Raw genomic sequence first — 179955 nt, forward strand, 5'->3', positions numbered from 1 at the left:
CCAATAGAGTTATGGAGTAAATATGTGATTTCTCAAAAAATAATATACATTCATAACAACCCTGTAAATCAAGGATTGGTTTTTAGACCAGAAGATTATCCATACAGCAGTGCTGTTGATTATAGTGGTGAGAAATTTTAATTATCGAGCTCCGACAACTTTAGGAATTCGCTTAGCCTTTCTTGCTCTTGGAGATTTTCATTTGAAAGAAATATTGTAATTTAGAAAGTTTAAAGGCGAGAGTTGTCTCCTTTAAATGAGGTTTCTATTTTTGTTTGTAAATTATAAAGCAGAACACCATGAATGATGATAAACCAAGAGTGACTGGAGTCGGTGGAATTTTCTTTAAATCCAGCAATCCAGAAGAAATGAAAGAATGGTATAAAACCAATTTAGGACTTGATACAGATCCTTGGGGAACGAATTTCGAATGGTTTCAAGGAGCAGATTCTTCGAAAAAAGGATTTACGCAATGGAGTCCGTCGAAAGAGGATACCAATTTTTTTGAGCCTTCGAAAAAGGATTTTATGATCAACTATAGAGTTGTTCATATCGAAAAATTAGTAGTTCAATTAAAAGCCAATGGTGTAAAAATTTTGGATGAGATTGAATCTTATGATTATGGAAAATTTGTTCATATCTTAGACCAAGAAGGAAATAAAATACAGCTTTGGGAGCCCAATGATGTAGAATACGAAAAAATAGTTCAAGGAAGAACTAATTAACTATTAAAGCACTTAATTATGAAAGTTTTGAAGAAAATACTTATTGTTCTAGCTGTAATTGTTGCTATTCCATTGATTGTAGCACTTTTTGTTAAGAAAGAATACACGGTTAAAGAATCTATTGTTATTGATAAATCTAAATCATCAGTTTTTGACTATATTAAAAACCTGAAGAACCAAGATAACTATAGTAAATGGGCAACGATGGATCCTAATATGGTGAAAACATATAGCGGAACGGATGCTACAGTTGGTTTTGTTTCCGCTTGGGAAAGTGATCATGAAAGTGTTGGTGCGGGTGAACAAGAAATAATAAATATTGTTGAAGGCGAAAGAATCGATTATGAACTTCGTTTTTTTAGACCCTTTGAATCTACCCAAGATACGTATATGAGCACAGAAACCGTTGAGGAAAACAAAACGAGAGTGACTTGGGGTTTTTCTGGAAAAATGAATTACCCAATGAATTTAACTTTGTTATTCATGGATTTTGAAGAGTTAATCGGAGACGATTTTCAAGTAGGATTGAACAAATTAAAAACAATAATAGAAAAAGAAGAAGATATGAAAGTGGAAGATATGAAAGACGATAACATGAAATTAGGAGCGTTTTCAATTAGTTTGGCAGTAAATGACATTCATAAATCAAAGGCGTTTTATGAAAAACTGGGATTCTCATATAAAGGAGGAAATATAGATCAGAATTGGGTTGTCTTGAAAAATGGTGACGCAGTAATTGGTCTGTTCCAAGGAATGTTTGAGGAGAACATTATAACCTTCAATCCTGGTTGGGACAGTGATGCACAAAATATCGAAGAATTTGATGATGTACGTGTGATTCAAGAACATTTAGAAAGTTTAGGAATAAACTTAACGTCAAAAGCAGATTTGAAATCAAGTGGTCCAGCGCATATCACTTTAACTGACCCAGATGGAAATAGTATTCTAATAGACCAACACAGATAAATCTTATAATTATGGCAACAATCAACACATATATAAACTTCGATGGTAATTGATAAAAAGCATTTACTTTTTATCAATCTATTTTTGGAGGCGACTTTATTAGTTTTAATCGTTTTAATGAAATGCCTGAAAGTGATGATTATAAAGTTCCTGATACCGACAAAGACAAAATAATGCATGTCAGTCTACCGATTGGTAATACAGTATTAATGGGTAGTGATGTAGGCGGCGATTGGTCGTCTAAAATGGTTCAAGGAAATAATTTTTCTATTTCAATTGCTCCTGAAACGAAGGAAGAAGCAGATAAAATTTTTAATTCTCTGTCTGAAGGAGCTAAAATAACTACACCGCTTCACAGTACATTTTGGGGGTCGTATTTTGGAATGTTGACCGACAAATTTGGTATAAACTGGATGGTTAATTTTACTGAATAATATTTATGGCGAAAAATAAAACACAAGAAACAAATGCGAATGTCAACGATTTTATAGAGTCGTTTGCCAATACAGAACAGAAAAAGCTAGACAGTTTTGAACTCATAAAAATTATGAAGGCTGCTACTGGATTTGAACCTAAAATGTGGGGACCTTCCATCATTGGATTTGGCTCATATCATTATAAATACAAAAGTGGTCATGAAGGCGATGCTCCACTTGTTGGGTTTTCTCCAAGAAAAGCAGAAATTTCGCTTTATGTTTTCACAGGAACGGAAGAACATGAGTATCTTTTAGAAAACCTGGGGAAGTTTAGAAAAGGAAAAGCATGTATTTATATTAAAAAACTGGCGGATATCAATGTTGATGAATTGAATAATGTGATGGCAGAAACCATTAAGTTTTTGGATTCAAGGTATGAAGTTGAGAAGTGATTTTTAACTCTCAAGCTGCCGCGAGATTTAGCGCAGCTTCTCGTGGCCTTGAAATTATTCCCCCGCTCGTGCGAGATTTCATCTCGTTCGCGGGGTATTGTTTCCAATAATGACCTCAAGCCGTCCCCAAACTGCCGCGAGATCCGACAGCTGTACGGATTAGCGCAGCTTCTCGTGGCCTTGGGTCTCCAAACATATGCCTTAGTCTAAAGACATTACAAAAAACATCCGCCTGGTCTTAGATTTACAAAATTTCCTTTAAAAATGAAGGTACTTCCGCATTAGGGATAGAAGCGGCATCCTTTTTATTACTTCTGGTTGAACTTTGTCAAATTCAGCAATCTTTCTCAGAGTAATAAAAAGATATAGCGAATAGCCCGACCCTTTTATTTATTGTAGTTTATGATGAGAAATAAAAGGGGAATGCCCAAAAAAAAAACACAAGCTGCAGTGGATTAGCGTAGCTGTCTCGTGGCCTTAGGTACCTTAAAATCAACTACTCATTAATCTCCTAATTTCCGTTAACAATTAATAATTAACGGCTAATAATTTATTCTTCCCTAACAACTTCTTATCTTTGCAAAAAACAAATTGAATGAAAGTTTATAACAACATATTAGAAACCATTGGAAATACACCATTGGTGAAGATTAATAAAATGACCAAAGACATCGAAGCTACTGTTTTAGCTAAGGTAGAGACTACAAACCCAGGAAACTCTGTGAAGGATAGAATGGCGGTAAAAATGGTCGAAGAAGCGGAAAAACAAGGTTTAATTAAACCAGGTGGAACAATCATTGAAGGAACTTCTGGTAATACTGGAATGGGATTGGCCTTGGTTGCAACGATTAAGGGTTATAAATTAATTTGTGTTTTAAGCGATAAGCAAAGTAAGGAAAAAATGGATATCCTTCGTGCTGTTGGAGCAGAAGTTGTTGTTTGTCCTACGAATGTTGAGCCGGAAGATCCACGTTCTTATTACTCTGTTTCTAAAAGATTGGCTGAAGAAACTCCAAATTCTTGGTATGTTAACCAATATGATAATTTGGCTAACCGTGAAGCACATTACGAAACTACAGGACCTGAAATTTGGGAACAAACTGATGGAAAAATCACACACTTCGTAGTAGGAGTGGGTACAGGAGGAACAATTTCTGGTGTTGGAAAATACTTGAAAGAAAAGAATCCAGATATTAAAATCTTAGGAATTGATACTTACGGTTCTGTTTTCAAAAAATACCACGAAACTGGAATTTTCGATGAAAACGAAATTTATCCATACATCACTGAAGGAATTGGAGAAGATATTCTTCCTAAAAACGTTGATTTTGATGTTATTGATCACTTCGAGAAAGTAACAGATAAAGATGCTGCAATTTACACTCGTAAAATTGCTTTGGATGAAGGTATATTTGTTGGAAACTCTGCTGGTTCAGCTATGAAAGGTATTCTTCAGATGAAGGATATGTTTAAAAAAGACGATGTTGTTGTGGTATTGTTCCATGACCACGGAAGTCGTTATGTTGGGAAAATGTTCAACAATGATTGGATGAGAGACAGAGGTTTCTTGGAAGAAGCTCACAAATCTGCTAGTGATTTACTAGAAAATCATAAAGATCAACCATTAGTAACGGTGGGTGTTGAAGAATTGGTATCTCATGCTGTTGCGAAAATGAGACAATTTAAAATTTCTCAAATTCCGGTAACTAAAGATGGAGAATTCGTTGGTTTAATTGACGAAACCGCTTTAATCAATCATATTGTTGATAACGAAAAAGTGAAAGATGAGCCAATTGGAAGCATCATGGGACCTAAACTTCCTATCGTGAAACCAAGTGCTTCGATCAAAGAATTATCGAAATTAATCAATAAAGATGTGCCAGCTGTTCTTGTAGATCTTGGAGATAACAAATATCATATTGTTACAAGACATGACGTAATTAGTGCTATGGCCTAATTTTTAATTGTGATTGATCAATTAGGAAATAATATAATTTTAGAAAAGGAACCAGTGAGAATTGTCTCGTTGGTTCCTTCTCAAACCGAACTACTTTTTGACCTCGGATTAGGCGATAGAGTATTGGGGATTACCAAATTTTGCATTCATCCCAATGAATGGTTTCGTTCCAAAGAAAGAATCGGTGGAACAAAAGATGTCAATATTGATAAGGTCGCTCAACTGAAACCTGATTTGATTATTGGCAATAAAGAAGAAAACACCAAAGAAGATATTGAAGCGCTGCGTAAAATTGCTCCTGTTTATATGAGCGATATTTATGATTTAAAAGACAGCCTTGAAATGATTTCTCAAGTTGCTGAAATTTGTAAGCTGAAAGAGAAAGGTGTGGAAATCATTAATCAAATCAAAACGAACTTCAAAACCATAATTCCATTTAAGAATCAACCTAAAGTTGCCTATTTTATTTGGAAAGATCCTTTTATGGGTGTGGGTTCCAATACATTTATTGATGCCGTTTTAAGTGATCATTTAGGAATGAATAACGTTTTGGGAAATCAAGAACGTTATCCTGAATTAGATTTAAACAACTTACCTGAATTAGATTTTGTGTTTTTAAGCACGGAACCTTATCCTTTTAAAGAAAAGCATTTCGCTGAAATTCAAAAGTATTTTCCAAACGCTAAGATTATGCTGGTGGATGGAGAATATTTCACTTGGTATGGTTCAAGATTGATTAATGCTCCGAAATATTTGAAAGGATTGATGGAGGGGATGATTGACAATTGATGAATCTAACTGTGGTTTAAATAAATAACATTGTCTAATAATTGTTTAAGCTATGCTTCTTTAGAGTTATTAAAAAGAAAAGGCTTATCTGAATACTATTGTCAGAATAGCAATTCTTGAATCTATTGAAGTAAGTGGTTGAAACCACTTTTGGACTACTTTCAATTTCAATTAGTCGGGATTCATCCCGCACCAATTGTATTTATACAAGAATTGAAGCTTTTAAATTTCGAATAATAGAATCTTGAAATTGGAAATCCGATTTACACACTTAAAAACGATTTTAAATTCATCAAAACTCAATTGATGTCGCCCCGATAACTTTCGGATTCATCCCACATTCAATAGAATTAGTGTATTCCACCTCCAGCCTTTTCAACGGCTTATAATTCAGGTTTTATGGGAGAATTAAAATTTAAATGCCTCAATATGAAATCCAAAACAACTAAATTTTAGGAAATCTGCCATTTTTTGGACGCGCCTTATATTTTTTTAAAGTTGGAGCCAACTAAAAGTCGCTAATAATGGAGGAAGCTCCAAAGCTTGCGTGGAGATCACCGACATTATCGACTTTTAGAAGTGGAGTCAATAAAAAATATCAAGAGCTAGAGTTTTTTGCTTTACTTTTTTTGTCAATGAAAAAAAGTAAAAAAGCCAATTTGATTTTGTAGAATGCCTTCTCCGTGCAATTCTGCCAGTAAAACTATAACAAGAGCATAACTAACTTCGCCATTTCAACAGATATATACTTACCTTCTTTCATTTTAATTTCTCCTTTAATTTTCATTAGCTCTCCTTCCTGTTCTGAGTGAATATTAAAATGTTCAATGTCTTCTAAAAACGTTTTCGGATATTTTACTTGCGGTAACATTTTGATAAATCCTGCGAAGAAGTTATTTCCTTGGATATTTAAAATCGCTTCAGGATTTCCTTTTAAAGCAAATTGCGGCGTTTTATTTAAACGTTCAAAAGTTAGATTATTTACGCCAATATATATCTCACTGGAAGAAAGTTGTTTGTAATTAAATTGAAGTTCTCCAATGTTAAAGTGTTGATTTTTAAAATCGATAGCAGTGCTATAACGGCTGTTAAGATGAAATAATAGAGAATCAATATTAACTTTTTCATTAAATTTTACGATCCAATCCAAAGCCGGAATTGGTAACGTCGAACTACCTACTTTTTGAATTGTTATTCCTTGAATGGCTAATTGCTGCGATAAAATAGTTGGGATTTTTAATCCAATTTCATTCATAAGTGGTTGAAGAAATTCGAATGAGTACAAATTTAATTTCCCTGTTTGAATTTCAAAATAACTAGAATCTAATGCTTTGAATTGATGCATTTCTATTGCTTTATTGAAATGACCTACTGTTCCTGACCCTTCAATTTTTAAGATATCGCCAATCGTATTTATTCCAACATCATACTTCGTTTCACCTTTGTGGTGACTAATTTGTATCATGTTTTTTGGGTCACTGGTATGATTCGATTTTCCTTCAGCATGAACTATTTTTTCGGCAAGTTTTTGATAATAAATTTTATTTGCTTGGTTGGCATCTTTGTCTAAAAGGAGTAGAACTCCATATTGGGGATTGCTTGCCTTTATTAAATTTTCAAAATCAAATTGATATCTCTTAAAATCTGCTTCATCACTTAGGTTAAATAATACTCCTTTTGCTGTAGTCGAGTTCCATTCGTCATAAAATGCAATAACTTCTGAACTTAAATCTATACCAAGTTTACTCGCTTCACCTTTTTCTTTAGGCATAAAGAGTTCCGCTGTTGAGTTATCAATTTCAGCATTAAATAATAAGTCTTTTAGGAACACTTTAATTATTTCTCGAGTATTCAATTGAATAACAAATTCTACTTCATTTGGTATTTTACTTGTGTTGGATTGTCCTTGTTTAGAATTCGAAAAATTTATAAACCCAATTATAATCCATAGTCCAACTAAAAATAGTAGAACGACAGCAAAACCGATTACACGCTTATATTTTTGCACTAGCTTAAAGCTTTTAGTTTTTAAAAATTATCTTTGCATCGAATAAATGTTGCAGTAAAATTAATTAAAACTGTCACTTATTTAGAGTGTACTTAATGTTAATAATGTTTCAATTAGGATTTATGGGAAAACTAGCATGGTGGGTATTGAAATTAATGGGTTGGGATATTAAAGACAGTCCAGAAGGAGTTGACAAAGCAGTTATTGTTATGGGGCCACATACCAGCAATTGGGATTTTATTATAGGAAAGTTAGCTTTTACGCATTACGGAGTAAAAGGTCGATACCTAATTAAAAGTGAGTTGTTTTTTCCTCCATTAGGATGGTTTTTAAAAGCAATAGGAGGAATTCCTATTCACCGTGGAAAGAACAATAAATTCACAGATCAAGCCGTAAAACATTTTAATAATAACGATTCGATGTATATGGTTTTTACCCCAGAGGGAACTAGAAGCTATAATCCGAACTGGAAAAAAGGATTTTATTATATCGCTTTAAGAGCAAAAGTTCCGATTTATATTGGTTACATGGATTACCCAACAAAAACCGGTGGATTTCTTGAATTGTTCACTCCAACTGGAAATGTTGAAAAGGATATCGCTTTCATCAAAAAACAGCTCAGTCAATTTAAAGGTAAATATCCTGAGAATGGTATTCGTCCAGTAGAAGATGAGTAGAGTTTTCCTCAAATTTCATTTATGAATTTTTCCTGTGCATGGTACGGCGGATTAGCAAACTTAAAGAAGCGTTGTGATGATCAAAAAGCGTAATCGTTTACAACCGTATGTTATTATTTCTGATTGTGAATTCAAAATCATCTCTCAGTGACATTCTAATGAGTATCCCAGCAACAATCCGAAAAGAGGGCTTTCTGGAATTCAATACCAAAAAAAAACGGAATCAAGTAAATGATTCCGTTTTTAACATATTTAAGAAAAGAGATTAGTCTTTTTTCTCTGTTTTTCCTTTACTACAACAAGCTTTTTTACCTTCTTTGCTTGCGCAAGATTTAGCTTCTGTTTTTCCTTCAGTTTTAGCTTCAGACTTCTTGTCTTTACAACAATCTTTCTTGCAATCTTTTTCACAATCTTTCTTCTCCGTTTTTACTGGTTCTCCAGCAGTCGCTGTAGAAGTATATCCGATTGCTCCGAAAAAAAATCCCATGGTTAAAATCATTAATCCTTTTTTCATTTTTATAGTTTTTGTTCTTACCAAAAATAGACTAATTATTTTAATTCCCCAATTTTCGTAATTCTCCCTTTTACAACATCTCCGATTTTTACATCAATCTTTGTGTCAAGAGGTAGCAATAAATCAATTCTAGATCCGAATTTAATGAAACCAAACTCCTCAGCAGCTTTAACTTTATCTCCTGGTTCAACATAATAACAAATTCTTCTTGCTACTGCACCTGCGATTTGTCTAAAAAGTACTTCTTTACCACTCTCATGTTCAATTACAAAAGTTGTTCTCTCGTTATCAGTTGAACTTTTCGGGTGCCAGGCAACTAGGAACAATCCTTTGTGATATTTAGCCCATTTCACGATACCAGAAATAGGATTAAAGTTAGCATGTACATTTAAGGGTGACATGAAAATTGAAATTTGAATTCTTCTATCATTGAAGTATTCTGCTTCTTCAACCTCTTCAATTACAACTACTTTTCCATCTGCTGGGCAAATAATTTCATTGGTTTTTTCTATGTAAGTGATTTTTGGAACTCTAAAGAATTGTATAATCAAATAGGCCATTACGATTACTCCTAATGTTAGTAATGCATAAAGCCACCATAGATCAACTAAGGTCCATAAGTAATAGTTTAATCCTTGAATGGCAATCAATATAGCTAAACCAATTGTAATAATGAGATATCCCTCTCTGTGTAATTTCATCTGATAATTTTTATTTTAATGGGTGTAAATTTAATGTATTAATCGATTAAAACACATTTCATTAACAAGGTTTTGTAAGGTAGAGTTATTTTGTGAACCTACGCGTAAGATGATAAGGGATAAATAATTTACTTATCCCAGTGTTCTCAATAGTAAGTAGAAAAAAGGTGTGGCATAAATCACCGCGTCAAATCGGTCTAAAATTCCTCCATGTCCGGGTAAAATTGTACCGGAATCTTTTACATTGACAATTCTTTTGAACTTTGATTCTACTAAATCTCCCAAAACGCTCGTTGGTGATATTACAATAGCTGAAATGATCCAAAATGTCATGTCTCCATCCATGAAATAGGCATATACCCCACCTGCAATTAAGGTAAATATGAATCCACCAATTGTTCCTTCCCAAGTTTTGTTAGGAGATATACGTTCGAACAGTTTATGTTTTCCAAATGTTCTTCCTGATAAATAAGCGAAGGTATCATTGGTCCAAACCAAAATGAAAAGTCCAATTATATAAGTCCATTGTGGTTCGTTAACAACTTCGAAATTGAAGATAGAGAACATTAAATAGAATGGAAACATAACATAAATCCATGGGAAAAATGTAACTGTTAAATCGAGCAAGGGATTCTTTTGCTGACTAAAAATAACAAATAAGAAGGGTAAAAATACAATTGGAATGAGCACCAATTCGATTGAAAAATTGATATGTCCTAATTGATTTAATGTAAGTAAGATGTAGAGTAGAAGAGCACCCAAGATACCACTTAGGGCTTTTGGTTTCACTATTTGGGATTGTTCGAAGAATCTATAGAACTCAAATACACCGATACACATAAAAAATCCAAGTACGGTGGCAGCGGCATAGGTTCCTACAATAAAAGAGCTGATGATAATCACCACAAACAAAGCTCCCCAAACGGCACGTGTAATAATGTTATTCATAGGTTTTTTCTATGATGTATTTAGCTCGAATAACATCATTTTGGTTTACGTAAAGTTCAATTTGACCAAAATTGTTATAAGAAGTGTCCATCTTATTAATTAAAATAACATGGACACCTTCCTCTTCGAGTTTAAGTTTCATAATATTAGCCATGTGCACTTGAGAAGTGCGATAGACTATTTTGTTTTTCTCAAATTCAGTTTCTTGGGGAAGGATTCTCTGAATCCACATTTTTATCCTCTTCCACATCATTATTTGAGTTCGTTTCTTTAGTCTCAGTATTAACAGAGCCATTTGTTGAAGAAGTCTTTACATCATCTTCGATTACTTGAGCATCATCTGCAGATACTTCAGCATGTTCTCCAGCGATTTTAACTTTTTCAACATCAGAAAGACTATCCCAAGGACGTTCTCCAAATATAGCAATTAAATCTTCCTTAAATATAACCTCTTTTTCAAGTAATTTATTGGCTAATAAATCTAATTTATCTCTATTGTCTGATAATATTTGTTTGGCTCTAGCATACTGATCTTCGATCAATTTACTCACCTCTTGATCAATAATTCGACTTGTTTCTTCAGAATATGGCTTCGTAAATTGATTTTGACCTTGAGAGTCATAGTAAGAAATATTCCCAACTACTTTATTCAATCCGTAAATTGAAACCATTGCATATGCCTGTTTTGTTACTTTTTCTAAGTCACTTAATGCTCCAGTAGAAATCTTTCCAAATGTAATTTCTTCAGCTGCACGTCCTCCTAGAGCCGCACACATTTCATCTAACAGTTGTTCTGTGGTTGTGATACTTCTTTCTTCTGGTAAGTACCAAGCAGCACCTAGTGATTGACCACGTGGTACGATAGTAACTTTAACTAATGGGTGAGCGTGTTCAGCTAACCATGATACAGCTGCGTGACCTGCCTCGTGGAATGCAATTGAACGTTTTTCACTTTTAGTGATAATTTTATTTTTCTTCTCTAAACCACCAACTATTCTATCAACAGCGTCTAAGAAATCTTGTTTCTCAACCGCTTTTTTGTCCTTACGCGCTGCAATCAATGCGGCTTCGTTACATAAGTTTGCAATATCTGCACCTGAGAATCCTGGTGTTTGTTTAGCCAAAAAGTCAACATCCATTTCTTTTTCGGTCTTAATTGGCTTCAAGTGAACTTTAAAAATGGCTCTTCTTTCATTGATGTCCGGCATGTCAACATAAATTTGACGGTCAAAACGACCTGCACGCATCAAGGCTTTATCCAATACATCAGCACGATTGGTTGCTGCAAGAATAATCACACCTGAGTTAGTTCCAAATCCATCCATTTCAGTTAAGAGTTGGTTCAGTGTGTTTTCACGTTCGTCATTAGAACCCATATTGTTGTTCTTACCACGCGCTCTACCGATTGCATCAATCTCATCAATAAAAATAATTGAAGGAGACTTTTCTTTAGCTTGTTTAAATAAATCTCTAACACGAGAAGCTCCAACACCAACGAACATTTCAACAAAGTCAGATCCTGACAATGAGAAGAAAGGTACATCAGCTTCACCGGCAACGGCTTTCGCTAATAATGTTTTACCTGTTCCTGGAGGTCCTACCAAAATGGCTCCTTTTGGAATTTTCGCTCCTAATTCGGTATATTTTGATGGGTTCTTTAGGAAGTTTACGATTTCTTCGACTTCTTCTTTGGCTCCTTCTAAACCAGCAACATCTTTAAATGTTACGTCTGTTCCTTTTCCTTTTTCAAAAACTTTAGCTTTCGATTTTCCAATGTTAAATATTTGACCTCCGGCACCACCAGCACCACCGCCAGACATTCTTTTCATGATGAACATCCAAATTGCAATGATAATTATGATAGGCAGTAAAAAGCTAAATATTTGTCCGACATAATTGTGTTCCTCATCAACGCGATAAGAAATTACATCAAATCCCTCTGCTTTTCTTTGATCATTTATAGTCTCAAACTCCTTAATAAAGGCCTCAGTTGAGGCAATATCGAATGAAAATTGTGGAGATGCAGAACCCAGGGTTTGTCCTGAGTTGTTCATTGCACGTTTCATTACTTCAAAATCTGAACCTGAAAAATCACCTTGCTGAACAGCGGTAATTCCTGAGTTATTGATTTTAAAATCAACTCTACCAACATTTCGCCAAAGTATTGTGTTTTCCACGTATCCTTCCTCCATCAGAGTTAAGAATGTTTGCTTCGATTGTAATTCTTTGGTAGTAGAAGAACCCATGAATAATTGGATACCAATAATTGCTATTCCAATTGCAGCATAAATCCAGTAAATCGAATAAGGGTTCTTTTTGGTCGGCTTATTCTTGTTTTGGTTTTCTTTATTTTCTTTCGCCATTTCTTGTATTTATAGATTTGCGATCTGACGTTTTTTTCCGTCGGCCCATAAATCTTCTAATTCATAATAATCTCTTACGTCTTTGTGAAATACGTGGGCAACAACATTTACGTAATCTAATAATACCCATTGGGCACTATTTTTACCTTCTTGATGCCAAGGTTTTTCTTTAAGTGTTTTTCTAGTAGATCGAACTACGGCGTTTGCTATACCGTCTACTTGCGTGGTTGATTCACCGCTTGCAATCACAAAAAAATCTGTTACTGCACTTTCAACTTCTCTTAAATCTATAACAACAATATCTTCTGCCTTGTTGTCTTGCATTCCCTCTACGATTACTTCACAAAGTTTTTCTGCGCTTATTTCTTTTACTATTTTTATCATTCTATAATACTTGCGTGCAAAGCTAATTAAATTTTAATTTTGCGCCCTTACTTTTAAACTGTTTCATGAACAAACTAAACGTATTTGTTGGTAAAAAAATTGTCTTCCTAGAACGCATCGATAGTACTAACAACTATACTGCCAAGGTGTTTAAATCAGGGGCAATTGATTCTGGTGCGGTAATTCTGACAGACATTCAAACAAATGGCAGAGGACAACGCGGAAAAGAGTGGCATTCTGACGCGTTTTCAAACTTAACAGCGAGCATTGCTGGGGATTTAAATTTATGGAAAATTAACAATATGATTTCCTTAAATCACATAACAGCATTGTCTCTTCAAGCATTTTTGCTAAAACATACAGATAATGTTAAAATTAAATGGCCAAATGATATCATGATCAATGATAAAAAAGCAGTTGGAATTTTAATTGAATCTCATTTAAATTCAACCCAAAGAAAATCGATAATTGGTTTCGGAGTGAATGTTAATCAGCAAAAGTTTGATGCTCCAAGGGCAACTTCTTTGCATTTGGAAACAGGGTTTAATTACAATCCTAAAGAATTAATTTTTGAAGTCATTGATGCGTTTAATCATTTCTTAAATCTTTATCACGAAAAAGGTGAAAATTGGATACATGAACAGTATAATAAACAACTTTGGAAATTAAATGAAAATCATACATTCACAATTAGCGGAACTATGAAAATGGGTGAAATCTCACATTCTACGATCACGGGCGAGCTCATTGTTCAATTTGAAGGTGAAAACCAATCTTTTATGAATGGACAAATATCTTATTGAATTGATAGTCAATTAAGAATTATAAACTACGTATTTCAACGAGCCACCAAGAGTTTTCAAATCAGGATCTCGTCAAACTAATTATCTATTATCTATTATCAATTGTCCATTATCAATTATTCGCAAGCTATCTCTTGCTGTAACTAAATCATATTTCAAAATTTCGTTATATGATTCTAAATAAAAATATTTCTCCTCCATTTTTAAGATCTTATTTTCTAATGTAGTTGTAATATTTAGGAGGTAAATGTTCCAGATTATCATTCCGAGGATTAAGGCTCCCATTGAAGCGATTATAAAATTTAAGTTTATTTTCATTGTTCTATGATTGGAAATATTCTATTTAATTTTTGAATAATGTAATTTTTAGAATTCGTATCAATGAATTTACTCTGTCATTGAATGTAAATTTCAATTTCTAATTAATTTATTCTTTCACTTTCATGAAAGAAGTTAAAATTACTAATATTGTTCCGGATTTTAGAAGTTCTGATTTAATAAAACTGGATAAGCAATGAAGGAAGTAATACAAGTTGTTGAGGAAAAGGTTAAAAAGAAATTTGAAAATGAAGGTACTGGTCATGATTGGTTTCATATTGATAGGGTAAGAAGAATTGCCTTAGCTATTCAAAAGAAAGATGGTGGTGACCGCGATGTCATAGAACTAGCTGCATTGCTCCATGATATTTCTGATCATAAATTTAATGGTGGAGATTTTAACGAAGGGGCAAGAGCCACAAATCAAATTATAGAAAGTTTAAATGTAAATTCCAAAATTAGAAATGAAGTTGCTTTAATTGTTAAAAATGTTTCTTATAAGGGTAGTGGAGAGGAAGATTTAATGCCTAGTCTTGAAGGTAGGATTGTTCAGGATGCAGATAGAATAGACGCTATTGGAGCAATTGGAATTGCGAGAACTTTCGCTTATGGAGGTTCTATAGGTCAGCCTATTTATGATCCAAGCGTTCCACCAAAATTAAATCAAACGACAGAAAGTTATATAAATGAAAGAACGCATACAATAAATCATTTTTATGAAAAGCTGCTTCTTTTAGAAGATAGAATGCATACAGACGCTGGAAAAAAAATAGCTGCAGAACGCAGTCAATTTATGAAAGACTTTTTAGATCAGTTTTACAGAGAATGGGGAGAGTAATAGTTTTTTTATTTTGCAAATCTCAATCAATCTTGAAATCAAATGAAGTTGGAAATATTTGATCAAAAAAAATACGCTCCATCGTTGGAGCGTATTTTTAAAGTTTATAATTGTTAAAGCTTATAAAACTTTAAAGGTAACCCTTCTATTTTTAGCAGCTTTCAATGTTTCATCATCACTTTCGGTAATGTACTCAGAATCTCTAGCATCCTTGGCGTCTTCAATTATAACACGCTCTCTATCGATTTCTCTTTCTCCTAAAAGTTTCTGAATATATTCAACTCTTCGCATAGAAACAACTTTGTCTGTTTCGCTAGCTGCTTCTTCAGAATCAGAGTGACCCGTAATTTGAATTTTTAAACTTGGATTTTCTTTCATTAATTCTGCAAGTTTATCCAAGGTTTTTTCTCCATCGACTTTAACATCATATCTCCCACCAGCATAATAAATGTTGAATTGAGATACTTTTCCGCTTAAAGACATGTCTTTAGTAATTTCTGGTGAACGCTGGTATATTGTTGAAGATACCTTTTGTGCTTCATCACCATAATCACAATCACATCTTTCGTTAGGACCTAATAACTGTACAGATATGTCATCGATGTAGTAATAAGCTGCAATAACTTGCTTTCCAGAAAAATCTCTAGGCTTTCTAGCTCTGTCGTTTTTCACTTCAGCGTCTTCAGCAAAATTACCAATTGTAATGTATTTTTCTCTTCCAGTTGCTACATATTCTCCACATACTAAATCCCAACCATACATTCCATCAAACATTGCTCTATCTGGATGTTCAACATGTGTTTCTGCTATAATAGCTGGAACTTTATCTTCAGTACCAACTCCTTTTTTTGAAAGATGAGCTCCTAATCTATTTGAAGAATATTTTGATAGCTCTCCCAATGAAGCGTAAAACTGAACTTTATATCTCATTCCTTTTTTCAAAGATGTTGATAATTGAGATGTCAAGTAGGTTCTGTTTTCTTTTTCTCTATAAGAATATGCAATTATTCCTGCGTAGTTTATTCCATCCTTTGGTTCCTCTTTTCCATAGATGTTTTCTGGTGTTAACACTTCAGGCATGCCCGCTTCAGCAGAAAATAAATCTGCTCTGTTTCCAGTTGCGGATTGCCAACCTTCTGCTCTAGAAATATCTCCAATTCTACGGATCTTTCTGCTCTGTGCATCTTCAAAACTAGGATTGACAACTAAATTGTCTGATTCCTGTGCTACTACTGAAAGTGTTAGCATTGCTAAAGGCAGTGTGTAAAACCAACCTCTAAATTTTCTAGTGTTTAATTTCATAATTTTTTACAGTTTTAATGAACGTTTTTACTTTTTCAGGATCAATATCAGGATAAACTCCATGACCCAAATTTACAATATGTCTTTTACTTTTGAAACTATCTAACATATTATTAGTGAGTTGCTCTATTTGGCTATGCGTTGAATACAATGCACAAGGATCTAAATTTCCTTGAAGCGTTTTATCTTCACCTACCATTGCTCGAATTTCAGAAACTTCCATATTCCAATCCATTCCTAATGTGTTGCAATTTGATTGAGCTAAACTAGGCATTGCTTGGTAGGCTCCTTTCGCAAATATTGTGACAGGAACTTCATTAATGGCATCTGCAATTTTATTAATGTATTTTAATCCAAATTCTTTGTATTGTGAATTACCTAAAATACCAGCCCATGAATCAAATACCTGAACTAAGTTGGCACCTGCTTTAATTTGCATTTTCAAATAGCGAATAGTAACTTCTGTTATTCTTCCAAGCAACTCATGTGCCAAAGCCGGGTTTTGATAAATCATTTTTCTAGACTCTGAGAAGGTTTTAGATCCCCCGCCATCTATCATGTAACAAAAAATGGTCCAGGGAGCTCCTGCAAAACCAATTAATGGAACGCGTCCATTTAATTCTTTGGTGGTGATTTCGATGGCTTCTTTTACGTAACCTAATCGATCTTCAACATTGAAGTCTGTTTCAGCATGTTTAATGAGGTCAGCTTCTGTTTTAATGGTTTTTTCAAATCGAGGACCAACTTTCTCAATTAATTGATATTCCAATCCCATTGCTTCAGGGATTACTAGAATGTCTGAAAAGATTATTGCGGCATCTACACCAAGATGGTCAACTGGTTGAATAGTTACCTCTGCCGCTAAAGCAGGTGTTTCAACTAATTCTTTAAATCCACTTAAAGAATTTCGAACGGCTCTATATTCAGGAAGAATTCTTCCTGCTTGACGCATTAGCCAGACTGGATATCTTTCGATATTTTCGCCACGTGCCGCTCTTAAGAGTAAGTCATTTTTAAAATCCATAGAAGCAAAGATAAGCATTCGTTATGGATATTGATTGAAGTAAGGCTATAAAAAGTTGATGTAAAACAAAAAAGGGAGCCTAATAATTAGACTCCCTTAATTATAATGTTTTTACGATTATAGTCCTGCTACGAAATGAGCTAAACCAGATTTAAGGTTTGCTGCTTTTTTCTTATGAATAACATTTTTCTTAGCTAACTTATCCAACAAGCTTGAGATATTTGGTAACATCTTTTCTGCTTCTGCTTTATCTGTTGTTGCACGTAAAACACGAATAGCATTACGCGTTGTTTTGTGCTGATACTTGTTGCGAAGTGTTTTCGCTTTGTCTGATCTTATTCTTTTAAGTGCTGACTTGTGATTCGCCATAATTTATCGTTGTTATAATTTTTATAAAGTAGCCCATAGGAGAATCGAACTCCTGTTTTCAGGATGAAAACCTGATGTCCTAACCACTAGACGAATGGGCCATAATTTCAATTGTGATTCTGTATTGTAAAAATTATTCTCGTTAGAATAATCTTAGTAGCCCATAGGAGAATCGAACTCCTGTTTTCAGGATGAAAACCTGATGTCCTAACCACTAGACGAATGGGCCGTTATTTGTTTTAAATTTCGGAGTGCAAATATATATGCATTTTATTTTAAAACAAAACTTTTTTAAATAAAAATTCAATTATTTTTATCCAATTCTGATTCGAACTTGAAACCCAGTCTTTTACCAGTTTTTAATTCTTGTGCGTTTGATGCCGATTTTATTTGTTGAACGCTCACATTACTTACTCTTTGGTAGGGAGGTGTGTGCAAATCAAATTCTGCAGCGTGTTTAACAGCTACTTCGAAAATGGTCTTCATGGTTTCAATGTCGAAAATATTTACTCTTAAATTCCTGAAATAATAAGAAAGTTCTCCTTTTCCTTCAATCATAAAATGCCCATCTTTATTAATGAAGATCCTTCCTATTAAATAACCAGCATCCTTCATTCTTTTTTGCAAAAATGATTCAGCTAAAAAGTTGTAAATATTAATGACGCCAAAGTAGCCTAATTGCTTGTCTTCTTCAATATATGAGTTTTTCCAAATAGAATTGTTGTCGGGAAAAGTAAAAACATTTGTATGCATGTTAAATACCAATACATCGCTTCCGACATATGCATGTGTTTCAAAATCTCCGTTGTAATCAAATTTGAGCCTAACGCGGTCATCCTGAATTTTTTCTCTGAATGATTCTATTTCCTGCTCAACTATACTTCTGAATTTTTTGTAACAAGCTAAAGTAGTATTATAAACCTCTTGTTTCAATAAAGATCTTTCCTTTAGCAATTCTACAATTTCTTTCTTTTCAATTTCCATATTTAGGTAAATACTTGTTAATATGATTTTGCGAACAAAACGCGCTTGTTAGAAGGCTTTCCTGTGATAATACATTTACCTTCTTCTTCAATAGCGTCTATTGGTATACACCTAATTGTTGCTTTTGTTTCGTCTTTAATTTTATTTTCTGTCTCAGCAGTTCCATCCCAGTGAGCCGAAATGAATCCACCTTTGTTTTTAAGAACGGTTTTAAATTCTTCGTATGTATCAACAGGCGTAGTTTTTTCAGTTCTGAAATCTTTTGCCTTGTTTAATAAGTTCTCTTGAATTTCGTCCAATAATTCTGTGATGTGTGTAGATATACCATCCCATTCAACGACTTCTTTAGTTTTTGTATCCCTTCTGGCAACTTCAGCCTTATTGTTTTCCAAATCTCTTGGACCAATTGCAACACGAACTGGAACTCCTTTCGCTTCATATTCTGCAAATTTCCAACCTGGACGTCTGTTGTCGTCATCATCAAATGTTACAGATATTCCTTTTTTGATCAATTCAGACTTTAAAACTTCTACTTTTTCAGAAATCGCAGCTAGTTGTTCTTGCGTTTTATAAATTGGTATAATTGCAACCTGAATTGGTGCTAATTTTGGTGGTAGAACTAAACCTTCATCATCTGAATGCGTCATAATTAACCCACCAATGAGGCGTGTTGAAACTCCCCAGGATGTAGCCCAAACATGAGAAAGTTTACCTTCTTTGTCTGCAAATTTTACATCAAAAGCTTTAGCAAAGTTTTGACCTAAGAAGTGAGATGTTCCGGCTTGTAAAGCTTTACCATCCTGCATTAAGGCTTCAATACAATAAGTTTCATCTGCTCCAGCAAATCTTTCAGAAGCGGTTTTAAAACCTTTAACAACAGGCATTCCCATATATTCTTCAGCGAAGTCAGCATATACATGTAGCATTTGCTCTGCTTCTTCAATAGCCTCTTCTCTTGTGCTATGTGCTGTGTGGCCTTCTTGCCATAAAAATTCTGAAGTTCTTAGGAATAAACGTGTTCTCATTTCCCAACGGACAACATTAGCCCATTGATTTATTTTTAAAGGTAAATCACGGTAAGATTGAACCCAGTTTTTAAATGAATTCCATATGATAGTCTCTGAAGTTGGTCTAACAATCAATTCTTCTTCTAATTTTGCATCAGGATCCACGATTAATTCACCACTTTCGCTGTTTTTTAAACGATAATGAGTAACAACGGCGCATTCTTTAGCGAAACCATCCACATGCTTTGCTTCCTTATTCAAGTACGATTTTGGAATAAACAAAGGGAAATATGCATTTGAATGTCCAGTTTCTTTGAATTTTGCGTCCAAAACAGTCTTCATATTCTCCCAAATTGCATAACCGTAAGGTTTAATTACCATGCAACCACGAACATCTGAATGCTCTGCTAATCCAGCTCTTTCGATAACCTCGTTGTACCATTTTGAATAATCTTCAGACCTTTTAGTATATTTTGCCATTTTGTGGAACAGTTTTTGTTAAATAATTCTTAAATATTAAACCTCTTTTGAAGCAGAGGCGTTAACTAATTACAAAAATAAGAACTCAATTTGGAAAACCTTCAAATAAGTTGTAAGTTTAATTAAATAGAACTTTATTATGAATTTAATTTTAAAATATTCCGCAATTCTTGGAGCTAGTGTAATACTAGCATCATGTTCCAACTATGGTTATATTTCTGAGAACGACGTTTATATGCAAGCGCCAACAGAAATTAATCTTGAAGAAAACGAAGATGATATCACTTCTTTCAATGCTTTTAAAGCAAGAAATAAAGGAGCTTTTGAACAAGAGTATAAAGATCCTCGTGTAAATCAGCGTGTTCGTGCAAATCAAATTATGATTATTAATGCATATCACCCTTACGGAACACCTTATGGAAGACATGGTAATGGTCCACTGGGTTTCCATGGAATGGGTTGGAATAATTCTTATTACGCTTCTTACAATGGCTTTAATTCAGGTTTAGGGCCCCGTATGAATTTTGGTGGAAATTATTTTTATTACGATCAGATGAATCCTTTTGGTTATGGTTACGGATACGGTTTTGGCAATCCTGGTCTTTACCACGCGTATGGCTATGGCTATGGTTATAATCCTTACGGTTATAACCCTTATTATGGACATGGATACTATGGTAATAGTTACTATGGAAGTGGATATTACGGAAATGGTTACTACGGAAATGGTTACTATGGGAATAATAATGTAAGTAACAATCCAGGTACTAATAATCCGCCAAGTTATTATGGACAAAGGAGTTCGTTGTCTTCTAATTCAAGTCGTTCTAGTTATAATCCATCAAAATCAATGATGACTGGTGGTTCAAGTTCTGGGTACAATGTAAACAATGAAACTTTGGGTGACTCTAGAAGAGGTGTCAAAAAAAGTAATGCTGGTGGAAGCGATTACAATACTTCGGGAATGGTGAATAAAGGTGGCGTGACAAGTAGTAGTGGAGCGGCAACAAATAGAACTGTTACCAGTACACCAACTCGTAACAGAATGATTAATAATCATTATACACCAACCTCTTCTGCGCGCAGAACTGGTGCGGTACAAAGTCATAGACAAGCAGGTTCAACTTCGGTTCAGTCGAATAGAACTGTAACTACAACTAGAAGTTCAGGAACGTTTAATAGCTCTCTAAATACGAGAACTACAAGTCCGAGTATCCAAACATCTTCGCCAAGACAAAGAGCGGTTTCAAGTCCTAGTGGAAGTTCATCAAGAGGTTCGTCTTCTTCATCATCTAGTTCAAGAAGGAGGTAGTCCATAATATATAATTGATCATTGATAAATATGAAAAAAACATTAAGCTTCCTATCAGTACTCCTACTCAATACTGCAATATTTGCCCAAAGCGAGAATGATATTCTGCGTTACAGCACAACAGATGTTTTTGGATCAGCAAGATTCGAGGCGATGGCAGGCTCTTTTGGTGCGCTTGGGGCTGATTTCAGTGCAATTCAAATTAATCCTGCTGGAATGGGAAGGTTTTCTTCTTCCAATACGTCAATTAGTTTTAACAATAGTTCGTTTAGTAACGATGCCGTTTATAATGATAGATTAACGAAATCTTCTCATAATAAATTTACCGTGAGTAGTGCCGGAATGGTTATTTCCACAGATATAAGTGAGTTGAATTATGGTAGGAAATACAGTCAGTTTACTTTTGGATATACACGGTTAAAAAACTTTAGTAATTCAAGGAGATATGAAGGTCAAAACTTCTATTCATTATTGGATGTATTTGCCAATTCAGGTAAAGGAATAGATCCGGAAAATATTTATGATGCTAAACCATTTACAACTGGATTAGCGTATGATGTTTTCGCTTTAGATTATGATCCATCTTCAGGGCAGTATATTTCTCGCTTGACTCCAGGAGATATGTATCATAATCGTCAAATAGAAACAGATGGTGGAATTGGTGAGTTTCATATTGGTTATTCAGAAAATTATATGAATAAATTCTATTATGGAGCGAGTATAGGGATAAGAAGAATCAAATATGATGAGCGCTTTAATCACAATGAAAGATTATTGGATACAATTGGGACGACATTAAGGAGTTTCGACTATTCTTATGAGCAAACAACGAGAGGAACAGGGTTTAATTTGAAATTGGGTGTACTCTTTCTTCCGTCTGAACAATTTAGACTTGGTTTAGCGTTTGAGTCTCCTACAATAATCTCTTTGAATGATCAATGGACTGCGAATATGACTGCTTTGCATGATGATGGTTTAAAATTTATTGATGATCAATTTATTCCAGATGGAGAATTTGATTACAGAATGAAAACACCTATGAAATTAAGAGGTTCATTTGCCTATATTTTAGGAATGAGAGGTGCGATTAATGTTGAACTAGAAATGTCTCGACTTCCTGGAGGGAGATTAAAACCCGATAATACCATCGAATCAACCAATGTTTATGAATTTAATGACGAAAACAGTGAAGCGAAAAACCAGTTCAGAACAATTGTGAATACACGAATTGGTATGGAGTATATGATTTTTACAGATTTATTCTTGAGAGGTGGAATAGCAATTCTACCACAACCTTATAATAAGGAATTAGGAAATGTTTCTACTCCTAATATGACTTATTCTGGAGGGATTGGTTGGGATAACAACACCTTCTCACTGGACTTAAGTTATAGATTACTTGAATTGCATAGCGATTACTATGCTTTTGACGCAACGAAAATTGAAAATAGAACTGAATTTAAGACTCAAGTTCACAATATTGTTTTAACGGCAAGACTTAAGTTTTAACCCCTTTTTTCACAAGAGTTATAAATGGTTCTCTCGTAATTTTAGATTTTAGCCATGAAACGATGTCTATGTAATCTAATATTACATTTTCATTTTCACTTTTAAGAAGAATATTGATCTGATCTAAAGTTTCTTCATAAATTGGAATTGTTTCTAATTGATCCACTGTTTTAGCAATCTTCTTAATTTGTTTAATGAAAACTTTTTCAATCTGATGATCTCTCTTTGTTTTATTTAAATAGCGGATCGCTGAATTTGAAGAATATTCTAAATAGTCATAATTGGTTAGCTCAAAATGCAATAGTAAATTCAAAATTCTTGAGAAGCTATAAATATCCTGTCTTAGTTGTTGCTCATTGTCGTTGAGTATGAGGTTCAAAAATTGAAGTGCTGTTTTGAAATCAGAAGTGGCAAATAAAGTATAAGCAGCACTAAAATAAAATTTAATTTTTTGTTCTTTACTGGATCTTTCAATTAACAATTTGTTCTGATAGTAACCCCGTTCAAAAACTTCCAAAGATTTATCAAATTCACCTTGAAAATTGTAAAGATTCATTTGATCAGTTAAAAGAATATTGTTTATTCTCAATGTTAAATGCAAAGAATTAAAACCTTTCTTCCCTTTTAAACTTTTGATTTGATCGATCATTTCTTGCGCCATTTCAAAATCATTATCATATACATAGCACTGCATCAAATGAAATAATGTAAGGACATATCGTTGACCTAAATCTATTTTTATTTTTGGGTTATTATCTAATATTAGTCGAACACGATTAAACTTCGTATAGCTTAATTCAAAATCTCTATTTGTTGAAGCACATAATCCTTGAATGTAATAACAAATTGAAGTTGCACGTTTTGATAGAGCAGTATTTTTTCCTTTAATTAAGTGGTGATTTTCAATTTCATTCACCATTCTTCTTTCTTCCTCGTTTTTAGTAAAGCCATCACTTCTGAATAATGCATTTATTTTAGAATACAGAATGTGATATTCAGCTAAATTTCTTAGCTTGTCGATAATCTCACTTTCTTCCTTAATGATATTATTTAAATCAACATCAAAGTCGCCAGATTCGTAAGATTCTTCAGTGAGGACTTTTTCCCAAGAAATTAATTCAATTAAAAAGTAGAATTCTTCATGTTCTATGGCTAATTTTTTTGCGCGTTTTAGAAATTTTGTAGCTTCTTTATGAAGTGCTTTGTTGTAAAGTAGTTCAATGTTTTTGATCTCCTGCTTCAAAATACTTGAAGCTGATTGTTCTCCATAGAACTGGCGTAGACTTTTTAAGATTAATTTATATAAATGATTTTTTTCGGAAGGTAAGTGCTTAATGAAACGTTCCTTCTTGAAGTGTTCCTTAAGTTTTTTCTCGTCATAATCCGATTGAGAGTCGATGTAGTCGAATAATTTGAAATAATTCTTTTCTCCTGCCTGTATAGAAGAAGAAAGTTTGAAAAATCGTTTCTCAGATTTGGTAAGCGATTTTATTAAATCAAATAATTCATTACTCGGCTTCATAGAGACTTGGTTTAATCTGTTGGCCTAAATTAATAATTTTCATACATAAACAGAAATGTAGTTCGCGAATGTGGAGTGAAAAAATAAAAGACCGTATATTTTGTACAGTCTTTCATCAAATTTCAGGGGATTTTATCTAATTAATAGTGAATCGGCTATTCTAATTTAGTCCATTACTTCATCTTTAGACATGGCTACATTGTTTGAACTTTGTCTCATATCTGTCAGGATTTTTAATTGAACACCATGCTCTTGTGCGATCTCCCAAAGCTTTTTGTTTTGATTAATTTCAAATTGAACTACCTCATTATCTATTTTTCTGCGCTTTCGCATAATATAAATCTTATCACCTTCTGATAATATATCTTTGGTAGGAGGAAAGTCATTCCATTTATGTAATTGATTTAAACTTAAACCAAGTTCTTTTGAAATTAGGTAAAATGTATCGTGCTTTCCTGCGATAACGTATTTAGTTCGGTTTTTGTTTGTGAAAACTGTGTGTTTACTTGCCGCGGCGAATTGATTCGTTTTTTGACTATTTTCAGGTTTAGAATTGTTCACCTTTTTAACCTTAGAACCAGAAGGGATTTCAATTTCTTTTTTCGGCTGATCAGATGTTGTTTTGTTTTCAACAATCCAATCGCTAGTAGCTAAAATGTCATATTGATCTAAATTATAGCGCTCTATTATGTCGATTAATCTTCTGGGATATTGCGGGTTTGTTGCATAACCCGCTTCCTTTAAACCTTTAGCCCAAGATTTATAATCTGTAATTTCTAATTCAAACAATGAAGCGTATCTTGAGCGTGTTGTTAAGAAAGTACTGTGGTCTTCAAATGATTGCGCAGCATCATCATATTTCCTGAAACACTCGTTTCTTTTATCATCGTGTTTCTTATAGGTGTCACCTTTCCAGTCATGACATTTTATACCAAAATGATTATTGGCTTTAACTGCAAGTTTGGAGTTTCCAAAACCGCTTTCTAATATTCCTTGTGAAAGTGTGATACTGGCAGGAATGCCATGGGTCAACATTTGATTCATAGCAACATCTTTCCATTTTTCTATGTATTGCTCTAATGAAAGTGGAGAGTTGTTTCCTAAAGCCGAAAGACTAAAGAAAGTTAGTGTTAACATTGCCAAAAATCGATTCATATTCTTCTTGTTTATATGTAGTATTACGCAAGTTATTAACATTGGTTACATATACTGTTGAAAACTCAATATTTTTTTGTTAATAACTACAGGTTTGAGAATTCCCCTTGAATTATTTAGACAATGTTTAACATGATTAAAGTTGTAATTCTTAAGTTTTTGTTGAAGTTGAAAGGGTTGTTATATCAAAAAAAACAAACGAATTGAATAGTATTTTATGAGCTAATTAACTACCTTTAGTTCTTTAAAAATGTTAGATGATGAAAGAGCAAAACGATACCGTAAAAATCACAAATACCATTCGCTTACCAGAAACAGAATTGCCAAGAGTGGTAGTAATTGGAGGTGGTTTTGCTGGTTTGTCTTTTGTTAAGAAATTAAAGAATACTGAAGTTCAAGTTGTGGTGATTGATAAAAATAATTTCCATCAATTTCAACCTTTACTTTATCAAGTTGCTACATCAGGAATTGTGCCAGACAGTATAGTTTTTCCATTTAGGAAACAATTCAAAAGTTATAAGAATGTGTTTTTTAGAATGGCCGAAGTGACCAATATAGATACAGAAACTAAGCAAGTTGTAACGGATATTGGGCATGTGGAATATGACTATTTGGTTTTAGCTACAGGAAGTGAGACTAATTTTTTCGGACTGGAAGATGTCCAAGCCAATAGCCTTGGGATGAAAACAATTCAAGAGGCTTTAGATATCAGAAGTTTGATTCTACAACGTTTCGAAAAAGCGGTGGTTACCTCTGATGATGCAACAAGAGATGCCTTAACCAATTTCGCAGTTATTGGTGGTGGGCCAGCTGGAGTAGAAACGGTTGGAGCGATAGCTGAATTTAAAAAATATATTCTCCCTAAAGATTATCCTGATCTTGATGTTTCGATGATGTCAATTTATCTTATTGAATCTAATGATCGCTTATTGAAAGGAATGTCAGATAAATCATCAGAAAAAGCCTTGAAATATTTAAATGAAATGGATGTTAATGTCCACCTAGGAACACGAGTTACTTCGTATGATGGGTTGAATATTGCCACGATAAATGACAAAGGTTTTGTGGCTAAAAGTGTTATCTGGACAGCTGGTGTAAAAGGTAATTTACCAGAAGGATTGGATGCAAAGTGTTTCGGAGGTGGAAATCGTTTATTGGTAAATGATTATTCTGAAGTGAAGGGGTGCACCAATGTTTATGCTATTGGTGATATTTCTTCAATGATTTCGGAGGAATACCCTTATGGACACCCTATGGTGGCTCAAACGGCTATACAACAGGGAGATTTACTTGCTCACAATCTTCTGAATCAAATGAATGGTAAAGCATTGAAGAAGTTTGAATACAATGACAAAGGTTCATTAGCAACAGTAGGGAAAAGAAAGGCAGTTGCAGATATTGGGAAGTTTAAGTTTGGTGGGTATTTTGCTTGGATATTATGGTCTGTTGTGCATTTAATGTCAATTAGTGGATTTAAAAACAAGTTGTTTGTTGGCATCAATTGGACATGGAGTTATTTCACCTATGATAAAGGAAACAGATTAATTGTAAGGAGATACAAAAAAGGGGAGAAGAGGGATTAGTTTGTAGAATTTTGATTTTAACGTTATTTCAAAACATTAACTGTAAGAAGAAATAATTAAGGAAAGGAGAAATAGTGATTTTTTAATTTCCTGTCAAAGCAATTGAAATTCCCATAATGATAAAAATCACACCACTTATTTTATTTAAGGACAAGTTTGATTTTTCAGGTCTTTTAAACTTTTCATAAAAATAATTGGAAAAGAAAGTGAGTGAGAAAAACCATATCATTCCAATTATCGTCATTGTTGAACCTAAAATAATAAAAGGGAGTGGACTTTTCAAATAATCAGGATTGATGAACTGAGGGAAGAAAGCCAAAAAGAGAATTGCAACTTTTGGATTTAGAATATTTGTGATTAGTCCAGAGAGAAAATCATTTTTAGAATCCTTTTTAGATTCAGACTTCGACTTTACCACTTTTTCAATTTTAAATTCTTGTCTCTTTTCTTTGAATTTTATAATTCCTAAATATATGATGTAGGCAGCTCCAAGATATTTAATTATACTAAAAGCAGTTGGAGAATTTGCGATGATCATTGATAGACCTATTGCACCTATAAATGTATGAACAAGAATACCCGAACTTATTCCAAGAGTGGCAAAAACTCCTGATTTCTTTCCATGCACAATAGATTTATTGAGAATTAGCAAGGTGTCCATACCTGGTGTCATGACCAAAAACATACCGGTAATTATAAAAGCGAGGTAATTATCTATTCCCATTTTAGTGTTCCTGTAATTAGTTTGCAAATATCATTATAAAAAAATAGCTCTGACATTTTTGACAGAGCTATTTTATATTTTTTAATCCTCTAATTAGGATCCTATTTTTTGATTAAGCATACAATTCTTCCTGCGTTTGTGCAATCTTTTCGTCCTTAAGATATTCATTGTAAGGAACTAGTTTGTCAATCATTCCGTTTGGTGTAATTTCAATGATTCTAGTTGCAACTGTTTGCACCAATTCCTGGTCATGTGAAGTAAACAATATTATTCCAGGAAAGTCATTCATCCCATTATTTAATGCTGTTATGGATTCCAAATCTAAGTGATTGGTAGGTTCATCTAACATCAATAGATTTGCTTTTTTCATCATTAATCTAGAAAGCATACATCTCACTTTTTCCCCTCCAGAAAGTACAGTTGCACTTTTTAAAGCTTCTTCACCAGAGAATAACATTCTACCCAAGAATCCACGAATATAAACTTCTTCGCTTTCTTCATCTGTTGTGGCATAAGTTCTTAACCAGTCCACTAAACTTTCTTTGCGTTGAAAGAATTCGTGATTGTCGTTAGGTAAATATGCTGTTGTGATAGTTGTTCCAAACTTAAAATCTCCAGTTTTTGGTTCTTTATTTCCGCTTAACACCTCAAAAAATGCAGTTAAAGCTTGAGAGTTTCTAGAAATAAATGCGATTTTATCATCTTTACCAACGTTAATATTGATGTCTTTGAATAAAACTTGACCATCTTGTTCATAAGAAAGGTTATTTACGTGCAGAACTTGGTCTCCAGCTTCTCTTTCTTGTTCGAAAACTATTCCAGGGTATTTTCTAGATGAAGGTTGAATTTCACTTAAATCTAATTTATCAATCAACTTTCTTCTACTTGTTGCTTGCTTAGATTTAGAAGCATTCGCAGAGAAACGAGAGATAAAATCTTGTAATTCTTTTTTCTTGTCTTCTGCTTTCTTGTTCTTGTCTGCACGCTGACGTAAGGCCAATTGTGAAGATTTATACCAGAAAGTATAGTTTCCTGTGAATAAGTTGATTTTTGAATAATCGATATCACAAATGTGTGTTACTACGGTATCTAAAAAGTGCCTATCGTGAGAAACAACTATTACTGTATTTTTAAAGTCTAAAAGGAAATCTTCCAACCATTCGATTGTTTTTAAATCTAAATCATTGGTAGGCTCATCAAGAACCAATAAATCTGGATTACCAAATAAAGCTTGTGCCAAAAGAACACGTACTTTTAATGCATTTGGCATATCTTTCATCAAAGTGGTATGCATTGATTCATCAATTCCAAGGTTTGAAAGCATTGTTGCAGCATCTGTTTCAGCATTCCAACCGTCCATATCACCAAATTCAGTTTCAAGCTCTGAGGCTCTCATTCCGTCTTCTTCGGAAAAATCAGGTTTAGCGTATAACGCATCCTTTTCCACCATTATTTCGAATAGTCTTTTGTGACCACGCATAACAGTTTGTAAAACCTCGTACTCATCAAATTCAAAGTGGTCTTGCTTTAAAACAGCCATTCTTTTACCTGGCTCCAGCACAACATGTCCAGTTGTAGGGTCTTGATCTCCAGTTAATATTTTAAGAAACGTAGATTTACCAGCACCATTGGCACCAATAACACCATAACAGTTTCCGTGTGAAAATTTTAGGTTTACTTCGTCAAATAAGACGCGTTTCCCAAATTGAAGTGTTAAATTATTAACTGAAATCATAGCTATTCAAAATTTTGTGCAAAGATAGGGTAAATAAGCTCATTTCTATACTTTGCATTCTAGAAATGAACTTCTTAATAATATAGTATTATGGACTTTTATTCGTCTTCTAAAGTTGCACGCAGCTTTTGACGTAATTGACGATTGTATGTTTCCATCAAATACTTGAAATAGTTTCGTGTACTCTTAGCTATACACTTAGTATATTGTTTCAAACGATGTTCAATGTGCTCTTGAAGTGCTTCTTGAATTTCTAAACCATCATAAAAGTCAGTTGCCTTACTAAAAATTGCTTGATAATGATTTTCTAATGAATCATCAACAGCCAACTTCCCTTTGTCTCCACGATCAATATAGTCTTCGTAAACCTCTTTCATTTTGAATTGATCCAAAATTGTAGTGTCTACTCTTTCTTTCACATGTTTTGGAAGCATATATGCCGCTTCAAACATAATGTCTTCTTGTTCTGACAAACGTGCTTCTAGGAATCGGTCGGGAAAAGCAAATGCATCGTTCCAATTGATATAATCTTGCCACAGTCCAAATCGACGAACGTTGTTTCCTAAGTCAATTAATCTAAAAATATCTTTTTTAGGTAATTTTCTTGAGCCACGACCAATCATTTGATGGTATAATGTTAACGAACGGGTTGCGCGATTTAAGATAATCGTTTCAACTGTAGGTTCATCAAATCCAGTTGTTAAGATACCAACAGAAGTTAGAATTGCATTTGGAGTTTCCTTAAACCATTTAAGAATGTCTTTTCTGTCTTTGTCTGAAAAAGTACTGTCTAGGTGACGAATTTTGTATCCTCTTTTATGAAAAGTTTCTTGAACTCTAACACTCGTTTCAATTCCTGAGTTGAAAATCAATGTCTTTGTATTAATGGCTACTTCCTCATAAGCAAAAAGCAATTTCTCTTGCATAAAGTAGTTTCCATAAACCTGTTCAGAACTGCTTACAGTAAAATCCCCGTTTGATCCAATTTTTAATCCGTGAAGATTGACATCATAGGTGAAAGTTTCGGCATTTGCCAAGTAACCACTTTCAATTAAAGAGGAAATACTTTCACCAACTTTCAATTTATCGTAATGGTCATTTAAAGGCAATGCTTTATTCGAACTTAGTGGAGTAGCGGTAACACCTAAAATATTTGCTTGCAAATAATATTGAAATATTTTACGAAAACTATTGTAATGTGCCTCATCGACAATCACCAAACCAACATCTTCAATAAAGTTTTCGTCATCTTGCAATCTGTTGTTCAACGTCTCGACCATTGCAATAAAGCAGTTGTAATCTCCTTGGTCATCAAGTGTTTTAACTTCACTATTGATGATCTTGTTGCTTACACCGATTGCCGATAGTTGCTTAGCGGTTTGAACCGATAATTCTATACGGTGAGTAAGAATTAGAACTTTCTTTTTCCAAGTCTCAATATATTTTTTCGTAATTTCTGAAAAAATTACTGTTTTACCACCTCCTGTTGGAAGTTGGAAAAGTAAATTGTAATCTGTTCCATTTTCTTTTAGTTCCGAAATTATCTGATCTACCGTTCTTTGTTGGAACGGATACAGGGTCTTAGGTTCAAAAAGTGCTTCGTCTATCATAACTTGATTATCTCAAAAATTGGGGTACAAAAGTACGCCCTTTTTCCTGAACAAAAAAATAATAGTGTAAAATTTAATTAATAAGCTTAGTTTTTGGTTTTGGTAGCTGAGCGAAGCCGAAGCCACCAAAACCAAAAAAAAGACAGCTCTTTCGAACTGCCTTATTGAATTTCTTAAAATAAGAATCCGGTAGGTTCTCAAACCTCTCCTTTTCCTAATTATAAATTTGTTTTTAAAATAACAACCTTATCCCTCTAATGCCGAAAGATATCTTTCAGCATCCAAAGCTGCCATACATCCTGTTCCTGCTGCTGTGACCGCTTGACGGTATACATGATCTGCTGCATCTCCTGAAACGAAGACTCCTGGTACATTTGTTAATGACGTTCCTGGTTTTTCATATTTGATATAACCAGTTTCATCTAGATTGATGAATTCTTTAAATATATCTGTATTTGGTTTGTGTCCAATTGCCACGAAGAATCCAGTACATGGAATATCCATTGTTTCATTCGTTTTATTGTTGATTACACGTGCACCTGTAACTCCCATATCGTCTCCTAAAACCTCAACAGTTTCAGTATTCACAAGAATTTCGATGTTTGGTGTGTTTCTTACACGGTCTTCCATGATTTTTGAAGCACGGAATTCATCACGGCGAACCAACATTGTAACTTTAGAACATAATTTAGAAAGGTAATGTGCTTCTTCACAAGCAGTATCACCAGCTCCAACGATAACAGTCTCTTGATTTTTGTAGAAAAAACCATCACAAACTGCACAAGCTGAAACTCCACCACCCATTTTAAGGTATTTTTGTTCCGATTCTAATCCTAAATACATTGCTGCAGCTCCGGTAGAAATGATTACAGTTTTCGCGTGAATTTCTGTTCCATCTTCGGACCAACATTTATGAATTGGTCCAGAGAAATCAACTTTTCCAATAAAACCTGAACGAACATCTGTTTTAAAACGTTCTGCTTGCTTTTGCAATTGCATCATCATTTCAGGACCAGTAACTCCATCAGGATATCCAGGGAAATTCTCTACTTCGTTTGTTGTTGTTAATTGTCCACCTGGTTGAAGTCCTTGGTACATCACCGGATTCATGTCTGCACGTGCTGCGTAAATTGCAGCTGTATATCCGGCAGGACCGGACCCAATGATAAGACAATCTATATTTTCTACTTTGCTCATGTTCTTCTTGATTTTTTAGAAAGCCAAATTTAATAAATTTTCTTTGTAAATGAAGTAACAAAAGTTGTGGAAGAATTGTAAGGCTGAATTCAATTGATAATTATGATTATTTGATTTGCAGGATGTATGGACGATTACTCCCTTCGGTCATGAGATCGCTTCGCTAATTTTACAAATCGTCTGTACCTTAGTAAATAAGAATGAATATTAATCGATGGTCTTTTTCGAATAATCTGTCATTTCACTCAACCTTTCAAATTCTTGATCTGACAAATAGCGCCATTCTCCAACTGGTGTGTCATCCAATCGAATGTTCATGATTCGTACGCGTTTTAAGGCAGTTACTTCGTAATCGAAATATTCACACATTCTACGAATTTGACGATTCAATCCTTGTGTCAGGATAATTTTAAACATTCTTTTATTGAGTTGTTCAACAAAACATTTGTTGGTAACGGTATCCAAAATTGGAACTCCATTTCCCATTTTATCAATAAAATCTTGTGTTATTGGTCTATCTACTGAAACGATATATTCTTTTTCGTGATTGTTGCTTGCACGAAGAATTTTGTTTACGATATCTCCATCGTTGGTCAATAAAATTAATCCTTCACTTGGTTTATCCAAACGTCCAATAGGGAAAATACGCTCTGGATAATTCATGAAATCGATGATGTTGTCTGGCTCAACACGCGTGTCAGTCGTACAAACAATTCCAACTGGCTTGTTTAAAGCAATATAAATATTGTTTCTATTTTTATTGTCGACATTTTTTCCATCAACAGCAACAATATCTCCCGGTTGAACTTTAGTTCCCATTTCTGGTACAACTCCATTTATAGTAACGCGATTTTGTTCAATCAGTTTATCAGCAGCTCTGCGTGAACAATGTCCAGCTTCACTTAAATATTTATTGATGCGTGTTTCTTTCATAAGGCAAAGATAATTGACAATTGATAATTAACAATTGATAATTGGAAATTAATAGGTTGAAATAGTAATTAGGTCTTACAAAAAGTATCCGTTTAACAGTAATGTCCAAATTGAGGAGTGTTTTTTTTGTGAAATATTTAGTGATGTAATATATAGTTTGAAATCACATTTTAATAGTTCACTTTTGGATATAAAAATCAAGGGTTAATTAATAAATATTTGGATTTTTGTAAGAACATTAATAAATTTAGTGTAAATTAAGAACTTCTACTTATGTTATGAAACATACTAACTCATTAATATCAAGAAGACCAACTGATTTTGAAATCAATGGAAGAAAGAGCTGTTGATGTTTTGAAGTAGAAAAAAGTCAATCAAGATTAAATACTACTATGATATCAGGCAGTAAGTACATTCTCACCGTAGTTAATCAAAATAAATCTTTTAAACGAATTAAGCGATGAGTAAACAAAAATTAAATAATATCTTGTTTTTTTATTTCATAGGTTTGATTCCTTTTATTGGTCTTGCTCAAAGGACAATTTCTTTAGAAACAAAAGTTTCTCAATCTGTACATTCAAAAATATATACGGAAACTGAGTTAGGTATTGGTGTCAATCTGGCTTTAAAAAAAGGAAGTATTTCCTTCTTAATGCATTATCAATATGGTGGGAATTGGGAGACAAAAGATTTAAATTATCAAAAAGTTAAAATGTACACTTTAGATTATCATTTAATTGGTGGAGAAATAAAATACAGAATATTTAATCTTTCTAATTTTTATAGTCCTACCCTTTGTGTTTCGCTTTCAAAAGAGATAGCTTCTAGTTATCGTGGTGGATACTTGATAAGTCACGATTGGGCAGGGGTCTCAAGAGAGTATGTTTTCAAGCCGTCGAATTCATCGCAAACAGGTGGCTTGACACATCCGAATAAAAATCTTGCATATTACTATATTTCCACACCCCTAATAAGTAGTATTATGTTTGGAAATGAATTCAGAATTATGGAAGGTTTTTATGCTAATTTGGGAATTGGTATGTCTATTCGCTCAATTCGTGTAGGCTATAAAGAGTGGAACAATACGCAGCCAGAACCAGATCCAATTCTTAATGCCAATTCTACATTACTTAATTCAGAAAAACTAAAGTTGTTGGATTTGAGAGTTGGGTTTTCATATGTTTTTCAATTTAAAAGCATACCTAAAGCCCAATAATTTTAGTAAATTCATAACATGAATCCTGAGAGTAAAAATATAATAATGCCATTTGAAAGGTCAACTACTCTCACTTGATAACTGCTCAAATCCTGTGAAGTTTATAAAAAAAGTCATCAAAACAATCACCAACTTCAAATTCCTTAAAAATTAACTATTAAAAAAGCTTCTTATTCTCCTTATGCCTTTCACTATCCCGTTTTGTTTTCTTCTCTAAATTCTTCGCTAAAGCTTCCGTCAAATCCACTCCTGTCTGGTTCGCAATGCAAGTCAAAACAAAAAGAACGTCCGCCAATTCATCTCCTAAATCTTTATTTTTATCAGACTCCTTCTCGCTTTGTTCACCATATCTTCTGGACATTATTCTTGCCACTTCGCCAACTTCTTCCATCAGTACAGCTGTGTTAGTGAGTTCATCAAAATAACGAACGCCATGTTCTTTGATCCAATTGTCAACTGTGGTTTGTAATTCAGAAATTTTCATTATTCTTTGTTTTTGGTGTCAATTATAATTGTGACAGGTCCATCATTCACAAGTGAAACTTTCATATCTGCTCCAAATTCTCCGCTTTCCACTTTACAACCACTTACTGCTGCTAGCACTTTTTTGAATTTTTCATAAAGGGGAATCGCGGTCTCTGGTTTTGCAGCATGAATAAAACTTGGTCGGTTTCCTTTCTTGGTTTTGGCGTGTAAAGTGAATTGAGAAACGACTAAAAATGCACCCTGTATATCTTGAATACTGAGATTCATAGAACCGATTTCATCCGAAAATATCCTCAAATTACTCAGTTTTCTGGTCAGCCATTCAATATCTTCATCGTTATCAGTTTCTTCAATACCTATTAAAACTACTAGTCCATTTTCAATTTGACCAGCTATTTTATTTTCTATCGTAACACTGGCTTCCGTTGTTCTTTGAATGACTACTTTCATTTATCTGTAATTTAAGCTTTGATCTTCCGTCATTAAATCAACATAAGTACTGTAACGAGAAGCTTCAATTTCTCCTTCTTCAACAGCATCTTTGATAACGCATTGTGGTTCGTTGATGTGCTGACAATTATGGTATTTACATTGATTCAACAAAGCGCGCATTTCTGGAAAATAATGACTCATCACTTTTTTGTCTAAATCAATGACTCCAAAAGCACGAACTCCAGGTGTGTCAATAATATAACCACCTGTTTGAAGTTTATGCATCTCTGCAAAAGTCGTAGTATGCTGACCTTGCATGTGATGAATAGAAATTTCAGCAGTTTTTATGTCTAAATTACTGTCCAAAGCATTAATTAAAGTACTTTTTCCTGTTCCACTGTGTCCGGCAATCATAACTTGCTGGTCTTTTATGTCGTTTCTCAGGAAATCAATATTCGATTTGTTCAAGGCCGAAATCTTGTGACACGGATAGCCAATTTCTTCATAAACAGCCATGATTTCATCTACGACTTGAATTTCATCTCCTTCGTAAATATCAATTTTATTGAAAAGAAGTGTGACGGGAATACGATAAGCTTCCGCAGCGACTAAAAATCGATCAATGAAAGCCAAATGTGTTTCAGGGGCAAAAAGTGTTACCAAAAGATAAGCTCTGTCAACATTCGCAGCTAAGATGTGCGACTGTTTAGAAAGGTTTATTGATTTACGAACGATGTAATTATGTCTAGGAAGAATCTCCGAAATAACACCGGTACCATCTTCATTTTCCATAATCATTACTTCATCTCCTGCTGCCACAGGATTTGTAGTTTTTAATCCTTTTAATCGAATTTTACCACGAATTCCAGCGTTGATCATCTCCCCGTTTTCTAATTCAATGATGTACCATTTTCCTGTCGACTTTATTACTTTTCCTTTTTTCAAATTGGCCTTTTTACTTTGTGGTCCAAAATTAAAGAAAAAAGGCAATTAACAGTTGTCAATTTACAATTGATAATGTTTAATATCCTTCAAAGTTCTTCATTCAAATTTGAACAATTTGAAAATTCATCATTCATCAAGCAATATTCATCATTGAATAAAGCATCTTAACATATTAAATTTATAATATTGAAACGAATACTTTACCTTTGGATTCTAGAAAAATTAAGAATATGAAGAGATTACTGGCCTTAGTTATCATCTTGTTTACTTCCCTAACCTACGCTCAGGATATGAAGTTTACAGGAGTTGTAAATGATACGATTAATGATCAACCTTTGGAGAATGCCGTAGTTATGGCTGTCCGATTGTCTGATGGATTGCTTTTAGGATTTACACGTACTGCTACGGATGGAACTTACGACCTTAGAGGTGTTCCTATTGATACAATGGAGCTAATTGTTTCACATCATAAATTTGATGAAAAGAGATACTACATAATTGGATCTGAGGAAAACAATGAAATTCACATTCCTAATGTAATTCTTCCTGAAGAAGCCACTCAGTTTGATGAGGTAGTGGTGTATGCCAACAAGGAGCCGATATATTTCAGGGGTGACACCTTAGTTTATGTTGCAGATTCTTTTGCAACTAAAGAAAATGCAATGGTTGAAGATTTATTGAAAAATTTACCGGGTTTACAAGTTGATGAAGATGGAAATGTTTCTTCTCAAGGTCGAGCAGTTACAAAAGTTTTGGTAGATGGTGATGAATTTTTTGGTGACGACCCGACAATTGCTACACGAAATTTAACAGCCAAAGGAGTAGATAAAATTGAAGTTTATGAAGCCGAAGATGAAAACTCTAGTAATTCTGAAGATAAAATACAAGTGCTGGATGTACGATTAAAAGATGATGCCAAACAAGGATATTTTGGGAAAATAGCAGGAAGCGCTGGAGCGAATTCTGAATATTTCAAGGATTTACCTAATGGAAGTGCCTTTTATGAGGGGGAACTTTTGGCTAACTACTTTAATAAAGACCTAAAAGTGTCTGTTTTTGCTTTAGGATCAAACACACCAAATACAGGATTTAGTTATAGAGATGCTTCAAGATTCGGATTAACAAATGAAATGTCTGGAGGTTGGCGATCTACAATGGGAGGAAGTAGTTTAAGTGGTTTGCCTGAAAATTATAAAGGTGGTTTTTACTTTTCCAACAAACTTTCGGAAAAATTGAAAATGGGGGTGAATTATACTTATAATGACAGTCGATTGACAACTGAACAAGTTAGGAATTCAGAGTACTTTTTTGCAGATACAACTTATTCAAAAAGAGACTCTTCATTTAACGACCAAATGCAACAGTCACATACAATAAATTTGAATTTTGAGTATGATCTGAATGAAAAAACCAAATTAAAGTTGAAATCTAATATTATTTCAAGGAATGAATCTTCATTAAGTACAAATGAAAGTGATTTCTTCACGACAGAAAATGAAAGGTTTAGTTCAACAAATGTGAGAAATGAATCTGAGGCAACTGGTTTAGAAGGTAATGTTGAATTAGAATTGAATAGAACATTTGAAAAACGATTCAGAGAGTTAGATGTTGAATATCAATTCGGTTATACAGAAATGGACCGTGATAATACACTGAATTCAGAATTGTATTTTGGACAATTTAATGTGCCTGATTCTGTTTATGATCAAAAAAGGAATATGGCCAATAATACCACCGGACACAGAATAGTAGTTGACTATATGGAGCCTATTACACGTAAGTTCAGGTTAAAATTTCAATATAGAGCTGATTATTTCTATGGTGAGCAAGCTACTTCAACTTTTAACCGTACAGCCAATGGTTACAATGATTATGCTGGTTTGTACAGTAATGATTTCAGTAATACACGATTAGAAAATAGAGGATCCATTGGAATTTTCTATACAGATAGAAAGCACACTATTGAAGTAGGTACAAGAGTGAGAAATGTAGTGATCGACAATCTGAATAACGAAACGGGCGAAAATATAAATCAAAATGTAAATAATGTATTGCCTTATATTGATTATAGGTTGAAATTTACAAATGCACATAGACTAAGTTTCAATTATTCTACAAGCTCTAGTCAACCAAGTTTAGATCAACTTCAACCTGTTCGAGATAATACAAATCCAAATAACTTGGTGATAGGTAATCCTAATTTGCAGCCTAATTACTCTCATAATTTGAACGTGAATTATAATAAATGGAACGCTTTAAAACAAAGTTATATGTATGGAGGGTTGTATTTTAATTATACCGATAACGCTTTTTCAAATTCAATCGTTTATACCCCATCTGGACAGTCGGTTTCTACGGCAATAAATGTAGATGGTAACATGTATAGTGGTTTTTATGCGGGAGGAGGAATTCCAATATTCAATAAGAAATTGAGTTTGAGACCTCAAGCAAATGGAGGTTACAATAGTTATAAATCAGAAATTAATTCACAAATGAATTCAACTGAAAACTATAACATTGATGGTGAATTTGGAATTGAAATGAGGTCAGATTCTATTGAAATAAGTTTAAGCGCTGGATTAAGTTACAATGACCCAAGAAGTTCTTTATCTCAAGGACTTAATGAGCCGTATACAGTTCAAAGGTATAAAGCATCAGTTTTTTATGAATTGCCTTTCCGATTCTTTGTGGAAACAGATGCAGTTTATGAAATCAATTCTCGAAGAGCAGATGGATTTAATGCCACTCCATTTATATGGAATGCAAAATTAAATAAGCGTTTGTTGAAAACTGGAAATCTTGTGATTAATGCATCAGTTTATGACATTTTTAACCAGAATATCGGGATATCAAGAAATGTCGGTACCAATATAATCACAGATACACGTAGTAGAATTATTGCACGATATTTCATGGTTGGAGCAACATTAAGATTCAATAACAATAAAACAAAAGCAGATGAAGGTAGAGGTAATTGGTTCTAAGATAATAGCAGTTGTTAGTTTTTTATTCTTGACAACATTAACTTTTGGACAAGTGATTCGTTCGGGTGAAATTGTTTTTGAAAAAAGAACCAATCTTGAGAAAAGATATGAAGGTGCAGAAACGTTTGGGAATTCTAAAGAATGGATGAAAGAGCCTAAAATAGATGAATATGTATTGTATTTTAATGATACTGTATCTGTTTTTCAACCTATTTTACCAGAAATTGGTGATGATGATAGGGAATGGGCAACTATGAAAAACACAACCTACCAAAATTTTAGCTCCAAGGTTTTAGAACGTGAATTTTCTTTCTACGGGTCTAAAGTTTATTTGAAAGATTCCGTTAGAAAAAGGGATTGGATTATAACAGAAAATGTAAGAGTTATTGCTGGTTACAAAACTAAACAAGCTTTGTGGATTGCGAATGATTCAACTAGAATTTATGCTTGGTATTCAGAACAAATTCTTCCTTCTGTTGGTCCTGAATCTTTCAATGGTTTACCAGGTGCTATTCTTGGTTTAGCCTTAGAAGACGGTGGAGTAGTGTATTTTGCAAAAGAAGTAAAACCTTTATCGAAAAGTAATATTGCTAAGGAAATGCCAAAAGGGAAGTCTAAAGACTATTTTACTATAGATGGTCTAAAGACTTATGTAATTGAATTATTCTCTAATCGTGGTGGTTCAGGTGGACGAATTATGGATGATATTTTTGTTTGGTAGAAGATCAGTAAAAAGTTTGGTGAATTGAGAGGGACAGCTTTGGAGCGTTCCCTCGAATTAAAGATAGCCCTTTTTAATGGAGCTTGTTAATTTACGGGCAAATTGCTTGATGAGCATTTAATTTTGAAATAGGGTTATCCGTTTAAATCGCAATAAGCACTTTCGTATATCCCTATTTGACTTTTATTGTAAAGAGCTTTGATAATAAATGGATAAGAAGAGATCCTTCCCTCAGAAAAATAAAAATTTTTCCAAGGTTCAGGATGACGGTTTCATAGAGTGTTTAATCAAAAATCAGGATTTGGAAGTGATGGCACATTGCGCCATCACTTCCAAATCCTGATTTTTGCCTCTAAGACTATTAAGCTTGTCATCCTGATGTGAAAATAAAAAAAAATCTCAGATTTTTATTTTCCGAAGGATCTGTTATGATTTATTACAGTTGACAAGACAAGGTCAAGATTTTGATTATCAATATAAAAGTATAAATTTTGCAGGAAAGAAATTTGGCTGTTACTATTTGCGACTTTAAGGGGTAGCCCTATTATAAAAATCTAATTGTTACCAAAACCACCTCTCAATGTGTCTAAAACATTATTGATATTCTCAAAATAATGCAAGCAATATTAAGTAAACATTAGCTATTTTAACTTTCCATTAAAGTCATTTTGAATGTTGTTTTTAAACGAATTTGTGCTGTACATTTGCCTCAAATTATAAAAATAAAAACAATGAAAATGAAAAAAACAATTATGATTGCTGCAATGTTTATAGGGAATATTGCAATTTCTTACAGTGGAATAGGAGAGCCTGTTAAAACCGTAACTGTAGATACTTCAAAAAGCGAAGTTCAATTTAATGTTGACGCTCCTCAAAGTAACATTTTGAACGTTAGTGTTCAAGGAGTAGAGGAAAGTTTTACGAGTATTGCTTTAATCGATCAACGCGGTAAATCAATTTACTATGCTTTTGTAAAGACAGATAATGAGAAATTTGAAATTAATTTATCTGAATTAGATCCTGGAAAATACTACGTGAAGTTAAATATGGACAGTGAAATCAGAATGAAGACAATTATTGTTCAAGGTCAAAATTAAGATTAGCCACTATAAAAACCCGATAAATCATAGAAATAGAAGAGGACAACAAAGATTATTTAATCAAAATTTTAATTCACAAATTACAACGCTTTTATAAGGCGTTTTTTTTTGCTTTCTATTTAACTACAATAAACAATTTTCTTTGTTGAACGTTTATTATCTTTGTGCAAAATAATTTAGAATTGAAAACAGTTTACATTACACGTAGAGAACATTTTAATGCTGCACACAAGTTGTGGAACGAAGAATGGAGCGATGAAAAGAATGAAGCCGTATTTGGAAAATGCAGCAATAAGAATTGGCACGGACACAATTTCAATATATTTGTGACAGTAAAAGGAATTCCTTCACCTGACACAGGATTTGTGATTAACTTAAAAGATTTAAGTAAAATCACGAAGAAGTATGTTGTTGAGGCTTTAGATCATAAAAATTTGAATCTGGATGTTTCATTTATGAAGGGAGTTTTGGCTTCAACCGAAAATTTAGTAATGAAAATTTGGGAAGAGATTGAAGAGCCAATCAAACAAGCTGGTGGTACTTTGTCTAAAATTAGACTGGAAGAAACTGAAAATAATTATGTGGAGTATTATGGTGGAAATCAACCATTCTAGCCATACAAATCAATTTTAATGGAAAATAAGTTCGATTACGATCAAGAGGTTACAGACAGATTAACAGAAGTTTATAAAGGAGTCTTGGCTGATTTAGGAGAAGATCCTAATAGAGAGGGTTTATTAAAAACTCCTGAACGTGTTGCTAAATCAGTTCAATTTCTAACACAAGGATATAAGCAAAATCCAGATGAAATATTGAAAAGTGCTTTATTTCACGAGGACTATTCAGAAATGGTGATCGTTAAAGATATTGAAGTATATTCTCAATGTGAACACCACATGTTGCCTTTCTTCGGAAAAGCACATATTGCATATATTCCAAATGGAAAAATTGTAGGATTAAGTAAATTACCAAGAATCGTTGACGCTTACTCTCGTCGTTTGCAAGTTCAAGAAAGATTGACGCTAGAAATTCGTGATTGTATTCAAAGAACATTAGAACCTAAAGGTGTTGCTGTAGTTCTAGAATGTAGTCATATGTGTATGCAAATGAGAGGAGTTGAAAAACAAAATTCTTCAACTACAACTTCCGCGTTTAAAGGTTTGTTCCTCACAAATGACAGTACAAGAAAAGAATTTATAAACTTGATCCAAGCACGCTTGCACTAAAATGAGCATAATCTTCAATTAAATGGAGTTTAAAACATCCTTTAATTGAATTTGAAACTAGATATCCTAATCTCTTCTTTCAACTTGTTTTGAGCATCAACAAGTTTTTCAATTGAAATAAACCTTCCTTTGCCCAGGGAGGCAGCTTCTCTCATGCTTTCTTCTGCATTACTGTTGGTTTTTATTCCAACAACACTCATTGTAATACAGTTTTTACTCAGGTTCTTTGTTATGTACTTTTTGTAGTCTCCAGAATTTTGGTTAAAAGCTCCATCTGTGATAATGATTAAATGATTTTGACCATCTTTTATCATACTTTTTCCGACCTGCTTATAACCCAGTTTTATACCTTTTCCTCCTGCAGTATTTCCTGAAATCTTTAATTTCTGTACAACCTCAGATATTTCCTTTTTTTTGTTTCCACTGGTTGATTCTAAAATCACTTGTGCATTGGAAGCATAGGTTACTAATCCAATTTTATCTTCTGGCCTTAGCATTTTTAACAATTGGTCTAGTGAATATTTCAATAATTCTTCACGTCCATAACTATTCATTGAATAGGAAACATCTAATACAAAAACAACATTTACGGGTTTGAAATATTTGGGATCAAAATTGTCTTTGGCTAATTCTTCAAATTGAGGATTGATTTCAGCTTTTGGTTCTTCTGATTTTGGTTCTTCTTCAATTACATCCGTTAAATCCACCTCTGGTTGAGATTCTTCGATAATTATAATGCGCTCTTCTTTTTCCTCTTCTACAATTGTTTCCTCCGGAATTTCTTCTGCAATTAATTCAGGTTCTTCAGTCTCAATAATTTCAGGAATCTCTTCTAACTCTTTCTTAGTCAAAGCTAAAGTGATAATATTGTTTTTAAAATTTACATATTCAGCAAGCTCTGCTGGATAATAATCTTTATGGGTTGCATAAAAGTAAGTAATTCCTAAAGGCAGTTTTATATTCAATTCTCCATTTCTTTTTGTAGACCATTTTCCTAAAGCATTTCCATTCTGAATAATGGCAACTTTAGATTGACCTAACATTTCACTTGTTTCTTTATCTATGGTTTGAACTTTCAACATAAAATCCATTGGATTTCCTTGAGCAGGAGATTGGTTAAAGGTTGGACAAGAAGTTAGGTTATCGATAGTAGGTAAAGAAACTATCTTTCCTTTTAGTTCAAATTCTGTAGCTAAATTACTAGCGCTTGTATAGATAGGAATTGTGAATTCAAATTTTCCTTTCGTTCTTTTTTTAACATGAAAGCGAATGATTGCAGAACTATCGGGTTGAATCAAGTCATTCTTTTGCAAATAATTTACTTCCATTGGAGTTTTTACACTAAGAATGAAAACTGCTTTTGATGATGTGTTTTTTAAATAAACATCTACAAATCTATCATCATTTCCGTTGATGTCTTCAAAGTCATGACTCGTTTTGTCGAAAACAATTTGAGTATAGCCAAGATTAAAAGCAAGGGTTAAAATGAAGGTAAATAAAATTCTCATAAACTAAATATAATAATAAGGGCAACAAAAAAAGAGGAAAGATATACTCTTTCCTCTTTAAAACGTAAAATGATTACGTAAAGTATTTATTAATTCTAAAGATTAAACTTTCTCGTTCAAAACTCCAGCTAAAGCTTCTGCCAAAAGTGAATCTGCATTGCCATAGTTTTCTTGGTAATCTAAATAACTTCTGCGCACTACTTCTTTTGCTTCTTCAGCTCCATAAATATGTGTGATTTCAACATTTTTAGAATCTCCACCCATGTCTTTGTATGTAAGGAAAAAATGTCTCACTCTATCTAAAACTCTTTGAGGAATTTGATCGATTGAAGTCATGTCACCATATACTTGGTCATCTTTAAGAACAGCAATAATTTTATCATCAGCTTCTCCACCATCAATCATCCTAAATCCACCAACAGGGATACATTCTGCAATAATATTACCACAGTTTACTTCTCTTTCTGATAATACACAAATATCCAAAGGATCATTATCTCCTACGATGTTTGTTCTTCCTGTTTTTTCATTTGCGAAATCAGCAACATGCTTGTCACATAAGGTTTGTGGAACAAATCCATACATACAAGGCATGTAGTTAGAAAATTTCTGTGGACGGTCAACCATTAAGTATCCGCTTTCTTTATCGACTTCATACTTAATAGCGTCTGAAGGAACGATCTCTATAAATGAGTTAATTAAATTTGGTTGATTTTCACCAATTGAGATACCATGCCATGGGTGAGCAACAAAACGTTGCTTAAGTGCTTTTGCTAATTTAGCTACTTCTTCTTTCATATATTGTAATTTCAAGTAATATTCTTTCCAATAAAGGATTGCAAAAGTACTCAAAAAAAATGAAAATTGAAAAACGTTTTAAATGACAGGTCGAACTGGATAAAATTTAAAGCTCAAAAACTATTATTACTTACCGAAAGAGAAATAATCTAGAGGGTCCAAAGGCCCTAAGTCACTCCAAAGTTCAAAATGAAGATGAGGTCCAGAACTGCGTTCTCCAGTATTTCCAACAACCCCAATTGCTTTTCCTCGAGTTACTTTTTCGCCAACACTAACGTAAACTTTCTGCGCGTGCTTATATACTGTGATAATTTCATTCTCATGGCTCAAAATAATCGTATGACCATCCTTATCGTCATAGGATGAATGCAAAACAACACCATTTAAACAAGCTTTTATTTGCTCATCTTTTTTAGTTACTATATCCACTCCAGGGTGATTGGGAATTCTAAATTTGCGACTGATTTCTCCAGCAACAGGATCATATAAAAATAAATTGTCGAAAGACTTATTATTAGGTTTCTTCTGTTTTTCTAAATTTTCTTTAATGTTATTATCTAATTCCAATTCAGCATTCGAAATTGTAGTATCAACACTAATCATGCTGCTATTTTCCGATTGATCATTTGAGTTAGAGGTGTAAATAGAATCTATAGATACCTCACCTAAAATTACTTTTTGTAAATTTATGATGTAGTTATCTTGAGCAATAAGCCTTTTTTCCAGGCCCTCAACTCTAATGGCAGTTGCTTCAATTTTTTGCTTATTCCTGTTCTTTATGTTTTCAGGAAGAATATACCCTATTGGTGTGTAAGAGAAAATTAAATAATTGATTAGAAATAATACGATAACGAGAATTAAGGCTATACTAATTAATTGAATTCGATTGATTTTAACCCTCCACCATTCTTCAAAAGACAAGGGATCCATAGCAACTATTCTTGTTGAACGTTTAAACCAATTTGTTTTCTTCTTCTTTTCAGGTTTTTTCATAATAATGGAGGTAAATTTACATTTAATATGAACTTTTTATACTTTTTTAAAGTTAAAAATCTTAAATTAACATGGACTCAACTTGAGCATACTTAATTTTGGCTTATTATTTGATTACAAAGTTGTAATAAATGACAACTATTTCGGATTTATAACGTTATAACTATAGATGAAAATTATCCTTTTAATATTAACAATTATGATGACTCCATTGGCATGGTCTCAACTTCAAACTGCTGGAGGTCAAACCGCAGACCAATTAGTGCAGAATGTACTTTTAGGATCAGGTGTTGATGTCTCAAATGTTAGTTATTCAGGAGCCACAAACGCCATTGGTACTTTCGATGCAACTAATGCAAGTATTGGAATTGACGAAGGAATTATTATGACTACTGGAACTATTTTTCAAGGAGCCAATGGACCTTATGGTCCTAATGATTCTCCAAATTCAGGAATGGATAATAATACTACAGGTTATGGTCAATTAAGTAATTTGGTAGGTACTGCAACATACAATGCAACAATTCTAGAATTTGATTTTATACCCTATTCTGATACTGTAAGATTTAAATATGTTTTTGCTTCCGAAGAATATCCTGAATTTGTAGGTTCTGAATTTAACGATGTCTTTGCTTTTTTTATATCCGGCCCTGGAATACCGGGGGGATCTCAAAATATGGCCATTATTCCTGGAACGAATCAACCCGTAGCTATTAACAACGTAAATCAAAATCTTAATAATAACTTTTTTGTAAACAATGGTAATGGAAGTCAATCTCCATTTAATAATGACCCTTTTTATGTGCAGTATGATGGTTTTACAGTTCCTTTAGAGGCCTACTCAAAAGTGCAGTGTGGTGAGACTTATCATTTAATTATTGCCATTGCCGATGTTGGAGATGCAATTTATGATTCTGGAATTTTCTTAGAAAAAAATAGTTTAAATAGTGTTCAACCTGTTCAAGTTAGTTATGAATTATCTAGTGACCCTTATGGTGATGGTCAAACAATGGCGCAATCATGCACCAGTGCGGAAATTACTATTGAAAGGTCAGGAAATAGCATTAATCAACCGTTAACAATTCCTATTAATCTTTCTGGCTCAGCTGTCGAAGGCCTAGATTATTCTACTGTTCCTAATAGTGTAACTTTCGCACCTGGTCAAACTACGGTGACATTTACTGTCGATGCCTTAAATAATACCGGTTTAACAGGAATTGTAAATTTAATTTTAGAATTTGAAATTGATGATCCTTGTGGAAATGCAGAGTATCAATCTATAGAACTTTTTATTCAGCCTGTTGAACCAGTTTCGGTTACTGTGAATACTCCTACCATTTTATGCCCAGGTGAAGAGGTTCAATTAACTGCTCAAGCCTTAGGTGGGGGTGGAGGCTATACTTATTTATGGGATACAGGTGATACAACACCATCGATTTCCGTTATTCCAACAGGAACTCAAACCTATTCTGTTCAAGTAACTGATGATTGTTTAAACGAAACCGCAACTGCTACAATTACTATTGATGTTCCTGTTTATGATCCACTACAATTATCAATTACAAATGATATTACTGAACAATGTCCTTATGTACCATATGACCTCGAAGTAGTGCCTTCTGGAGGAGCTGGTAATTATACTTTCGAATGGTTTGATCCAAATGGAAATACTATTGGAAATTCATCATTTGTAAATGTTTCAGCTCCATTTACATCTGTATATACCGTTGTTGTGACGGATCAATGCGGAACGAGTGAAACAGCATCAGTAACAATTACCATTTTAAGTCCACCGCTGGTATTAGATATCACTCCACAACAAGAGATTTGTCCTGGAGATTCAGTTTTATTGACTGTGGTGGCCACCGGTGGATTTGGAAATTTCTATTATAATTGGCCACATTCTAACGAAACCACAGCATCTGTTTGGGTTAATCCAACTGAATCCACTAGCTTCACTGTGATTGTAAAGGACGATTGTCAAACATTTCAAGTGCAGGCCGAAACTGAGGTAGTTGTTATTCAGCCTGATGTAGATTTTGATATAATTACTAATCCGAAATTTATAGGACTCCCAATTACTTTTCAAAACCTAACAATTAATGGTGATTCATATTTTTGGGATTTAGGGAATGGAGTAAATTCAACAATGATTCATCCAAACAATGTTTATTACACACCCGGAACTTATGAAATTACATTAATTGGAACTGATGCAAAAGGATGTGTCGATTCTATCACAAAACCTTTAGAGATTTTAGATGAGGTATATCTTTATATTCCTAATTCCTTCACACCAGGAGGAAATAGTCGCTTTAATAACACATTTGCAATAAGTGCCATTGGTATTGATGATATTGACCTTCAGATATATAATCGTTGGGGTGAACTTCTTTTCAGAGCATTTGATATTAATTTTGAATGGGACGGAACTTATGGAGGTAAATATGTTCAAGACGGTACATATGTATGGAAAATTGAGTACACAACCGTAAACAACGCCTCACCTCAAATCAAAACAGGTCATATTAATGTTTTGAGATAAATTCTCTTAATTAATATCCAGTCAATTTTCGGTTTAACAATTAGGGTGTATTATCTTTGTAAGAATAGAATTATTGAAATATGAAGTTTTCACGTCAGCATAGATTTTTATTAAGTGTTTTAAGTGGGGTATTAATGACTATTTCATTTCCTCACACTGGAAGTTTGTTTCCATTAGTGTTTTTTGCATGGGTTCCTTTGTTGTTAGTTGAACATAATATCTATAGAGAGAAATACCGATCTTCTAAAGTATTTCTTCATGCATATTTAACTTTTTTCATTTATAATTTAGGAACTACCTATTGGATCTTTTATGCTAAAGGAGGAGAAGTGGGTGCTGTTTCCGCTTATTTTTTGAATGGATTTATTATGGCTTTGGTCTTTATGCTTTTTCATTGGACCAAGAAATATGTTGGTCAAAAAGAAGGATATATTGGAATATTATTTTTTTGGGTTGGACTTGAATATATTCACTACCACTGGGAATTGAGTTGGCCATGGATTAACATTGGGAATACTTTTGCTACTGTACCAGAAATAGTTCAATGGTATGCTTATACAGGTGTTCTTGGAGGCTCTTTGTGGATTCTATTAATTAATTTATTGATATTTATAATATTTAATAATATCATTTTTGTAAAAGAATCCATTAAAATACAAACACCGTTAATCTATTTGTCATCAGCGATAATCCTTATTCCTTCACTATTGTCGTTTTGGAATTATACCACATTTGAAGAAAAAAATAATCCAATTGAAGTAGTTGTTACTCAACCCAATATTGATCCTTATAATGAGAAATTTAATCCAGACTTAAAAGCTCAATTAGCTCAATTAGATAAATTCGTTGAGCGAGCTAAAGATTTAGTTACACCAAATACAGCGGTTGTTTTAGCACCTGAAACAGCTATTTCACAAGGATTCAATGAGGATAAATACAAAGATAATCCAGCGATGAATTATCTTCAAGGTATTGTTGATGGATGGGGGCAGACCTCTTTGTTTACAGGTGCATCAACCTACAAAGTCTTTGAGTATAAAAATAGTTCAGCGGCTAAACAAATAAATGAATCCAATCTTTACTATGAATCTTATAATACATCCACTTTAATTTCTAGCAATAAACCACCGAAATTCGTTCATAAATCAGAACTAGTTTTGGGTGTAGAAAAGATTCCTTTTGCGAAATGGTTTCCTTCATTAGAAAAATTATCAATTCAAAATGGAGGTACTTCTGGTACACTTGGTGTAGAAGATGAACCACGTGTGTTGAATACCAATGGATTTACTTTTGCCCCAATTATTTGTTATGAATCTGTTTATGGCGGAATGATAGCAGAACAATGTAGAAAAGGAGCTGAGGTTATATTTGTAATTACCAATGACGGTTGGTGGGAAAATACCGCAGGACATAGACAACATGCAAGTATTGCAAGGTTAAGAGCAATTGAAACGGGGCGTTATGTCGTTAGGTCTGCAAATACAGGAATATCTTGTGTGATCAATCAAAGAGGAGATGTTGTCCGTGCGACAGATTACTGGGTTCAGGATGCTTTTAAAGAAACCATAAATTTAAATTCTGAACCTACGTTTTATGTAACCTATGGAGATGTAATTGGAAGATCATTTTCCTTCGTTTTCTTCTTAATTGTTACCTTAACATTGGTAAGATACCTTCGAAGGTTCGGGAAATCATTTTAAAATAGATATGTTGGTTATCACTAAAAAAGGCACGATTCTCATAGATGCGTGCCTTTTTAAAATGCTTGTTTAAATATTTTGTAATTATTTATCCTCAGGTAAAATTTCCATTTTTTCCGCAAAATGATAACAGTAGTCTCTTAAATCTTCTGTAATATTTTTTTCACCAGTTGCTTTTTCGAAAGTATCAGCCATTGTTACCAACGTTTGATGAAAGAATTGTTTCATTTCTTCAATTGATAACTCTTTTGTCCATAAATCAATCTTCATGGTGTTTTTTTCCTTAGGATCCCACATAGAAAGAAACATTGCACTGGCTTCTGCTTTCTCAATCGCTCCATCTTGTGCTGACCAAATCATTCGAACAGGAACATTGTTTTCATTGGTTCCAACATTTATTGATATTTCAGAGGTTTTAGTAATCTTATCTTCACTCATAATTTGTATTCCTTTAAATTTTTAATGTATTCGATTTATTGAATTTCGTATGTTTGTAAAATTGTATTGTATTTCGTTTTTAATAAAGTTTGTAAAGATAAGGCTTTGTTTTTAGACATGTATCCTTTCACTATTCTATATCCCAAAAATTGGCCTATTCTATCAGGGGCATTTTCAGATAATCCAACAGTTGTTGGAGCTTCATTCAAAAAATTAGTTCTGATTCTTAAGTCAGTTTGAAATAATAATTGTTGCTCCACTAAATAATTCCAAACTGATTTTTCATTGGTGTTAGCCCACTCATATTGGTTTTGGTTGTACCTTAAAATATATGATTCTTCTGCTTCAGGAAAAGCTGCGTTTAAAACGTATAAAATTTTCCCTGCTTGAATAATATGTTCAGCGAGTTTACTGTCAATTGATTTAAATAACTTCACTTGAATCCAGTTTAATAAAACATCTCGTTCAAGGTATTCTATATTCATTCTTTCTCTTTGCCATTGGTATAGTTGAGCATTTGGAATAGCTTTAATAACTTCACTTTCAGGAGAAATATAATTTTCTAAACCAACTGCTATATTATTATCTGAACAAGAAACTTGACTAAATAATTTATTGATATAGAAAATATGATCAGGCACTAATGAATCATTGAAATGATAATTTAAATATTTAAAAGAGTGAGATATTTTATCCTGATGTTTGGGTAACTCTGTAAACAATTTTTTTTTCTCATCTTCTAAATCAGAGATGTAATCTGAATTATAGAAATTGTAAATAGCCTGATAAGAAGTGTCTTCAATGTTTTGTCTAACGTTTTGACTTAATTCATAAATGAATAAACTTCCGAGTTGCTGTTTTAAACTTTCTACATTTACTTTAACATTTTCCAAAGATTGATTATGTAGTTTTTGATCAACATTAATAAACTCAATTTTAAAATCCTTTTCTGGTAATGTTACGTCTAATGGACTCCGTGAACAGCTACTCAAAATGGCAGTCGTCATAAGAATTGCATAGAATGTTAAACTATAGTTCATGAAATATGATTATTTTTGTGGGAGGTACCGATAATTAGTTTATCTTAATTGAATATTTTATGGGTACCAAATGAAACTGAAATTTTAATATTAAAATCAAAAGTATGAAAAAATTACTGACTTTGTCATTTATAACTGGAATGCTCTTTACTTCTAATGCTCAAGATGCTTCGGATAAAAAAGTATTAGCAGGACTAACGGTTGGGGGAGCGATTAATTTTAATGATCCGCAAACAAAAACCATTGACTCAAAAACGGGAGGTGATTTTGTAGTGGGAATGGCTTTAGACTGGAACTTTTCTAAAAATATAGCTTTATCAACAGGAATAGAATTTGATTTTAACCGTTTCAGAACAACTTACAATGAAACCGTTTATGTAGATTATAGAGACAAAGATATTCTACAATTCAAAGATTATTCGGATGAGAATACTGATAATTACTTTTTGTTAAATGAAAGACAACATAAAAGTATCTATTTAAGTGTTCCTATTATGTTGAAGTTTCAAACTAACTACATGGGCTATATGAAGTATTATGGTAAATTTGGTTTAAGAAATAGTTTCATGTTAACTACCAGGACAAATAATGATGGTCAAGCTTATGATATTGAAGATAAGATTGTTGACGAAACAGAATTGAATGATATGAAATCACCTGGAGTTATGTCTTTCTATAAAGGAGCAATTGGAATAGCTGGAGGAGCAGAATATAATATTTCTGGAAATACAGTATTGGTTGTTGAATTAGGATATTATTATGGTTTTTCTGAAGTTTTTCAACAGAAGGGTGCTGTTTTTGGTGATGATGAAAAATCTTTATCTATGTATCAACCAACAACCGAGACAGAAAGTAATAGAATTTATTATTCTCCTAGTTTAAAACAAAGTCAACTTTTGCTTAAAGTTGCAGTATTATTTTAATCCATGAGTTTATTTGATAGTGAAAAAATAGCCAGTCATATTATTGACTGGCTTAATAATTATATAAAAGATTTACCTATAGACGGGTTTATCGTTGGCGTTTCTGGTGGTGTTGATTCAGCTTTAGTTGCGTCATTATGTGCCAGAACCAATAAGAAGGTTATTTTATTAAATATGCCTATTCGCCAATCTGAGTCGGAATTCATACGTTCTAAAGAGCAGATTGAAGCCTTGGAAAGAAACTTTGATAACGTGCAAGGAATGACAATTGATTTAACAAATACATTTGAATCTTTTGAGCATATAATGCCTGAGAATGTGAAGGAAAACCAATTGGCAATGGCAAATTCTCGAGCACGTTTGAGGATGACAACTTTATATGGCGTTGGACAATCAAATAAATTACTGATAACCGGAACTGGAAATAAAATCGAAGATTTTGGTATTGGTTTCTTTACGAAATACGGTGATGGGGGAGTAGACCTTAATCCAATTGGAGATTTATTGAAATCAGAAGTATTTCTCCTTGCAAAACATTTGGGTGTAATACAAAAGATTATTGATGCGAAACCTACAGATGGATTATGGGGAGATGATCGCAATGATGAAGATCAAATCGGTGCAAACTATGACGAACTAGAGTTCATAATGAATTTTAAGGGAAGTAAGGATGATTTAACTGTTCGCCAGAAGGAAGTCTATGATATTTATCAAAGACTCAATACGATTAATCAACATAAAATGGTTCCAATTCCGGTGTGTAACTTGGAAGGTTTAAAGTAATATTTACCATTTTGGTTATCATGTTCATTTTTGATGTTAGTTCTGCTGTCTTACTTGGTTATTTGGCAGTGTGAAAGTTTAAATCCTTTTATTTTCAAAGGCTGTTTAAATGAAGTAAGATGTTCTCTTTTGTCATTCATTAGGCCTCAGGTGCGAGTCTCAATACAATATTATCTATTTGTTCTGTAATATCAATTTGACAACCCAATCTACTATTGTCTTCTACAAAAAAGGCTTGATCGAGCATGTCCAATTCTGCATCACTTTGTTCGGCTAAATCATGTTCAGATTCTAAATAGCATTGGCAAGAGGCACACATCGCCATTCCGCCACATGTCCCCTCAACAGGTAAGTCATAAGACTTACATAATTCCATAACATTCATGTTCATATCAGTAGGTGCCAACAATTCATGCTTTTCACCTTCTCTGTCCACTATGTAAACTGTAATATTCTCTTTCATGGTTTAAACTTTACGCAAAAATAGTGATTATGTATTTTAGAACGAACTTAAATTAAATGAATTATTCCCAATAAAAAAGCCCTAACTAATTAGCTAGGGCTCTATTCATTTTATATCGGATTAGTAACTCCAAACGTCGTGTTCAATGTTTCTAATCTTTTCCGTAATTTTTTGAGATTCCATAAGTGCATCTACACCAACTCTGAATTTTTCAACACTTCTATCATAGACATTTTCTTCCTTGTAAATGAAAGAACTAAATCTACGTTTCATGAAGTAATCATCAAAACTCATCCAGCTTGAACCATTAGACTCATTGTAAACAAAGTAATTGTTAAACACATATCTACAGTCAGTAGGGAAGTAGAGCCAGAACATTGTCCATGTTCCACCAATATTACCATTATCATCTTTCATATGTCTAACTGGTGCTATACCTAAAATTCTAACATCCATTACTGATCTTTGCTTATCAAAAATCCAATCTTCTTTCAATCTGTATTGAATGATGTCTGAAGATGTATACCAAATTGTATCTCGTGGAGGATAAACATAGTTACCAACTGCATCAATTGAATCTTGTCCATATACATTTAAATATGGGTCAATTGGCATGTCTCCAAGCTTCGCTAAATAGTACGACAACTCTTCTTTATATGCCGGGTCTGTAGCATAGTTCAGACCTTGAGCAGGGATAATTGGATATTTAAATTTGTCGCCATCTTTAACTGAAGGTCTAATTGGATTATAATCAGAATATACAGTTAAATCCCCCGATAGAATATGTTGACGAATAATTGTCCACAAACTCCATCTGTTATCATTACGGATCCATTCTACTTCTCCAGTTAATGGATCAGGATTACTGAATTCATCTAAAGGATAATATAATGGACGATTAATCTTTTCACGAAGGTCAATAGCTCTCCATACACGTCTGCTCCATAGTGCATCCGCTTCACGGATATATGGATAAGGAATCAGACGTTTAGTCGGAATGTTTGATTTAAGGTAGACCCCATCAATAACGCCTGTTTCAGTACGGCTATTTATAGGCCCACCATTGATTTGAGCGAAAGTGCTCAAACTAAAAACCAATAGTGTACAAAGCATTAAATTCTTCATGACTTTTCTTTTTTATCTATTACTTAACTGTGTAAACAGCGTTTTGTCTTTTGACTTTCCCGCTTGGCTCTCTGTAGTTTGTTACAATGGTAATCATATTACCAGATGTAGCATTAGCCATTATTCTTAGTGCAGCTCCTGTAAGATTAGAACCAGTACCTTTCTCAGGTCTTGGTGCTCCTGATACACTTACCTCCCAAGAAATAACTCCAAATACAGCTTCCAATGGAATTTCTGGTGGATATCCAGCGAATAATTGTCTAGAAGCCCTAATCTGTGCAGATGTAGCAGATGATCCATCTGTAATACGACCTAAGCTAATTGAAGGCTTAGGCAAATCTTGAACACGGAATTTAAAACTTCCTAAGTTACTGCTTGACCCATCTTCTGCAACCCCTGCAATGTTAATTGTTGCTTCTCTACCAGCTCCTGGTGATGCAATATATCCTTTTGCAGATTTACTTAACGTTACATTTCCACCATTAGAAAGTGAGTAGTTAGGGAATCCTGATGCTGCTCCTTCTACTTGGTTACTGTAACCTCTGTATAGTACATTCATTTGAGGTAGAGAAACTGTTCCTGATGGTTTACCAACTGTATAGTTGAATTCCCATGGTTTAAAGTTTATCTCACCTTTTTCCTTAACACCAATTGCACCAGAAACTACATAATTTCCTGGAGAACCAGAGTCCAATTTAATAGTACCAGTTGTTTGTTTCCAATTGTCTGGATTTAGTTCATTAATACCATATTTAAGTGGTGCTACTTCAGTTGAATCCCAAGCAGCAATCATAACGTGTAGATTCAATGAATCTCCTGCATTAATATATCCTGTTCTTGCGAATGGTAAAGCCTCAATTTTGTTAAAGTTAAACGTAGGTGCATCAACTTTAGAAAGCATAAACTCTGCAGCTGTACTTTCACTATTTAATACATCTAATTTAAGTGCAGTAAACATAGCTGCTGCTGCAACTATTGGTGCATGGTCAAACATTGCTGATGGCCATGGCACATCCTTACTTTTTCCTGCATCTTTAACAGAAATCATAGCAGGTAACGTCATCGAACGATAATAATTAGCAATTCTTGATGTATCTTCCGGGTTTGCTGTTTTTAAAGCATCAGCTAATCCAGAAATATCATCAGGTGCTGTAAATGTGTAAACTTTACTTCCGCTAATGTAATTCCCCATCAATTCTGCAATAGAATTTCTGTATTCATTCATTTTAGTTAATATCGCTAAACCTCTTTCTTTTGGTTTCATTGGATTACCACCTATGAACATTTCCGTAGGAACGTCATAATTGTCCATCGCTTGAATTTCCATTAAAGGTCTAAGCTCTGTAATATTACCATCTTGGTCAATTTTATCTTTGTTTACCCAGTCTACTCCTTCAACTTTAGTGATCATATCATTTGATTCAGAGAGAATATAATGAATAATCTTTTTAGTATGTGAATTCAAAGTATCTGCTTTACCTTGCCATAAGTCGATAACTTTTGTATCTGCTTTTGGATCAGTAAGGATTGCTGCTCTTTTACTTTCGAACGTACCATAAACATTTCCGGTAGCGTTGTCAATTATAACACCACTAGATTCTAGTTTGTCATTGATAGTAACAAAAGCGGCGATAATCTCTTTAGACACGTTAAGTGCCAAAAGAGCAGTCAATACGAGATACATCATCCCGATCATCTTCTGTCTTGGGGTTTCTTTTCCTCCTGCCATTTGTAATTAAATTTTAAGAATTAATTTATTAATTAATGTTTCGAATATTCTGTTGGTTCAGCTATTAACCTTTAACAGTCATTGCTTTCAACATATTACCGTAAACATTATTTAAGTCTGTTAAGTTCTTAGCTAACATTGACATATTTTCTTTGTAAATTTTTGTGTCTTTAGTAGATTCAGAAAGGTTTTGCATCATTTCTGTAACTTGACCTTGGAATTTCTCAGTTGCTTCTAAGTGAGAAGAAGAACCTTTTAATTGTAATTCATATACATTATTCAATGCTGATAAATTTTTAGAAACTTTCTGCATTTGCTCACCGAATGATTGTCCTTCTTCAGTTGAAGATGTCATTCCTGAAATAGCCACTGATGCTCTTTCGTAAGATTCTGATAATTTAGAAACTTTGTCAGAAGCAGACTGTAAACTACTTACATAAGAATCTGTTGCCGCTGCAGCAGATGTAACACCTTTCAATTGTGCTGCATTATCACCTAATGCTTTCATTCCTTCACCTAAACGCTCTAATAATGCGCTGTCAATTTTAGCATCTTGAAGCATGTTGTCAAGTTCTCCGGTTATACCAGAACCACCTTGATTTCCACCTCTTCCTCTACCCACTTGTAATTCTGATGGATCAAAATTCTCATCATTTCCTAAAGCTAATTCAGGATATACAAGCTCCCAATTTGGATCTTCATGTATTGGCTCAAATGCTGAGAATATAAAGATAATTGCTTCAGCTCCAAGTCCAATAACAAGCATTGGTCCGGCACCTGGCCAGTGCATAATTTTAAATAATGCACCAAGTATTACTACTGCAGCTCCAATACCATACAGCTTTGCCATAAAATTTTTCCATCCTTTACTTCCTGGTTTCATAGTTTTTAATTTTTAAGGTTTAACGATTTATTTATTTGTTTTATTTACTTGATTTAACTATTATCTCAATTGAAGATCTTGATCTAATTCTTCACCTCCTTCTTTTGAGAAATCTTTACCACCTCTTCCAAGGTGAGTTGCTACTGATCTAAACCCTATGTAAGATTTAGCAGTATCTTGGTATTCATATGATCTTGTACCGTTTTGTAAATAGTAACCTATATCTTTCCAAGATCCTCCACGAATAACTTTTCTTTTCATTGCAGGTGGATCCCAGTCTAATGCGTTATAACGGTATTCAGGATTCATATCATGTGCCATTTCGTACATTGATTCGTCATAGGCAGTCTCACACCATTCAGCTACGTTTCCAGCCATACAATATAAACCAAATCCATTTGGATTATAAGAGTATGCTTTTACAGTTTGTGTTCCACCATCTTCAGCATAACGACCTCTCATTGGTTTGAAGTTTCCTAAGAAACAACCAGCCGAGTTACGAATGTATGGACCTCCCCAAGGGTATGGTGATAAATCTAAATCCCCTCTTGATGCTCTTTCCCATTCAGCTTCACTTGGTAAACGGAAGTCGTGAACATATATCTCACCCATTGATTCTAACCAACCATTCAATAATTGAGTTCTCCATATGTTAAAGGCCCTAGCTTGTTGCCAAGTAACACCAACTACAGGATAGTTATCATAAGCAGGGTGCCAGAAGTACATTTTAGAAATGTCATCATTGAATGAGTAAGTAAAGTCTCTCACCCACACTAATGTATCTGGATAAACATTGATTGTTTCATCAATTACAAAACGTTGTCTATTGTTATGACCACGAATAGCATTGTTTTGTCCTAATTTGTTTGGATTCCCCAAATCAAGATCTTGACCTGTTTTATCACCTGTGAAAGAATCATCGGCAGTTCGTAAAGTTCTGTGATCTAAATTTTCTTTAATTCCTTGGTTATTGTATCCATCAGGAATGATGTTTACATTTCCTTTTCGAGCAGCTTCAACAATATCAATCCAGAAATACTTGAAATTAAGTTTTCTCACATCGATTTCTTTCCTTTGGTAGAAACGCTGTGCAGATGGATAATACATCTCAGAAAGCAATGGAACTAATTCTTCATCTTCATAAGAAAATTCTCTATCCCAATTCAAAGAGAATTTATCAACGTTCTGAAAACGATCACTTGATTCATATTCTACCCATTCCATGATTCCTTCATCATAATATTCCTCCTGGTAATTAAGGTAACGATCAGCTTCTTCGTCTTCTTCGATGTTTTCATAAATCATTCGACGAGCTATTGAATCCCTTACCCAATGAACAAATTGACGATATTCGTTATTTGTGATCTCAGTTTGATCCATATAGAAGGCAGAGATTGTCACTGTCTTCGAAATAGACTGATGCAAAAAAGGAACATCTTCATCATTTTGACCCATGATGTAAGAACCTTGAGGAATGTAAACCATTCCAAGCGGAACTTCTGGGTAGTAGACTTGTCTACCTTGAACCCCAGTTAAATGACCTGATCTTGTACTACAAGAAGCAAGCATTAAACTGATTAAACCTATAATTAATAATTTCTTCATTCTACTCGTTTTTACTTTCCGATTTACCAAATTTAATATTAGGGCAAATATACTTGTGACTGTTATAACGGAAAAGCTACCAAAATGGTTACAGATTATTTTTAAGTTATTACAAATACCTTGGATTTCTTGCCTTTGTAATTGGAATTGGAGGCAATGGATAACAATATTTAACCATTACTTCATGTGTTCCTGCAGAGATACTAGAGATCCTGTTTGTTGTGATGTCATATGAATAACCAAACGTAAATGAACTCCAGTTAAATCCTGCCATGATTCCAATTGCATCAGTTGTTCTATAAGTTAAACCTGCATACATTACATTGTTCCATAATGCACGAATATTGATGTCTGCACTAAGAAAATTTAAATCTGTTCTAATTAAACCATTTCCTTCAAGTCCTAGTTCACTAATACCAAATGCTTGATCCATTCTGTAACCTCCCATTGCATAATAATGACGTGCTGTATTGAAGTTCAATTGGTCAATTTCAGCTGCCGGAAGATGAGTACTAGATATACCGGCATACCATCCTGTCTCATGCATGTAATACAAACCAAAATTTGCATCTAATGTTGCTTGAGATGTAGAAGTTGGCAATGAAGGGTCAGTATCAATTCCATCAGGTGTTACCCAAGTTGGAGCCATTCCAAAGCTGTTTAGACCAATTGCTGCACCTATTCCTAAAGTACCATTTGCAAGAGCTAAGTGGTATGAATAGTTTAAAGTCACATTGTTTTGTCTAGAATATCCAATTGCATCGTGATAAAATGATATTCCGGCTGCACTAGGGAAGTATTGAGATAAATTTGCCTCTGCATTAGCTAAGACTGAATTTGGTGCTCCATTAAACTTGTCCCACTGATTTCGGTAAATCATTGTACCACAGGCTTGGTGTGACATCCCAACACCAGTTGCTCCGGGGTTAATACTCATCTTGTCGAATATAAAATGCGTCAAGGTCTTGTCCTGCTGGCCGTATGTGTAAAATACCGCAGAGGAAATTAAAATTGAAATAAGTAAAAGTCTTTTCATATATAGCTTTTTTTCAACGGTTTATGCTTAAGATACATCACTATGTTGTTGCATCAGTCGACTAAAGTAGTTAAAATTCTGTAAATAGTAAATAAATAAAATGGTAAATGATGTTTTTTTTGAAAATTCATGTGTTTTTCAGGAAGTTAAAAGCTAAACTAATTTTTGATATGTTTTCCACCATAAATCAGGTACCTCTCCTTTCATAGATTCTTGATATGTGTCATAGCTACATGGAATCATTTGATGACGCATAAACTTAGATTTTTTTGAACCTGGGTAAGGCACCTCAATCCACCATCTTCCTGATTTATTGCTTTTATAAAAAACAATTTCTTCATTTAATTCTTCAAGGAATACTCTAAATTTTGTGTAAGATTTTTTACTTCCGATTGGAAAATCCCCTTTTCTATGTGCGTAGCCTTCATTAAAGTACCATATTAATTGTGCTACTAGTTCATCTGTTACTTTATGGTCATTGCTGTAATAATTGAATATTCCAAAACTTGAAAGCTTATCACTTATTCCTGCATATCTTGTTAGTTGACAAGATTCGTTCGCAAATAGTCCGTTTGGAGCACTATAATTGTTGTTTTGAAGGTCACTTGCTCTAATGCTTGATAAATCGAAACTCAATATATCAGTATTACGCATATAAGGCTCTGCTAATTGAATAGACTGGTTGATTTCTCCTAATCTGCAAACGTCAAAATAAAGTTCATTGAATAGGTCTAATGTTTTATTTGAAATATAATGGTTTTGTGCGCCAATATTCGTAAAGTTAAACAGAAAACAAGGCTTATGTAGTAAAACATGACTTAACCAACCATCATGTGTAACTTCTTTTTCTATATCGCCAAGGTCTAATTTGTTGTCTATGGAAGTTAAGTTAACCATTTGTTCTAATTGCTCATAGGCAGAATAAATCGCATTGGTTATGTCCTGAGTACCACCGATTATAATAGGAATGATATCTTTTTTTATTAATTCTTGACAAACGGTTTGAATAGCATAGGCTGTGTCCTTTAATTCTTTTCCAGGTACAATAGTCCCTAAATCGTAAATCGTGTGTGTCCAGTGGACTCCATTGAATAGTTTATACAACTGACTTCTGAAATTATTCTTGAAATCAACATTGATTTTTTCTGAATGATTTCTGTATTCTGGAACATAGATAATTGCTGTTCCTTTTTTGTCAATGGTGGGAAAGTGACCTTCAGTATTAATAAGGATAGAATTGCCGAGCATTTCCTCAGCATATGTTTCATTTAGAGGAATGCTTTGAAAGTAAAGGGAAATGTCTTTCATAATTGAAGTCTCGTCGAGGGTAAGTTTATTTCTTAAAATAAAAGACTGCATCCAATTTAATGAATGCAGTCTTTTTAAATTGCTTTTTATTTTTTCTTAGCAGATGCTTTTTTTGCAGGAGTTTTCTTCGCTGCTGGTTTTTTCTTCGCCGCAGCTTTCTTTTTGGCAGGAGCCTTTTTTGCTGCTGGCTTTTTAGTAGCTGCTTTTTTTCCTCTTCCCGTTTTCTTAGGTTGATTCTCAGATATTTCGATACATTCTTCGTACGACAATTTCTTTACTGCGTCTTCATCATCTTTAATTTCTTTTGGAAGTTTAAAGTTGTTTTTACCAATTTTTAAATAAGGTCCCCATCTTCCAATTAACAATTGCATGGAATCATCTTCGGGGAAAGTTTTAAGTAATTTTTTAGCGTCTTCAATTCTTTTTTCCTTGATCAATTCAATTGCTCTGTCCAATTCGATATCCATAGGGTCGTCCTCCTTAATAGAAACAAATTTCCCATCATGTTGAACATAAGGTCCAAAACGGCCAATATTTGCTTTTACAACCTTGTCTTCAAATTCACCTAGCTGACGAGGAAGTTTAAACAAGTCCATTACTTCTTCGAAAGTAATTGTTTCAATTGATTGATTTGGACGTAAGCTAGCAAAACGAGCTTTTTTCTCTCCTTCTTCTTCAGTATCACCAATTTGGGCCATTGGACCATAACGTCCAATTCTTACAATCACTTTTTCTCCTGTTTTTGGGTGTTCACCTAAATGACGTTCTCCAGAAGCACGGTCTGAATGTTCTAAAGTATGTTCTACGGTTTTATGGAAAGGATCATAGAAACGTTTTATCATCTCAGTCCATTCTTTTAGTCCGTTTGCGATTTCATCAAACTCTTGCTCTACTTCTGCCGTAAAGTTATAATTTAAGATTTCACCAAAATGTTCAACTAAGAAATCTGTAACAACCATTCCGATATCAGAAGGAGAAAGTTTATTTCTATCTCGTCCTGTTATTTCTGTTGCTTCTTCTTTATTCGTTCCTGAATCATCGAGTGTATATATAAGGTACTTTCTCTCTGTTCCTTCGCGCTCCATTTTTTCTACATATCCTCTTTTTTGAATAGTTGAAATTGTTGGGGCGTAAGTAGATGGTCTACCAATCCCTAATTCTTCTAATTTTTTAACCAGCGAAGCTTCTACATAACGAGGTGCAGCTTTTGAGAACCTTTCTCTCGCTACTATAGATAGTGTTGAAAGTTCTGTTCCTTCTTTTAAATCTGGAAGTAATCCTTCTAATGCTTTATCATCTTCCTCGTCATCGTCCATTTGCGACTCTAAGTATACCTTAAGGAAGCCGTCAAATTTGATAACTTCACCCTTAGCAACGAACAGGTCTTGTACTTCTGGAGCTCCAATTTTAATTGTAGTTCTTTCAAGTTTTGCAGGACTCATCTGTGAGGCAATTGATCTTTTCCAAATCAAGTCATACAATCGGTCTTCATCATTGCCTTTGTTTACCGAAGATACTCCAAAATCCGAAGGACGTATAGCCTCGTGAGCTTCCTGTGCGCCTGCACTTTTACTTTTGTATTTCTTTGGGTTACTATATTCTTTACCGTAATCCTGAATAATGGTGCTTTTTGCGGCTTCCATTGCAGTTTCAGATAAGTTTACACTGTCTGTTCTCATATAAGTAATAAGACCAGCTTCATATAAACTTTGTGCAACTCTCATTGTACGAGAAACACTAAATCCTAACTTTAAACTAGCTTCTTGTTGAAGAGTAGAAGTTATAAAAGGAGCACTTGGGTTTTTCGTTCCAGGTTTTTTAGTTACATCAGTTACTTTAAAGGTTGCTTTGTCACAATCTTTAAGGAATGATTCCACTTCCTTATCTGTACCAATATTATGAGCTAACGTTGCGGCAACTTTGTCTTTACCTTCAGCAAAATCTCCAACTACTCTAAAATAGCTTTCTGGAGTAAAATTCATGATTTCTCTTTCACGTTCAACGATTAATCGAACGGCAACAGATTGAACTCTACCTGCAGATAAGCTTGGCTTCACTTTTTTCCATAAAACTGGTGAAAGTTCGAAACCAACAAGCCTGTCCAGTACACGTCTTGCTTGCTGAGCGTTAACTAACTCTTGATTGATTTCACGAGGTTCTGCAATTGCTTTTTGAACAGCAACCTTGGTAATTTCGTTGAAAGTAATTCGCTTAGTATTTTTATCTTTTAACTTCAAAGTTTCGTAAAGGTGCCAAGAAATAGCCTCACCCTCACGGTCCTCATCAGTTGCTAGCCAAACAACGTCTGCCGCTTTAACTTGTTTTTTTAAATCCGAAACGATAGTTTTTTTATCTGGGCTAACTTCATAATTTGGTTTGAAATTATTTTCGATGTCTATCGCAACTCCTTTTTTTGCCAAATCTCTAACGTGACCATAACTAGAAAGAACGATGAAATCTTTACCAAGATAGCCTTCAATTGTTTTTGCTTTTGCGGGTGACTCTACGATTACTAAATTCTTTGCCATATTGATTACGTTAAATGCTTATTCTGAAATTGAGTGCAAAATAACTCCAAATTAATACGAAATACAAACTTTATTGAGGATTTACTTGTTTTGTTTTTTAAAATGAATGCAAATATGCTTTGAGATTGGCTTTAGTTTTAGTGTTGATTTATGACTTTTTATCAAGTTGAGATATATTTATTAAAAATTAGCTACTGACATTTTGACACCATGAGAAGAAAATATATATTTGCCATTCATAAAATTGAAATTCACCTATGGGAATTGTTTTAGATAAAGATATGGATGAGGCTCGTCAAGGCGAAGCAATCACAATGAATGAAGTTGAAGGAGGTAGGAAATTATACCTGGAGAGTTACGGATGTGCTATGAATTTTTCGGATAGTGAAGTTGTTGCATCAATTTTAACAAATGATGGTTTCTCAACTACACAAGATTCTGAAGAAGCAGATTTGATTTTGATCAATACTTGCAGTATTCGGGAGAATGCAGAGCAAAGGATAAGAAATCGATTAAGACAATTTAATAAAGCTAAAAAGAATAGACCAGGTTTGATAATCGGGATTTTAGGCTGTATGGCAGAGCGTTTAAAGACTAATTTACTTGAAGAAGAAAAACTAGTTGACATTGTTGCTGGACCAGATTCATACAGAGACTTGCCAGGTTTAATTCAGGAAGTAGAGGGCGGACAAAAAGCTGTAAATGTTTTACTTTCTCGTGATGAAACCTATGCCGATATTAGTCCGGTGCGTTTAGATAAAAATGGGGTAACAGGATTTGTGAGTATTACACGAGGGTGTGATAATATGTGTTCTTTCTGTGTTGTTCCATTTACTAGGGGTAGAGAAAGAAGTAGAGATCCTCAAACAATTGTTCAAGAATGTGGAGCTTTATTCAATGCTGGATATAGAGAAGTAACTTTATTAGGGCAAAATGTTGATTCTTACCGTTGGAATATGACGAGTAAAGGAGAGATTAAGGATGAAACGAATCCAACAACTAATTTTGCAGAATTACTGGTAATGGTGGCCCAAGTTCATCCAGATCTTAGAATTCGTTTCTCTACCTCACATCCTAAGGATATGACGGATGATGTTTTGTATGCAATTGCAAATCACAAGAATATTTGTAATTACATTCATTTGCCTGTTCAATCAGGGAATAGCGATATTTTGAAAAAAATGAACAGGGGCTATACTCGTGAGTGGTATATGAATAGGATTGAAGCTATTAATCGCATCATTCCGAATTGTGGAATCACCACAGATATTATTACTGGGTTTTGTGATGAAACTTTAGAGCAGCATGAAGAAACGCTTTCAATAATGAGGGAGGTGAAATATGATACTGCTTATATGTATAAATATTCTGAACGTCCAAAAACTTTAGCAGAAAGAAAGTATGAGGACAATATTCCTGAGGATGAGAAACAAAGACGTTTGGAGGAAATTATTACGCTTCAACATGAGCATAGTTTAGCTATGAACAAAGCCCAGGTAGGTAAAATCGAAGAAGTTTTGGTTGAAACACCTTCAAAGAGGTCGGAGGAGCAAATGATGGGAAGAACAGACCGAAATTTAAAAGTGATTTTTGATCGCAAGGATTCTAAACCAGGAGATTATGTGATGGTTCGCATTACTGATTGTAATAAAGCTTCGTTAAAGGGAGAAATTGTTGAATCAGAATAATCGAAGAAAACTATGAATATTCAACAAATCAAACAGAGGTTTGGAATAATAGGTAATGCACCTGGTTTAAATCGAGCTTTGGAAGTAGCAGCGCAAGTTGCTCCTACCGATATTTCAGTTTTGGTAACAGGAGAAAGCGGAACAGGAAAGGAAATAATCCCTCAAGTTGTTCATCATTTGAGTACTCGAAAACATGGTAGTTATATTGCTGTAAATTGTGGTGCTATTCCTGAAGGTACTATTGATTCAGAGTTATTCGGTCACGAAAAAGGAGCTTTTACTGGAGCCAGTGGAAGTAGAAAAGGATATTTTGAGGAAGCCGATGGGGGAACAATCTTTTTGGATGAAGTAGCGGAATTACCTCAGCAGACTCAAGTTAGACTTTTACGAGTTCTTGAAACAGGTGAATTTATTCGCGTAGGTTCTTCAAAAGTAATCAAGACGAACGTTCGTGTTGTGGCAGCAACAAACGAAAATATGGCTGAGGCAATTCGAAAGAATAAATTTAGAGAAGATTTATTATATCGTTTAAGCACAGTTCCAATTAAACTTCCGCCTCTTAAGGAGCGTAAAGAAGACATTCATTTATTGTTTAGGAAATTCGCAGCGGATTTCGCAGAGAAATATAGAATGCCTACAATAAAATTGACTGATTCTGCGGTTATTGCATTAACAAATTATCCTTGGCCTGGAAATATTCGACAATTGAAAAATATTGTAGAACAAATTTCCGTTATAGAAAATGAACGTGAAATTTCTTTAGAAAAGATGAAGTTTTACCTTCCAGAGGATGTAGTTTCTGGTGTTCCTGCAATTGTTGGCGGTAAATCTCAAGAAAGTGACTCTTTTTCAGACAGAGAATTGATTTACAAATTCTTATTCGACATGAAGAGAGATATGAACGAATTGAAGAAATTGGTCATAGAGATGTTGAACGGAAATAAAGATGTAGATTTAACTGGGACTCAGCGTGATGTTTTAAATCGTGTTTATTCGGATATTTCAAATGAGGATAGTAAGAAATTATTGGAGACAGGAACTAGAGATGAAGTGCGAGAAGAAAGAGATTATTCTGCGCCCGATGAAGTGACAATTGTGGATAGTGATTACCAAGACCATACTGAAGTGGAGGAATCTTTGTCTTTGGAAGAGCGGGAAATGGAATTTGTCAAAAAGGCTTTAGAAAAGCATCATGGCAAAAGAAAAGATGCCGCAAAAGAATTAGGTATTTCTGAGCGAACTTTATATAGAAAGATTAAAGAATACGATTTAAATTAAGGGAAAAACCCATTATGAAAATAATTTATTTAGCAATTTTCGCCTTTTTATTTGCTTCTTGTTGGCCAACAAGTTTGTCTTTTCGTGATGGAAGTGTTCCACCTGAATGGAAACGTTTTATGGTGTCGAATTTAGATAATAAAGCAGCGAATGCACCGATTAGTTATTCTTCTCAACTATCTGAATTGATTAAGGATGGAATACAAAATAGAGTAGGATTAACGCTCGTTTCTGATGAATCTGATGATCCGCAAATATCAATTACAGGTTCTGTTGATTCATATAACGTTACGCCATTATCTTTGCAAGAAAATGCTTCTGAGGTAAAAAATAGGTTAACTATTCGTGCAAGTTTTCAAATTTTTATTTCCGCTCCCGAAGAAGATGTTATGGAATTGAGTAGCTCTCGATTTGCAGATTTTGATGCTTCACAAGATGTGGGAGCAATTCAGCAACAGTTATTAGGAGAAATTAATGATCAGATAGTGCAGGATGTTTTAAATAAATTACTTTCGAATTGGTAATGCTAAACTTCATCGAAATATCAGCTAGAATTGAGAATCCTTCAATGATTAAATTGGAAGATTTAGAAGCTTTGCGCCATTTATCGGAGCGTTATCCTTTTACTTCGGTATTTTCTCAATTGTATCTAAAAGGCTTGGCACTTCATAATACTATTCTTTTTGAATCTGAATTAAAGAACCATGCCTATAAAATTCCAGATCGTGCTCAATTGTTCTATTTAATTCATTCAGTTGAAGAAAAACAGATTGAATTTACTGGGATAGCTGAGGATATTTCGACTAGCGATGATTCAAATGAAGATGAATTGCCACAAGTTACTGAATCCAGTGATATTGAACCAGAGGGTCAAGTTTCTGGTGAATTGGAGTCAGAAGAGTGCTTCATAGAAACGGAAAAAATACCTGAAGAAGCAGGACCTGAACTCGAAGAGGCTAATTCTGCATCAATTATTAAAGAGGAGGATACGAGGCCTGATGAAGAAATTCTGGAGGGAATTATGAATCAGGGGCCTGAGGAAATCCCTGAAGCAACCGAAATTGAGAAAGTAGAAAGTATTTTTGAGGCGCTGGATGCAGAGGAAGCTAAATCACTTTCGACTAGTCAAGAAGAGGAGGTAAGTTCTTTTGATGAGCCTGAAGATGAAATATTAATGCAGGAGTTGGAAAGAATATATTTCCCCAAAGAAAATACTAAAGAAATTGATTTACCGTCTCATTCTAACGATGATTCGCTAAAAGGAGAAGGGTCAATTGATGAAGCGGAGGCAGAATCTGAATCTACTATTGGTTCTTCAGAGAATGATGGAGATGATATTTCTGAAGAAGAGGCTAAAAAAACAGCTGATGTTTCAGATAAGATTAAGAATGTTGGAGATTTAGAACGCGATATTCTAGCGCATGCTGTTAGTTCATCAATATTTATTGAGGTCGATGAATTAGAAGCTGATACTTATCATTTCGAAAGGTTAAAGAAGTTGGATCAAACAGTTCCAAATGAAGATTATGTAACGTCAGATTTAAAATTTGATTTACCTTTATTAGATGATGAAATTGAACTTGATAATGATTTAGGCGAGTCAGCCAGTGATGATACCATAAATAGAAGTGGAACAGAAGATACTTCTTCAAAACCTAATGAAGAGCGAAAAAGCTTTACTTCTTGGATGAATACATCTATAGACAAGGTTGAACCGATTAAGTCAACAAAAAAAACTTTTGATGTTAGTTCAAAAGAAGAGAAAACAGTTGAAAAAGAGGTTGAAAAAGAAAAAAATAAAGAAATTTCACTTCCTGAAAAAAGAAAATCTGAGTTCTTTTCACCAATCAAAAAAGCACGTGAAAGCCTTGATGAATCAAGGCTTCCGGTGAGTGAGACCTTAGCTAAAATATACAGTGCACAGGGCAATTATCCGAAGGCAATTGAAGCTTATGAAAAATTATTGTTGAAATTTCCAGAAAAAAAGAGTTTCTTTGCACTTCAAATTGAAACTTTGAACAGAAAATTAAATTAAAATATGGGAACTTTATTAACTATACTTATTATTATCGCAAGTGTTTTACTTGTGTTACTTGTTTTAATGCAAAATCCTAAAGGAGGAGGATTATCTACTGATTTTGGATCAGCACAACAATTAGGGGGAGTAAAACAAACAAATGATTTCGTTGAGAAAGCAACTTGGAGTTTAGCAGGAATTATTGGTATATTGAGTATAGTAATGACTTTGATGTATCATGAGCCAACTGGCGTTCCAACAAACGATGCGACGCAAGAAACTGAGCAGCCAACAAGCAATGCTCCAGCTTCAAGCACTGCACCAGATGGTAATGTTGAAGAGTAATTAAGAGATTTTAAATAGAATGATTTAATTGTCGGACTATTTATAAAATGAGTTTTTAAAATGTCAGTGTGTCATATACGCTGACATTTTTTTTGTGCTTTATTGTAGCAGTCTGACAAATGTAGTCTGATTGTCAATTGGCATAGAATTGGTCAATCACATGGAATAAAAATTAAACTAAAAAATAATAAATATGTCAGCATTAAAACCATTGGCGGATCGTGTATTGATCGAGCCTATTCCAGCAGAAGAAAAAACGGCTAGCGGAATTATCATTCCAGATGCAGCTAAAGAAAAACCTTTAAAAGGTACAGTAGTAGCCGCAGGAAATGGTAAAAAAGACGAACCAATGACGGTAAAAGAAGGAGATACTGTATTGTTTGGTCAATACTCGGGAACAGAAATCAAAATTGAAGGAAAGACTTATTTGATTATGAAAGAAGCCGATATTTATGGTGTATTTCAAGGGTAGACTTCTTATTTAAAACAATTTTATTAAAAAAATTAAATTCAAAATGGCAAAAGAGATATTATTCGACGAAAAGGCAAGAGAAAAACTAAAAAATGGTGTTGATGCCTTGGCTAATGCAGTAAAAGTTACATTAGGACCAAAAGGACGTAACGTGGTTATCGGGAAGAAATTTGGTTCTCCACACATCACAAAAGATGGTGTTTCTGTAGCAAAAGAAATCGAGTTGAAAGATCCTGTAGAAAATATGGGAGCTCAAATGGTAAAAGAAGTAGCTTCAAGAACTGCTGATATCGCAGGAGATGGAACAACTACAGCAACTGTTTTGGCACAAGCAATAATTACAGCAGGATTGAAAAATGTTACTGCTGGTGCAAATCCAATGGATTTGAAAAGAGGTATAGACAAAGCTGTAAAAGTTATCGTTCAAGAGTTGAAAAAACTTTCTAAAGAAGTTGGTTCGGACAATGATAAAATTAAGCAAATAGCTTCTATTTCTGCAAATAACGACGAAACAATTGGAACACTTATCGCTGAAGCAATGAAAGTTGTTGGAAACGATGGAGTAATTACTGTGGAAGAAGCAAAAGGAATCGAAACTGAGGTGAAAACTGTTGAAGGAATGCAATTCGACAGAGGTTACTTATCACCGTATTTCGTGACCAACACTGAAAAAATGATTGCGGATTTAGAGAATCCATACATTTTGATTTGTGACAAGAAAATTACAAGCATGAAAGAATTGCTTCCTGTTTTAGAGCCAGCGGCTCAGTCTGGAAGACCATTATTGATTATCGCTGAAGATATCGATGGTGAAGCCTTAACTACGCTTGTTGTAAATAGAATTAGAGGTTCTTTAAAAGTTGCAGCTGTAAAAGCTCCAGGATTTGGAGACCGTAGAAAATCAATGTTAGAAGACCTTGCAATTCTTACTGGTGGACAAGTAATTTCAGAAGAGAAAGGATTGTCACTTGAAACTGCTACATTAGACATGTTAGGGACAGCTGAAAAGGTTGAAATTGACAAAGACAATACAACTATCGTTAATGGTTCTGGTAACAAAGAGGCGATTGATGGACGAGTAGCTCAAATAAGAGCTCAGATGGAAACATCTACTTCTGATTATGACAAAGAGAAAATGCAAGAACGTTTGGCTAAATTAGCTGGTGGAGTTGCAGTTCTTTACGTTGGAGCTTCTTCGGAAGTTGAAATGAAAGAAAAGAAAGACCGTGTTGAGGATGCTCTTGCAGCAACTCGTGCAGCGGTTGAAGAAGGTGTTGTTCCTGGTGGTGGAGTCGCTTTGTTAAGAACTTTAGTTGGTTTAGTTGATCTAAAGGGAGAGAATGAAGACGAAACTACAGGTATTGAAATCGTAAGAAGAGCGGTTGAAGAGCCATTACGTCAAATTGTTAAAAACGCAGGAAATGAAGGAGCAGTAATCGTTCAAAAAGTTCTTGAAGGAAAAGATGATTTTGGTTATAATGCTAGAACTGAAAATTACGAAAATTTACTTGCTGCTGGAGTATTAGATCCAACGAAAGTTACACGTATTGCAATTGAAAACGCTGCATCTATCGCATCTATGTTGTTGACAACGGAGTGTGTGATTGTTGACGAACCAGAAGACGAAAGTAATGGTGGAGCAATGGGCGGCGGAATGCCAGGTGGAATGCCAGGTATGATGTAATCAAAGAAAGAATATGTTTTGAAGGGCGGTCTCAATTTGTTGGGGTCGCCTTTTTTTTATGGTTTTATGGGCGGTTTCAAACCGTCTGTGAATTGAGCTGTTAGTGGCAAAATGCATTAGTCCTCATCCATGGCTTTAATTGTTTAAAAGCGAAAAAAAAGAAAAATAAATTATTTTTAAGACAATCGATCCGTTAAGATTTTCATTTCGATGACAGGGGAGATACGTTCATAAATAATGTTGTTGACCGCTTCAACGATTGGCATTTCAACATTGAACTTTTTATTGATTTCCATTACAGATTTCACAGCGTAGTAACCTTCAGCAATCATGTCCATTTCCATTTGGGCAATTTTCACTGAATAACCTTTCCCAATCATAAAACCAAAAGTTCTGTTTCTTGAGAATTTGGAATAAGCAGTTACAAGTAAATCACCTAGGTATGCGCTACTTTTTACATCTCTATGAATTGGGCTTACTTCGTCAATAAAGTTTTCAATTTCTTGAATTGCGTTTGAGATGAGAACTGCTTGGAAATTATCTCCGTAGCCTAAGCCTGCACAAATTCCCGAAGCAATTGCATAAACATTCTTAAGAATTGCCGAAAGTTCTGTTCCAAATAAATCATCCGAAGTGGTTGTTTTGATGTATCTAGTTCTCAGTCTTTCAGCCATATTATCCGCGATATCTTCGTCTTGACATACAATGGTGAGATAAGATAGTCTTTCAAGTGCCACTTCTTCAGCGTGACAAGGACCACATATTATACCTATTTGATCATAAGCTGTACCGAATGTTTTATGAATAAAACGTGCCGGAATTGCATGATATTCTGGAATAATTCCTTTGACTGCAGAAAAAACTGTTTTCCCTTCAAACAAGTCAATTGGAAAATCATTAAAAATAGAAGAGAGAAAAGCAGATGGAGTAGCGATAATAATGATGTCAGAAGCAGCAATGACCTCTTGCAAGTCAGTGCTTACAATGATTTTATCGGTTTTTAATTCAACTGATTGTAGGTATTTAAGATTACGTCGGTATTTTAGAATGTTCTCGACAGCGTCTTCATTTCTCATCCACCAATTTACTTTCGATACATTCTCAGTAAGTATTTTTATCAATGCAGTTGCCCAGCTTCCGCCACCAATAACACCTATTATTTGTTCTGATTTATCCATAGTACTTCTTACAAAAATACATATTCTTCTTAATTGCTAATGTTTTTAAGGATTAATCTTCATAAATTAATTTAGATGAGGCTGGATTTTAAAATTATTTTCCATTTAACCCAATTTTTTTTTAGATTTATTTTTGTAAAAATTTCCTTTTAAAGTTTGGTGGTTGTACTATTTTAATACTTTTACATCGTTATTTTAAAACTGTCAAATTGAAGATTATGAGTAGTAATAAGCCAAGAGTTGTTAAAGATTATGCTAAGTTAGATAAGTTGGTAAAACAGCAAATCAAATTAAATTATCCGGAGGGTTTTGAGGATAATCTTATAAAGTTTAAAAATAAAGATGGGCACACTGTAAGTGCACTTCCATTTGAAACGGAAGATTATTACTATTTAATTAGGATGACGATAAGCCAAGCTCAAGAAATTATTGAGGATGATGACGATTACGATGATGAAGGTTTCTTGAAAGAGGAAGTTAAAGAGGAGTACGAGGAGGATGATATCGATGAAGAGTTTGAATAAGAACTTTATATCGAAATATTAAAATAATAATTGGTTGATGAATATTGCGAATAGCATAGATTGACCAAAAAATATAATTTAATTTTAAAAGACGACTTTATGTCGTCTTTTCTCGTTTTGTTTAGAAATTGAGAATTGATTTATCAAATTTTCAAATCTCTTTAACGGTTTTTTTATAATTCACATTTGTTCTGCTGAATAATAAATGAAGTATAAGGTATATTAATGCTAATCCTGCAACGTATGCCCCAAAAGTAAATGCAAAGTTTAAACTTTCAGGGGTGTTATTATAGATGGATAATGTGCTGGCTGCCCCAAATAAAATTCCAAATTCCAGCGCTATAAATAAGGTTCCCGATCCAACACCTCTTCTATGAGTCGGAGACAAATCAGCCATCCAAGCAAATAGTGTAGGTGAGCTAATTCCAGTAGCTATTCCGAAAATGAATGATGCTGAGGTATACCAAAATGCTGTTTCAGCAAAACCTGTCATTAACATGGCAATAATTAAGATCGAAACTCCCATTATTAATGCCTGACGTCTTCCTATAATATCAGAAAGTTTTCCTGCGAATAGCCGCACAGCGATAGTTGAAACGACATAGAAAACATAATACCAGCCCTTATTTTCGATTCCTAAATATACTGATTTGTCAGGAGTGAGTACTAAAATTAAACCTGTACATATTGTTGTAAGGAACATAACCATTGCTGCTGGTAGCACATTTTTTTCGAAAACATCTCCAATATTAATTTTAAAAATACTGAATTTAATTGGTTGGGGGGTGGGTAAAGTTTCTTTAACTGAATGGATTAAAAGTAAGGAGATGACTGCTGTTAAACTAGAAATTATAAATAAACCATTGAGCGAAAAGGTATTGGCAATTGGAGTTCCGAGGCCTTGACCTACAACTAAACCTAAGGCTATTCCTGTTCCAAAAACACCCATCCCTTGACCGCGTTTTTCAGGAGGTAGAATATCAGTTACTAGAGCAGTTGCACCGGTCGGAAGAAATCCTGTTGAGAATCCATGAAAAAACCTTAATGTTAGAAAAAATGTAATTGTACCACTTAAAGGATAAATTAGGGTAATAATGATACTCACGACTGTACCCACATACATCGTGCTTTTTCTTCCTACAATGTCTGCCATTTTTCCAGAAAAAGGTCTTGAAATCGCTGCTGTTAGCGTGAAAAGTCCTATAATCAAACCTTTGAAGGCTTCACCACCTAATAAAGTTATGAATTCATTGAGTTCGGGGATAATAAGGTTGAATGAAACCATAAAGAAAAACATTCCCAAAGACAAGGCCCAAAAATTCCTGCTGTAAGTCATAAAGTTCAAAAATGTAAAATTAGTTAAACCAATCTTACTTGAACATTTTGTACTTCAAAATTGTTACATTAACATGAAAAACTCAATGAATTATATTTTGCAAAATATCACAATACTATTTTTAGCTTTTTCGTTGTTGTCTTGTACGCATTTAAAGGACGAAGGTAATAACGAGGTTCAGCTATCAGAAATTTCCAACTCTTCTATAGAGAATTCTGACCTTGATTTGGAAGATACGATAAAGAAAATAACGAAGACAGATGCGGAATGGAAGCGTCAGTTATCAGATGAGCAGTACTATGTAAGCAGACAGGCTGGAACTGAACGTGCTTTTACCGGGAAGTATTGGGACAATAAACAAGAAGGAATTTACCACTGCATAGGTTGTAACTTACCATTGTTTAGTTCATCAACAAAGTTTAAATCAGGAACAGGTTGGCCAAGTTTTTATATTCCATTGAATGATAAAGTAGTGACAGAAGTTGCTGATAATTCGAATGGATGGAACAGGGTAGAAGTTGTTTGTACAAGATGTGACGGTCATTTGGGACATGTGTTTGAAGATGGACCTCAACCTACTGGCTTAAGATATTGTTTAAACTCTGCAGCACTCAATTTCGAGAAAAAGTAGTTAGTTTAATTTTCCGTTATATTCTAAGATAAAGCGAGGAACATTTACTTTAAAAGTACTTGTTTGCTCACCTTGATCGTTAATGGTAACAAAATTGTAATATCCTTCCATGAATCCAATTCCGGATGATAAATCGCAACCCGATGTGTAAATATGAGTTTCACCAGGTTCTAATGTTGGTTGTTCTCCAATCACTCCTTGACCTTCTACAATTCTAGTTGGGGCAAGTGAGTCCATAATTTTCCAATGTCTTGAAATTAATTGAACTCTATTGTGACTCAAATTTTCAATTTTTATGGAGTAATTAAAAAAGTATAGATTTTTATCTAATTGTGTTAAATCTGATCGGAATAGTGCATTTACCGTAATTTTGATTCCTTTTGTGATGGCAACATTCATGATTTTGATATATATTAAAAAGTCAGAATATTCTTAAATATTTTTTATAAATATAATTCTACATTAGAAAAGTACTAAAAATATTATAGTATATAACGGATATCAATGGAAATTATTATTTAGATTCATTCTAAATTGTTAGTAGATCATCGTAAAGCAACTTTTACTACCCCTAAATTCGAACAAATTCATATTTTTGTGCTCTAAATAAAATGTCTGTATAAACATGTCAAAGACGGTTAGACTTAAGAAAGGACTTGATATCAAGTTGCTCGGTGAAGCCGACCAAGTTACGGTGACGGCTAAAATGCCAACCATGGTCGCATTAAAGCCTTCTGATTTTCATGGATTAGTTCCGAAAGTCGTATTAAAAGAAGGGGAAAAGGTAAAACGCGGGGAAGTTGTGTTTTACGATAAATATAACAAGGATGTAAAGTTTGTGTCTCCTGTAACTGGGACTATCTCTGAAATATTGAGAGGGGAAAAAAGGCGTATTTTAGAAATACGAATTTTGGTTGCGGCAACAGACGAAGCAATTCAGTTAAATCCAGTAGATCCTTCCTCGATTTCTCGAGAAGAGGTGAAGTCAACAATGTTGGCAAACGGATTATGGCCTTTTGTGAAACAACGTCCATTGGATAAGATCGCTGATCCTTCAGTGACTCCGAAATCAATATTTATTTCTGCATTTGATTCATCTCCATTAGCTCCAGATTATGATTTTATTCTTCATGGTCAGGATCAATTTTTTCAGCATGGTTTAAATGCTTTAGCGAAATTGACTGATGGTAAAGTGAATATTACTTTAAATGGTAAAGGTTCACCAGATGAGTGTTTCAAGAATGCGAAGAACGTTGAAATCAACAAGATTGTTGGTAAACATCCAGCTGGAAATGTAGGTACACAGATTCATCACTTTGATCCAATTGATAAAGGGGAATTTGTATTTACTTTAAATCCTCAAGATGTTGTTACCATAGGTAAGTTTTTCGCTGAAGGTCAATTTGACGCTTCACGAATTGTTGCTTTGACAGGTTCAGAGGTTGAAGAAAGTGCAAGGAAATATTATAAAACAATTATTGGTGCTAGAGTAGATTCTATTATTGATAGTAGTTTAACAAATAATAATGTTCGTGTAGTGAGCGGTAACGCTTTGACTGGTGAGGCGATTGGGCAAGAAGGTTTTTTAGGATTTTATGACGCACATATTACTGTTCTTCCAGAAGGAGATGATTATAAGTTCTTCCTGACTGAAGGATGGTTAGCACCTGGTTTCGATAAATATTCTAGCCATAGATTGTATCCAACTTGGTTAATGCCAAATAAGAAACAACGTTTAGACACCAATTTGAATGGTGAAGTACGTGGTTTTGTTGTAACTGGAGAAATGGAAAAGGTATTGCCTTTTGATATTTTACCAATGCAATTAATCAAGGCAATTATGGTAAATGATATTGATGCAATGGAACAATTAGGGATTTATGAAATCGCTCCTGAGGACTTTGCATTATGTGAATATGTATGTACATCTAAAATAGCTATTCAGGAAAAGATCCGTGAGGGTTTAGATGTAATCGAAGAAGAATGCATGTAACATGTTAAATTATAAATTTTAGGAAATTGAAAGCATTAAAAAAAATCATTCAAAATCTTGACCCAAAGTTTGAGAAGGGTGGAAAGTGGGAGAAAATGTACCCGCTTTATGAAACACTCTCAACTTTTTTGTTTACGCCAAAGCACGTTACAAAGAGAGGGGCACATATCCGTGACGGAGTTGATTTAAAACGTACCATGTTTATGGTTGTTTTAGCTATGATTCCAGCATTATTGTTTGGTATTTATAATACCGGGCACTGGCACTATGAATTACAATCTTACCTTAATCCTGAACAATATGGAGCGTATAGCGACTATTTAACAGGTTTTGGAGATAAAGTACTGTATGGAGTATTGCAAGTTCTACCATTAGTAATCGTTTCATATGGGGTCGGTTTAGCCATAGAATTTATCTTTGGATTTGTTCGAGGGCACGGTCTTCATGAAGGATTCTTGGTTTCAGGAATGTTAATTCCATTAATTATGCCAGCTGACGTTCCATTGTGGATGGTTGGTGTTGCAACAGCATTTGCAGTTGTAATTGGTAAAGAAGTTTTTGGAGGAACAGGAATGAACATCGTAAATATCGCTCTTACAGCACGTGCATTTTTATTCTTTGCTTATCCTACAGCGATGTCAGGAGATAAAGTATGGAAATCAGGTACAACTGATGTAATTGCAGAAAATGGCGGGACACTTCCTGATGGAGCTTCTGGAGCGACAGCTTTAGGAGATATTGCATCCTTTGTTGGAGATTCTCCTGTGGTTGCTGGAGAAACATTATCTGCTAGTGCATCAAGTGCAGAATTACTACAAAAATTTGAAGGTGCTTATGATCCATTGCACGCTATTATTGGAATGATTCCTGGTTCGGTTGGTGAAACTTCTATGATTGCTATTGGATTGGGAGCTCTTTTACTATTGTATACAGGAGTTGCTTCATGGAGAATTATCCTTTCTTTCTTTGCAGGAGGATTTGTATTTGGTTTATTGATGAACTTAATGGGAGCAAATGCTTATATGGATATGCCAGCATACTATCATCTAATTATAGGAGGGTTTGCTTTTGGTGCGGTCTTTATGGCGACAGATCCGGTTACAGCTTCTCAAACTCAATACGGTAAATTATGGTATGGATTCTTAGGGGGTGGATTAGCAGTTTTAATCCGTGTTCTAAACCCTGCTTATCCTGAGGGAGTAATGCTAGCTATTTTGTTTATGAATATTATGGCTCCATTAATTGACCATTATGTGGTTCAAGCAAATATTTCTAGACGTAAAAAACGATTTAAAACAGCTTAGATATGAAAGTTAATAAAGATGCAAACGGTTATACATTTGCCTTCTCAATTATATTAGTAATAGTTGTAGGAGTCATTCTTTCTTCCCTTTCAATAGGGTTAGGTCCATTGAAGAAAGCAAATGTAGAAGTAAAGAAAAAAATGAATATTCTTTCTGCTTTAGGTGTTGAATCAACACGTAAGGATGGAAGTGATAAGTACGAACAATTCGTAAACGATAGCTATGTTATTTCTCACAATGGAGTTTTACAAGAAAACTTACCAGAAGAGAAACAAGCTTTTAGCTTAGATGTTCAAAAGCAATTTAGAGATAAAACAATTAAGTTAGAGGATAGACTTTATCCAATTTTTGAAGCCGAAAAGGAAGGTGAAATACTTTATGTTTTACCGGTGGTTGGAAAAGGACTTTGGGGACCAATTTGGGGATTCATTGCTTTGGCTGATGATTTTGAAACTATTGTAGGAACTTCATTTGACCACAAAGGAGAAACTCCTGGATTAGGAGCTGAAATTTCTCAAAGTTTCTTTGAGAACCGTTACAATGGTGAGAAAATAGCTAACAATGGTAGTTTCACCGAAATTAAAGTTGTTCAAAACGGTTCAGGTTTCGAAGATCAAAAGGTTGACGGTATCACGGGAGGGACAATAACCTCGAAAGGTGTTGAGAAAATGGTAAATGAGACCATGGAAGTTTATTATAAATATTTCAGTAAAAATAAATAGTGTTATGAGTAAGACTGAAGAAAAATTAAAAGCGCCAAGCGAGCCATTGTTCTCAAAAAAGAACAAACGTTTGATTACAGATCCTTTGGCGGATAACAATCCAATTACAATTCAGGTACTAGGTATTTGTTCTGCTCTAGCAATTACAGTTCAGGTTGAACAAGCATTCTGGATGTCTATTTCTGTAATCTTTGTAATGGTATTTGGAAACTTAATTGTTTCATTACTAAGAAACTTAATTCCATCACGTGTAAGAATTATCGTTCAATTGGTAATTGTTGCCTCTTTGGTAATTATTGTAAATGAGTCGCTTCAAGCTTTCGTTCCTGATGTTTCAGAAAAACTATCAGTATTCGTTGGTTTGATTATAACCAACTGTATTATTATGGGGCGTTTTGAGGCATTCGCAATGGCAAATAAACCTTTCCCTTCTATTTTGGATGCGATTGGAAATGCAATTGGATATGCTTGGATTCTTGTACTTGTTGCATTAGTTCGTGAAGTTTTAGGTTCAGGTAAAATTTGGGGAGCTTCCATTTTTGGAAACAACTTACCAGGTGAAGAAAGTGGATTGTATGCTTTAGGGTATGTGAACAATAACATGATGATTTTACCTCCAATGGCATTGATAGTTGTGGGAATAATTATTTGGGTTCAGCGTTCGATGAACAAAGAATTAGTTGAAGAAAATTAATAAGAAGTTTAGATTATAATTATGGAAAGTACATTAGATATATTCGTAAAGGCGATTTTTACCGAAAATATGATTTTCGCCTATTTCTTAGGGATGTGCTCTTATTTGGCTGTTTCTAAAACAGTGAAAACAGGAGTAGGACTTGGATTGGCAGTTGTTTTCGTTTTAGTGGTTACAGTACCAATGAACTATTTATTAGAAAATTACGTTTTAAAAGAAGGAGCTTTATCTTGGTTAAATCCTGAGTATGGAGTAAGTGGCTCTAAAACAATTGATTTAAGTTTCTTATCTTTTATCATGTTTATCGCCGTTGTAGCTTCAATTGTTCAATTAGTTGAAATGTTGGTAGAGAAATTTGCACCTGCTCTTTATGGAGCTTTGGGTATTTTCTTACCGCTTATCGCTGTAAATTGTTCAATTTTAGGTGGAGCATTATTTATGCAAGATCGTCAATACTCAACAATTCTTGATGCAACTTCTTTTGCTTTTGGTTCGGGTATAGGATGGTTTATAGCAATTGTTTCTTTAGCTGCAATACGTGAGAAAATTCGTTATTCAAACGTTCCTCCAGCTTTAAGAGGTTTAGGTATTACTTTTATCGTGACCGGATTAATGGGTATTGCTTTTATGAGTTTCATGGGAGTTGAATACGGAAAAAAGAAAGAAGCGGAAAATACAAACACGATCAGTGGAGGTGCAGTTGAAACCTCTCAAATTATTAACGTAAAACAAGAAAACTAATGGGTTTATCAATTTTAATAACAGTAGTATTCTTCTTAGCAGTAATTTTATTGTTGGTTTCGATGTTGCTTTTTGTTAAAGCAAAACTGTCTCCAGCTGGAAAAATAACAATTACTATAAACGGAGATAAAGAGTTAGAAGTTAATGGTGGTGATACATTATTAAGTACATTAGGAAACAATCAAATTTTCTTGCCATCTGCTTGTGGTGGTGGTGGAACATGTATTCAATGTATTTGTCAAGTTCATGAAGGTGGAGGAAGTATTTTACCTACAGAAGAGCCGCATTTTTCAAGAAAAGAGATTAAGGAGAATTATCGTTTAAGCTGCCAGGTTAAGGTAAAAGAAAACATGCAGATTGAAGTTCATGATGAAATTCTTGGGATTAAGGAATGGGAAGCAAAAGTAGTTTCTAACTACAACGTTGCAACATTCATTAAAGAGTTTATTGTTGAGATTCCGGAAGACATGAATTATAAAGCGGGAGGGTATATCCAAATCCGTATTCCTAATTGTGTTGTTGATTTCAAAACAATGGATATTACAGCTCACCCTGAAGATCATCCTGGACAGCCAGATAAGTTTAAAGCAGATTGGGACAAGTTTAAACTTTGGCCTCTTCAAATGAAGAATACAGAGGATACAGTTCGTGCTTATTCTATGGCTTCATATCCAGCTGAGGGTAGAAAGATCATGTTGAACGTACGTATTGCAACGCCACCATTTGACCGTAAAGCGGGAGGATGGATGAAGGTTAATCCTGGTATTGCTTCATCTTATATTTTCAACCTTAAGCAAGGTGATCCAGCGATTATTTCAGGGCCTTATGGTGAATTCTTTATCAATGAAGAATCTGATGCTGAAATGCTTTACATCGGTGGTGGAGCTGGAATGGCACCAATGCGTTCTCACTTATATGAGTTATTCAAAACGATGAGAACAGACCGTAAAGTTACATATTGGTATGGAGGTCGTTCTAAAGCGGAGTTATTCTATATTGAACACTTCCGTGAATTGGAAAGAGAATTCCCTAACTTTAAATTCTATATGGTCTTATCAGAACCTTTAGAAGAAGATAACTGGAAGGTGAAGAAAGATATTCATGATGAAGAGGGTGATGGTTTTGTAGGATTCGTTCACCAAGTAGTTATTGATCAATATCTAACGAAGCATGATGAACCAGAAGATATTGAATTTTATTTCTGTGGACCACCAATGATGAACCAAGCGGTTTTATCAATGTGTGATTCTTGGGGTGTCCCACCAGAGAATGTATCGTTTGATGATTTTGGAGGATAAAATTTCAATTTGTAATATAGCTTTTAAAAGCGTTTCGAGAGAAACGCTTTTTTTTTGACATATATTTATGTAAGCAAAAAAAGAGACACCATTCGGTATCTCCTTTCATAAATAATCTATGGTATTTTATTATTTTAACTCTTCGGCAGTCTTTAAAACTGCTTGTTTGAGCTCATCAATATATTCTACTAATCTTTCCATCAACTCAGGTTCACCAACAGCTACTATTTTGGCAGCTAGTATACCCGCATTTTTGGCTCCATCCAGCGCTACAGTAGCCACTGGAATACCTCCAGGCATTTGTAGAATAGATAACACAGAATCCCATCCATCAATAGAGTTTCGAGACTTTATAGGAACTCCAATTACTGGTAAAGGAGTTAATGAAGCCGTCATTCCAGGTAAATGAGCGGCACCTCCGGCACCCGCTATAATTGTTTTAATTCCTTTTGTATGAGCATTTCTACCATATTCAAACATCTTTTCAGGTGTTCTATGTGCAGATACTATATCCATTTCATAAGAAACACCTAAATAGTCAAGGATATCAGCAGCCTCTTGCATAATAGGTAAGTCCGATTTGCTTCCCATTATTATTCCAACTTTTGCCATATTTTGTTTTTCGGTAAAGATAAGTATTTTGAGAATGTTAACCCTATGTATTTTAAGTGGGTTCTAGTTGGGCTTTAAACTTTCATCAATTTTTTTCGCCATTTTATGGTCAAGTTCAGTAACGGTGTTGCCTTCTTCGCTTGTGGTCAATTTGATATTCACCTTTTTATAGCTGTGGAGTAATATTGTTGGGTGGTGGTCCATTTCTTCAGCTATATGTCCAACTAAGTTTACGAATTCTAAGGCTTCCTTGAAATCCTCAAACATAAAATCCCTTTCTAATTTATTATTTTCAATGCTCCAATTCATAATGTAAGTTTAAGTTATAACAATCCTCTTTTAGATTGGTATTAATGTAGGGAATGATAATTGATTTTCAAAGTAAATTTTAGCTGAGTTTATTATTTTATACTTTTTTGGTTTAATGAATATTTTTAAATTCAATAAAATTGATTCGTTTGATTTTTAATTTTATTTTTAAGGAATATCACTTTGATTTCATAAAATATCAAAAGAACATTTAACTTTACATACATGAAATGGATTGGCGAACGCATTAGTTTTTTAGACAAAAAGGAGAGTATAAGTTTTGTTATATATCCACCAAAATTAGGTCGTAAAAAGGGACTATTGATAACTTGGTTTTTATTATGGTTATTAATTGGTGGATATGTAGGTGCACAAATGCTAAAGGAAAATGGTGATCAAGAGTATTTGATGTTATTTATTTTTATGACATTTTGGTTGTATTTCGCTATAAGAGTATTTAGATCTATGATGTATTTATTTTTTGGTCGAGAATATATAAAACTTGATAAAACTACGCTTAGAATCAAACGTTCGATAGGAGCGTATGGTCAAACAAAGCAATATTTCATTGAGAATATTTCGAAATTTGAAATGATTACTTTAAAAGAAAATTCTTTTCAAAAAGTCTATGATGACTCGGTTTGGGTTAGAGGCTCAAACAGAATTCAATTTGAATTTTTCACTAAACGTATATCTTTTGGTCGAAAATTGGAGGACCAAGACGCTAAAATGATGTTTCAAATTTTGACGAAGCGTATTGAAAAATATTTAAAGTCTAAAAAGAAAGGGGAGTAGAGCTTATAATATTCTTATTGCCTACAAATTTTCTGCTTTAATAAAATCATGTAGGTTTCATTTTATTCGTTACTTAACCGTTATAAACGGCTATCTTGTTGCTATGACTGTTATCTAGAGGATTCAAGACTAGAACGCATCTAAATTTGGATCATCCTTCTGTAGTTTTTTGTTCATAATTAGACGTTACTTAACCGTTATAAACGGCTATGCTCTTTGATATCAAGGGTTTTGGCTTGTATCTTGTTTACTAATTTAATATTTTCTTTCAAAAATGTTTAAAACTAGTCGTTACTTAACCGTTACAAACGACTATTCTCTTTGATATTAAGGTTTATTGCTGTTTTCAAATGATTTTATCAACTATGAATAATTTCGATATCTCAATTTTTTCTCTTTGATTTATTTTGATTGAAGGAATATTTTTCATTATCTTAATATAGGATTGTGAAATCTAAATTAATTTATTCACCTAAAATCAACTAAATATGAGAATTTGTAAAGTATGTAATAAAAGAGTAGTCGGAAGAACCGATAAAATATTTTGTAGTATAAAATGTAAGAATAATTACCACGTCCAATTAAGGTCAATGACAGCTCATGCGGCCTTAGATATTGATAAGATTCTACATCGAAATCGTTCAATTATTCTAGAATTACTTGGAAATGATAGAGATCAATTACATATTGATAGGATCGAAATGGATAAGAAGAATTTTCATTTTAATTATTATACGCATCAATATATGAGTAGGGAGGGAGATACTTTTAAATGGTTATATGATTTAGGCTGGATTGAATTAAGCAATCGTGAAATGATTATTCTAAGAGAATAAGCTTGTGGCTTTGTTAAAAGTCAATACCAGTTCAGTTCAGACAAAACTGATAATTTTTACTTTCTTCTTGTTTGATAATAAAATGATAAATAGCTCAATCTATAGATATCAAACATTCGAATTGATGGATCGGGTCTAAATAGTCTTTCTTTAATTCGATTACCAAATTTTTGATAGATATAACTTAAAACTCCAATCAAACGATAAGTTTTTACTTTTTCGAACACTCTGAAAATTTTAATCTGTGCAACTACCTCTCTTTTTTGAAATTGAGGGTTGTATACATACTTTTCAACCGCTGTTAAGCTATTCTTTAGAAAACCCTCATTGCTTTCGTGATAATCATGAACGAGTTGATTATCTAAGTGAATCACACTGATATTATTTTTCTTTAGTTCCAATCCTAATAATGTGTCTTCATGACCATAACCACCTTTTTCAATATCAATTGAATCTTCGTTAAATGGATATTCAAGGAAAACTGATTCTTTCAACATAATGTTAAAGCTAATAAGAGAACTATAAGGGGTTTTGTTTCTTGTTACAGCAGGAATAAACTCACGTTGTGAACCATAATGCCATCGTAGTGCATTTTCTTTTGGTGGTTTGTCACTGTATTTCATTCCCCCAATGATAACATTTGCTTTATCTTTATTTTCAATATAATTCCTTATAAAACTAGGATTGTCAACGAATGCATCTGAATCAATAAATAACAGATTTTCAAATTTAGCTCTTTTGCCCAATTCATTTCTGATTTTTGCCCTACCAAAATGTATTGTAGACTCTATATAATAACAATGTTTTAATTCATTAATTATTCTATTCTCTGGTTTGAATTGAGTAGAGGTATCGTCTAAAACTAGAATTTCAAAATTTATTTTTGCTTCCATACATTGGTAATGGAGCTCTTTTACAAGAACAACACAGTCGAAATTATATACGGGAATAAGTATGGAAAGCATTATTTATCTTGTACTATCTATAATTATGACAAAAATTACTTGTTTCCTTTTTCATAATCGGCTAAGAATTTAGCTAATCCACTATCTGTTAAAGGATGGTGGGCTAATTGCATTATAGCTTTTAAAGGTCCAGTCATTACGTCTGCACCAATTTCAGCACAATCAATGATATGCATTGGATGGCGAACAGAAGCGGCTAAAATTTGAGTTTCGAAGTCATAATTACTGTAAATTCTTTTAATTTGAGCAATCAATCCGATTCCATCAGCAGAAATATCATCTAATCTTCCAACGAATGGAGAAACATAGGTTGCTCCAGCTTTTGCAGCTAAAAGTGCTTGACCTGCTGAAAATATTAAGGTGCAATTCGTTCTTATTTTATTATTAGAAAAATATTTAATCGCCTTGATACCCTCTGGTGTCATTGGAACTTTTACAACAATATTATGATGTAAATCTGCCAATCTCTCACCTTCTTGAATCATTCCCTTGAAGTCCGTAGCAATGACTTCAGCGCTCACAGGTCCATTTACGATTTGACAAATGTCTCGGTAGTGTTTAAGAATTGCTTCTTTTCCTGTGATATTTTCCTTTGCCATTAATGATGGATTTGTGGTTACTCCATCTAAAATTCCTAAATCGTTGGCTTCCTTAATTTCAGCTAAATTTGCTGTATCTATAAAAAATTTCATAATCTTTCTTTTTACTAAAATACTCAGATTTTATTAACACGATTAAAAACAAGGATTAGTTTTGAGTTAATAAATAATATTTTTTTACAAACTCATATTTATGTTGAATTTATTTTTACGAATTAAAAATCCAAGCCCATTCAATCTGTTTCTATTTTTCTAGCTTTTTAAAAAGTGAGAGTATACTCATTTACAGTTTTATTTCCACATGCATCTATTGCTCTAATGGTTACAGTTTTTGATCCTTTAAAATCAGTCGGTGGGTTAAAGTAGAACTTACCTTGTTTAGGTTCATATTCTAATAAGAACCATTCCTTATTTATGTAAATATCATAATCCTTCAATCCTGATTCTTTATCTGAAATGCGCCAAGACAATTGTTTATTTCCAACATTGGCGTGATTAGTGAAGTTCCTTTCACTTATTGAAGGAGGTATAGTATCGATTTCTACAGAAAAGACACCAAAAGTTTTAATTCGAGCAGTAATCCAACCATCCTTTACCGTTCCACCTTCGCTGTATTTGGAGCCATATCTTGAAACTCTCTGAATGTATTGTTTTTCGCTTTTTACGTTAGGAAAACTTGGAAGCATCAATTTGAAAGTTTCCTGAAGTGGAATCAAATCATCTCCAAATTCAATTGAATTTTTTGTAGCTTTCAATTTTAAAGGAGTGGGCTCATATAGTATCCCTGGTGGAAAAAGAATATAATGAGTCTTATCATAACTCAAGAAAGCACTATCTGGATAAAGTAATTTCTGATTTGGATAAAGTTTGTGTTCTTTGCGCTGAGTTCCTTCTTCGACTTCTAAGTTAAATGACAGTGTACTTTTATTGCCATTAGCATCTTTAGCCACATAGTCTATAGGATAGATCCTTCCTGGCTTGGCATTAATCATTCCATTATTATTCATTGTACGGTAAATCGGCAAAGGATTGTGAGTTGTTTTATATGCTTTTTGATAGTGGCGTCTTCGATTATGGTATTCTTCGTAATCTTTATGAGTGTTGATTTGACGATTTGAATAAAACGAAATTCGCTCCATATTTTGAGTAAATGCAGTGTCTTTATTAACCAATAAGAATGCTTCGTGAATACCACACACATTTGGTGCAGCATCAAGTTTGTCAATTACATCAAACGAAAACCCTATTCCTCCTTTTTGAGAAGTATACGAAGCATCTACATTTACTGTATTTCCTGAAATGCTATAATTTCCATTACTTCCAGAAACAGAATAACTCTTAGATTTATTTGGAACTCTATAACCTTCCTCCGTCAAAGCATAAACTTTTAATCCGCGAATTATAGGCTCTTGTGTATCTGCAATGTCAAACCCAAATAACAAAGGATTTAATGCATGTTCTGTAATTGTTTCTCGAATTTCAAAATGCAAATGCGGAGCTGTACTTCCTCCAGTATTTCCAGATTTAGCAATAATTTGCCCTTTGTTTACTTTTAAAGAGTCTTTCGCCGGATAATAATCAACTTCGAAGCCTTCTTGATCTTCTTGTTGCTGATAAGCTAAATTTGCTAATTCACCAACAAACGCTTCGCAATGTGCATACACCGAAGTCAATCCGTTGTAATGATCGATGTATACAACGTGACCATATCCCCAAGGTGAAACTTTGATTCTAGAAACATATCCATCTTCAACGCTTAGAATATTATATCCTGTTCTGCGGTTGGTTTTAATATCAATTCCTGTATGAAAATGATTGGTTCTTAATTCTCCGAAATTTGCAGCTAAAACCATTGGAATGTCCATTGGAGGATGTAAATCATATTTAGGGTAATCGATTTCTTGGGCATTCAAGTGCACAGTAAATGCGATAAAAAAAGTCAGAATAAAATGTCTAAATGTTGTCATAGTACAAAAATAACAATTAAGTAATTTCACAAAGGTTAACTGACTTTAAAGGGTTGGAAAGTATCGAACATTGTGATGTTGAATTCTATGTTTTAGAAATATTACATTGATAGGATAAACTTTTTATTTATTCAAAAAAATGAAACTAAAATCTCATCATTCAAAATAAATATCCAAATCGAAGCCAGACTAGCGCTCTCTTCTCTTTCCGAAAAAAAAATGCCTAATTAGAATCCCATTAACCAGTCTTTAAAACTTAAATGAAGAAAGAAATGAGGGGTATATGGAGAATGATAGGAAAAGGAGTGGAGGTGAATAATGAGAAACAAAAAGTGAATGAATTAAAAAGCGGAATGAATTCTTAGATTCCATTCCGCTTTTTTTGTGCCCAGAGAGGGACTCGAACCCTCACGTCCTAATGGACACATGGCCCTCAACCATGCCTGTCTACCAATTTCAGCACCTGGGCATTATTTGGTGGCACAAAGATATAAAATTGATTGTATTCTTTTGGTGTTAAACTAAAAAATAAAGCACAAAAAAACCGAGCTTATCAAAAGACAAGCTCGGTTCTACTAGTGAGTGATGAATAATTTATTTTTTTACAGAATCTACAACAGCTTTGAATGCATCTGGATGATTCATTGCTAAGTCTGCAAGAACTTTTCTGTTCAATTCAAGCGTACTTTTGTTGTATAGTCCCATAAATTGAGAATAGCTCATTCCATTTTGTCTAGCTGCTGCGTTAATACGCATAATCCAAAGTGAACGGAATTTTCTTTTCTTTTGTTTACGATCTCTATAAGCGTAAACTAATCCTTTTTCAACAGCATTTTTCGCTACTGTCCAAACGTTTTTTCTTCTACCGAAGTAACCTTTCGCAAGTTTCATTACTTTTTTTCTTCTTGCTCTAGCCGCTACGTGATTTACTGATCTTGGCATATTCTAATGTTTTTTGATAATAGAGTGCTTCTATATTTCAGAAGTCTTAGTTACTCACTACCGGGTTTAAATACTAACCTCTGTCACCATGACAGAAAAATTTTACTTCATGCAAAGCATTTGCTTAACGTTTGGCTGATCCGCTTTAGTTACGTATGCAGTTTTCGTTAAGTTACGCTTTTGTTTTTTACCTTTTTTAGTAAGGATGTGACTTTTGAAAGCGTGCTTTCTTTTAATCAATCCACTACCAGTAACTTTGAATCTCTTCTTTGCACTGGATTTTGTTTTCATTTTTGGCATAATCTCAATATTAAAATTTACTCACTAGTATTGTATAGATTAATCCTTCTTCGGGTTAATCATAATTGTCATTCTTTTACCTTCTAATTTCGGCATCAATTCAAGAGTACCATATTCAGAAAGTTCTTGAGCAAAACGCAACAATAAAATCTCACCACGGTCTTTAAATACAATAGCACGACCTCTAAAGAATACAAATGCCTTCACTTTTGATCCTTCTTGTAAGAATTTTCTTGCATGATCTAATTTGAAATTGAAATCGTGTTCCTCCGTATTTGGACCGAAACGAATTTCTTTAATTACAACTTTAGATTGTTTAGCTTTAAGTTCTTTTTCTTTCTTCTTTTGGTTATACAAGAATTTTTTGTAATCCATGATTTTACAAACCGGTGGATTAGCTTTTGGTGAAATCTCAACTAAATCAAGGTCTTGTTCGTCCGCTAATTTAATTGCGTCCTTAGTATCCATGATTTGAGGTTCTTGCCCATCGCCAACTAAACGAATCTGTGGAACGCGAATACGATCATTGATTCTATTAGGATCTTCTTGCCTCGGTTTAAATGTTCTTCTTGGTTTTCTCATTTATTCTTTTTATAAGTTAAGTCTTTATTGTTTAATGACTTAGCTCTTCTTCGACTAATTTATTAATAATTTTAATGAAGTCTTCAATTGGCATTGAACCCAAATCTTCTGCACCTCTTTGACGCACTGAAATAGTGTTCGTTTCCATTTCTTTTTCACCAACGATAAGCATAAATGGAGTTTTCCCCATCTCTGCTTCACGAATTTTCTTACCTACCTTTTCGTTTCTATCATCTATGAAGCCGCGAATATCGGAATTTTTTAAAACTTTAGAAACTTTTTCTGCGTATTCATTAAAATTTTCACTAATTGGCAATATTGCGTATTGCTCTGAAGATAACCATAATGGGAAATCACCAGCACAATGCTCTAGTAAAACCGCAACAAATCTTTCCATAGAACCAAATGGTGCTCTGTGAATCATCACGGGTCTATGCTTTTGATTATCAGCGCCAATATATTCTAATTCAAATCTTTCAGGTAAGTTGTAATCTACTTGAATTGTACCTAATTGCCATTCTCTTCCCAAAGCATCCTCAACCATAAAGTCAAGTTTTGGTCCGTAAAAGGCAGCTTCACCATATTCAATTACAGTGTTTAAATCTTTTTCATTAACAGCCTCAATGATTGCATTTTCTGCTTTTTCCCAATTTTCATCACTTCCAATATATTTAGAATGATCATTTTGATCACGTAATGAAATCTGAGCTGTAAATTTCTTGAAATCCAGTGTTTTGAAAATGTAAAGTACAATGTCTATTACATTTTGGAATTCTTTTTTTACCTGCTCTGGCATACAGAAAATATGCGCATCATCTTGCGTGAATCCACGTACTCTTGTTAATCCGTGAAGTTCACCACTTTGCTCATAACGGTAAACTGTTCCAAACTCTGCATAACGAATAGGAAGCTCGCGATACGAGTGTGGTTTTGCCTTGTAAATTTCACAATGATGAGGACAATTCATTGGTTTCAATAGAAATTCCTCATTTTCATCTGGCGTGTGAATTGGTTGGAATGAATCCGCTCCGTATTTCGCATAATGACCAGAAATTTCATACAATTTTTTACTTCCAATGTGTGGAGTAATAACTTGTTGGTAGCCACTGTTTTCTTGTACTTTCTTTAAGAAGTTCTCCAGGCGTTCACGTAATTCTGCACCTTTTGGCAACCAAAGTGGTAAACCTTGTCCAACTGCTTGTGAAAAAGTAAACAACTCCAATTCCTTACCTAACTTTCTGTGGTCACGTTGACGTGCTAATTCAAGTTTTTCCAAGTATTCATTCAACTCGGCATTTTTAAGGAATGTAATTCCGTAAATTCGAGTTAACTGTTTATTTTTCTCATCTCCACGCCAGTACGCACCGGCAATAGATGTTAATTTAATCGATTTTATAATTCCAGTGTGTGGAATGTGTGGACCTCTACATAAATCCGTGAATTCTCCTTGTGTATAGAATGTAATCGTCCCATCTTCAAGGTCTTCTAATAATTCTAGCTTATAGGGATCTTGCTTTTCTTTAAAATAAGCAACGGCATCTTCTTTAGACATTTCCTCTCGAACGAATTCACTCTTTTTCTTAGCTAGTTCCTTCATTTTTTGCTCAACTTTCTCTAGATCCTTCTCAGTGAAAGTGTAGTCCAAAAAGTCAACATCGTAATAAAAACCACTTTTTATGGATGGTCCAATTGCTAACTTTACACCAGGGTATAAAGCTTCTAAAGCCTCTGCCATCAAGTGTGCAGATGAATGCCACATTGTAGATTTACCATCTTTATCATTCCAGGTGAGTAACTTTAGCGTACTATCGGTTTCAATCGGACGCATCGCGTCGATTACTTCATTATTTACTTCAGCTGCAAGAACGTTTCTTGCAAGACCTTCGCTTATACCTTTGGCAATGTCTAAAGAAGTTGTTCCTTTCTCAACCTCTTTAACAGTTCCATCTGGAAGTGTAACTTTAATACTCATAGTTTGTCTCTACCTTTTTGAGGTGCAAAAATACGAGAATCATTTGATTTTTGTCTCTCGTAGGCTTTAAAATATCTTATGCTTTGTTAAAAACAATTACGAATGATTGTCGGTGTATTCGGCAGGCTTATATCACTGAAAGGTAATCTCGTTGAATTTCGGTGCTTTCGACAAGCTTAATCACCGAAGAATAACATTGTTGGCTGAGCCCGTCGAAGGCAACACTTATAGCTTGCCGAAGGCGGCTATCATCCGAAGGTAACAGTCTATTGGTCTATCGAATGCAATGGTCCAAAGCAATTCGTAATTATTCATTTACCATTTCCTCCATCACTTCCGAAAATATCCTAATCGATTCTAATCTATCTTTTTGGTGATACAAATAAGAAGTTGAAATAATTTCATCCACATCTGTTTCTTTGAGAAATTTTTTGGTCTTTTCTTTCACTTCTTGCTTGTTTCCAATAAAAGTGTAATTCAACATGTTTTGTAGCGCTGGATGCTGACTCAACTCTCTAATTCCATCGTTCATGTCAACGGGTGGTTGCATATAGTCTAATTCGCGGGTCAAAACTCCCAACATCATTCTGTACATACTCGTTGAGCGGCGTTCAGCTTCTTCGGAAGTTTCAGCAGCAATAACGTTAACAGCCGCAATTGTATAAGGTTTGTCCAAGTATTTTGAAGCTTTGAATTGATTGTGATAAATAGACAAAGCTTGGTGTAGTTGAGCAGGAGCGAAGTGGCTCGCAAATACATAAGGTAAACCTTGTTCTGCTGCTAACTTTGCACTGTCTGTGCTTGATCCTAAAATGAAAATTGGAACATTCACACCTTCTGCAGTGGTTGCCCTGATGCTCTTTTTTGAAGAAGTGTTTTCAAAATAGCTTTGAATTTCACGCACTTCATTTGGGAATTGATACACCGATTGCATTCTGTCACTGCGAATGGCTTGTGCAGTTTCTTGATCTGTTCCTGGAGCCCTTCCAAGACCTAAATCAATACGAGTTGGAAATAAATTACCGAGTGTTCCAAATTGTTCAGCAACCAGTAGAGGAGAATGATTCGGTAGCATTATTCCACCCGAACCTACATGGATTTTTTTTGTTTGAGAAGCAATATGCCCTATTAATACAGATGTAGCCGAGCTAGCAATACTCACCATATTGTGGTGTTCTGCCAACCAAAATCTGTGATAACCCAGCTCTTCTGCTTTCTGAGCAACTTCAACGCTGTTTTTAAAGACCTCTTCGTGAGAAAGATTTTCATTCACCATTGCGAGTTCTAGAATAGAATATTTTGTGTTTTTCATTGTTTGAAATTCTTGTGTTTACATAATACAAATTATATGCGAATTTGTTATTTCTATAAATGATTTTAACGAATAATTATTGATTTATTATCAAAAATAAATTCCTAGAACGAGACAGAAACTCACAGTACCTAGAATAACTGATTAATAAAAAAAAAACTACCACGAAATTGAAATTTTGCTGTAAATATGGATGTTAGTTATTAATTTAAGACCATTTAAAAAATGGAGTTTATGTTTAAAACAACTATTAATAGGTTGGTAGAAGAAATACGAAATGATGAAAAAACAGCAATTAAAATTTATGGGAATGTTGTTGAAAGTAAAGAGTTCGTTAGTTATTTAGACCTGCATACTCAAGTGATCTCTGATCAGAATAAATATGATGCTAATGTAATTATCAATTCAATTGATGATAAAATTAATCCTAAATATGTTGAACAATTAGGGATTTACTTTCGATTAATTCAACCTGAAAGGGTAGCTCTTCCAATGTCTCCGGGAACTTTTTTGTGGGTTAAAAAAACTTTAATAACAAGTTATGATAAAATTGTGTACACGGATTGTGATCAAGAATTTCTAACAACTATAATTGACAAACATTTTAATTTTAATGCTTTTGACAAAGTCATTAACGATGAAAAAACTAGGGGAAAAGAGGATGAAATTTGGAGTAAGTATAATTCTAAAAACTGGATAGTTTTTTTTGATGGTATAATGAGTTCATTATTTAATGGTTACAGAATTAAGAGAAAAGGAAAGTATGTTGTGATGCTCTATAAAACAGTAAATCAAAGTTTTAATATAGGAATAGAATATGATAAAAAGGATTGTTTGAAATCATTAGAAAAAGGTTTTTTGAAACTACCAGAAATCAGCATTAATTTATATTCTTTAGAAAAAATTGATAAAGTTAAAATATCAAACGCTACTTTTAATTATGCACCTGCTTTTATACCAATACACAATGTAATAAGTTCGAAAAAAACTGAAATAGATTTATTAAATGATAATGCTTTTCGTATGGATTTCTTCAGGGTTCTTGCTTCAAGTGGTAAAATAGTTTATTGTTTTGATGATGAGGATGCAAATTATCAAAAGAGATATTTATTTCATTACTATCATTACCACTCTCTGTTTGCAAAAGCTTGGATTAATTATATTAGTAAAATAGTAGAAGAAGAAACTAAATTATAACATAGTTGGTACTGAGCAATATTAAAAATCCCTTCATGATTTTTCATGAAGGGATTATTAATATCTAAAAGTTTGTCGAAACGCTTACCGTAAGGAGAAACTGTTTTTTAAGTACTTAAAGAAATCTCAATTTTTGAATTAGAAAATTCAAGAGCAAGGCACATTAATTTTATAAATACAAGGAGTTGACAAATGTCAATGACTGCTTTCAAAAATTAATTTAACGACGCTATTGGGTTTTATAATCTAAAATGGTAGATCGTCGTCTCCTTCGTCGACTAACGTCTCCGCTTTATCAGCACTTGCTGGAGCAATATCCATTGGAGTAGGAGCTCCACCACCTTGGCTTTTTTCTAATCTCCAAACATCTAATGAGTTGAAGTATTTTACTTCACCTTGTGGGTTTGTCCACTCACGACCTCTTAAGTTGAAAGTTACATTAACAGCGTCATTTACGTTGATGCTATCAAGTAAATCAACACGTTCTTGTGTCAATTGAAATAGGATATCTTGAGGGTAGTTTCCAGAACCATCTGTAACTACAAATTCTCTTTTCTTAAATTTCTCAGTTATTTGTTCTGTGTCTTTCTTTACTTTTACTATTCCTGAAATGCTTAACATAATGTTGTTATTTTATATTATTGGTTATTAAATGCTAATAATGTCATCCAAGCGGCTTCAATTTCATTTTTCTCCAAATATGTTTTGGCTAATTTATGAAGTTCAAGCTCTAATTTGACTGGTTCATCTTCTGAAGTTACAAAAAGTTCTGATAATTCAATTAACTTGTGTTCGTTAACATCAGTTTCATTTGGAAGCTCTTCTACGCTCCCTAATTTACCAAAATCGTTCCCTGTCAAAACTGAGCTTGTACGAATATCTTCTGGTATATTATCGTATCCAATTCCGATTGTTGTTACAGGTTTTTCAACCTCAAACATCGATTCTTTGTTGGCACGACAATACCAATTTCCTCCCATTCTTGAAACCAAATCAATTTTGTGTTGATCAATCATTTGATTTTCGTCTAAAACGGCTTCGTTCACGTGAATTTTCACAACCTCGCAAATCACAAGGTTTCCAGCTCCTCCATTTGATCCTAATTCTTTTACCTCAATAACTTTACATTCGAATTGTACTGGAGATTCTTTCACACGGAAAGGTTTTACTTTCTCAGAAGCAACAGGAGTTAATCCACTTTTTACGAATTCATCTACGTCAGTGTCATACGGTGAAGAACACAAACTCATTTGCTCAACTATTTCATAGTTTACAACGTTTATTACACATTCAGCAACTTTTTTTACATTTTCATAAGTGTCTTTAGTTGTGTTTGTTCTTCCACTTCTCGCTGGAGAAAATATTAAAATTGGAGGATTCGCACTAAACACATTAAAGAAACTAAAAGGTGCTAAATTTGGAATTCCATTTTCATCAATTGTCGATGCAAAAGCAATTGGACGTGGTCCGATAGCTCCTAATAAATATCGGTGTAAAACTGGAATTGGTAAATCTTTTGGCTCTAATGTTAACATATCAGTCTGTTATTTTTTGCAAGTCGACAAAGGTAATGCTTATCTTCTTCAATAAAAATGAAAGAGTGATTTTGTTGAAAAGTTCTTGAATATACTGAAAACTTATTCCGAATTTTCTTCCACAAATTCCAGAATATCTCCTGGTTGACAATCTAGTGCAGAACAGATGGCTTCTAAAGTAGAAAACCGAATTGCTTTTACTTTTCCCTGTTTTAAAATTGATAAATTAACGGTTGAAACTCCAACCTCTTCCGAAAGCTCTTTGAGCATCATCTTTCTCTTGGCTAACATTACGTCTAGATTTACAATGATTGGCATAATGTGAAGTTTTTAAACGGTTAATGAATCATCAATTTGTTTGAGCAAATTATTAAAATTAATTTTATTTTTTCCCCATGAAATTCTTTGAAATAATGTCGTTGAATAAATTGTTAAAATAGTATTTTCTTCTATACTCTCAAATGAAAGGTATATGTTTTCTCCCCATGAATATGGATTTATGCTTGTTGTAGCTAAAATTTCTAATCTTTCTTCATCTGTTTGAACCAGTTTAAAGTTAGAATCATTAATTACTTCTTTCAACTTTTCGAAAAGTAATTCTTTTGGTATGTCTATTTCCTTTTTAATGCAATTTTTAGCTGTTGTAATATTGTAAGGGCTTGTAAAATAGTTTTTAAAAGAAAGCGAATTTCTTAAAGCTCGATTAAGGAAAAAGAATCCAATTATGAATAGCACAATCCACATCATGCCATTGCTACTTAGATAGATTGTTGACAGTTGGATAATCGTCACAAATACAATAAAGACCAGTATGTTTTTTATAAATTTCATTTTAATTAGTTTTAATTTTTACCAAATTAAAGCATAATATTTATGATAAGCAAACATTAATTAACGATAAACATTAATTATTGACTCGGTTTTGAATTTGTATTGCTATTTCAGACCTATTGCAGCTTCGATAAAAAATGTCTAATCAAATGAAATTATTTTAACTTTTTGAAATCTATGTTTTTGATATATTTTCATTTGATATTATTTTAAACATTTCCCAATAACTTATTAGCATTATGCTATATTTGGCAGAAATAAGCTAGTAAAATGACTCCATCGCAAGCCTTTAGAAAACTCACAGAGTACTTTAGTTTAGATTCTGAGGTTGAATCACATGATTTTATTCATGCTGAAATTCTCAAAGGATTAAGATTTAAAGGTACAAACCTTTGGATTTTAGTTTTCGCCATTGTTGTGGCATCAGTAGGATTGAATGTGAATTCTACTGCCGTTATAATTGGAGCCATGCTAATCTCTCCATTAATGGGACCTATAAATGTTATGGGATATAGCATTGCAACTTATGATTTAGATTTATTTAGAAGAGCCATTAAAAACTTTTCTTTTGCAGTTGGTGCCAGTTTGATAGCATCGTTTTTGTATTTTTCTCTAAGTCCTCTATCTACTGCTCAGTCTGAATTATTAGCACGAACGAGTCCCACCATTTATGATGTGATGATTGCTTTTTTTGGAGGTGTGGCTGGAATTATAGCGATTACGAGTAAAAATAAAGGTAATGTTATTCCTGGTGTTGCAATTGCAACCGCCTTGATGCCGCCCTTGTGTACAGCAGGTTATGGATTAGCAACAGGTCAATTTCATTTCTTTTTTGGAGCTTTATACTTGTTTACTATCAACACTGTTTTTATTGCTATTGCTTCGGTAATTGTAACGCAATTATTGAAACTTCCTATTCGAACAATTGTAGATGACAAGCAAAAGAAGAGAATTCACAGGGTGATTACCATCGTAATAATAGCGGTTATTCTGCCAAGTATTTACTTTGGGTATGGATTGGTCCAAAATGAGAAATTTTCAGAAAAAGCAAATAATTATATAGCGAATGTGAGCCTTTTTGAAGGCAATTACCTTTTAAAGAGTGATATAAATCAGAATAAACGAGAAATTACACTTGTTTATGGAGGAACTGATTTAAATGAAACTCAAAAGAAAGCAATAATGAGTAAGGTGAATGATTTTGGAATAAAAAATGCTAATATTATCATTCAACAAGGATTGTCATTTTCAAATAATTCTAACGACAATAATGCGGAAACGATGCGTTTAAGAGAGGAACTCAATCACCTTACAAATGAGGTTAGATTGCGTGAAACTAAATTAGATAGTATCCAAAAAAATCAATATATGGGTAGGGTTTTATTGAATGAAATTAGAACTATTTATCCTCAACTGAAATCTTGTACTTTTGCAAGTTCTTATAAATTTAAAGACTCTTTGGATACTCCATATGAAACAGCAATAGTTCTTTTTACACTTGACTCTTTAGGAGTTAAAAAGGAGGAAAGAAGTAAGATTAATACATGGGTTCGAAAACGTGTTAATGCCGAAGAAGTAAAAGTGTTTTTTGATTAATAAATAATTAGAAATTCACTTCACATAAATAATTCTAAAAATGCCTGATTTACCTCAATCTCAAAAAACTGAAATAGAAAAACTAACAGTTGAAAGTTGTGAGGAGTCAACAAGAATTTATGATTACTTGGTTGGAAAACTAGCAACTATTTCTTCTCGAAAAGGAATAAAAAAAGCATTATCACGCAATCAGATTTATTTAAACAATAAGCCATCCAAGTCGGGTGATTATGTTGCTCAAGGAGATTCCATTATTGTATATGAAAATAGTGTAGTTGAACATAAAGAATTTGAAATTGATTTAAATATTGTTTATGAAGATGATGAATTAGCAATAGTTGAAAAACCAGCTGGAATACCAGTTTCAGGTAATACATTTAAAACACTGCAGAATGCTTTACCTCATCATTTGAAAAGAAGTCAGGCTTTAGATTATTTGCCTATTCCTTTGCCAGTTCATCGATTGGATGCACTCACCCACGGAATTGTGGTGATCGCAAAAACGCATAGTTCTCGCGTAGCACTAGGTCGATTGTTTGAGAAAAGAGTGGTTCATAAATTTTATAAAGCGATTGTTCAAGGCAAGTTGGAAGGGAGAGGAACGCTAAACACACCAATTGACCAGAAGATTGCTTTAACCCATTTTGAATCTGTGGGAGTGTTTCCCTCAATAAAAAATGAATGGATTTCACTAATTAAACTTTCTCCAGTAACTGGCAGGAAGCATCAATTGAGAATACATTTGTCTCGTTTAGGATTTCCAATCGTGGGAGATAAGCAGTATGGTGTGAAGGGCAATACACTCAAGCATAAAGGAATGTTTTTAGCAGCGTTTAGTATTTCATTCGTTCATCCAAAATCTAAGGAGCAACTTGATTTTGAAATAGAGTTGCCTAATAAATTCGATAGATTTCTAAAAAGAGAAGAAAACTGGGTTAAAAGACTAGCGCATAAGTAGAAATAGTCAACTACTTCACTCCGAAATAGTAAGAATACCCAAATCCAATTGTAAAGTAACTCGTTCTTTTGTTTAAATCATTTATGTCATAAGCACTAAATTGTTCTATTCCAACTTGGTCAGCAGAAAAAACAAAATCATTCACAGCAAATCCTAAAGCGAGTCTAAAAGATGTTCTTTCAGTAGCCATTAGTGAAATACCAAAAGTGGGTTCAATAAAAATACTTTCATTACTAAAAGGTTTTCCAGACAAAGAATCATTATAGTTGGTGTTGAAAAAATTTGCTGAATATCCAATTCTAACGCCATAATCTATTCCAATATCACCGTAAAATTTTTCTCGACCGATTTTTACAAATGCCCCAGCGATGTGCATTCCTCCACTTAGGTCAACATTGTTTTTGAACTCATTCACATTGAAAAATCCATATCGTAAGCCAGCACCTATAGAAAATGAATTGTTAAAGGTATGTTGGTAGGATGGAGTAAGAATTACCAAACCTTGCATTAAGTCACGAAAAGCTTGGTTGCTAGAGTTGTTTGGTAAGCCTACTTCAACTTTGAAAGATGAATTCGGTACAAAATCCACTTGGGAATAAGATGTGAAAACTGTGCTTAGTAGTACTAGTGATAAGATAAATTGCTTCATATTTAATGTTTTGTTTAAGCCATAACGAAATCATGTAATTAAGATTACATATTTAAGTGTTAATTTCTTATTTCAATACGTTTTTTTGTTTTTTGATTGTTGGATTTAGCTTGGTAAAAATAAAATCCATTTTCAAATTTCCTTGTATCCAATTGAATAATGTTTCCTCCTTTTTTATAAGTTTTATTTTCAATTATTTCGTTTATTGAATGGTCAACAGAAAAAATACTTATTTCAACTTCTAGCGGATTATTCATTTCCATAAAAATGGGTACAACTCCGCTCGCAGGTTCCTTCTCAATTGGATGTAAAGTCAAATAAAGTTTCTTTTCAATTTGACCACGTTTCATTCTTCTTACAACAATTCTATACCCTATTAAGAACAATAAAATAAATAAGGTTATCCATGCTATATTCGCTATGGATTGTTGGATATCGATTGCTAACAACATACTATAAAATTATTACACCTTCAATTTTTGCAGCTTCCTCATAAAGCTCAATCACACGATCTGCATTCATCATTACTTCCTTTACACTAATACTCGTGTAAGTACCTTTGCTTGATGGACGAATAGTAATATCCGAAACTTTATCAAACATATTAGTGATCAAAGCAATTTTATGATTGTCGCTTGGAGAAATAAATTTAAACAAGTATAACCTTGGCCATTCTTGTAAATCTAACTGTATTTTTAATTTGTCAAATTGTCCTTCCATATCTATAATTTCGCTAACAAAGTTAACCTTTTTACTTCTTTCTTTACGTTTTCAGGGAGAATATTATAGTTCTCCTTTAGATCTTTGATTAATGGAGAAGTAATCAAAATTTCAGTTGCTTTTAGTTCCTTTAAAAATTCCATTGGGTCAAGTTCTTTACTAATAAGTGCCTCAATTTCGTTCACTTTACTTTCGGGATGCGACCAGTACTGAGCATAAGATAGTTCTGTTTTTAACCAATTTTCAATAACCTGAACAAGTTCTGAATAGTATTGAGCTTTCAAAAGGGCTGATTTAAACAAATTTCTCTGTTTATGAAATTGATGAAATGCAACTATGAATTCATCGGAAAAAGCTGAATCCTCATTTGAAATTTTATGAGTTTTTCCCTTAGGTTTTTCTTGTTCTGTTAATACCAGGAATGCATTAAACTGCTGCTCAAGCTTCTTTATTCTTGATTTCCATACTTGATGAATAGGAGGTCGGGTCAGGAAAAACTGTTTTTGTTCGAAAAATCGCTGTTCCCATAAATCTTCTAAATCTTCATTAGAAGGGTTAGGGAAAAATATTTGAGCTTGTTCAATAGTCATGGAAACAAAATTAATGACTTCTATCAATTATGGTTTTAAATGTTGAATAAATACTTTTTGATCTTATATCAATATTTGGGAGTGTTATTTTATGGGCTTAACTTTCGTTATTATTTGATTTAACACTAAATTCGTCAAACAATTATCATTTTTTGCACTTTTAAACCTTAATAATGAGAAAATTCGAAATCCACTTTTTAATTGTTGCCTTGATTTTTACTACAGTAAATTTGAGTTTTAGTCAAACAAATGGGGAGATAGATAATATGCGCAGTGACACCATTGATGTGCTGGATTATCAAATTAAAATGGATTTAACACAAATGTCGGCTCAAGTGCTTTCCGCTTCTTGTAAAGTTAGCTTTGAAAGTAAAATGAATGCAATCGATGGAATTTCACTGGATTTGCTTCAATTGACAGTTGATTCTGTAAAATCGGGAGCGAATGATTTAACCTATTCATATAACGACACACTTTTACGTATTGATTTTCTAACTCCAATGAATGCTGGAGATCAGAATTCAGTAACTGTTTTTTATCGTGGAACACCCCAAACTGATCCTTCAGGCTTCGGAGGTTTTTATTTCTCAGGAAATTATGCCTATAATTTAGGAGTTGCTTTTCAATCAGAACCGCATAATTATGGTAGAACATGGCATCCGTGTTTTGATAATTTCGTTGAAAGAGCAACGTATGATATTGAATTGACCACTCCACAATCCATAACAGCTTATAGTAATGGTTATATTGAAAATGAAAGTGTTGGAGCAAACAATGAAAATATTCGCCGATGGATTTTAGAAGATGATATTCCAACTTACTTAGCCTGTGTTGGAGCAGCTCCTTACACCCATGTAGCGCAAACATATACGAGTAGTTTAACAAATTCACAAACGCCAGTAATGCTGATTGCAACACCACAAGACACCACTGATTTAAAGAATTCATTTGCGAATTTATTTGGAGCAATGGATGCTTATGAATCTAATTTTGGTCCTTATGTTTGGAATAAGATAGGATTCGCCCTTGTTCCTTTCAACGGAGGTGCGATGGAACATTCTACATGTGTGATGTATCCAAAATTTGCGGTCGATGGAAGTTTGAATTATGAAACTTTAATGGCTCACGAACTTTCTCATCATTGGTGGGGAAATTTGGTGACATGCAGAACAGCGGAGGATATGTGGATCAATGAAGGCTTGGCTTCTTTTAGCGAATCTTTATTCTTGGAACATGTATACGATTATGAAAGGTACATCAGTGAATTAAAGGATATTCATAGAAATGTGATTCAATCTGCGCATACAATTGATGGAGGATTTTTATCGATTTCGGGTGTTCCACATGATGCCACTTATGGAACTCATACCTATAGCAAAGGAGCTACATTAATGCATAATTTGCGCTCACACATGGGTGATGCGAATTTCTTTAACGGACTAAAATCAATTCAAACAAATTATGCTTTTAAAAGTATAAATGCCGAAGAATTTAGAGATGAATTGACAAACTCTACGGGTTACAACACAGATAAATTCTTTGAAAACTATGTTTTTAATCCTGGTTTTAATGGTTTTGAGATCGATTCGTTTATAATAGATACACAAGGAAGTCAATTAGAGGCAAAGGTTTTTATTCAACAAAAACTTTTTGAAACACCTGAATACTTTGAAGATGTCCCTGTTCAAATTACTTTTGTAGATTCTGATTGGAATACCTTTTCCGTAACAAGAAATATTTCTGGGGCTACTCAAAATGTTGATGTTTTGATACCATTTGATCCAGTAATGGTTTACTTAAATAAAGATAGCGGATTGTTGAATGCAGTGACCGGTGAAGATGTAACCGTTTCAAGCGCTTCAATCAAACAAATGAATTATGCTTATTTCTATATGAACGTTCAAGAAGAGAATGATTCATCACTTTTAAGAGTTGAACATTACAGAGTTTCACCAGATGGATTTGGTAATTCAAATGGCGGATTTGAATATGTAATTTCACCAGATCGGTATTGGAGGGTAGATGGAATTATTTCTAATAGCTTTCAAGCCAAAGGAAGATTACTTTATGATGCAAGAGACAATGTAGCCGGGAATTTAGATAATGGACTGATGAAAGATCATAATGGAGTTGTATTTCATGAAGATAGTTTGGTACTATTGTGGAGGCCTAATCAAAAAACAGCTTGGGAAGAATACAGTTTTTACGAAGCCTTTGACTTAGGTAGTTCAACGGATGGTTATGGAAGAATGGAATTAACAGACGTTCTGAAAGGAGAGTACACTTTTGGTTTTCGAAAAAGTTCATTAAAAACAACAGGTGAAAATCTTCCTGATAAAATTAAAATCTATCCAAATCCAACAAAAGACAAATTGCACATTAAATGGGACTTAGCTAAAAAATCAAGTCAATTCAAAATTTTCAACACCAATGGGAAAACTATGGACGAAGAGTTTATGGTTGAAAATAATATGGTAATCTCTACAAAGAAATATCCAAGTGGAATTTATTATGTTGCAATTTATGATCAAAACAATCTAATAGGAAAGCAAAAATTTATAAAAGAATAAATGAAGAGAATTTTAGGAATAGATTTCGGAATGAAACGAACTGGAATCGCAATTACGGATGAAAACAACATTATCGCTTCGGGACTCACCACAGTATTGACGAAAGAAGTAATGACTTTTTTGACTAAAACTGTCAAAGAAAAAAATGTGGGAACACTTGTTCTTGGAGAACCCAAACGTTTAAATATGGAAGATTCTCACAGTTCCCAAAATGTTCGATTGTTCAAAGAAGCTTTGGATAAACAGTTTCCAGATTTAAACATCGTTATGATGGACGAAAGATTTACATCTAAAATGGCAATGCAATCTCTTATTGCAGGAGGTGTCTCGAAAAAGAAAAGACAACAGAAAGAATTAATTGATGAGGTGAGTGCTACGATAATATTGCAGTCATATATGTCGTCAATTTAATCATTGTACCTAATTGTGAATATTCTGTTGAAGAAGAATTGCTAATTTCAATTGCTCACCGGTTTCCATTTAGAGTAGTGGTTAATAATTTTTTTTAGTAGTTTTATATGAAATTCAACACATTATGAAATACTTTCTCTTAGTTGCACTTTTTTGTTCTTTTATTGGCTTACACGCCCAGGAAGAACCTTTACCTCGCTGGCTGACAGATGATGAGAAAGAACAAATGACAACTTATCAATTTAGTGATTATGCTCCACAACGTGGTTCTACAACTCCTCCTAATGGAAATTTGAGAACAATGGCAGAGTGGGAAGAAATCGAGTATTTGACGATAACTTGGGTTCCAAATTACTCTAATACTTTGACAGGAATTGTAGCTGCGGCAGTTAACGAATGTAAAGTTTTAATCATCACACCTAACGAAGCTAATGTAGAATTAACTTTACAAAATGCAGGTGTGTCTACCACAAACGTAGAATATCTTGATAGAAACTATAATTCCATTTGGATGAGGGATTATGCGGCTAACACTGTTTACCAGGATTGGAATGACTCAAGAATTTTAGTCGATTGGATTTATAATAGACCAAGACCACTGGATAACGGGGCGCCTGAAGCGTATGCTAACTTTTTAAATATTCCGATTTATCAAATGACGAGTTCTCCAACTGATGTGATAGCAACTGGTGGGAATTATATGTCGGACGGATTTGGAACGAGTATTTCATCCAAATTAATTATTGATGAAAACGCAATTGGAAATAATTTTGGTGTGACCCCAAAAACAGATCAAGAGCTCAATTCTATTTTTAATTCCTTTATGGGAATTGATAATTACATAAAAGTTGAACGTTTACCATATGATGATATTGATCACATCGATATGCAAATAAAATTCTTGGATGAAGAAACTCTTTTAGTTACTGAATATCCAATGGGAACAGCTGATGGACCTCAAATTGAAGCTAATTTACAATACTTATTATCTAATTTCACTTCAGTTTATGGAACACCTTACCGTGTGATTAGAATTGTAGTTCCACCTTCAACAAGTGGATATTATCCAGACAATAATGGATATTACAGAACTTATGCAAATCAGGTTTTCGTGAATAACACCGTGATTGTTCCTTTTTATAGAGAAGAATATGATACCATTGCACAACGTGTTTTGGAGGAAGCAATGCCAGGATATAATATTGTTGGAGTTAACGTGGATGGCGAAAATGGAGAAACCTTAATTGCTTCTGGAGGAGCGATTCATTGTATCACTCACTCTGTGGGAGTTGAAGATCCATTAATGATTTCACATCAACGTTTAAGAGACACCTATGATAATACAAATCCTTATGAGGTAACGGCGTATATTTCGCATCGATCAGGAATTCAATCGGCAACTTTATATTATAAAATTGGTCAAAACGGAACTTATCAATCGATTTCAATGACGGATATTGGAGGTGAAGATTGGCAAGCGAATATTCCGGCACAAACTGGAGAGTTAGAAGTTTTCTATTATATTGAAGCTGAGTCTAATTCTGGTAAGTCCATTACTCGACCTATGCCTGCACCAACTGGATATTGGAAATTTACAGTTTTTGATGCTGGTGATGTTGGTTTGGATAACGAAGAAATTGAATCTCTTAAAGTTTATCCAAACCCTGCAACTTCTATAACGGTAATTCCTGTTAAAGCAAATGCAGGAGAGTCAGGAGTAATTGAGCTGGTTGATGCAACGGGTAGAAGGGTAGAGTTAATTTACGAAGGTAAATTTCCTCAAGGAGAAAAGAATCACTTTATTGATGCCGATAAATTTGCTCAAGGAACATATTCAGTTCGCATTGCTTCAAATAAAAGAGTAGAAGTTCAGTCATTGGTAATCATGTAAATAGGTGATTTGGTTAAAAAATATACAACTTTAAAACTTGTATTTTATTTGTTAACACTACTTTAGTGTTTGGATTTTTTAGTTGATTTTATGGCTTAGCGAACAAAAACGAAATACTAATGTTTAGTAGAATTAAAAGTAATAATATTGACATTACGCTATTATTCAGATGAATGGAGAGAAAATCGATTCCGTGAACCTTGATTAATACTAACTTAGTCGAAAAATCAGTTTAAACCTATTAAGTAATTGAAGGATATTAGTAAAATAGCGGTCTTACTCTTTGTACGTAGTGCGTACGAAGAATCCAAGCATAAACAGCTTATAAAAGGAGAGAGTAGTAAGAACGTTCAATTATTTCAGTACCTCAATAAACGGATTGTAAATACTGTAAAACAGACACAGTACGATTACTTTGTAATTGATTCTACTAATCAACACGGTGAAACCTTTGCTGAACGATTCAAAAATGCGTTCAAATCAATTTTTGAAAAAGGATATGATGCTGTAATCAGTTTAGGAAATGATACACCTCAAGTTACAAATCAAACGCTTTATGATGTTGTTCATCAATTTGAAAAACATGATGTTGTTGTTGGAAAAACAAATCAAGGCGGAGCTTATACCATTGGTTTAACAAAATATGCGTTTTCAAAATGTTCTTTCGAAGCAGTTGATTGGAGTACAAACCATGTAGTTGAGTCTATAGAAGAACGTGCTATTTTCCAAGGAAGTAGTTATATTCAACTAAAGACAGTGTACACTGAATTGAGTACTCATTCAGATCTAAAATTATTTATTCAACAATTGATTCAAAAGGAAATCTACCTTGTTGAAGATTTTTTCTTTTTAGCTTTAATACCAGCCGTAAATCACCACTATAATTATCGACAGTTAAAAATGAACGCCCTCCAAATTGGCGTTACAGAAATTAGAGGTTCACCTGCAGCCTAGAAGCAATTCTCCGATATTTTTCGGATATTAATTCAATAATTTTTAACTAAAACTAATTCGATATGAAATTTTTCATAACGACCATCTTGTTGATGGTTGGGTTAAATGTGTTGTCTCAAAAGACAATTCAAGGTAAGGTATTCAATGAAAATAATGAAGCCATTCCATACGCAAGCGTAAAAATCATAGGTGAAAACAAGGGGACTCAAACAAATGAAAATGGTGATTTCCAATTAATGGTCAGGGAAACTGATTCAGTTCAATTTTCTGCAATTGGATATGAGACGCAGAGTTTTGCTGTTCTAAACAAATTAGATTGGTCAATTTCAATGGTCTCTTCTGTGAATGAATTAGATGAGGTTGTAATTACAGCCCTTGGTCTAAAACGCAGTAAAAGAGATTTAGGATATGCCATTCAAACTTTGAAAGGAGATGAAATCACAGAAGTTAGACATCCCAACTTGGTTAATGCCTTAGCGGGTCGAGTTGCAGGTGTTCAAACAACAAACGGTTCTTCAGGAGTGGGTTCTTCTTCTCGTATTATTATTCGTGGTGAAACTTCACTTTCGGGAAACAATCAACCACTTTTTGTTGTTGATGGAGTTCCTGTAAGTAACGAGTTCATTGCCAATAACACCGAAAACCTTGAATCAGGTTTCCATGAAGTAGATTATGGAAATGGAATTGGGGATTTCAGTGCTGATGATATTGAATCAATCAATGTTTTGAAAGGTCCTAGTGCCGCAGCTTTATATGGAGCACGTGCTGCAGGAGGAGTAATAATTATTGAAACTAAAGAAGGTAAACGCAGTGAGGGAATTGGTGTAAGTATCAATTCGAGTGTGACTTTTGAACAAATTGCTTTTCTTCCAGAATTTCAAAATACATATGGTCAAGGTTCTGGTGGTGTATTCGCTTATGAAGACGGTCTTGGTAGTGGAGTCGGTGATGGTGGATTGGTAAGTTTTGGTCCTAAAATGGACGGTCAGCTCATTACACAATACGACGGAAGTTCATTCGATGATAATGGGAATCCATTGAGAGGTGGTGATGTAATTGCAAGAAATGGAAATCCAATTACTGCAACGCCATGGACGGAAAGTCCTGATAATGTTAGGAATTTCTTTCAAACTGGAGTTACGAGTCAGCAAAATGTAGCTTTGGCAGGTGCCAATGATAATGGAAGTTTTCGATTGTCATATACACGTATGGATAACGAGGGAACATTACCAAACTCAGATTTTAAGAGAAATAATATTGCTTTGACAAGTACTTATAATTTATCTCCAAGGTTGAGTATTCGAACGCATGCTACTTTTATTAACTCATCTTCAACTCACCGACCAGGTTTAGGTTATGGAAGTGAAAATGTAATGTATTCTTTTCTTTGGATGGGAAGACAAGTCGATTTAACCGCTGCTGAAGATTATTGGCAAGCTGGTCAAGAAGGATTCCGTCAATTCAATTATAATACACAGTGGTTGGACAATCCATTTTTCAATGTTTATGAAAATCGGAATGGGTTCGAGAAAAACCGTTTATTGGGAAATGCGAGTTTAAAATATGAAATTTCAAAGCATTTAAATATTCGTTTTCGTTCAGGTATTGATACTTACAATGATTTGAGAACTTCTCAAAGAGCTTTTAGTACACAACGTTTCAAGAATGGAGCTTATAGAGAAGACGATATTTCTTTTACTGAATTAAACACTGATTTAATGTTGTCTTATGATAATAGTTTTGGTGAAAAATGGGATTTTAACGCAGCAGTTGGAGCAAATAACTTCACGCAGGAAACAAGATATAAAAGTTTGTTGGCTGGGCAATTATCTGTACCAGGAGTCTATAACTTTGAAAATTCTAAAATTGCTCTGGAGGCTTCTCAATTTAATGCACAAAAACAAATTAATTCAGTTTATGGATTGACCGGAATTGGATTTGATAGATTCTTATTCTTGGACTTAACGGTAAGAAATGATTGGTCCACGACTTTGCCGGTTGACAACAATTCATTTGCTTATTATTCTGTAAATGGTGCATTTGTTTTTTCTGAGAAATTAAATTCGCCAGATTGGTTTTCTTACGGGAAATTAAGAGCAAGTACTTCAAGTGTGGGAGCTGATACGGGGCCTTTTCAATTACGAAATACATATTCATTCAACCAAAATTACGGGAGCTATCCACTGTTAACGAATGGCTCAACTTTATTGAATGAAAACTTGAAGCCAGAAAGAATCAATGCTTTAGAAGCAGGAGTGGAGTTATATTTTTTCAATGAACGTTTAGGTGTTGATGTCACGGTTTATCAAAACACGGCCAAAGATCAAATTATCACTTTGCCAACGTCATCTGCAAGCGGTTATTCTGGACAAGTAATTAACGGGGGAGAAATTCAAAGCAAAGGAATTGAAATCATGTTGACAGGAACTATTGTTAAAACAGAAAACTTTAAATGGACTTCATTTGCTAATTTCAGTAAAGGAGCGAGTTATGTAACTGAATTACCAGAAGGAATTGACCAATACACAACAGGATTTGCTCGTTTATACACAACTGCAGAAAACACGATTTTCTATATTGCCAATTCCGAAAACGGTGGAAGAATTGGTGACATGTACGGAACTGGATTTATGAAAACGGATGAAGGTCGAATTATTTATGGTGCAAATGGATTGCCTATTCGTGACAATGAATTGCGTTATTTAGGAAATTACAATCCAGACTTTATTGTTGGTTTTGGAAACAGGTTTGAGTACAAAGGATTTACTTTGAATGTATTACTAGATTGGCGTTATGGTGGGGAGATCATTTCTAGAACAAAAGCAGTTGGATCAACTTCTGGAGTTTTAGCTGAAACCATAGATGGACGAGAAGAAGGAATTATAGGTGATGGAGTTGTGAATGTAGGAACAGAAAGTAATCCAATTTATGAGGAGAATACAACTTCAGTTTCAGCAGCAGAATATTACAATCAATTCTTTAATCGTGCGAATGAAGAGAGTTCAGTTTACGATGCTTCTTATTTGAAAATTAGAGAAATTGGACTTTCTTATACTTTCCCAAATCAATGGGTTTCCAAATTCAATATTGAGGAATTTCAAATTGGTTTAGTTGCACGTAATTTATTCACATGGACAGAAAATCCACATTTTGATCCAGAATTGAGCGCAATGCAAGGAACTTCTCAAATTTATGGAGTAGAAGATTTATCCTATCCTTCTTCAAGAAGTTATGGAATTCAAGTAAAATTTAAATTTTAAAATCATGAAAAAGATACTTATATATACACTCATTTCCTTCCTATTTATAGGGTGTAAGAAATTTGATCAATCCAATATTAATCAGAATGCACCAGAAAATGTAAATCCACAATTTTTATTATCGAATGTACTTTCGGAAGGTTCAAATAATCAAGCTTATTGGGGTTGGCACGCAGGTAGTTTATTGGCACAACATACCTCTAATTTGGAATTCCTACCAGTAGACCGTTACAATTTAGGTTCTAATGAAGGATTATGGACAGCAACTTATCGTTTGATGAAAGATTTAACTGATATCAAAAATAGCGAGCAAGGAAATGATGCTTATTCTGCTGTTGCTGATATACTTATCGCTCATCAGGCCAGCTTGTTGACAGATTTATGGACGAATGTGCCTTATTTTGAAGCCTTAAAAGGTCAGAGCGAAGGAAACTTTACTCCGGCTTTTGACACGCAAGAATCTATTTACACAGGAGAAGGAGGAATTCTTGATTTACTTGAAAAATCAGTGAATACCCTTCAATCTACAACTGATAATATTGATGGAGATATCATGTATCAAGGAAACCTGACAAAATGGATAGCTTTTGCAAATGGATTGAGAATACGTTATTTATTGAGAATTAGCAATCAAGTAAATGTCTCAACGGAAATGCAAGCAATCGTTGATGAGGGTTTGTTATTCCAAAGTTTGTTTGATGAAGCGGTTGTTCCATATTTGTCAGCTTCTCCAAATCAATGGGTGATTTTCACAGAGCGTGAAGGGCGTTATGTCGATGTGCGGATGAGTAAAACAGCAGAGGATATTATTACTCCTTTCAATGACCCAAGGATAGCACATTATTATAAGCCAACGGCAAATTCAACACCTGGAAGTGAGGAGTATAATGGAATTCCAAACGGGTTGAGCAGACAAAGTCAATTAAGCTTTAATTTAAGCGACGTTTCTTTGTTGGGAAGTTATTTGCGTGATGAACCAGATGCTGTAAAAGCAGCTTTTATGACTTTTTCAGAATTACAGTTTTGTTTAGCAGAAGCTGCACACAAAGGATTAATTAGTGGAAGTTCAACCATCTATTATGAAAATGGAATTCGGGCTTCTTTTAACCATTTAGGAGTGGATATCCCAAGTGGATATTTATCACAAATGAATGTTTTACTTAGCTCTGGAGATGAATTAGAGAAAATCATGACCCAAAAATGGATTTCTTCTTTTATGAATGGTTATGAAGCTTGGTTTGATTACCGCAGAACTGGATTTCCAACGCTAACAATTCCTCAAGACAATTTAAATAATGATGTTTACCCTGTGAGATATGCCTATCCTTCAACCGAACAAGCAGTGAATGGTTCAAACTACTCCCAAGCTGTAGGTGCAATCGGAGGTGACACATACAACAGTAAAGGATGGTGGGAGCAATAGAAGATAATTTTAAATTTTGGCAATGGACGTTGGTTATCGCAACCAGCGTCTTGCTGATCTTATTGTCACCATGGGCAAAGAATGCTAAACAATTTTTCGCGGCTAGTTCAAAAGGAAAGTCACCCAATTTTGGAATGCTCACCGGAAGTTTAGTTATTTCTTGGGTCTTTGCAAAATCAATTGCAGTGGCTTCGGATTTAGGGTTTGAACACGGATTTACCGGAGGGTTGGCTTATGCTTCTTATTACGCTTCTTTTTTAGTAGCAGGAGTTATCATTTACCGCATGAGAACAAAAGGAGGAATCACAAGTATTCATTCTTTCCTCAATGAAAAATTTGGTCGACAAGCGCTACAGCTTTTTTCAGTTGTAATTGCCATTCGATTATTCAATGAAGTATGGTCAAATACTATGGTTATTGGCTATTTCTTTGGAGAATATGGGACTGTACCATTTTATTCTTCCGTCATTGTGTTCACAGTTTTGACCTTGGTGTATTCCTTAAAAGGAGGCTTGAGCAGTTCTATTTTTTCTGATTTAATTCAAATTGGATTATTTGGAATCTTAATGATTTCGATTTTGGTGATTTTTAATGGTCAAAGTGAATCAACTATAGGTGAAGTTATCACAGAAGGAGATTTTTCATTTGACAATGGAATCAATCTTATTTTGGTTGGACTTTTACACAGTTTTTCTTATCCTTTTCATGACCCGGTAATGACAGACCGTGGATTTATCAGTAAACCTAAAACTACTTTGTGGAGTTTTATTTTCGCTGGAATACTTGGCGGACTATTAATTTTTGCTTTTAGTTTAGTTGGAATTTTTGGCAGATTAAATGGAGCAGAGTCAAGTGATTTAACCACGTTTGGAACCTTGTTTGGTCCACTTATGCTGTTGATGATTAATTTTATTATGATAGTTTCGGCTTCTTCAACTTTGGATTCTTCGTTTTCTTCTGCTTCAAAATTAATTGCCGTAGATTTAAAAAGAGGGGCTACTTTGAAAGTAGGGCGTTGGTCGATGCTAATTTTCGCAATTGCCGGTTCAATCCCTTTGTTTTTCGATCCCAAAATTCTTTCAGCAACCACAATTAGTGGAGTTATGGTAATTGGATTAACACCTATATTTCTTTTTTGGAAAACTCCTGCACCTAAAATCAGTTATTTCTTAAGTGTTATTGTAGGAATAGTGTTCGGAATAATGACAGCTTTAGATTTATTTCCTGAGCAAATGTTTTTTACAAGTGGTCCATACAACGACTTACTTTGGATAACTTTATTTGCTTTAATAATGTGTTTTATTGTTTACTTTGTTCCGAAATGGCTAAAATTCAAATAAAATAAAATGGAGTCTTCTCACCTGCACCTCTTTTTTGGAGGATCTTACAGTAATATTCATGCATTAAAAGCATTGAAATACGAGGCTGGAAAACTTCAAATTCCTGCAAAGAATATCTACCATACTGGAGATGTGGTTGGATATTGTGCTTCTCCAAACGAAACAGTTAATGCTGTTCGAGAATGGGGAATCAATGTTATCGCGGGAAATGTAGAAGTTCAATTAAGTGATGGGGAAGAAGATTGTGGTTGTAATTTTGAAGAAGGATCCCGTTGTTCGAATTTTTCAAATTTGTGGTACCCATTTGCTAAAATTCAAGTGAGTCAAGCAAACATAGATTGGATGAAAACGCTTAATAACCATCAAATTATTGTAATTGATGGTTTAAGATTAGGGATTATTCATGGAGGAATTGAGAACATTTCTGAATTTATATTTAAAAGCACACCTTCTTCTATCAAGGAAAAGATTATAAAAAAATTAAACGTTGATGTAATTGTAGCTGGACATTGTGGAATTCCATTTATGCAACAACTTGGCAACGCACATTGGATTAACCCTGGAGTAATTGGAATGCCAGCCAATGATGGAACTACAAAAGTTTGGTATACAATTTACAATTCTGAAACAAAAACATTTTCTTCACATGCGTTGAAATATGATTTCAATAAAACGAGTGAGGAAATGGTTCAAAAACAACTTCCAATGGAATACGCAAAAACAATAGTTGATGGAATTTGGGATAATTGTGAGATTTTACCAAGTGAAGAAACTAAGATGCAAGGGGTGGAGCTGAAGGAGGAGAGCATATCCATTCAATTGGAAAAGTCTAGGGTTTAATTTGAATAGTTAAAACTATTTCTTTATATATTGAGAATTCTATCTATTGGGCAATCACTATTTTATGGATTTCATTTTTTAGTTCGTTTTTGTTTATTCTTAAATAATAGACCGCTGGGGCTAGAAAAGATAAATCCAACACGGTTTTATTTAGTCCTTTATTTTGGATTGATTCATTTTCAAAAACTAATTTTCCAATTTCGTCATAAAGGTGCAATTGCAAATTTTCACTCGTTGAAGAATAACTGTCAATTGTTATTTTAGAGCCTGTTGGATTGGGATAGATGCTAATACTTATTGGATCGATTCTAATATCTTCTTTGGCTATTGTAAAACATCCATTTTCATTGTAAAAAGTCGCTTTGTAGGTTCCACTTCCCAGAAATGGCATATTCATGGAATGTTCTCCTTCAATATTTTCTCCATTAAAGTACCAGTTTATTCCCGTAGCAAATATAGGAATGGTAACCTCACCATCATTTTGTTCGAACGTTATTGGAGTAATTTTGAATCTCAAATTATCTATTAGAAGCGCGCTGCTTTTGATATTCGTTGCTGGAGCAAAAAATGGTCTTATGGCAATATACTCATAAGTGTCCAATTCAGGCATGAAGCTGATATCAAAGGTTTGCCATTCAAAATTTGTAATTACATCGGACTCCCATAACACTTCTTCCCCTTTTCTTGAAGGACAGTAGCCATTATATCCGATTAATTGAAAGACACAAGGGTTGTTGAAGTAATGATCAATCCATCCAAATCCTCCATAGAAACTATTCGTTAAGGTTAAATCAATTTGCAAGTTGTAGCATGTGTCTTTTCTAAAGGGATTAATTGGTTTTGTCCAAACAGTCTCTGCAGTTCCTGGGGAACTAACTTCCCTTGTAACTAATGATAGGTAAGTGTTACCTTGCGATGCAGGAAGGTGATTGTTAAACATTCCAGGCTGTGTGTCACCAGTGGAGTTTCCATCAAGACAATTTGTCCAATTTGGGGGTGGAACGCTAAACTGAGGTGTTCCTTCAAAACCGTCGTTTAAAGTTACTGATTGAGAAAATGCAAAGTTGCCATATAAAATGGAAATTAATAGCGTTAAAAATGAGATAGTTTTTGTTAGTAGCATATGTTTTGATGTATTCAATTCATAAATACAACTCATCTATTCGTTGAGTTGAATATGAAATTTACTATTTTAATTTGTAATTAAAAAATTGTGATATAATTAAATTGAGAAACCCTTACCCCAATTATGAACTGATAAGATTATGGTATAATCAGCAATTCAATTAAAATAATTAATTTTTTTAAAATTATTATAATTCACAATCTTCTAGTTTTTATGTAGTTGAAAGTATTAATAATATTTTTTTAAAATAAATTAAATTTATTCCTTGCTAAGAAGTAAAATACACGTATATTTGTCCCCGCAAAAGGAATACGATTCTTTGCTGAAAATTGACAAGATTACAACAACATAAACGATGCTAACTTATCTAATTTAAATTAGAGAGTTACCTCGAATAAGCGAGAGTAGCTCAGCTGGTAGAGCACAACCTTGCCAAGGTTGGGGTCGCGGGTTCGAATCCCGTCTCCCGCTCGAAATACTTTTCGAGAGGAAGGGGATATGAAATACTCCCTGAGTCGTTCGATTTACTCTTAGTAAGCCGTTTTGTTGCAAAATAAAATAACTGTCCTGCCCGGATGGTGGAATTGGTAGACACGCCGGACTTAAAATCCTGTGCTCTTTGGGGCGTGCGGGTTCAAGTCCCGCTCCGGGTACAAAAAATCCCTGTAGTTTTTAACTGCAGGGATTTTTTCGTTTAAGGACTTTTATATTAAATTCCATAAAAAAAAGGAAGCCGTAACTTCCTTTTAAATATTATCCTTGAGAGAATTGTTTTGTTGATTTTGAATTTAATTATTTAAGAATTAACTTTCCTTTTTCCAATTCTCCATTTTCTTTCATTATTTCATAAAAGTAAATACCTAATTCTAGTGATTTAAATTCTACTTTTTGTCCTGAATTTATTTCTTGACTGAAAACTTGCGCTCCAGAAGTGGAGTATAAGGTAAATTGAGCTGGAGTTTTGCCATCAAATTCAATGGTTGCAAAATCACTCGCTGGATTAGGGTAAACTTTGAAATTTACACCTTTTTGTTCAGCCGTCAATCCAACATTGTCTAAATCTCCAACATTACAAGTGAAAGTCAGAATGTCTGCAGAACCACCATCTCCAATTTGCGAAATGTAATTTGAACCAGCAGCACAAATAACAGTTTTGTCAGAATTTCTCAATAGGAATGTATGATGTCCGAAAATCCCACCTTGTCCAGCACCACCTTCACTCACATAAACCATATCGACATCATCCGTGATTAATGTAAATGATGACTTGTTTACACCTGATCCATCACCCAATGTTCCAAATTGATTAAATCCTGTTCCGAATAATTCACTTGAAGAATTAATTGCAAAATTTGAAGCTGCGCCACTTCGAATTGTTTCCCAATCACTGCTTGTTCCAACTTGTGTTGGTTCATCGGCTTGTGGAATTGTTCCCAATCCTAATTGTGAATTACCATTAAAACCCCATGACCATAAAGTTCCATCGGCTTTTATCCCAGATGAATATTCATAACCACAAGAAATGTCATTCCATAATGAAGTTCCTATTTGAGTTGGTTCTTTAATTTCAGTTGATGAAATTATTCCAAGTTGGCCATTTGCATTAAATCCCCATCCCCATAATGTTCCGTCAGTTTTTAAGGCTAAGGTATGACCAGCTCCAGAATCAATAAATTCCCAGTTTGTAGCGGTTCCAATTTGAGTTGGTATAGCCAAATCAATATTCGAGTTGTCTCCTATTTGACCATAAAGATTCCAGCCCCAAGCCCATAGAGTTCCATCGGTTTTTATGGCGTGATTGTGAGCATATCCAGCATTTATAGACGCCCAATCATTATCCGTTCCAACCTGTGTAGGCGTGCTCAGTTGAGTGGTATTTCCATTTCCAAGTTGAAATAGAGAGTTTTCACCCCAAGCCCAAAGTGTGCCATCATTTTTGATTGCTAAACTGTGGAATGCACCACAAGAAATTGAACTCCAATTTGTATCTGTTCCAACTTGTGTAGGAATTGCTCTGGTAATAGCATCACCCAAGCCTAATTGTTCATTCATGTTTGAACCCCATGTCCATAAAGTACCATCAGATTGAATTCCCGCAGAAAACTCAGTTCCTGCACTGAGTTCAACCCATGTGTTTTGAGCAAATACATTCAATCCTAGAAAAGTAAAGGCAAGTAATATAAGTTTTTTCATAATTCTTTGAGTTATTATTAATGAGTTAAATATATACAATTCCGTATATGATTACATTATCCTAATTATTTAATATAAAGTCAACAGCCAATTCTACATGCAGGCTTGTTGTATCAATGAGTTTGAAATCTGTTTCTTCTTGTTTTATCAAAATGGGTAATTCTGTACAGCCCATAATTATAGCATCGGCGCCCTTCGATGTTAAAATTTTCATTTGATCTAAAAAGTATGCCTTGGCTTCTTCAGAGAATATTCCTTGGGTTAATTCTTCAGCAATATAGTGGTGTATGATTCCTATGTTCTCTTCGTTTGGGAGTGTAATTTCTAAAGGATAATTTTCTTTGATATAGTTTTCTAAAAATCCAATTTTGATTGTTGGTCTAGTTCCAAATAAACCTAAATTGTAAAAATTATTCTTTATAGCATAATCTCCAATGGCTTTTCCAATATGTAAAATAGGAACTTCAATTTTTGGTTGAACATACTCGTAAACCATGTGTGGAGTATTCGCACAAATTAAAATACCTTCTGCACCTATTGAGATCAAATCTTTCGATATTCTTAAGTATTCGGTCTTAATTCTCTCTTGATCTTCGGAACGCATCAACTCAACATTCAAACTATATAAAAGTAACTCAGGGTTTTTGTCATGTCCAATTATGGCTCCAACTTTTTCGTTAATCATTCTATAATAATTAATCGTAGAATGATAAGATGTCCCTCCAATTAAACCCAGTTTTTTCATTTTCTTTCTATTTCTTTATCTTTAACGTTCAGCGATTTTTTAAGTTGCTACCGAGAGTGATTTGCATTAATCATTCACGCTTGATGAATAACCATAACTTCTCAATTATAATACTCCAAATTCCTCTTACTTCCTTGTCCCATAACCTCTTGCTTTATCTTCGGGGTTAAATTATGAAAGAATGGATAAAGCTGCTCGAAACCTTAATTTTGAAGCAGGTATATTTTTCTCGGATGGTAGTGAACTATGAACTGCGATTTAATTGTAGTTAATTTGTAAATTTGAAATATGACTGAAAAGGAACAACAGAAATTTTTAAAAGCAACTCCAATTCTTGAAGTGAATCATAAGAGTACATTTGAATTAATTTCAACAATTGATACTTCATTGACTACAAAGCAACAGGCCATTGCTTTGTATAATAAAGTTAGAGATGGATTTGTTTATAATCCTTATCATCTTGATTTACGTTCAGAAAAGTTGAAGTCAAGTGTAGTTTTGCAGAAAAGTAAAGCTTGGTGTGTTGAAAAATCAATTGTTTTAGCGACAGGGTTAAGAGCGTTAGGTATTCCTTCGAAATTAGGTTATGGAATTGTGGTTAATCACATTGGAGTAGAAAAATTGACAGCTGCTTTACGACGAGAAGAAATTGTTTTTCATGGATATGTTTCCGCTTTTTTGGAAGGGAAATGGGTTAAATGTACACCTGCTTTCGATCCTTTAATTTGTAAACTTTCTGGAGTAGAAGCTTTGGCTTGGGATGGAGAAAATGATTCATTATTCCAGGCGTATCAAGGCAATCAAAAATTCATGGAGTATAAACATTTCTATGGGGAATTTGATGATGTTCCTGTAGAGTTAATGAACGCTGAAATGCAAAAATATTATCCCCATTTATTCGAAGAAGAACATAATTCACGTTCATTTTCATTTTTCCACATAAATAGTTAATCATGTGTTACAACGTTCAACAAAAAGCTACAATTAAAGAATTAACTGAAAAGTTTAATGCACAATTTGAGATGCCAGCTTTGTACAATCCTAAAGATGTAATTAGCGGATTTGATTTCCCATTGTTGCCCGTTTTGAAAAGTGATTCTCCCGAGACATTTAATTTCTTGAAATGGGGATTAATTCCTCATTGGGCAAAAGACGAAGACATTCGTAAGCATACTTTGAACGCCAAGCTTGAAACAATAGGTGAAGTGGCTTCTTTTAAAGATGTAAATAATCAAAGATGTGTGTTACCTGTTTCTGGTTTTTACGAGTGGAAATGGCTTGATAGCAAGGGTAAACGAAAAGAAAAATACCTAATTGGTGTAGAAAATCAACCGGTTTTTGGGTTGGCAGGATTGCATAGTACATGGACAAACCCCAAATCTGGAGAAGTAGTTAATTCGTTTTCATTGTTAACAACCGAAGCGAATGAAATTATGGCTGAAATTCACAATATCAAAAAAAGAATGCCATTGATTATGGACCCAAATCAAGCTAGAGCATGGCTAGCAAAGGGAGACATTAATTTAAACCATAGTTTAAATACACATTGCATTGAAAGTGATGGACAATTAGGTTTGTTTTAGCTTTTTTGTGAAAAGGTGTTAAAGATTAGGTAGTATTCATTTTTCTTAAGTTGAGTATTTGGATTAGAAAATATTAATTTCTAAATTAAGGGAGGTGTAAAAAGACATTTGCTATTAATTAAGTCAGAAACTATGTTACAACGATCAAATGCTATTCGAAATGGAGTTATTTTATTTATTATTCTTGGAGTTTACTTTGCTATTTTAGATGCTCTAGGCTTGGCGGATAATATTTTTTTAAGGTTAGGAAATTATATTTTTATTTTTCTTATCATCAATAATTCTTTAAAATCAGCAGTTAAAAATGGCGAAAGTTATCTGAATAAACTCGCAATTGGAGTTGTTACCGTTTTCACAGCTATGACTTTGGGAACGATTTCTCTTTATATCTATTTTCAAATTTTCGAACCAGATTTGGATAGATATATTAGTTCTGTGGTTAAAGCAAATAGTTATGGAGGATTATGTGTTGCCTTGTACATTCAGAGCTTGGCCTCTTCATTTATTTTGGTATTTATTATGTGCCAATTGTATAAAAATAAGAAGCCCAACGAGGTTCAATAGTAGGATGTTAAAAAAGCATAGTTAGCTTCAAACCTTAGAGGAGTTCTAAGTGGAAACTAAATTTTAGTCTTCAGCCTCTGGTTGTTCTTCTTCTTCATCTTCAAGACCACTCATCAAATCATGAGTTTTTGTATTGTACATCCCTTTAAGATCGTCAATTTTGGTTTTTTTCCACATAGGTACTCCTACAAAATATGCTGCTCGTCCAATAACATGCGCGCTTATTGGAGCTGTAAGTAGCAGGAAGACAATGATGGCAATTACACGTGTTGTAATGGAAGTTTCCATATAATAAAGAGCCAAACCTATTAAAATTAGTCCAACACCAAGAGTCGCAGCTTTAGTTGTTACTGACATTCTAAGGTATAAATCGGGCATTCGTAATAATCCAATCGCCGCTAGAAGAATAAATAGTGTTCCAAGCGAGATGATGACCATAATTATAATATCATTCATTTCTTTTTCTTTTTTCAAGGTAAAACGAAAATGCAACGGTACTTAAAAAAGCGATTAATGCAAATATCATAGCGATATCCAAAAATGAAGGACGATGCGTAATAATACTGTAAACTGCAATTATCGAAATACCAATTGTGATCAATAAATCTAAGGCAACAACTCTATCTGGTAGAGTAGGACCAATTAAAAACCGAATGAAAACCATTAAAGAGGAGGTACTCAAAATCGGTAAAATTATATATGTTAAAAAATCATCTATATTCATCGTAATATATTCAAAATTCGTTTTTCGAAACCATTTTTAATTCCGTCGATAAATTCTTCTTTGTCATGAACATACATTGCATGAATGTATAAAACTTTTCTGTCATCTGATATGTCTAAACTTAGTGTCCCAGGAGTTAAAGTGATAACATTGGCCAATAATGTAATTTCTAAATCTGACTCCGCAGTTAATGGATATTTGATGATTCCAGGTTCCATGTAAAATTTTGGAGTCACCACATCGGCTGCAACTTGTATATTGGCTTTTACTAATTCATATAAAAAGTAGAATGTAAAACTAAATAAGCTTGGAACAATTGAAAAATATTTTCTCTTTCCGTGGTTAGAACTAATTAACCAAAGTACTAAGAAGCTCAATATAAATCCAAACGCAAAATTTGTTGCATTGACTGTTCCTGTAAGGAAAACCCAAACAACAGACAGTAATATATTTAATAGAAATTGTATTTTCATAGCTCTGAAACTTCTTTAATTCCGTAAACAGCATTATAGTAGTGCTCTGTATTCATTAATTCCTCACCAATTCTTTCGGCAACCATTTGAAAGTGTTCTGCGAAAAAACTATAATATAAAGTTACGCCAACAAGTAAAATAATTGGAGCAACATATGCCGCTTTTTCGGCAAAACTGAAATCATTAAAATACTTAAAAGACAATTTCCGCTCTCTTTTAGGGTCGCTTGTTGAAAAGGATTTGTTCCATATTTTTGCAATAATCACCAAAGTAATCAAACTCGCAAAAATGAACATTACCAACATGGCTATTTCCCCAGCTGTATAACTTGCGCTAAACAATGAGATTTTTGGCCAAAAGCCTGAAAGTGGTGGAATCCCTACCAGTGCAAATAATGGAATAGCAAATAAGAATGAAAGCTTAGGGTAATCGTCCATCATTCCTCCCATATTATATAATCTAGTTGATCCAAATATCCTAAACATTACTCCGCCAAGCATAAACAATGTGGCTTTGACAATTATGTCATGGAACATATACATAATAGCTCCTACAATAGCAACTTCAGTGAATAAGCTTAATCCTCCAACCATAAATCCAATATGACAAATGATCAAATAAGAGAAAACTCTCATCATATCTTTTTGAACCAACGCTCCAATTCCTCCAAAGAACATTGTGAGTCCAGCGATAATCATTAATATAATTTGGTTGGTTTCTCCCAAGGGGAAAATGAGTGTGAAGACCCGCAACATTGCATAAATTCCAACTTTGGTTAGCAATCCTGCGAATAATGCAGAAACTGCAGCTGGAGGAGTGTGATAGGAGGCAGGAAGCCAAAAATACAATGGGAAAACTCCTGACTTCACTCCAAATCCAATAAAGAAAATCAAAGAAATTGTTTGCATCAATCCTTTGTTTTCAATTTCAGGAATAATGCGCGACAATTCTGCCATGTTCAAAGATCCTGTAGCTCCATAAACCATCGCAATTCCTGTTAGGAAAATGATTGAAGAAATCATATTCAAAGTGAAGTATTTTACTGCACCTTCGATTTGAATTTTTCTTCCTCCAATGGTTAATAAAACGAATGAAGAGATAATAATTACCTCAAACCAGACATAAAGATTGAATAAATCTCCTGTTAAGAATGCTCCAGATAATCCCATGATTAAGAAGTGGAAAATGGCATAATAACCAAATTTCACCCTTGATGAAACCATGTTTTCAGTGGAGTAGATGGATAAGGCGAAAGCCACAATGTTGGTTAGAAGAATCAGTGAAACAGCTAGGGTGTCAGCGACCATACTAATTCCGAACGGAGCTTCCCAATTTCCTAATTGAATACTTTGTATTCCGTTTTCCCAAACTCTACTAAATAGAAGTCCTCCAATAACTATTCCTGCGGCACTTCCTACAATACTGATGTAACGCTGAATTTTTGGATTCATCCAAAAGAACAACAAAAGAATTGCAGTAATTAAATGAACAAGAATCGGATATATTGTTAAATGTTCGCTCATGTTATATCGTCAGTTTTATTCATAGTATCAATATCGTCAGTTTTCAAGACTTTATAGGCTCTTTTAATTAATACAATAGCAAAAGATTGCAGTCCAAAACTGATTACAATTGCTGTTAAAATTAAGGCCTGTGGTACAGGATCGGCATATAAACCTTCCAATGCTTTTCCTTCTGATAAAATCAATGGTGGATTACCTTTTACAAGTCCTCCCATTAAAAATATTAAAAGATTTACTCCATTTCCAAGGATTACAATTCCAATGATTAGTTTAACTAGACTGCGGCGAAGAATCAAATAGATCCCCGCGGCATAAAGTATTCCAGTCATTATCGCTAATAGTATTTCCATAATAATTAAACGCTTTCTGAGATGGTGAAGATAATAGTTAAACACACCCCTACTACTACCAAATAAACTCCTGTATCGAAGAAAAGAGCACTTCCTATTTTCCCTAGGATTGCAATGTCTTTGTCATACCAAAGACCGGTCATTAGTGGATCTCCAGTCATTAAAATAGGTGCTAAAGCACTTAAAACTGCTATTGATAATCCAACAGGAATTAAAAATCCAGGATGTATTCTTAGTACTTTTCTCGTTTCTTTTAATCCATTCGCGAAAGCATGAAGAATAAATGCAATTGCTGCAATTAATCCTCCAATAAATCCACCTCCAGGAAGGTAATGCCCACGCAGTAAAACGAATACTGAAAACAATATCAGTAAAGGCAAAAGGGTTATTGAAATGGTATGTAATATTAAACTCTTCATTTTATTTTTCGTTTTTCTTTAAGTGTAACTTAAGTAAGGCAAATACTCCAATTGCTGAAATAGCTAGAACGACAATTTCAATCATGGTGTCAAATCCACGGAAATCAACCAAAATCACATTTACAACATTTTTTCCTTTTGCTAAAACATAAGCATTTTCGGCATAATATTCACTGGTCTTTTTTAAAGGTGTTTCATTCATAATTTCAATAATCGTGAATGCCAAAAATGTTCCAAATGACATTGCTACAATGGCATCTCGAACCCTATTGGTGCGATTAGAGAGTTTAAGGTATTTTGGTAATCGATAAAGTACCAACACAAATAAAATTACAGTTAAAGTATCAATGGAGAATTGTGTCATTGCTAAATCGGGTGCACCGTAGAAAACAAAGATCAAACACATTGTGTAACCTAAAACTCCCATCCCGGCAATGGCTGTAAGTCTAGATTTTGTGAATACAGTAAACAAAATTGAAACTAACATCATGGCCAGAATTACAATTTCATTCCAATTTAATGCCTTGATTTCTTTTACAGAAAGGAATATCCTAGGATTAATGAAAACGTGAATTCCAAATACTAAAGTCAATAACACTAGGATTACCATAACATATCGGCGTAAATAACCATTTTGGAATGTTCTTGTTAAAATATATGATAACTTTTGAAATAAATCAGAAAACTTCAAGGCTAAACTTTTTGGAGAAATAGCTTCAAATTTCATCATTGAACCTTCCTTCTTATGACTTGGTTTCCAAATGAAGTAAATGATAATTCCTGAGATAATTGTTATTGCACTTAATAAAAGAATTAAGTTGAAACCGTGCCAAATCGCCAAGTGTGGACTCTCTTCTCCCGTTAAAAGTGGTGTGATATTATGTGTAAACAAGGCTTCTACCATTGAAGGGAATAGTCCAAATAATAAACTAAGCACTGCTAATATCATCGGCATAAACCAAAGAAAGAAATGTGGTTTCTTAATTTCACCAAGGTCCTCGTTTTGTTTTCCAGCGAATGGTTTTACACCGACTAATAATCCAGCAAAAACCATTAAAATATTGGTTAAAACGGCCATTGTAGTTAATAGAACTGGATTTAGTCCACCATGTAATGTGGCTTCATAAATTAAATCTTTACCAATAAAACCAACTGTAGGAGGGAATCCACCACTGGATAAAGCAGCAATTAATCCTGCAATTGCTAAAGGCATTAATACTTTTCTGAGCCCACTTAATTTTGTAATGTCACGTGTTTTCGCTTGATGATCAATTGTTCCGGTAACCAAGAATAAACTGGCTTTATATAAAGCGTGAACAACAATAAAAACAATGGCTGCAGTGATAGAAGCAGATGTTCCAATTCCTATCAAAAAAACCATAATTCCCAATGCTCCAATTGTGGAATAGGCCAAAATCCCTTTTAAATCTGTTTTAAATAACGTCTGGAATGCAGCGTAAAGCATCGTGATTGCTCCAACGATTAATAAGGTTGTAAAGAAATAGGAGTTGTTTTGAAAGTGCGGAGTAAAACGCAATAACAAGTAAATACCCGCTTTTACCATGGTTGCAGAGTGCAAATAAGTTGAAACTGGAGTTGGGGCTTTCATGGCTCCTGGTAACCAAAAATGGAAAGGAAATTGAGCTGATTTAGTAAATGCCGCTAAAAATATAAAGACCATTAAAATGACAGAATACTGATGATTTGCGAATACTTCAGGTGATTGAAGCATTTCTGCTATCGATAAAGTTCCTGTAATTTGTCCGGCTAAAACCGCAAAAGCCAATAATGCTAATCCTCCTAATCCAGTGATTGTTAATGCGATAATTGCCGATTTCCGAGAAGGAGCTTCTGTATTATTGAAACTAATTAAGAAGAAAGAACTGATACTTGTTAATTCCCAGAAAATAAAGAGTGTAATGATGTTGTTTGAAGTAACTAACCCCAACATCGCTCCCATAAAAATGGAAAGAAATACATAAAAACGCAGTAATTTTGGATGACCTTTTAGGTATTGCGTAGTGTACAGAAACACTATACTCCCAACTCCTGTGATTAATAAGGTAAAGAGTAGTGCAAGGTTGTCGAGTCGAAAATCTAGGTTGATGCCCAGAGAAGGAACCCAAGAAGTGAATGAATTATACACTTCACCATTCATTATGGATTTCGCAAAACTAGAGAAATAGATAAATAATGAAATAGGCAAAAGTGCTGCGAACCATGTCATTCGTTGGAATGTCTTTTGCCCGATGCCAAAAAGCAACAAAGAAAACACGAATGATGAGAGTATAACGATTAAAAATACGGTCATAATTATTAAATATTCACTTAGTTTTTAAATCAAAATCCCTTCTTTGAGATAATAATTCTTTACCAATTTTTCAGCTTTTTGGTTTAGCGGGTCAATATACGAATTTCCTTGATTTCATATATGACTTTAGGGAAATTTCGAATTATTTTTAAGTTAAATTGTGTAGTATACTTGGAGTAATGATTGAATAAATGAAGTTTGTGAATTGAGTTTTTATTTTAATTTTGATCAGAAGGTAATTTAAAATATATAGAAAATAAATATTGGACTATGAATTGGATTTTAGGAATTTTATTGATTTTCATTGTGATTTATATAATTTCTAATTACAAAAGAAATAAAAAACTCAAAAGGCTTGAGTCTGATTTTAAAGCTAATTGGGGTAAAAAGAAAGAGGACGAGTATTACGATTTTGAAAAAATAAGTCTTTATTTCGATAATAATAGACATAGAAATGATGCGTACCATATTATTTCGGATAAATGTAAAAATGACCTAGATTTCAATGAGGTTTTTAAATATATAGACAGGACCACTTCAAAAATTGGACAACAGTATTTATATAACCGATTGAGTACAATAACAAATGTTGAAGAATTAAATGAAATTGAATTTCTTGTTGAAGCTTTTGAAAAAGATGAAGCGATTCGTGTAAAAAGTCAAATGTATTTGTCAAGATTAAATAAGAGTGAATCCTATTATTTAGAAGAGTTGATTAATGGATTACAGTTAAAGAAGCCAAAAACATTATGGTTGATTTACGTTTTAACTGCCGTTAGTATTCTGTCAATTTTTATGTCTTTTTTTTACCCCTTTTTTATTTTATTTCTAATTCCAATTTTCGCAATTAATGTAGTTTTTCATTATTCGAATAAAAGAAATATTAAATTTTATTTAAGGGCAGTAAATCAATTGTCAATAGCCCATAATGTTAGTAAGAAGCTGGTGAAGCTAAAGCCCATTAAATCGTACTTCAAAGATTTGAAATTCATTAAGGAAATAGAGAAAATTAAATTCAAAACCGAAATTATAAGGTTTGAAAAAGGTTTGGATAATGAATTCACAGCAATATTTTGGTCTTTTTTTGAATTGATAAAAATATTGTTCAATATCGAATATATTGTCTTTTATAGTTTCATTGATTCCATTATAACTAAAAGGGATTTCATTGAGGAATTATACCTTTCTATAGGTGAAATAGATACTGCAATAAATATTGCTTCTTTACGAAGTGATGCTATTTCTACTTGCAAACCAACATTTACGGAAGAGAAAGAAATAGTTTCCAAAGAGATTTCACATCCATTAGTTGACGATTGTATTCCTAATACTTTTAATCTCCAAAGCAAAAGTATGTTGCTGACGGGAACCAATATGTCTGGGAAAACAACTTTTATTAGAACAGTGGCTATTAATAGTGTTTTAGCTCAAACTTTAAATATTTGTTTTGCTCAAGCATATAAGGCACCATTTTTTAAAGTTTATTCATCGATTAGAATTACAGATGACTTGTTTGAAAATAAAAGTTATTATTTGGAAGAGGTTTTAACAATAAGGGAGCTAATTGAAAATTCCGATAATAAATCTCCATGTTTATTTGTTCTCGATGAAATTTTTAAGGGAACGAATACAATTGAAAGAATTTCAGGAGGTAAAGCGATTCTTTCTTATTTAAATAAAAAAAATCATATAGTTTTAGTTTCAACTCATGATATCGAATTGACTGAATTGTTAGTGGAAGAGAATTATAAATTATTTCATTTCCAAGAGACGATAAATGAGAAAGAGTTGGTTTTTGATTATAAATTGAAACAAGGGAAATTACAAACAAGAAATGCAATTAGAATTTTGGAACTTTATAAATATCCAAAACTTATAATTGATGATGCCATGAAAACAGAGAAAAAACTCATTTAATCATAAATCGAATGTCTTTTCCCGATTTACTGAAATAAAGTTGTTGGGTGATTTTAGCAATCAACATAAGTTGGGAACTTTTATCTCATGGAGGCTTTAGGAGTTTTATGGATTTTTCTTATGACTTTTGTTATTAGCAACTATAAAAGAAAGTATTTCGTTCTTTTTAAAGAAAGGTGTTAAATTTTAAAACACCACAATACTTGGTGGCACCTGAACATCAAATTCTAAATCACCTCGACGTATTTTTAAATACCATATCTTTTCGTTTTTTAAAGAATTAAGTAGCTGACCGACTTTTTCTTCGGAATCTAAAGTTTTGGTTCCGTTAATTTCAATAATTTCATCAAATAATTCAAGGTCAATAGCTAGTACTTCAACCTTTTTTGAAACAACTTTTAGACCTTCCAACCATCCAAATGCAAATGAATGAGTAGGGAATTGTTTTGTGTTTATTTTAATTTTATCATCCGCTAATTTCAGAATCATTTGCATATTCATACAGTCCAGAATTACTTTGTTTTCCATTAGAATTTTAGTTTCAAGGAAATTACTGCTGTAATCGGAACTTTTAATAATTATAGCATTATCAATATTGTTCTTTCCGAAAGCTAAATTTTTAGTTTGAATATATGTAACCGTTACACTTCGGTAGCCTTTAGCATCTCTACCGATAATTTCGTAAGAAGATGAGTGATTGTTATCCATTATTTTTAACTTATCGCTCGTTTCCAAAAAGCCTGTTCTTCCTGTGTCAAAAACAAATTTCATTTTTTGTTCTTCAAGATTAATTTTTGCACTATAAAGTTTACTCCAATCTTTGGTTAAGTTAAATTGATAATCAGAAGTCATATTATCTGGTAAAATATCAGAAATTATCAATTTGTTTTTTGGAAAATCGAAAGTGATCACTTTATCTTCAATAAAGTCTGATCCAATAATTCCATCCAAGTTTTCGTTCACATATTCGTCTACTGCTAAGTTGAAGTCCTCAATTAAAAGTTCTCCAATGTATAATTCTTCTGCTGAATAAATTTCTGTTTCGGTTGTAACTCTATTACCATCTGTTCGGTTGGTTCTCAAATTAGCAAAATCTCCAGAGAAATGTTGGTAAACATCTAAGGAAACACCAGAATAAGAGCCTGTATCAAAAAGAAAATTTAAAGTATCTTTTGAATTTTTACTGGTAAATATTTTTAATATGATTTGACCATTAATAATTTCATAAGGTACTTCTACTGAATAGTTTTCGTTAGAAACAGTTCCTCCATTATGCATTTTATTAATTTGATACCTTCCAAATGTATTTGTTAAAATAGGCTTACATGAAAGTAATGGAAGAACTATCAGGAAGAAAAACAGTATCTTTTTCATAAATATTTTCACTAATAATATTGCCTTTTGATTTCCTCCCTCTTTATCTCCTTCCTATGGGAGAATTGCTTCGAACTATGCCTATTCTGTAATTAAAACTTTTTATTCCTAGTTACCTAAGCTTGCAGCTTGTGGTCTTGTGTAATAAAAAGCATCAAAAACAAAACTCTCTTCTACTTTTTTCTTTTATTCTTACGCTGTTTCTTACGTGCTAATTTCTTTTCAATTGGACGAATATTTCGTTTTTCCTCTTTCGGTGAAGCTTGATTCTTTTCACCATCGCCAAATGAATGTTTCGGGTTCAACATGGTTGGAGCATCATGAATATCCGGAACTTCTTCAAGTGGAATTAATTGAGTAGTTGGCTCAACTCCTTCCGGTAGTTCTGAAAAAGGAATCGTTAAATTCATAAATGATTGAATTTCTTCAAACATTGCCTTGTCTTCTTCTTTGATAAATGAAATCGTATTTCCTTCTGCTTCAGCACGTCCCGTTCTACCAATTCTGTGCATGTATTGCTCCTTGTCATCGGTTAAATCGAAGTTGATCACATGACTCACATTGTCAATGTCAATACCACGCGAAACAAGGTCTGTAGCCACAATTCCTTTAAGTTGGTTATCCTTGAATTCTCTCACCATTCTTAAACGGAAATTCTGTGACTTATTACTATGGATAACACCAAATTGCTCTGGGAAATCTTCTTCTATTCTTGCGAATAATATATCAGCATAAACCCTTGATTGTACAAAAATGAAAGTTTTGTCAATATTCCCTTCTGATAGCAAGTGTTTTAGTAAGTTGTATTTTGAATTGAAATTCGCTGCTTCAAATGCAGTTTGATTAATTTTCTGTAAAGGGGTTCCAGATGGTGCAGCAATAATTCTTTCCGTTTTTCTAAAGAAAGTTTCTACTAAATCATCTACATCGCTTGTAATTGTGGCAGAAAACATCAAATTTTGACGTTTTGTTGGTAATAAATCAAAAATACGCTGAATTTGAGGTCTGAATCCTAAGTTCAACATTTCATCACATTCATCAATTACTATCTTCTTGATATCTTTCAGACGCAATAATCCTGTCATAGCAATATCGTAAAGACGACCTGGAGTTCCGATAATAATATCACAACCCTCGTAAACTGCTTTCTTTTGTGTGTTGATATTCGTTCCACCATAAACAGCTATTGTTCTAGTCGACATATATTCTGTCAATTTCTCCACTTCTGAAGCGACTTGAACAGCTAATTCACGAGTTGGAACGAGAATTAATACCCTTGGATGGGTTGAATCTGTATATTTTAAATCTCGTAAAATTGGTAATAAATAAGCCAAGGTTTTTCCCGTACCAGTTTGTGCAATCCCAATTACATCATTTCCTGCCAAAACTTTAGGAATTGCTTTCTCCTGAATTGGAGTCATATCCGTAATTCCTTGTTCGTTAAGCGCGTTTAAAAGCTGCTTCGTTAATTTTATATCTTGAAATTTCATTGCTTATCTTATTACTTTTACGCCGTTATCACTTCCTACTCGAATTATTGAAGAAGGTTTGAGCATTTTCTCATTCAGTCTTTCGTTCAATATTAAATCTACTTTAGATTTCACTTCTTCACTAATTTCAGAATAACTTTTTGAGTTTGGTTGACCACTTAAATTAGCGCTTGTAGAAACTAAAGGTTTGCGCAGTCGTTGAATTAATTTTTTACAATTCATATCTTCTGTAACACGAATTGCGATAGTACCATCAGCTGCTAAAAGTGATTTTGGTAAATTAATTGGTTCATCATAAATTATGGTGAGCGGTTTTACTGCAAAATCAATTAAATCAAAGCATACATCAGGAATATTGGTTACATACCTTTCTAGCATTGCTACGCTGTCTACTAAAAGAATGAAAGATTTCTCAGCAGGACGGTTTTTTAGTTCAATTAATTTTTGAATAGCTTCTTCATTGCTGGCATCACATCCTAATCCCCAAACGGTATCCGTAGGATAAAGTAATGTCTTTCCAGCTTTTAATCCTTCAGCGGCATCATGTATGTTCACTAATTTTTCCAAGTCACTCTAATTTTCGACAAAAATACAACACTCATTTGTATTCCCGTCACTCCTTGCTTCTTTTATGAATGTCATTATGCCCTTCTTCGATTTCATCTTTTACATCTTTGATGATTTTTGTCAGATAAAAATATTCTTGCGTACTGTTTTTATTGAGCCATCGAAAACCTTCTGCCTCTCCGTCAATTGCAAGTGCCATGTTATAAAATAACATGAAATTGTTCATCTTTAACCACCGTAAAGCCTGTTGATTTCCTTCAGAAGCGTTAATCATAGCCATCACATGCGGATAGCCATTTTTCATGAGCCAAGTTCTCGCTTTTTCCTTCAAACGAATTGCGTGTGTTGCCATCACCAACTCTTTAAAATCATTTTCTAATAAATAATTCAATAAATCCGAATGACCTTCAATTCCTTTAGCCCAAGCCAAAATAATTTTAGGATGATATTCGAAAGGTTTTATTTCTACCTTACTTGCCTTTTGGCGAGTGGCTCCCATATCATCTTTCTTATTTCGATTAAATAAACCCATAATTCAATAAATTCTATAATTAAATTACTCTTTAACTATTCATTCAAAGTTAAGTCTTTTCTCCTTTTATATACTAAATCCTTTATTTTTGTAGTAAAATAAGTGAAATGATCGATGAAAAGATATTGACGATGTACAAAGCTTCAAATAAATTCGGGGCATTATTGGAAATGGAATTAGATGTTTTGGGAGAAGGTGAGGTGAAATATTTGCTGGAAATCAAAGAGAAACATTTAGCCACTCCAATAGCAGCACATGGTGGAGTGGTAGCAGGATTAATTGATGGAACCCTTGGTGTGGCTGCATTAACTGTTGCTGGTCAAAACAATAATGTCGTGAGCACAGTCGAATTACAAGTCAATTTTCTAAAACCAATAAAATTAGGTGATAAATTAACTTCAATTGGAAAAGTGATTTCAGCAGGTAAACGTTTACTTTATGTTGAAGCAGCTGTAACAAATGGTAAAGGGATTTTGGTCGCTAAAGCAAGTGGGACATTTAATGCATACCCAGCAGAGAAAGCATTTAAGATGCTTGAAAAATAAATTTTCCAGGCGTTTTGAATGAAGGGAGAGTTTGGTGGAAGTGAAAGTATTGATTTTTAATAATGACTAGGATCTCGGCAAATAAAGGAGAATACCTTTTGTTGTAATTTATTAAACTGCTGGTAATGTTCCCGATACCCATTTATATTTTACTACCTTTACTATAATGATGTTATAACGCATTAAAAAAAATGAACTTAAAAAATCTGATTTATAAAAGAAAGAAAATAGAAAATCTGAATTGGTATTGGAAATTACTCTTTACAATTCCGGTTGTTTTTCTTGGGTTATTATTGGTTAGCATTGTCAATTTTTTACTTGGTTGGGATGGTGGTTTTTCATTTTGTGAATCCTTTCAGAGTAAACTCAAGAGTAATTTTTTTCCTTTTTTAATTATTCTTGTATTATTTAATGCGTCCTCATTGTTTTACAAAAGGAAATCTAAAGTAGGTGATTGATAAATTGTTGTTTTGGGTGATGTTTCAAGAAGGGAAAAAGAAATAAAGTTCAATTATGTGTTTAAAAAATGAAAATTCTGAAATTCACGTTAGTAATTATATTTTAAAATCTAGTTTATAGTTGCGATTATGAAAATAAAAAAGATATAATTAGATCCCAAACTAAAAAAGACACCAGTATTAAAATCCCAGAATTTAAAATAGTTGAAAAAGATTTTATTGTTGCATTTGGTGATTACTCGGAATCTTTCACTGTTCAATTTGATCTATCAAACTTCAATGAATTATTAAATCTAATTGAAATTAATGAAAAATTAGATAATGTTAATTATGGATGGACTATTTATGAATCTGGCTATAAATTTCGAAAAGATCCTGATAATAGTGTTTCAGAATTGTATTTTGTTAATCTTGAAAATAAAACGCTAAGTTACTTATTTGTAGAAGATTAATTCTGTTTAGATAAGAATTAAGGTCGAGTTGTAGAGTCTTTACAAAAAATCTTCTCCCTTAATCCCCCTCCCACAGGGGAAGGGTTCATGAACAGTTTTTTAGGACTTTATCAAATAGTTTTAGATTTTCTAAATCCTATTCTTAAAATATTATCAATCAACTCCTCTATTTTTTTTAGTCTCCTCCATTTACCATAGGTGAAAAAGCTCTGTGAAATAAAAGCTCAATCGCTTCGAAGAAGGAGATCCTTGCCCAATTCGTAATTTCAAGATTCGTAATCCGTAATTTCAGCCTCAAAACTCACACTCAACACTGATAAAATCCGAATTTATTTAGATTTTATCTTCTCCCATGTACTAAACATACTCTCCTGACTCGGCCTACCTACTTCCTCTTCCGTCAATGGGTCACAAGGTTTTAAGGTATCATAACATTCCTGCGGAAGTTGCTGATAAAGCGCTGTCCCTTTAGTCTTCCAATCAATCATTTCTTGCGAAACTTCTTTAATTACCCTTGCCGGATTTCCAACCACTAAACTACGTTTCGGAATATTGGCTTTTGCAGGTACAAAGCTTAAGGCGCCAATGATGCATTCTTCTCCAATTACAGAGTCGTCCATCACAACCGAATTCATTCCGATTAGACAATTTGCTCCGATAATTCCTCCGTGAATAATTGCACCATGTCCTATATGAGCTCCTTCATTCAAAGTTACTGTCGTTCCCGGAAACATGTGAATTGTACAGTTTTCTTGAACATTGCATCCATCTTTTATCACGATTTTACCCCAGTCTCCTCGAATAGCAGCACCAGGCCCAACATAAACATCTTTTCCAATAATTACATTTCCAGTTACAGTTGCATTTGGATGAATGAAGCTTGAAGGGTGGATTACAGGTTTAAAACCATTGAATTCAAAAATATTTGCCATAATTTAACGATTTGCTTGAACTATTTGACTCATTTTTGCGTTATTTATACGATGAGTTATTGCGAATTTACAAAAGATTTAGACGAAAACCATTTGGATAAAAAATATCATGATGAACGATATGGATTTCAAACGAATGATGACGATGAATTATTTGGTCGGTTTATTCTCGAAATTAATCAAGCGGGATTGAGTTGGTCCCTGATGCTAAAGAAGGAAGAGAATTTCAAAAATGCATTTGCCGACTTTTCCATAAGTAAAGTAGCTGGTTTCGGTGACGATAAGGTTGAAGAATTAATGGCCAATGCTGGGATAATACGGAATAGAAGAAAGATTGAAGCTGTGATATATAATGCCAATCAAATTATGGATATTCAAAATATAAATGGTAGTTTTAACTTTTGGTTAAATGAAAATATAGGTTTAACTTTAAAGGAGTGGACCAAATTATTTAAAAAACACTTTAAATTTACTGGAGAAAAAATTGTGGAAGAGTTTTTGATGAGTACTAGTTACTTAAAAGGAGCTCACACTGAGGATTGTCCGATTTATCACAAAATTAAAAACAATAAACCAAAATGGGAAAAAAGTTAATTATAGGATTTATAAGCATATTTTTAGCCTCTGTAGGTAATTACAGTTTAGCTCAGTTTTCTGCTGGAGGAGGTTTAAGTTCATTTCATGGGTTGAATACTCCTGTTAATAGATTGGGATTTAACGCATTTGTAGAGATTCCAAAAGCAACTGATGCTACATTATTTATTAGAGCTTCTTTGATGTTGCCAGATAAATTGGAACAAATTGGTGACATAGAAGCGAAAGACATTACTACTCAGCCAAGTAAAACAACAGCTGAACTAGTAACTAAAACTTCATATTTTGCGGTAGATGGAGGGACACGCAATTATTTTATAAATGATTATGATGTAGGTCTTTCAATTTTCGCAGGACCACATATAAAAGGTATTTTAGCATCTTACAGCTCAGATTATAGAGTTGCTGGTGGTTTAAATCCAGATGATTATCAAACAACGGATTTCCCAGCACAAGAGTTGAATTCTTCTACTCCAATTTATTCTTTGCTATTCGCTTTTGGAGGAACTGTAGGGGTTAAATATCAATTGCCATATAGAGGGGCGCTTTTATTTGATGTAGGTGTTGAATTAGTAACACGTTTGCATGATCCTTCTGCGATTTTAGGTAATGAAATTGCTCCTTTATCTTTTTCATTTAATTTGGGTTACCGTTTCGACTGGTACTAATTTAAGAATTTATGATTGTTGTTGAGAGTGGTGGAACTAAATCTACATGGGTTTTTGTATCTGAAAATGAAAAGAAATTCATAGAAACTGTTGGTCTTCATCCACAGGAACTTTCAGCAGAGAAAGAAAAAGCAATTTCTAGTTTGATTGAATCAGAAAATTTAAATGGTCAATCCATTTATTTTTTTGGGGCTGGTTGTGAAAGTTTAGAAGCGAAATCGAAAATCACCATTTTTTTAGAACAGCTAGAATTAGATGTTAAACAGGTGCATACTGATATTTATGCAGCTTGTTTGGCTCATTTAGGAAATAATTCAGGCATTGTTGGAATAATGGGTACTGGAGCGGTTGCAGCTCAATTTGATGGAGCGGTGGTTGTCAAGCAAACTTCAGGATTAGGCTATATTTTGGGAGATGAAGGAAGTGGTTTTGATCTAGGAAAGCGATTATTGCAATACCATTTCAATAAAGATTTACCAATAGAAATCGTAGAATCAATCGAATCTTATTTTGATCATAAATCAATTTTACATCGTATTCAAGAGTCTGATGGAAGAATGTGCATTGCTGGTTTGACAAGAATTGTACACCAATTTCGAGATTTTACTACCGTTAAATCAATATTGAATTCTTCTTTTTCAGCATTTTGTAAAACAGCACTAGAGCCTTTAGATAAAGGTTATTCAATTAATTTTATAGGAAGTGTTGCATTTTTCTTTCAAGATGAATTGAAACAAATTTTGAATGAGAATGGTTATTTAATGGGAGAAGTTAAAAAGGAAGCTGTGAATAGCGTTTTTAATTTTTTGAATAGCTAGGCGCCCTTTTATCTATTAAAAAGTATATTTCATCTATTTTGTTGTAGTTATTTCTTTTAATCTCTTTTTTTAGATTAAAAAAATTAAGATATTGCGCCTTCGTATTTTAATAGATTAATGGAAAAATTTGAATTAGAGGCAACAGCCAATACACCATATATTCAGTTTAACAGTCAATCTGGTGAGATGATTATTCAAGGACGAGCAATCTCAGAGCCGGAAGAAGATTTTTGGGCTCCAGTATTGAAATGGTTTTATGCGTATGCCACTGCTCCAAGCGATTCAACAAGGATGGTCTTCAACCTAGAGTATTTTAATAATTCAGCTTCCAAACAATTTTTATTCTTCCTGCATAAACTGAATGAATTATTCGAAGAAGGAAATGATGTGTCGGTAGTTTGGAAATATGCAAATGATGACCCTGAAATGAAGGAATCAGGATTTGATTTTTCATGTGTCGTAAATGTTCCATTTGAATTTGTTGGTGTCGAATTTGAAGAGGCAGTTGGTGTTTAGCTTAATAACCTCAATGGGATTACCCATTTCTATTGGCTGCCCCAATTATCAGGAACAATAAAACGAACTTCCCCATCGTTAAATAAACACATTATTGGGTTTTCTAAATGTGAATCAAACTCTAAATTTGGTCGTGTATGATTAATTTCAGACGAAGCAAATGCTGATAACCAGTTTGGTCGTGATAAAACTTCAATGGAATATGAATTAAAGTTTTGTAATTCACTAAATCGGAGAAATTTATTGGTTTGTTTTCTATTGATTTTCCCAGGTTGAATAACTTCCTCAGCGAAAAATACTCCTTTAATTAATAAATATGATTGATCTACCTTACGGTTAATTTTATCTTGAATTTCCATTTCTAGACCCAATGGAATTTGATGATTAATTATTTTCTTTAATTTTTTTTCTAGATTATCCTTTAATCGAGGTCCAACCCATTGTGAAGCTTCTTTGGCTTTGTTTATATCCTTTAGTAGAAAGTACTTTGTTGAACATTCTATATGAATAACCGTGTTCTTGTATAGAATAATAAAATCTATTTCTCCTACAGTGATTTTCTCTTTATTAATTTGAAAGTTTTGCAATAATAATTCCACTTCACTGAAAGTTTGAAAGAAATAGGAGAGGAGGGATTCCGCATAAAATCCTAAACGTTTGTTTTTCTTTCTATCTACGAATTGCTCTATATCTTTTGGGTGTTTATCAAGTTGCTTAAAATAGTTTACTGAATCAATTTGCCAATCATCTAGAATTTGTTGAGGGAACAATGAAAAAGGAGATAAATCATATTCATCAGAAAGTGGTGCTTCAGAAAATAGCAGCCAATAAAGGTCTCGCACAACATTACTTTTCAAAGTATGGTAGAATGAAGATTGCATTTTATAAAATTAATGGAATTCTTGAGATTGTTTGGCAATATGGTTTTTCTTAATTATTAACTTTATTCAATTCATACATCATTAGTTCGAAGAGTTAATTTCGGGTATTGGATTACTCCTTACTTCAGGAATGTAAAATAGGTAATTTAGGAATGCTGCTCATTTGAAGTGGTATCCTACGTCAAAAACGTTTAGGTTACCTCATAAAATGTTCAAATATGAGTTTACTTTTATCTGCGCCATTAAAAAAACGGTTTCCTTTTGCCAATCCTAATTGAATTGATATTTTTGTACTCAAATTATTCATAAACTAGAATCACATGAGAATTGTAGATACAATACCGCATGAGCGTTTCAAAATTCAAATTTTTTCGTACAACGGAAAATACACAGTTAAGATTGAATTGGGTCAGTTTGAACAAAGTTATAAAATTGGAGAGCTCGATGTTATGGGATTGGAAGATGTAAAAGCTATGGTAACACAAGAGTTTTTAAGCAATTGTTTGAAGAGATTTGTGGATATGCGATCAGACTGGAATGAGTCTTTTAAAAATAAAAATACTAACATAACAAACTAATAAGCACAATGAAACAATTTTTATCAATTGCAATTTTAGGACTTGGATCAACTTTATTGATTTCATCTTGTAATAATTCAACTACAAAAACGGAAGAAGCCGAAACATCAATTCCTGTTGAGAAAAAGCAAATGGGTGATGGAACGTCTGGAATTGCCATGGCTTTTTATTATCAAGACAGTATTGCAACTCAATTTGGGTTCTACAAAGAGATTGATTCAATAATGCGTGTAAAAGAAAAGAATTTCCAAAGCGAATTAGAATCAAAGTACAGAGCTTACCAAGCTTATGAGGCAGATATCCAAAGGAAAATGGAGAATAATGAAATCACTGGATATCAAATTGAGGAGATTCAGCAAACTGCGATGCAAAAGCAACAAACTATTCAACAATTTGAACAACAACGTGGTGCAGCACTTCAAAAAGAGTCAATGGAATACCAAACTAATTTGATGAGCAAAATTGCAGAAGCAGGAAAAGAATTTGCGAATAAAAAAGAAATAGATTTATTGTTTTTCTACCAAAAAGGAGGCCAAATTACTTTTATCAATAATGCTTTTGATGTAACAGATGAATTCATTGCTTTTTTGAATAAAAGAGAAGATGATCTTATGTCAGGTGTAATAAATGATGATAGCACGGAGTCCGAAACAGACGAGAAGTAGTAATTTTATTGTATACAAACCCCAATACTCAATATTCGATACTCAAAACTCAATACTTAAATAAATGTTTATATCACAAGAAAAGTTACAGAGTAACATTGCTGAATATGTAATTTACATGTATCAGGTTGAAGATATGGTGCGAGCCTACAATTTTAATATAGAAAAGATTCGCCAAAATGTTATTCGACCACAAGTGAAAAGTGAATCATTTGAAGATGAGGCTGTAAAATGGTACGAAGAAATTATCAAGGAGATGAAATCTCGTGGATTGACTACTAAAGGGCATTTACATCGTTTGGGCGAAGTAATAACCGAAATGATTTATTTGCACAATACTTTGAAAGATGTCGTGAAAGACAAGAAATACCTTGATTTACTTGCAGCGGCAGATGAAAATGTTGAGGCTTTTCAAAAGAAAAGTGATTTAGGAGCATTAAATATTGTTGAAGTTTGTTTCCAAGCTTTGTATATGAAGTTGTTACTTAAGTTACAAGGGAAGGAAGTAGGAGCAGAGTCTGAAAAGGCTTTTGACACAATGCGAATTATTTTAGCTTACCTTACTCAAGCCTATCACCAAATGAAAGCTGGAGATATGAGTATGTTCGAAAAGCAAGATTGATACCGAAAATAGGCTTGCAGTATTCAATGCTCAATTAGGTCTAAATACATAAAATTCAAATTAAAGGAGTGAGAACCATAGTGTTTTTCTCCTTTTTTTTGTTTGTAAGAACTATGGTGGTTAAAGGTTCTTTTAATGTTCTTAATCCACTATTTATTACAACCGAATAAAAGCTTTACGTTCTTTCAGGATGTTAGTCTTTTGTTATTTTATAATTGCTTGACCGTTTTGGCTGAGATTAAACTTTGTCAAGATTATAGATCTTTTAATGCTCCGAATTCCGAATAAAAGCTTCAAAATCTTTCAGATTTCTGGTCATTTTTCATTTTATAATTGCTTGTCCGTTTTGGCTGAGATTATACTTTGTCAAGATTGTAGATCTTCTAACGCTCCGAATCCCGAATAAAAGCTTTACGTTCTTTCAGAACGACAGTCTTTTTTCATTTTATAATTGCTTGACCGTTTTGGCTGAGATTATACTTTGTCAAGATTGTAGATCTTCTAACGCTCCGAATTCCGAATAAAAGCTTTACGTTCTTTCAGAACGACAGTCTTTTTTCATTTTATAATTGCTTGACCGTTTTGGCTGAGATTATACTTTGTCAAGATTGTAGATCTTCTAACGCTCCGAATTCCGAATAAAAGCTTTACGTTCTTTCAGAACGACAGTCTTTTTTCATTTTATAATTGCTTGACCGTTTTGGCTGAGATTATACTTTGTCAAGATTGTAGATCTTCTAACGCTCCGAATTCCGAATAAAAGCTTTACGTTCTTTCAGAACGACAGTCTTTTTTCATTTTATAATTGCTTGACCGTTTTGGCTGAGATTATACTTTGTCAAGATTGTAGATCTTCTAACGCTCCGAATTCCGAATAAAAGCTTTACGTTCTTTCAGAACGACAGTCTTTTTTCATTTTATAATTGCTTGTCCGTTTTTCAAACGATCAGATAATGTATAAAACGAAAAAAGCCTCCACTAAAGTGGAAGCTTTTATTCTTAGTGACCCTGTCAAGATTCAAACTTGAAACCTCTACAGCCGTAATGTAGTGCTCTATTCAGTTGAGCTACAGAGCCATTTTTTAAAATCGCTAATCGTTCATAGCGAGTGCAAAATTAATGATTTATTTTCCAATAACAAGTGGAATTTAATAAAAATTTAAATTTATTTTTTTTTGAATATCTAACTCCTTTGTAAATCAGTAGCTAAGGAGAAGTAAATTTGCTATTCTACTTCCGCAGATATTCCACGATCTAATAAATTTGTACACATTTCAGTTAATTTCTCATATTCGCCGGTTTTCACATCACATCTTCCTTTGTAATGAATCAACATCGTACATTGTTCTGCTTGCACTGAATCATGCTTACAAATTTTTATTAATGACTCTATAACAAAGTCGAATGTATTAATGTCGTCATTGTAAACGATTAGATTATGTTCGGCAACTTGTTTTTCAACAACTTCTTCCTCAAATAATGTTTCTGTGCTCATGATTAAATTTTAAGCTTTGTTTATTAGATGCAAAAATACGGTAATATTTTTTCAACACCAATTAATTTTAGAGGGTCAAAAGTAAAATAGCTGCAATTGAAACCACTCCTCCAATAATTTTTAAAGGTGTTGTAGATTCTTTAAAAAATAGTATTCCAACGATAAACGCCGAAATAACAACACCTGTATTATTCATCGCATAGGTTATAGAATCGGAGAAATTACCAAAACGAATAGCCATCATTAAAAAGTATATGGAAAAGAAATTAGGGATGCCTAAAAGAATGCCACCCAGTATTGCGCGCTTTTGCAATTGGAGTTCATTTTTTAGCTTTTTGACAAGCATAATCACTGATCCAATTGATGCCGCAACTCCAAATAGTATCGCTGAAAATATTGCTAGGGATAGGTCACCAACGGCCACTTTTTCTACATAATTAACGATTAAATCCGCTAATCCACTACCTAAAAATAATAGAATAAGATATAAAATATTTGATTGTCCTTTCTCTTTTGCATTTACCTTCTTTTGATAGGTAATTAGAAACACTCCGACAAGTGCTGCTAGAATACCAATAATTTTGGTCCAATACACCTCTTCGTTATAAAGAAATATTGCAGCAATAACTGGGATGACCAGACTCATTTTAACAGTGACCGAAGTTATTCCTATTCCGTTTTCTTGGGCACTTTTGCCCATAAGAAGAAACAGTCCAATAAATAAGGCTCCTAAAATGAAAGCATACGGTATCCAATTTCCTGTGGTTAAATCTCCTGCTTTCCACTCATCTCCAAAAATTATAAATCCAACAATACAGGCAGTGATGTAGTTGTAAACAATGCTTTGAAAAACATTAATTTTAAAGCGTTCAAACATTCTAAAAAAGACCAAAATGAATGTTGAACTCAGAATACTCAATAACAGATAAAACATATAGATCTATGAATTTTTATTCCTTACAAAATGTTGAATAATATCTTTCTCAATAGTTTCAATTGAAATCAAGGTTTTATTTACAAGATTGGGTGCATTTATTCCTTTACCAAAAGTGGAACTTCCTACTAGTTGATAAGCCTCATCCCATAACCCATCTTCAATGAATTGCTTATGGGTTTGCGCTCCTCCTTCAATAAAAACAGAAAGCATGTTTTTTCGAAACAGAATTGATAAGATTTGAGCTGACGACAATTTGACTAAAGTTAATACTTCAACATGGCTAGGTAAATTAAAAATTTCTGATTTTAAACTAATTACAGTTGTTGGCTGACCATCCTGAAAAACTTTTGCCTCGGGATTAACATTTCCATTTGGATCAATTACAAAGCGATGTGGTGATTTTCCTGCAATTTTACGGACATTCAGCAGCGGATTGTCGTTGTTTATTGTTTTCCAACCCACCATAATGGCTTGTTCTTGACTACGCCATTTATGAACATACAATTTCATGCGAGGTTGTGTAATCCAATTGATGCCATTTTCTCTTTCTTCAGGTAAACGGTCCATAAAACCATCTCGGGTTTCTGCCCATTTTAAAACAACATAAGGACGTTTTTTCTCATGAAATGTAAAGAATCTTTTATTTAATTCCCTTGCTTCGGTTTCCATGATCCCAGTGTCAACAATTATGCCTGCATCCTTTATTCGTTGAATACCTTTGCCTGCAACTTGTGAAAATGTATCTACACAGGCAACAACAACTCTTTTGAAATTACTTTTTACAATTAAATCAGCACAAGGTGGAGTTTTACCAAAATGAGAACATGGTTCAAGGGTAACGTAAATTGTGGATTCGGATAGCAACGAAACATCTTTTACTGAATTAACGGCATTGACCTCAGCGTGAGCTTGTCCGTATTCTTGATGAAATCCTTCTCCTATTACTTTGTTGTTGTGGACAATCACAGCACCAACCATTGGATTTGGAGCAGCTTGAACGCCAGGTAATTTTGCAATTTGAAGTGCGCGCTGCATGTATTTTTGATCGAGAGATTTTTGAGTCATACTGCTTGCAATTTAAGGAAAAAACTAATTGTTACTTAATTAGAGTTTAGGATTCTTTTTTAATACTTGTCTTTCTTTCCTCGTTGTTTACTTTTTTCTTTAAGTAAGCCTCTTTAATTTTATTTCCCGAGCTCTCTTACAAATTCCCAAAGTACAACCCCCGCACAAACGGATACATTTAAACTGTGTTTGGTTCCAAACTGCGGAATTTCTAAAACAACATCTGCAATATCAATAATTTCTTGTTGCACTCCATCAACTTCATTACCAAAGACCAAAACATGTTTCTCTTCCGATTTTATATCTAATTCTTGCAAAAGTTGAGTTTTCTCAGCTTGTTCAACAGCGTAAACTTTATATCCGTCGCTTTGATAGTTTTTCAATAAATCAACTAAGTTTTCATGGTGTTCCCAATCAATAGACTCCGTTGCTCCCAAGGCTGTTTTTTGAATTTCTCTGTGAGGTGGTTGAGCCGTTATTCCTCCAAGAATAATTTTTGAGACATTAAATGCATCTGCCGTTCGGAAAAAGGTTCCAACATTGGCCAAACTTCTAATGTTATCGAGAACAACCACTAATGGGAATTTCTCTTTCTCTTTAAACTCTTCTACTGTTGGGCGATTTAACTCCCAAAGTTTTAACTTTCTGTTCATAAGTATTGAAAACTGGAATGGTGTAATCATTGGACTCTCCAACGAAACTTGTATGTTTACAGATTGCAAATAAACACAAACATTTTCATTTTGGCGAACACAAAGACACAAAAAAAACCGGCAGAAACTCCTCTGATGAAACAATACAATCAGATCAAGTCTAAACATCCAACGGCAATGTTGTTATTTCGTGTGGGAGATTTTTATGAAACCTTTGGAGAGGATGCAATTAAAGCTTCTCGAATTTTAGGGATTGTGTTAACCAAAAGAAAAAATGGTGTTGCCCAGCATATTGAATTAGCGGGATTTCCGCATCATTCTTTACAAACTTATTTGCCAAAATTAGTTCGTGCAGGAGAACGTGTTGCGATTTGTGATCAGTTGGAAGATCCAAAATTGACCAAAACTATCGTTAAGCGTGGTGTTACAGAATTAGTTACTCCTGGTGTTTCGATGAACGATCAAGTATTAGAACACAACAAAAATAATTTTTTGGCTTCTATTTATTTAGGAAAGAAAGAACATGGTGTTGCATTCCTGGATATATCGACAGGAGAATTCTTAATTGCACAAGGAGATTCAGAATACATCGATAAATTAATGCAAGGATTTGAGCCGAGTGAAGTTTTGTATTCTCGTCAGCAAGATCAAAAATTCAAAGATTTATTTGGAGAACGTTTTTATACATTTCGTCAAGAAGACTGGGTTTTCACAGAGGATTTTGGGCGTGAATCACTAAACAAACATTTTCAAACCAAGAACCTCAAAGGATTTGGCGTTGAAGAATTAACGGAAGGAATTATTGCTGCTGGCTCCATTTTACAATACATTTCTGAAGCCCAACATAAAGATTTAGGACATATTTCTAAAATCAGTAGAATTGAAGAGGATAAATATGTTTGGTTGGATCGTTTTACAACAAGGAATTTAGAGTTAATCAATTCTCCACACGAAAATGGAGCAACTTTGTTGTCCGTTTTGGATCGCTCAGTGACTCCAATGGGTGGTAGAATGATGAAAAGGTGGATGGTTTTGCCGCTAAAAGATTTAAAAACCATAGAAGCCAGATTAGATGCTGTAGACGCTTTGAATGCGAATGAAGATATAGCATTTGAATTAAGCCAGCGTTTGAGTAATATTTACGATTTAGAACGATTGGCTTCAAAAATCGCTGTGGGAAAAGTTAATCCTAAGGAGGTAAATCAGCTGAAAAACACCTTGTTAGAAATAGAACCTATTCAAAAACTTTTGAAAAGCACAGATTCTAAGGCATTGTTGAGCATTGCAGACCGAATGAATCCTTGCGAACAATTGATTGCATTAATCTCCGAACAATTGGATGAAGATGCTGCAATTCAAGTCGGTAAAGGAAAAGTAATTGCTGACGGTTTCAATGAAGAGTTGGATGAATTGCGAAATCTTTCAAATTCGGGTAGATCATTTTTAGAAGATTTACAAAAAAGAGAAGCGGAAAGAACGGGAATTCCAAGTTTAAAAGTAGCATTTAATAATGTTTTCGGTTATTATTTGGAAGTACGAAATACGCATAAAGATAAAGTTCCAGAAGAATGGATTCGTAAACAAACTTTGGTAAGTGCAGAGCGATATATCACTGAAGAGCTAAAAGTTTATGAAACAAAAATTCTTGGAGCAGAAGAGAAAATAGATATTATAGAAAGAAAGTTGTTTTTAGACCTGATTTTGTCAATGGCTGATTACATCACACCTATTCAGTTCAATGCTTTCCTAATTGGTCAATTGGATTGCTTTTCTTCTTTTTCGAAAGTTGCAAAAGCGAACAATTATAACCGCCCTGAACTAAATGATGGCTTTTCAATCGACATCAAAGATGGTCGTCATCCTGTGATTGAAAAACAAATGGGAGTAGGGGAAGACTACATTGCGAATGATGTGTATTTAGACAATGAAACACAACAGATCATCATGATTACTGGACCGAATATGTCGGGTAAAAGTGCGATTCTTCGTCAAACAGCTTTAATTTCTCTCATGGCGCAAATGGGGAGTTTCGTTCCTGCAAAATCTGCCAAACTTGGGTTAGTAGATAAAGTATTTACTAGAGTTGGAGCTTCCGATAATATTTCCTCTGGAGAATCTACTTTTATGGTAGAAATGAACGAAACCGCAAGTATTTTGAATAACCTTTCGCCAAGAAGTTTGGTTTTATTGGATGAAATTGGCCGAGGAACAAGTACATATGACGGAATTTCTATCGCTTGGGCTATTGCAGAATACATTCATCAACATCCGCAAGCGCATTGTAAAACGCTATTTGCAACGCACTATCACGAGTTGAATGAGATGACCAATAAATTTCCGAGAATTAAGAATTACACTGTGTCTGTAAAAGAAGTCGGTACGAAAATTCTATTCTTACGAAAATTGATTGAAGGCGGAAGTGAACACAGTTTCGGGATTCACGTAGCGAAATTAGCAGGAATGCCAAATCCAGTGATCGAAAGAGCATCGAAAATGTTGAAAGAATTGGAAGCTTCCAACCGTGGTTCGGAACGAGAAAAAGTCAAAGAAGCAGGAAATTCAGCAGATATGCAATTGAGCTTTTTTCAATTAGATGATCCAATTTTAGAGAGCATTCGTGATGAGGTAGCCAATATGGATATCGATACTTTAACACCTGTTGAGGCGCTTTTCAAATTGAATGAAATTAAGAAGAAAGTAGGGAAGGGGAAGTAATTATGAATTGTTTAATTAACAATTACGGATTGTGTTCAAGGGAGTTAATTCTCGTCAGTTCGAGTGAATTTTGTAATGTAGTGAAGAAATTTACATCGAGAACAGCGAGGATGGTTCGATGATTCGTGGTGGGAGTTTTGTTTGATGATTTCCCATGGTAGTTATGTTAGAAAGATTCAAAATAACCGACATTATTCCTTCTATATTGTTATATCTTGTATTTTAGAGCTAAATTTGTGACTATGATAACTAATTTCTCAATAACCAATTCAGTATTTAATCAGTTTCTTTCTGAAATACGCGATGCCAAGGTTCAAAAAGACCGTATGCGTTTTCGTAAAAATATTGAACGCGTTGCCGAAATAATGGCTTACGAACTTTCAAAGACATTGAAGTATTCAGAGAAGGAAATTACTACTCCACTTGGAGAAGCAATAATGAATACCTGCGATGATGAAATAGTTTTAGCTACGATTTTACGTGCTGGAATTCCTATGCACCAAGGGTTGTTAAATTATTTTGATAAAGCGGATTCAGCTTTTGTTAGCGCCTATAGAAAACATATTTCGAAAGATGATTTCGAAATAGAAGTTGAATATTGCGCTTCACCAAGTTTGGACGGAAAAGTTCTAATTATTAGCGATCCAATGTTGGCAACAGGAAATTCTTTGGCCGCTGTTTACGAGGTTTTGAAAAAGCACGGAACGCCAAAACAAATCCACTTGGTTTTTGGTATAGCAACAGAAGAAGGTTTGAATTTTATCCAGAAAAGACTACCGAAATCAACCAAAATTTGGGTTGGAGCGGTAGATGTTGAATTAACAGCTCAATCTTATATTGTACCAGGGCTTGGAGACGCTGGTGATCTTGCTTATGGAGAAAAAGTTTAATTAGTTATGTGGACATACATAAGCTTTGCTTTGTTTAGCTCTTGGAAGTTTATGTTTACTCCTTTCCTTGGGCCGGCTGCTGGATTAACCTTTTGGGAGACATTTATCGTATGTTCAATCGGTGGGTATATTTCAGCATCGATTTTCTATTTTGGAAGCAGTTATTTCATGAATCTTTCTGTTAGAAGGCAGGCAAAACGGGTTAAGAATGCAATACGAAAAGGTAAGCCTATCCCATTGAGCAAGAAATTTACTAAAAGTAACCGCAGAATAATCTATTTTAAACAAAAAATAGGCAGATTATTTTCATATTGGGCTTTTCCTTTGTTTTTTTCAATTCCCGTCGGAACAATTATCGTTGCCAAGTTTTACAAACATCACAAACAAACATTTCCATTGATTATTTTGTTCTTAACTATAGATTGCTTCGTGATAACTAGTGGAGCGTATTTCATAAAAGACCTAGTGTTATGAATTTTATAAAAGATGTTTTTTTTGATTTAGACAGAACGCTTTGGGATTTCGATAGAAACTCCGAGAGTGCCTTGCGTATTATATATGAAGAGCTAAAATTAAGTGATCATTCCTCTTCTTTTGATAGCTTTTTGGATATTTACCGAGATATTAATGCCAAATATTTGGGAAACTACGCGGAAGGTAAAATCGATAAAATTCAATTGAGAAACGGACGTTTTACTGACACATTAAAGGAATTTAAAATTGATAATGTTAGAATGGGAGAGGACATGAGTAGTCGATATTTAGAAATTTCGCCTTTTCAAACACATCTTTTTCCATCTACAAAAGAAGTTTTAGCTGACCTTAAAAACAATAATTTCAAGTTACATATCATCACCAACGGATTCAAAGAAGTTCAATTCACGAAATTAAAGAATAGCGGAATTATCGAATATTTTGATGATATTCTGTGCAGTGAAGAAATTGGAAAAGCAAAACCACACCCTTTGGTTTTCGAAGGTGCATTAAAACGTACAAAGGCAAAAGCAGAAAACTCCATCATGATAGGAGATGATTATAATGCAGATGTAATTGGAGCAGAAAATGCTGGAATTCGTGGTGTTTTATTTGATCCGCACAGAACCCATACAAATAAAATTGGAATCGATAGGGTTGAACATTTGGAAGAAATTCATCCTTTGATCCTTGGTATTTAATCAATTTTCAAGTTTTAATTCTCAAATCACTAATACTCATCAATGAAAAAGGACGATTTGCTAATCGTCCCTACATCATCTCTTCGAATATTGCTTGAATTTTTTGATTCCTTGAATCATTAATCTAACTCAAAATCATTTGTCTCATTTTCTCATACAATACAATTCCAGCAGAAACCCCAACATTATATGAAGAAACTGTTCCTAGTAAAGGAATTTTAGCACGTTGATGAGCGAGTATTAATAATTCTTGTGAAATTCCATCTTCCTCAGAACCCATGATAATCGCTGTTGGACCAGTCATTGTGACATCAAAAACCAAATCATGTGTTTTTTCTGTACATGCTACAATTCTCAAGCCCGATTCTTTTAAGAATGCAACCGACTCTTCTAAATCTCTTGTTTTACAAACCGGAATTTTATGCAATGCTCCAGAAGAAGTTTTGATTGAATCACTTGTGATTAACGCAGAGTTTTTGTCAGGAATCACAATAGCGTGAACACCAGAACATTCAGCTGTTCTCGCAATCGCACCAAAGTTTCTAACATCAGTGATACGATCCAAAACCAAAATATTTGGAATATCTCCTCTTTCAAAAACATCAGCTAAGACATCCGATAATTCATGATAAATTACAGGAGAAATAAATGCTATTACACCTTGATGATTCTTTTGTGTTAATCTATTCAGCTTTTCGGCAGGTACAAATTGTAAAGTGTATTTCTTATTAGCTAAAGCCTCTTTTAACTCTTTGAATAGCGCTTTATCCATTCCACGCTGAATCATTATCTTATTGATTTCTTTTCTGGCATCAATTGCTTCAATTACAGCATGAACACCAAAAATTAAATCCTCTATTTCACCTTTTTTATATGACATATCTTCTTTTCTGAAGTGCAAAGTTAATGCATGTTTTTGAATTTTTCATTTTTTAATTCTAAAACTGCTTATCCCAAGGAGCCAGTCGGTTTGCAAACCGTTCCTAGATGGTACCTTCGATTGATTATTTCAATTCTGGGATTTTTGAATTTTCAAATCTTGTATTCCTCTAAATTTCGAACATATTCTAACATTCCATTGTTATTAGGATAAATTTTGCCGCAAAAGTATGAATATCTCATCTGTCAGGCTATTTTTGTATCATGGGCGAAACGAAAAAAACAATATTTGATTTTTACATTCTTAAACGACTGTTTGTTTATGTAAAACCCTACAGAAAGTTTCTATTCCTAGCCTTCATATTTACAATCGGTTTGGCCGTAGTTTCACCACTTCGACCATGTATAATTGGGGATATGGTCGACGAATACATAGAAAAAGATCAAAATGCAGATGCTTTATGGTTTTGGACCTTGATCATAATTGGAATGCTTGTAATTGAAGCAGTTTTCCAGTTTTTCACCACCTTTTTTGCTAATCTTTTAGCTCAATCTGTAATTAAAGACATCCGGATCAAGTTGTTTAAACATATTATGTCGTTTAATATGAAATATTTTGATCAAACACCTATCGGGGCTGTGGTCACACGAATAGTCTCAGATTTGGAGGCGATTTCTGAAATATTCTCTCAAGGACTAATTAATATGTTTAAAGATATTATCATTTTAATAACGATAGTTGTTTGGATGTTCCTTTCAGATTCCTTGTTGACAGTTTTTGTTTTATTGCCCATTCCTCTGCTGTTGTTCGCCACACGAATATTCGCCAAAGCCATGAAAAAGGCCTATCAAAAAGAAAGTGTTGAAGTTAACCGATTAAATACTTTTGTTCAAGAACGTTTAACAGGTATGTCTATTCTTCAATTGTTTAACAGAGAAGAAGTCGAGAAAGAACGTTTTTCCGAAATTAATGCACGTCATCGACAAGCACATGTGGATACGATTTGGGCCAATTCAATATTCTTTCCAGTTGTTGAATTTTTAACTTCTTTATCCATCGCCTTTCTGATTGTATTTAGTGCTTGGTCTTTAGCCAATGGATTTTCAATTGCTGTAGATTCAACAGGAACGATTGTGATGTTTACACTTTGGGTAAATATGCTTTATCGTCCAATTCGACAGTTAGCAGATAAATTTAATGTACTACAAAGAGGTGTGGTTCGGGCTGAACGGGTTTTCAAAACTTTAGATAGAAACGAAGTAATTCAGGATGCTGGGAAAATAAATGAATTAGATTTCCAACAGAATATTGATTTCAATCAAATTTGGTTTGCATACCAGGATGAGGATTGGGTTTTAAAAGATATTAATCTGAACATAAAACCGAATCAAACTGTTGCCTTTGTGGGTGCCACAGGAGCAGGAAAGTCTTCCATAGTCAATTTACTTTCTCGTTTTTATGAATATCAGAAAGGAACAATTACAATTGGAGAAACAGATATTCGCGATGTAGACTTAACTTACTTGAGAAGAAATATTTCGATTGTACTTCAAGATGTGTTTTTGTTTTCAGATACCCTGTTGAATAACATTACTTTAGGGGATAAAAGTATTACCAAGGAACAAGTTGTGAAAGCTTCTAAAGCCGTTGGAGCACATGATTTTATTATGAGATTACCCAATAATTACGATTATGAAATAGGAGAAAGAGGTGGAGTACTCTCAACGGGTCAGCAACAATTATTGGCATTTATTCGGGCGTATGTTTACAATCCGCACATTTTAATTCTTGACGAGGCCACCTCTAGTGTAGACAATGAAAGCGAGGAATTAATACAAAAAGCTACCGAGAAGTTAACAGTTGGAAGAACATCAATTGTAATTGCACACAGATTATCAACAATTCAACGAGCAGATAAAATTATAGTTCTGGATAAAGGACGAGTGATGGAGGAAGGAAGTCATCAAGAGCTTTTGGCAAAAGATGGATTTTACAAGAATTTATACGAAAAACAATTTTTAGGAGATGGAGAATAAAATGAAATTAAAGATAGGCGGAGTTCCAGAACATTTTAATTTACCTTGGAGGTTAGCAATTCAAGAAGGTGATCTTCTAGATAAAAATATTGCACTTCATTGGGAAGATATGGGTGGTGGAACTGGTCAGATGATTAAAGGTTTACAGAACAAAACCATTGATGTTGCCGTTTTATTAACTGAAGGAATATCAAGAGCAATTTTACAGGGTTTAGATGCGAAAATATTACAGGTTTACGTAACTTCTCCTTTACATTGGGGAATTCATGTTCCCTTTGATGATAAATCTATTCAAGAAACTGATGAATTAGAAGGGAAAACATTCGCTATTTCACGTGAAGGTTCAGGTTCCCATTTGATGTCTTATGTTTTGGCAGACCAAAAAGGATGGAATATTGATAAGTTGAAATTCAATAGTGTTGGAGATGTTTATGGTGGGCTTTGGGCCCTTGAAAACAACGAAGCACAAGCATTTTTATGGGAGAAATATACAACTCAACCTTTTACTGAATTAAGGAAATGTCGTTATATTGATGAGGTTGTAACACCTTGGCCTTGTTTTGTGATTGCTGTGAGGACAGAAATCGCTGAACAATACGCTGAACAATTACAATTAATGCTAGATATTGTAAATAAGAGAGCTAAGTCGATTAAGGAAAATGAATTTACTCCGGAAATATTATCTTGGAGATACGGTTTGAAAATCGAAGACGTTTCAAAATGGTTAAGTGAGACTGAGTGGAATTATGACGGAGCAAAGTTTGATAAAGATTTTGACTATGTGATTGAATACTTGTTAAAACTTAAGTTAATTACACCTGAAGAAGCAAAAGATTATATGCGTAAATTATTTTAACGACCATTGGTTGATTCTAATAAATATCCTACTCTTAAAATGTAAAAGGAATAATGGGAAAAGTAAGTGAAAAAAATGGCGTTCAACAATTGGTTGATTCGTTTTTAAAGCATGGAGTAAAATATGTCGTATTTTCTCCTGGTTCAAGAAATGCACCTCTTGTGGTGAGTTTTGCCAATGACGAACGCTTCAAATGTTATGTAATTCCCGATGAAAGAAGTGCTGCTTTTTATGCGCTTGGAATGGCTGAGCAGTCCAGCACACCTGTTCCCGTAATCTGCACTTCAGGTTCTGCCCTTTTAAACTATTATCCGGCTGTTAGTGAAGCTTTTTACAGAAATATTCCTTTGATTGTAATTTCAGCAGACAGACCAAGTGAATGGACAGACCAAGGTGATGGACAAACTATTCGACAAGAAAACGTTTTCCAAAACCACATATGTGCTTCCACAACTTTGTTTGAATCACCTATTTCGGAAGACCAATCTTGGTTTAATAAACGATCGATTGATGAAGTGATGAATACTGCGAAATATCCAAATGGTGGTCCAGTACATTTTAACTTTCCGTTTACAGAACCTTTATACAAAACAATTGAAAAGGAATCACCTTCAGCAAGTTCAAAAGGGTTGACAGAATTGATGAATCTGAATCCACAATTATCTACTTCCCAAAAGGAGGAATTAAGAGAAATATGGAACAATTCTCCTAGAAAACTGATTTTGTGTGGCCAAATGCCCAATAACAGTTATTTAAATGAGCAATTAAAGAATTTGGCCAACGATAAAAGTGTTGCAGTTGTTGTTGAAAATACTAGTAACTTGCAAGACAGAAGTTTTATTCATTGCATTGATAGAACAATTACAAGTTTCTTGGAAAACAATCCAGAATTGTATCAACCAGATTTGTTGATTACAATGGGAGGAGCGGTAATTTCTAAAAAGATTAAAAAGTACTTAAGGATTTTTAAACCAAAACACAATTGGAAAATTGGTCAAGAATTTCCTTTTATAGACACTTATCAATCATTAACGAAATCTATCCCAATTCAACCAAATTCATTTTTGGACTTTCTTTTAGAAGATGGATTCACAAGAGATATTTCACGCTATGGCGAACAATGGAAGCAATTAGATTATTTGACACAAGGAAATCACATGATGTACTTAGAGTCAGTTCCATACTCTGATTTGTCTGTTTTTAGCCTAATTTTAGATGCTGTTCCCGACCAAAGTGATTTACACTTGTCTAACAGTTCAGTTATTCGCTATGCTCAACTCTTCGACCCCATAAAAAGTATAAACTATTATTGTAATCGAGGTACAAGTGGAATTGATGGTTCTACAAGTACTGCAATCGGAAATGCTATTGTGGGAGACAATAAATTGCATACATTCATCACGGGAGACATCAGTTTTTTCTATGACAGCAATGCATTCTGGAATAACCACATTCCATCAAACTTTCGAGTTTTCCTGATCAATAATGGAGGAGGAGGAATCTTCAATATTATTCCTGGGCCACAAAGCACTCCTCAAGGCGATGAGTTTTTCGTAGCCAAACATTCATTCTCAGCAAAATCTATTTGTGAAGCATTTAATGTGAATTATTATGCCGCTAATTCTATGCAGGAAATTGATGGCCAATTAGATAAATTCTACGAAATACAATCTAATGATCGTCCTGCCGTAATTGAAATTTTTACGGATGGAGATAAAAGCGGAAAGATTCTATTGGACTACCTAGAAAAAACGAAGGTGAAAGATATTCCCGTTTTGGAAATCTGATAGATAGGTAATTTTTTAGCGTGACCAGCTTTTGACCAGCAATTCGTAATTGTTAATTTGAATTTTGTAATTCATTAGGGCGTATCCATGATTATCTTTTCTTGTAATTTACCTCACGTTTGGAAACGGGGCGGTACAAAACAAGAAAAAATATCACGGTCGGGTCATCCACTGTATCTTTCTTCTCAATAAATTGAAAAAAAAGGATGCCGTTTCTACCCCTTACGCGGGCGTTAAGCTTCGAAAATAGGAGTTTACTTTTATGAATGCAAAGGAAGAAAAAAAATCATTCCTTTAATCATTGTTTTTCTCTCTAAATATTAAGCCGTTGAAACGGCTAGAAGTTCAGAAGTTGCTCATTTTAATGTGGGATGAATCCCACATCAATAGCATTTCTCACTAGTTTTAATGACTAACGAGAAAGAAAAATAGAAGATGGAATTTGAATTAAAATTCAAGATTTCCTTTATTTGATCAAAACCAATTGGTGCGGGATTCATCACTGACTAATGGAATCATGCACTATCCAAAAATTGTTTCAACGACTTAATTATTCAATTCATGGAATTGCTAATGCAAACGATGAAAAGAGAGATCATTCCTTTAATCATTGTTTTTCTCTCTAAATATTAAGCCGTTGAAACGGCTAGAAGTTCAGAAGTTGCTTATTTTAATGTGGGATGAATCCCACATCAATAGCATTTCTCACTAGTTTTAATGACTAACGAGAAAGAAAAATAGAAGATGGAATTTGAATTAAAATTCAAGATTTCCTTTATTTGATCAAAACCAATTGGTGCGGGATTCATCACTGACTAATGGAATCATGCACTATCCAAAAATTGTTTCAACCACTTAATTATTCAATTCATGGTATTGTTAATGCAAACGATGAAAAGAGAAATCATTCCTTTAATCATTTTTTTTCTCTCTAAATATTAAGCCGTTGAAACGGCTAGAAGTTCAGAAGTTGCTTATTTTAATGTGGGATTCATCCCACATCAATAGCATTTCTCACTAGTTTTAATGACTAACGAGAAAGAAAAATAGAAGATGGAATTTGAATTAAAATTCAAGATTTCCTTTATTTGATCAAAACCAATTGGTGCGGGATTCATCACTGACTAATGGAATCATGCACTATCCAAAAATTGTTTCAACGACTTATTTATTCAATTCATGGTATTGTTAATGCAAACGATGAAAAGAGAGATCATTCCTTTAATCCTTGTTTTTCTCTCTAAATATTAAGACGTTGAAACGGCTAGAAGTTCAGAAGTTGCTTATTTTAATGTGGGATGAATCCCACATCAATAGCATTTCTCACTAGTTTTAATGACTAACGAGAAAGAAAAATAGAAGATGGAATTTGAATTAAAATTCAAGATTTCCTTTATTTGATCAAAACCAATTGGTGCGGGATTCATCACTGACTAATGGAATCATGCACTATCCAAAAATTGTTTCAACGACTTATTTATTCAATTCATGGTATTGTTAATGCAAACGATGAAAAGAGAGATCATTCCTTTAATCCTTGTTTTTCTCTCTAAATATTAAGACGTTGAAACGGCTAGAAGTTCAGAAGTTGCTTATTTTAATGTGGGATGAATCCCACATCAATAGCATTTCTCACTAGTTTTAATGACTAACGTGAAAGAAAAATAGAAGATGGAATTTGAATTAAAATTCAAGATTTCCATTAATTGATCAAAACCAATTGGTGAGGGATTCATCCCTCACTAATTGAAACACGTGCTATCCACAAGTGGTTTCAACCACTTAATTATTCAATTCATGAATTAGTATTTGGCGGCGTCTCTCATAATCATTGAAAACATAATCCCAAGATAAAAGCCAATTCCGTTAAAACGAAATTGGCTTTTACTGTAAGAATAGGACCTTTTGCAAAATGTCCTATTCATACTCTGATTAATGGTTTCCTTAATTTTTCACGATTCTGTGTATGCTTTCACGTGTTTCATTAAATATTCTGATCATGTAAACTCCATTATCATAACTAGATAAATCCACTTTTGTAGTGTTGTCAATAATCTTTTGCTCAGACAATTTACGACCTGTGGCATCAATTACTTCTAAGTTATATTCTTCTGCGTCCATGTTTTCGAAGAATACTGTCACAACTCCATTCGTTGGATTTGGATGCAAGTTCAAACCTAATATTTGAACATAATCTTTTACTCCAACAGTATTCACAACTACACAAGCCGAAGTGTCAGCACAACCATCCGCCGAGGTAGCAATTACTCCGTATTCTCCATTTACAGTTGGATCAAAAGTAGCCGATGTTGCTCCAGAAACATCTGTGCCTGTTACACAATCAAACCATTGATATGACGCTGCTGCAGGTGTAGAGGTAGCAGTTAATGTAGCTCCAGTTAATGAAGTGGTTACAGTTAGTGGTGCATTTAAAGTTAAATCTAATGTAATTATACTATCGCATCCAAGTGAATTAGGAATTGTTCTCGTATATGTTCCAGAAGATGTTAAGTTTTGTCCATCAAACTGATAAGAATTTGCGCAAAGTGTAAGTGCAGATGAAGAACTCGTTGGTTGATTAACCACCAATGTTAAATTGATCACACTATCACATCCAACTGCATTCATAATTGTTTCAGTATAATTTCCTGCTGTAGTCAAAGTTTGAGATTCGAATTGATAAGTTTCTCCTTGACATATTTCAGCATTCAACGTGCTTGAAGTTGGAAGTAAGTCAGTTAACGTTAGGTTTACCGTACTGTCACAACCTGCGGCAGTCTGAAATGTTTCAGTGTAGGATCCAGGTGTTGTTATCGTTTGTGTACCCAATGTATAAGTTTCACCCAGACAAATACCATCCGAAACTGCGTAGGTTAAAGGAGGAACTGTAATTTGTATTACATCACTACTAAAGGTACATGCTCCATTTGTAATCGTTACACTAAAATCTGTGGAAGCTGTTAAGGGTGCAGTAGAATAAGTTGGAGTCGCTCCATCTTGAACACTTACTCCATCAATAAAAAACTCATAATTTGAAAACCCTGTCATTGGTGTAATGTCTAATATTGAATTTGTACAAATCACACCATTAAAAGAAGAGTTAGGAACATCAAATCCATCAAAGTCTAATGTAGCGTTAAACATCATATAGCCAAGTGCATCGCCCAATGGGGTAGGTGCTCCTCCATTCACTGGGAAAGTTGCAGCTGCATTTCCATCAACATAAGAATTATTTTGATTTCCAAAAGGGAAATATCCAGTAAATATGTTCGCAGTTTGACGGAATCCTACGTAAATAGTGTCATTCGAAACATCAACATTTCCATTAAGAAAGCTAAACTCCTGTTTCGTTCCCAGCATTGCTGCAGTTATTGTAATTAAATTTGTTGAATCGATAATTGTACCTGAAGCGTCTAGTAATAAACCTTTTATGGTGTTTCCTGTATTATTGGCAGAAACTGAGAAATAATTGGTAACTTCTTTAACGAAAGTAGGTTGAGAGCTTGTTATTTCATGTCGTACAGCAATTACACCAGTTCCAGTGTTGAAGCCAACACCACTGCCTTGTACTGGCCCTTGGTTATAACCTATAGAATCACATTGTACTTGTTGGTTGAAAATAGCAGTATTATTAGCCACGTTTTCATCAGCAGGTAAAGAAACAGAAATTACTTGCGAGCCTGTGTTTGAAGTAGGAACATTAATAAATAAGATCGTATCTGTTGCACCCGGAGCAATCGATGCAATTGTTTGCATAACAGTATATGGGTTTGCTCCTGTTACATCTAGGGTTACAGGTATGTTTGTTAAAGCCCCCACAGAAGTGTTTGTGATTGTCGAAGTTACAGTTTGCGTAGTTTTTAAATTGCTGTTGAAAATTCCTTTTTCACCTGCCAAACCAGAAACATTTAGCTCATTCGTATATGGATTTGAAAACGTAAATTGAATACAAGGTCTAAATGCTGAAGTTTGGGTTAATGTTGTAGGAGAAATAGTCGATGTGCTTACCATACCTTTCCAACCACCTGCTAATGTGTTATTAGCGTGATAAACTGAGGAAAATGTGGTGAATACTGAACCAGTATAGTCGTATGCAACATAAACTGACCCTCCATTGTAAACAAAGTTAGAAGTTAAAGTGAGTGGAGCTGTAGATCCCGCTACTGCAGGTATGTCGTAAGCTCCTGAATATACACTTGTCATTGTTGAAATACAAGTAGACCATGTGGTAGATTTTAAATTAGTAACATCAGTTGTGTTCTCTAAATAAAATTCGATATTACCACCTGATGGACCAGGTATTGCACCTGTCTCCAAAAGCATATTCAATTTTGTAATGACTGTTCCAGTTGGTATAGCCGCTAATTCTGCCGGAGTTATAATAATTACCCCTCGAACAGTAGTATGAGCAGTCGTTCCATTTGGAGCACGTAAACCTGTTGTTGCGCCTGTCTCTGGAGCTGTAACAACTAATTCTGTTTGTGATTGACTGAAAAAAGTTCCTAATAGAAAAATAAGTAATAAAAGTAGTTTTGATTTCATAATAGTTTGTTTTAAAATTCAGAATAAACATAAGATAAATGTTTGAATTATACACTTAAATACTGAAATTTAACACATTAGATAATTTCTTTAGCTGTTTAATTTTTTTGGTTGATAATACGAATCATAAGTTGTTCAGGACCTTTTACTAAATACGCTTGCATTGCTTTATCGATTTGTAATTCATTTAGAAATAATCATCTTTTATCAAATGTTACCGGTCGATTAGTACTTATGAATTACTTTTCTATTTTGAATAAAAATATTCTAGGATGACTTTATTCTATTCTTCTTTTTTCTTTTTTGGAATGAAATGATAATTTACCCCAAAACCTTGTGAAGAAGATGTGTTTTTCAGGTTGGTGGAACTTTCTTCATTATCTTCCTTCGGTTGCACTTGCTTTTGAGCTTCCAAGGCTTCAATTCTTTGATGAATTTCTTCTTGTTTTTGCAACTGTTGTTCTTCCCAAATTCTTCTGCGTTCTTTCCATTCTCCTTCTAGATCTGGAGGCTCAATACCCATTTCTTTTTCAATTTCATAAGGGTATTTTGGTGGAACTGGTCCTTTTCTTCGGAAAACAAACGCTATTAATGTACCCACTAAAAAACCAGATAAATGCCCCTCCCAAGAAATACCTTGTTCCATGGGGAATACTCCCCAAATCATAGAACCATATACAAATGCAACAAACAAAGAAATGGCTTGTAGTGGTAAATATTTTTTAAAGAATCCGCTGATAAAAAGAAAGCCAAATAAGCCATAAATTACTCCCGACATTCCAATGTGGTAAGAACCTGTGTTTACAGCTAAATACCAAACTAAAAAACCAGCGCCTAACCAAACGAAAAGGACAACATACAATGCAATTTCTCGATAGAAATAAATCAATGTACTCAACAATATAAATGTAGGAACAGAATTATTGATGATATGAGAAAAATCGCGCTGACCATGAATAAAAGGCATAAGGAAAATTCCTTTTATTCCTTCAATACTTTGCGGTTTTACCCCGTATTTATATAAATCCAAATGGAAATACCTATCGATTAAAAATACAACCCACATGACAATTAACAAGAGTAAAGGATAAATTACCGCCTCAAGTGTCCTGCCTTTTTCAGTTTGTATTAAATTCATGTATTTTGCTTGTCAAATTTTGTTCCTACAATTTTATAGCGCCATTATGTCACAACAATTAAAATATAAAAATTTAAATACAGCGTTTTTATAAGAAGAGGAAATTCTGATTTTAATACATGACATAACTATATTTCTTATCGAAGTGCTAGATCTATTGAAATAATGTTTTTATCTAATAATCCATTATGTTTTTAATACCAAAAGTGATCCTTCTAATGTAAATAGAAGGAAACGCTCAAGTTCATTTCCTTTTTATATCTTAGCAAAGATAATTTCTGGCTGGATGGATTCCAAAAGAACTGTATTTTTGGAACAGTTTATGCCAGTGCTGTCTTTATTATTAATCAGTAAATATTGATCAATTAAATTTATAAAAATGAAAAACGTACTTTTAACCCTGTTATTTATTTCTTCAATTCACCTTGCATATAGTCAAGAAGGTAAAATTAAAACAACAGTAATTGATACAGAAATTTTCTGTGACCATTGTGCTGAATGTGAATCTTGTGATCAAAATATTTTCCTAAGAGTAAGTGAAAATACGAAAGGAGTAAGAAAGGTGAAAATTGATTCAGAGACTAACACAATTACAGTTACTTACAATTCAAAGAAATCTTCACTTGAGGATATCGAAAAAGCAATTGCTCTTTCAGGGTATAAAGCAAATGATGTTGAACCTACTGAAGAAGCTTACAATAGTTTAGATGGATGTTGTAAAAAATAAAAAAATCAAAGCTTAATAATATTGTCCCTCGTTCTATTCAAAAAGGCGGGGGATTTTTGTTTTCTAATAGTTAGTGTTTTGCCTAAAACCAATTAGTGAGGTCCCGAAAAAAAATAATTGGATTATCTCTTAAAAATTGAAACTGCGAGTCATCCAAAAAGGGTTTCGACCACTTATTTAACTTCAGTTCGGCAAACTTACTTTATTCTGTTGAGTTCTTAAGATTGCTTCTATAGATTGTTCTCTAGGTAAAATATGAGATATATGTTCATTTAAACAGCTCCGTATTTTCGGCTTAGGGGGAGAAACGGCATCCTTTTTTGTAAAAAAAGATACAGTGGATGACCCGACCTAGACATTGATCGTAGTTTACGAAGATAAAATGTCTGGGAAGCCCCAAAAAAAGTATTAAAGTATAGCGAAATAAAGCGCTTATAATTCGTCAAATGGGCTCATCTATTTATTTTGTTATATTTACCCCGCAATTTAAAACAAAAAAATTATGCGTAGAGTCGTTATCACGGGAATGGGTGCCTTAACTCCAATCGGGAATTCAGTTGATTCCTTTTGGAAAAATGCACTAGACGGAGTTAGTGGGGCAGGACCAATTAAAACTTTTGATGCTTCTAAATTTAAAACTCAATTTGCATGTGAATTAAAAGACTTCAATGCGGAAGATCATTTAGATAGAAAAGAACGCAAAAAATATGACATGTTTACACAATACGCTTTGGTTGCTGTAGACGAAGCAGTTAAACAAGCAGATGTTGATTTCGAAAATTTAGATTTAGATAGAATAGGAGTTATTTGGGGATCTGGAAATGGAGGGATTCAAACTTTCGAAAATCACATAAAAGAATTTCATGATGGAGATGGAACACCACGTTTTAATCCTTACTTTATTCCTAGAATTTTAGTTGATATTGCAGCAGGAGTTATTTCTATGAAATATGGTTTGAGAGGAATAAATTTCGCTCCGGTTTCAGCATGTGCTACATCCACAACTGCAATTATTGAAGCATTTAATTATGTGCGTTGGAATAAGGCTGACATGATTGTAGCTGGAGGTTCTGAATCACCAATTGGAGCTGCAACTATTGGAGGGTTTGGTTCTTTAAAGGCTTTATCAACGAAGAATGATGACTATGCAACTGCATCACGCCCTTTTGATAAAAACCGAGATGGTTTTGTGATGGGAGAAGGTGCTGGAGCGTTAATTGTTGAAGAATTAGAGCATGCAAAAAAACGTGGAGCAAATATTATTGCTGAAGTAGTTGGTGGTGGAATGGCTGCTGATGCCTATCATTTAACAGGAACACATCCTGAAGGTTTAGGTGCAATTAAAGGAATGAACTTGGCCCTTGAAGAAGCAGAAGTTACTCCAGACCAGGTTGATTACGTAAATATGCATGCCACCTCAACTCCTAATGGTGATGTGAGCGAAATAAAAGCGTTAGATGCGGTTTTTGCTAAAAGAAAATCATTATTAGTTAGTGGAACTAAATCTATGACAGGACATTTATTGGGAGCTGCAGGAGCAATTGAAACAATTCTTTGTGCGCAATCAATCAAGCACCAAATGGTTCCTCCAACAATTAACGTTGAAGATTTCGAAGAAGAATGTAAAGACAGTTATGACTTCCCTGTGGGTAAAGGTGTTTCTGCCAAAGTAGATTACGCATTGAGTAATACTTTCGGTTTTGGTGGACATATTGCAGCTGTTTTATTGAAAAAATACGAAGAGTAACATATAATACATGATATTAACCGCTAAGTGCACAGAGCTTTGCGAAAAAGGCTGTGGGCTTTGCGGTTAAACTAAAAATAAAATGGACTAACTGCCAGTTTTCCATCACTGAACATGATTACAGGAAACGGTACCTTCACATGGTTTATCACCTTAAATAAAGTCCTTACCCAATCTCTTTTTGGATTGAAGCCTTCAAAATCAATATCCAATGAAAATAAGTATTGACTTTTAGCATTAAAAGTTTGTAGTCCAGGTTTTCCTGTATGAACTGTGTAAGTGTTATGATCTCCATGTAACTTTTCATCAATACTGTAACCAAAACTAAAACTTAACCATTTTGGAAAAGCGGTTGATTTATTTAGAAATTGAGCAGGAGAAATGGAAAGCCAATAGGTTTGACCATTATAGTCTTTCAAGAGCCTTTCGGTAGTTGTTGCTCCTAATGTATTTGGCCGGTATTGCGCATAAGGTGTGAGGTGTGCACTGAATTTTAATTTTATGCGCTGTTCTTCCCAAAGTAATTCTTGCCAAGTATACCAAGCAATTCCTAAAGAATTAGCAGCTATATCACTCCAAGAAAATCCCCACTTTTCTGAATATCCATCCAATAATTCTAGGGAGGTCATATATCCGAAAGCAACAGAAGAACCAATTAATAAGCTCTTTTTTCTGTTTACTCCGGACCAACGATAAAATGATGAAATATTTTTAGTGATGAGATTTCCCGTGTAAATATGTCCCGTCTTGTCCATGCCTAACCATTGCCGAGAATCGTCAAATAAATGAAATTCATTTGTCCATGAGTCTTTGTACCAAACGTTTTTTAGTGCGATAATACTACCTGTCCATCCCGCTGCAATTGCTCCACTTGTCCATGCGGTTCTATTCCTGTTTAAAGTGGTATCGTTCTCAAAAAATGATTGCGTACGACCAAAAAAGGCCAAAGCAATAAAACTGATTAAGAGGAGATTTTTCACAGGGTTAAAATTAAGGAATTTTTAATTAACAAGCTGTAGGGGCGTTTTGCCAAACGCCCCTACAGCAAAGCGCCCCTAAGACAAAAATCTATTTGGTTAATTGAACTTCGAAATGAAAATCAACTACATCTCCAACTTTGGCAGAAGACGGCATTCCATATTCTGTTCTATTTACAGAAGCTTTACCCCAAAGTACCATGATTTCTTTTCCATCTTTTTCACCGACACCCACAAGTTTTAATGTTAAAGAAAGTGGATTAGAGTAGCCCAACATGTTGAATGTACCTTCAAGGATATAAGCGTCCTCTTCTTTTGTAAATTGATCAGCTTGGTATGAAATTTCTGGAAATTTTTCTTGATGAAAATACTCTATATCCATTAATGATTCATCACGCATGGAATTGTAAGTAGAAATGTGTTCTACCGGCAGAGTAACAGCAATACTCGTGTTTTTAAGTTCCTCTCCGATTTTAAATTCTCCTTCGATATTTGTGAATTCTCCTTTTGTTCTTCCATCTACAGGACCTAATTCAAAGAATACTTTAGAGGAAGTAGGATCTATTGTCCAAGTCCCTACAGAATTATTAAGTTCCTTTCCTGCAGGTTCATCTAGTTTTTCGTGGTAACTCAAATTGTTATTATTGTCGGAAGTTTTATTTTCTTTGCCCTCTGTTAATTCAATTCCTAATGCACCTAAGTCTATTCCTGAACTTTGTTGCACCGGTTGAAGGTAAGGAGAAAATAAAAGTACTGAGCCAAGAGAAATTAAATGTAAACCGATGAGGTTAGCATTACTTTTGAGTGTACTGTAAATCATTGTGATCAACCCAAGAGCGATTAAATAACTCGTCAGCGTGAGTACACCTCCTAATCTTTCTAATTGCGTATAGGCAAATCCCATTAAAAATAGAATGATAATAGGAGCAAGCACACTTTTAAGTACAGGTAAAAATGTCCAAGTTCCTTTGGTATGTTGTCCAAGTTTAATAAAAAGGGAGTAAATTACAGCTAAAAACCCTGCCATAAACAATCCTTCAATTACTTCTCCATTTTTTAAATCAAGCGTTTCAAATCCTGATTTTTCTAAAACTATATATGCACTTGAAATTAAAAGTAAAGCCGCTCCTGAGGACAGAAGTGTACTATTTTTGATTCCATATTTATTGCGTGTAACAAAAGCGGACGAAATTAGAAATGTTGCAGCGATAAGGAAACTGATTTTTCCAAGTAGAAAACTACCAATAACAGCAATTACGCCTACGTAAGCTAACGTTAGGGCGTTATGAAATAAATGTTTGTCTTCTGCCTCCCATTTTATTGTTGTAATCTTAGTTATTCCAATAGTAACTATTTTATCGAAAATAAAAATTATTAAGGGAGCAACCGAACTTAATAATGCTATTGCAAAAACAATAATGATATCGTCAATTTTCTGTCCTAAAAATGAATGTTCAGCAACTTGCGGATACATAAAGAAAATACCACTTAATACAGTAGGAGCTAAAATGAATAATTTCTTAGTACTATTTTTTGTGAACTCACCAATTGCAAAATTGATTCCTAATACGGAAATCAGGAGATAGGCGAGAAGGTGGTTTGAGTTCTCGTCGCTTAGGATAAGGTCTCTAGAATAAATGATAGTTAATAAAGATAAAATGAAAACAGCAATATATGGGAGTGAGTTAGTTCTATTTTTTATTAATCCATAAGTCATAAAACCACCAGTGATTAATGCGATTACAGCTAAAATTGTGTCCATATTCATCTTTTTTTGAAATTATTATTTGTATAAGGTAAAAATAACATTCTAAAAACTAAATTGTTTTTAAAAGTAGTTCAAAAAAAAGTCCCGACTCTTTCGAATCGGGACTTTTCAATTTATGATGTTAGAAAATTACTTTCCTTCCATTTTTTCTTTTAAAGCTGCAAGAGCGTCCAAATCACCTAAAGTAGATTTTTCAGTATTCTTGTTGTTATCGCTAACTGCTTTTGAAGAACCACCACCTGATGATTTACCACTAGATTTTTTAGTAGTTGGCTTGTCTTCACCTTCTTCAAATGTTCTCAAGTGAGAAACAACGATTTTCTTCGCATCCTTGTTGAACTCGATAACTTTGAAATCAAGAGTTTCCTCTACTTTCGCGTTAGAACCATCTTCTTTACGCATGTGCTTAGCAGGACAAATTCCTTCTACACCATATGGTAATGATACGATTCCTGATTTATCTTTTTGTTCAACGATTGTTCCTTGGTGCTCTGAACCTTCTCCGAAGATAGTTTCAAATACATCCCATGGGTTTTCTTCAAGTTGTTTGTGACCTAAAGAGATACGTCTGTTTTCTTGGTCAATTTCAAGAACAACAACTTCCATTTCTTCTCCTACTTTGCAGAATTCAGATGGATGTTTGATTTTCTTTTGCCAAGAAAGGTCAGAGATATGAATTAATCCGTCAACACCTTCTTCTAATTCAACGAATACACCGAAGTTAGTAAAGTTACGAACCTTAGCATTGTGCTTAGATTGAACTGGGTAACGGTTTTCAATTTGCTCCCATGGATCTGGCATCAATTGTTTGATACCTAGAGACATTTTGCGCTCTTCACGATCTAATGTTAAAACAACAGCTTCAACTTCATCTCCTACTTTAAGGAAATCTTGTGCTGTTCTTAAGTGCTGTGACCAGCTCATTTCAGAAACGTGAATTAATCCTTCAACACCTGGTGCGATTTCAACGAAAGCTCCGTAATCAGCAAGTACAACTACTTTACCTTTTACTTTATCACCTACGTTCATACCTTCATCCAATGCATCCCAAGGATGTGCTTGAAGTTGTTTCAATCCAAGAGCGATACGTTTCTTATCGTCATCGAAGTCAAGGATTACAACGTTTAATTTTTGATCTAATTCAACAATCTCTTCTGGGTGGTTAACACGTCCCCAAGAAAGATCTGTAATGTGAACAAGACCATCAACACCACCTAAATCGATGAATACACCGTAAGAAGTAATGTTTTTAACTGTACCTTCAAGAACCTGTCCTTTTTCAAGACCAGAGATAATTTGTTTTTTCTGCTCTTCAAGCTCTGCTTCGATAAGCGCTTTGTGAGAAACAACAACGTTTCTAAATTCTTGGTTGATTTTAACCACACGGAATTCCATGTCTTTTCCAACGTACATATCGTAGTCGCGGATAGGTTTAACGTCAATTTGAGAACCTGGCAAGAATGCCTCAATTCCAAATACATCAACGATAAGACCACCTTTAGTTCTACATTTAACGTGACCAGTGATAACTTCACCAGTTTTCAACACTTCGTTAACACGATCCCATGCGTGGTGCATACGTGCAGTTTTGTGAGAAACAACCAATTGACCATTACGGTCTTCTTGTGATTCAACAAATACTACAACTTCATCCCCAACAGCAAGATCTGTTTTGTAACGAAATTCGTTAATTGCAATAACTCCTTCTGATTTGTAACCAATGTTTACAACAACCTCACGGTCTGTAATTGCAACCACAGTTCCTAGAATTACTTCTTTCTCTGTGATAGAAGTTAATGTTGCTTCATACGTATCAACGTATTCTGCGTGTTGTGCTGTACTGTAACCTTCGTTAGCTAACGCGTCCCAGTCAAACTCAGGATTTCCCTGTTCAATAATTTTGTTTTCAGCCATGTTGGCACCTTTTAATTGTATTCCAAGTAATCTTAATAACCTGAAAGATGTTTATATTAAATTGCCGTGTTTAAGATTGGCAATTCCCAATTATTCTTTACAATTGGAGTGCAAAGATATACTTTATTTATTTGAATGACAAAAAGACGCAAGAGAAAAATTGATTGTTTTCAACAATTTTATGTTGTTAATCAGGATTCTAATGGATTGTTAATCGGTTTGAAGTCCTAATTTTAACTTCCTTTTTGAAGGGGAAACAGCTTTTTTAATATTCAATGGTATAGCTTATTGTATCGAAAGGTGTATTGTAAATACTATCAACGCCATTCATTGTTGTTGTTCCTTCTACGAACCAGAAAAATTTCATATAAGTATCACCATCGTTCGGACAATAAACAACTTCGTCAATCACACCGTAATAAAATTTTGTTTCGTTTGGACAGCAATCATCGCAGTTAGTTTTTCCCGATACTTTTTGAATTTTGAGTACATCTCCTGAATTTCCGGCAGGTACGTTTTTTAAAATGAATTTTGTCCAGGATTTTGGACTTAAGCTATAATCGATTTCGTTAGGGTCTGATGTTGTGAGATCATCGATAGAATAGGCTTCCTCAACATTGAAATAATTCGATTTACTTACTTTAATGGTGACAGTTTCATATTTTGAGCGTTCAATTGAAACCTCATAATTACCAGAATTATCGCTTGTCGTAGTAGCTTCTAGTACTTGATTCGCACTTCCTGCTGTATTTACGTAGATTTTCACATCTGCATTGGCAAGGTTTGAGTTATTGTTTAATGATTTAATATTTCCAGTAAACTTAAATTCGAGCTCTTTCTTTTTACATGAAGTAAAGGAGAATAATGCAAGTAGAAAAATAAGTGCTAGATATTTCATAAATTCGAATTTTAACCAAATATAAAGAAATAAGAAGATTATTTCAAATAAATAACGGGAAGGGGTAAGAAAATTTATTCAACTGTTGAAAGAATGGTTTTAAGCATTTCATCTGTTGTAGTTGGTGTAATCCAGTGAGCGTTATCGATTTTTCTAAACCATGTGAGTTGACGTTTAGCATATCTTCTGGTATTCTGTTGAATAAGCTCTATCGCTCTTTCCATCGAAATTTCACCATTCAAATATTCAAAAACTTCCTTATATCCAACAGTGTTTAATGGTTGTAAATTACTGTACTTTTGATTGAGTTTCACCTCTTGTACTAAGCCATTTTCAATCATGATTTCAACACGTTTGTTGATGCGGTCATACAATTTTTCTCTGGGGTGATTGATTACAAAATAGTGGGTGGAATATCGTGGTTTTTTGATGTCTTGTTGGCGTAATTTTGAAAATGGTTCGCCCGTAATTTGTTGAATTTCTAGTGCCCTAATCAGCCGAACTGGATTTTTAATATCTGCCTCATTATAATAAGGTAAGTCAATTGCTTTTAATTTTTCTTGAAGAAATTCTATTCCCTTGTTTTCTAATTCTTGGTTCCAGAAATCTCTCACTTTTGGGTCATGAGGCAGTTGATCTGTTCCATAAATTAATGCATTGATGAACATTCCCGAGCCACCAACCACGATAATATAGTCTTCAGTTTTAAAAAGTTCTTCTACTTTTTCAAGCGCTTGTTTTTCAAATTGACCAGCAGATAAAGGATGTTCAATTGAATGTGAATCGATGAAGTAATGCGGAACATCCTCCATTTCTTCGGGAGTTGGTTTTGCAGTACCTATTGCCAGTTCCTTATAAAATTGGCGACTATCTGCAGATATTACCGAGCATTTTAATCGCTTAGCCAATGCCACAGCAAGCGAAGTTTTTCCGCTTGCTGTGGGCCCAGCAATAACTATTATTTCTTTCATTGGTCTGCTAATCGATTACCAAATTTTAGAAATTTCTTTCTCGTTTTTTCTCATTTTATCACCTTCTTTCACATCGAATGCTTCAAAGAATTCTGGTGAGTTCATCAATGGCCCGTTTACGCGGTATTTACCTGGACTATGCGGATCAGTTGCCAATCGTTTTTTTAATTCAGCATCTGTATAATTGATTTTCCACAATTGTGCATATGCAAGATAAAAACGTTGAGCAGGAGTAAAGCCGTCTCTTTTATCACCTTTTTTGAATTCATCGGTCATTGCATAAGCATAATATGCCATTGTGATTCCTCCTAAATCTGCTATGTTTTCTCCCATTGTTAAATCAGGATTTACACAGTGCCCTTCGATAGGGCAGAAGCCTGAAAAAGTTCTCCCTAAGCGGTCAGTTCTTTGTTCGAAGTTTTCCCTGTCTACATCCGACCACCAGTTAGTAAATGATCCATCAGCTGCGAATTTACTTCCCATATCATCAAATCCATGTGTAAATTCGTGTCCGATTACCATTCCAATTCCACCATAATTAACAGCATCTTCAGCGTTTACATCAAAGAAAGGTGCTTGCATAATTCCTGCTGGAAAAGCAATTTCGTTCAATAACGGGTGGTAATATGCATTAACCATGTGAGCTGGCATTCCCCATTCATTTTTATCCACTGGTTTACCTAATTTTGACATGTTTTCTTCATAAGAGAACTTGTTGCAAGCATCAATGTTTGCTAGGTAATCATCTGATTTTATTTCTAAATTGTCAAGGTTTTTCCATGTGTCAGGATATCCTAATTTACGACCAATTGCATTTAATTTTTTCAAGGCTTCAACTTTAGTTTCGTTGGTCATCCAGTCCAAAGAATTGATTCTACTTTCATAGACAGTTAGTAAATTATCTACCATTGAATTTACTTTTTCTTTAGCTGCTTCTGAGAAGTGACGAGCTACAAATTCTTTGGCCAACGCAGTTTTTACTGCTTTGTTAGTCATTTCCTCAATCGCTCTTTCATTCATTGGCTTCATTTCTTTAATTCCAGAAAGCCAAGTACCATAGAAATCAAAATTTAGCTTTACTAATTTATCATTCATATATGGCGCATAATGATTGATATATTTCCAAGCTAAATAACTTTTTATAACAGCGAAATCAGTATTTTCAATAATATCAACCGTTTTGTTCAAATGATCTGGTTGTCCAACAATTACATTTTCAATTGCTAATTCTCCAATAAATTTTGATACTATATCGTTTATATCTAGGAAGTTGACAAGTTGGTTGACTTCGTCAATTGCCATTGGATTGTAAACATTTTCTGGAATTCTTAATTCTGCAGGCTTCATCATTGACTCTGCCATTCTATTTTCAAATTTGTAAACAGCTTCAGCTTGAATCTGAGGGTTTTCGAATCCAAATTCTTCGAAAGCATAAATCATGTAGTTCAAATATGCCTCACGGATTTCTTCTTTTGATTTGTCAAAATAATAATCTCTATTCGGTAGTCCTAGACCACCTTGTGAAAGATAAAGTACATTTTTATCGACATTCTTTAAATCTTGACCTACATAAAGTCCAGAAAACGCTTGAATACCCTTAATGTTCATCTTTTGAGTTGCATCAGGTAAATCAGAAATATCCTTGATTTGAGAAAGTTCATCTTTAATCAGTTCTATTTTTTTCTTACTTACTTCATTTCGAACCTTCATGTTTTTCATTGCAGCGTAATAATCTCCAATGATTTGTAAATCCGTTCCTTTACCTGCATCTGCTGCTAAAGCTTGGTCAAGAATAATCGTCAGTTTCTCTTTGTTTCGTTGATCTAATTCATTAAAACTTCCCCAGCGAGACTCTGAAGCCGGAACAGGGTTATCCTTAATCCAAGAACCATTAGCATATTGGAAAAAATCATCTTGCGGTGAAGTAGATTTATCCATGTAGTCAACGTTTACGGTGTAAAGTTTTCCTGATGAAGAAACTTTTGAAGAATCATTTTTAGAACTACCACATGAAGCCAAAATGGAAACACCTGCAGCCAATATTAATGTCGATTTTATTATTTTCATTTTATTTATTTTCATTTTTGTTTGTACTCATTTCAACATGCGGAATTCCGTCTTCTAAATACTCTTTTCCAGTTGAATAGAAATTGTGTTTATTGTAGAAACCTTCTAAGTGTTTTTGACCAGAAAGACAAATAGGAACATCACCAAATTCAGCTTTACAAAAAGCCATTGCCTCTTCTATCATTTGATGTCCTTCTTTCTCACCTCTGGCTGATTCGTCCAAAACAACTCTTCCAAATCCAACATCATTGTAAGCAACGCCTTGGGGTAAAATGCGCATTGTTCCAACTAATTCTCCTTTTCCATTTCTACAAATTAAATGGTAAGATTTTTTGTCTTTGCCATCCAGTTCTAGGTAAGGACAATTCTGTTCCACCACAAATACTTTGATTCTTAAAGCAATAATGTCGTGAAATTCATTTAAAGAAAGGTCATTGAAATGTTTAAATTGCCAGTTTAGCATATGGATTCAATTTTAAGTTTGAATATTACCTACATTATAAGGCTTTTCAGCTGGTTTTAAATTTGCGGCTTCTATTCCTAGAGCAATAATATTTCTTGTTTCCGCCGGATCAATTATAGCATCAACCCAAATTCTTGAAGCTGCATAATACGGACTAATTTGTTCGTCGTAACGATTTTTAATCGCATCATACATTTCTTTTTCCTTCTCGGCAGTAATTTCTTCACCTCTAGATTTCAAAGAAGCCATTTCAATTTGCATCAAAGTTTTGGCTGCTGAAGCTCCACTCATTACAGCGAGTTCTGCCGTAGGCCAAGCCAACATCAATCTTGGATCGTAAGCTTTCCCACACATTGCGTAGTTTCCAGCACCGTAGGAATTTCCCATTACGACAGTAAATTTAGGTACAACAGAATTAGCCATTGCACTCACCATTTTTGCACCATCCTTAATGATTCCACCATGTTCACTTTTAGATCCTACCATGAATCCAGAAACGTCTTGTAGAAAAACCAAAGGAATGTTCTTTTGATTACAGTTCATAATGAAACGCGCTGCTTTATCAGCAGAATCTGAGTAAATAACTCCACCGAATTGCATTTCACCTTTTCCATTTTTAACCAACAAACGTTGGTTGGCTACAATTCCAACACTCCAACCATCGATTCTGGCATAAGCCGTAACGATAGACTGTCCATAATCTTTTTTGTATTCTGTATATTTCGAATCATCGACCATGCATTCGATAACATCACGAACGTCATAAGGTTTTGTTCTTTCCTTTGGTATGATTCCATAAATTTCTTTTGGATCTCGTTTCGGTGTTACAGCCTCTTTTTTATCAAAACCTGCAGATTGTGGCGCTCCAATTTGACTCATCAATTCACGAATAGTTTCTAAACATTCTTCGTCATTTTCTGATTTATAGTCGCATACTCCAGAAATTTCAGTGTGTGTTGTTGCCCCACCTAATGTTTCATTGTCTATTGATTCTCCAATCGCGGCTTTTACTAAATAAGATCCTGCCAAGAAAATAGTACCTGTTTTGTTCACTATCAAACTTTCGTCAGACATGATTGGTAAATAAGCTCCACCAGCAACACAACTTCCCATAACGGCAGCGATTTGTGTAATTCCCATTGAGCTCATCACGGCGTTATTTCTAAAAATACGTCCAAAATGTTCTTTATCTGGGAAAATTTCGTCTTGCATTGGAAGGTAAACCCCGGCAGAATCAACTAAATAAATAATTGGAAGATTGTTTTCCATTGCAATTTCTTGCGCTCTCAAATTTTTCTTTCCTGTAATTGGAAACCAAGCACCAGCTTTTACTGTTGCATCATTGGCTACAACGATACATTGTTTTCCAGAAACATAACCAATTTTTATTACCACTCCACCAGCAGGACAACCGCCATGTTCTTCGTACATTCCTTTTCCAGCAAACGCTGCAACTTCAAAACTGTATGAATCTTTGTCAAGCAATAAATCAATTCGTTCGCGTGCAGTTAATTTTCCTTTACTGTGGTGTTTCTCTATTCTTTTTTTTCCACCACCTTCGTAAACCTTTGCCAGCTCACGTTCTAGTTGTGAAATTTTGAGACGCATTGCATCTTCGTTTTTATTAAAATCTAGTTCTTTTTTTGAAATCGCCATAATTTGAAATTATTGTGCGTTAAAAATAATCGAATTAGCTGATTTAGCTGAATTTTTGATGAGAAAATTCAATTTCGTGCCTATAATTATATTAATAGGAATTGTCAAATTTGGAATTAAATGTAGACTAAAAAAATATTGTATGACCACTAGATGGAATCTCGCGGCAGCTTACAATTTTTTTTTAGTCACTGGTAACTACCTAACAAGTCCAATTAAAAAAAGAGATCCCTCGTCGCTCTGCTCTGTCGGGATGACTAGTAGTTAGTTTTTCAAGTCGGCAAAAATGTTCTTCAAGCTCGGCTTGATGAACATTTTTGCCGAAAATCTACCGTACAGGCTGTCATTCCTCGGTATTTTAATTCTTACCAAAGAATTAAAATGCCGAGGAATCTCTTTTGAAGATTATTTGAAGAGAAAATTCAATTTCGTGCCGATAATTATAGGAATAGGAATTGTCAAATTTATAATTAATTGTAGACTAAAAAATATTGTATGACCACGAGATGGAGCCTCGCGATAGCTTACAATTTTTATAAAATTCTTAATTCTTAATTATTCCATTCGTAATTGTCTATCTAACAAGTCCTATCAAAACTTCGTCGTAGGTAGTATAGAATCGATCAAAGCCAACAAGTAATGGGATGAAAAAGCCAAATATCTTATCTTGATCTTCTTTTACATACATGTTTACATCTTCCAAAGTCCAAGAAATTCTAGAGATGGTTTGACCTGCGCTATTGTATGCTGTTTCCTCCCAAAGTCCTGATGAATTCATTTCTTCCTCCATCACTTTTTTGAGTTCCGTCATTTGTTCCCAAATTATTGCACGAACTCCATCGTCTTTTGCTTGCACGTCGATGGAAAATCTAGCGATTTCGGTGTCAGTGTGTAATCTAACGTATAATTGTTTGAGATGAGTAGGGTAGTTTACCCAGTTCACTTTTTTCCCGTTTGCACCTTTATTTACTCCAGCTTGTTCTTTGAATCTTGTCCAAAATGCTGCGTTTACTGTTTTTTGTTCTTCTTTTGTAAACATATTTAGTTGTTAAGCCAATAAATAAACTTTCCCCAAAGTGTGGTAGGAGCTTCTTTTTTCTGAACAGTTTTTTTCGGTTCAGATTTAGCAGTTCCTTTAGCAGTTGGTTTCGTTTTTGATTTCTTCGGTGCTTTTTTAGATGCACGTTCTTCCATCATTCGTTGGTAATTGGCTTTCTTTTTTTCTTTCTCTTTTTCCTTCTGTTTTTTCAGTTCGTCACGGTACTCTTTTTGAGCTAAGTTACGTTCTTCTTCATAAGTAAGAGACTTTCTGTTTTTATTTCCTTGTGGTTTTTTTACCTTTTTCTTAACCGGCTTTTTTTCTTGTTCAACTGGTTTTTCTTCTTTGACAGGAGTTTCTATTGCCGTTTTCTCTTCAGTAGACTCTGCTTTATCAACCTCTTCGACCTTCTTTTCCTGTGAAGAATCATGCTCAACTTCAGTGTTTTCTGATTCCGGCAGAACTGAGTCTTTAGCTTCAGTGTCCTCCTCAGTTTTTGATTCTTCAGTTTTTTTACCAGGTAAATCAATTTTACCAACAACTTTTAATCCTCGAACTTCAACTTTTGGAATTTTGATTACGCCATCCTCAATATTCAGTTCTGGAGTTTCTTCATTAACGTTGGAAGTTTCTGTTTCCAATGATTTTTCAGGTTCCTTTAAATTCTCATCATCTTTAATTTCTTCATTTGTGTCCTCAAGTTCAGACCCTTCAGTGAATTCTTTAGTTTGAATTCTTTCCGACTTTTCTGATTGAATTTCAGTGTTCTGAGCTGTGTATGAAGTGGTTTTAGCGTGAGTTTCTTCTTCAGTTTTCAATTCTTCCTTCACACTAAAATTTTCTATGATGTCATTTACATAAGCATCAGGAATTTTAGTGTTAGGAGCATGAACGATTTGATCTTCAAATTTTTGATCAACAAAAGCAACAACTTCAGAAGTTTTTACTTTTAATTTTCTAGCTATTTGAGCGAGTCTCATAATTGAATAATTTTTGTTAAAGATACATTTTATACCAACTTTATTATCGAATGTTCAACAGAATTCTTTAGAAAAAGGTATTTAAAATCAAATATAATAATTACAGTATAGAGTTTACCGATAAAAATCGGCACAGGTTGAGTTGGTAGTATTGAGTCTAACATCTATAAACTAATATCCCTATCATACTTGCTCTTAAAATACCAGCGGTAAAGTAAAATTAAAACAGACTGCTTAATATATGGCGCTCGAATCTCTTCATCAGTTAGTTCATGTTTGTACAAGTCAAAGAAATAGTGAATTGAAATATCTTCTTCCTTTTCAATTTCAGCATTTATTTTTCTCGCGACATTGAAATAATTTGTTTTCGTAATTTGAAGAGAATCTATAGCGAATAGAGATTCAGCACATCCAATTATATTCGAAGGATTTTTATAAAGTGCCGTATTGTTAAAATCTTCTTTCTTTAATGGAGGTTTGAAATAATCATTGACTGCCAAACTATCAAATAGTACTTTATAAGCAGCACCAGTTGTATCAGAAATATGACCTTCCCTTAATAGTAAAAGCTCAAATTCATTTAAAAGCGGAGTTATTTCAACATCATAATTGAGGTAATAATCTTCGAAACAAACTTGCAGGTAGGTGTAAGTTTCAAAGTCTTTCACTTTTTCTGGTGATTGGCAAGCAGTTAAGATTGAAATTAAGAGAAGAATTGGCAGTAATTTAATCATGAAAGTAATCCAAGTTTAGTACAGGACGAAGGTAATGAATTTTGAAATAGGGGAGAATAATATCAGTAATAGATTGTTGTTGGTTTAAAGGAAAAGGTTTTAATTTTCCCTTTTTATAAATAAAACGCTATTTTTAGATAATGTAAACTCTAAAAAACAAACTATATTGAATATTTTCATCAAAATATTATTTTTTTCTTTTGTATTGCTTGGTGCATTTCAAAGTAAGGCCCAAAACGGCTTTCAAAAGGTGTATGACCACCATGAAATAGACACCTTTTCATTAATCAGTGACATTTACCTACAAGATTCGGTTCCTTACCTCACTTTGGGATCTTGAGGTGGAAATCCTTACCGCATCAACTTCCGTTTTGGTAAAGTGAATGCGCAGGGCGATTATGAAAACATTTTGGAATATTATGATGTGGGGCACTTGCAACGCAGTATGTACAGTTTTGTGGAACTAGATACAAATTTTCGAGGAAATTTAGTGAATTGCTATAAAGATCTTTCCAATTTTGCAAACAGTTTTCGCCTCATTGAGTACGACCTCAATGGACAAATCTATTTAGATACGGTGTATAGCGATTTCTGGACAGAAGATAGTTTGATTTTTTCTGATCATTCAAAGTTACTTCATTTATCAGATTCAAGTTATTTGTTGAACTTAAATTATACAAATTCAAAAGAATCTAGTCCAACTTTTAATGTCACAGGAACGCTGTTGTTGCGGATTGATTTTGATGGGACGATTCGATGGACAAAAGAAATTTACAATGATATAAATCCAGAGAAGATAAAAAGTGGAGCAAGAAACCTTATAGACATGAAGGACGGAACTTTTATGCTGCATTATATGGATGTTAAGCATTTTGCGCCCTCGTTAGGGGAAATGAATTGGGCGGTACAAAAGTTTTTACGGATTGACGCAGATGGAAACACCATTTCAGAAAAGCAGTTTCAAGACGGGCAATATTGCTATGCAATTAAGGGGTCTTATTTTGATGAGGATACAATTTATTTGAATTATTATGACTCCAAATTATTTGGCGACCCTCCCAATAGCGATCGCTTTAAGCATAAGCCTATGCTCGAACGAATAGACGAAAATATGGACACGGTGTGGCGCATGCAATTATCCAAATTTTGGCATGAAGGTGTGAGTATTTACAACAGTATAAATAAATTTCGTAAAGTAGATGATTCCACTTTTGTTGCTGCGTATAAATACTCAGAGGTAATTGAATATCTTGAAAGATACTATGTTGCAGTTAGGATTTTGAATTTTTCAACGGATGGAGAGGTGAATTGGTACAGAGATTATCATTATTATGAATTAGATTCACTTAATGATCCAGATTACCGCATTGCAGATTTAGAAGTAATGCCTGATGGTGGTTTAATTTTGGGAGGTGAGGTGTTAAATTATCAACGTTTCAACGATAACGTTCCTTATCAGTTTGCGTATTTACTGCGCACCAATTGTTTGGGTTATTTAAGTCCACCAAGTGCAGCCTTGAGTTATGAAAACGAAGGGCGGCAGGTGCATTTTACCAACACAAGCATGAATGCAGGTCGTTATACCTATTATTTCGGAGATGGAGATTCACTGCACACCACAGAGCATGTAGATTCTGTTTTGCATACTTATGAAAATAATGGAAGTTATACGGTTACGCTCATAGCGCATGGATGCAATGGCGTGGCAGACACCCTAAGTTTTAATCTTGCCGTAAAACAATAAAACACCTATGGCAACATTGGAGATAACTATTTTAATCTTTATCCTAATCCTGTGGATCAAGGTGGCTTAATCACTATTGAGACAGGAAACATTGATAGAGGAGAATTGAGGTTTTATGACATGCTGGGTAAATTTCTAAAATCAGTTCCGCTACCACAGAAGAAGAGCATTTATTTTATTCAACATAATTTTGCTTCAGGAACTTATTCTGTTCAACTTTTTTAGGAGGGTAAGTTGTTGCAGCGCAAGAAGTTGGTGGTGCGGTGATTTAGCTTAACTTCAAGAGAGATTACTTAACTTTTCAGTTCGCTTGAAACATCTGAAATAGTTTAAAAACTAACTTCTATTTCTCTTAATGTCTAATTATTATTCTTTTTAAAGTTTTTTTCATAAGTTTGATGAAACAAGTCCAATTTAAAAAATACCTGCATATTTTAACATGGGGAAATTATCACTACTATTCATTTTGCTGTTGAGTATCACTTATACTCATGCGCAAGAGATTTGTGATAATGGAATTGATGATACAGGTAATGGACTAATTGACCTTAATGATCCAGAGTGTGATTGTGCAGGACTAGGTCTTCCTCAAAACATTCCGAATTTAATACCAAATCCATCTTTCGAAGATTACAGTGCATGTCCCACAAATGATTCACAAATGCATTTAGTAGATGATTGGGTTGATGCTTCTTGGAGTGATTCTGAATACTTTAATTGTGGATTCATTAATCCAGTTGTCAATGCAGCTAATATTTCGGCTCCACACGGAACTGCTTTTGTCGGTTCAAGAATTAAAATTCAATGGAAGGAATATCTTGCTGTTTGTCTAAATAGTCCATTGCTTGCAGGTGAAACATATAAACTTGCTTTTTATGTTGCATCACTTAGTCTCAGTATTCCTGATCCATCATGGCCTAACTGTGGAACTAGTTATGGTGCAATTGATCTCACTATATATGGCGCGAGCAATTGTGGAACTCTTCCATTGCAAACAAATGATGTGTGTCCAATATGGGCAAGCAGTGCATGGAATATAATAGGAGTCAAAACATATTTACCTAATCCAAATTGGGAGATTCTTACGATAGAAATTACTCCAACTGTTGATATTAATGAGATAATTATAGGTTCTCCTTGTATATTGCCACCGGAGTACCATTTTTTACAGTGCTTAGATCCCTATTTTTTATTTGACAATTTTATTCTCGCTCCCAAAGATTCTTTTAATTCACTTGAAATTAGTGAACAGGGGTATCTCTGTACAGATGATTTGGTTTTAAATGTAACTTCTGATTCTTTAGGGGGCGATTGGCAATGGTACTACGACGGTGTTGCAATTCTTGGTGAGACAAATGCAACTTTTGATGTTTCAAACAATAGTTATGGATATGGGAATTATTCAGTGCGATATAATTTGGGTGGAAATTGTGAAATTGAAAATTTCAATGTGAATGCCCCTCAAATTCCTGTTGCTAATTTTGAATATCTGGATGTGTGCTTGGGTGAAGAAATCGACTTTTTGGATTCTTCAGTAATTGATACCTCTGGAGGAGACTTTATTAATTCATGGGAATGGGATTTTGGAAATGGAGCGACTTCCAATGTTCAAAATCCAATCTTTGATTACACGGCAACAGGTGATTATTTTGTTAAGTTAAAAGTGGTTGGAAGTAACGCTTGTGAAGACTCGATTTCAAAAACAATTACTGTTCATTCAAAACCCATTGCGAATTTTGAAGTTGATACAGTATGTAATGAAGACCCAAGTAATTTTGTAAATCTCAGCCTTGAAAATGGAGGTGCTTCGATCAATAATTGGAGTTGGGACTTTGATGATGGTAATTTAGCCAATGTAGAAAATCCTTCGCACGATTATGTAAATGATAGCATATATTCGGTTCGATTAATTGTTGAAAATAATATGGGTTGTAGAGACACATTGATAAAAGATGTAACGGTTTGGCCAATTCCCGAAGTTGATTTTTTATCTCCGAATGTGTGTTTGGAGAATGAAACAGATTTCACAGATTTATCATCAATTTCAAATACAGTTCCCAATAATTCATTGCTCGAATGGGAATGGGATTTTGGAGAAGGAACTTCAAGCAATTTGCAGAATCCAATTCATGAATATTCAAATGATGGAACATTTAACGTCAATCTGAAAGTAACTTCAAACAATGGCTGTAAAAATGAAATAAGTAAATCTGTAATTGTTCATCCTTTACCTGAAGTGAGTTTTGTGGGGAATGAATTAGAAGGTTGTTCTCCGATTTGTCCTGAAATTAATTCCACAACAATTATTAATTCTCCTTCGACTATTTCTAATTTAGAATGGACACTATCTGATGGGAATATTTACAATGGGAATGTTCTTTCAGAGTGTTTTGAAAGTTCAATTGATGATTCAAGGTTTTATGATATTACTTTAACAGCGACTTCAAACGAAGGTTGTATTTCAGAGCATACAGAAAATAATTACATTGNGATAATTACCTTGCAATTCATCACAATCCAATTGCTGATTATTATAATAGTCCAGAAGAACTTAGCGTCATAGTGACGAAAGTAGAATTTTATAACACTTCTTCTTATGCTGATTCTTATGATTGGAGCTTTGGAAATTTAGGATCTTCAAATGATGTTAATCCGATTTTCACTTTTCCTTCTGAATATGGGATGCATCAAATAGAATTAGTTGCAAAAACGAATGAAAACTGCACAGATACATTAATTAAAATCATTGAGGTTTTAGACAAAATAATTTTCTACATTCCCAATACATTCACACCCGACA

163 protein-coding genes, 6 tRNA genes and 1 pseudogene are annotated in these 179955 nt (G+C 33.9%); 75 read left to right on the plus strand and 95 right to left on the minus strand.

Going from position 1 to position 179955, the window contains the following annotated elements; genetic code table 11:
- Positions 1–299 precede the first annotated feature (299 nt).
- The 6 genes and pseudogenes from C6368_RS08410 to C6368_RS08440 all read left to right on the plus strand — a co-directional run bounded on the left by C6368_RS08410 (position 300) and on the right by C6368_RS08440 (position 5305).
- Positions 300–725 (plus strand): VOC family protein, encoded by a 426-nt coding sequence (locus C6368_RS08410; RefSeq protein ID WP_107038759.1) that lies wholly within the window; start codon positions 300–302, stop codon positions 723–725.
- A gap of 18 nt (positions 726–743) precedes the next feature.
- Complete coding sequence (locus tag C6368_RS17590; protein ID WP_317045976.1) at positions 744–1691, plus strand: SRPBCC family protein; 948 nt, start codon at positions 744–746, stop codon at positions 1689–1691.
- Positions 1692–1759: 68 nt separating this feature from the next.
- Positions 1760–2125 (plus strand): annotated as a pseudogene (locus C6368_RS08425) (VOC family protein); the annotation flags it as partial.
- Positions 2126–2130: 5 nt separating this feature from the next.
- Entirely contained in the window at positions 2131–2559 is a 429-nt protein-coding gene (locus tag C6368_RS08430) for a DUF1801 domain-containing protein (RefSeq protein ID WP_107038760.1), read from the plus strand.
- Positions 2560–3154: 595 nt separating this feature from the next.
- The gene (locus C6368_RS08435) at positions 3155–4516 is read left to right on the plus strand and encodes a pyridoxal-phosphate dependent enzyme (RefSeq protein WP_107038761.1); all 1362 of its coding nucleotides are present in this window, start codon (positions 3155–3157) and stop codon (positions 4514–4516) included.
- Between the two features lie 9 nt (positions 4517–4525).
- A complete protein-coding gene (locus C6368_RS08440; RefSeq protein ID WP_107038762.1) occupies positions 4526–5305 on the plus strand; it encodes an ABC transporter substrate-binding protein in 780 nt (259 codons plus the stop codon).
- A gap of 703 nt (positions 5306–6008) precedes the next feature.
- Here C6368_RS08440 and C6368_RS08445 read toward each other — a convergent pair.
- Positions 6009–7313, minus strand: a complete 1305-nt coding sequence (locus C6368_RS08445) for a hypothetical protein (protein ID WP_107038763.1) — start codon at positions 7311–7313, stop codon at positions 6009–6011.
- 122 nt (positions 7314–7435) lie between these two features.
- Here C6368_RS08445 and C6368_RS08450 point away from each other — a divergent pair, with 122 nt between their 5' ends.
- Positions 7436–7990 (plus strand): 1-acyl-sn-glycerol-3-phosphate acyltransferase, encoded by a 555-nt coding sequence (locus C6368_RS08450; RefSeq protein ID WP_159038518.1) that lies wholly within the window; start codon positions 7436–7438, stop codon positions 7988–7990.
- A 265-nt stretch (positions 7991–8255) separates the two neighbouring features.
- Here the strand turns inward: C6368_RS08450 and C6368_RS08455 are convergent, their stop codons facing one another.
- The 6 genes from C6368_RS08455 to rsfS all read right to left on the minus strand — a co-directional run bounded on the left by C6368_RS08455 (position 8256) and on the right by rsfS (position 12900).
- Positions 8256–8504 (minus strand): hypothetical protein, encoded by a 249-nt coding sequence (locus C6368_RS08455; RefSeq protein ID WP_107038765.1) that lies wholly within the window; start codon positions 8502–8504, stop codon positions 8256–8258.
- Positions 8505–8539: 35 nt separating this feature from the next.
- Positions 8540–9205 (minus strand): phosphatidylserine decarboxylase family protein, encoded by a 666-nt coding sequence (locus C6368_RS08460; RefSeq protein WP_107038766.1) that lies wholly within the window; start codon positions 9203–9205, stop codon positions 8540–8542.
- A gap of 132 nt (positions 9206–9337) precedes the next feature.
- A complete protein-coding gene (locus C6368_RS08465; RefSeq protein WP_107038767.1) occupies positions 9338–10153 on the minus strand; it encodes a phosphatidate cytidylyltransferase in 816 nt (271 codons plus the stop codon).
- Positions 10146–10295 (minus strand): hypothetical protein, encoded by a 150-nt coding sequence (locus C6368_RS17630; protein ID WP_234369114.1) that lies wholly within the window; start codon positions 10293–10295, stop codon positions 10146–10148. Before C6368_RS17630 ends, C6368_RS08465 begins: the two co-directional genes overlap by 8 nt.
- 55 nt (positions 10296–10350) lie before the next feature.
- Positions 10351–12516 carry an ATP-dependent zinc metalloprotease FtsH gene (gene ftsH / locus C6368_RS08475; protein ID WP_107038769.1) on the minus strand — a complete coding sequence of 722 codons (2166 nt, stop codon included), beginning with the start codon at positions 12514–12516 and terminating at the stop codon, positions 10351–10353.
- A gap of 9 nt (positions 12517–12525) precedes the next feature.
- Positions 12526–12900, minus strand: coding sequence for a ribosome silencing factor (gene rsfS, locus C6368_RS08480; protein ID WP_107038770.1), 375 nt, complete (start codon positions 12898–12900; stop codon positions 12526–12528).
- Between the two features lie 65 nt (positions 12901–12965).
- Here rsfS and C6368_RS08485 point away from each other — a divergent pair, with 65 nt between their 5' ends.
- Positions 12966–13703 carry a biotin--[acetyl-CoA-carboxylase] ligase gene (locus C6368_RS08485; RefSeq protein WP_107038771.1) on the plus strand — a complete coding sequence of 246 codons (738 nt, stop codon included), beginning with the start codon at positions 12966–12968 and terminating at the stop codon, positions 13701–13703.
- An 81-nt stretch (positions 13704–13784) separates the two neighbouring features.
- On the opposite strand, the gene C6368_RS08490 is transcribed toward C6368_RS08485, so the two are convergent.
- A complete protein-coding gene (locus tag C6368_RS08490; protein ID WP_107038772.1) occupies positions 13785–13988 on the minus strand; it encodes a hypothetical protein in 204 nt (67 codons plus the stop codon).
- Positions 13989–14217: 229 nt separating this feature from the next.
- Between C6368_RS08490 and C6368_RS08495 the strand changes: the two genes are divergently transcribed.
- A complete protein-coding gene (locus C6368_RS08495; RefSeq protein ID WP_107038773.1) occupies positions 14218–14859 on the plus strand; it encodes an HD domain-containing protein in 642 nt (213 codons plus the stop codon).
- Between the two features lie 120 nt (positions 14860–14979).
- On the opposite strand, the gene C6368_RS08500 is transcribed toward C6368_RS08495, so the two are convergent.
- From C6368_RS08500 to proS, 7 genes are all read right to left on the minus strand, one after another.
- Positions 14980–16161 carry an OmpA family protein gene (locus C6368_RS08500; protein WP_107038774.1) on the minus strand — a complete coding sequence of 394 codons (1182 nt, stop codon included), beginning with the start codon at positions 16159–16161 and terminating at the stop codon, positions 14980–14982.
- On the minus strand, positions 16145–17203 hold the full coding sequence (gene hemE / locus C6368_RS08505) for a uroporphyrinogen decarboxylase (protein WP_234369115.1): 1059 nt from the start codon (positions 17201–17203) through the stop codon (positions 16145–16147). Before hemE ends, C6368_RS08500 begins: the two co-directional genes overlap by 17 nt.
- 99 nt (positions 17204–17302) lie before the next feature.
- Positions 17303–17554, minus strand: a complete 252-nt coding sequence (gene rpsT, locus C6368_RS08510) for a 30S ribosomal protein S20 (protein ID WP_107038776.1) — start codon at positions 17552–17554, stop codon at positions 17303–17305.
- A 29-nt stretch (positions 17555–17583) separates the two neighbouring features.
- A tRNA-Glu gene (locus C6368_RS08515) sits at positions 17584–17655 on the minus strand.
- A 56-nt stretch (positions 17656–17711) separates the two neighbouring features.
- Positions 17712–17783 (minus strand) — tRNA-Glu (locus C6368_RS08520).
- A 74-nt stretch (positions 17784–17857) separates the two neighbouring features.
- On the minus strand, positions 17858–18538 hold the full coding sequence (locus C6368_RS08525; RefSeq protein ID WP_107038777.1) for a hypothetical protein: 681 nt from the start codon (positions 18536–18538) through the stop codon (positions 17858–17860).
- Between the two features lie 17 nt (positions 18539–18555).
- The gene (proS, locus tag C6368_RS08530; protein ID WP_107038778.1) at positions 18556–20025 is read right to left on the minus strand and encodes a proline--tRNA ligase; all 1470 of its coding nucleotides are present in this window, start codon (positions 20023–20025) and stop codon (positions 18556–18558) included.
- Between the two features lie 139 nt (positions 20026–20164).
- Here proS and C6368_RS08535 point away from each other — a divergent pair, with 139 nt between their 5' ends.
- Together C6368_RS08535 and C6368_RS08540 are read left to right on the plus strand one after the other, a co-directional pair.
- On the plus strand, positions 20165–21337 hold the full coding sequence (locus C6368_RS08535; protein ID WP_107038779.1) for a hypothetical protein: 1173 nt from the start codon (positions 20165–20167) through the stop codon (positions 21335–21337).
- 30 nt (positions 21338–21367) lie between these two features.
- Positions 21368–22846: a hypothetical protein gene (locus C6368_RS08540; protein WP_107038780.1), complete on the plus strand. Its 1479-nt coding sequence runs from the start codon at positions 21368–21370 to the stop codon at positions 22844–22846.
- Here C6368_RS08540 and C6368_RS08545 read toward each other — a convergent pair.
- Both C6368_RS08545 and C6368_RS08550 read right to left on the minus strand, forming a co-directional pair.
- Positions 22836–24368 carry a hypothetical protein gene (locus C6368_RS08545; protein WP_107038781.1) on the minus strand — a complete coding sequence of 511 codons (1533 nt, stop codon included), beginning with the start codon at positions 24366–24368 and terminating at the stop codon, positions 22836–22838. The genes C6368_RS08540 and C6368_RS08545 overlap by 11 nt on opposite strands.
- Before the next feature lie 165 nt (positions 24369–24533).
- On the minus strand, positions 24534–25523 hold the full coding sequence (locus C6368_RS08550) for a glucosaminidase domain-containing protein (protein WP_107038782.1): 990 nt from the start codon (positions 25521–25523) through the stop codon (positions 24534–24536).
- Positions 25524–25780: 257 nt separating this feature from the next.
- On the opposite strand from C6368_RS08550, the gene C6368_RS08555 reads away from it, so the two are divergent.
- Entirely contained in the window at positions 25781–27106 is a 1326-nt protein-coding gene (locus C6368_RS08555; protein WP_107038783.1) for an NAD(P)/FAD-dependent oxidoreductase, read from the plus strand.
- 82 nt (positions 27107–27188) lie between these two features.
- On the opposite strand, the gene C6368_RS08560 is transcribed toward C6368_RS08555, so the two are convergent.
- The 5 genes from C6368_RS08560 to rluF all read right to left on the minus strand — a co-directional run bounded on the left by C6368_RS08560 (position 27189) and on the right by rluF (position 33305).
- On the minus strand, positions 27189–27830 hold the full coding sequence (locus C6368_RS08560; RefSeq protein WP_107038784.1) for a LysE family translocator: 642 nt from the start codon (positions 27828–27830) through the stop codon (positions 27189–27191).
- A 112-nt stretch (positions 27831–27942) separates the two neighbouring features.
- On the minus strand, positions 27943–29565 hold the full coding sequence (locus tag C6368_RS08565; RefSeq protein ID WP_107038785.1) for an ABC-F family ATP-binding cassette domain-containing protein: 1623 nt from the start codon (positions 29563–29565) through the stop codon (positions 27943–27945).
- A 98-nt stretch (positions 29566–29663) separates the two neighbouring features.
- On the minus strand, positions 29664–31175 hold the full coding sequence (locus tag C6368_RS08570) for a DEAD/DEAH box helicase (RefSeq protein WP_107038786.1): 1512 nt from the start codon (positions 31173–31175) through the stop codon (positions 29664–29666).
- Positions 31176–31421: 246 nt separating this feature from the next.
- Positions 31422–32372: a thioredoxin-disulfide reductase gene (trxB, locus tag C6368_RS08575; protein WP_107038787.1), complete on the minus strand. Its 951-nt coding sequence runs from the start codon at positions 32370–32372 to the stop codon at positions 31422–31424.
- Positions 32373–32579: 207 nt separating this feature from the next.
- Positions 32580–33305, minus strand: coding sequence for a 23S rRNA pseudouridine(2604) synthase RluF (rluF, locus tag C6368_RS08580; protein ID WP_107038788.1), 726 nt, complete (start codon positions 33303–33305; stop codon positions 32580–32582).
- A 460-nt stretch (positions 33306–33765) separates the two neighbouring features.
- On the opposite strand from rluF, the gene C6368_RS08585 reads away from it, so the two are divergent.
- The gene (locus C6368_RS08585; protein WP_107038789.1) at positions 33766–34521 is read left to right on the plus strand and encodes a hypothetical protein; all 756 of its coding nucleotides are present in this window, start codon (positions 33766–33768) and stop codon (positions 34519–34521) included.
- A gap of 157 nt (positions 34522–34678) precedes the next feature.
- On the opposite strand, the gene C6368_RS08590 is transcribed toward C6368_RS08585, so the two are convergent.
- Genes C6368_RS08590 through rsgA form a run of 3 tightly spaced genes read right to left on the minus strand, consistent with a single transcriptional unit; the run spans position 34679 to position 36384 of the window.
- Positions 34679–35005: a nucleotide pyrophosphohydrolase gene (locus C6368_RS08590; protein ID WP_107038790.1), complete on the minus strand. Its 327-nt coding sequence runs from the start codon at positions 35003–35005 to the stop codon at positions 34679–34681.
- On the minus strand, positions 35005–35457 hold the full coding sequence (gene dtd, locus C6368_RS08595; RefSeq protein WP_107038791.1) for a D-aminoacyl-tRNA deacylase: 453 nt from the start codon (positions 35455–35457) through the stop codon (positions 35005–35007). Before dtd ends, C6368_RS08590 begins: the two co-directional genes overlap by 1 nt.
- On the minus strand, positions 35458–36384 hold the full coding sequence (rsgA, locus tag C6368_RS08600; RefSeq protein WP_107038937.1) for a ribosome small subunit-dependent GTPase A: 927 nt from the start codon (positions 36382–36384) through the stop codon (positions 35458–35460).
- A gap of 230 nt (positions 36385–36614) precedes the next feature.
- On the opposite strand from rsgA, the gene C6368_RS08605 reads away from it, so the two are divergent.
- The 5 genes from C6368_RS08605 to folE all read left to right on the plus strand — a co-directional run bounded on the left by C6368_RS08605 (position 36615) and on the right by folE (position 42415).
- A complete protein-coding gene (locus C6368_RS08605; RefSeq protein WP_107038792.1) occupies positions 36615–39368 on the plus strand; it encodes an outer membrane beta-barrel protein in 2754 nt (917 codons plus the stop codon).
- Positions 39343–40089: a GLPGLI family protein gene (locus C6368_RS08610; protein ID WP_107038793.1), complete on the plus strand. Its 747-nt coding sequence runs from the start codon at positions 39343–39345 to the stop codon at positions 40087–40089. Before C6368_RS08605 ends, C6368_RS08610 begins: the two co-directional genes overlap by 26 nt.
- A 737-nt stretch (positions 40090–40826) precedes the next feature.
- Positions 40827–41186 (plus strand): T9SS type A sorting domain-containing protein, encoded by a 360-nt coding sequence (locus C6368_RS08615; RefSeq protein ID WP_159038519.1) that lies wholly within the window; start codon positions 40827–40829, stop codon positions 41184–41186.
- A 185-nt stretch (positions 41187–41371) separates the two neighbouring features.
- Positions 41372–41803 (plus strand): 6-pyruvoyl trahydropterin synthase family protein, encoded by a 432-nt coding sequence (locus C6368_RS08620; RefSeq protein WP_107038938.1) that lies wholly within the window; start codon positions 41372–41374, stop codon positions 41801–41803.
- Positions 41804–41821: 18 nt separating this feature from the next.
- Positions 41822–42415, plus strand: a complete 594-nt coding sequence (folE, locus tag C6368_RS08625) for a GTP cyclohydrolase I FolE (RefSeq protein ID WP_107038795.1) — start codon at positions 41822–41824, stop codon at positions 42413–42415.
- A gap of 41 nt (positions 42416–42456) precedes the next feature.
- Here folE and C6368_RS08630 read toward each other — a convergent pair whose 3' ends face one another.
- From C6368_RS08630 to C6368_RS08640, 3 genes are all read right to left on the minus strand, one after another.
- Positions 42457–43923 carry a VWA domain-containing protein gene (locus C6368_RS08630; RefSeq protein ID WP_107038796.1) on the minus strand — a complete coding sequence of 489 codons (1467 nt, stop codon included), beginning with the start codon at positions 43921–43923 and terminating at the stop codon, positions 42457–42459.
- A gap of 102 nt (positions 43924–44025) precedes the next feature.
- A complete protein-coding gene (locus C6368_RS08635) occupies positions 44026–44721 on the minus strand; it encodes an inorganic pyrophosphatase (protein ID WP_107038939.1) in 696 nt (231 codons plus the stop codon).
- Between the two features lie 126 nt (positions 44722–44847).
- Positions 44848–45714, minus strand: a complete 867-nt coding sequence (locus C6368_RS08640) for a M23 family metallopeptidase (RefSeq protein ID WP_107038797.1) — start codon at positions 45712–45714, stop codon at positions 44848–44850.
- A gap of 169 nt (positions 45715–45883) precedes the next feature.
- Between C6368_RS08640 and C6368_RS08645 the strand changes: the two genes are divergently transcribed.
- Together C6368_RS08645 and lnt are read left to right on the plus strand one after the other, a co-directional pair.
- A complete protein-coding gene (locus C6368_RS08645; RefSeq protein ID WP_107038798.1) occupies positions 45884–48259 on the plus strand; it encodes a choice-of-anchor L domain-containing protein in 2376 nt (791 codons plus the stop codon).
- A gap of 80 nt (positions 48260–48339) precedes the next feature.
- Positions 48340–49959 (plus strand): apolipoprotein N-acyltransferase, encoded by a 1620-nt coding sequence (lnt, locus tag C6368_RS08650; protein WP_107038799.1) that lies wholly within the window; start codon positions 48340–48342, stop codon positions 49957–49959.
- 84 nt (positions 49960–50043) lie between these two features.
- Here lnt and gldC read toward each other — a convergent pair whose 3' ends face one another.
- Positions 50044–50397 carry a gliding motility protein GldC gene (gldC, locus tag C6368_RS08655; RefSeq protein WP_107038800.1) on the minus strand — a complete coding sequence of 118 codons (354 nt, stop codon included), beginning with the start codon at positions 50395–50397 and terminating at the stop codon, positions 50044–50046.
- A gap of 35 nt (positions 50398–50432) precedes the next feature.
- On the minus strand, positions 50433–51437 hold the full coding sequence (gldB, locus tag C6368_RS08660; protein ID WP_107038801.1) for a gliding motility lipoprotein GldB: 1005 nt from the start codon (positions 51435–51437) through the stop codon (positions 50433–50435).
- A 104-nt stretch (positions 51438–51541) separates the two neighbouring features.
- Here gldB and C6368_RS08665 point away from each other — a divergent pair, with 104 nt between their 5' ends.
- Positions 51542–52360 carry an outer membrane beta-barrel protein gene (locus C6368_RS08665; RefSeq protein WP_107038802.1) on the plus strand — a complete coding sequence of 273 codons (819 nt, stop codon included), beginning with the start codon at positions 51542–51544 and terminating at the stop codon, positions 52358–52360.
- A gap of 3 nt (positions 52361–52363) precedes the next feature.
- On the plus strand, positions 52364–53143 hold the full coding sequence (gene nadE, locus C6368_RS08670) for an NAD(+) synthase (protein ID WP_107038803.1): 780 nt from the start codon (positions 52364–52366) through the stop codon (positions 53141–53143).
- 139 nt (positions 53144–53282) lie between these two features.
- On the opposite strand, the gene C6368_RS08675 is transcribed toward nadE, so the two are convergent.
- The 8 genes from C6368_RS08675 to topA form a co-directional block, all read right to left on the minus strand.
- On the minus strand, positions 53283–53606 hold the full coding sequence (locus C6368_RS08675) for a 2Fe-2S iron-sulfur cluster-binding family protein (RefSeq protein ID WP_107038804.1): 324 nt from the start codon (positions 53604–53606) through the stop codon (positions 53283–53285).
- A 120-nt stretch (positions 53607–53726) separates the two neighbouring features.
- Positions 53727–54731 (minus strand): type IX secretion system ring subunit PorN/GldN, encoded by a 1005-nt coding sequence (gene porN / locus C6368_RS08680; RefSeq protein WP_107038805.1) that lies wholly within the window; start codon positions 54729–54731, stop codon positions 53727–53729.
- Between the two features lie 19 nt (positions 54732–54750).
- On the minus strand, positions 54751–56460 hold the full coding sequence (gene porM, locus C6368_RS08685) for a type IX secretion system motor protein PorM/GldM (RefSeq protein WP_107038806.1): 1710 nt from the start codon (positions 56458–56460) through the stop codon (positions 54751–54753).
- Positions 56461–56524: 64 nt separating this feature from the next.
- Complete coding sequence (gene porL / locus C6368_RS08690) at positions 56525–57343, minus strand: type IX secretion system motor protein PorL/GldL (protein ID WP_107038807.1); 819 nt, start codon at positions 57341–57343, stop codon at positions 56525–56527.
- A 60-nt stretch (positions 57344–57403) separates the two neighbouring features.
- Entirely contained in the window at positions 57404–58948 is a 1545-nt protein-coding gene (porK, locus tag C6368_RS08695; RefSeq protein ID WP_107038808.1) for a T9SS ring complex lipoprotein PorK/GldK, read from the minus strand.
- 109 nt (positions 58949–59057) lie between these two features.
- Complete coding sequence (locus tag C6368_RS08700; RefSeq protein WP_107038809.1) at positions 59058–59984, minus strand: PorP/SprF family type IX secretion system membrane protein; 927 nt, start codon at positions 59982–59984, stop codon at positions 59058–59060.
- Positions 59985–60137: 153 nt separating this feature from the next.
- Positions 60138–61292 (minus strand): arginase family protein, encoded by a 1155-nt coding sequence (locus C6368_RS08705; protein ID WP_159038520.1) that lies wholly within the window; start codon positions 61290–61292, stop codon positions 60138–60140.
- An 86-nt stretch (positions 61293–61378) separates the two neighbouring features.
- Positions 61379–63820 carry a type I DNA topoisomerase gene (topA, locus tag C6368_RS08710; RefSeq protein WP_107038811.1) on the minus strand — a complete coding sequence of 814 codons (2442 nt, stop codon included), beginning with the start codon at positions 63818–63820 and terminating at the stop codon, positions 61379–61381.
- Between the two features lie 257 nt (positions 63821–64077).
- Between topA and miaB the strand changes: the two genes are divergently transcribed.
- The 7 genes from miaB (at position 64078) to groL (ending at position 71304) form a co-directional block, all read left to right on the plus strand.
- On the plus strand, positions 64078–65508 hold the full coding sequence (gene miaB, locus C6368_RS08715) for a tRNA (N6-isopentenyl adenosine(37)-C2)-methylthiotransferase MiaB (RefSeq protein ID WP_107038812.1): 1431 nt from the start codon (positions 64078–64080) through the stop codon (positions 65506–65508).
- A 12-nt stretch (positions 65509–65520) separates the two neighbouring features.
- A complete protein-coding gene (locus tag C6368_RS08720; protein WP_107038813.1) occupies positions 65521–66786 on the plus strand; it encodes a sigma-54 interaction domain-containing protein in 1266 nt (421 codons plus the stop codon).
- A 14-nt stretch (positions 66787–66800) separates the two neighbouring features.
- Positions 66801–67310 (plus strand): LPS assembly lipoprotein LptE, encoded by a 510-nt coding sequence (gene lptE, locus C6368_RS08725; protein WP_107038814.1) that lies wholly within the window; start codon positions 66801–66803, stop codon positions 67308–67310.
- Positions 67310–68821 (plus strand): tetratricopeptide repeat protein, encoded by a 1512-nt coding sequence (locus tag C6368_RS08730; RefSeq protein ID WP_107038815.1) that lies wholly within the window; start codon positions 67310–67312, stop codon positions 68819–68821. Before lptE ends, C6368_RS08730 begins: the two co-directional genes overlap by 1 nt.
- Positions 68822–68824: 3 nt before the next feature.
- Complete coding sequence (gene secG / locus C6368_RS08735) at positions 68825–69148, plus strand: preprotein translocase subunit SecG (protein WP_107038816.1); 324 nt, start codon at positions 68825–68827, stop codon at positions 69146–69148.
- Positions 69149–69341: 193 nt separating this feature from the next.
- On the plus strand, positions 69342–69620 hold the full coding sequence (locus tag C6368_RS08740) for a co-chaperone GroES (RefSeq protein WP_107038817.1): 279 nt from the start codon (positions 69342–69344) through the stop codon (positions 69618–69620).
- A 43-nt stretch (positions 69621–69663) separates the two neighbouring features.
- Complete coding sequence (groL, locus tag C6368_RS08745; RefSeq protein ID WP_107038818.1) at positions 69664–71304, plus strand: chaperonin GroEL; 1641 nt, start codon at positions 69664–69666, stop codon at positions 71302–71304.
- 176 nt (positions 71305–71480) lie between these two features.
- On the opposite strand, the gene C6368_RS08750 is transcribed toward groL, so the two are convergent.
- Positions 71481–72482, minus strand: coding sequence for an NAD(P)H-dependent glycerol-3-phosphate dehydrogenase (locus C6368_RS08750; protein ID WP_107038819.1), 1002 nt, complete (start codon positions 72480–72482; stop codon positions 71481–71483).
- A gap of 218 nt (positions 72483–72700) precedes the next feature.
- Between C6368_RS08750 and C6368_RS08755 the strand changes: the two genes are divergently transcribed.
- Positions 72701–73006, plus strand: coding sequence for a hypothetical protein (locus C6368_RS08755; protein WP_107038820.1), 306 nt, complete (start codon positions 72701–72703; stop codon positions 73004–73006).
- A gap of 151 nt (positions 73007–73157) precedes the next feature.
- Here the strand turns inward: C6368_RS08755 and C6368_RS08760 are convergent, their stop codons facing one another.
- A complete protein-coding gene (locus C6368_RS08760; RefSeq protein ID WP_107038821.1) occupies positions 73158–74342 on the minus strand; it encodes an MFS transporter in 1185 nt (394 codons plus the stop codon).
- Positions 74343–74427: 85 nt separating this feature from the next.
- On the opposite strand from C6368_RS08760, the gene msrB reads away from it, so the two are divergent.
- Entirely contained in the window at positions 74428–74973 is a 546-nt protein-coding gene (gene msrB / locus C6368_RS08765; RefSeq protein WP_107038940.1) for a peptide-methionine (R)-S-oxide reductase MsrB, read from the plus strand.
- Here the strand turns inward: msrB and apaG are convergent, their stop codons facing one another.
- Positions 74974–75372, minus strand: coding sequence for a Co2+/Mg2+ efflux protein ApaG (apaG, locus tag C6368_RS08770; RefSeq protein ID WP_107038822.1), 399 nt, complete (start codon positions 75370–75372; stop codon positions 74974–74976). It lies immediately after the preceding gene.
- Positions 75373–75598: 226 nt separating this feature from the next.
- Here apaG and C6368_RS08775 point away from each other — a divergent pair, with 226 nt between their 5' ends.
- From C6368_RS08775 to nqrF, 6 genes are read left to right on the plus strand one after another with little or no spacing between them, the layout of a single operon-like run.
- Positions 75599–76966 (plus strand): Na(+)-translocating NADH-quinone reductase subunit A, encoded by a 1368-nt coding sequence (locus tag C6368_RS08775; protein ID WP_107038823.1) that lies wholly within the window; start codon positions 75599–75601, stop codon positions 76964–76966.
- A 26-nt stretch (positions 76967–76992) separates the two neighbouring features.
- Positions 76993–78270 carry an NADH:ubiquinone reductase (Na(+)-transporting) subunit B gene (locus C6368_RS08780; protein ID WP_107038824.1) on the plus strand — a complete coding sequence of 426 codons (1278 nt, stop codon included), beginning with the start codon at positions 76993–76995 and terminating at the stop codon, positions 78268–78270.
- Between the two features lie 2 nt (positions 78271–78272).
- Complete coding sequence (gene nqrC, locus C6368_RS08785; RefSeq protein ID WP_107038825.1) at positions 78273–78992, plus strand: NADH:ubiquinone reductase (Na(+)-transporting) subunit C; 720 nt, start codon at positions 78273–78275, stop codon at positions 78990–78992.
- Between the two features lie 4 nt (positions 78993–78996).
- Positions 78997–79686, plus strand: a complete 690-nt coding sequence (locus C6368_RS08790; protein WP_107038941.1) for an NADH:ubiquinone reductase (Na(+)-transporting) subunit D — start codon at positions 78997–78999, stop codon at positions 79684–79686.
- A 21-nt stretch (positions 79687–79707) separates the two neighbouring features.
- On the plus strand, positions 79708–80427 hold the full coding sequence (gene nqrE, locus C6368_RS08795) for an NADH:ubiquinone reductase (Na(+)-transporting) subunit E (protein ID WP_107038826.1): 720 nt from the start codon (positions 79708–79710) through the stop codon (positions 80425–80427).
- Entirely contained in the window at positions 80427–81725 is a 1299-nt protein-coding gene (nqrF, locus tag C6368_RS08800) for an NADH:ubiquinone reductase (Na(+)-transporting) subunit F (RefSeq protein WP_107038827.1), read from the plus strand. Before nqrE ends, nqrF begins: the two co-directional genes overlap by 1 nt.
- A gap of 129 nt (positions 81726–81854) precedes the next feature.
- Here the strand turns inward: nqrF and purE are convergent, their stop codons facing one another.
- Complete coding sequence (gene purE, locus C6368_RS08805; protein WP_107038828.1) at positions 81855–82337, minus strand: 5-(carboxyamino)imidazole ribonucleotide mutase; 483 nt, start codon at positions 82335–82337, stop codon at positions 81855–81857.
- 63 nt (positions 82338–82400) lie between these two features.
- Entirely contained in the window at positions 82401–82646 is a 246-nt protein-coding gene (locus tag C6368_RS08810) for a 4a-hydroxytetrahydrobiopterin dehydratase (RefSeq protein ID WP_107038829.1), read from the minus strand.
- Between the two features lie 225 nt (positions 82647–82871).
- Here C6368_RS08810 and C6368_RS08815 point away from each other — a divergent pair, with 225 nt between their 5' ends.
- Both C6368_RS08815 and C6368_RS08820 read left to right on the plus strand, forming a co-directional pair.
- Positions 82872–83441, plus strand: a complete 570-nt coding sequence (locus C6368_RS08815) for a hypothetical protein (protein ID WP_107038830.1) — start codon at positions 82872–82874, stop codon at positions 83439–83441.
- A gap of 488 nt (positions 83442–83929) precedes the next feature.
- Positions 83930–84277: a hypothetical protein gene (locus C6368_RS08820; RefSeq protein WP_107038831.1), complete on the plus strand. Its 348-nt coding sequence runs from the start codon at positions 83930–83932 to the stop codon at positions 84275–84277.
- A gap of 56 nt (positions 84278–84333) precedes the next feature.
- On the opposite strand, the gene C6368_RS08825 is transcribed toward C6368_RS08820, so the two are convergent.
- From C6368_RS08825 to C6368_RS08865, 9 genes are all read right to left on the minus strand, one after another.
- The gene (locus C6368_RS08825; RefSeq protein ID WP_107038832.1) at positions 84334–85242 is read right to left on the minus strand and encodes a glycosyltransferase family 2 protein; all 909 of its coding nucleotides are present in this window, start codon (positions 85240–85242) and stop codon (positions 84334–84336) included.
- A gap of 35 nt (positions 85243–85277) precedes the next feature.
- The gene (gene fsa, locus C6368_RS08830) at positions 85278–85934 is read right to left on the minus strand and encodes a fructose-6-phosphate aldolase (protein WP_107038833.1); all 657 of its coding nucleotides are present in this window, start codon (positions 85932–85934) and stop codon (positions 85278–85280) included.
- A 167-nt stretch (positions 85935–86101) separates the two neighbouring features.
- Entirely contained in the window at positions 86102–87808 is a 1707-nt protein-coding gene (locus tag C6368_RS08835) for a M23 family metallopeptidase (RefSeq protein ID WP_107038834.1), read from the minus strand.
- Between the two features lie 385 nt (positions 87809–88193).
- Positions 88194–88277, minus strand: a tRNA-Leu gene (locus C6368_RS08840).
- Positions 88278–88402: 125 nt separating this feature from the next.
- On the minus strand, positions 88403–88750 hold the full coding sequence (gene rplT / locus C6368_RS08845; RefSeq protein WP_107038835.1) for a 50S ribosomal protein L20: 348 nt from the start codon (positions 88748–88750) through the stop codon (positions 88403–88405).
- Between the two features lie 102 nt (positions 88751–88852).
- Positions 88853–89050, minus strand: a complete 198-nt coding sequence (gene rpmI / locus C6368_RS08850) for a 50S ribosomal protein L35 (RefSeq protein WP_107038836.1) — start codon at positions 89048–89050, stop codon at positions 88853–88855.
- A gap of 39 nt (positions 89051–89089) precedes the next feature.
- A complete protein-coding gene (gene infC / locus C6368_RS08855; RefSeq protein ID WP_107038837.1) occupies positions 89090–89632 on the minus strand; it encodes a translation initiation factor IF-3 in 543 nt (180 codons plus the stop codon).
- A 31-nt stretch (positions 89633–89663) separates the two neighbouring features.
- On the minus strand, positions 89664–91604 hold the full coding sequence (gene thrS, locus C6368_RS08860; protein WP_107038838.1) for a threonine--tRNA ligase: 1941 nt from the start codon (positions 91602–91604) through the stop codon (positions 89664–89666).
- Between the two features lie 307 nt (positions 91605–91911).
- Positions 91912–92916: an LLM class flavin-dependent oxidoreductase gene (locus tag C6368_RS08865; protein WP_107038839.1), complete on the minus strand. Its 1005-nt coding sequence runs from the start codon at positions 92914–92916 to the stop codon at positions 91912–91914.
- Between the two features lie 234 nt (positions 92917–93150).
- Between C6368_RS08865 and C6368_RS08870 the strand changes: the two genes are divergently transcribed.
- Positions 93151–94113, plus strand: coding sequence for a hypothetical protein (locus C6368_RS08870; protein WP_107038840.1), 963 nt, complete (start codon positions 93151–93153; stop codon positions 94111–94113).
- A gap of 246 nt (positions 94114–94359) precedes the next feature.
- On the opposite strand, the gene C6368_RS08875 is transcribed toward C6368_RS08870, so the two are convergent.
- The 4 genes from C6368_RS08875 to C6368_RS08890 all read right to left on the minus strand — a co-directional run bounded on the left by C6368_RS08875 (position 94360) and on the right by C6368_RS08890 (position 96479).
- Positions 94360–94734 carry a DUF3127 domain-containing protein gene (locus C6368_RS08875; RefSeq protein WP_107038841.1) on the minus strand — a complete coding sequence of 125 codons (375 nt, stop codon included), beginning with the start codon at positions 94732–94734 and terminating at the stop codon, positions 94360–94362.
- Between the two features lie 17 nt (positions 94735–94751).
- Positions 94752–95648 (minus strand): flavin reductase family protein, encoded by an 897-nt coding sequence (locus tag C6368_RS08880; protein ID WP_107038842.1) that lies wholly within the window; start codon positions 95646–95648, stop codon positions 94752–94754.
- Positions 95649–95750: 102 nt separating this feature from the next.
- Complete coding sequence (locus C6368_RS08885) at positions 95751–95966, minus strand: helix-turn-helix domain-containing protein (RefSeq protein WP_107038843.1); 216 nt, start codon at positions 95964–95966, stop codon at positions 95751–95753.
- 12 nt (positions 95967–95978) lie between these two features.
- Entirely contained in the window at positions 95979–96479 is a 501-nt protein-coding gene (locus tag C6368_RS08890) for a hypothetical protein (RefSeq protein WP_107038844.1), read from the minus strand.
- Positions 96480–96749: 270 nt separating this feature from the next.
- Between C6368_RS08890 and C6368_RS08895 the strand changes: the two genes are divergently transcribed.
- Both C6368_RS08895 and C6368_RS08900 read left to right on the plus strand, forming a co-directional pair.
- Positions 96750–98075 (plus strand): DUF389 domain-containing protein, encoded by a 1326-nt coding sequence (locus tag C6368_RS08895; RefSeq protein ID WP_107038845.1) that lies wholly within the window; start codon positions 96750–96752, stop codon positions 98073–98075.
- A gap of 40 nt (positions 98076–98115) precedes the next feature.
- Positions 98116–99033, plus strand: coding sequence for an RluA family pseudouridine synthase (locus C6368_RS08900; RefSeq protein WP_107038846.1), 918 nt, complete (start codon positions 98116–98118; stop codon positions 99031–99033).
- Positions 99034–99043: 10 nt separating this feature from the next.
- Here the strand turns inward: C6368_RS08900 and C6368_RS08905 are convergent, their stop codons facing one another.
- From C6368_RS08905 to C6368_RS08920, 4 genes are read right to left on the minus strand one after another with little or no spacing between them, the layout of a single operon-like run.
- Positions 99044–99682, minus strand: a complete 639-nt coding sequence (locus C6368_RS08905; protein ID WP_159038521.1) for a hypothetical protein — start codon at positions 99680–99682, stop codon at positions 99044–99046.
- A gap of 59 nt (positions 99683–99741) precedes the next feature.
- A complete protein-coding gene (locus C6368_RS08910; RefSeq protein WP_107038848.1) occupies positions 99742–100134 on the minus strand; it encodes a T9SS type A sorting domain-containing protein in 393 nt (130 codons plus the stop codon).
- A gap of 1 nt (position 100135) precedes the next feature.
- On the minus strand, positions 100136–100402 hold the full coding sequence (locus C6368_RS08915; RefSeq protein ID WP_107038849.1) for a DUF493 family protein: 267 nt from the start codon (positions 100400–100402) through the stop codon (positions 100136–100138).
- A 2-nt stretch (positions 100403–100404) separates the two neighbouring features.
- Complete coding sequence (locus C6368_RS08920) at positions 100405–100992, minus strand: hypothetical protein (RefSeq protein ID WP_107038850.1); 588 nt, start codon at positions 100990–100992, stop codon at positions 100405–100407.
- Positions 100993–101165: 173 nt separating this feature from the next.
- Here C6368_RS08920 and C6368_RS08925 point away from each other — a divergent pair, with 173 nt between their 5' ends.
- The 8 genes from C6368_RS08925 (at position 101166) to C6368_RS08960 (ending at position 113681) form a co-directional block, all read left to right on the plus strand.
- The gene (locus tag C6368_RS08925; protein WP_107038851.1) at positions 101166–103562 is read left to right on the plus strand and encodes a M1 family aminopeptidase; all 2397 of its coding nucleotides are present in this window, start codon (positions 101166–101168) and stop codon (positions 103560–103562) included.
- A complete protein-coding gene (ruvX, locus tag C6368_RS08930) occupies positions 103563–103973 on the plus strand; it encodes a Holliday junction resolvase RuvX (protein ID WP_107038852.1) in 411 nt (136 codons plus the stop codon). It abuts the gene before it with no gap.
- Between the two features lie 124 nt (positions 103974–104097).
- Entirely contained in the window at positions 104098–105864 is a 1767-nt protein-coding gene (locus C6368_RS08935) for an agmatine deiminase family protein (protein ID WP_107038853.1), read from the plus strand.
- 249 nt (positions 105865–106113) lie between these two features.
- Positions 106114–106818, plus strand: coding sequence for a DUF2064 domain-containing protein (locus C6368_RS08940; protein ID WP_107038854.1), 705 nt, complete (start codon positions 106114–106116; stop codon positions 106816–106818).
- A gap of 62 nt (positions 106819–106880) precedes the next feature.
- Positions 106881–110078, plus strand: coding sequence for a SusC/RagA family TonB-linked outer membrane protein (locus C6368_RS08945; RefSeq protein WP_107038855.1), 3198 nt, complete (start codon positions 106881–106883; stop codon positions 110076–110078).
- A gap of 4 nt (positions 110079–110082) precedes the next feature.
- On the plus strand, positions 110083–111501 hold the full coding sequence (locus C6368_RS08950) for a SusD/RagB family nutrient-binding outer membrane lipoprotein (RefSeq protein ID WP_107038856.1): 1419 nt from the start codon (positions 110083–110085) through the stop codon (positions 111499–111501).
- Positions 111486–112841: an SLC5/6 family protein gene (locus tag C6368_RS08955; protein ID WP_107038857.1), complete on the plus strand. Its 1356-nt coding sequence runs from the start codon at positions 111486–111488 to the stop codon at positions 112839–112841. The genes C6368_RS08950 and C6368_RS08955 overlap by 16 nt, the downstream gene beginning before the upstream one ends.
- 6 nt (positions 112842–112847) lie before the next feature.
- Complete coding sequence (locus C6368_RS08960; protein WP_107038858.1) at positions 112848–113681, plus strand: metallophosphoesterase family protein; 834 nt, start codon at positions 112848–112850, stop codon at positions 113679–113681.
- A 43-nt stretch (positions 113682–113724) separates the two neighbouring features.
- On the opposite strand, the gene C6368_RS08965 is transcribed toward C6368_RS08960, so the two are convergent.
- Entirely contained in the window at positions 113725–114840 is a 1116-nt protein-coding gene (locus C6368_RS08965) for a T9SS type A sorting domain-containing protein (protein WP_107038859.1), read from the minus strand.
- A 365-nt stretch (positions 114841–115205) separates the two neighbouring features.
- Here C6368_RS08965 and C6368_RS08970 point away from each other — a divergent pair.
- Both C6368_RS08970 and C6368_RS08975 read left to right on the plus strand, forming a co-directional pair.
- Positions 115206–115278: transfer RNA gene (locus C6368_RS08970), tRNA-Gly, on the plus strand.
- Positions 115279–115376: 98 nt separating this feature from the next.
- Positions 115377–115460, plus strand: a tRNA-Leu gene (locus tag C6368_RS08975).
- A 139-nt stretch (positions 115461–115599) separates the two neighbouring features.
- On the opposite strand, the gene C6368_RS08980 is transcribed toward C6368_RS08975, so the two are convergent.
- Both C6368_RS08980 and C6368_RS08985 read right to left on the minus strand, forming a co-directional pair.
- Positions 115600–117000 carry an RCC1 domain-containing protein gene (locus C6368_RS08980; RefSeq protein WP_107038860.1) on the minus strand — a complete coding sequence of 467 codons (1401 nt, stop codon included), beginning with the start codon at positions 116998–117000 and terminating at the stop codon, positions 115600–115602.
- Positions 117001–117061: 61 nt separating this feature from the next.
- Positions 117062–117745, minus strand: coding sequence for an aspartate/glutamate racemase family protein (locus tag C6368_RS08985; protein ID WP_107038861.1), 684 nt, complete (start codon positions 117743–117745; stop codon positions 117062–117064).
- A gap of 288 nt (positions 117746–118033) precedes the next feature.
- Between C6368_RS08985 and C6368_RS08990 the strand changes: the two genes are divergently transcribed.
- The 3 genes from C6368_RS08990 to C6368_RS09000 all read left to right on the plus strand — a co-directional run bounded on the left by C6368_RS08990 (position 118034) and on the right by C6368_RS09000 (position 119892).
- A complete protein-coding gene (locus C6368_RS08990; protein ID WP_107038862.1) occupies positions 118034–118696 on the plus strand; it encodes a transglutaminase-like domain-containing protein in 663 nt (220 codons plus the stop codon).
- Positions 118697–118698: 2 nt separating this feature from the next.
- On the plus strand, positions 118699–119328 hold the full coding sequence (locus C6368_RS08995) for an SOS response-associated peptidase (RefSeq protein ID WP_107038863.1): 630 nt from the start codon (positions 118699–118701) through the stop codon (positions 119326–119328).
- A gap of 132 nt (positions 119329–119460) precedes the next feature.
- Positions 119461–119892, plus strand: a complete 432-nt coding sequence (locus tag C6368_RS09000; protein ID WP_107038864.1) for a hypothetical protein — start codon at positions 119461–119463, stop codon at positions 119890–119892.
- 63 nt (positions 119893–119955) lie between these two features.
- Here the strand turns inward: C6368_RS09000 and mnhG are convergent, their stop codons facing one another.
- From mnhG to mbhE, 7 genes are read right to left on the minus strand one after another with little or no spacing between them, the layout of a single operon-like run.
- The gene (gene mnhG, locus C6368_RS09005) at positions 119956–120330 is read right to left on the minus strand and encodes a monovalent cation/H(+) antiporter subunit G (RefSeq protein ID WP_234369116.1); all 375 of its coding nucleotides are present in this window, start codon (positions 120328–120330) and stop codon (positions 119956–119958) included.
- Between the two features lie 10 nt (positions 120331–120340).
- Positions 120341–120616, minus strand: coding sequence for a cation:proton antiporter (locus C6368_RS09010; RefSeq protein ID WP_107038865.1), 276 nt, complete (start codon positions 120614–120616; stop codon positions 120341–120343).
- A complete protein-coding gene (locus tag C6368_RS09015; RefSeq protein ID WP_107038866.1) occupies positions 120613–121089 on the minus strand; it encodes a Na+/H+ antiporter subunit E in 477 nt (158 codons plus the stop codon). Before C6368_RS09015 ends, C6368_RS09010 begins: the two co-directional genes overlap by 4 nt.
- Positions 121086–122612 carry a complex I subunit 5 family protein gene (locus C6368_RS09020; RefSeq protein WP_107038867.1) on the minus strand — a complete coding sequence of 509 codons (1527 nt, stop codon included), beginning with the start codon at positions 122610–122612 and terminating at the stop codon, positions 121086–121088. The genes C6368_RS09015 and C6368_RS09020 overlap by 4 nt, the downstream gene beginning before the upstream one ends.
- A complete protein-coding gene (locus C6368_RS09025) occupies positions 122609–122962 on the minus strand; it encodes a Na+/H+ antiporter subunit C (RefSeq protein WP_107038868.1) in 354 nt (117 codons plus the stop codon). The genes C6368_RS09020 and C6368_RS09025 overlap by 4 nt, the downstream gene beginning before the upstream one ends.
- 5 nt (positions 122963–122967) lie before the next feature.
- Positions 122968–123381: a Na+/H+ antiporter subunit B gene (locus C6368_RS09030; protein ID WP_107038869.1), complete on the minus strand. Its 414-nt coding sequence runs from the start codon at positions 123379–123381 to the stop codon at positions 122968–122970.
- Position 123382: 1 nt separating this feature from the next.
- The gene (gene mbhE, locus C6368_RS09035; RefSeq protein ID WP_234369117.1) at positions 123383–125608 is read right to left on the minus strand and encodes a hydrogen gas-evolving membrane-bound hydrogenase subunit E; all 2226 of its coding nucleotides are present in this window, start codon (positions 125606–125608) and stop codon (positions 123383–123385) included.
- A 354-nt stretch (positions 125609–125962) separates the two neighbouring features.
- On the opposite strand from mbhE, the gene C6368_RS09040 reads away from it, so the two are divergent.
- Positions 125963–127609, plus strand: coding sequence for a MutS-related protein (locus tag C6368_RS09040; protein WP_107038871.1), 1647 nt, complete (start codon positions 125963–125965; stop codon positions 127607–127609).
- A 186-nt stretch (positions 127610–127795) separates the two neighbouring features.
- On the opposite strand, the gene C6368_RS09045 is transcribed toward C6368_RS09040, so the two are convergent.
- The 4 genes from C6368_RS09045 to C6368_RS09060 all read right to left on the minus strand — a co-directional run bounded on the left by C6368_RS09045 (position 127796) and on the right by C6368_RS09060 (position 131572).
- Positions 127796–128983, minus strand: a complete 1188-nt coding sequence (locus C6368_RS09045) for a pepsin/retropepsin-like aspartic protease family protein (RefSeq protein WP_159038522.1) — start codon at positions 128981–128983, stop codon at positions 127796–127798.
- Between the two features lie 173 nt (positions 128984–129156).
- The gene (locus C6368_RS09050) at positions 129157–130473 is read right to left on the minus strand and encodes a DEAD/DEAH box helicase (RefSeq protein ID WP_107038873.1); all 1317 of its coding nucleotides are present in this window, start codon (positions 130471–130473) and stop codon (positions 129157–129159) included.
- Positions 130474–130476: 3 nt separating this feature from the next.
- Complete coding sequence (locus tag C6368_RS09055) at positions 130477–131040, minus strand: L-threonylcarbamoyladenylate synthase (RefSeq protein WP_107038874.1); 564 nt, start codon at positions 131038–131040, stop codon at positions 130477–130479.
- A 46-nt stretch (positions 131041–131086) separates the two neighbouring features.
- On the minus strand, positions 131087–131572 hold the full coding sequence (locus tag C6368_RS09060) for a hypothetical protein (protein WP_107038875.1): 486 nt from the start codon (positions 131570–131572) through the stop codon (positions 131087–131089).
- A 107-nt stretch (positions 131573–131679) separates the two neighbouring features.
- Between C6368_RS09060 and C6368_RS09065 the strand changes: the two genes are divergently transcribed.
- On the plus strand, positions 131680–132117 hold the full coding sequence (locus C6368_RS09065; protein ID WP_107038876.1) for a PaaI family thioesterase: 438 nt from the start codon (positions 131680–131682) through the stop codon (positions 132115–132117).
- A 1239-nt stretch (positions 132118–133356) separates the two neighbouring features.
- On the opposite strand, the gene C6368_RS09075 is transcribed toward C6368_RS09065, so the two are convergent.
- Positions 133357–133959, minus strand: coding sequence for an acyltransferase (locus C6368_RS09075; RefSeq protein ID WP_107038878.1), 603 nt, complete (start codon positions 133957–133959; stop codon positions 133357–133359).
- A 51-nt stretch (positions 133960–134010) separates the two neighbouring features.
- Between C6368_RS09075 and C6368_RS09080 the strand changes: the two genes are divergently transcribed.
- From C6368_RS09080 to C6368_RS09095, 4 genes are all read left to right on the plus strand, one after another.
- Complete coding sequence (locus C6368_RS09080; RefSeq protein WP_107038879.1) at positions 134011–134553, plus strand: DNA-3-methyladenine glycosylase I; 543 nt, start codon at positions 134011–134013, stop codon at positions 134551–134553.
- A complete protein-coding gene (locus tag C6368_RS09085; protein WP_107038880.1) occupies positions 134538–135221 on the plus strand; it encodes a hypothetical protein in 684 nt (227 codons plus the stop codon). The genes C6368_RS09080 and C6368_RS09085 overlap by 16 nt, the downstream gene beginning before the upstream one ends.
- A gap of 11 nt (positions 135222–135232) precedes the next feature.
- Positions 135233–136039, plus strand: coding sequence for a hypothetical protein (locus tag C6368_RS09090; protein WP_107038881.1), 807 nt, complete (start codon positions 135233–135235; stop codon positions 136037–136039).
- A 117-nt stretch (positions 136040–136156) separates the two neighbouring features.
- Positions 136157–136555: a DUF1987 domain-containing protein gene (locus C6368_RS09095; RefSeq protein ID WP_107038882.1), complete on the plus strand. Its 399-nt coding sequence runs from the start codon at positions 136157–136159 to the stop codon at positions 136553–136555.
- A gap of 29 nt (positions 136556–136584) precedes the next feature.
- Here the strand turns inward: C6368_RS09095 and C6368_RS09100 are convergent, their stop codons facing one another.
- Positions 136585–137436, minus strand: coding sequence for a DUF1853 family protein (locus C6368_RS09100; RefSeq protein ID WP_107038883.1), 852 nt, complete (start codon positions 137434–137436; stop codon positions 136585–136587).
- A gap of 320 nt (positions 137437–137756) precedes the next feature.
- On the opposite strand from C6368_RS09100, the gene C6368_RS09105 reads away from it, so the two are divergent.
- From C6368_RS09105 to C6368_RS09115, 3 genes are all read left to right on the plus strand, one after another.
- Positions 137757–138014 carry a hypothetical protein gene (locus C6368_RS09105; protein WP_107038884.1) on the plus strand — a complete coding sequence of 86 codons (258 nt, stop codon included), beginning with the start codon at positions 137757–137759 and terminating at the stop codon, positions 138012–138014.
- An 8-nt stretch (positions 138015–138022) separates the two neighbouring features.
- Positions 138023–138679 carry an OmpH family outer membrane protein gene (locus tag C6368_RS09110; protein WP_107038885.1) on the plus strand — a complete coding sequence of 219 codons (657 nt, stop codon included), beginning with the start codon at positions 138023–138025 and terminating at the stop codon, positions 138677–138679.
- Between the two features lie 64 nt (positions 138680–138743).
- Positions 138744–139301 carry a DUF4924 family protein gene (locus C6368_RS09115; RefSeq protein WP_107038886.1) on the plus strand — a complete coding sequence of 186 codons (558 nt, stop codon included), beginning with the start codon at positions 138744–138746 and terminating at the stop codon, positions 139299–139301.
- Positions 139302–140304: 1003 nt separating this feature from the next.
- Here the strand turns inward: C6368_RS09115 and C6368_RS09120 are convergent.
- From C6368_RS09120 to C6368_RS09140, 5 genes are all read right to left on the minus strand, one after another.
- Positions 140305–140378, minus strand: a tRNA-Arg gene (locus tag C6368_RS09120).
- A 148-nt stretch (positions 140379–140526) separates the two neighbouring features.
- Entirely contained in the window at positions 140527–140796 is a 270-nt protein-coding gene (locus C6368_RS09125) for an ATP-dependent Clp protease adaptor ClpS (protein WP_107038887.1), read from the minus strand.
- Positions 140797–140863: 67 nt separating this feature from the next.
- Positions 140864–141730: a DMT family transporter gene (locus tag C6368_RS09130; RefSeq protein ID WP_107038888.1), complete on the minus strand. Its 867-nt coding sequence runs from the start codon at positions 141728–141730 to the stop codon at positions 140864–140866.
- 6 nt (positions 141731–141736) lie between these two features.
- Positions 141737–142798, minus strand: a complete 1062-nt coding sequence (gene ribD, locus C6368_RS09135) for a bifunctional diaminohydroxyphosphoribosylaminopyrimidine deaminase/5-amino-6-(5-phosphoribosylamino)uracil reductase RibD (RefSeq protein ID WP_107038889.1) — start codon at positions 142796–142798, stop codon at positions 141737–141739.
- Between the two features lie 119 nt (positions 142799–142917).
- On the minus strand, positions 142918–143451 hold the full coding sequence (locus C6368_RS09140; protein WP_107038943.1) for an RNA methyltransferase: 534 nt from the start codon (positions 143449–143451) through the stop codon (positions 142918–142920).
- Between the two features lie 135 nt (positions 143452–143586).
- On the opposite strand from C6368_RS09140, the gene mutS reads away from it, so the two are divergent.
- From mutS to C6368_RS09160, 3 genes are all read left to right on the plus strand, one after another.
- Entirely contained in the window at positions 143587–146166 is a 2580-nt protein-coding gene (gene mutS / locus C6368_RS09145; protein WP_107038944.1) for a DNA mismatch repair protein MutS, read from the plus strand.
- Positions 146167–146408: 242 nt separating this feature from the next.
- Positions 146409–147056, plus strand: a complete 648-nt coding sequence (upp, locus tag C6368_RS09150; protein ID WP_107038890.1) for a uracil phosphoribosyltransferase — start codon at positions 146409–146411, stop codon at positions 147054–147056.
- 470 nt (positions 147057–147526) lie between these two features.
- Positions 147527–148231, plus strand: a complete 705-nt coding sequence (locus C6368_RS09160) for a YjjG family noncanonical pyrimidine nucleotidase (protein ID WP_107038892.1) — start codon at positions 147527–147529, stop codon at positions 148229–148231.
- A 124-nt stretch (positions 148232–148355) separates the two neighbouring features.
- On the opposite strand, the gene rlmB is transcribed toward C6368_RS09160, so the two are convergent.
- Positions 148356–149111 carry a 23S rRNA (guanosine(2251)-2'-O)-methyltransferase RlmB gene (gene rlmB / locus C6368_RS09165; protein WP_107038893.1) on the minus strand — a complete coding sequence of 252 codons (756 nt, stop codon included), beginning with the start codon at positions 149109–149111 and terminating at the stop codon, positions 148356–148358.
- A gap of 263 nt (positions 149112–149374) precedes the next feature.
- On the opposite strand from rlmB, the gene C6368_RS09175 reads away from it, so the two are divergent.
- The 3 genes from C6368_RS09175 to menD are packed head-to-tail and all read left to right on the plus strand — an operon-like array spanning position 149375 to position 153790.
- Positions 149375–151147 carry an ABC transporter ATP-binding protein gene (locus tag C6368_RS09175; protein ID WP_107038895.1) on the plus strand — a complete coding sequence of 591 codons (1773 nt, stop codon included), beginning with the start codon at positions 149375–149377 and terminating at the stop codon, positions 151145–151147.
- A gap of 1 nt (position 151148) precedes the next feature.
- Positions 151149–152003 carry a type 2 periplasmic-binding domain-containing protein gene (locus tag C6368_RS09180; protein ID WP_159038523.1) on the plus strand — a complete coding sequence of 285 codons (855 nt, stop codon included), beginning with the start codon at positions 151149–151151 and terminating at the stop codon, positions 152001–152003.
- Positions 152004–152056: 53 nt separating this feature from the next.
- The gene (gene menD, locus C6368_RS09185) at positions 152057–153790 is read left to right on the plus strand and encodes a 2-succinyl-5-enolpyruvyl-6-hydroxy-3-cyclohexene-1-carboxylic-acid synthase (RefSeq protein ID WP_107038897.1); all 1734 of its coding nucleotides are present in this window, start codon (positions 152057–152059) and stop codon (positions 153788–153790) included.
- A gap of 1944 nt (positions 153791–155734) precedes the next feature.
- Here menD and C6368_RS09190 read toward each other — a convergent pair.
- Both C6368_RS09190 and C6368_RS09195 read right to left on the minus strand, forming a co-directional pair.
- A complete protein-coding gene (locus C6368_RS09190; RefSeq protein WP_107038898.1) occupies positions 155735–158332 on the minus strand; it encodes a T9SS type A sorting domain-containing protein in 2598 nt (865 codons plus the stop codon).
- A 283-nt stretch (positions 158333–158615) separates the two neighbouring features.
- Positions 158616–159470 carry a rhomboid family intramembrane serine protease gene (locus C6368_RS09195; RefSeq protein WP_107038899.1) on the minus strand — a complete coding sequence of 285 codons (855 nt, stop codon included), beginning with the start codon at positions 159468–159470 and terminating at the stop codon, positions 158616–158618.
- Between the two features lie 379 nt (positions 159471–159849).
- Between C6368_RS09195 and C6368_RS09200 the strand changes: the two genes are divergently transcribed.
- Both C6368_RS09200 and fabF read left to right on the plus strand, forming a co-directional pair.
- Entirely contained in the window at positions 159850–160197 is a 348-nt protein-coding gene (locus C6368_RS09200) for a heavy-metal-associated domain-containing protein (protein WP_107038900.1), read from the plus strand.
- A gap of 502 nt (positions 160198–160699) precedes the next feature.
- Positions 160700–161944 carry a beta-ketoacyl-ACP synthase II gene (gene fabF / locus C6368_RS09205; RefSeq protein ID WP_107038901.1) on the plus strand — a complete coding sequence of 415 codons (1245 nt, stop codon included), beginning with the start codon at positions 160700–160702 and terminating at the stop codon, positions 161942–161944.
- 71 nt (positions 161945–162015) lie between these two features.
- Here the strand turns inward: fabF and C6368_RS09210 are convergent, their stop codons facing one another.
- The 11 genes from C6368_RS09210 to C6368_RS09260 form a co-directional block, all read right to left on the minus strand.
- Positions 162016–162924 (minus strand): DUF2279 domain-containing protein, encoded by a 909-nt coding sequence (locus tag C6368_RS09210; RefSeq protein WP_107038902.1) that lies wholly within the window; start codon positions 162922–162924, stop codon positions 162016–162018.
- Between the two features lie 88 nt (positions 162925–163012).
- Positions 163013–164683, minus strand: a complete 1671-nt coding sequence (locus C6368_RS09215) for a YceI family protein (RefSeq protein WP_159038524.1) — start codon at positions 164681–164683, stop codon at positions 163013–163015.
- A 135-nt stretch (positions 164684–164818) separates the two neighbouring features.
- On the minus strand, positions 164819–166603 hold the full coding sequence (gene rpsA, locus C6368_RS09220) for a 30S ribosomal protein S1 (RefSeq protein ID WP_107038904.1): 1785 nt from the start codon (positions 166601–166603) through the stop codon (positions 164819–164821).
- Positions 166604–166868: 265 nt separating this feature from the next.
- A complete protein-coding gene (locus C6368_RS09225; RefSeq protein ID WP_107038905.1) occupies positions 166869–167501 on the minus strand; it encodes a hypothetical protein in 633 nt (210 codons plus the stop codon).
- Between the two features lie 74 nt (positions 167502–167575).
- Positions 167576–168472 (minus strand): tRNA (adenosine(37)-N6)-dimethylallyltransferase MiaA, encoded by an 897-nt coding sequence (miaA, locus tag C6368_RS09230; protein WP_107038906.1) that lies wholly within the window; start codon positions 168470–168472, stop codon positions 167576–167578.
- Between the two features lie 15 nt (positions 168473–168487).
- Positions 168488–170539: a M13 family metallopeptidase gene (locus tag C6368_RS09235; protein ID WP_159038525.1), complete on the minus strand. Its 2052-nt coding sequence runs from the start codon at positions 170537–170539 to the stop codon at positions 168488–168490.
- A 1-nt stretch (position 170540) separates the two neighbouring features.
- Positions 170541–171002 carry a GNAT family N-acetyltransferase gene (locus tag C6368_RS09240; protein WP_107038908.1) on the minus strand — a complete coding sequence of 154 codons (462 nt, stop codon included), beginning with the start codon at positions 171000–171002 and terminating at the stop codon, positions 170541–170543.
- Positions 171003–171014: 12 nt separating this feature from the next.
- Positions 171015–172658, minus strand: coding sequence for an acyl-CoA carboxylase subunit beta (locus C6368_RS09245; RefSeq protein ID WP_107038909.1), 1644 nt, complete (start codon positions 172656–172658; stop codon positions 171015–171017).
- A gap of 574 nt (positions 172659–173232) precedes the next feature.
- The gene (locus C6368_RS09250; protein ID WP_107038910.1) at positions 173233–173697 is read right to left on the minus strand and encodes a DUF4268 domain-containing protein; all 465 of its coding nucleotides are present in this window, start codon (positions 173695–173697) and stop codon (positions 173233–173235) included.
- A gap of 2 nt (positions 173698–173699) precedes the next feature.
- Entirely contained in the window at positions 173700–174677 is a 978-nt protein-coding gene (locus tag C6368_RS09255) for a hypothetical protein (protein ID WP_107038911.1), read from the minus strand.
- 164 nt (positions 174678–174841) lie between these two features.
- Positions 174842–175411: a hypothetical protein gene (locus tag C6368_RS09260; protein WP_107038912.1), complete on the minus strand. Its 570-nt coding sequence runs from the start codon at positions 175409–175411 to the stop codon at positions 174842–174844.
- Positions 175412–175790: 379 nt separating this feature from the next.
- Between C6368_RS09260 and C6368_RS09265 the strand changes: the two genes are divergently transcribed.
- The 3 genes from C6368_RS09265 (at position 175791) to C6368_RS09275 (ending at position 179718) form a co-directional block, all read left to right on the plus strand.
- Complete coding sequence (locus C6368_RS09265; protein ID WP_159038526.1) at positions 175791–177155, plus strand: PKD domain-containing protein; 1365 nt, start codon at positions 175791–175793, stop codon at positions 177153–177155.
- Positions 177156–177170: 15 nt separating this feature from the next.
- Positions 177171–177380 (plus strand): T9SS type A sorting domain-containing protein, encoded by a 210-nt coding sequence (locus C6368_RS17635; protein WP_107038914.1) that lies wholly within the window; start codon positions 177171–177173, stop codon positions 177378–177380.
- A 436-nt stretch (positions 177381–177816) separates the two neighbouring features.
- The gene (locus tag C6368_RS09275) at positions 177817–179718 is read left to right on the plus strand and encodes a PKD domain-containing protein (protein WP_449374862.1); all 1902 of its coding nucleotides are present in this window, start codon (positions 177817–177819) and stop codon (positions 179716–179718) included.
- Positions 179719–179955: the final 237 nt, after the last annotated feature.

The sequence above is a fragment of the Brumimicrobium mesophilum genome, assembly GCF_003025005.1.
GTDB lineage: Bacteria > Bacteroidota > Bacteroidia > Flavobacteriales_D > Crocinitomicaceae > Brumimicrobium > Brumimicrobium mesophilum.

Bases quoted from the DNA above. Each gene is read 5' to 3' on its own strand.
- nqrF (WP_107038827.1), top strand. From the start codon at position 80,427: ATGGGTTTATCAATTTTAATAACAGTAGTATTCTTCTTAGCAGTAATT.
- menD (WP_107038897.1), top strand. From the start codon at position 152,057: ATGGGAAAAGTAAGTGAAAAAAATGGCGTTCAACAATTGGTTGATTCG.
- C6368_RS08435 (WP_107038761.1), top strand. From the start codon at position 3,155: ATGAAAGTTTATAACAACATATTAGAAACCATTGGAAATACACCATTG.
- C6368_RS08495 (WP_107038773.1), top strand. From the start codon at position 14,218: ATGAAGGAAGTAATACAAGTTGTTGAGGAAAAGGTTAAAAAGAAATTT.
- C6368_RS08955 (WP_107038857.1), top strand. From the start codon at position 111,486: ATGGTGGGAGCAATAGAAGATAATTTTAAATTTTGGCAATGGACGTTG.
- C6368_RS08995 (WP_107038863.1), top strand. From the start codon at position 118,699: ATGTGTTACAACGTTCAACAAAAAGCTACAATTAAAGAATTAACTGAA.
- C6368_RS08820 (WP_107038831.1), top strand. From the start codon at position 83,930: ATGAGAATTTGTAAAGTATGTAATAAAAGAGTAGTCGGAAGAACCGAT.
- lptE (WP_107038814.1), top strand. From the start codon at position 66,801: ATGAAAATAATTTATTTAGCAATTTTCGCCTTTTTATTTGCTTCTTGT.
- C6368_RS08640 (WP_107038797.1), bottom strand. From the start codon at position 45,714: ATGAAAAAACCTGAAAAGAAGAAGAAAACAAATTGGTTTAAACGTTCA.
- C6368_RS09065 (WP_107038876.1), top strand. From the start codon at position 131,680: ATGATCGATGAAAAGATATTGACGATGTACAAAGCTTCAAATAAATTC.
- hemE (WP_234369115.1), bottom strand. From the start codon at position 17,203: ATGCTTATCTTTGCTTCTATGGATTTTAAAAATGACTTACTCTTAAGA.
- miaB (WP_107038812.1), top strand. From the start codon at position 64,078: ATGGGAATTGTTTTAGATAAAGATATGGATGAGGCTCGTCAAGGCGAA.
- C6368_RS08615 (WP_159038519.1), top strand. From the start codon at position 40,827: ATGAAAAAAACAATTATGATTGCTGCAATGTTTATAGGGAATATTGCA.
- groL (WP_107038818.1), top strand. From the start codon at position 69,664: ATGGCAAAAGAGATATTATTCGACGAAAAGGCAAGAGAAAAACTAAAA.
- C6368_RS08815 (WP_107038830.1), top strand. From the start codon at position 82,872: ATGAAATGGATTGGCGAACGCATTAGTTTTTTAGACAAAAAGGAGAGT.
- C6368_RS08925 (WP_107038851.1), top strand. From the start codon at position 101,166: ATGAGAAAATTCGAAATCCACTTTTTAATTGTTGCCTTGATTTTTACT.
- C6368_RS08720 (WP_107038813.1), top strand. From the start codon at position 65,521: ATGAATATTCAACAAATCAAACAGAGGTTTGGAATAATAGGTAATGCA.
- C6368_RS08700 (WP_107038809.1), bottom strand. From the start codon at position 59,984: ATGAAAAGACTTTTACTTATTTCAATTTTAATTTCCTCTGCGGTATTT.
- C6368_RS08870 (WP_107038840.1), top strand. From the start codon at position 93,151: ATGTTTAAAACAACTATTAATAGGTTGGTAGAAGAAATACGAAATGAT.
- C6368_RS08545 (WP_107038781.1), bottom strand. From the start codon at position 24,368: ATGAAGCCGAGTAATGAATTATTTGATTTAATAAAATCGCTTACCAAA.
- thrS (WP_107038838.1), bottom strand. From the start codon at position 91,604: ATGAGTATTAAAGTTACACTTCCAGATGGAACTGTTAAAGAGGTTGAG.
- C6368_RS09115 (WP_107038886.1), top strand. From the start codon at position 138,744: ATGTTTATATCACAAGAAAAGTTACAGAGTAACATTGCTGAATATGTA.
- ribD (WP_107038889.1), bottom strand. From the start codon at position 142,798: ATGACTCAAAAATCTCTCGATCAAAAATACATGCAGCGCGCACTTCAA.
- porL (WP_107038807.1), bottom strand. From the start codon at position 57,343: ATGAAACCAGGAAGTAAAGGATGGAAAAATTTTATGGCAAAGCTGTAT.
- C6368_RS08950 (WP_107038856.1), top strand. From the start codon at position 110,083: ATGAAAAAGATACTTATATATACACTCATTTCCTTCCTATTTATAGGG.
- C6368_RS17630 (WP_234369114.1), bottom strand. From the start codon at position 10,295: ATGAAACTTAAACTCGAAGAGGAAGGTGTCCATGTTATTTTAATTAAT.
- C6368_RS08755 (WP_107038820.1), top strand. From the start codon at position 72,701: ATGAGTAGTAATAAGCCAAGAGTTGTTAAAGATTATGCTAAGTTAGAT.
- rpmI (WP_107038836.1), bottom strand. From the start codon at position 89,050: ATGCCAAAAATGAAAACAAAATCCAGTGCAAAGAAGAGATTCAAAGTT.
- C6368_RS08875 (WP_107038841.1), bottom strand. From the start codon at position 94,734: ATGTTAAGCATTTCAGGAATAGTAAAAGTAAAGAAAGACACAGAACAA.
- dtd (WP_107038791.1), bottom strand. From the start codon at position 35,457: ATGAAAGTAGTCATTCAAAGAACAACGGAAGCCAGTGTTACGATAGAA.
- C6368_RS08740 (WP_107038817.1), top strand. From the start codon at position 69,342: ATGTCAGCATTAAAACCATTGGCGGATCGTGTATTGATCGAGCCTATT.
- C6368_RS09095 (WP_107038882.1), top strand. From the start codon at position 136,157: ATGGAAAAATTTGAATTAGAGGCAACAGCCAATACACCATATATTCAG.
- C6368_RS08460 (WP_107038766.1), bottom strand. From the start codon at position 9,205: ATGAAATTACACAGAGAGGGATATCTCATTATTACAATTGGTTTAGCT.
- C6368_RS09110 (WP_107038885.1), top strand. From the start codon at position 138,023: ATGAAACAATTTTTATCAATTGCAATTTTAGGACTTGGATCAACTTTA.
- C6368_RS08535 (WP_107038779.1), top strand. From the start codon at position 20,165: ATGAATTTAATTTTAAAATATTCCGCAATTCTTGGAGCTAGTGTAATA.
- C6368_RS08885 (WP_107038843.1), bottom strand. From the start codon at position 95,966: ATGCCAATCATTGTAAATCTAGACGTAATGTTAGCCAAGAGAAAGATG.
- C6368_RS08525 (WP_107038777.1), bottom strand. From the start codon at position 18,538: ATGGAAATTGAAAAGAAAGAAATTGTAGAATTGCTAAAGGAAAGATCT.
- C6368_RS08610 (WP_107038793.1), top strand. From the start codon at position 39,343: ATGAAGGTAGAGGTAATTGGTTCTAAGATAATAGCAGTTGTTAGTTTT.
- C6368_RS09105 (WP_107038884.1), top strand. From the start codon at position 137,757: ATGAGAATTGTAGATACAATACCGCATGAGCGTTTCAAAATTCAAATT.
- C6368_RS08705 (WP_159038520.1), bottom strand. From the start codon at position 61,292: ATGAAAGACATTTCCCTTTACTTTCAAAGCATTCCTCTAAATGAAACA.
- C6368_RS09090 (WP_107038881.1), top strand. From the start codon at position 135,233: ATGATTGTTGTTGAGAGTGGTGGAACTAAATCTACATGGGTTTTTGTA.
- msrB (WP_107038940.1), top strand. From the start codon at position 74,428: ATGAATTATATTTTGCAAAATATCACAATACTATTTTTAGCTTTTTCG.
- C6368_RS08945 (WP_107038855.1), top strand. From the start codon at position 106,881: ATGAAATTTTTCATAACGACCATCTTGTTGATGGTTGGGTTAAATGTG.
- C6368_RS09040 (WP_107038871.1), top strand. From the start codon at position 125,963: ATGAATTGGATTTTAGGAATTTTATTGATTTTCATTGTGATTTATATA.
- C6368_RS09010 (WP_107038865.1), bottom strand. From the start codon at position 120,616: ATGAATATAGATGATTTTTTAACATATATAATTTTACCGATTTTGAGT.
- C6368_RS08920 (WP_107038850.1), bottom strand. From the start codon at position 100,992: ATGACTATTGAACAAGCTCAAATATTTTTCCCTAACCCTTCTAATGAA.
- C6368_RS08825 (WP_107038832.1), bottom strand. From the start codon at position 85,242: ATGCTTTCCATACTTATTCCCGTATATAATTTCGACTGTGTTGTTCTT.
- C6368_RS08985 (WP_107038861.1), bottom strand. From the start codon at position 117,745: ATGAAAAAACTGGGTTTAATTGGAGGGACATCTTATCATTCTACGATT.
- C6368_RS08915 (WP_107038849.1), bottom strand. From the start codon at position 100,402: ATGGAAGGACAATTTGACAAATTAAAAATACAGTTAGATTTACAAGAA.
- rpsA (WP_107038904.1), bottom strand. From the start codon at position 166,603: ATGGCTGAAAACAAAATTATTGAACAGGGAAATCCTGAGTTTGACTGG.
- C6368_RS08540 (WP_107038780.1), top strand. From the start codon at position 21,368: ATGAAAAAAACATTAAGCTTCCTATCAGTACTCCTACTCAATACTGCA.
- C6368_RS08455 (WP_107038765.1), bottom strand. From the start codon at position 8,504: ATGAAAAAAGGATTAATGATTTTAACCATGGGATTTTTTTTCGGAGCA.
- C6368_RS08890 (WP_107038844.1), bottom strand. From the start codon at position 96,479: ATGAAATTTATAAAAAACATACTGGTCTTTATTGTATTTGTGACGATT.
- C6368_RS08775 (WP_107038823.1), top strand. From the start codon at position 75,599: ATGTCAAAGACGGTTAGACTTAAGAAAGGACTTGATATCAAGTTGCTC.
- C6368_RS09100 (WP_107038883.1), bottom strand. From the start codon at position 137,436: ATGCAATCTTCATTCTACCATACTTTGAAAAGTAATGTTGTGCGAGAC.
- C6368_RS09175 (WP_107038895.1), top strand. From the start codon at position 149,375: ATGGGCGAAACGAAAAAAACAATATTTGATTTTTACATTCTTAAACGA.
- C6368_RS08410 (WP_107038759.1), top strand. From the start codon at position 300: ATGAATGATGATAAACCAAGAGTGACTGGAGTCGGTGGAATTTTCTTT.
- C6368_RS08570 (WP_107038786.1), bottom strand. From the start codon at position 31,175: ATGATAGACGAAGCACTTTTTGAACCTAAGACCCTGTATCCGTTCCAA.
- C6368_RS09080 (WP_107038879.1), top strand. From the start codon at position 134,011: ATGAGTTATTGCGAATTTACAAAAGATTTAGACGAAAACCATTTGGAT.
- C6368_RS09000 (WP_107038864.1), top strand. From the start codon at position 119,461: ATGTTACAACGATCAAATGCTATTCGAAATGGAGTTATTTTATTTATT.
- C6368_RS09195 (WP_107038899.1), bottom strand. From the start codon at position 159,470: ATGAATTTAATACAAACTGAAAAAGGCAGGACACTTGAGGCGGTAATT.
- C6368_RS08560 (WP_107038784.1), bottom strand. From the start codon at position 27,830: ATGGGAATAGATAATTACCTCGCTTTTATAATTACCGGTATGTTTTTG.
- C6368_RS08750 (WP_107038819.1), bottom strand. From the start codon at position 72,482: ATGGATAAATCAGAACAAATAATAGGTGTTATTGGTGGCGGAAGCTGG.
- C6368_RS08895 (WP_107038845.1), top strand. From the start codon at position 96,750: ATGACTCCATCGCAAGCCTTTAGAAAACTCACAGAGTACTTTAGTTTA.
- rsfS (WP_107038770.1), bottom strand. From the start codon at position 12,900: ATGATAAAAATAGTAAAAGAAATAAGCGCAGAAAAACTTTGTGAAGTA.
- C6368_RS08555 (WP_107038783.1), top strand. From the start codon at position 25,781: ATGATGAAAGAGCAAAACGATACCGTAAAAATCACAAATACCATTCGC.
- gldC (WP_107038800.1), bottom strand. From the start codon at position 50,397: ATGAGTGAAGATAAGATTACTAAAACCTCTGAAATATCAATAAATGTT.
- C6368_RS08965 (WP_107038859.1), bottom strand. From the start codon at position 114,840: ATGAGTTGTATTTATGAATTGAATACATCAAAACATATGCTACTAACA.
- C6368_RS09125 (WP_107038887.1), bottom strand. From the start codon at position 140,796: ATGAGCACAGAAACATTATTTGAGGAAGAAGTTGTTGAAAAACAAGTT.
- C6368_RS08675 (WP_107038804.1), bottom strand. From the start codon at position 53,606: ATGAAAGAGAATATTACAGTTTACATAGTGGACAGAGAAGGTGAAAAG.
- C6368_RS08585 (WP_107038789.1), top strand. From the start codon at position 33,766: ATGAGTAAACAAAAATTAAATAATATCTTGTTTTTTTATTTCATAGGT.
- nqrE (WP_107038826.1), top strand. From the start codon at position 79,708: ATGGAAAGTACATTAGATATATTCGTAAAGGCGATTTTTACCGAAAAT.
- fsa (WP_107038833.1), bottom strand. From the start codon at position 85,934: ATGAAATTTTTTATAGATACAGCAAATTTAGCTGAAATTAAGGAAGCC.
- C6368_RS08730 (WP_107038815.1), top strand. From the start codon at position 67,310: ATGCTAAACTTCATCGAAATATCAGCTAGAATTGAGAATCCTTCAATG.
- C6368_RS08960 (WP_107038858.1), top strand. From the start codon at position 112,848: ATGGAGTCTTCTCACCTGCACCTCTTTTTTGGAGGATCTTACAGTAAT.
- fabF (WP_107038901.1), top strand. From the start codon at position 160,700: ATGCGTAGAGTCGTTATCACGGGAATGGGTGCCTTAACTCCAATCGGG.
- C6368_RS08865 (WP_107038839.1), bottom strand. From the start codon at position 92,916: ATGAAAAACACAAAATATTCTATTCTAGAACTCGCAATGGTGAATGAA.
- C6368_RS08980 (WP_107038860.1), bottom strand. From the start codon at position 117,000: ATGAAAAAACTTATATTACTTGCCTTTACTTTTCTAGGATTGAATGTA.
- C6368_RS09245 (WP_107038909.1), bottom strand. From the start codon at position 172,658: ATGGCGATTTCAAAAAAAGAACTAGATTTTAATAAAAACGAAGATGCA.
- ftsH (WP_107038769.1), bottom strand. From the start codon at position 12,516: ATGGCGAAAGAAAATAAAGAAAACCAAAACAAGAATAAGCCGACCAAA.
- folE (WP_107038795.1), top strand. From the start codon at position 41,822: ATGGAAAATAAGTTCGATTACGATCAAGAGGTTACAGACAGATTAACA.
- C6368_RS08905 (WP_159038521.1), bottom strand. From the start codon at position 99,682: ATGAAGCAATTTATCTTATCACTAGTACTACTAAGCACAGTTTTCACA.
- rplT (WP_107038835.1), bottom strand. From the start codon at position 88,750: ATGCCAAGATCAGTAAATCACGTAGCGGCTAGAGCAAGAAGAAAAAAA.
- C6368_RS09015 (WP_107038866.1), bottom strand. From the start codon at position 121,089: ATGAAAATACAATTTCTATTAAATATATTACTGTCTGTTGTTTGGGTT.
- mbhE (WP_234369117.1), bottom strand. From the start codon at position 125,608: ATGACATGGTTCGCAGCACTTTTGCCTATTTCATTATTTATCTATTTC.
- C6368_RS09045 (WP_159038522.1), bottom strand. From the start codon at position 128,983: ATGAAAAAGATACTGTTTTTCTTCCTGATAGTTCTTCCATTACTTTCA.
- C6368_RS08490 (WP_107038772.1), bottom strand. From the start codon at position 13,988: ATGGGAGCCTTAATCCTCGGAATGATAATCTGGAACATTTACCTCCTA.
- mnhG (WP_234369116.1), bottom strand. From the start codon at position 120,330: ATGGTCATCATCTCGCTTGGAACACTATTTATTCTTCTAGCGGCGATT.
- porN (WP_107038805.1), bottom strand. From the start codon at position 54,731: ATGAAGAATTTAATGCTTTGTACACTATTGGTTTTTAGTTTGAGCACT.
- C6368_RS09085 (WP_107038880.1), top strand. From the start codon at position 134,538: ATGGGAAAAAAGTTAATTATAGGATTTATAAGCATATTTTTAGCCTCT.
- C6368_RS08990 (WP_107038862.1), top strand. From the start codon at position 118,034: ATGACTGAAAAGGAACAACAGAAATTTTTAAAAGCAACTCCAATTCTT.
- C6368_RS09025 (WP_107038868.1), bottom strand. From the start codon at position 122,962: ATGGAAATACTATTAGCGATAATGACTGGAATACTTTATGCCGCGGGG.
- lnt (WP_107038799.1), top strand. From the start codon at position 48,340: ATGAAGTTTTCACGTCAGCATAGATTTTTATTAAGTGTTTTAAGTGGG.
- C6368_RS08430 (WP_107038760.1), top strand. From the start codon at position 2,131: ATGGCGAAAAATAAAACACAAGAAACAAATGCGAATGTCAACGATTTT.
- C6368_RS08450 (WP_159038518.1), top strand. From the start codon at position 7,436: ATGGGAAAACTAGCATGGTGGGTATTGAAATTAATGGGTTGGGATATT.
- C6368_RS09130 (WP_107038888.1), bottom strand. From the start codon at position 141,730: ATGTTTTATCTGTTATTGAGTATTCTGAGTTCAACATTCATTTTGGTC.
- miaA (WP_107038906.1), bottom strand. From the start codon at position 168,472: ATGAAAGAAATAATAGTTATTGCTGGGCCCACAGCAAGCGGAAAAACT.
- C6368_RS08635 (WP_107038939.1), bottom strand. From the start codon at position 44,721: ATGAAAGAAGAAGTAGCTAAATTAGCAAAAGCACTTAAGCAACGTTTT.
- C6368_RS09250 (WP_107038910.1), bottom strand. From the start codon at position 173,697: ATGTTTACAAAAGAAGAACAAAAAACAGTAAACGCAGCATTTTGGACA.
- infC (WP_107038837.1), bottom strand. From the start codon at position 89,632: ATGAGAAAACCAAGAAGAACATTTAAACCGAGGCAAGAAGATCCTAAT.
- C6368_RS09160 (WP_107038892.1), top strand. From the start codon at position 147,527: ATGAATTTTATAAAAGATGTTTTTTTTGATTTAGACAGAACGCTTTGG.
- C6368_RS08465 (WP_107038767.1), bottom strand. From the start codon at position 10,153: ATGAATAACATTATTACACGTGCCGTTTGGGGAGCTTTGTTTGTGGTG.
- rpsT (WP_107038776.1), bottom strand. From the start codon at position 17,554: ATGGCGAATCACAAGTCAGCACTTAAAAGAATAAGATCAGACAAAGCG.
- C6368_RS09255 (WP_107038911.1), bottom strand. From the start codon at position 174,677: ATGAGACTCGCTCAAATAGCTAGAAAATTAAAAGTAAAAACTTCTGAA.
- C6368_RS08500 (WP_107038774.1), bottom strand. From the start codon at position 16,161: ATGAAATTAAACACTAGAAAATTTAGAGGTTGGTTTTACACACTGCCT.
- C6368_RS08760 (WP_107038821.1), bottom strand. From the start codon at position 74,342: ATGACTTACAGCAGGAATTTTTGGGCCTTGTCTTTGGGAATGTTTTTC.
- C6368_RS08590 (WP_107038790.1), bottom strand. From the start codon at position 35,005: ATGAAAATTTCTGAATTACAAACCACAGTTGACAATTGGATCAAAGAA.
- gldB (WP_107038801.1), bottom strand. From the start codon at position 51,437: ATGAACTATAGTTTAACATTCTATGCAATTCTTATGACGACTGCCATT.
- C6368_RS08550 (WP_107038782.1), bottom strand. From the start codon at position 25,523: ATGAATCGATTTTTGGCAATGTTAACACTAACTTTCTTTAGTCTTTCG.
- C6368_RS09200 (WP_107038900.1), top strand. From the start codon at position 159,850: ATGAAAAACGTACTTTTAACCCTGTTATTTATTTCTTCAATTCACCTT.
- C6368_RS08910 (WP_107038848.1), bottom strand. From the start codon at position 100,134: ATGTTGTTAGCAATCGATATCCAACAATCCATAGCGAATATAGCATGG.
- C6368_RS09260 (WP_107038912.1), bottom strand. From the start codon at position 175,411: ATGATTAAATTACTGCCAATTCTTCTCTTAATTTCAATCTTAACTGCT.
- C6368_RS09180 (WP_159038523.1), top strand. From the start codon at position 151,149: ATGAAATTAAAGATAGGCGGAGTTCCAGAACATTTTAATTTACCTTGG.
- C6368_RS08565 (WP_107038785.1), bottom strand. From the start codon at position 29,565: ATGATTTCAGTTAATAATTTAACACTTCAATTTGGGAAACGCGTCTTA.
- C6368_RS09225 (WP_107038905.1), bottom strand. From the start codon at position 167,501: ATGAAATATCTAGCACTTATTTTTCTACTTGCATTATTCTCCTTTACT.
- C6368_RS08935 (WP_107038853.1), top strand. From the start codon at position 104,098: ATGAAATACTTTCTCTTAGTTGCACTTTTTTGTTCTTTTATTGGCTTA.
- C6368_RS08900 (WP_107038846.1), top strand. From the start codon at position 98,116: ATGCCTGATTTACCTCAATCTCAAAAAACTGAAATAGAAAAACTAACA.
- secG (WP_107038816.1), top strand. From the start codon at position 68,825: ATGGGAACTTTATTAACTATACTTATTATTATCGCAAGTGTTTTACTT.
- porM (WP_107038806.1), bottom strand. From the start codon at position 56,460: ATGGCAGGAGGAAAAGAAACCCCAAGACAGAAGATGATCGGGATGATG.
- C6368_RS08645 (WP_107038798.1), top strand. From the start codon at position 45,884: ATGAAAATTATCCTTTTAATATTAACAATTATGATGACTCCATTGGCA.
- C6368_RS08880 (WP_107038842.1), bottom strand. From the start codon at position 95,648: ATGTTAACATTAGAGCCAAAAGATTTACCAATTCCAGTTTTACACCGA.
- C6368_RS08810 (WP_107038829.1), bottom strand. From the start codon at position 82,646: ATGAATTGGAGCATTGAAAATAATAAATTAGAAAGGGATTTTATGTTT.
- C6368_RS08485 (WP_107038771.1), top strand. From the start codon at position 12,966: ATGAACAAACTAAACGTATTTGTTGGTAAAAAAATTGTCTTCCTAGAA.
- topA (WP_107038811.1), bottom strand. From the start codon at position 63,820: ATGGCAAAGAATTTAGTAATCGTAGAGTCACCCGCAAAAGCAAAAACA.
- purE (WP_107038828.1), bottom strand. From the start codon at position 82,337: ATGGCAAAAGTTGGAATAATAATGGGAAGCAAATCGGACTTACCTATT.
- C6368_RS09075 (WP_107038878.1), bottom strand. From the start codon at position 133,959: ATGGCAAATATTTTTGAATTCAATGGTTTTAAACCTGTAATCCACCCT.
- C6368_RS09190 (WP_107038898.1), bottom strand. From the start codon at position 158,332: ATGAAATCAAAACTACTTTTATTACTTATTTTTCTATTAGGAACTTTT.
- C6368_RS08790 (WP_107038941.1), top strand. From the start codon at position 78,997: ATGAGTAAGACTGAAGAAAAATTAAAAGCGCCAAGCGAGCCATTGTTC.
- porK (WP_107038808.1), bottom strand. From the start codon at position 58,948: ATGAAGAAATTATTAATTATAGGTTTAATCAGTTTAATGCTTGCTTCT.
- upp (WP_107038890.1), top strand. From the start codon at position 146,409: ATGATAACTAATTTCTCAATAACCAATTCAGTATTTAATCAGTTTCTT.
- C6368_RS08665 (WP_107038802.1), top strand. From the start codon at position 51,542: ATGAAAAAATTACTGACTTTGTCATTTATAACTGGAATGCTCTTTACT.
- rlmB (WP_107038893.1), bottom strand. From the start codon at position 149,111: ATGTCATATAAAAAAGGTGAAATAGAGGATTTAATTTTTGGTGTTCAT.
- C6368_RS09235 (WP_159038525.1), bottom strand. From the start codon at position 170,539: ATGAAAATAATAAAATCGACATTAATATTGGCTGCAGGTGTTTCCATT.
- apaG (WP_107038822.1), bottom strand. From the start codon at position 75,372: ATGAATGTTGCCATCACAAAAGGAATCAAAATTACGGTAAATGCACTA.
- mutS (WP_107038944.1), top strand. From the start codon at position 143,587: ATGAAACAATACAATCAGATCAAGTCTAAACATCCAACGGCAATGTTG.
- nqrC (WP_107038825.1), top strand. From the start codon at position 78,273: ATGAAAGTTAATAAAGATGCAAACGGTTATACATTTGCCTTCTCAATT.
- trxB (WP_107038787.1), bottom strand. From the start codon at position 32,372: ATGAGCAAAGTAGAAAATATAGATTGTCTTATCATTGGGTCCGGTCCT.
- C6368_RS09050 (WP_107038873.1), bottom strand. From the start codon at position 130,473: ATGAAATTTCAAGATATAAAATTAACGAAGCAGCTTTTAAACGCGCTT.
- C6368_RS09240 (WP_107038908.1), bottom strand. From the start codon at position 171,002: ATGCTAAACTGGCAATTTAAACATTTCAATGACCTTTCTTTAAATGAA.
- ruvX (WP_107038852.1), top strand. From the start codon at position 103,563: ATGAAGAGAATTTTAGGAATAGATTTCGGAATGAAACGAACTGGAATC.
- proS (WP_107038778.1), bottom strand. From the start codon at position 20,025: ATGGCAAAATATACTAAAAGGTCTGAAGATTATTCAAAATGGTACAAC.
- C6368_RS17590 (WP_317045976.1), top strand. From the start codon at position 744: ATGAAAGTTTTGAAGAAAATACTTATTGTTCTAGCTGTAATTGTTGCT.
- C6368_RS09140 (WP_107038943.1), bottom strand. From the start codon at position 143,451: ATGAACAGAAAGTTAAAACTTTGGGAGTTAAATCGCCCAACAGTAGAA.
- C6368_RS08835 (WP_107038834.1), bottom strand. From the start codon at position 87,808: ATGACAACATTTAGACATTTTATTCTGACTTTTTTTATCGCATTTACT.
- nadE (WP_107038803.1), top strand. From the start codon at position 52,364: ATGAGTTTATTTGATAGTGAAAAAATAGCCAGTCATATTATTGACTGG.
- C6368_RS09030 (WP_107038869.1), bottom strand. From the start codon at position 123,381: ATGAAGAGTTTAATATTACATACCATTTCAATAACCCTTTTGCCTTTA.
- C6368_RS09215 (WP_159038524.1), bottom strand. From the start codon at position 164,683: ATGGACACAATTTTAGCTGTAATCGCATTAATCACTGGTGGTTTTATG.
- C6368_RS09020 (WP_107038867.1), bottom strand. From the start codon at position 122,612: ATGAGCGAACATTTAACAATATATCCGATTCTTGTTCATTTAATTACT.
- C6368_RS08630 (WP_107038796.1), bottom strand. From the start codon at position 43,923: ATGAGAATTTTATTTACCTTCATTTTAACCCTTGCTTTTAATCTTGGC.
- rluF (WP_107038788.1), bottom strand. From the start codon at position 33,305: ATGAAAGAAACACGCATCAATAAATATTTAAGTGAAGCTGGACATTGT.
- C6368_RS08605 (WP_107038792.1), top strand. From the start codon at position 36,615: ATGAAGAGATTACTGGCCTTAGTTATCATCTTGTTTACTTCCCTAACC.
- C6368_RS09060 (WP_107038875.1), bottom strand. From the start codon at position 131,572: ATGGGTTTATTTAATCGAAATAAGAAAGATGATATGGGAGCCACTCGC.